This window comes from Vibrio tapetis subsp. tapetis (genome assembly GCF_900233005.1).
Classification (GTDB): Bacteria; Pseudomonadota; Gammaproteobacteria; order Enterobacterales; family Vibrionaceae; genus Vibrio; species Vibrio tapetis.
Map to the genome: position 1 here is coordinate 2,767,752 of NZ_LT960611.1, position 230,686 is coordinate 2,998,437.

Below are 230,686 nucleotides of genomic sequence, written 5' to 3' on the forward strand. Positions count from 1 at the left end.
TTATAAAAACACCCTATTAGACATCAATTTTGACCCAACGAAGACCTCATTAGAGCAAGCGATTTTATCCATCTGTGATCAGGCTGAAACCTCAGTACGCCAAGGATCTGTTTTAGTCATTCTCTCTGATCGTTTGTTATCAAAAGACACCCTGCCTATCCCGGCAGCAATGGCCGTTGGCGCGGTACAAACAAGACTAGCAAACGCCAATTTAAGATGCGATGCCAACATCATTGTGGAAACAGCAACGGCCCGAGACCCACATCAATTTGCCGTATTACTCGGCTTTGGCGCAACGGCTATCTACCCATATTTAGCTTATGAAACCCTTGCTAAGATCATTGACGATGGCGTTATTGATAAGAGCTACAGTCAAGCGATGATCAACTATCGTAATGGCATCAACAAAGGGTTATTTAAGATCATGTCCAAAATGGGCATTTCTACTATCGCCTCTTATCGTTGTTCGCAATTGTTTGAAGCGGTAGGACTGCACGACGAGGTCGTCAGCTTATGCTTTAACGGTGTATCGGCTCGGATTCAAGGAGCTAGCTTCCCTGAGTTTCAACAAGATCTCGTTAACCTTGCACGTAAAGCTTGGGCAAAACGCAAGCCTATTGATCACGGTGGTTTGTTGAAATACGTACATGGTGGTGAGTTTCATGCCTATAACCCAGACGTAGTCAGCACACTACAAACGGCTGTAAAATCAGGCGATAAGCAAGACTACCAAAGCTATGCAAATCAGGTTAATTCAAGGCCCGTCACGACGCTACGGGACCTAATGCAACTGAAGATGTCAGCGCATCCCTTAGCACTGGAGAAAGTTGAACCTAACTCTGAGCTATTCAAACTCTTTGACTCTGCAGCAATGTCTATCGGGGCACTTAGCCCTGAAGCACACCAAGCCCTCGCAATCGCAATGAACCAACTCGGTGGGTACTCAAATTCCGGTGAGGGCGGTGAAGATCCGGCTCGTTTTGGTACCAATCGAAACTCTCGAATTAAACAAATTGCATCCGGTCGTTTTGGTGTGACACCACACTACTTAACCAATGCCGATGTACTGCAAATTAAAGTCGCCCAAGGAGCGAAACCGGGGGAAGGCGGTCAACTGCCGGGCCATAAAGTGACGGCTGAAATTGCCAAACTTCGCCACTCTGTGCAAGGCGTAACTCTGATATCTCCACCCCCCCACCACGATATCTACTCAATTGAAGATTTAGCTCAATTGATTTTTGATTTAAAGCAAGTGAACCCAGAAGCCTTGGTCTCGGTCAAGTTAGTATCGGAACCAGGCGTTGGCACCATCGCGACAGGTGTTGCCAAAGCCTATGCCGACCTCATTACGATTTCAGGCTACGATGGTGGGACGGCAGCAAGCCCAATCACCTCAGTCAAATACGCAGGTAGCCCGTGGGAACTAGGCTTAGCGGAAACTCAGCAAGCACTGGTTGCCAATGGTTTACGTCATAAAATACGCCTGCAAGTTGATGGCGGCTTAAAAACCGGATTAGACGTCGTTAAAGCCGCGATATTAGGTGCTGAAAGCTTCGGTTTTGGTACTGCCCCTATGGTTGCTATCGGCTGTAAATTCTTACGTATTTGCCACTTAAACAATTGTGCTACTGGTGTCGCAACACAAGATGAAACGCTAAGAAATACCTACTTTAAAGGCTTACCTGACATGGTCGTCAATTACTTCACCGGCCTTGCCGACGAAGTGCGCATGTTGCTGTCTGGGCTTGGAGTAGAGAAACTCACTGATTTAATCGGCAGAACTGATTTACTCGACGTGATTGAAGGAAAAACAGCAAAACAAACTAAGCTCGATCTTTCTTCTGTCTTGGCAGCACCGGAGTCTCCTGAAAACCACCCTGTATTTTGGAGTGAACCTAACGCGCCATTTGACCGAGCAGAACTCAACAGCAAAATTGTTGAAGACGCGCTGCAAGCCGTCCAGAAAAGACAAAGCACCAGCCTATACTACGACGTGATCAATACCGACAGGTCTATCGGTGCTCGGTTGTCTGGCGAAATCGCCAAACGTTATGGCAATCAAGGCTTGGCTGCTAGTCCGATTAAAATTCACTTAAATGGCACTGCAGGCCAATCCCTTGGGGTCTGGAATGCGGGTGGTGTCGATCTCTACTTAACCGGTGATGCCAACGATTATGTCGGCAAGGGCATGGCGGGTGGCAAAATTGTTATTCACCCTCACGTAGGTACGACCTTTAAATGCAATGAAGCGACCATCATAGGTAATACCTGCTTATACGGCGCAACCGGTGGTAAATTGTTTGCTGCGGGTAAAGCGGGTGAACGCTTTGGGGTAAGGAACTCAGGTACTATCTCTGTCATTGAAGGCGCTGGTGATAACGCATGTGAATACATGACTGGCGGCATTATTGCGATCCTTGGTGCAACGGGCGTCAACTTTGGCGCGGGCATGACCGGGGGTTTTGCCTATGTTTTAGATGAAAATCAAGACTTCCAAGGTCGCGTTAACTCCGAATCGGTAGAAGCGGTCGCATTAAGTCAGCTGCCTATTCACCAAGAACATTTACGTGGTTTGATTGCAGAGCACTTAGAACTCACCCACTCAGCACATGCAGAGAACATCCTCGCTAATTTTGACGAATGGATTCCTCAATTTTACTTGGTAAAACCGCAAGCCTCAGAACTTAGCACATTGCTCGGGCACCAAAGCCGAAGCGCTGCTGAATTACGCGTGCAAGCACAATAACGGAACATCTTAAGGAGCAGAAAGATGAGCCAAAATGTCTATCAATTTATTGACGTACAACGCGTCGATCCGGCCAAAAAGCCGATTAAGATCCGCAAGATCGAATTTGTAGAGATCTACGAACCCTTTACTAAACAGCAATCAACAGCTCAAGCCGATCGATGCTTGGATTGCGGCAACCCGTATTGCGAATGGAAATGTCCGGTTCACAATTACATCCCGCAATGGTTGAAACTGGCCAATGAAGGACGAATCATCGAAGCGGCGGAGCTTTCTCACCAAACCAACAGCCTGCCTGAAGTATGTGGACGCGTATGCCCGCAAGATCGCTTATGTGAAGGTGCCTGTACCCTAAATGATGATTTTGGTGCCGTTACGATTGGTAACATTGAAAAGTACATCACTGACAAAGCCTTCAAAATGGGCTGGAAGCCCGATCTATCCGAAGTCGAATGGACAGACAAAAAAGTCGCGATAATTGGTGCCGGTCCTGCCGGGTTGGCGGCCGCTGACGTCTTAGTCCGAAACGGAGTTAAGCCTGTCGTGTTTGACCGCTACCCTGAAATTGGTGGTTTACTTACTTTCGGTATCCCCTCTTTTAAATTAGAAAAAGAGGTCATGACCAACCGAAGAAAAATCTTTGCTGAAATGGGCGTTGAATTTCAACTCAATGTCGACGTTGGCAAAGACGTTTCACTTCAGTCATTAATAGACGACTATGACGCCGTCTTTCTGGGTGTCGGTACCTATAAAAACATGCGAGCAGGGCTTGAAAACGAAAATGCTAATGGTGTATTTGATGCTCTGCCGTTTTTAGTGTCTAACACCTATAAGGTCATGAATTTAAAGAACAACGATCCGTATATCGACATGGCGGGAAAAAGAGTTGTCGTGCTCGGTGGTGGTGATACCGCCATGGACTGTGTTAGAACCTCAATTCGTCAGAAAGCCAAACACGTAGTTTGTGCATATCGTCGTGACGAAGAGAACATGCCAGGCTCTAAAAGAGAAGTTAAAAACGCGAAAGAAGAAGGCGTTAAATTTCAGTTCAATTTGCAACCTCTGAGTATTGAAGTGGATGCTAACGGACAAGTGTCCGGTGTTAAGGTCGTCAAAACCGCGCTAGGAGAACCCGATGCCGCTGGCCGAAGAAAGCCAGAACCAGTGGAAGGCAGTGAACATATTCTACCTGCTGATGCGGTCATTATGGCCTTTGGATTCCAACCACACGCGATGCCATGGTTAGAACCCTTTGGTGTCGACCTCGATCAATGGGGAAGAATCAAAGCACCTTTAGATCAACCCTTTGCATTCCAAACCAGTCACGAGAAGATTTTCTCTGGCGGTGATGCAGTTCGTGGTTCAGACTTAGTCGTCACCGCTATCGATGAAGGTCGAAAAGCAGCAGAAGGTATAATGACTTACCTAGACATTTAACTTAAGTGTTAGATCAGAAAAAACGAGAGGCGAAATACTCCGGTGTTTCACCCTCTCGTGAAATCAACATACAAACAAAGGCAACACTATGGACATGTTAAAAACTCTGTCAGCTACTTTTCTTGTAATAACGTTGAGTGCCTGCAGTAAGAACGTATCAAGTATGGCAGATAGAACTGCCGAGCCATGCGCAGACAAACCAAACTGTGTATCGACACAAGACACACGACCTGATCATCACTTGGCCAGCTATGAGTTAGTAAGTACTGACACCAATATCAACGCCGTTGAGCAAGCCGCTCTGACATTACATAACGCCAAAACCGCAGAAAAAACTCAAGACTATTTGCGCATTGAATGCACCAGTTCGGTCTTTCGCTTTGTGGACGACTTAGAAATTCGAATTAATGACGGTCGACTATTGGTACGTTCCGAGTCCCGAACGGGTCATTCTGATTTTGGCGTTAACCGAGAACGAGCCGATTCACTGCGCCTTAAGTTAATCGATGCAAACATCATTAAGCCCTAAGCTAAAATTCTACAGCATCATTTTTCCATGCTACAATTTGCAAAATACCAATTCACAAACATAGAGATAACAGATGAAACTTGGCATTATTGGCGCAATGGAACAAGAAGTTGCTATTTTAAAATCAGCTCTCACTAACTGTGTAGAAGAATCACGTGGTGGTTGCACTTTTTACACCGGCCAACTTAACGGTGTTGACGTCATTTTACTTCAATCTGGCATTGGTAAAGTCGCGGCTGCGGTTGGAACCGCGCTATTGCTAGAAATTTACCAACCTGAAGCTGTGATCAATACAGGCAGTGCGGGTGGCTTTGATAGCACATTAAATCTTGGTGATGTTGTTATCTCAACAGAAGTTCGCCACCACGATGCTGACGTAACCGCATTTGGCTACGAAATGGGGCAAATGGCCGGTCAACCTGCCGCTTACCTAGCAGACGAAAAAATGATGCAAGTTGCAGAGCAAGCACTTGAAAAAATGTCTGATACCCACGCTGTACGCGGCTTAATCTGTACTGGCGATGCTTTTGTCTGCAGCGCTGAACGCCAAGAGTACATTCGTAAGCACTTCCCTAGCGTTATCGCTGTAGAGATGGAAGCATCAGCCATCGCGCAAACTTGTCACCAATTCAAAGTACCATTTGTTGTTGTACGTGCTATTTCTGACGTTGCTGACAAAGAGTCTCCAATGAGCTTTGACGAATTCTTGCCTCTCGCTGCGAAAAGCTCATCAGAAATGGTTAGCAACATGGCCGAGATCCTGCGCAAATAATTCTATGATGGAAGAGCTGTTCGGTAAGCTTTATTCCAACGGTGCCCTACTCGTGATGTGGGGCGCTATCTTATTCCATCTGATCCTCCCTATCCCTAAAGCTGTCCATCCTGCGACCTTATGGCATAAATTTGCAGAGATCCTTGCAAACAAGGTCAACTTGAATCATAGCTACAATCAAAGTCACGTGTCTGGCATGCTAGCGTGGGGGTTAATGATCCTTCCTGCGTGGTTGTTCTTCTGGGCACTAAAGCCGTTAGTTTGGCAACCGCAAGCATTTGAAATGGCGCTTCTTTTACTCGCCATTGATTGGCGAAGCAATGAGTCTTTAGCCAAACAATTGATTGAGTCACTAGGCAAAGAAGACAAAAAACGTGCACGCCGAGAATTAGAGCCCTTTGTTAACCGTGATACCAGCTCTCTCTCTCCCTTAGGCCTTGGTAAAGCGGGGGCTGAAACCTTAATCTTAGGCTACGGCAGGAATGTCGTTAGTGTCTTATTTTGGTTTGGAGTTGCAGGCGGCACCGGTGCATTTTTATATAGGCTAGTCATGGAGCTTGCAAGAGCTTGGTCACCAAGCCGCAGTGAATACTCACCATTTGGCTTATTCTCTGTTCGAGCCTTAGCCGTTTTAGACTGGCTTCCTCTTAAGATTTACAGCTTAATGATCACCATAGGCAAAAATGGCATGTCGACGTTAAGTGCGTTATTTTCGCAAGCGAAACAATGGCCACTACCCGGCCCTGGTTGGCTGTTAACAGCTGTCGGTCACAAGCTAGAGTTATCATTAGGTGGCCCTGCTATCTATGGCGATAAAAAAGCCATTCGCCCTAAAATTGGCGGCAGAATTGCCCCTTCGGCTTTCCATTTAGCGCAAATCCAACACCTTCTCGCTTGGCGGATCTGTGGTTGGATACTCATACAAAGCGCCATTATGATCGCAATTTATCAAGGAATATAATGCAGTACTTCGCTCGTCTCATAACACTCGCCCTTGTTTTTCTTCTACCTGTGATTATTCACGCTAAACCGGTAGAAAGGGTGATATCTCTTGCTCCACACGCAACGGAACTTGCGTATAGCGCAGGTCTAGGAGATAAACTCATTGCCGCTAGCGATCACAGTGACTACCCAGAACAAGCAAAACAACTCGAAAGAGTCGCTAATTATCAAGGTATTAAGCTCGAGCGTATTATAACCCTGCAACCGGATCTCATTATTGCTTGGCCAAATGGCAACCCATCAAAAGAGCTTGAAAAGCTAAAAAAACTGGGGTTTACCATTTTTGAAACCAAAGCTCATTCATTGACGGAAATAGCGAACAGTGTCGAAGCCCTTAGCCAATATGCAGAAGATCCGTCCATCGGTATTAACAATGCGAATGTATTTCGCCGTGAATTAATCAGCTTGAAAAAAACTTATTCGACCAACAAAAAAGTCCCGTATTTTTATAAATTGAGCGCTAGCCCAATCATCACCATTGCCCAAAAAGGCTGGCCAAGCGAAGTGTTCCAGTTTTGTGGCGGCAGTAATATATTTGCTGACAGCGCCACTCCCTACCCTCAAGTTGGCATCGAGCAAGTCGTATTAAGGCGTCCTGAGGTTATTTTTACATCGCGACATGCGGTAATGGATAATGGTCAATGGGCTAAGTGGCATCAGCAAATACCCGCCGTTGGGAAGGAGCAAGTTTGGAGCCTAAATGCCAGTTGGATTAATCGCCCAACCATGCGCTCGTTGCAAGCAATTGTTCAAGTGTGCGATTACTTCGAACAGGCGAGAAATACAATCGAATAAACAAGTTGTTTACGGCATTTAACCGAGTTCAAAATCCAGATAATTATGCTGAAAAAGCCGTCTATTTTAGTCGGAATTATCAACATGATGACGTACAATCCCAGCAGATTTAAATCACTGATCTGGATTCGGCCCTCACATGGAAATCACTCTTCTTTATTTCATTGATATGTTCGGCACCGCCGTATTTGCCATCTCTGGCGTATTGTTAGCCGGTAGGTTAAAAATGGACCCCTTTGGCGTGGTTGTTTTGGCAAGTGTGACGGCTATTGGTGGTGGTTCTATTCGAGATATGCTACTTGGCGCCACCCCGATTTTCTGGATAAAAGACACCTTGTACATCTGGGTTATCTTCGTCACCTGCCTGCTCACGTTACTCTTGGTTCGAAAACCCAAACGAGTTCCTTGGTACGTATTACCCGTGTGTGATGCCGTTGGCTTAGCCGTATTCGTGGGCATTGGTGTCGAGAAAGCCTTAGTCTATCAAGACTCTTACCTTATCGCCGTGATCATGGGGGTACTGACAGGCTGTGGCGGAGGCATCATCCGTGATGTACTTGCGCGAGAGATCCCAATGGTATTAAGAAGTGAAGTGTATGCGACGGCTTGTTTAGCGGGAGGCTTAATTCATACAACCGCTCTGCATTTCGGACTAGATAGCTCGACCTCACTTCTTATTGGGGTATTCATTACACTTTCTATTCGGCTTGCCGCCATTCGTTGGCATTTATCTCTGCCCACTTTTGCTCTCAATCGATAGCAGCGATCTTATAAAACAGTTTAGTAATGCGGTGCCATCATGATGCACCGCATTTCTCCCTCTGGTTCATGCCCATCAAATAAGATACAGTCAAACTATCATTCCATAATCTCATCATTATTATGCTATTAGAAGGTATCGAGACGTTACTTGTTCTCAGCAAAGAGAAAACAATGAGCCGTACGGGGAGCTTACTGTATATCAGTCAATCGGCGGTTAGCAAAAGGATTGCCAACCTAGAAAATAAGCTGGGTAAAAAACTGATTGAACCGAGTGGACGCCAAGTCAAACTTACCCCTGACGCCATTGCGCTGATAGAAAGTATTGGCCCAACATTCAGTGAGCTGAGAGGGTTAATCTACGAGCAACAGGAGCTAGAAGATACCACGCTCATCACCTTAGATAGCTCAAAGTCTTTGATTGCTGGTTATTTAGGTAAGATGATGGGAGAGTTTATCCAGCAAGATAGATACATCACGATCACAACCAACCACACCCCGCGAATCATCGAGCGGGTGCAGTCTGGCAAAGCAACACTCGGGTTATGTGCCGGTTTATTGCCGCCACATCACGGCTTAATGACGTTTCACCTTTTCGATGAACCCTTTTATATCGTCAGTGCTCTTCCGCTTACAGAACTTCCTTCGCGAGTAATAACCAATGATATGACAAATCCAGCAAACTCGTATCAACTCGCGGCCTTAGCCCGGTTCAATATCAAGCCGATGATGGAGATGGACGCGTATACGGCTGCTGCTCAATTAGCTCTCGGAGGGACAGGCCCCGCACTCGTTCCCTTATCGATAGTAAAAACACTGAACATCGACCTGAAATACCTGTTTCGTTTTCCAGAACTTGAAGGGTTAATTCGCCCTATTCATGTCTGTGTTCGGTCAAATAGTTATCGCTCTTCACGAGTTAAATCACTGATAGAATCCATTGCTGGTGCTGTTCCCAAAGCAGTTTAATCGCCATGCTCATCGACATAACAATCACCAAGGGGCGAATCCATTTTTGTCCCTTAGAAATCACCACCTTTGCACCAAGTTGAGCACCAATAAAACCGCCAACGGCCATCACTAGCCCAAGCTCCCATATTGGCAGCCCCGCAATGATGAAGAAGATAAGAGCAGCAATATTAGAAGTGAAATTGAGAATTTTGGTTCTGGCCGTCGCATCAACCAAAGAAAAGTGGCCAAGAACAACAAAACAAACCGTAAAAATAGAGCCAGTGCCAGGGCCAAAGAAGCCATCATAAAAACCAATACTGCCACCAACACACAACGCAAACATGGCCTCTGATAACTTCTTTTTACCATCAGATGCTTTGGTTTGTGGTGCTAATAAAAAATACAGTGAAATGGAAATAAGCAGCAATGGGATAACGCTGGTTAACAAACTGGCATCGATGTATTGGACTAACTCCGCTCCCATCGCAGACCCGATAAAGGTGCATAGAATAGCCAAGCGCATCTCTTTAATACTGACGATACCATTACGAACAAAATACCAGCTTGCAGAGAAGCTCCCAAATGAACTTTGCAGCTTATTGGTAGCGAGAGCTTGTGTTGGTGGGATACCTGCCGCTAACAGTGCAGGCAGCGTTAACAAACCACCACCACCTGCCATCGCATCAATAAAACCTGCCACGCTAGCAACCACAAATAGCATTGCCAATATATCGAAAGAAATTTCCATGTTCTCACCTACCCTCTGCTTATCTTTTTAGGCTATCAGCCACACCCTAACGACAACAGCGAAACGCGGGCTTTTAACCTATTCCTAAATTTCATCAGTTCGATACTCTTTTAGTTAAGCAAAAATCGAGTAGGGTGAGGCGTCTCCGCCTCATCCCTCTCACAGAACCGTACGTACGGACCTCGTATACGGCTCATGCACATTTCCATTCAGCATAATGGCTGAACACATATCCTGTCCTAACGTGTTCAAGATTCACTAATCCAAGGTCGTTAAACCATTGATTTGGCATCGAGTAACTGGCTAATGGACTCGCAGCATTTCTCCAACTATCCATACAGATATACCTGAATGACCCTTCGTAACCTAGCTGTCTTAGCCTGCGGTGGAGTCGGGTCGGTTTTTTCCATAATCGTAATTGGACGCTGCGAAGTCTTCGCCTTAACCACGCGGCCAGTTTCTTAAACTCCCTGTTGGCATTCGCTATTCGAAAGTACTGGCTGAACCCTCTCAGAAGTGGATTCAGTTGTTTAATGACTTCTAACAATGGCTTACCGCCATTGCGTCTTGTCACTCGCTTCAACTTTCCTTTGAACGTCGACATTTTCTTTGGCTGAATACGGCTATAATGGCTACCGATTTCTATTCCAAGGAATTTCACACCTTCGCCGCTGTGCGCTATGTGTGATTTGGTTTCGTTCACCGTTAACTTGAGCTGTTTTTCCAGGACCTTCGTTGCCTGTACTTGCGCATTTTCTGCACCTTTACGGCTGCGACAGAAGATCAGTATGTCGTCGGCATAACGGACTATTCGATGTCCTCGCTTTCGCATCTCTTGATCAAACGCATCCAGATAGATGTTCGCTATCAGTGGGCTTATTACTCCACCTTGCGGACTACCTATCTTGGTATGCTGCCACTCTCCATCAACCATTACGCCACTTTTCAGGAACTGTTTGATGAGCTCCAGTACGCTACTGTCTGTGACTCGTTTCTTAATGCTTTTTAGAATAAGCTCATGATCGAGCTTATCGAAGCACTTCGATAAGTCCATATCTACGACGTGTTGCATTCCGTATCGACGGATGAACATCGTCGCTTTGTTTATAGCATCGTGACAACTTCGATTCGGTCTATACCCAAAGCTGGATGGGTGAAACTGCTCTTCGAAGATTGGGGTTAATAGATCATTTAGAGCTTGTTGGACAACTCTATCCCGTACTGTTGGGATCCCAAGTAATCGCACCCCACCATCATCTTTCGGTATTTCTACCCGTCTGACGGGTTGAGGGGTGTATCGCTTGGTTTTGAGTTCCAGAAGAAGTTGATCTAGGTTATCACTCAGATTTTGGGCGTAGTCGCTTAGGCTCTGCCTATCTATTCCGGCCGCGCCTTTCGCTTTCCACACTTTTTTAAATCCTTTATAGAGTCGCTCTTTGTGGAGCAAGTGACCATATAAACTGTAGTAAACTCTCACCTTTTTCCTTTAGATTGTGTGCCGTGTGGGGACAAATGCTCTCTCACAGTGTTGGTGTATTTCACTCCACTCTCTAGCCTTCTAGCTCAATGGCAATTTACTAGAGTGAGTCAGAGTTACTCCCTTGTACGGTTTCTCGCTTCAGTGCTTTGCTTTCACAAAGACCGAGACGGAATACCTCGATAGCTAATCAACTTGTATACCACTGAAAAAAAACATCTGCTCATCACAGACTTAAAATGTACTTCATCCCTTCGCAACACCAGATTGCTTTTGGCAAAATGTTGTCCCATCAGACGTGTTACTGATGGTCAGCTCAGTTTTATCCTCCACACCATTACTGGGCTTCACCGGCCGAGCTTTACTCACTACTACGGATTCATCTGCCACCTCGCACCAACATAGATCTTGGCTCTCGCCTTGAGTTTATGCTTCCGACGTTTGCTCGGATGTGGTGTCAGGCTTCCCCAGTTACTGCACTGGCTCCCTGTTAACAATGCCACCCTCAAGCACAATCTAGGTCTGATTGAGTATCGGGCTTCACGCTATTTTGCACGCTTACCCACCTAAATTGCCGAATCAGGTTCACTTTCGTTGTGTACTGTTAACTTCCTATCGCTTCCTTCAAACCCTGCCGTTGGCCAGCAACGCCCTTGCGATTCGGATTATCTTCCCCTCAATCAGGGTGATTTAGGCTTCTTTCAGCCTAATGGGTTTGCCAGCTTCGCTGGGCAAACAAAAAGCCCGCTCAATGAGCGGGCTTCGTCAATTTCAAATTAACGTTTATGCATTAGCTTTGATTTTTGCATGCAGCTCTTGTACTGACGTTACGCTGGTTTTCGCATCAGCGGTGTGTCCCATACAAGTAGCAAACGCCGCATTTAGCGTTGTTGTGTAGTTCACTTTTTCTGCCAGTGCGCCACGACGAAGTACTTTAGAGTCTTCAATCGCTTGACGACCTGCTGCCGTGTTCACTATGTAGGTGTACTCGTTGTTCTTGATACGGTCAAGAATGTGAGGACGACCTTCGTGTACTTTGTTTACTAGACGAGGGTTGATGCCCGCTTCACCTAGAATCACAGCGGTACCGTGCGTTGCGTCTAACTGGTAACCCAGTTTCGTTAGCTTAGAAGCTAGGTCAACAACACGCTCTTTGTCGCCTTCACGAACAGAAAGAAGTGCACGACCGCCTTCAGGGTAAATGTTGCCACAACCCAATTCAGCTTTAGAGTATGCTTCAGCAAACGTCGCGCCAACACCCATAACTTCACCAGTAGAGCGCATTTCTGGGCCTAATAGTGGGTCAACACCAGGGAATTTGTTGAATGGCAATACCACTTCTTTTACCGAGTAGTAAGGTGGGATGATCTCTTTAGTAAAGCCTTGAGACTCTAGAGATTGACCTGCCATGACGCGTGCAGCAATCTTAGCAATCGGTGCGCCTGTTGCTTTAGAAACAAATGGGACAGTACGTGCAGCACGTGGGTTAACTTCAATCAAGTAAACTTCGTTGTCTTTAACTGCGAACTGAGTATTCATCAAGCCGCGAACACCTAGCTCAAACGCCAGTTTCTCAACTTGCTCACGCATTACATCTTGGATTTCTTCGCTTAGCGTGTACGCAGGCAAAGAACATGCAGAGTCACCTGAGTGAACACCCGCTTGCTCGATGTGCTCCATGATACCGCCAATTACAACGCGCTCACCATCACAGATAGCATCAACGTCAACTTCAACAGCATCGTCTAGGAAGCTATCAAGTAGAACTGGAGATTCATTCGAAACGCTTACCGCTTCATTGAAGTAACGACGTAAGTCTTGCTCGTCATAGACGATTTCCATCGCACGACCACCCAGTACATACGAAGGACGTACAACCAATGGGAATCCGATTTCGCGAGATTTCTCTACCGCTTGCTCCATTGTTGTTACTGTTGCGTTTTCTGGTTGTAGTAGGCCTAGACGGTCTACAGCAACTTGGAAGCGCTCACGGTCTTCTGCACGGTCGATAGCGTCAGGGCTTGTACCAATGATAGGTACACCCGCCGCTTCTAGAGCGCGTGCCAGTTTAAGTGGCGTTTGACCACCGTACTGAACGATAACGCCTTTTGGCTTCTCAACACGTACGATTGAAAGTACGTCTTCCAGTGTTACTGGTTCGAAGTACAAACGATCCGACGTATCGTAATCAGTAGAAACAGTCTCAGGGTTACAGTTAACCATGATGGTTTCGTAACCGTCTTCACGTAGAGCCAATGATGCATGCACACAACAGTAATCAAACTCGATACCTTGGCCGATACGGTTAGGACCGCCACCCAAGATCATGATCTTGTCTTTGTCTGTCGGTTGAGCTTCACACTCTTCATCGTAAGATGAGTACATGTACGCAGTATCTGAAGAGAACTCAGCCGCACACGTATCTACACGCTTGTAGACAGGGTGAATATCATATTGGTCACGTAGGCGACGAATTTCGCTTTCAGCAACACCTAGAACACTTGAAAGACGCGCATCAGCAAAACCTTTACGTTTCAGCTTATTAAGCACATCTTTGTTCAAGCCAGCAAAACCGCCTGCTTTCACTTGTTGCTCTAACTGAACGATTTCTTCGATTTGCACTAGGAACCAGCGATCGATTTGTGTCAGGTTGAATACCCCATCAACCGACATACCTGCACGGAATGCATCCGCGATGTACCAGATACGCTCTGCGCCCGCTTCTTTTAGCTCATGACGAATTTTCGTAAGTGCGTCTGGAGCGTCTAGGTCAACCATTTCATCAAAGCCGTTCGCGCCAACTTCTAGGCCACGTAACGCTTTTTGCAGTGATTCTTGTTGGTTACGACCAATCGCCATCACTTCACCCACTGACTTCATTTGAGTCGTCAGACGGTCATTTGCACCAGCAAATTTTTCGAAGTTAAAACGAGGGATCTTAGTAACAACGTAGTCAATCGTTGGTTCGAATGACGCTGGAGTCGCGCCGCCAGTGATGTCATTCATTAGCTCGTCAAGCGTAAAGCCTACAGCCAGCTTCGCTGCAATCTTAGCGATTGGGAAACCCGTTGCTTTAGAAGCGAGAGCAGAAGAACGAGATACACGTGGGTTCATCTCGATGATAACCATACGACCATCAGCGGGGTTGATACCAAATTGTACGTTTGAGCCACCAGTTTCAACACCAATCTCACGCAGAACCGCTAGAGATGCATTACGCATTAGCTGATATTCTTTGTCCGTTAGCGTTTGTGCCGGTGCCACTGTGATTGAGTCACCAGTGTGGATACCCATTGGGTCAAAGTTTTCAATAGTACATACGATGATACAGTTGTCGTTTTTATCACGAACCACTTCCATCTCGTACTCTTTCCAACCGATCAATGATTCATCGATTAGAAGCTCGTTGGTTGGTGACAAATCCAAACCACGGCGACAAATTTCTTCGAATTCTTCTTTGTTATAAGCAATACCACCACCAGTACCACCCATCGTAAACGATGGACGAATGATACAAGGGAAGCCAACCATTTCTTGAACTTTATAAGCTTCTTCCATGGTTTTAGCCGTATCAGCAGTCGGACACTCAAGGCCGATAGACTTCATCGCTTTATCAAAACGAGAACGGTCTTCAGCTTTGTCGATTGCGTCAGCCGTTGCGCCAATCATCTCAACGCCGAACTCTTCAAGTACGCCGTGCTTCTCAAGGTCCAATGCACAGTTAAGCGCCGTTTGGCCACCCATAGTAGGTAGAACAGCATCTGGCTTTTCTTTTGCAATGATATTACGTACAACTTCCCAGTGGATAGGTTCGATGTATGTTGCATCGGCCATATCTGGGTCAGTCATGATGGTTGCTGGGTTCGAGTTTACAAGAATTACTCGGTAACCTTCTTCGCGCAGAGCTTTACAAGCTTGAGCACCAGAGTAATCGAACTCACAAGCCTGACCGATAACAATCGGGCCAGCACCTAGAATAAGAACACTTTTAATGTCAGTACGTTTTGGCATTATCTACTACTCCGAATTACGCTGTGTGCTGTTTGATTAGTTCAATAAAGTGGTCGAATAACGGCGCTGCGTCTTCTGGACCAGGGCTTGCTTCTGGGTGACCTTGGAAACTGAACGCTGGCTTATCAGTGCGGTGGATACCTTGCAGTGATCCGTCAAACAATGATTTGTGCGTCGCTCGTAGGTTTTCAGGCAGCGTTGCTTCATCAGCTGCAAAACCGTGGTTTTGCGAAGTAATCATAACCACGTCACGGTCAATATCTTTTACTGGATGGTTAGCACCGTGGTGGCCAAATTTCATTTTTACTGTTTGAGCCCCCGATGCTAAAGCAAGAATTTGGTGGCCAAGACAAATACCGAAAATAGGTAAGTTTTTATCTAGGAACACTTTTGTTGCTTCGATAGCGTAAGTACATGGTTCTGGGTCACCAGGGCCGTTCGATAGGAATACGCCGTCTGGGTTCAGAGCAAGTACTTCTTCAGCTGATGTTTCTGCAGGTACAACCGTTAAGCGGCAACCGCGGTCAACGAGCATGCGTAGGATGTTACGCTTGGCACCGAAGTCGTAAGCAACAACATGGTATGGCAGTTCACTGTCGTCTTTCGCTTCAGGAAGTCCACCCGTAAGCGTCCACGAACCTTGTTTCCATTGATACGCTTCTTTTGTTGTAACCTCTTTCGCAAGATCCATTCCTTTCAAGCCAGGGAATTCTTTTGCTTTAGCCAGAGCTAACGCTTCATCTAAGTTGTTGCCTGCAACAACACAACCATTTTGAGCACCTTTCTCACGCAGAATACGAGTGAGCTTACGCGTATCAATATCAGCGATGCCAACGATGTTTTGCGATTTTAGGTAATCAGAAAGGGTTTGTTCATTGCGGAAATTAGAAGCGATAAGAGGAAGATCGCGAATCACAAGGCCTTGCGCATGAATGGAAGAAGATTCTTCGTCTTCGGAGTTGGTTCCGGTATTGCCAATGTGAGGATAAGTAAGAGTAACGATTTGCTGGGAATAGGAAGGATCAGTAAGGATTTCTTGATACCCCGTCATCGAGGTATTGAAAACTACTTCACCAACAGCTGAACCATCTGCGCCAATGGACTGACCGTGGAACACAGTCCCATCTTCTAGGACTAACAGTGCTGACTTACTCAAGGCAACCTCCAGAATAAAAATGCATTAAAATTGATTTAAATTGCAAATATAACACTTTTAACGCATGAATGCGCAAAATCAGTGAATTTTGACAAATTGGCGATATTCTAGTGATCACTGTGATGTGTGTCAACATTTCTCGTAAAGGAAATTTGTTATTTGCTAATAAAAACTCACTAATTGCCTTTAAGGGCATAAAATCACAACTTTAGTCATATTCAAAGCACTATTCAGAAGCCGAAATTGGGATTTACAAAAAAATGGACGGAGGAAGGAGCTGGATGAGACGTTCAACATTACGCAAACGTTAAAAACACAAGGATAACACCGACATTTAAGCACTAAGTGTTACTTTTTAATTGAAGATACCATAAATACAAGCTAACAGAGCTATTTATTACAACAATAGGTTCGATTACTATAAATTAACATATCAATAGATAGCACTACGCCAGCGTTAAGCTGGCGCATAATTATTTATAACTGCATTTTTCGCGACTAGCGACGGATAGGATTATAATTCGTTTAAACCTAATACATCGGTCATGGTGTAGAAGCCCGCAGGTTTTGCTGCCAACCATACCGCAGCTTTAATTGCACCATTGGCAAAAGTCATTCTATCAGTGGCTTTATGAGTGATCTCTACACGCTCACCAATATCAGCAAACATAGCAGTGTGCTCGCCAACGATATCACCAGCACGAATGGTCGCAAAACCAATTTCGTCTTTAGTTCTTTCACCTGTAATGCCTTCTCGGGCATATACGGCTACGTCGTTTAACTCATTACCCATGGCACCAGCAATTGCCTCACCCATTCCAATAGCCGTACCTGATGGTGCGTCTACCTTATGACGGTGGTGTGCTTCTACGATTTCAACATCGCAGTAATCTCCCATCACTTTGGCGGCTTTCTCAAGCAACTTAAACACCAAGTTCACACCAACACTGTAGTTCGGTGCCATGATGATAGGAATTTCTTTAGAAGCTTGTTCGATTTGCAGCTTCTCTTGTTCAGAAAAACCAGTGGTTCCAATAACAATGGTCTTACCGTGCTGCTTACACAACTCAATGTTCGCCAATGTGCTGCCTGGAGCAGTAAAATCGACAAGAACATCAAATTCATTAACGGCTTTAGCAAAGTCATCCACTAAGGCGACGTTCAAACGACCTTCACCGCTGAGTTCACCAGCATCAACGCCAATTAATGAAGACTCAGGACGTTCAGATGCGGCACCTAAAGTAGCCTCTGAATTAAATACGGTAGCTTTAACTAAGTTACGACCCATACGGCCGGCTGCTCCTGCAATCGCAATTCGAACCATTGCGTTCTTTCTCCATGTGTAATGATGTGATCAATGTAACGTAAATGAACAAAAGTTTCTACTAATTAAAAGTGCTAAGTAGTTTGCCATTAGCGCGATCACTGTCAAATGAATATCTTCTCATCTTTTACTACTCCGCCCCCTTGCTTTTAATACTTAGCTTTTAGTACTTCGCTTTTAGCACTCCGCTTTTAGCACTTCACCTTCAGCGCAAAAAAAAACGGGCTCCCCGAAGGGAACCCGTTTTCACTATGAGAATGCAAAAAGCATTACTTCTTAGTAAGTTTCTCTTTAATACGAGCTGACTTACCAGAACGCTCACGTAGGTAGTACAGTTTGGCACGACGTACTGCACCACGGCGCTTAACTTCGATGCTATCAACGATAGGTGAGTGAGTTTGGAAAGCACGCTCAACGCCTTCGCCGTTCGAAATTTTACGAACAGTGAATGCAGAGTGTAGGCCACGGTTACGAATAGCGATTACAACGCCTTCGAATGCCTGTAGACGCTCACGGTCACCTTCTTTTACTTTTACCTGAACTACAACAGTGTCACCTGGTGCGAATTTAGGTAGGTCTGATTTCATTTGCTCTTCTTCAAGAGCCTTGATGATGTTGCTCATTTTGTAAATTCCTAGAATAAACTGATACTAAAATAAATAGGTTACTTGCTGTCATTACTCGCGAGCTTATGCTCTTTAACGAATTCGGCTAGTAATAGTTCCTGTTCGTCAGTCAGAGCTAGGTTTTCCAGAAGCTCTGGTCTTCTTAGCCAAGTTCGGCCTAACGATTGTTTCAATCGCCAGCGACGAATGTCTTTGTGGTTTCCAGATTTGAGTACCGATGGTATCTCTTCTCCGTCCAACACTTCAGGGCGCGTATAGTGCGGGCAATCTAACAAACCATTTGCAAAAGAATCTTCTTCTGCTGACGCAAAATCTCCAAGTACACCCGGAACAAACCGAGACACTGAATCAATTAACGTCATGGCTGGGATTTCCCCACCCGTCATCACAAAATCGCCAATTGACCATTCCTGATCAACTTCCGCTTGGATGATGCGCTCATCTACCCCTTCATAGCGGCCACATATTAGAACTAGATTCTCGTATGTAGCTAACTCTTCAACACCTTGCTGGTCGAGCTTTCGACCTTGGGGTGAAAGGTAAATCACTTTCGTCGTACCCGGTGATGCATTCTTAGCTGCATGGATAGCATCGCGCAAAGGCTGAACCATCATTAGCATGCCAGGGCCGCCACCGTAAGGTCGGTCATCAACAGTGCGATGTTTGTCTTGAGTGAAATCACGAGGATTCCAAGTCTCTATAGACAAAAGACCTTTTTTAACCGCTTGACCTGTTACCCCGTAATCAGTAACAGAACGGAACATTTCAGGAAATAGGCTAATTACGCCAACCCACATGTGTTCTCTCGCTCTATCTAATGTACGGCTTAGAAGCCAGGATCCCAGTCAACTTCGATCCGTTGAGCTTCGCGATCAACTTTAATGATCACTTGCTCTTCAAGGTACGGGATTAACCGTTCCTTTTGGCCAAAAGCATCTTTAAGATTAGCCTTCACAACCAAAACATCGTTTGAGCCAGTTTCTAGAAGGTCAGTAACCTCACCTAGAGAGTAACCTTTTGTGGTTACCACTTGCATACCAAACAACTCACGCCAGTAGAACTCATCTTCTGACAATTCAGGTAGTGATGCAGGGTTAACAGCAATTTCAAAGTTAGTCAGTAGTTGCGCTTCTTCACGAACTTCTAAACCTTCCAGCTTACACACATAGCCTTGACCATGACGCTTCCAGCTTTCTACTTTGTACTCAACCCACTTGCCTTTTTGGTTTAAATACCAAGGGCTGTAATCAAAAATGTTTTCAGCATTGTCTGTGTAGGAAATAACTTTAAGCCAGCCACGAATGCCATAGGTAGCACCAAACTTGCCCATAACAATTTTTTCGTTTTGCTCACTCATTGTTTCTTTATCCTTCATCGACATAAGCTAATTTCTTCTTATTTAAGTAAGAATTAAGCCGCTTTTTGAGCGTCTTTTACTAGCTTAGCTACGCGGTCAGAAACAGACGCGCCTTGACCAACCCAGTGGTTTACACGGTCTAGGTCTAGACGTAGGCCTTCTTCTTGACCTTGAGCTGTAGGGTTAAAGAAACCTACTTTCTCAATGAAACGGCCAGTTACAGCGTTGCGGCTATCAGCTACTACGATTTGATAAAATGGACGCTTTTTAGCGCCGTGACGTGCCAAACGAATGGTTACCATGTCGTCCTCTTTGCTTTCTCAATAAATAAATTGACCCCAAAAAATGAGTTTTTGGGGTCTCGTGCCAAAATAAAGCCTCGGAATTTTACTCTTATTAGGAGTCAATGCAAGGCTTTTAGCTATTTTTTCACCACTACATGGCAAGTGCTTTTTCAGTGATGAACTTCACGCAATGAGATGATTGTTGGTTCAACTCATTGCGATGAATGCAGTTTTTACGCTTGGTTAGGCGAAATAACGGGGATTAGCGACCGAAGAAACCGCCACCGCCCATTCCACCCATACCGCCACCGCCCATGCCACCCATCATGCCTTGCATGTTACGCATCATGCCTTTCATGCCACCTTTCTGCATTTTCTTCATCATCTTCTGCATCTGGGTGAACTGTTTAAGCATGCGGTTTACATCTTGCACTTGAGTACCAGAGCCTGCAGCAATACGTTTTTTACGAGAGCCTTTAATGAGTTCAGGGCGTAAACGCTCTTTCATTGTCATTGAATTGATCATGGCTTCCATTTGCTTGAACATCTTGTCGTCGACTTTGTCTTTAACATTGTCTGGTAGGTTGCTCATGCCCGGCAGCTTATCCATCATGCCCATCATGCCGCCCATGTTCTGCATTTGGCCTAACTGTTCGCGGAAGTCTTCTAAATCAAAGCCTTTTTTCTCTTTGAATTTCTTCGCCAGTTTTTCAGCTTGGTCAGTATCAACATTGCGTTGCAAATCTTCAATAAGCGACAGTACGTCACCCATACCAAGAATACGCGAAGCGACACGCTCAGGGTGAAACGGTTCTAATGCATCGGTTTTTTCACCAACACCCAAGAACTTGATAGGCTTGCCTGTAATGTGGCGTACAGATAACGCTGCACCACCACGAGCATCACCATCAACCTTAGTTAATATTACACCAGTCAGAGGCAGTGCATCGCCAAAGGCTTTTGCCGTGTTAGCCGCATCTTGACCTGTCATGGCATCAACCACGAATAAGGTTTCGACAGGTGTAATAGCCGCATGAAGCTCTTTGATTTCGCCCATCATGGCTTCATCAATGGCTAAACGACCGGCAGTATCGACAACCAATACGTCGTAGAATTTTTTCTTAGCGTGATCGATAGCTGCATTGGCAATATCCAATGGCTTTTGATCCGCTGAAGATGGGAAGAAATCGACACCGACTTCGCCCGCTAGGGTTTCCAACTGTTTGATCGCCGCAGGGCGGTAAACATCGGCAGAAACAACCAGTACTTTCTTTTTATCACGCTCATTAAGAAGCTTAGACAGTTTAGCAACACTGGTCGTTTTACCGGCACCTTGCAAGCCCGCCATTAAAATGACAGCAGGCGGTTGCGCGGCCAGATCTAGCGCTTCATTCGATTCACCCATGACAGCTTCAAGCTCAGCCTGAACGATCTTAATGAATTCTTGGCCTGGCGTTAGAGATTTAGACACCTCAACACCGACAGCGCCTTCCTTAACGCGTTTCACAAATTCACGAATTACTGGTAATGCAACGTCTGCTTCCAGTAGTGCCATGCGAACTTCGCGTAACGTTTCTTTGATGTTGTCTTCGGTCAGTCGACCTTTACCGCTGATATTTTTCAGCGTTTTGGATAGTCTATCCGTTAAATTCTCAAACATAGTTGTTCGCTCAGTAAATGAGATAATTAAAGTGAGTATACATTAATCGGCCAGATGATTTCAGCAAGTGTCTGTCACAGGAACGCAAGGAATAGGTAGTACGCCACTATGCACTTGGATGTCTCTTGGGTATAATCCCCTATTCTGACAGTCAAAATTGTGAAAAACCATGGAAAGCTTGATCGCCGTTGCAGCCGTAATTCTTTATGCTCTTGCCATCAGTACGATCGTGCCAGGTTTGGCGCATCATACCGGCATCAAGACACGAGCTGTGTTTGCCTGTGCTGTATCTGCACTGTTTTTTCACGCTTGGCTCTTAGGTGACCTTATTCTAAATGGAAGTGGCCAGAATCTTAGTATTCTAAATGTCGCTTCTTTGATCAGCTTCATCATTTCTCTGGTGATGAGTGCTTCCATGTTCAAAACCCGACTGTGGTTTTTACTCCCAGTGGTTTATGGCTTTGCTATTTTAAACCTTTCAGCAGCGACGTTTTTACCCAGTGCTTACATCACGCACTTGGAAAATGCGCCTAAGTTGTTAATGCACATTTCTTTGGCTCTGTTTTCTTACTCAACGCTCACGATTGCGGCTTTATATGCATTGCAACTAGGTTGGCTTGATCACAAGTTAAAAAGTAAAAAGTCACTCGCAATAAATCCTAACCTTCCTCCTTTAATGAAGGTAGAAAGACAACTTTTCAAGATCATCTTAATCGGTACTGTGCTTTTAACGGCTACTTTGATTACTGGCTACTTCTTTGTCGATGATATGTTTATGCAAGGAAAGGCTCATAAGGCCGTTCTCTCTTTCATCGCGTGGATTGTCTATAGTGTATTACTTTGGGGTCACTACCAACAGGGATGGCGCGGCACTCGGGTAACTTGGATTACGGTCGCTGGAGCGACGTTATTAACACTGGCTTATTTTGGAAGCCGTTTTGTGCAAGAGATCATTCTCGGATAAATGTAATTTGCATTTTTGTATCGTTGGCATTTAATTAGTGATGATGACCACGTACATCTATATAGGAACATAAGGACAAAATCAGTTTGGATGACATATCAACGGGCATATTATTTGCCGTGCTCGCTATTCTAATCATCATCTCAGGGTATTTTTCTGGCTCAGAAACAGGGATGATGTCGCTCAACAGATATCGTCTCAAACACCTGTCCAAAGAAGGCCATAAAGGGGCTCGCAGAGTAGAGAAACTGCTCGAACGCCCAGATCGCTTGATCGGCCTCATTCTCATCGGTAACAATCTCGTTAATATCCTAGCATCTGCTATTGCGACTATTATTGGTATGCGCTTATATGGAGATCTCGGGGTTGCGATTGCAACAGGTGCGCTCACCATGGTCGTACTGGTATTTGCAGAAGTCACACCTAAAACCCTTGCAAGCCTCTACCCTGAACGAGTGTCTTACGCCAGTTCAATTGTTTTAAGCATACTAATGAAGTTACTCTCACCTTTAGTCATTTTGGTGAACTTCATTACCAATGGGTTTATTCGTATCTTAGGTATTGAGGCGAAGCATACCAACGAAGATCATTTAAGCTCAGATGAATTACGTACCGTTGTAAACGAAGCGGGTAATCTCATTCCTTTGCGCCACCAGGAGATGCTAGTCTCCATTCTTGATTTAGAAAATGTCACTGTAAACGACATCATGGTGCCAAGAAACGAAATTACGGGCATTGATATTAATGACGACTGGAAATCGATTGTGCGTCAGTTGACACACTCTGCGCACGGTAGGATTGTTTTGTACCGTGACCAGATTGATGAAGTCGTGGGTATGTTACGCATGCGTGAAGCTTATCGAATCATGCTAGAGAAAAATGAATTCACCAAAGAAACCCTACTTCGCTCTGCTGATGAAGTATATTTCATTCCTGAGTCGACACCGCTGAATGTTCAATTACTTAAGTTCCAACGCAATAAACAACGCATTGGTTTAGTGGTTGATGAGTACGGTGATATCAATGGATTGGTGACGTTAGAAGATATTCTTGAAGAGATTGTTGGTGAGTTTACGACGTCAATGACGCCAAGTTTAGCGGAAGAAATTACACCGCAAACTGATGGTAGCTTCCTCATTGAAGGCAGTGCAAACATTCGAGATATCAACAAAGGCCTTAAGTGGGAACTCCCTACCGATGGCCCACGAACCTTAAACGGCCTAATTTTAGAGCACTTAGAAGATATTCCAGAAAGCCACATAAGCATTCGCATTTCGGATCATCCAATGGAAATCATGGATTTCACTGAGAATAAAATTAAGATGGTGAAGGTTTTTCCGTCTAAAGGCTAAAGGCTAAAGGAAGCATAACAAAAACGCTTATATTACAATAATATGAGCGTTTGTTTTTTAAGGTGCGTTAATTAACATTACGCTTAGACGACTCGATTAAGTTCTTCCCCTGCAACAAATGCTTCAATATTTTCAATAACGATTTCACACAAGCGCGTGATTGCACTGTCACTGCCCCATGCAACATGCGGGGTAATAAGCAGATTGGGTAAGTTCGAGTTTTCAACCAATGGATTCGAATCGGGAGCGGGTTCTTGCGTGGCAACATCAAAGCCCGCAGCACCAATTTCCCCCACTTTTAAAGCACGTATTAGCGCGCGTTCATCCACCAGCCCACCACGCCCTGTATTGATAAGAGTCGCATTCGCTTTCATCAACGCAAGTTCTGATTCGCCAATCAAATTCTGAGTCTCATTATTTAGCGGGCAATGTAAGCTAACCACATCCGCTTGCCTCAGTACCTCTTCAAAAGGCAAATAAGCTTCACGGCAATGAGTTTGCCCTTTACGCTCAGCAAACAGAACGTTCATCCCAATCGCTTGAGCCAGTTTTGCGACAGATTGCCCTAATGCGCCTGAACCAATGATCCCCATAGTCGACCCTGCGACATCATTGATGGGGTGAGCCAGAAAGCAAAACTGGCGCGAAACACCCCATTTTCCGGCTTGAACATCTTGATGGTAAGCCAGCAGATTTCGTCTTAGGGTGAATAACATGGCAATGACGTGCTCAGGTACAGAGCGGGTTGCGTACCCTTGCACATTGCACACCGCGATCCCTTGCTTGTGGCAATAATCCAAATCAACGTTGTTAACGCCGGTAGCCGCAACAACAATCAGTTTTAGCTGTTTTGCATTAGCCAAATTACTTTCATCAAGACGGACTTTGTTACTGATAACCACAACAGCATGTTCAATGCGCTGAGCAACCTCTTCAGCAGGAGTGAAAGCATGTTCAAACCATTGATGATCGAAACTCAATTCAGGAAAGTGGATATGTGTCGGGATTGTTTCTCGATCGAGTAAGACGATATTCATTGAATCGTTACCTCCCTGTAACTCTGCACGCATAATTGACGTTATCAGTGGCGCTAATTTTTGGGTAGGGTTTTATAATCCGGTAATTCAGGCGCAAATTCAAATACATTAAGCAACTCAGGTTGTGCTTGTGGATAAAAATCACAAGGAACAAAGATCACTTTTAGTTGATTGGTTGCAGGGTGATAGAAACTCAATTCTGCCGAATGCAATTGTAAGCGATCTGAATACGCTAGCGCTTCATCTTTGGCATAAAACTCATCACCCACAATCGAATGCCCTAATTCCATCATATGAACACGCAGTTGATGAGATCGGCCAGTAATTGGTAATAGACGTACCACGCTGGTTTTATCTTCTCTATCGAGCACTTGATAGCGTGTTTGAGAAGGCTTGCCATGCTCATAACATACTTTCTGCAATGGGCGATTAGGCCAATCACAAATCAAGGGCAAGTCTACTTCGCCGTTATTGTCTATTGGGCTTCCCCAGACTCTGGCATAGTAAATTTTATGAGTTAGACGGTATTGAAATTGCTTTTTTAGATGCCGTTCGGCCTCTTTGTTTTTTGCTAGCAGCATCAACCCAGACGTCGACATATCGAGTCGATGTACCACTTGAATCTCTGGATAAACCGCAACCAAACGACTCCACAAGCTGTCGTAGTGTTCGGCTAAACGACCCGGCACCGACAACAAGCCTGGTGGCTTATTTGCCACAAGGATATCGTCGTCTTCATATTGAATGTCGAGCCAAGGCTCTGTCGGCGGAAGGTATTCAAGCATTGCCATGGCGTTAAAGTTCTCGCGGTAATGAATGAGGAGCTATGACAACTCCTAGGGCTTTATGGGCGAAGAAAAATTAAGAAGTCAGGCGAAAGGTGTGATTCATCTTAGAAGCAAACTCACATCATCTTTCGCCTTTAGCAAAGCGTTCTTAACTCCTCAGCCTTTTTTAATTATGACTAACAACAATCAAGCGTAGCGAATCCAATTGAATTTGAGCACGATTAATCAAACCTGTTAGCTCTTTAATTTGCGCTTCAATGGCTTCAAGTTCTTCATCACGAATGTTCGGGTTTACCACTTTAAGTGCTTGTAAGCGCTCTAGCTCGCCATTAAGGTTTTGCTGCATGTCTTGCATGGCTTGCGCTCTCACTTTTTCAAGTTGAGGCTCAACATGCCCTTCACCCGCTTCAATCAGTTGGTGAACTTGTGCTTGAACTGAGTTCACTAACTTGCTCGCTAAGTGACGATTTACTGGGCTCAATTGACGGTTGAAACCTTCAAACTCAACTTGCTCAGACAGATCGTTACCACGGCCATCCAACATGATGCGAATTGGCGTTTGAGGTAGGAACTGAGAAATACCACTGCGTTTTGGTGCTTGCGCATCCACAAGGTAAACCAACTCCAATAAGATAGTACCCACTGGCAGCGCTTTGTTTTTCAACAAAGATACCGCAGAAGTCCCCACCCCTTCACTCAGTAGTAAGTCGATACCACCTTGGATCATTGGGTGCTCCCAACTCATAAAGTGCATGTCTTCACGAGACAACGCCGTTTCACGATCAAACGTGATGGTTGCGCCTTCATAAGGCAAGCCTGGGTAACTTGGCACCATCATGTGTTCGGATGGTGTCACCACCAAGGCATTTTCGCCTTTATCATCTTGGTTCAAGCCGATCGTGTCGAACAGACCTAAAGCAAACGTCACTAAGTTTGTGTCGCCATCGGTGCTCTCAATTTTTTCGACAATATCGTGAGCACGATCGCCACCGTTTGAGTGCATTTCCAATAAACGATCACGGCCTTGCTCTAACTTAGATTTCAGCTCAAGATTGAGTTTATTCGACTGTTCGATAACGTCATCAAGGCCTTCGCTGTTGCCTGAGGCCAAAATACCCACTAACTGTTCAACAAATTGATCGTAAACGGCACGACCTGTAGGACATGTTTCTCTAAAGGCATTCAAACCTTCATCAAACCAACGCGCTAATGTGCCCTGTGACGTACCTTCTAAGTAAGGCACATAAACATCGATATCACGCTGTTGGCCAATACGGTCTAAACGGCCGATACGCTGTTCAAGTAAGTCAGGGTTGAACGGAAGATCAAACATCACCAATTGGTTGGCAAACTGGAAGTTACGCCCTTCAGATCCAATTTCAGAACAAATCAGAACCTGAGCTCCACCCTCTTCTTGAGCGAAGTAAGCCGACGCTTTATCACGCTCGATAATAGACATGCCTTCATGGAATACGGTCGCACGAATGCCCTCTCGCTCACGCAGTGCTTGCTCAAGCTGAAGTGCCGTATTCGCTCGTGAAGCGATCACCAAGATTTTTTCACTGCGTTTTTCTTTGATCTTTTCAAGCAGCCAATTCACACGGGAGTCAAACTGCCACCATGATGCGCTGTCACCTTCAAACTCTTGGAAAATTTCTTCCGGGTAGAGCATTTTCATAGCACGAGCTTCAGGCTTCATTTGTGCGCCACCCAGCATTCCCGCTACACGCATCGCAGTGGTGTATTGGCTCGGGATCGGCATAGGTAAGATATGAACATTACGTTTAGGGAAGCCTTTGATTGCCGCTCTGGTATTTCTAAACAACACACGACCAGTACCGTGTCTGTCCATAAGGCTGTCAATCAGTTCTTGGCGGACTTTGGCTTTCTCTTCTTCCGCGGAGTCACCTTCAATAATGTTGAACAAGGGCTCTACATCTTGCTCGTGCAACAGTTCCGCAATCTGTTTTTTAGCGTCATTTTCTAGATTTTGACCAGAAAATAGCGTTGTTACTGCATCGGCAACTGGCGCATATTGCGCTTCTTCTTTTACGAATTCTTCGTAGTCGTAGAAACGATCGGAATCAAGCAACCTCAAACGTGCAAAGTGACTCTCGTGGCCAAGTTGCTCTGGTGTTGCGGTCAGCAATAACACACCGTCTGTTCTCTCAGCTAACCCTTCTACCACTTGGTATTCACGGCTTGGTCTTTCTTGACTCCACTCTAGGTGATGTGCTTCATCAACAACCAATAGATCCCAGTCGCCTTCAAGAGCTTGGTCAAAACGCTTTTTACTTTTACGTAAGAAGTCTAAAGAACATAATACGAGTTGTTGCGTATCAAATGGGTTATCGGCTTCTGCATAAGCTTCAACACAACGCTCTTCATCAAAAATAGAGAAGTGCATATTGAAACGACGCATCATCTCCACCAGCCATTGATGCTGGAGAGTTTCTGGCACTAAAATCAAGATACGTTCAGCACGGCCAGACAGTAACTGTTGGTGCATGATCATGCCCGCTTCGATGGTTTTACCAAGACCCACTTCATCGGCAAGTAAAACACGAGGCGCATGACGACGCCCTACTTCGTGGGCAATATAAAGCTGATGAGGGATCAAGCCCGCACGCATACCACACAACCCACGCATCGGGCTCTTATGTTGTTGGAATTGATTTTTAAGTGCACGATAACGCAATACAAAGTTATCCATGCGATCGATTTGACCTGCGTATAACTTGTCTTGTGGCTTGTTGAAACGAATTTGATGGCTTAAGAAGATCTCACGTAATGCCACGTCGCTTTCTTCTGTATCTTGGCGTGTACCAAAATAAGTCAGGATACCTGCATCTTCAGAGACTTCTTCAACTTTTAACGTCCAGCCTTCTTGAGCATCAATCACATCACCGACATTAAACGTTACTCTGGTCACTGGTGCATCGGTGCGAGCGTAAACCCGATTTTCTTCTGATGCCGCAAACATTAGTGTCACTGTACGAGCATCCATTGCGACGACCGTACCAAGACCTAAATCACCCTCTGTATCACTAATCCAGCGTTGACCTAAAGCAAATGCCATGTAATTGACTTCCTCATTTTTATAACTAAATCCACAAGTAAGAATAAGTATATTCGAATCTGGAGTAACTCCAGCCTTACCTGCTCAAAAGGGCGCTAATCTTACTTGATGACGTGATTTAGGTCACGATGAAAGCGAGTAAAATGGCGTTTTTTTTACGCTCTTTCTCATTTGCCATCAAAGTGTAAGAAAGATGTGACAATCCTAAAACAAAGTTCTCACAGGTTTCATATACTAGAACTATGTTCATTTGTTTGGTTAAGCATTTGAACAGGTATCTAAACGGGTTTGAAGTAGACAGCTGTTTAGAAGCATTTTTGAGGTTTAATCTCATTTATGCGCTTGTTTCAGCTTCTGCTCGAATCATTCATTGCAAATACTTGCAAATAAGACTGAGCAATCTGCTGCGGCAGAGAGGAGACGTTTATGGGCGATACCGATAAGAAAATCTTTGTTCTCGATACCAATATCCTTCTACACGAACCTTTCGCTATTTATTCTTTCCAAGAACACGACGTCATCATTCCAATGACGGTACTAGAAGAGCTTGACCGCATTAAAGACAGCAAACGTGACGTTGCCAGAGACGCACGCGTGGCGATTCGCAGCATGGAAAACCTATTCCACGACGCTACGCCAGATCAAATATCAGAAGGTATTCCTCTTCATAAAGACAATCAAAGCAGTGGCACGATCGCCATTTTAGCCGACTTCGAATTACAAGAGACCGTGCGAGCTTTTGCCGATAAGGAAGGCGATAATCGTATTTTAAACGGTGTGATTTATTTACAGAACAAACGTTCCCCTAGAGATGTTGTGCTCATCACCAAAGACATCAACATGAGGCTTCGAGCCAAAGGGGCTGGCGTGCGCTTAGTCGAAGATTACCGCACCGACCAACTGATTGATGACGTGCAGTTCTTAACTAAGGGCTTTCACAAGTACCCTGGCGACTTCTGGCAACAAATTGAAAACGTCGAAAGCAAAAGCTTAGCAGGTAAAACCTTCCATACTTTAGATAAGGAAGAACTTGAAGCAACATTTGTTAATCAATATTTAATTGATGAGAGAAGTGACTTTGCAGGCCGAGTAGATTCCATCGAAGAAGACAAAATCGTCATCAAAGACATTGGACATGAACGCTTAATGCATCGTCAGGCGTGGGATATCAGGCCAAAGAATATCTATCAAGGCATGGCGCTAGATGCACTGCTTGACCCGGACATTGATTTGGTCATCTTAACGGGTGCAGCAGGAAGCGGAAAAACATTGCTTGCCATGGCCGCGGCTTTAGAACAAAACATTGAACACAGTATGTTCGACAAAATTATCGTAACAAGAAATACCCCAGATATTGGTGAGTCGATTGGTTTTTTACCGGGCAGCGAAGAGGAGAAGATGATGCCGTGGCTCGCAGCAATCACGGATACACTCGAAGCCTTGCATAAAAACGATCACTGTACCGAAGGCTCATTAAAATACATCTGCGATAAAGCCAACATTCAATTTAAATCGATCAACTTTATGCGTGGACGATCCATTCAAAATGCATTTGTTTTATTAGATGAGTGCCAAAACTTAACCGCTTCACAAATCAAGACCATCATCACGCGTTGTGGCGAAGGAACGAAAATTGTCTGTTCAGGCAACTTGGCTCAAATTGATTCACCTTACCTAACCCCTGTCACCTCAGGGCTAACGTATATGGTTGAGCGATTTAAAAACTTCCCCGGTAGTGCCAACATTCATCTAAATGGTGTGGTTCGTAGCCGGCTCGCTGAGTTTGCTGAAGAAAATCTATAGTTCATGGCTTTTTGAACCATTGCGCCCAAAACGTTTTGGGCGCATTCACCATCACTCGCCAGCGCGAACAAAAGCACTAAGGTGTGGATTGTTGTGGTTTTGAGTCAATTCCTCAATGGTGCCCACACTTTCTACCTCACCATTACGCATAAAGGCAAATTGACTCGCAATCGCCTTCGCGTCACTAATATGGTGTGTCACCATCACGATGGTAATCCCTTTTTCTACGGCGAGCCTTTTCACCAGCTCCAGCATGTCTTCTCGAATAACGGGATCGAGTGCGGAAAATGGCTCATCGAGCAGCCAAATAGGGTGAGGCTGAACAAAGCATCGAGCTAAAGCAACCCGTTGCTTTTGACCTCCTGACAGTTGCTCTGGTAATCGGTCTAGATAGCTTTCAATCCCGACAAGTTCCGCCGCATCGCTCACCTGCTGGTGCTGCGCTTGCGAGAGCTTAAGGCCTGGATGCAAACCAAGGCCAATGTTTTCTCGTATAGTGAGATGAGCAAATAGGTTATGCTCTTGAAATAGCATTGAAAGCGGTCGTTGGTGTGGCAATCGCCCCAACAAACTCGTTTGATCAACGCTGATCTCACCGCTGCTAGGCTCAATAAAACCAGCAACCAATGCCAGTAAAGTCGACTTCCCGGCGCCACTTGGGCCCATAAGAGCGACAATGTCTCCTTGGTCAGCCTGCAAGTTAAACGTAAACAGTTCTTGCTGGTATTGGTAATTGACCTTCGTTAACTCAAGCATTGCCACGGGTGGCCTCCGTTTTTAATAATCGTTCGATGATGACAAAACTCAATACGCTCACAATTAAAAGACTCAAAGAAACGGCTGCCGCCGCATCCATTTGGTAACTGCCTAGCATTTGAAAAAGATACAAGGGCAAGGTTCTAAACTCTTGGCCACCAAATAATGCGATGGCACTGAGATCCCCTATTGATAACATAAAGCTGATCGCAAGCGCATGAGCAATCGGCTTACGTAAGGCTCGCCATTCCATCAATTTCAAATGGTGCCAGCCCGTCACACCCAAGCTTGCGGTTAAGTACTGATATTGTTGCACCAATTGAAACATCGGCTGAGCGAGTGTTTTAATCACGTACGGCAAGGCCATCAAACTGTTTACCGCTATCACCACCCAAAATGCGACGCTAAATACATCGGTAATGCTTCGCATCAACAAAAACAAACCGGTACTCACGACTAAACCGGGCGTAACCAGAATGATCGTACCTATTAGTTCGATTTTGTCGGCTTTGAATGTTTTTCCGGTTAAACGCCACATTCGACTGGTTGCTAAAATCATCGAACCTAACGTCAGGGCGCCAATGCTCGCAAGTATGGCGACTTGCAACGATGCGGCCAGTGCCTGCCAAAAGTGCCCGTCCAATAACACCGCTAACGCGCTCGGATTGATGCCACTTATCACCACCATCAACAAAGGGGGAATAACCAACAATACCGAGGCCAATATCCAAAACCCGTCCCATAGCTTCGCTAACTTGCTGTCTCGCCTGAATGCCGACGAGCTTTGTGATGATCCTAAATACGTTGGCTGCGGCTTTGCTAGCTTTTGAATCGCCAAAGCCAAGAGCCCACACAACAACATTTGCCATATGGCTAATAGAGCGCCAGCTTGAAGATCAAAATCAAACTTAATCGCTTGATATATGGCTAATTCAATCGTGGTCGATTTCGGCCCACCGCCCAATGCCATGACGGTCGCAAAACTGGTAAAACACAGCATAAAAACAAGACCACACACGTGTGGCAACTGTTGCTTTAATCTAGGCCACTCTACCCAACAAAATTTTTGCCAGTGATTCATGCCTAGATGTGCGCATAGTTTGTGTTGCTCGTACGGAATGCCTTCCAATGACTGCACTAACAGACGTGTAGCGTAAGGCAAATTAAAGAAAAGGTGCGCCAATAAGATGCCGTTTAATCCATAGATAGAAAAGCCTGGATCGACTCCTAACCACTTAAACCCACCGACTAATAAGCCACTGTTACCATAAATAGCGAGCAAGCCAAACACCCCAACCAAGACGGGTAACACCAAGGTACTGGCAAACAATTTGAGTAGCAGGCTTTTGCCAAAAAACTGCCTTTTTGAAATGGCCTGAGCGACAGGTACTGCAAAACCCACACTGAGTAACGTCGACAAAAAGGCTTGGTAGAAACTAAATTGAGTCACATGGCGATAGTAAGGGTCGTTCCAGATGTAGCTTGGATCAAGAGAGGGAGCATGCAGTAATAATGCGCTCAAGGCGGCGGTAACAAAAAAGGCAATGCCAATAGCAGCAATGATGCCCGACTTAGGAACACGTCTGATCACGACAGGTCGCTTATAGTAAGAAGTGAGCTGCGCATTATGCACAGCTCAAACAAGATTAAAAACAGAAATTAACCCAACGAGAATCGGAAACGAATAACGATACTAGTTAGTTAACGCACTTTGCCACTCACGCACCCAGCTTCTACGCTGTTTAGCGATCTCTTCGGACGAGAAAGACAACGCTTTACTTGGAACAGAAAGCGCATCATACCCTTTTGGCAGCTCAACATCCGTTGCTGGGTACATCCAGTTACCAGTAGGCATGGCAGATTGGAATTCCGAACTTAAGATAAATTGCATAAACTGCTCACTTAACTCCGGGTTTTTGCTGGCTTTTACTTTTGCAGCCACTTCAACTTGAGTGTAATGACCTTCAGAAAAGCTTGCGGCTGCGTACTTTTCATCTTGCTCTGCAATAATGTGATAAGCAGGAGAAGTTGTGTAAGACAACACCATGTCAGACTCCCCCTTCAAGAACATGTTATACGCTTCTGACCAACCTTTCGTTACGGTTACCGTTTTCTTTGCTAACTGCTGCCACGCGTCACTGACGTTTTCGCCATACACGGATTTCATCCATAACATCAGGCCTTGCCCCGGAGTTGAGGTGCGAGGATCTTGATAAATGATATTAAGATCGTCTCGTTGCTCAACCAGCTCTTTTAAGCTTTTCGGTGGGTTCTTTAGTGTTTCTTTATTGTATACAAAAGCAAAGTAGCCAAAGTCATACGGTACGAAAGTCGTATCTTGCCATCCACCAGGAACAATGACAGCTGATGTATCTACGCTGTGCTCAGCTAACAGACCCGTTTTCTTAGCTTCTGCCATTAGGTTATTATCAAGCCCTAGCAGTACATCCGCTTTACTGTTATTTCCTTCCAAACGTAAACGGTTCAAAATGGTCACGCCATCATCCAAGGCAACCAAGTTAAGAGTACAGTCACATTGTGCTTCAAACGCTTTTTTAACCGCCGGACCAGGCCCCCAGTCGGCAGCAAATGAATCGTAAGTATAAACGGTTAGCGTATCGGTATTCGCCATTGCGAATGGGGAAATCAGTGTAGCTACAGCTACTGACATCAGTGTTTTGTTCACAGCTCGCTCCTATCCTTTATGAGTGAGCGGCACAGGGGTTGAGGTGAAAGGTTCAAGCTCAATTCCTACGCCAGCATTATCTGGTTCAGGTATACGGGTATGATTCTCAGCGTCGGCAACATGCCTCAGCACCCCGAGAGTTTTGGTTTGATGAGTATCAAACGTTGCAGCATTGTAAACTGTTCTACATCATTGAGCTATATGCATTGCTACTCAATCATTAAGATGGCCTTTGGTCGTAACCCCAACGTGGTACCATTTTTTGTTCAACACCAAGATGATCTAATATTCTAGCAACCATAAAATCAACTAAGTCATCAATCGACTTCGGTTGATGATAAAAGCCAGGAGCGGCAGGCATGATGGTGACACCAAGTTGAGACAGTTTATGCATGTTTTCTAGGTGCAACGTCGAAAATGGCGTTTCACGCACCACCAGCAAGAGCTGGCCCCGTTCTTTCATCACTACATCAGCGGCACGCTCTATCAAATTATCAGACATCCCATGGGCAATGGCAGCAACACTACCAGCACTGCAAGGGCAAACCACCATTTGCTTTGGAGCAGCAGAGCCCGAAGCAACCGGTGAAAACCAATCGTCTTTACCACATACCACCAACTTTTCAGGGTCGCAGTGTAGGTGTTCAACTAACGCTCGTTTAGCTGCGTCAGGACCACTTGGCAGCTTTAAACCGTGTTCTGTTGCCAGTACAACTCGTGCCGCCGATGAAATAAGCAGGAAAACTTGGAAGTCAGCCGCTAATAAACATTCAAGCAGTCTCAATCCGTAAGGAGCCCCAGAGGCTCCAGTAAATGCCAAGGTGATGGATTTTTGATCGTTGTTCATGATTGCCTCTTACTTTCTTGCTAAGCCATCCAATAGCTTCTGATGAATGCCGCCAAAGCCACCATTACTCATAACAAGAATCTGATCGTCTGGTTGTGCATCTGCAATGATTTGAGCAACAAAGGTATCCATGTTTGGGTTTGTATATGCAGGGGAAGAACACTGTGTCGCGATCTCTTCAACTGACCATGTGATATTGTCTGGTTGAAAAAGATAAACGTTGTCAGCAACATCGAGTGAAGCCGCCAGCGTATCTTTGTGAACCCCCAATTTCATGGTGCTCGAACGAGGCTCTAACACCGCTAAAATACGCTTATCGCCGACTTTATCACGTAGACCTTGCAAGGTAAGTTCAATTGCGGTTGGGTGATGGGCAAAGTCATCATAAACCGTCACACCATTCACTTTACCTTTTCGCTCTAAACGTCGCTTAGTATTGATGAATTTGGCTAATGCTTCACAGGCTAAGTCTGGTGTTACTCCCACATGACGGGCAGCAGCAATCGCCATCAAAGCATTATTCACGTTATGTTCGCCGACTAAATCCCATTGAACACGGCCTACTCTCTCATTTTTGAATATTACATCGAAGTCGCTGCCATCTTTTTTGTGCTTACTAACTTGCCACTCACCTTGTTCGCCACTGAATTCCGTTTCGCTCCAACATCCACGCTGTAAAACATCGTCAATCGCTTTGTCTTGTTTAGGAGCGAAGATTCGCCCGTTACCCGGCACTGTTCGCACTAAGTGGTGAAATTGGCGCTTAATCGCTTCAAGATCGTTAAAGATGTCTGCATGATCAAACTCCAGGTTGTTCATCACTAGCGTTCTTGGGTGGTAATGAACGAACTTAGAACGCTTATCAAAAAAAGCACTGTCGTATTCGTCCGCTTCTACCACAAAGAACATACTTTCACCGAGTCGAGCTGACAGGCCAAAGTTCCCCAAAACACCGCCAACTAGAAAACCGGGTTGATAACCACAGTCTTCTAGAATCCATGTCAGCATACTTGCAGTCGTCGTTTTACCGTGTGTTCCTGAAACAGCTAACACCCAGCGATCGTGTAAAAGGAATTCTTGTAACCATTGCGGGCCTGAAATGTACTTTAGGTTGTGATTTAACACGTATTCAACGCATTCATTGCCGCGACTCATTGCGTTACCAATCACCACTAGGTCTGGCTTTGTCTCTAATTGAGCGCTGTCATAACCTTGAATTATTTCGATGCCTTGCGATTCCAGCAAAGTACTCATAGGAGGGTAAACGTTTGCGTCACTTCCTGTTACTTTATGGCCAAGTTGTCTTGCTAAGATAGCGGCACCGCCCATAAATGTGCCGCAAATGCCAAGAATGTGTATATGCATATTGGAGTCCTAACTGCTCGTTATGTGATTACTATTAGAATGCTTAACCACTGATAATGCTGCTTTAGCGTACGGTCATTTTGCCGTAAATAAATAAAAAAACGAGTGAATAAATTCATTAACAAACGAGTTACTTCATTACCATAATAAAGATCAAACTTATACAATATGAAGTGTGGCGAATAATACCCACAAAGAGGTGTCATCGTCTTAGTTTCGCTGATTTAACACTTGTCTATTTACCCTACCAACTATGATTATGTTGGTACCTCCCTAAATGGACAAGCCACACCATTATTTGCTCAATCATCTGAGATAAAGGATATAAGATGTCTGATATGCGTACCTTAGGTGAATTCATCGTAGAAAAACAGCATGACTTCCCCCATGCTAGCGGTGAACTCTCCTCTTTACTAGGCTCTATCAAACTTGCTGCAAAAATTGTTAACCGTGAGATCAATAAAGCCGGCCTAGTTGATATTACTGGCTCTGTCGGCACAGATAACGTTCAAGGTGAAGAGCAACAAAAACTCGATCTTTACGCAAACGAAAAATTCAAAGCTGCACTGGAAGCTCGCGATCAAGTTTGCGGTGTTGCCAGTGAAGAAGAAGATGAAGCGGTTGCATTCAATAAAGAGCTAAACAAAAACGCAAAATACGTCGTTTTGATGGACCCGCTAGATGGTTCCTCGAACATTGACGTAAACGTTTCCGTCGGTACTATTTTCTCTATCTACCGCCGTGTTTCCGAAAAAGGCACGACACCAACGCAAGAAGATTTTCTACAGCCTGGCAATAAGCAAGTTGCAGCCGGTTATGTGGTTTATGGTTCATCTACCATGTTGGTCTACACAACAGGCAAAGGCGTTCATGCCTTTACCTATGACCCATCACTTGGTGTTTTCTGTTTGTCTCATGAAGCACTAACGACACCGGAAGATGGCTTCATCTATTCCATCAATGAAGGGAACTATATCCGATTCCCAACCGGTATAAAAAAATACATCAAGTACTGCCAAGAAAGTGTTCCAGAAAAAGGCCGTCCTTATACTTCTCGTTATATTGGCTCGTTGGTTTCTGATTTCCATCGTAACTTACTTAAGGGCGGTATTTACCTATACCCGAGTACGGAAGCCCACCCTAATGGCAAGCTTCGTCTGTTATATGAATGCAACCCTATGGCAATGCTGATTGAGCAGGCTGGTGGCAGCGCCTCTGATGGTGAGCAGCGGATTCTAGACATCAAGCCGACCGAGTTACATCAACGCGTGCCTTTCTTCTGTGGTTCAAAGAACATGGTTAAAAAGGTAGAGTCTTTTATGGAGTTCTACCATAACGACAACTTGTAATTTGTTTTAACTCGAGTAAAAACAATAAAGCCCTCACTTCATAGGAGGGCTTTATTGTTAATCGTGTAGAACCGCCACCCTAATCAAATTCAAATTGATACAGCAGATCGACCGCACTCGTTACTCCGGATACCGCTTCAACATACAAATCCGTCATCAAACGGTATCGAACGGTAAACTCACCTAGAGAGTTAAATATACCCATGCCATATTTAACCTGCAGCCCGGGTAAAATATAACCACTCACCGTAACTTTTGAATCATCACCAGAGCCTGCGGTATCAAGCTGTAAATCTTGCACACCAAACGCTTGGCCAATCTCTCCAACCACTTTACCGCTCTTGGCAAGACTCAAGCCAATCAGTGTCGTGGTCATCATATTGCCCCCCATTTCTGCATCAATATCCTGGCCTCTTAGCAGATACGAAAGTGCATTTGCCTGCTGCATCGAGGGATCAGAAAAGATCGTAACCGTCGGTTCCGTCGCGGAACCAGTTACTCTAATACCAGCCGTCACTCCATCTCGGGTGTTTTCAGGATTACGTATTGCTTCAATCGATACGTAGGGTTGATCTACAGGACCATTCATTAAGATCTTACCTTGCTTAATTTGCAAGTCTTGACCAAACGATCGGTAAGTACCATCAATGAGGTTAACCTCACCAACTATATATGGACTGTTGTCTTTCTGGGAGACTTTCAGTTTCCCCTTCAATCCACTCTCCAAACCGAACGCTTTCAATTCAAAATCGTCACCGATAGAGATATTAATGTTAGTCACAATGTTCATTGGTATTGCGCTATCGCCTTTTACTTCCTCAAAGTTTTCATCTAGTAATACTTCGTCAGAAGAGACACCAATAGCAGCCTCTGGTAATTCTTGAATATCGATACGGCCCCATGGAAGCCCTATATCACCATCTATTCGCACTTCTTCTGGTGTCGCCGTAACCATCATGTCCGGTTTCACTTTAATCTGAACCATGGGAGGTAAATTGACATTCAGCTCTTCAGCAAAGATGCGGACATTGCTCTTCCAAGCCGATAAATCTGCCCAATCACCGTCACCAGTGATATCCAAAACACCATCAGGCGTGGCTAAATTGGCATTCAATGTCGCGCCATAACCGTTAATCGCTAACACTAACGTCCCTAAGTCGACATTAACTGGGGTAACTTCTCCTTTTGCCACCAAGTCATCAATCGTAAAATCACCGTATAACTCAGGATGCAATACTGGTCCGCTAAAACGCAGATCAGAATGAATATTGGCACTTACTTCACTGAACTCACCTAATAGTGGTTTAATCGTATTAAGGTTAATTTCGCTTATTTTCAAATGGCCATCGATACTTCTGTCGTCAGCCAGTACCTTGTCTATTGATGCTTGTCCTTGAATTTCACCGTTATCGGTTAAATCAAACAGCCATTGAGTAAACAATTGATTGTTTTTAAGCTCAGCTTGTAAGGCTATTTTTTCCCAACCTAAGGTAATTGGGTTTTCCAACTTCTGAATCACCTGGCCTTTGGGCAGATCAATCGTAGCCTTCACTTCCGGCTTCTCATCTGGAGACCATTTAGCCCACACCTGCCCATCGAGGCTGCCGGTAAGATCTGTATTCTTCGGTAAGAACATTTTGATCTGTTCAAAATTAAAGGCGGACAGAACCAAATTTACCTCTCCGCTCTCTCCAGCTTGGATGTTTTCGGTTAAACAAATCTTAGAATCGTCTTGTTGCCAACAGTGAGCATCGACATTCGCTATACTGTTTTTTCCATCAAACGTAATCGAGGTTGAATGGTCTAACTGCCAGGTTCCTTGCTCAGATGTTAGCTTTGCCCGCTCCAATGCACCAGACCAAAGTAAGTGTGGTTCTTGCTGTAAAGCGCCGGCTACTTTCACGCTCGCTGACACAATATCGGATAAAACATCTAGAGTTAGCTGATGATTTTTTTCATCCCCGTTAAAGATCAAGTCAACCGAGTCGATCATTTGATCTTGATAAGAAATATTCTTCGCGGCTAAGGTAACGTCTCCTTTGGGCACGGGTAATGGCTGAACTTGACCTTCTAGCGTCAGGCTCTCCAAACTTGCTTCTTGATTCCAATGAGTATCATTAATCGCAACATTGACGTTAATATCAGGCTGCTCTAGTTCACCTCTGACCTGAATATTACCCAACATGTTCCCGCTCAGTTCAGGAACCGATTTAGCAAAATCAGGAAAGTTTAAATCAAGATCAAGCTTCCATGTTTTATCTAACTGGCCAGAAGCAAAAATGGTGTTAGGGCCATGAGCAATGCTGAGACTTTCCGTCACAAGCTTAATGTCGCCTTTACCGGCAAGGTCTTGCGCTTGTACGTCGCCATTGACCAATAAAGGATAGCCCCTTAAGTCTCCTTGAAGAGCCAATAAAGGTAGCTCTATATACCAGCCACCTTGCGGCGTTAAGTGCCCATGAGTGGTGATATTTCCGCTAACAGCGCCTTGCAGTTCCGGCCATTGCAAGCCTGGCTGTATATTCTCTAAGCCAATATTGGCCTTCCAGCTCACCTGCTCAGCCCAGCGAGCGCTTGCTTCCCCTATAATTTTCCCGCCAAGCGCTCCTAACTTAAGCAACTTAAGATCAATGTATTCCAAGCTACCAGTACCCGATAATTGTAGATCTAAATCAGGGATCTTAGCACCTTGAGCCGCTAATCTTGTATCAAGATCATAGCCAGACAATGAACCATTTAATGCCAGAGATTCAATCTGAGCTTGATAGTCAGATTTACCCTTTAGTGGCCACTGGAGCTTGCCTTTTGTCAGCTTAGCATCAAAAGGTAAATCAGAATTAAGTGGCTCAAGGTTCCCTTTGAGTAACGCACCGACTACCCCAGCAAAGCGTGCATCCAGATCCAGTTTCTCAACACTGCCAGTCGCCGATAAAGCAAGAGTTTGACCATTTAAGTCTCCTTCTTTTAACTCAACATTTAATTGAACATCCAGCGGATAACCCGCCTGTAAATCGATCTCTCCTTTTAAGCTCGCGTCAATTTCAGGCATGTCTAATAACACTGAACGAATGGAGACATGATGATCGGCCGCCTTTGCAGACAACCCTAAGTGATTGACCTTTACAGGACTCTCACCTTGCAAAATGAAGCGTTCAACGTCTATTTGCTCAATATCAACATCCAATGGTATCCATACTTCAGGGAGTTCAATGTTAGTCGGCTCAGACGATGAAGATGTCGCAACGTTAATGGTGTCTTGATTGACTTGCTCAGCATCGGCTTCATTTGAAGTTGGTAAACTGAGCGCTATATCCTGCCAAAGCGTTTTACCTAAAGTAAGGTAGCGTGATTCCATCGCTACGGAGCTAGAAAAATGTTTCCACTCAACCTTTGTGCCCAAAATATCTAAATCAATATCGTTTAATGAAATAGATTTTATCGCGACAGGTAACGGTAAACTTACTTCCGTAACTGGTGGGGTTTCTTCCGCGGCAGTATCACTTTCTGCAGTCCCAGTCAGTGCAAATTTAAGCCCTGACACACGCAATTGATCGACGCATACAGAAGGAGTAAGCAAACAATGCGCGTCTAGATTTAATTCAATCTGCTCGGCAGCTAAATCAATAAACAACTCAGGGTCAACAAAGGCAACATCCGACAACTGAAAACCGGTCATTAACGCACCCTCGGCTTCCGTTACCGTTAACTGCGGCAATGCCTTTCCAGCGCCCCACAACGCCAATTTGAGCCCGGTATTGGTAAACAGTAACCCGCCAAGTATCAATAAGATGATGAGGATTAGGGTTGGTACTGTTAACGCCAACCGAACCAACCATTTAGCCACACTTTTCCTCATAACTCAGGCCCCAAAGTGAAGTGGATACGAAAGTCATCCAACTCTTTGGCGTCATCTGGCCACGCGAAGTCTAAACGAATAGGCCCAACTGGCGATGCCCAGCGCACACCTACACCACGCCCCATTTTCCAATCTGGAGTGTCTATCCATGCGTCACCATAATCAACAAACGCAGCTAACCACCAATCTCCAACAATTCGATATTGATATTCTAATGTGGAAGTGACTAAATACTGACCACCAGTGAGCTTGCCATTGCTACCCTTTGGAGAAATTGATTCGTAACCATAGCCACGTAGGCTGTTATCACCACCGGCGAAAAAACGTAACGAAGGCGGGACTTTATCCAATTCATCGGTATAAATAGCGCCACCATCAATACGAGCTAAACCTCGATGATTATTACCAATACTGCGTATCCATGCCGTTCTTCCCTGCAGCAAAAACAAATCTGCGTCAGAGCGTAAAAACTTATCGGTCGCTTCAAATTTCACGACCTGCTTATCGCCCCACATCGGCATTGAGCCTCCGCGAACTCTCACTCTAGAAAATGAAATACCAGGCAGTAACATCTTAGAGCGATTACTGACATCTGCTTGGGTGTAATCCTCAAATAGATAACGTAGATAAATGGTTCGGTGCCAGCCTGAGTCTAGTTGCCAATGGCGTTCTACAGCCAAGTTGTTCTCAAAGCTCTTTGTATCTTGTTTATCGGTGTTCTTCATCCCGTACTTAATCTCGTAGTACTCATCAAGAACGTTTTCTAGCGGAATCTTATAACTCGCGATGGCGGTTTGCTCTGGCTGAGAAATAGATAAAGAGGTACGGAAGCTATGCCCTCGGTCGTTTAGCCACGGCTTTTTCCACGTTAATGTGGCTTTAGGACCAATGTCAGTAGAGTAACCAATACCGGTTTCTAATTGATTTCGAGATTGCGGCGCCAAAACTACACGCATAGGTAATTGACGACTTTCGCCTACACCAGATAAATTGGGCTCAACATGGACAGAGGAGAACCACTCTGTATTAGAAAGCTTTTGATTTAACTCGCCCACCTGAGTCGCCAAGTAAGGGTCGTTCTCTTCAAACGGAACTAAAGACTGAACTCTGTCTTCATTGATCTGGCTACCTTCAATAGAAACCTTACCAAAGTGATATCGTATTCCGCTATTGTAAACAATGGTAATCAAAGCTTGCTGATGCGTTGGCGCAACTTTCAGCGAAGTTTCAACAAACTCACCTTCAAAGTAACCTTTTTGCAAAGCCAAGTTACTGATCCCTGACTTTAATGCTTCATAGTTACTGTGGTTAAGAATTTCACCAACTTTAACCTTAGAGGCGCTAAGTAGGGCTTGGAAGTCTTCATCCCTTTCAGCTTCACCTATAATCGTGATATTGCTCTGGGCTATACGTGTTGCCGGCCCAGAGGCAACTTGAACATTCAGAGTCTGCTGATCTTCAGAAATAACAAAATCAATCCTTGGCTGGTAATAACCCAAGGCTTTCAGTGCGTTAATGATGTTTTCTTCAAGGCGAGACTGGAATCTTAATGAGGTCGAGTATTCTTTCTCATCAATAGTAGACAAATAAGCATCAACATTTGTCGCCAACGCACCTTCTAAACCAGTGACATCTAATTTAGTTGCCAGAGCATTAGGTGAAGCAAGTAGGACAAATGCGAATAATAAAGGAGTAAAAGTTCTAAGATTTAACATGCTGATACTTATATGATACAACCACGTATTGATGGTAACGCTAACATAGCAAAAATATAAAATGAGACCTAGCCTCATTAGCTAACGATTATATAAAAATGCTCGATGAGCCTAAACTCGCATCCGGCTAATGACAATAAATACACGACTAAGTTGGGTTCTACCAAGCAATATCATAACAAGAAAGGCACTATGCTCAATAAAAATACCATTGTTTCACCGCAAGAAGCATTAGCGGGCAGAGAAACAGCCATCATTCCGAATGAAAAACACTTTATCAATCAAAGCGATCTTATCGCACCCATCGAAGGTGAACAACAACAGATACTGTTTGGCATGGGATGTTTCTGGGGCGCTGAACGTTTATTCTGGCAATTAGACGGGGTTCAGTCGACCGCTGTTGGCTACAGTGGTGGTTATACCAAAAACCCAACCTACGATGAAGTATGCAGTGGAAATACGGCCCACACAGAAGTAGTGAAAGTTGTGTTCGATCCTAGTGTGCTTCCTGTTGCACAATTACTCCGCCATTTTTGGGAAAATCACGATCCCACTCAGGGTCTGCAACAAGGTAATGATAGAGGCTCTCAGTATCGTTCTGCTATTTATACCTATAATGACTCTCAATTTGAGATAGCAACGGCAAGTATGCAAGCTTACCAACAAGCATTGACGAAAATAAAGCCCGATGCCATTACGACCGAAATTAAAGCCGCCGCTGAATTTTATTTTGCCGAAGACTATCATCAGCAATATTTAGCAAAAAATCCAAACGGTTACTGCGGTCTCGGTGGGACAGGAGCGTGCTTCCCACCAGAGCGTTAGCCTAGATACCCGCAAGGCTTAAGGAGTCAATCGTCTGATTGACTTCTTTCATTATCGATAACATTTCTCGATTATTTAAATCCGGCAACATCACTTTGCCTTTCTCAAAAAAGAACACACCGATCCCTTTAATGATAAACGAGCCACAAAATAGCGTTTTGACAAATTTTGCCACTTGGCGTGGATGATAGTGCGTAAAGACTCTTTCCATAATTTTTCCGCCTAATCTTAAGTATCAAGGACTTCGAGCGAAGAATCATACATTGAAATAATACGACCAACGTCAAGCCTTTGTCTTTTTATATACTCAAGCAAAATTAACGCCAAAAAGTACCATTTTGAACTAACATAATTTCGATTATGAGCTACCCTATTGATACTTTAGAAATAAAACCCAACAAAAATAGACGGATATCATGATGAAACTAAAAACTCTATTGGCTCTTAGCCTAACTGCTGCACCAATGATGAGCTGGGCGCACAATATTGAAGTTGGACATTCGCTACCAAGCGTAATGGTAGCAAGTCATGGCGAAGTAATCTTAGACGGTGATAAAACCGCCTACACCGATTGGAAAAGCGAACAACTGAATGGCAAGGTTCGTATCATTCAAGCAATCGCTGGCCGTAAAAGCTCAAAAAAAATGAATGCACCTTTAATGACTGCGATCACAGCGGCTAAATTTTCACCAGATAACTACCAAACAACCACTATCATCAATCAAGATGACTCAATGTGGGGAACAGGATCATTTGTAAAATCTTCAGCAGAAGACAGTAAGCAAGAGTTCTCATGGTCTTCAATCGTCGTTGATGAAGATGGCTTAGTTGCAAATACTTGGGATCTTGCAGAAGAAAGCTCCGCGATCATTGCGTTAGATAAAATGGGTAAAGTGCTTTTTGTTAAAGAAGGCGCGTTGACCGAACAGGAAATTACCGATGTACTAGCGAAAGTGAAGGCGAGCCTATAAACTGGGGCTGTCCCTTAGAGAGCCGATTCTGATTGGCTCTCCTTTTGTTCTCCTCCCATAAATGGAAAAGAAAATGACTAAAGTACTTCATACTGACTCTGCACCAGCAGCTATTGGCCCATACGTACAAGGCGTTGACCTTGGCAACATGGTTATGACTTCAGGCCAAATCCCGGTAAATCCTGCGACTGGTGAAGTACCAGAGGCAATTGCAGATCAAGCTCGTCAATCTTTAGCTAACGTAAAAGCCGTTGTCGAGTCTTCAGGCCTAAGCGTAACAGACATCGTTAAAATGACGGTTTTTGCAAAAGATTTGAATGATTTTGGCGCGGTAAATGAGGTGTACGGTGCGTTCTTTGATGAACATAACGTTGCTAACTACCCAGCACGTTCTTGCGTTGAAGTAGCTCGCTTACCAAAAGACGTTCTGATTGAAATCGAAGCTATCGCGGTTCGTAAATAGGCTAAAGGCCAAAAAGATGAAAAAAAGGAGTGCTGAGCACTCCTTTTTATTTAAGGCATAGAAGAGAATCTCACTATTTTTTCTGATTAAGAATTTCTACTTCCGCATCAAGCTCAGCCAGTTTCTCTTTCATTTGTTCGCGGCAGACATTCGCTAGCTCACGAACATTTTCTTTGCCGTAGCCTTCAACACTGACAGGAGGCAACATTTCAACGATGACGTGACCATTATTCCAACGGTTTAATTTCACTTTATCTTGAGTCGTACTGCAAACAATTGGGATAACCGGAACTTCAGCACCAATAGCCGCATGAAAAGCACCGGTTTTAAATGGTAATAAACCACGCCCACGCGAGCGTGTTCCTTCAGGGAACATCCACACTGACACGCCCGTTGCTTTGATTTGCTCTACAACCTGACCAATAGTGCCTACTGCTTTTGAACGATTTGCTCGGTCAATCAGTATGTTCCCCGTAATCCAATACAGCTGACCGAACAATGGCAACCACATAAGGCTCTTTTTACCAACCGTTACTACTTTTGGTGTTACCGCTGATGAAATAGTAAAGAGATCCCAAGAGTTCTGATGATTAGCCACATAAACATGCTGACCACGCTCATAAGCATCATCCGGAATTCGTAGCTCTAGCTTGATGCCAAACACTCGTGACATATAGCCAAAGTAACGACCAAAAGTGAATACATGTTTCGGGTTTCGAGGGCTTAATAGGCAATAGCCACAGCCAAATACAAACATCAAGATGGCAAATATCGCTACAGCGATAAGACGTAAAAAGGCGATCATTTGTTTTTATTCCAGTTCAATTACAAAAAAGCCGAAACCCAAAGATTCCGGCTTTTGATGATGTCATCAAATTAACTTGTTTCTCTAAAGCGCTCTATATTTGCGCCGAGTTTAGCAAGTTTGTTTTCAATTCGGTCGTAGCCACGATCAATATGATAAATACGATCTACGATAGTATCACCTTCAGCAATACAGCCCGCAATAACCAAACTTGCCGAAGCACGTAGGTCGGTCGCCATCACTTGAGCGCCACTTAATCCTTCGGTATCACCGCAGATAACGGTATTACCTTCAATGTCTGCTTTGGCACCCATACGCATAAGTTCTGGTACGTGCATAAAGCGATTTTCGAAGATCGTTTCGGTAATCACACCACTTCCCTCTGCGATCATGTTTAGCAAAGTAAACTGAGCTTGCATGTCGGTAGGGAAACCCGGGTGCGGAGCAGTACGAATAGACACCGCTTTAAGCTTGCGATCCGTCATATCTAGGCTGATCCAGTCATCACCGGTTTCGATTAAAGCGCCCGCTTCTTCCAGCTTAGCCAGTGCCGCTTCAAGCAAAGAGGCTTTGGTATTGCGACACACTACTTTACCACCAGACACGGCAGCAGCAACAAGGAAAGTACCCGTTTCAATACGATCAGCGACCACGGCGTGCTTACCGCCACCAAGACGTTCAACGCCTTCAATCGTGATGGTGTCTGTTCCTGCGCCTGTGATTTTTGCACCAAGTGTATTCAAGAAATCCGCCGTATCGACGATTTCTGGCTCACGAGCGGCGTTATCAAGCACGGTTTTGCCTTCTGCCAGTGTTGCAGCACACATCACGGTAATTGTTGCGCCAACACTCACTTTGTCCATCACAACATGAGCGCCTTTTAAGCGACCATCAACTTCCGCTTTCACGTAGCCTTCTTCAAGGGTAATGGTTGCACCCAGTTGCTCTAAGCCATGAATGTGCAAATCGACCGGACGCGCACCAATAGCGCAGCCGCCAGGTAGCGACACTTGGCCTTTACCAAAACGAGCAACCAAAGGCCCCAAAGCCCATATTGACGCGCGCATGGTTTTTACTAAATCGTAAGGAGCACAAAATTGATCAATACCACGTCCATCGACATGAACTGAACCATTTCGTTCTACTTTTGCACCTAAGCGTGTTAGCAACTCCATTGTGGTGTCGATATCACGTAGTTTAGGGACATTGGTCACTTCTACTGGCTCTTCAGCTAAAATAGCAGCAAACAAAATAGGTAAGGCTGCATTTTTAGCGCCTGAAATTGAGACTTCGCCACTCAGAGGGGCAGAAGAACCTTTTACTCGAAACTTTTCCATCAATAAACCTTATAGAGACATCAGTTTCTTATCACGAGCCAACTCTTCCGGCGTATACGCCTTGATAGAAAGAGCGTGAATGTCATTACGTTGGATGTGAGCCATAAGCGGGCCATAAATCAGCTGTTGTTTCTTAACGCGATTCATACCATCAAAACAAGCATCAACAGCAATCACTTCATAATGACTGCCTTCTCCTTTTACATGCACTTCATTTAAATTCAATGCTTCGTCTAGTAGTTTTTTTACTTCTACGCTGTCCACGGTCAACCCCTGCCTAGCTTTCTATATGGTCTAACAATATTGATTCTACATTACTTAACCGACACAAAGTGTGCAGTTGTTCGGGCACAAAGCTGAACATTATATGACAGTTTTGTTTTTTTGCATGCTCTAATAAATGTATCAACATGACCATGCCCGCAGAATCAACACGTTGAACCTGAGATAAATTAATATTAATTTGGTTCGTGTGTGGGTGCCACGCCTGAATGATGCGCCATAAATCTGGCACGCTTTCTCTATCAAGACTTCCCGATAGCTGAACGTCATGCTCGGATGTCACATTCCATTGGCGTTGCACCATGTTATTTTTCCTTTACGGTAATCGATTGATTAGCAATGTTTTGCAGCTCTTTACTGACTGCAAGAATGCCATCTTTTCTGATTTTTCCATTCCATTCTGATTGCTTACTGGAAAGCAAACTGATGCCTTCAGCAACCATATCGAATGCAGCCCATTCAGCCGTTTTTTTGTCTTTACGCAACTTAAAGTCGAGCTTTATATTGGGATTCGGTTTATCAACAATTTCTACTGAAATCGACATAATTCGACGTTCTGGGTCAATATCACGCTCTGGAGAAAATACGATCTGCTGATCGGTATACTGAGTGAGCACCTGAGCATAAGATGTGACCAGATAAGCCCTAAATGCATCGATAAATACGCGAACGTCTTCTTTCTTGGCCTTCTTTAAGTTTGGCCCCAGCAATTTTAAGGCTGCATAGCGGTCGTTAACGTAAGGCATCAGTTCTTCTTCCACGATCACTTTCAAGTGATCTGGATTCTGCTTAATTTCGGGCTGTTGCTCTTTCAGACGAGTAAACGTTTTATCTGCTACAGCCTTCATCATTTGATAAGGCTCAGTTCTGTTAATGTCTTCAGTTGCAGACACAGAAAAGCTGGTCAGCATGGTAATTACTGCCGTTGAAATCCACTGTTTCAAAGTCGCCATTATTGAACCTCCGATGTAGTTGCATCACCGCCAACTCGATACAGCACTTGTCCAATCAAATCTTCAAGTACTAGCGCTGATTTAGTGTCTTCAATAAAGTCCCCGTTTGCCAACATATCGATATCTTCATCGACAAAACCTGGAACCAAGCCAATGTATTGCTCCCCAATCAAGCCCGACGTGAGGATCTGAGCGCTTGAGGTTTCAGGAAACTGTCCGAATTTGGTTTCAATCTCTATTGTCACAACAGGTAAGTACTGCTCTAAATCTAAAGTAATATCACTCACTCGCCCCACAACAACACCGCCAATTTTAACGGGAGATCGAGGTTTCAGGCTGCCGATATTATCAAATTGAGCTTTGAGCGAGTATGTTTCACTAGAACCGAAACTCCTAACATCCGCAACTTCAATAATCATAACCAATACAGCAATAATGCTGGCTAATACAAAGCCGCCAACCAGTAATTCTGTTTTACGTGTCTGTTGCATGTTTAATTCCCAAACATCAAAGCGGTGAGTACAAAGTCTAACGCCAATATAGCGAGAGAAGAGTGCACCACGGTTCTTGTTGTAGCGCGGCTGATCCCTTCCGAAGTAGGGATCGCGTCGTATCCGTTAAATAAAGCAATCCAAGTAACCGTCAAAGCAAACACCATGCTTTTAATTAAGCTGTTGCCTATGTCTTGCCCCAACTCTACCGAAGCTTGCATTGATGACCAAAAACTACCATGGTCAATGCCTTTCCAGTCGACGCCGACCAGTTGCCCGCCCCAAATGCCTACCGCCATAAATATCATGGTTAGCAATGGCATCGAGATAAAGCCGGCCCAAAAACGAGGTGCTATTATTCGTTTAAGAGGGTCAACGGCCATCATTTCTAAACTCGACAGTTGTTCTGTTGCTTTCATCAAGCCTATTTCTGCGGTTAATGCTGAACCCGCGCGACCTGCAAACAATAAGGCTGTAACCACTGGGCCTAATTCTCGTAGCAAAGAGAGCGCGACCATTTGCCCTAGAGCGCCTTCAGCACCGAAATCCACCAGCACGACATAGCCCTGAAGGCTTAATACCATACCAATAAACAAACCTGACAGTACAATGATAACCATTGACTGAACACCCACGCTGTACAACTGCTTAAGTAAAAGTGGAAAATTTTTAATGGGTTGAGGCTTTGAAGCCAGCGCACCAAATAACATCATTGATGCTCGGCCCCAAGAGCGGCACAACGATATCGTGCGGCTACCTATACTTGCCACATAATCCAAGACTGAATTAGCGTTCATCAAACAAGTCCTCTTGTAAGCTTTTTGCTGGGAAGCTAAATGGCACCGGGCCATCCGCAAATCCACGTAAGAACTGCTGAACGTCTTCTGCCGGGTTATTAGTAAGCTCACTAGGAGAGCCGTAAGCAATGACTTTCCCATCAGCCAACAAATACACTTTATCAGCAATACTCATCACTTCCGGAACGTCATGAGAAACCACTATTGACGTCAAGCCAAGTGCCTTGTTTAAGTTACTGATTAATTCAACGAGAACCCCCATCGTAATAGGATCTTGCCCCACAAAAGGTTCATCGTACATGATCAATTCTGGATCGAGCGCGATTGCACGAGCCAAAGCAGCTCTTCTAGCCATGCCACCTGATAGTTCGCTCGGCATCAACGCTGCAGCGCCACGTAACCCCACGGCCTCAAGTTTCAACAAGACAATGGTGCGGATAAGTTCTTCAGAAAGTTCCGTGTGCTCTCTTAGTGGAAAAGCGACGTTCTCGAATACGTTAATGTCCGTAAACAGGGCACCCGACTGAAACAACATACTCATTTTTTTACGAGCTTGGTATAGTTCTTTGCGGCTTAAAGACGGTATATTCCATTGTTCAAATTGGATCTCGCCAGACTCAGGCGCTATTTGACCACCGATCAAACGCAACAGAGTCGTTTTACCGATACCTGATGGCCCCATGATCGCTGTGATTTTTCCACGAGGAATGTCTAAATCAATGTCGTCAAAAATTACTCTGTCTCCACGAGAGAAAGATAAATTTCGAATAATGACCGAATCCTTTGTCGACATAGAACTCCAAGATATCTACAAAATGTATGAAAAGTACAAGTGCATGCAATAATAAGCACTTATTCGTTCAAGTTCAAAATAAAGCACCAGTTTTTAACCGTAATTTAACCTGACGTGATAATTACGAGACAAAATTGACCTAATTAGAGCTATCCAATATAAGTATCAATAACTTAATACTCACAGCACGTAAGTATGATGTTTCTTATTGTTTACGCGTATAGATGGCAGTGTCACGTTTTTATTTGTTATGCCACTTCCATTTTCTACCGGTACAGGTCAAAATTAGCGGTTATATCCATTCTGAACCTTTCTTAGTTCGGAAAACACTTATCATTATTAACAAAAATTAAAGGGATCGTCATGCTCGTAGCTGCAGCACTGCTTACCGTAGGCTTGATTTTGCTCGTATGGAGTGCAGACAAATTAGTGTATGGCGCCGCCGCGTTAGCACGTAATTTTGGTATATCACCATTGGTGATTGGTATGACTATTCTTGCTATGGGGTCTTCAGCTCCAGAAATGATGGTGTCGGCAACTGCAGCACTTGAAGGGAAGACAGACACCGCAGTTGGTAACGTACTGGGCTCCAACATCGCTAACATAGCGTTAATTTTAGGTATTACAGCACTTATCAAGCCTATGTCAATTAGCTCGGGGGTTATCCGTCGTGAGCTGCCATTGATGATTGTCGTCACCGTTATCGCCGGTGCATTATTGTTTGATAACTACCTCGGTTTTCATGAAGGCGTTCTACTGTTCGTTCTATTCGCGGCATTCATTTTGATGATGCTAAAAATAAGCCGAAGTGAGAAAACCCAAGGCGATGCGTTTGTTGAAGATCAAGAAGCTGAAATCCCAGTTGGGGTTCCCAATAAAAATGCCATATTTTGGGTAGTTGTTGGCCTTATTTTATTACCAGTGGCAGCCGATCTCTTAGTTGATAACGCGGTTATCATTGCCAAGCATTTTGGCATGAGCGACCTCGTTATTGGCCTAACAATTATCGCTATCGGCACCAGCTTGCCTGAACTCGCAGCCTCATTAGCCGGTGTCTTCAAAGGCGAAGACGACATGGCCGTGGGCAATATCATTGGCTCAAATGTATTTAATATCCTAGCGGTAATGGGGATTCCTGGCATTCTGAACCCATCAGTACTGAACGAACTCGCCATGGGTCGAGATTTTTGGGTCATGCTGGGTGTTTCAGTATTGCTTGTGGTCATGGCACTAGGTAAATCACGCAGTGTGAATCGTATTGAAGGCGGCATATTGCTTACTGTATTCATCGCTTACCAAGGCTACCTTCTATACCACCTAGCGGCTTAAGCTGATTTAAGGAAGTTCATATTATGTCTGTACGATTGGAATCAAATTCTTTTGACTTTTGCCAAGCCGCAAAGCGTGTACTAGAAGTTGAAGTGGCTGGAATTAATCAACTTAACCAGTATTTTGATGAATCATTTACCCATGCATGCCAGTCTATTCTTGCCAGTAAAGGCAAAGTCGTCGTGATGGGCATGGGTAAATCCGGACACATAGGGAAAAAAATTGCAGCGTCTTTAGCCAGTACCGGTACCTCTGCATTTTTTGTACACCCCGGCGAAGCATCTCACGGTGATTTAGGCATGGTAGAACCTGGTGACATCGTTTTAGCGATCTCCAATTCTGGCGAATCATCAGAAATTTTATCGTTGTTTCCAGTACTTAAGCGACTGAACATTCAGATTATTGCCATGACAGGCAAGCCAGCATCAAACATGGCAACATTGGCAGATGTGCATCTATGCATTGGTATGCCAGAAGAAGCCTGCCCTCTTGGCCTAGCGCCAACGACAAGCACAACAGCGACACTGGTGATGGGCGATGCACTTTCGGTTGCTCTGCTACAGGCTAGAGGCTTTACCGCTGATGACTTTGCATTATCTCACCCCGGTGGCGCTCTTGGTCGTAAATTGTTATTGAAGCTCAGTGACATCATGCAAACGGGCGCAGCGCTTCCTCAGGTAACCCCTGACGCTCTTGTTCGAGATGCCTTGCTAGAGATATCACAAAAAGGCTTGGGCATGACCGCTATTGTTGATAGTGCTCAGCAAGTTTTAGGTATCTTTACCGATGGCGATCTTCGCCGCCTACTGGATAAGCGCATTGATGTGCATAGCACGAACATTGGTGACGTGATGACGAAAAACCCAACCGTGGGTAATCCAAATATGCTTGCCGTAGAAGCTGTTAACATGATGCAAGAAAAGAGCATCACAGGGTTGTTGCTGTGCGAGCAAGGCAAACTGGTGGGTGCACTGAACATCCACCACCTACTGAAAGCAGGGGTCATGTAATGAATCACTCATTGATTACCACACTGTACGGCAACGTTGAGCAAAGCGTGTTTAACGCGGCTCGTGATATTAAGCTGCTGATCTGTGACGTTGACGGCGTTTTCTCTGATGGCCTTATCTACATGGGCAATCAAGGGGAAGAGCTGAAGACTTTCCATACGCGTGATGGCTATGGTGTAAAATCCTTAATGAACGCTGGCATTGAAATTGCCATCATTACAGGGCGAAAGTCACAGATAGTCGAAAACCGCATGCGCGCCCTTGGTATTAATTTGATTTACCAAGGTCAAGACGACAAAATAAAAGCCTATCATGATATTTGCAGTAAATTGAATATCTCTCCAGAGCATACTGGGTATATCGGTGATGACCTTATTGACTGGCCCGTCATGGAACTAGTGGCTCTTAAAGTCTGCGTAGCCGATGGTCACCCATTACTTATCCAACGCGCAAACTATGTCACCCATATTAAGGGCGGTCATGGCGCCGTACGTGAGGTGTGCGATTTAATACTAGAAGCTCGCGGCGAACTTGATGTCCATAAAGGCTTGAGCATATGACACTGCCTCATCCAATCTATCTATTACTTTTCTTTGTCTCTTGTTGGTCAGCCTATTATTTATATGACCACAATAACAAAGAAGTGATCCAGGTTGTGCCTGATGTAGAGTTACCCGTTTTTAGTGGACGAACCCTGACCAACACCAGTTATAATCAAGCTGGGATACGGAATTTTGAGATTAAATCCAAATATTTGGAACATTTTTCAAAAAATGGCGAAACCATATTTGAGCAACTGAAACTGAGTGTATTTAGAAGCGGTCATACTGAAGAGTGGACCGTGACAGCCAACAAAGGTGTCATGGATTCTGACTATCAACTTGAGCTCACAGGCAATGTTTTAGTAAAGAACGTATTACCCAATTCAGGTTTTGATACACTATCAACCGAGAAACTGGTGATACAACTACAAAGTAAAGATTTTCACACCAATTTGCCCGTAACGCTTTTTGGTCCGCAATTCACCACAGAGGGGCAAGCGATGAAAGGGAATTTTGACCGTAATACCGCTACTCTCTTTAACCAAGTGCAAGGTAAATATGAAACTGTTACACCTTAGCCTTATAGGGTTAATGACGTTTGCAACCCAAACATGGGCACTAAGCAACGACACAGAGCAACCAATTTACATTGATTCAGACAGTCAATCTCTGGACATGAAGAGCAGTAAAGTCACTTTTATTGGCGATGTGACGCTGAAACAAGGCAGCATCAACATTGAAGCTGACAAGATCATCGTACTAAGAAATCCAAAAGATGACTCGGTAGAACAGATCGAAGCTTTTGGTGAGACGGCCAAGTTTACTCAGCTCACGGACGAAGGTAAAACCTTAGCCGGCCAAGCACAGAAGCTAAAGTACATGGTTCAAGAAGATTTACTAACCATGACAGGTAAAGCAGAGCTGGCTCAGGATGATAGCTTGATAAAAGGCACAACCATTCGCTATCAAATATCTTCACAGCAACTGATGGCTGATGGCAGTGCCCAAGAAAGAGTCTCGACTGTACTGCAGCCAACCCAACAGTAAAAGTAGTTAAAAAATATGGCGATCTTAAAAGCAGAACACCTCGCAAAAAGTTATAAGAAACGCAAAGTTGTTTCTGACGTCAGCTTACAAGTAAAATCGGGCCAAATCGTAGGGTTACTAGGCCCCAACGGCGCAGGAAAAACCACGTCGTTTTATATGATCGTTGGCTTAGTCGCTCGTGATGAGGGCAGTATTAGCATCGACGGACAAGACATCAGTATCTTACCGATGCACAGCCGTTCTCGTTTAGGGATAGGCTATTTGCCTCAAGAAGCATCTATCTTTAGAAAGCTGTCTGTTGAAGACAACATCATGGCGGTGTTAGAAACCAGATCTGAATTGTCCCGAGAAGAACGCCAAGACAAACTGGAAGACTTACTAGACGAATTTCACATCCAGCATATACGTACGAGCAATGGTATGGCGCTCTCAGGCGGTGAACGCCGTCGTGTAGAAATCGCACGCGCACTGGCAGCAAACCCAAAATTCATTTTGCTGGACGAACCGTTTGCTGGGGTCGATCCTATCTCTGTTATCGACATCAAAAAAATTATTCAACATCTACGAGACCGTGGCTTAGGGGTATTAATTACTGACCACAACGTTAGGGAAACCCTTGATGTATGTGAACACGCCTACATTGTAAGCCAAGGGCATTTAATTGCGGATGGGACACCGGAACAAGTTCTCAATAATGAACAAGTAAAACGAGTTTATCTGGGTGAGCAATTCCGTCTATGATTAAATGGTAGGTATGTTGTTTTGCTCGCTCGCTAGGCTTTAATAAATATAAAGGACTCTATGAAACCCTCATTACAACTTAAGCTAGGGCAACAATTAGCCATGACACCGCAATTGCAACAAGCCATACGCTTGCTGCAATTGTCGACGCTTGATCTCCAACAAGAGATCCAAGAAGCCCTTGAGTCCAACCCTTTGCTTGATGTAGAGGATGGCTTTGAAGAAGCGCAGGCTAACGATGACTCCGCAAAAGAAAATACCTCCAATGAGAAAGCGTCCGCAGAAGAAGTAACGAGCGAGCCTGAGCCAAAAGACAGCTCAGAGCTCATCGAAACCTCTGAAATCAGTACCGACTTAGAAATCGACACCACTTGGGAAGACGTCTACAGTGCCAACACAGGTAATACTGGTATATCCATCGATGACGATATGCCTGTTTATCAAGGCGAAACGACTCAAAGCCTACAAGACTACCTCCAATGGCAACTCGACCTAACGCCATTTAGTGACACCGACCGAACCATCGCCTCTGCCATTGTTGACGCCATCGATAATTACGGCTACCTCACCATTAATACCGACGAGATATTAGAGAGCATTGGCAACGATGAGGTCGAACTTGATGAAGTTGAAGCCGTTCTAAAACGCATTCAACAATTTGACCCTCTAGGTGTGGCTTCGCGCAACTTGCAAGAATGTCTGTTGCTGCAGTTTGCAACTTTTCCAAGTAATACGCCGTGGCTCGCAGAAGCAAAATCTTTACTCGAAAACCACATTGAGCAACTGGGCAATCGTGACTATAAATTAATTAGTAAAGAAACAAAGTTGAAAGAAGCTGAGCTGCGTGAGGTTATGGCTCTCATTCAACAATTAGATCCGCGCCCTGGTAGCAGAATCACGCCGGATGAAACCGAATACGTGATTCCTGATGTCTCTGTATTTAAAGATGCAGGCCAATGGATCGTATCCATTAACCCTGACAGCGTACCCAAGCTAAAAGTGAATCAGCAATACGCTGCAATGGGTAAAGGTAACAGCGCAGATAGCCAGTTTATTCGCTCTAATTTGCAAGAAGCGAAATGGCTCATAAAAAGCTTAGAAAGTCGAAACGAAACACTACTCAAAGTGGCCCGTTGCATCGTAGAGCATCAGCATGATTTCTTTGAGTATGGCGAAGAAGCAATGAAACCTATGGTGCTCAACGATATCGCACTGGCGGTAGAAATGCATGAATCCACCATTTCAAGGGTAACGACACAAAAATACATGCACACTCCAAGAGGGATCTTCGAGCTCAAGTATTTCTTCTCCAGCCACGTCAGCACAGACAACGGTGGAGAGTGTTCATCGACAGCAATTCGCGCACTGATCAAAAAGTTAGTCGCTGCCGAAAATACAGCGAAACCACTCAGTGATAGCAAGATTGCTGCTCTATTAGCTGACCAAGGAATTCAAGTTGCTAGGCGTACCATCGCCAAATACCGCGAATCTCTGGGCATCGCGCCATCAAGTCAGCGTAAACGCCTGCTATAAACAGGCCTTTAAAAAAAAGGAAAGTCTATGCAAATACATATCCAAGGACATCACATTGATATTACCGATTCAATGCAGGACTACGTTGAGAGCAAATTTCAGAAATTAGAGCGGTTCTTTGATCATATAAATAGCGTAAATGTGGTCTTACGTGTTGAAAAAGTCGACCAAATCGCCGAAGCTACCCTACACATAAATCAAGGGGACATTCATGCTCATGCGACAGACGAAAGTATGTATGCTGCCATTGACTCCTTGGTCGACAAACTTGTGCGTCAACTCAATAAGCACAAAGAGAAATTAAGTAGCCATTAATCATGCAACTAAGCGAAGTACTTTCATTGAACTGCACAAAAAGTGCGGTTCAATGCACCAGCAAAAAACGCGCTCTTGAAATCATCAGCGAGATAGCCGCAAACCATACAGGTAGAAACTCAACTCAACTGTTTGAGTGCATGCTCAACAGAGAAAAAATGGGCAGTACCGGAATCGGGAATGGTATCGCGATCCCTCATGGTCGAATGCTAGAAGACTCACAAATTGAGCAAGCTGTCGCGGTATTAGTGCAATGCCAAAAGCCTATCGAGTTTGACGCTATCGATAACAGACCTGTTGATTTGCTATTTGCCTTGTTAGTTCCTGATGCTCAATGCAAAACTCATTTAAAAACTTTGTCGGCGATGGCAGAACGCCTCAACGATAAATGCACTTTGAAACAGCTACGTAATGCTCAGTCAGATCAAGAGCTTTACGATATCATCACCCAATAAATTGAGTTAAACCAACATGTCATCGAATAAACTGCGCCTCATTGTAATCAGTGGCCAATCAGGAGCAGGTAAAAGTGTTGCTCTGCGGGTACTTGAAGATTTAGGTTATTACTGTGTAGATAACCTTCCTGTAAGCCTGCTTGACTCATTTGTGCAAACCGTCAAAAACAGCAAACAAAACATTGCCGTAAGCATTGATATTCGTAATTTACCTCAAGACCCAAGCTTGGTGACTAACGCACTAAAAACGTTAAAACAGCACTTTGATGTTAACGTTCTTTTTCTCGATGCTAAAGAAACAACCCTGCTTAAACGCTACAGTGAAACTCGCCGAATCCACCCTCTATCACTGAGCTTGAGCAACGTATCTCTCGAGCAAGCCATTCAGATCGAAAAAGGCTTATTGCTCGACTTAAAAGAGCAAGCCGATATCGTTCTCGACAGCAGTGATCAGTCGTTGCATGAATTAAGCGAAACCGTAAGGCGTTGTATAGACGGAAGAGAAAGCAAAGAGTTAGTCATGGTTTTTGAGTCTTTTGGCTTTAAATATGGCCTACCGAATAACGCCGACTACGTGTTCGACGTACGCTTTTTACCCAATCCCCACTGGGATCCTGACCTTCGCCCGTTGACCGGACTTGACGCTCCAATCAAAGCATTTCTTGAGACTCATGACGAAGTACTCGAATTAAAATCAGAGATACAGGGCTTTGTTGAAAAGTGGCTTCCTCTGCTGCAAAAAAATAACCGCAGCTACCTCACCGTCGCTATCGGCTGCACCGGTGGAAAGCATCGATCTGTTTATATCACCCAACAGATTGGCGAACATTTCACAAAGCTGGGTCATCAAGTTCAGATCCGTCATGTCAGCTTAGAAAAGAATCATAAGGATTAGTCAATGTCAGCAAATACCCCAAGCATTCCGAAACAATGCAGCAAAACTATTTTAATTCAAAACAGGCTGGGGTTGCATGCCAGAGCTGCCGTTAAGTTAGTCGAATTAGCACAAAGCTATGACGCTCAAGTCTCGGTCAGCAATGGTGAGAAAGAGGCCGGAGCAGACAGCGTGATGGGGTTACTTATGCTTGAGTCCTCCCAAGGCCAAAGTGTGATAATTTCAGCTACAGGTGAACAAGCCGAAGCTGCCTTAACCGCAGTTTGTGAGCTTATCGAACACCGCTTTGATGAAGATGAATAAATTGCTCGTAAATAAAATCCCTCTGTTTCACGATATCTTATTAAACAAGGCCTAGAATTAGGATATTATTCAACATATTGTAACCAAGTCAATTTTAGGGGGCGAGAATGGCCGAGCAGTTAGAATTTGACCAAACTCATCAAACCCTACAAGAAGTTAGTGACGCTCTAGACAGTGGCCGCTTTGTTCATGTACGCCGTATGCTCCAAGACATGGAGCCAGAAGACATTGCCCACTTACTCGAAGCTTCTCCGCGAAAAAGCCGCGAAGTACTGTGGCAACTTACCGACCCAGAAGATTACGGTGAGATCCTCGACGAATTATCCGAAGATGTAAAAGATAACCTCGTATCCAAAATGGCTCCAGAGCGCTTAGCAGAAGCCACCGAAGGTCTGGATACCGATGACGTTGCTTATGTCTTACGAAGCCTACCCGATGACGTATCACGTGAAGTTCTGTCTCAAATGGACAGTGCCGATCGACACCGTGTAGAAACCGCGCTTGCTTACGAAGAAGACACCGCGGGCAGCATGATGAACACCGACTTTGTCACCATCCGTAGCGATGTTGATGTCGATGTTGTACTTCGTTATCTTAGAATGAAAGGCGAATTACCCGAAGCCACTGATGCGCTTTATGTTCTTGATTCAGAAGAAAAACTCACGGGATTCTTACACCTTACTACCCTACTGACCTCTCAACCCGATGTCCCTATCAGCAAGATCATGGAAACACCAGACGAAGCGCTTTCGGTCACGGCCAGTGACGCGGATGTTGCTAGCCTATTTGAGAGACGTAACTGGGTTTCCGCTCCTGTTGTCGATGAGAATAACCACCTTGTTGGCCGTATCACCATTGATGACGTTGTTGATGTTATTCGTGAAGATGCCGAGCACTCTATGATGAGTATGGCCGGTATGGACGACGACGAAGACACCTTCGCGCCTGTATTTAAATCGGCTCGTAAACGTAGTATTTGGCTTGGTGCAAACGTCTTGGCCGCATTAACTGCCGCCTCAGTATCCAACCTATTTGAAGCCACATTGCAGCAAATGGCAGCCATTGCCGTATTAATGACGATTGTTCCTTCAATGGGAGGCGTTGCTGGTAACCAAACCGTTGCCTTAGTGATCCGTGGTATCGCTTTAGGTCACATTGGTGATTCAAACAAGCGCGAACTGCTGCTTAAAGAAGGAGCGATAGGCTTCCTCAATGGCCTTCTATGGGCATTAATCATCGGTGGTATCGTTGTAGTCTGGAAAGACAGTTGGATGCTTGGCGGTATTATCTCTGCCGCAATGATGACCAACTTGTTTGTAGCCGGCATCGCTGGGGTAAGTATTCCTCTGTTCTTAAAGAAAATGAACATAGACCCAGCACTGGCTGGCGGAATGGCTCTCACAACGATCACCGATGTGATTGGCTTGTTAGTGTTCTTAGGCCTAGCTACAGTAATGATTGGATAGCGTTACAAACTACAGAATGATAAAAGCCGATGTCAGTGAAGGCATCGGCTTTTTATTTCAAGTCTTTAGCAAGTAATTACTCACCCGCGACTTTCAACGATTCCAATAAGATAGAACCAGTTTGAATTTGAGAGCGAGTTTCGATATCTGTACCCACTGCGACAATCTTCTGCAGCATGTCCACTAAGTTACCGGCAATAGTGACTTCTGAAACTGCGTACTGAATTTCACCATTTTCAACCCAGAAACCCGCGGCACCACGAGAATAGTCACCGGTGACCATGTTCACGCCTTGTCCCATCAACTCTGTTACCAAAAAGCCAGTACCCAGAGTTTTCAGCATGGCATCGAAATCTTGTCCGGTTGATTTAACAAACCAGTTGTGGATACCACCAGCATGACCCGTCGGCGTCATATTCATTTTACGAGCGGCATAACTCGTCAAAAGGTAGGTCGACAGTACACCATCCGTAATGATCTGACGATCTTGGGTGAACACGCCTTCATTATCAAATGGGCTGGAGGCTAAACCGCGGAGTACGTGCGGCTTCTCTTCAATATTGAACCAGTCTGGTAATATTTTCTCACCTAACTTATCTAATAAGAACGAGGACTTACGGTACAAACTGCCACCGCTGATCGCCATCACTAAGTGACCTATTAAACCTGTCGCTACATCCGCTGAAAACATCACAGGGTACTTCCCTGTCGCAAGGCGCTTAGCATCAAGACGACTTACTGTTTTTTCGGCGGCTTTAATACCAACAGTTTGCGGTGTCCATAAATCTTCTACGCGTCTTGAAACGGAATAGCTGTAGTCACGTTCCATATCGCCATTTTTGCTCTCACCGATAACACAACAACTCACGCTGTGACGGCTGGAAGGAAAACTCGCAAGTAAACCGTGGCTGTTCCCATAAACACGCACACCGTAATGGCTATCGTAACTCGCCCCATCACTTTGTTTAATTCGGTCACTGTAGGCCAATGCAGCCCGTTCAGCTTCAATTGCGATCTCTGCAGCGCGATCGGGTTCTGGTTGATCAGGATGGAAGAGATCCAAATCCGGAATATCTTGAACCATCAGTTCTTTAGGTGCAGGACCTGAATAAGGGTCTTCTGATGTGTAATTAGCAATATCTAACGCAGCTAGAACGGTTTGATGTATGGCTTTTTCACTTAAGTCAGAAGTTGATGCACTGCCTTTACGGTGGCCACGATATACCGTAATACCTAGAGCGCCATCACTATTGAATTCAACGTTTTCCACTTCACACATATGTGTAGAAACACTGATGCCCGTGCTTTTAGAAATCGCAACTTCTGCGGCGTCTGCGGTATCAGTTGCTAGCTCTAATGCTTTTGCTACGGCGGCTTCTAGTTCCACTCGTTGTTGAGCGATTTGCTGTTTTACATCCATACTGAAATAACTGCTGTTTAAATTTTATTTCAATAGAATAACAAGGTTTTCGCTTTCTCCCCATAATTCTTGCTAAAATAAGCGACAATTAGACACAGATAATGAAATAGGCAAGCAAATATGGCTCGTAAAAACCAAAAAGCGCCTTGGGAAGAGGAAGAGGAAATCATCTGGGTAAGTAAAACCGAGATGAAAGAAGACATGGAAGCTCTGCAAGTACTAGGCGAAGAGCTGGTAGGACTAAAACCAGCAGTACTGGATAAAATTCCATTGCGCGAAGAGCTTCGTGACGCTATCGATAACGGTCAACGCTTTAAAAATGAAGCGAAACGCCGTCAGCTACAATACATCGGAAAGCTAATGCGCTCTGAAGATCCAGAACCTATTCAAGCGGCGCTGGACAAAATTCGCAATAAGCACTCGCAAATGACGGCTGAATTGCATAAATTGGAGACGCTTCGCGACCGAGTGGTAGAAGAAGGTGACAGCGCTATCGCAGATGTAATCGAACGTTTTCCAAACGCAGATCGTCAGCGTTTGCGACAGCTTTCTCGTCAAGCGGCAAAAGAAAAGCAAAACAGTAAGCCACCAAAATCTTACCGTGAGATTTTCCAAGTGCTGAAAGGTTTGCTCGACGAAGAGCAAATTTAATCAGTGTAAATAAAAAAAGCTGCCTTAACTTGGCAGCTTTTTTATTGATTTCGAACCTTAACCAGTGCCCATAATATTATGAGCGCGGCTTATGCTCGCAATGGTTACTCAGTACCACCCACCGTAATAGCATCCAGTTTTAGTGTAGGTTGACCAACGCCGACTGGCACACTTTGGCCAGCTTTACCACAAACACCCACGCCACGGTCAATAGATAGGTCATTACCCACCATAGACACCTGCTGCATTGCTTCGATACCTGAACCAACTAACGTAGCGCCTTTTACTGGGCGAGTAATTTTGCCATCCTCAATCAAGTACGCTTCAGACGTCGAGAAGACGAATTTTCCAGAGGTAATATCCACTTGACCACCACCAAAGTTAGGTGCGTACAGCCCCTTCTTGACTGTAGAAATGATTTCTTCTGGGCTATGCTCACCAGGCAACATATATGTGTTTGTCATGCGCGGCATAGGTAAGTGTGCATAAGATTCACGACGGCCATTTCCCGTAGGTGCAACACCCATCAAACTCGCATTGTGCTTATCTTGCATGTAACCTTTGAGTACACCATTTTCAATCAGCGTATTGTATTGCCCCTCAACGCCTTCATCATCGATGTTAATTGAGCCTCGTAAATCCTTTAAGGTGCCATCATCCACAATGGTACAAAGCGGAGACGTGACTTGCTGGCCAATTTTTCCAGAAAATACCGACGATTCTTTACGATTAAAGTCGCCTTCCAACCCGTGACCTACCGCTTCATGCAATAACACGCCAGGCCAACCACCGCCTAATACAACCGGCATAGTACCTGCAGGCGCTGCATCTGCTTCTAGATTAACCAAGGCTTGACGAATGGCTTCATCAGCAAAATGATACGCTCGTTGTTCACCGGCTTCCGACTCAAGGAAATACTCGTAGCCATAACGGCCACCACCACCTGAACTGCCTCGCTCTCTATTGTCGCCTTTTTGCACTAAAACACTGACCGACAAACGCACCAAAGGCCGTACATCCCCAGCATAGGTACCATCCGTTGCAGCAACAAGTATTTGCTCGTAAACACCACTTAAGCTCACGGAGACTTCTTGAACCATAGGTTCTTTCGTTCGAATGTAAGCATCTAATTGCTTTAGTAGTTCAATTTTTTGTTGTTTCTGCAGGCTTTCAAGTGGGTTAACCGAAGAGTAAATGGTTTGGTTACTGGTGCGGTTAAATGTCTTCACTGAGCCCGTTTGGCCTTGCTGCGCAATGCCTCTTGCAGCAATAGCGCTTTGCTTTAGGCTATCCAGGCTGATTTGATCTGAGTAAGCAAAACCTGTTTTTTCTCCCGTGATGGCTCGGATACCAACACCACGATCAATATTAAAAGAACCATCTTTGATAATGGAGTCTTCTAGCACCAGCGATTCATGCCAGCTTGATTGAAAGTACAGGTCGGCGTAATCCACATCTCGCGCCGCTATAATACCTAACGTTTTACTGAGGTCTTTCTCTGTCAGGCCTGTCGGCGCTAGCAACTCTTGCTCTACTAAATTAATCGTCATTATTTGGCTCTTCTTTTAATTCAACAACAAAACGTGCATGTTCCATCACTGGCATGTCTTGTCTGATTTGTTCTGTTTGTTCCAGCGCTATATCGCATACTGCACTGGTTGGAGATTCATCTAATTCGTGAACAATGTCACCCCATGGAGACACGACCATAGAATGACCATGAGTGGTTCGTCCACATGGATGCGTGCCCGCTTGCCCCACACCTATCACCCAACACTGAGTTTCAATAGCTCTTGCTCGTAATAAAACTTCCCAGTGCGCCTGGCCTGTAACTGCGGTAAATGCCGCAGGAACAACAATTAAGTTAGCCCCTTGTGTTCGCAATTTTTGAAACAAACTAGGAAATCTAACATCGTAACAAATGGTTAGGCCACACTTTGCAAATGGCAAGCTGACCGTTGAAACAAAGTCACCCGCTGCAAAGCAATCTGATTCTCGATAGCTCTTATATGAATCAGCCACGTCTACATCAAACATATGCAGCTTACTATAGTGGCCGACTAATTCTCCCATAGGGGAAAATATCAAACTGGTTGTGGTGACGTCATTACCTGATTTTATTGGAAAGCTGCCTATATGAAGCCAGCATCCCGCTGATTTGGCGAGTGTAGCCAGTTTGGTTTGAATCTCACCACTTCCCAGAGTTTCGGCGTAACGATGGTATTGCTCTCGCCCTGAAAACAACAAGGCATTTTCCGGTGTCGTAACGAATACGGCACCTTGCTTAGTCAGTTTACACGTCTCGCGCGCAATGTATTCAAAGTTATCTTCAATGTTTGCACCCGACGTCATTTGGATCAGTCCGATTTTTACCATTGCCGCCTCCTGCGTCAATCTACTCTCGCGGTTATTTTTTTTCAGGTACCTTATAGGATCCCTTGCTTCGAGATAACTCATTTACCTGCGGTGAGTCCAACGCTCCTTTCACTTCATAACGCACTTGAGTGATCACATCAATAACCGGAGACAGTGCCGTTGTTACTGCAAACACTAAAATAGCCGTTTGAGGGGCAACAGCGAAGGCAGAGATAACAGGGATACCCGACGTTAAGTCAGGAGTAAATTCAACTTCCGCATCCACTTGTTGAGTCCGCAAGTCGGCTAGACCTCGAATACTCATATTGCCGGCCACCGCATCCATCTCAATGTCGTTAGTAACAAACACGCCATTTTCGATGACTCCAGAACCTGAAATACTATTAAACGCCATGCCTTTATCGAACACACCAGTAAAATCGAGCTGCATTTTCCTTAAAATAGAATCTAAGCTAAACAAGCCCATTAAACGAGCGGCACCGCTAACATCAGAAATAATACCACTGCCCAATTTCGAATTTATATCGCCATTTAAGGTTTCAACTTGCGGGCTCCAAGGAGAGCCAGTCCAATTTAAGGATGAATTCATCTCAAACGGCGCCTTTTGGATGCCAGAAGTAATCCCAAAACGCTCCATTAGATCAGTATTATTGTCGCCTGACATAGCAAACTCAAAATGCGACTGATTGTCTTCGTCAGATAATTTCCACCAGCCACTTGCATCAAACTTATTGGCGCCACTGCGTAGAGATATTTTGTCCCAAACTAAGCGATCACCTTGACGCTGAAAGTCCACATTCACTTTGCCAACTTTGTAACCCTGAAACCAAAAATCATCGATCGACAACGTCAGGTTAGGTAAAGTCTGATGCAAGTGACGATCAAGGGCTGTAACTAACTCTCGTGGTTTCGCTTGTTCTGGCTCGACATTGGTGATCGATTGTTCCTCGCCAAGTTGTTTGGCTTGTTGCTCATCAAGAGCAGGAACGTATATTTGCAAATGTTCTAACGCAACGGCTAAATCGTAAGGTTCCAAATAGTTGGCGCGCCCTTTGACTTCAGCACTATCAAGATCAACTCTCCACGCTAGATTTTTCTTTCGTGCTTTGAATTCCATTTCATGCCAGTCGATACCAGCAAATACTAAGGTTGGCACGCTGAGATCCACTTTAGTGGGCATTGGCAACTCAGGCATACTTAACTCGCTAACGAGCTGTTCAGGCCCACTGACTGGCCCTACGAATAACTCAAACCATTCATCTAAGTTAAATTTATTCGTCCGCACTGACATGCTGTGCCCAACGATAGGACTGGTTTTAAAAGCACCATTACCCACGACTAAGTTTGTCGCTGAAAATACCGGAGTATTGTCACTAATATCGATCTCGGCTTGATACTTAACTGCAGGTAACTGTAGTCGCCCAGAAAGCGTCTGTTGATTTCCAGAGACTTGAAGCTGAGCCTGACCTTTCTTTCCTACTTGTTGATTTAGCGGGGCAGGATACTGACTCGCTAAATACTGCATTTTCGCTTTCGCATCAATTTGGTAGGTAAATCCAACGTCATCCAATTGCAAGTCAATCCCCATCGTCCAGGGAGCATGTCCTTGAACACGTTTAACCCAGTTTTCACCCACATAAGGCGCCAATGGTTCAACTTCCCAATCACCAATTGTGTCTATATTTACCGTGTATTTTTTTCCTTCCGACTCCCCTTTAAAGTCTAAGGCGATCGATTGTTCCAAAAGCTGAGCGGTTAACCCTGACGCCTTCACCACGTCATCATCAAATTCGATACGACCAGAAGCTTGCTCTAGTATCATTTCAGGTGTTTTTATATGGATATGATTGTTGTCTAAATCGGCCCAGCCCCATGCTCGACTATCATCTCCATCAAACGGAATATTGAGTTGGAACTCAGACGTGACATTTCCTGTGACATCGATTGCCGTCAAGGCCGCACCTACCGAGTCTATCAGTGGTGTTGCCATCATATAATCACGAACATCTCGGCCTTGCGCTTTCGCTTTGGCTTCAATCTCTATATGCCCACCTTCGCCTAAATCGGGAATCCGGCCAGTAATTCGACGGGCTCTGACATCCATTAGTTGTGCGCTACGAGAATCCAAGTGCATTTCTGCATTTTGGAACAGCAAGTCTAGCTGCAAATCAGTGATTAATGGCCAGGCCGTATCAAAACCAAACTTGGCTTCTTTCAAGTTCACTAACGCTTGGAACATGCCATTGTTATCTGGATAAGGGAACTGAGCCAATTCACCAAACCACAATAGTTTCGCTGTTTTCGCCTTGCCACCTTGAATTGCAGTGGAGAGGTAATCAGTAAGATCTTGCCCTAGTGCTAATGTTGGTAAATAACGCCATGTTTCACTGACATTAAATGCGTCAGCTTCAGCATAAAATGATAGGAATGAGTTCCCTTCGTAAGGAAAATCTAGCTTGAATGCACCTAGAATTTGTAAGTCAGGTGTCGCGGCTGTTACTTTATCAGCCCAAAGAGACCAGCCTTTATCATCATGTTCAAACACGATGTCTACTTGCCCTTGCTTAATTTTCAACGGCGCTTGAAATACATCACCGTAAGGCAAGACATCATCGACTAAGTTTAATTGAGCATTAATTTGACTAGTGCTGCCTGATATCGAGGCTTGTAACAAGTGTACTTCAGGAAGGAGCTCCCACTGCTTCATATTGCCACCAGATAGCTCCGTGGAAAAACGTAAGCTTTCTAGCGAGCCTTCCATGCTGACTCGAATGTCTTCAAGTTCACCACCAAGCTCCACTTCTTCCAGCCATGACGTTAATTCTTGAGCTTGAGGAAGCCAGTGTCCTATAGGTATCAAAGTACCTATATCCAGTTCTGAAGCATTAAGAACCCAACGTTCTGGCTGCCAATTAAAGGCGACATCCAGTGATGGCCAAGAAGTATCGTCGGTACGAATACCTAACTCATGACCGTTTACCTGCCATCCATTCTCACTAGGCTTTAGGATCAGAATGCCTTTATCAATCGATAGCTGGTGATCTTTATGCTTGCTCCAAGTCAATTCAGACGGCAATAACTCAACGTAGGCATCGATCGGCTCACCTTTATCAAGAGTAAACCAGGAGTTAAAGCTCACAATACCGGCATCAATGCCCGTTTCGTTTTTGAGGTAACGAGTTAGCCAAGGCGTGACTTGCAAACTATCTGCCGCAATGAAGAACTCGCCACTGAGCTTAGATAAGTCATCCGTTTCTTCAAAATCAACTTGAACAGAGAGGCTGTTAATATCGGTATTAGCAATGCTTACTACGCCATCACCACGGTGGCGTTTATTTTGATTACGCCAATTGAGTGACTCAATATCAATTGTTTTCACTTCGCCAGTAAAGGTTTGGAAACTGACTTGAGAGTCTTCCAAAGAAAAATTAGTCAGCTGATGCAAAAGTAATTGCTGTAAGTCGAACAAAACCTCTGGGGAGCTAGACAAAGACTTTTTAGCGGGACCAAGCGTCGTGTCGCTATTTTCCGGCAACCATTGGATTTTGCTGATATCAAGGTTTAAACCACTGACACGAAGTGTAGACACGGTTGGAGTCAATTGCAGCACGGTTTGAATGAGGTCTATTTCAATCTCTACACCATCAAGGGCAATCGTTGTTTTATCCCGATCGGGAAGTACTGCTTGTAAGCCCTGTAAAGAGATAAACGGATGTGTATTGCGCCAATACCCTTGAACATCTGATATCTGAAAGTTAATGCCAGTAGAGCTACTGACCCATTGTTCTATCTCTGATTGATATTGATTCAGGCGCGGCAACGCCACCCGTAAAGCAGTAACGGTGACCGCGAGGATCACCATTACAATTACAAGGCTACTAAGTACAAACCGCCAAAAGCGAACTAGCATGGAAGTTAAACTGACCCCATTTACATCATCACGACATCAAATTGTTCTTGAATATACAACGGCTCAACTTGAATTTTCACTTGTTTACCAATGAAAACTTCTAACTCAGCAAGCGCATGGGATTCATCTCCCTCAAGAGCTTCAGCGACCGCAGGGCAAGCATAAACAACGAAATTATCGGCATCATACGCTCGGTTGACTCGAGTCACTTCACGTAAAATTTCATAACATACCGACTCCACCGTCTTCACGCTGCCACGACCTTCACAAGTAGGACAACTCGAACAGAGCACATGTTCAATACTTTCACGTGTTCTTTTACGAGTCATTTCCACTAAACCAAGCTGAGTAAAGCCATTTATGTTGGTTTTTACTCTGTCGTGAGAAAGGGCTATCTCTAATGAGGAAACAACTCGTTTACGGTGCTCTTCCGACATCATATCGATAAAGTCGATAATGATAATACCACCGAGGTTACGTAACCTAAGTTGTCTTGCGATCGCTTGAGTCGCTTCAACGTTGGTATTAAATATCGTTTCTTCTAGATTTCGTCTGCCAACAAACGCACCAGTATTGATGTCGACTGTCGTCATGGCTTCTGTTTGGTCGATGATTAAATAACCACCTGACTTCAATCCAACTTTACGCTCAAGTGAACGTTGGATTTCATTTTCCGTGTCGTACATGTCGAAGATGGGTTTATCACCCTCATACAGCTCTAAATTCTCAGTTAACTCAGGGACAAACTCAGAAGTGAATTCTTTCAGTGTTTCAAATACTAAGCGAGAGTCAATTTGTATGCGGTCTAGTTCAGTACCGACAAAGTCTCGTATTATGCGTTGTGCAAGCCCAAGCTCACCATAAAGCATGGTGCGGGTTTTATTTTTCGCACGACGCTCAATTACTTTTGTCCATAGGCGCTTTAAAAAAGCAGCATCTTGAGCGAGTTCTTTTTCATCCGCGCCTTCCGCTGCGGTACGAATGATAAAACCACCATTTTCGTCGCAGTAATCCGCAACCGTTTTCTTCAAACGATTACGCTCTTTTTCACTTTCGATTCGCTGAGACACGCCAACATGGCTTGCTCCAGGCATAAATACTAAGTAGCGAGAAGGCAGAGTGATATCCGTGGTAAGGCGAGCGCCTTTCGTGCCTAGAGGGTCTTTAACGACTTGGACAACAATATCTTGCCCTTGACGGACTAACTCGGATATATCACGAACTTGAAACTGTTTTTTCTCATTTTCAGCCACACACTCAGTGTGTGGTACGATATCGGACGCGTGTAAAAATGCAGCCTTATCTAAACCAATATCAACAAATGCAGCCTGCATGCCCGGTAAAACTCGGCTCACTCGCCCTTTGTAGATATTGCCAACAATGCCCCGGCGAGATTCACGTTCAATATGAACTTCTTGTAAGATTCCACCTACGATCATCGCTACCCGTGTTTCACTCGGTGTAACGTTAATTAACAACTCTGCACTCATGGCGCGCCTCTATTATTATTTTATAAAATTCTGTAAGAGCTGGTCTGTTTCCATTAGTGGTAATCCAACAACAGCGTGATAACTGCCATCTATACGCGCGACAAAGCGCCCACCAATCCCTTGAATGCCATAACTTCCAGCTTTATCACACGGCTCCCCGGTCTGCCAATAGTTTATCATTTCTTGGCGAGAGAGCGTTTTGAACCAAACTTGAGTTTCAACCAATACTGTCTGAGATGTATCTCGATCTTTAACCGTAACCGCCGTCATGACTTGATGCTGACGATTTGAAAGCCGAGTTAGCATCTGGATGCTGTGCTCGCAGTCGAGCGGCTTTTCCAAGACTTCACCATCGACAACCACGATCGTGTCGGATCCGATAACTACGGTATTTTCATCATGCGATAACTGTAGACCTGCTTGCGCTTTTTCTCTTGATAATCGGCACACGTAGTCAGATGCAATTTCATTCTTTTGCTGTTGCTCTTCGATATCAGGCACCACAATATCAAAAGGATGCCCTAAAAAAGACAACAGCTCTTTACGCCGAGGAGAACCTGACGCAAGCAAAAGTTTGCGATGATATGTACTCATATGGTCACTCTTCTAAGTTAGCGAATATGCCAATGACGCCTAACTCGGCGTAATAACAAAAAGACCCAAGGCCACAGTATGCAGTTAACTAAAGCTGCCCAAAGCGATAGAGGGTTAAACGTAACATCTTGAATGAGATATTCGCCTAAAAACTCTAACACTTCAGCCAATGCTGTCAGTAAACCGATAACGACCGCTTGCTGCCACAATGCCATATTGCGTAAAACAAGGAAGTTAAGTGCAACCAGATAGACGGTGATCGACATCATCATGCCGCGCACGCCTAAGGTTGAACCTATCAATAAGTCCCAAAGCAAGCCCAGTATCAACGCCGTTCCTACGTTCACTCGATGCGGCAGTGCAAGCACCCAATAGAAAACAATGAGCAGCAACCAGGCCGGGCGGAAGATCTCCAACATACCGGGCCAAGGTATCGCTTGAAATATTAGGGCGATAAAGAATGTCGCCCAAATAACCATCCGACCTTTAAATACTCTATTCGCCATCGGTCTCAGCCTCTAAATTTAAGTCGACTTGACGCCCTTCATTCGGCCAAACTAATAATAAGTATCTCAGTCTTTCAAACTCCACCACTGGTTTTGCGATGATTGAGGCAAACTGACAACGATTGTCTCGCTCTACTTCAGATACGTACGCGACAGGATAACCTTCGGGGTAACGTCCACCTAAACCAGAAGTAACCAACAGATCCCCTTCTTCGATTTCAGTGCTACTTGGAATGTGTTCGAGCTGAATCTTATCAATGCTGCCATTGCCAGAGCCAATCACTCGAATATCATTTCTGACCACTTGAACGGGAATAGAACTGTTAGCATCAGTGATCAGCAATACTCGGCTGTTATGCGCTGCGACAAAGGTAACTTGGCCAACGATGCCTTTTTCATTAATGACTGGCTGCCCTTGATAAACACCATCAATTAAACCTTTGTCGATCACCACTTGATGTCGATAAGGAGAAGAGTCTACTGCCATTACTTCCGTAACCACTTTCTTTTCATCACGTACAAACGGAGAATCTAGAAGCTTACGTAAACGCTTATTTTCTTCACGATACTGATCAAGTAAAAGCATATCGCTTTTTAACCTGAGCACTTCGCGTTTTAGTGTTTGATTGGAGGTCACCAGAGTTTCACGAGTGTGGAACCGGCCATAGACGCCGTCAAACATACTGCGAGGTAAGTTTGCCGCATATTGAATGGGTGCAACAAGGCTATTTAAAAAATAGCGTACATTTGAAAATGCATCTAAACGACTATCAGCCAGCATTAGGCTGGCTGATAGAACAATGGCAAAAAACAAACGCAATTGCAGAGAAGGTCCTCTGCCAAAAATCGGTTTCATCGCCTTTACCTACGCGGTGAACGTAAAAAAGCGTTATTCTTCACTGAATAGATCGCCACCATGCATGTCGATCATTTCTAAGGCTTTACCGCCGCCACGAGCCACACAAGTCAGTGGTTCATCAGCAACAACAACAGGGATGCCCGTTTCTTCGGTTAACAAACGATCCAGATCTTTCAGCAGTGCACCGCCACCGGTTAATACCATGCCATTTTCTGAGATATCAGAAGCAAGCTCTGGTGGGCACTGTTCTAGAGCGACCATCACCGCAGATACAATACCGGATAATGGTTCTTGAAGGGCTTCTAGAATTTCATTTGAATTCAATGTAAAGCTACGAGGTACACCTTCTGCAAGGTTACGACCGCGCACTTCGATTTCTTCAACTTCATCACCAGGATAAGCCGAACCAATCTCGTGTTTGATCTTCTCAGCTGTTGCTTCACCAATCAAGCTGCCGTAGTTACGACGAACGTAATTGATTACCGCTTCATCGAAGCGATCGCCACCGATACGAACAGATGAAGAGTAAACCACGCCATTTAGCGAGATAACCGCAACCTCTGTGGTACCACCACCGATATCAACAACCATTGAGCCAGTAGGTTCAGATACACGCAAACCAGCACCAATTGCCGCCGCCATTGGCTCGTCAATTAAGTACACTTCACGAGCGCCCGCACCAAGCGCTGATTCACGAATAGCACGACGCTCTACTTGAGTAGAACCACAAGGTACACAAACCAATACACGAGGGCTTGGTTTTAACACGCTGTTATCGTGTACTTGCTTAATGAAGTGCTGCAGCATTTTTTCAGTCACGTAAAAGTCGGCGATTACGCCATCTTTCATTGGACGGATTGCTGAGATATTGCCTGGCGTACGGCCAAGCATTTGCTTAGCATCATGACCAACAGCAGCAACGCTTTTAGACGAACCTGCACGGTCTTGACGAATAGCAACTACGGAAGGTTCATCAAGGACGATGCCTTGGCCTTTTACATATATAAGTGTGTTGGCTGTACCTAGATCGATGGAAAGATCGTTTGAAAACATGCCACGAAGTTTTTTAAACATATTCTTCGTTCATCCTGAGAGCATTAGAAGACATAAAATTGCATTAAATGTACCAATGCCTTGCGTTATCAGCAAGGCATTGGTAGGTAAACATGGGCTGAATCTCGCTTTTTCTTGCAGATTCTTTACATAAGGGCAGAAATAACCAGTTTTATTGCCCCGTCATTCGGCTTTCACCGCGGAATATCACCCGATCATTACCTCGGAATGAACCGAAGGTGACAACGGTGGAAGGGATTTCATCGCCTTTACCACGCCAATTGAAGTTAAGCCATGGTTGAGATTTATTAAACCCCTTACAATTAACTCCAGGTACTTCACTCGGTGTTTGAGACGCCGTTCTTAACCAAAGCCTCACTTGTTCACGACCAGCAGTACCTTGAGAAGCCACAAGCTTGCTTGAGCTTCCATTAACAACGTCACCACCGCCAGATAAGCGAGCCGTTGAAGACGTATTTGGCCATATGCCTAACGAACAATAGCCTGCTCCATCAAACTCAGTACCACTATCGTCTGTGTTGGTGACAAATTCATTACCGTTCCAGAATTCAGTACGAAGTGGGATTGTTAGGGTTTGGCCTACGCTTCCACCTAGGTCTTCAATAATGACTCGGCCGTAGCGAGCTTTAAGAGGTGTTGGAAATTTATCCCCCTTATGAACGGAGGAATCTTGTTTTTTCATCACCGTAGGATCAGGCAAGCCAGATTTAATCTTTATTCCCGTCATAAGATTAGAACCATCAAATGGACCATCAATACGGGTCGTTTTAGGTGACGCTTTCTCGACTAACTTTAGTAATGTAAAGGATTGTTCGTCAACTTCCAGTTCTGCATTGATCCAAGATTGTACCTCCCACGGAGCTAGCATTCGGGAATTCCAATCCGAACTCCCTTCACCGTTTGCAGCAAAAGGAAGTAACGTCGCTTTATATTCAGAGGCCAATTTGGAGTAATTAAGTGTCGCTTCATTGTCGCTATTTTGAGCTTCAGCGATAAAGGCAATTGCTATTGGTTGATCTAAATACGCAAAATCATCATGTTTACTCACGTATTCCCAGCTATTACTTTTAACGATGATGTGCTTAGGATAAAAACGACCTATCTCCCGTTTGCCGGTATCAATGCCACCCTGAACACTCTCATATCCCGTACCTTTGGCCTTTAGGGTAAAGTGCCCTACATCTGAAAAGCTCACCTCTGCAAAAGAAATGTGCTGTTTAGCCTTTCCCTCGGTATTTAGCTTCTCGGTATCAGCACCACTGAATGTACCGACAAATCCCGTCGGGAGTTCCGCTTCTAGACCCACTTTTGAAGACCATGCATTTTCGTCAAAAAAGTTTTGGGTTATAGCAAGAGAGCAAAAATCGCTGTACTTCGCTTTTTGCTGCTCCTCGTTAAGATCTTTGTTCCAAATAACAGGTTTAAGCTGAATATCAAACTCTTCTCCAGCAGCTATGTATTTGTTGCCACTCTTAGCAGTACCGTTCATTGCATGGGAGTCGGATTCACAAATCGCAAAAGTCCAAGGTCTCAATTCCACATTTAAAGTCCCCTTTAATCCAGACCATGATTCGCCACCTTCAATGTCACAGTCGAAGCCTGTTGGGCATTTGAAACTTAGATCAGAAATCTGCGACCAAATGGCTCCAGCCTCATTGAATTTCATGTAAGCACTTGCTTTACCTGAAGAAAAGTTTAGCTTCACTTGTTTATTTAAATTTGGCGTGTTTTCACCGGCTGATATCTCTAAGTTGGGATTCACTCCACCAGCAGGTTTCGTCAGTGTTGAAGCGGTATAAGTTAGTGTTCGCTCACCGCTGTAGTCAGTCACCAAGGTTTCTTGATCATTTTTGCATGCAAGGACGTTTATATCGAACTCCGTCGATTTACCCGCAATGGCACCAACGGTAGGGATATCAAATTTATACGGCGCAATGTAATAACTTCCGGTTTGAGACTGGCTAGCATCCGTTGAGAGCTGGCCTTGCATACTAAACTCACCAATTTTGGATGCTTTTAGACGAAGTTGTAGTACCCCGTTAGAAGGGCGATACTTGTTTCCACTAACATAGTGGCCGACAACAACCTCTTTAACAGACAGCTCTGCGGGGAGTGTTATCTCGATTTCACCTGGATAACTCTCTGCAACACCACTGTCTGTAAGTACTCTAAACGTTGCGAGAGGATTTTCGCAAAGTAAGAAAAACTGCTTAAGCGGGGAAAGCTCTAAAGTGTAGTTTTGCGGTGTGTCATAACAAGCATTCTGTCCCCGAATAATTGTCTTGGGATCATGAATAATGAGATTATTGCTGATCACCGATCCGCCAAAATCTCCGCCTTGGCTATTTATTGTCACTTTATCAAATAGTAAGTGAGCATTAACTAACACATTGTCTGTTTTGAAATTAAAGGTCGCGTGAGAATTGTCATTCAACGCATAAATGATGAGGTCATCCGGCTTACCATTAGGATTCACAGGAATCGAATCTTGTAATGTAATCGACTGGCTCATCAATATTCTGCTCTTCGTTCCCGCTTCTATACTGTTGGTGTTGTGATTCATAGTGAGCTGCCTGACGATCAACGTGGCATTGTTACCGATTTTCAACTTGGAGTTAGTCGCATTAAAAAACAATTGGTCAATATAAATCGTTGTATTGTCAGGCACGAGGTAAGTCACGGGATAGTTTGATAATCCAGTGTAATTAGGTTGTAATTTTCGGACATTATTGCGAAGTGTGATGACCCCATCACCATGCCCCGCCGCATGGCAGCTATCTCCCAATACGGTGACATCACAAATATCATTGTTAGTTCCATGATACTCATCTGGGCGGGAATAATTGAGAGTGGCGTTTCCTGACAACGTTGGCAGTACAACAGTAGGTAGATCAGACGTATCTACTTTCTGCCCCCCCGTACTACACACACCTGATTGACACGTTAGTGCTGAATTCGTGTTATCTGTAATTCGATCAAACGACGTCAAAACTGACGTACAGTTTTGCTCACTTGGTGAACAATGCTTACCAGCCCATCCGCCAATATAATACTTAGGGTCCTGATTTTTAGGTAATAAAGGGGCATTATTCATTATGAGCTTGGAATTACTTTTCCACGATCCCGCAGGGTACGGAAACGCTTCACACACATCAAAGTCAGGAAATGGAGTGACTGCTTCAAAGGCTACATAACCAACTTCTTCCCAAGTATGTGCGCGATTGTAGAAGTCCTCATCAATAACAAAACTGACCTGACTGTTTTCCAATACACATCGTCTTGCCCAACCACCATTGGGGCCGTTTCTTGTGACTTTATTTCCTACAACCCCTTGAGCATCAAAAGGAAGGTCATAGACGTAATCACATTCGTCAGCTAGAGCCGTCGGATTTTTTCCTTTAGTCGCTAGAGTGTACACTTCATTAGAAAAAGAGATTTTCTTTCCATCGATTGTCGCGTCAAAAGGCTCTGTTGCAATGAAACCTACTTTTTCTTTATTGTAACGGCCAACCTCCCACGATCGTGACAAATCTAAAGCCGCCCAAAAGCCTGCGTCTGTTAAACCCGAAATGGCCGCCGTCATCCAACTACCACTGTTATTATCCGATTGGACTTGCGTGATTAGTGCTGGTCTTTCATTAAACCAGACACCGTAATTCCACACGAAAGACATAGTGTCCCAGTTCCAATCGCTCGTGCTATCTAATGTGCTTCGTGTATCAAAACTTCCAGCTAAAATAGTATGCCCATTTACCGTCGCAGTCCCTTCTTCCATCGCAATGAAGGAGACACTTGTCATCTCAGTCGGTGGAAAAACCCACGGAAGGTTAGGTGGAAACACTTGCTTAACGTTGGCTTTGGTGGAAGAAATAGACTCCACCACAAGAGTAGAAGGCTGATCGAGATCTGGGAAGTTTTTGTCGATAGTAGGCATCACAGCAAGAATAGGGACAGAAGTGAATGTTTGGCCAAAGTCTATCTCACACCCGCGAGTCAAAATATCCGGGCAGTTGATAACACCAAACTTCAGTTTTGCGTTATCAACCGGAGGTGGTGGTGCATCACAACCACGTAAATCAGTCGTCACTTTCGCATCATCATCCAGTTTAATTTTCCTCGATAATAATGCACCTCTTATGCGAGACTTCTCTTTAATTTCGATCTCATCCTGTGAAATAAAGAAAGCTTTTATCTCAGCGCTATTCTTAGACTTAATTTCTATTTTATCATCATCATGAGCAATAATGATCAAATCTCCAGGAACACCACTATTAGTAATTCTCCCTTCAACCGTCAGTTCTTCCACATTGATAACTGTCGCATTATTTACAATAAGTTTAGCGTGTTCCTTAATCTCAAGCTTTTTTATCCAATAAGTTCCACCGAGAAAGGTAACTCTAGCGCTATCCTTAATTTCAACTTTTTTGAAACTACCAGAGGCAAGAGAGCCATTTTTCTTAAACTCCTTTTCTCTGTCACCGTAGCTTTTATTTGGATTAAATATGGGCTCATCCGTTCTCAAGTGCGTAGAGGGTTCACAGCGATTACGGTGACCGCAGCTATTCGAATGGTTATCTTCAATTGCCGAGAAGCCAACTAACTTTGAGTTGTTAAGATTAAGTACTTGAGCCTTATCTTTAATTTCCAATTTCGGGCTGCTTGCCGAGGTCCAAGTTTGAACACCTGTTTTGATCCTACATTCACCACCTGGAAAAGGGAATTGTGCAAAAGTAAACTGAGAAAAAAGAGCAACGGAAAGAAAACACCATTTTATCAAAACGTTCATTACTCTAACCCTCTAGCCCATACTTCTTGTTCACGTTGTACTTCAAAATCATTGGTTCCACAGACAGCTTTAGAGACCACCTTATAAAACGTCAAGTCCGCCCCTGAACCAACTTGTGTACATCTGATAACTAAACTCGTGCAGCGGTTTTCCGTATTTGCCAAAATAGTGCTCGTTGCGCCACTGCTTTTGCTCTCTAAATTAGTACATGATGCTGATATCGCACTACTTACTTCATTGAGTGGAAATAGATGAGTAAGTCCCCACTCACTTCCTGAATTCGCGACAAACCAAGCTTGAGTACCGATGACTTCGCGAGTGAGCGTATCTTGGTTAGACCATTCTAAACGCGTAAGCGTAAGCCCTAGCATCCCCATCACAACGATGACGAAAACAGCGATGATCAACACACTACCGGATTGATTTCTTTTACGGGACATTAAGCACCTGCACATCATGTTTATATTCGCTTCGCTCATCATTTTGTTCAAAAGACAGCTCTATATGAACCAAACCACCTCTAACAAGAGATGCATCTTCATATCTAAACGCCCCACTGACCACATTTTCCGCAATTTTCACAGCAGCACTTACCCCAATTTGCTTTTGAATGAAACCGTCAGTATCAATACAGTATCTAACTAGTTTATCTGGCTCGTATATATAATGCCGCCTGCCAACAGACTGACTAGGGAGTGATGACGAAACAGTATAAACATTAGCCGTTGATGTTAACGGACTCACATTTATAGATCCTGAAGAAGTGGTATCTAAATCGCTGAATTGAGAAGGGTTAACAACTAAATACTCACCGCCATTCAAAGTCGTTGGGGCGTTATCATTACCAATAACAAATTGAATTGCTGAGCTCAATGGACGTTCTACATAGAACCCAGAGTACTTAATTGGATAAAAGACTAAGCATTGATTGGTTTCATTTTTAAAACTATTAGGTACACCATGCCTTATCTCTCGAGACATTTTTTCAATAGCAAAACGGGCCTGATTTTGCAGGGCTTGGCGCTTAGCACTATCTGCATAACCTTTAGTGCCGAGTTCTAAAAAACCAGCGATAGCAAGAAACATGATAGATACCACTAATATGGTGACGATCATTTCTATCAAGGTGAATCCCAACTTTTTCATTAGAAGTTCCCCTTATAAGCAATAAAACGATACTCACCGTATTTTCCGGGATAAATAGTTAGTGTGATCTTTTTAAAAATTTCGCCACTCACTGTCTGATCTACCAGTAATCCAGCACTGTTATCATATTTAACTTCAATTTCAATTCTGAAATTTTTATAAGTTTCAGCACTAGAAATACCCAAAACATCGGTAATATTTCCGGCTTCTGGTTGGGTACACGAGGACTTGGTTGTAGACGCATACCAACACCCAATATAGTCATCAACATCATTGAATTGTGCTGGAAGCTCTGCTGGCACACCATCTGGGCCGAAATCAACTTGATCTGTACAAGCTAGCGTTGAACTTTCACCACAGCGGTCAATGCCACCATTGATATCACTATGTTCATCGAAGCTACGTGACAGAACTTCAGTCATCATACTCTGTGCCAGTGCCGACGCCCTTACTTGATAATGCGAAGAAGCAGAGTTTTCAATTTGAGGATAAAGCACCGTGGTTAATACCGTCATCGAAATACCAAGTACAACAATAGCGACAATGCTTTCGATTAGAGTGAAGCCTTTTTCTCTATAGGCAGTCATTAACAAAACCCTCACTGTTAATGCACACACTTAAGGAATCAAACGAATTCGTAATATCAATTTTATATCCGTCACCATTATTTGCCACGGGACAAGCGCCCCCTAGCAACTGGCATGAAGGCTTACCTGTAAGGTCAAATGACAGTTCCATAGAATTAGGGCTGAATGAAAAATCACCATCATTTATGTAAACGAAGTTACTGCTACCGTTACTTTCTAAACATGCACTATTTTTTGCTGACAGGCATTTTCCACCATCACTAATACTCAAAACGTAACGGTCGGGGATAGTAGCGCCAAGAAAAGTCGGATCGATATTGGACTGCATTCTGCCAAGTTGGATTTGTCTAATGACGGATATGGCCTGTTCACGAGCGGCATAAACAGAAAACTGGCTCGGGCCACTGTATTTACTTGCAGCGTAAGCAGACATAATCGCAATCAGCAAGATGACAACGATCAATTCAGTGAGAGTAAAGCCTGCGCTACGCTTGCCCAGTGACGACATACTGCTTGCCTTGGAGTAGTGATAAAATAAGCCCTTATAGGATATAAGAATTTTAGATGAGTTACCGCTAAAATGCCCAAGATATGCAAAGTAGCGGATAATATTTCGAGGAAAAACTGTCTTTCTCGGTTTAACAGCCAGACTTGATGACAGTAACCACCGGAATAGCTTGGCTTGTCGCTTGCTGATATTGAACATAGCAATTAGTAGCGTAGATATCATTTTCACTCGTTAAGCTTGGATCTTGCTTAAACGTCACTAGATAACGCATTTCTACTTCATCAACGGCTTCATCCCAATCACTATTTCCGGAAAAACTAAGTCCATCCATAGCTAATGGCAAGCCTGTCGATCTTGCCTCTGGGTAACCATAAATAAGATCTATGCCTTCTACCTCTTCACTTGGCAGTTTGTCTTTACCCTGTGTGGCCGCTTTTCCATAAACAATACTCGATGCTCCTACCACTGCACCTTTCAAACCATTTAGAGCAGAAATCCGAGCATCACTTTGCAGATTTAAAAACTTTGGCGCAGCGGTAACCGCTAGAATACCAAGAATTACGATGACAACGACTAACTCAATTAAGGTAAACCCTTTCATTTTATTCATTTTTACATCCAATCAAAAAAGGCCAGCGATGCTGGCCTTTGCAATTAAATCTAACTTCAATTAATTACAGTTTTTCAGCGATATTACAGGTGTAGCACTGCTTGTTGCTTCGATATAATCAACGTAACAGTCACTATTACTACTTGTAAAGCCGTATCCGATACCTCCAGCAGCACCTGAAACCACTGTCCAATCAGAGCTTATACCATCTACTGCATTACCTATACCTGCAGATGTCGCTGTTGGGTAGCCATACGCAATTGAGATATCATCAACGCTTTTCCCGCTGGATATAGATTCATCACCAGCAACTGCCGCTTTACCGTAAACAATGCCAGCAGCACCAGCCATTGCACCTTTCAAGCCTTCAGCTGCACTTTTACGTGCATCATCTTGAAGGTTTAAAAACTTAGGTGCAGCCGTTACAGCTAAAATACCCAAAATGACAATAACGACAACTAGCTCAATAAGCGTGAAACCATTTTGATTTTTCATATTAATACCTTACTTATTGACAGTTATTTGTAACTACAGGTGCCTGATTGGCTTCTGCTTTATTATATGTTGCGTAACAACCAGTAGCAGCTACTCCAGCCGCATCTGTCAACGTATCATTTTTAAATGTAATAACAACTGCATCACCAGCCGTTGCTCCTGATTGTAAAACAGTCCAATCAGAATCTAACCCTTCAATCACTACCTCTAAATCAGCCTTCGTAGCTTTCGGGTAGCCATTTACAAGGTTCAAAGTGCTACCCGCTACACTAATAGCTGCAGCTCCGCTTTCTTTACCTGCGATAGCCGCTTTACCATATGTAATCCCTGAAGCACCTTTCACCGCACCAATAAGCCCCGAAATCGAGCTTTTACGCGCATCATCTTGCAAGTTCAAGAATTTAGGCGCTGCCGTCACAGCCAAAATACCTAGAATTACAATTACCACCACTAGCTCGATCAGGGTGAAACCGCCTTGTTTTTTCATAGTTACATCTCTCAAAATTTTCTTAAGTTAAAACGCAATATCAATAGTGATTATTGCAACTCGACGGTCACACGACCTGTTTTCACTTCATAAATGAATTTGTGGTCACTGCCTTCTTGTTGTACATAAGTACACGTATTGTCAGGGTTTTCTGACGTATTTGCTTCAGCAGTGTATTTTAAATTAGTTAAACTTGTGTCGCTAGCATCACCAACTTTTGGCGGATTTTGCAGCAAGTTATCCATTAAATCAACACAAGCTGCTGACGTTAATGTGGTGGGAGCTGCTGTTTGGCCGGTGACTTTCAACGCGATTGGGTAACCATCACGGAAGCCACTTTCGCTGCCATTGTTGTCAAATGAACGCGTAAGCCAAAACTCAACACCGTCGTATTCTATCCAATGTTGCTTTGCATTTCCCGTGCCATCTCCTGGTCGGCCTTTGGCTTCCCACTGTGCGCGCGCAGATAAAACGCCTGTCGCATAACCACCAGCCACGCCTTCAATACTGGCTTTTTTTGCTTCGTCTGTAACATTCAAGAACTTAGGCAGTGCCGCTGCGGCCAGTAGCCCCAAAATAACAATTACTACTACCAATTCAACTAATGAAAAACCCGACTGTTTTTTCACTGACTTCACCTATTTCTCAATATTATCATACCGCTTACAAGTGCATATTATATCGTATGCTTTCATGTAAGCCCATCACAAACTTTACCATACCGTCTATTTTTCGACAGTTATTGCCAGTTTTTTGTCACTCAACGTTAGGTCTAAAATCTTACTATTATCGAATTGATAGCGACATTGATAAACTAACCCATCACTTTTTAACGTTGATTTAGGTATATCGACATAACCCCACCCAAGGTTCGGATACAATATGGTCAACCACCAATCGCAGTCGACTTGGTTACCGTTAATCGGCTTTACCCATCCATTATGGTCAAAGTGCACAATCTGTTCAGCCACAGACAATACGTCAGGTTGTTTGTTAACTAACCACTGCTGACGGTAACTGTTTGCCCGTTCACTCATTTGGCCAACCACGACTTCAAACGTGGTATTTTCTGCTTGTTGATCAATTTTATTCCAATTGAAACTCAGAAACGCCAATAGTGCTACGATCACCGCAAGCCATATTGCGACTCTCGGTACGCTTATCATATTACCCATGTTATCCCTTAACGACGTCCAGCATGCCCCACATCGGCAGGAATATACCCAACGCTAGTAGCAATACCATGCCCGCAACAATCACGAGTAACAAAGGTTCAATTCGAGCTGTCAGCGTTTTCAGATCATAATCGACTTCACGATCATAAAAGTCTGACACCTCTAATAATAGCTCATCAATCCGCCCCGTTTCTTCCCCAACGGAGATCATCTGAATGACCAAGGGAGTAAATATTTCACTCTGAATCGCGGTTGATGAAACGGTGCTGCCCGCTTCAATAGCCGATTTCATTTCAAGAATCCGCAGTTCTAAGAACTTATTTCCAAGCGCTTCACCTGACAAAGCTAAAGACTGGTTTAACGGCACCCCAGATTTCAACATTAAGGCAAAAGTACGTGAGAATCGAGACAACTGAGCTCGATTAACAATATCGCCAACAATGGGCACTCGTAAGCGAAATTTGTCCCACTTCTCTCGACCCGCAGCCGTTCCGATCCACGATTTAAATGCGAAAAACATCATGACCAAAGCCGCAATTAACCACACCCAGTAGTTAACAAAAAAATCCGACGTTGCGATCAAGATGCGAGTTGGTAATGGTAAATCAACGCCAAATTTTGCGAACATACTGGTGAACTGCGGGATCACTTTAATATTAAGTACTAACATCGCAATACTGATAAAGCTCAATACAAATATCGGGTATCGCATTGCAGTTTTTATGCGTTTTCTTGTTTCCAGTTCTTGCTCATAGTATTGAGAAAGTTGAAACAACGCCTGATCCAAGCGACCCGTATTTTCACCTACGTTAATCATAGAAACAAACAAAGGGCTAAACACTTTAGGGTGTAACTGCATAGACGCTGACAAACTACGTCCATTGGTAAGTTCATGCCCGACTTCTTCTAACGCCTGTTTCAGTTGTTTATTTGCACAGTTCTGTACTAGGCCTTTAATCGCTCGTAATAAAGGCACACCAGCTTTGGTTAAGCTGTATAACTGACGACAGAAAATCACTAAGATTTCTAACGGTATCGCCTGAGCAAACAGGTTATTGATATCAATACTGCTCTCACCAGACGATTTGCCTTTTACGATCGCCGTAGGGATCACCCCTTTGTTCACCAGCGCCTCTGCCGCTAGTTCTTCCGTCGGCGCATCGACCTGACCATTGACCTTTTGGCCTTGAGCGTTTCTGCCTTGATATTGATAAGTCGCCATTTATCTGTCTCTAAATCAATATTGGGTCAGTAGAACCGGATGCATCACCTTCACCTAGGTTCATGACTTCATCAAGGCTCACGACTCCTTCTAAAGCCAACTCCATAGCAGAAGCCAGTAAAGGTTTATAATTCGTTGACAGCCTAGCTTGACGCGAAAATTCAACAGCGTCGCCCGATCTCAGGGCGTCCATCATGTGATTTTCAAGTTCGAGCATTTCAAATACTCCAACTCGTCCTCGGTAGCCTGTTAAGTTACAGTTTTGGCACCCCATTCCTTTAAAAAACTTGGCACTCTGTTGGTTTGGGAATCGTGAAACCAACCACTGATGGCGAGCTTCATCCACTTCATCATGACCACTGCAATCTGGGCATATCTTACGAACGAGTCGTTGCGCAACAACCGCTCTTACGGCACTCGCCACTAAATAACCTGGCGCTCCCATATCCATCATGCGTAATGCACTGTCGATCGCGTCATTAGTGTGTAAGGTAGTTAAAACCAAGTGACCGGTTAATGCGGCTCTGAGCCCGATTTCTACGGTTTCTTGATCTCGCATTTCCCCCACCAAAATGATGTCGGGATCTTGACGAAGGAAGGTTCTCAATATGGTCGAAAAATCGAGATTAATCTTGCTGTTCACCTGAACTTGGTTGACCCGTTCTAATCGATATTCAACCGGGTCTTCTGCGGTAATGATTTTCTTACCCGGTTCATTAAGCTCAGACAAGGCACCGTATAACGTCGTTGTTTTACCGGAACCCGTTGGCCCCGTAACTAAAATCATGCCATGTGGTCGTCTTAGCTGTTTTCTCAAGCGAAGCAATAGATCTTCTGGCAAGCCTGACTCTTCTAACTTTCTAACCCCAGAAGTCTGGTTAAGTAAACGCATAACTACCGACTCACCGTGCTGTACTGGCATAGTCGACATACGTATATCAACAGATTGGCCTTTTGCTCGAATATTGAATCGGCCATCTTGAGGAAGACGTTTCTCAGAAATATCAAGGTTAGCCATGAGCTTTAAACGCAGCACCAAAGCCGAAGCAATATTGACTTCATTTAGCAGCGTTTCATGCAACACACCATCGATACGTTGGCGAAGACGCAATACTCCAGCATCAGGCTCAATATGTATATCAGATGCGCCAACTTGAATGGCATCTTCGAATAAAGAGTTAATCAACTTAACAACGGTAACTTCGTCGCTGTCTTCATCATCACCGAAACTAAAATCAAAACTGTCGGAAGTTTGGTGTTCCGCATGTAGCTGCTCGGCAAAAGACGCTATTTCTTTAGTTCTTCGATAATAGCGATCAAATCCATCTACCAGTTGACGCTCTGGTGCGATAACAAAATCAATGGTGTAATGTTGCAACTGACTAAGTAATGACTCTTGAGCAAACAGATCCGCCGGGTCACTCATCGCCACGCGAAGTACGTCCCCTTGCCTACCAACAATCAAAGCCCTCAGACGACGTGCATGCACTTCTGGCAACAGCTGCACTGCTTCGACATCAATATTGGCACGACCTAAGTCGATTAATGGCAACGAAAGCTGCTGAGACAAGAAATTCAACATTTGGCTTTCAGTCAAAAAGCCCAACTGAATCAGGGTGTCGCCAAGCTTACGGCCTGTTTGCTTTTGATGAGCCAATGCTTGCTCAACTTGCGGTTCAGAAATGATCCCCTCTTCAACCAACAGGTCTCCGAGTCGTTTTCTAAGTTTAATCTGCATGTTGAACCTGCTTCGTCTCTTTAATCACAACTAAACGACTACGAATGAAATCATGAGTTTTATTGGATAAGCCAACTCGATTTAACGCCTTATTATAGGAAACCTTAGCATTATCTAATTGTTCACTTCGCTCTTGAGAAATAGCCAACCCCAACCACCATTTGGCATTGTTCCCGTCTTTCTCCGTCAGCAATTGATAACTTTCCAACGCCAATTCTTGTCTTTTTATTTGTTGCGCTAAACCCGCCCTTGCCGCTAAGTAATCAACCTCTGGGTTGTCTGGTAGGTGTTCAATAACGCCAAGAGCAGCCTGAGGTAAATTCTGTTTAATCAAAATATTAACGAGTGCTAGTCTTAAATTTTGACTGTCGTTATCAAGTTCGATGCCTTGTTGTAGTACTCTCACCGCCCTGCGAGTATCACTTCGGCCATAATAGAGAGCCGCTACTCGCTTGCGTATATTTTCATCTCGTGGCGTGTACTTCAGTGCTGACTCATAGGCTTTTATCGCACGACTATAATCATTAGCGTCCAGCGCTTTTCTTGCTCTAGCGCTGGCTTTGTCCGCGAGTTGTTGTGGTGTGAGCTCAACTTGCACGACTTCCATTACACCAGCTTCAAGCGCAGTTTGTTTTACTGGTTGAGACGTCGTATTTTTTGCAACAGGTGCCGATGTTGAAGCCTTAACCGTTCTGGTTGGTGCCGCTTTTTGTGTTGTCGTTTTAGTTGCGACTGTTTTTTTATCGATTGTTTTTTTAGTGGTCTCTTTTGGAGAAGATGTTTTATCAATCGTGATTTTCTCGGTGACGACGGCTGAATTCGTTTTAGCAGGCTGAGATATTGTTTTACTGTCAATTAACGATATTGCGTTCGCAGCAGTGACTTCCTGCTCGAATGTCTCATCACTCAGTTCTGTACCATCTGCAGTCACCACCTCTGTTTTTACGCGTTCAATTTCTTGTTGAGGTAAATCTTGAGGTGTCGATAAAGATACCGTCGTGGTTACGACTTGATCGGATACAGGCACCAACGTTGCGGGTTGACTACTTTCCTGTTGATTAGATTGTGTCACGACTACGGGATCAGCAACTTGCGCAGCACTCGGCAGCTCTTCCTTTCCCGAATTCAACCAGAAAAACAAGCCAGCACTCGTAGCCAGTAGTAATCCACCCGCTAACAGCACTATGGCCTTATTGTTATTTTCAATAGGGGTAACGTCTACTTTCTCAAGCGGTTGAGCAGCATTGCCTTTCTTCTCTGTCATCTCAGAGAGCGCTTTATTAATAACACTCATGCAAGCCCCCATCCCCATAACACAGGTTTTTTGAATTTTGGTTTTAACGTATCCAATGTATCGTTGATCGCATCGAACACATGGCTGTTTTGCACATGCGTATCTTTATGTGTAAACGCTAAGAGTAACGACTTATGGCACACCTGGTTAATCAACCTTGGTACGCCTCTTGACGATCTCCAAATGGCTTTCTTAACGGTATTATCAAACAACTTGGCATTACCACCGCTGATCTGCAGTCTGTGTTCAATGTATGCGAATGTTTCTGCCATAGATAAACTGCGCAAATTAGCACTGAATGAAATTCGCTGGCGGAGCTGCCTTAAGTGGTGCTCTTCGAGTCGACTATCCAGTTCCGGCTGACCGAGCAGTACAATTTGCATCAATTTAGCTTGCTCTGTTTCAAGATTACCAAATAGACGAATCGTCTCTAGTGACTCATCACTTAAGCACTGCGCTTCATCCACTAAGGCAACGACACGGCGTCCTTGTTTATGCAATTCGAGTAATTTAGCGTGAATGGCATCAACAATACTTTCCTCATCAGAGATGACAATCGCTAGCTCTTTCACGACAGCCAACCTTAACTCTTCAGCCGATAACTGAGGGTTAGGCAAATAGACCAGTGCAACTTGATCGGCTAATTGATTAATCAACATACGACAAACCATGGTTTTTCCAGTACCGACTTCGCCGGAAACTTTTATTACACCCTCACCCATTTCAATCGCAGATAACACCGTTTGGATAGCCTCATAATGCGGCGGAAGCCCCTGAAAAAGTTCAGTATTTGGTGTTAATGAAAATGGCGCTTGATTGAAGCCATAAAAGCTCTGATACATAACTACTCTTCAGGGAACCATTCTTGTAATAAGTCACGAGAGCGTTCAAGCTCTTGCTGCCACGTGTTCACACCAACAATGGTGGGTTTGAGCAAAATGACCAATTCGGTTTTTTGGGTTAATTTGGTTACGTTACGGAACAGATGCCCTAATCCAGGGATATCCCCCAGAAAAGGAACTTTTGAAACGTTATCAATTGTATTCGATTTCATCAAACCACCGATCACCACAACATCACCGTCACGGGCACGGATCACGGAATCTGATTCTCGAATTGAGCTTTTTGCTAGCGGGACATCATAAGCAACATCACCTAAGGAAATATTCTTCGATTGAGTTTGTACGTCGATAACAGCGGGGTGCACATGCAGTAAAACAAAGCCCGAGTCATCTATTTGTGGCGTGACATCTAAAGATATGCCCGAGAAGAAAGGCGTTAACTCGATATCCGGAGCTACATTGGCGTTATCACCACTGCCCACCACGCTTGAAATATCGGTAACAAAGTACTCATCTTGACCCACTTTAATGACTGCTTTTTGATTATTAGCTGCCGTCACCCTTGGGCTTGAAAGCACATTCAAGTCACCCTGAGTTTCCATAAAGCTCAGTACCGCACTAAAGTTCCCATCAGAAATCGTCACATTTGTTTGCCCCCCTAGCAGGGAGCCGATGGCATCTAGACCCGGTAAGTCCGGAATAGGGTTCGTTGTACCTCGACCAGTAGAAATGCTGGTTCCACCAATAGTTTTGGTAATATTTGACCAGTTAATCCCTTGTTGATAACCATCGTTGAGTGTAACTTCTAGGATTTTTGCTTCCAAAATCACTTGGCGCTGCATTCGCTTCTGAGAAACACCTAAAAACTGTTTAATTTCACGAATTTCATCCGGAAATGCCCGTACGGTTAAGACACTTGCTTGTGGCGAAACAATGACGTTACGCCCGTTACCTGTGCCGATGAGTGTGCCAACGGCTTTTTCTAGCTGAGGCCAGAAATCACTTTCACTGGTGGTTTCTATTTCTGTGCCACCTGTAGGGCTGGTGCTTTTAGAGCTAGATGAACTGCCAGAGCTAGATGAAGAACTAGAACTAGAGCTCGAAGAACCTGAAGAGCTGCCACCATCTTTACTTGTGATAGATCCGGTTGTGATTGACGTTAAAGACTTACCCAATCGCTTAAACTGCAGATAATCAACGGGGATAGTTTCCGTTCGTAATCCCGCCGGGTAAATCTGAATCACTTTGCCATTTTTAACGACATCAAAGCCATACATATCACGTACAACATTTAGGACTTCATCTAATGTTACATCCGACAAATTAACGGTAATTCGTCCGCTTACGTTAGGATGAATTGCCGCACTGAATTCAGTCCCTTTAACCAAACTAGCAAAAAAGGTTTTCGCGTCAACGCCATTGGCTTGAACACGAAAACGTTTCAATGGAGCCTGTGTACTCAATGGTTGACCGTCGAAATGCGGCATCAGATCATCTTGTACCGACGCAGGAAGGTCGTCTAATGCACGACTATTGGCTTCGTTGACCGCTTCGTTCAGTGCTTGTTTGACTTCAACAGGGTCTCGATGCCCCATGTTAGTACACCCCACCAACGACGCGACTATAATTGCTACTACATATTTACGCATATTTACCATCAAGCCTTAGCTTAGTGTTTGATTTTTGCCGTGAACAGTTCTAACTTCCACTGCTTGGCACCTTTTCTAATCACGACATATTCAGGCGTAACTTGGCTTGTCGTATAACCATTAACTCGATCGCCATCTTCAACAACGCGATCATTAATGATGGCATAACATTGCGCGTCATTCTCACAGACAATAGACTGCAATGTTGGCACAGCGACTTTCTTCACGGGTCGCTTAGCGGTCGTTGATACTTTAGGCGCTAACCAACCAAGAGGCGCAGTAGGATCTTGGTTTGCAAGCACCTGAAAGTGAACCAGCGAAAACAATAACACTATGATTCTAACCACCAATAAACTCCTGCCCCGTACCTAAGGTATACACCACTAGCGTTAAATTTGCCGTTGGGTATTCATCCACTTGGTATTGAAAACTGCGCCAAAAATAACGAACTGGCATCGCTTCTAACGTTGAAAGGTAAGTTTGAATATCAAAATACTTACCACTGAGTTCGATTCGAACTGGGTGAATAAAATAGCCAGCGTTAACTGCTTGACCATTAGACATAATCGGTTCTGCAGGCAATGACTGTAGGCTTTGTAACTTTAAGTTTTTGCTGGAATTTAAAACCTGTTCAAGCAATTCTGCCATTTGATTTGGTGTCACTAAGTTTTTAACAATTTCATCAAGTTGTGCATCCAATAGCTCACTTTGGAGCTGCAGTTGCTCAAGCTTTATATCAACATCTTTATCTGGGTCGCCTTTGAGTATGTTCGTCACTCTGGCTATCTCACTTTGGGCTCGAATCGCTGCTAACTCGACTGACTGCAATTGGTTAGTTTGTTTTGATTGCCGCTCCATGGCTGGCTCTAACAAAAAGGTCAACATCAGCATAAAAACGCCCACCGCACCGCCGATGGCTACCAACGACTTCTCTCTTTGTGTCATTGCAGAAAACTTAGCGTTCAGAGGTTCAAATTTAGACATCATTGACCTCCCCCCCTCTTGGTTCGCAAATCAAATGTGACAATATCGTTTTCATTTCGGCCGATGGAAAGCTTCTCAAAACTTCTTCCGACTAAATCCAATTCATTTTTGAACTGCTTAATCCAGTTTGGTATGACTCCTGGGTTACGCGCTAATCCACTGACATTGAGCGTGTTAGGTTGAATCAAAATAGAATTGAGTGAAATATCACTTCGCCCTAAGCGCGCCAAGGCACTCATTACTCCCGAATAGCCAATTTGCTGTTGCTCTTCAAACTGGCCGACGGCTTTCAAAGATTCTTGTTTGGCTTTTACCGAGACTTCCAATCGTTCAATCGTCGCCAATTTAGCTGGCGATGCTTGATGCTGACTAACGAGGTTTTGTAACTCTTTTAGTTGGTTGTTAAATTGGTCAGCTTGCTGCTTTGCAATTCGAATCTGCTCTTGCTTTTGGGTCACTTGATATTCGGTATACCCATATCCTCCCCCCATCACCACGGCTATTGCAAGCCATGAAGCGGCAACAACAGGTAAAGAAAAATACTCTTTTTTAGGCCTTAAATGATCAGGAAATAAGTTAATACCTGACAAGCCAATGCGTAGAGCATGCAGTGAAAGTAATACGCCGCAAGCGCTATCTTTATCGTGGAGAGTATCAACTTTAACACTCAGTCTTTCTTCTAATGCCAGCTTTAATTCAGAGTCAATCTCATCATCACAACAAATGAATATCTTGTGAAATTGAGACTGTTTCACTTGAGAAGACAAATAATCAATTGAGCGTTGTAATTCCAGAGCCAGACCGTCAACTTGCAGACTGTTCGCGTTAGCACCAGTGACTGGTGCCATTACGCCACGAATGGTTCTATGGAAGAAATTTTTCGACTCTACATAAGCATTAATTTTGAAGCTACTACGCGTACTTTGATGCAATAAAACAAAATCCGTAACGCCTTCAAGTGCCTGTCCCCATACTTCGTCTTCAGGCACCACTCTTTGTAATTCAATGCGATGTTTTTCAAACAGGGTACGCAGTGGTGTCAGTACCTTCTGACTCAATACATAAGTTTGCAATTTATTGCTATTGGGTAACAGCACGCCGTCTGCGACAATTTCAGTGACCCGCTCTGCGACAAGATCTTTCAATAAAAACGGTAAGCCAACCGCCCACTCTTCAGGTGGAAGTTCCGGTTTTTCAACTTGGTAGCTTTGATAGTGATGAGCACCGAGAGTGACAATCGCATTCGCACCTGAATAGGCGTCGTTATCCAACGCACTAGTCAGGGCGGTGAGCCAACCTGATGCGTCTATTGGGAAAAGAGAGGTTTCACCATCAAAAGTTAAATAAATAGCATCCTCAAGCAAAACCAAACTCAACACGCTTGAGTTTGATTTCTGTCCCTTTAGCTTGTCTAAAAACGAAGCAACATTCATATCTATTTACTACTCACTTACTATTTTTCCGCCATCGATTTCGGCGACCGATAGCCACTTTTTTCGCTTGTACAACAGGAAGTAACTGGGTTTCGTCATCAAATAAGCGACCTTGGCCACCATCAACCCCCAATTCTTTCAATGTTCGCCATTCATTTTTTGTTTCGACACCGACGGCAATAACTTGAGTACGGCTATCAATGCACGCACCAAGGAGACTACGTACAAACAGTTGATTCTCTTGTCTTTGATCGATTTTTTTACTTAAACTTCGGTGCAGTTTTAAAAAATCGACCTCTAAATCTTTAATATAATGTGTACTGGTAATGGTTCTTCCAGCTTGTTGCACTATCACTTTACAACCGAGACCGGAGATCATCCGAATCACTGGCCTCATATAATCAAGGTTTTTAACCAGTGCACCTTCAACAAATTCAAAGCTCAGTCTGTGACGAATACTGGTTGGCAATTGGAGTAGTTCATCACGAAACCATCGAGTATAAGTTTTGTTTCGAAAAGGCAATATATTCAAGTTGATAGAATAGCATACATCATACGAATTGTTGGACTTAAACCAATACAATACTTGCCGTATCACGGCTCTATCCATTTGAACTTCATAGCCAACTTGTTCTATTGCTGCAGTGAAGCGTGATGCTTTAATGATAGTATCGCTCTGCTCATCATGGATGCGGGCAAACAATTCTTGGTGTAAAAGTGTCCTTTCATTCTCATTTTTGAGAAAACAGGCTTGCTGAAAAATAAGCAATTTCCCGGGTAGGAAAGCCTTATCAAACAGAGTTCTCCATCGAACACTGCCTCGGTGCTCATCCTTTGAAACCTTTTTAGAAAAGCGACTCCAAGCGTTGTGTTGCTCCATTTGAGCGGCTTTTAATGCGGTTTCAGCCTCGTCAATTATGTAGCCTCTCCGCTCTCCTTCTTTGTACATACTTATGCCGATATGACACCAGTTGTCACTTTCAAGGGAGTCTAATAATGTAAGCTTCTCCAACTGCTTCAGGCATTGTGTCGCAACAATCGCAATATCTTTGCTACTTTGATGAGGGATCAATACGGCAAAATCAGCATCATAATAACGAGAGAATATGACGTCTGGATACCTCTGAGCAATGTTCGACAATATTTGCCCCACATCAACAATAAACTGGTCACGGCTGTTCTTATCGTGCTGCTCTTGCGTTTCTTCCCAATCCTTAATACGCAATAATACGACACCACCATGAGAACCACTTTCTTGCAGTGCTGATTCCAGCTTACTTTCGAACAACACACGGTTCGCCGCTCCGGTTAATTGATCAAGGAAAGTATGCGTTCGTATAAAAGTATCAAACCGACTGCGCTCTTGCCGAGCATCATTCAACTCTTCGATGAGGTTATCTAACGCTTCGCTTGCAGTGTAAGGCCATTCTCGGTGATCACCTTTGGCGTGATCTTGTGTCCGACCAGCTAAGATCATTCGACCGCGTTCTTCTAGTAACTCGGAACCATATAGCTGACCTTTGAGCCATTTTACGCCTCGCAGTAGGCAAAAGATGATCAGAGCTACGGCCAAAGTGATCGAAGACATCGCTTCCATGGAATAGCTAGCACTAAGATAAGGAGGGACGACTTCAAATTTAACGGTATAAGAGGGATGACTTTTAAGGGGAAAAGTCAGTTGCTTTAGTCTTGTAGTATCAACTACTTTCTTGGTATCTCGAAAATGATAAATCACCCCAGCTGAAGAGGTAATCTCCATCTCAATAACGTCACTGGATTTTAGTATTTTAGGTAGCCACTTAGCCATCGACTGAGCCGCTTCAGGGTCGTTTATTTCCTTGTCTACGACGTCGGCAATTCCAGACATGTAAACATTAACGTATTCCTGCCCAATCCGCTTAAACGATAATGTCCCGCCCACAAATAAGATGAACATCGCGCTGACCACAATCATGGTTACAAACGCAACCAAGCGAGTACTTAATTTTAAAGTAGGCGTATAACGCATCCACTCACTTCCTTGCTATTTCATCAATCCATTAATTTACATAATGATCAATGAACTCTATTGGTACAAGTACTTCATTGTAAAAGCTAAACAAAAGCCGCGAAAATTCGCGGCTTAAGAATATGATGCTATCTAGAGCAGGCTCTAGAATGGGATATCATCATCAAAGTCCATTGGAGGCTCATTGTACTGAGGTTGAGCTTTTTGAGGCGCCTGTTGTTGAGGAGCCTGCTGCGCTTGATGTTGTGGCGCTTGTTGCTGTTGAGGCGCATGTTGAACAGGTTGCTGTGGCTGACCCCAGCTTCCTTGTTGTTGCTGTTGGCCGCCCATACCTTGTGATTGACCACCTTGACCTTGACGGCCACCTAGCATTTGCATCACACCGTTAAAGCCCTGCACAACCACTTCTGTTGTGTAGCGATCTTGGCCACTTTGATCTTGCCATTTACGCGTTTGAAGTTGACCTTCAATGTATACTTGAGAACCTTTACGTAAGTATTCACCCGCAACTTCAGCCAACTTACCGAAAAGTGCAACACGGTGCCATTCGGTCTTTTCACGTTGTTCGCCAGTTGCTTTGTCACGCCAAGATTCAGACGTTGCGATAGTGATGTTCGCCACGGCATTGCCATTGGGCATATAGCGAATCTCAGGGTCGTTACCTAGATTTCCCACTAAAATAACTTTGTTTATTCCACGGCTTGCCATGTTTTTGCTCCGTCTAAATTGTATTCAGCTTAAATTTTTAGCGCTCTAGGATAACACGATATCTCAATGGTACAAATCCACTGTTAACGATTTATCGCCCTTAAGCCCATTCCCATAAATCTATTTGCTTTGCCTTTAATTTGGCAAGAATGTTCTTTTCTAAACAGAGACTTAATCAAAGGTTCCATCGAAAAGTTTGTTATTGACCGCAAGTTTCCGTCTTTAAATTTATCAATTACTTAACTTAAATCGAAGTGAGACTCAAATTCACATCATGCACTAGCAAGAAAACACACAACATACGGAATAATTGTCACTATAGCGTCATTACAGGCCTTCGCTCACCCGCGTCAACTGAATATGAGGTTTCACCTATGCTATACCCAGCTCAATACTTGATGATTTGTGAGCTTAACCGAACCAATCACATACTAGGGCAAACGATCAGTGAGACATTAAAACAGCAAATCGTTCTCGTCGATATTTTTAGCATCTCCGAAAGTAACCATGATTTCTCAAATAAAACGCTTCTGGTTGATGCGGCTCGCTTACCAGATTTAGCTAACGTCAATAAACACTTATCCAGCTTACCTAATAGGCCAAACTGCGCATTAATCAATATGGGAGAACAACTCCCCGTAGCCGAAATGCTGCAATGGCCAAATTTAAAAGGTTGTTTCGAACTTAACCATCCCCCAGCAGACATAGCTAACGGGTTATTGGCTATTACCAACGGCGAAAACTGGCTCAATCGTTCAATCATGACCACTCTGCTTGAAAATTATCAAGATCGACTCGCCGTCTATAATCCGAGCTATCACATTACTTTAACGTCGAGGGAATTAGACGTCTTACAGAGTTTAAAGAAAGGACTATCGAATAATGATATTGCGGATGATCTATTCATTAGCGAAAACACAATCAAAAGCCATCTCTATAATATATTCCGAAAAATTGAGGTAAGAAATCGTGTACAGGCAATTAATTGGGCAAAACAATATCTGCCATAGCGGACGCTTCAACCAATATGATAAGTTAAGCTTCGACTGATCTTACAGGGATGAAATGATGGCCAATTACGATGTGTTTAATGGCGATGCCGACGGCTTAACGGCGTTGGTGCAACTTCGACTCGCTTATCCGAAACAATCAACATTGATAACAGGCGTAAAAAGAGACATAGCCTTGTTGCAACAAGTAACCTCATCAAATGACGACCAAATCACGGTACTCGATATTTCGATGGATAAAAATGTTGCAGCTTTAGAGCGTTGCCTAACCAATGGGGCAACCGTATTTTATGCCGACCATCATAGTGCCAAAAGCATTCCGGAATCTCCTAACTTTGAAGCCCATATCCATACCCATGCAAATACTTGTACTGCGTTGATAATCAATGGGTACCTTTCAGGTAAATACCCACTATGGGCCATTGTTGGAGCTTTTGGGGACAACCTACGTATTCCAGCGACTCAATTGGCACAAAAATTGGAAATATCGGAATATGATACGGAGCAATTAGAATTGCTTGGTATCTATCTCAATTACAATGGCTACGGTGAAGCCGTCTCAGATTTACTCTACGCCCCAGATGAATTATTCCAATTGTTAATTAAGTACAGCAGCCCGTTAGATTTCCTCCAACAAGAGTCCCGCGTTTTTGAAAAACTGCAAGATAGGTTTAATAGCGATCTCGCATTGGCACAAGACATTGAAGTATTAGAAGAAAATGAATGTAGTCGAGTTTTCATGTTGCCTAACGAAGCGTGGACAAAACGAGTGAGCGGTGTCTACAGCAACGCCCTTACCAATAAAGCGCCCAATAAAGCGCATGCCATCATCACTACCAATAAAAAAGACGGATATTTAATCAGTATTAGAGCGCCTTTAACTCGAAAGTTTGGTGCCGAGGCTCTAGCAAGCCAATTTAGTACCGGTGGAGGTCGTGAAGCCGCAGCAGGAATTAACCATTTACCCAAAGAACAACTATCGGCGTTTATTCACAAATTTCAGCAACATTTCACGACGAGTTAGAATCAAACAAGGTAAAGCCATTTTTTCTCCTCCATTGAAATGCTAAAGTAGCGCCAAATATAAAATTTATGATAATTGACTAGGATAATCAAAATGATCAAAAAATGCCTTTTCCCGGCAGCAGGCTATGGAACACGCTTCTTACCCGCGACAAAATCAATGCCAAAAGAAATGATGCCCATTGTAAATAAACCATTGATTGAATACGGCGTCGATGAAGCTATTGAAGCTGGTATGACGGGAATGTGCATTGTCACTGGCCGTGGTAAGCACTCGATCATGGATCATTTTGATAAAAACTACGAACTTGAGCACCAGATCAGTGGCACCAACAAAGAAGACTTACTGGTCGATATTCGTCAAACGATCGATTCCGCTCACTTTACTTACGTGCGTCAACGTGAAATGAAAGGCTTGGGTCACGCCATTTTAACTGGCCGTGAGCTGGTTGGCGATGAACCCTTTGCCGTTGTTTTAGCAGATGATTTATGTGTTAACCAACAGCAAGGTGTTCTAGCTCAGATGGTTGCACTGTATAAACAGTTCCGTTGCTCTATTGTCGCGGTTCAAGAAGTGCTAGAAGAAGAGACTCATAAATATGGCGTGATTTCTGGCGAAATGATCAAAGACGATCTTTTCAGAGTTGACGATATGGTTGAAAAGCCAGAGGCGGGTACTGCCCCTAGTAACCTGGCGATTATTGGTCGCTACATCTTAACTCCTGATATTTTTGAGCTGATTGAACAAACAGAACCAGGTAAAGGTGGCGAGATCCAAATTACCGATGCCCTATTAAAACAGGCTAAATCCGGCTGCGTGTTAGCGTATAAATTCAAAGGTCAGCGTTTTGACTGCGGCAGTGTCGAGGGTTACATTGAAGCCACGAACTACTGCTACCAGAATGTCTACTTGGCCAACGAAAAAACTGCAGAGCTTGGCCAACAGGCAACACAAAAAGAACAGAAGTAACCGTTCTTAGCTTCATTTTTATTTCTACCCAAATAATCCAGCCGTGTGCTGGATTATTTTTTACTGTTATTTTATCCAGTATTTTCTTTGCACAAAAGTTAGTCTATGCAATACTTAACTCTATCAATAATACATGAGTTCAGTAGATGGATACGATCGATATACGCGGCGCCCGCACCCATAACCTCAAAGATATCAGCCTTACTATTCCAAGAGACAAATTAACCGTTATTACTGGCCTTTCTGGCTCTGGAAAGTCTTCTTTAGCGTTTGATACTTTATACGCTGAAGGCCAACGCCGTTATGTTGAATCGCTTTCTGCTTACGCTCGTCAGTTTCTTTCTTTAATGGAAAAGCCCGACGTTGACCACATAGAGGGCTTGTCACCTGCTATTTCTATCGAGCAAAAGTCGACCTCTCATAACCCCCGTTCTACGGTTGGTACGATTACTGAAGTCTACGATTATCTACGTCTATTGTACGCCCGTGTTGGTGAGCCTCGCTGTCCTGATCATCACGTACCATTGACAGCACAAACCATCAGTCAGATGGTAGATAAAGTGTTAGAGCTTCCTGAAGGCAGTAAGATGATGCTGCTCGCTCCTATCGTAAAAGAGCGAAAAGGTGAGCATGTTAAAACGCTAGAAAACTTAGCCGCTCAAGGCTTTATTCGTGCTCGTATTGACGGAGAAACCTGCGATTTATCCGATCCTCCCACTCTAGAGCTCCACAAAAAGCACACCATTGAAGTGGTCGTTGACCGCTTTAAAGTCAGGGCTGATCTACAACAGCGTTTAGCTGAATCTTTTGAAACGACGCTAGAGCTTTCTGGGGGCATCGCGGCCGTTTGTTATATGGATAACAGCAAAGAAGAAGACATCATCTTTTCTGCTAATTTTGCCTGCCCGCATTGTGGCTATAGCATGCAAGAATTAGAGCCTCGCCTCTTTTCATTTAACAACCCAGCAGGCGCTTGTCACACCTGTGACGGTTTAGGGGTACAGCAGTATTTCGACCCAGATCGAGTGATCTTAGATGAATCATTGAGTTTAGCCAGTGGTGCAATTCGTGGTTGGGATAAGAAAAACTACTACTATTATCAAATGCTAGGTTCACTGGCATCGCATTATGACTTCGATTTGGACACACCCTTTAACGAACTGCCGAAAAAATTCCGAGACATTGTCCTAAAAGGCTCAGGGCGCACTGAAATTGAATTTTCATACATCAATGATCGTGGTGATAGTCGTATTAAGCATCACGCCTTTGAAGGTATTCTTAATACCTTAGAGCGTCGTTACCGAGATACTGAATCCAATGCCGTTAGAGAAGATTTAGCCAAATATATCTCTACTAAATCTTGCACCAGCTGCGGCGGAACGCGCTTGCGAACTGAAGCCAGAAATGTCTTCATCGGTGAAACCACTCTGCCAGAGATCGTAGAGATGAGCATCATTGAGGCGATGGACTTTTTCCAGCAATTGGAACTTACAGGGCAAAAAGCTCAAATTGCCGATAAGGTAATGAAGGAAATTAATGATCGGCTAAGCTTTTTGGTTAATGTCGGTTTGAACTACCTAAACTTATCCCGTAGTGCTGAGACACTATCTGGTGGTGAAGCACAGCGCATTCGCTTAGCTAGCCAAATTGGTGCCGGTCTTGTTGGCGTAATGTATGTTCTTGACGAGCCTTCTATCGGCCTCCATCAGCGAGACAATGAACGACTGTTAAAAACACTGAATCATCTACGAGACTTAGGTAATACCGTGTTGGTTGTGGAACACGATGAAGATGCCATTCGCAGTGCCGACCATATTATTGATATTGGCCCTGGTGCGGGTGTACATGGCGGCGAAATTGTTGCTGAGGGTGACTATCAAACCATTATCGACACCCCAAGATCGTTAACGGGTCAGTACTTGAGTGGCAAGAAGGAAATCTCTATTCCAGCCGAAAGAACGCCTTACGACAAAAAGAAAACCGTCGAGCTAATTGGAGCCAGTGGTAACAATTTAAAAGAAGTGACCTTTACGCTTCCGGTTGGCTTGTTTACTTGTATTACAGGGGTTTCAGGTTCAGGGAAATCGACGCTGATCAATGATACTTTTTACAAAATTGCTCAAACTCAGTTAAATGGAGCAACCATTGCCACACCTTCCCCTTATAAGAAAATAGTGGGACTAGAGCACTTTGATAAAGTCATCGATATTGATCAAAGTCCGATAGGCCGTACTCCGAGATCTAATCCAGCCACTTATACGGGGATATTTACACCGATACGAGAGCTATTTGCCGGGACTCAAGAATCTCGTTCTCGCGGCTATAAGCCTGGCAGGTTCAGTTTCAATGTTCGAGGCGGTCGTTGTGAGGCCTGCCAAGGGGATGGCGTTATCAAAGTAGAAATGCACTTTCTTCCTGATGTATACGTACCTTGTGATGTGTGTAAAGGCAAGCGATATAATCGTGAAACCTTAGAAGTCCGTTATAAAGGCAAGACCATTGACGAAGTATTGGAAATGACCGTTGAAGATGCTCATCGCTTCTTTGAACCCGTTCCGGTGATTGCTCGTAAACTTAAAACGTTAATGGATGTGGGTCTAACTTATATTTGTTTAGGCCAAGCAGCAACGACCTTATCTGGTGGCGAGGCTCAAAGGGTCAAATTGGCTCGCGAGCTGTCCAAACGAGATACCAGTAAAACGCTTTATATCTTGGATGAACCCACCACTGGTCTTCATTTCCATGATATTCAACAACTACTGAATGTATTGCATCGCTTGCGAGATCACGGTAATACCGTTGTGGTCATCGAGCATAACTTAGATGTAGTTAAAACAGCGGACTGGGTCGTCGATCTTGGTCCTGAAGGCGGACAAGGCGGCGGTGAAATCATTGCACAAGGAACGCCAGAGCAAGTCGCAAAAGTGAAAGGCTCTCACACTGCACGCTTCCTTAAGCCTATGTTGAAGTAGAAAAAATGGTAATATCAATACAGTCGATGGTCTTACTCATCGACTGTATTGATAACAAGGACATAACTTCTCTATGGCAACTTTGCTCGTGCGTGGGACTCAACTAGAATCCAATAAAACGAAAGCACCCCTCAACCGATATTTCTTGTATATGTTAGGCGCCACTTTTTTAGTCGCTATGCATTTCTTTATGCCGAATCCTGGCGGTTCAGGTTTGGCTCTGTCTTTTAATCCAACGACATGGATTACTGCAAGCTTCGCCATTGCTATTGGTTGCTACCAACTGGGTACCAATAAAACATTACGATATTCCAAGCTCACGATCATGCTCTTCGCTTGTTGTTGTATTCTGACTTTCCCCATATTTCTCCCCAGCGCAGAATGGGGAGAAGCCATACACCGAATTATTGGTTTATGGGCTGGTTTTTCATTATTTGTACTGTTGCAACAATTTCGATTTAGTAATGGGCAAAAACAGGCCTTACTCTGGTTTATACTGGTAGCCGTTGCCATTGAAGCCGTGTTTGGTTGGGTACAATACCTCTACTTACAGCCAGGTAATATCTTTGGCTACAATACGCTAGCCAATCGACCGTATGGTATTTTCCAGCAACCTAATGTCATGGCGAGCTTTTTAGCAACCGGGCTTGTGCTGTCAGGTTACATGCTAGCAAGGCAACCTCAAAAGTATCGACAAGCCCCTTTACTACTCACATTCATCGTACTCATTCCCATCATCACTGTTCCACTCATCCTAGTGATAGCATCTAGAACTGGCTGGTTAACCGCTGTTGCGGGTTCTATGCTAGTACTTCCCTACCTATGGAAGTTTTCAACTAAACGCCGAATTTCTTTTTGGGTGTCTGCCATTTTAGCCGGACTATTGGTTGGCAATGTCGTATCTAACCTTGATACCGATACGACTAGTGATTTAATTCAATATAAAGCAGCAAAGCAAGGCGATATTCGTACTACTTTCTACAAACAAGGTCTCGATATGATCATCGAGAAACCGTTAACAGGGTATGGTTATGGCAAATTTGAACCTGCTTACATGCTTTATACTGCCCGCCAACATCAGCTAAATCTTGATTACCCAGTCGGAACTCCTGCACTCGATCATCCCCATAATGAACTGATGATCTGGGGGGTAGAAGGTGGCGCGGTACCTGTCGTCGCAATTTTGGTTACTGCGCTCTTTGTACTCTATAAGATTTACACCGCCCGCAGTGGTACTCGCTTTGCACTACTCGGGTTATTAACACCTCTGGTTATCCATAGTCAGTTGGAGTATCCGTTTTATCACTCGGCCATACATTGGATCACATTCATTGTTTTACTCTTTTGGCTCGATCTACGCACCGCCAAATACAAAATGTGGCAATTCTCCAAGGTAAGCAAGGTCACATTACGCGTCAGCTCTTTGGTACTTCCATTAGTCACAGCCTTTTATATGCTAAGTGCCTTGCATACTAATTATGTTCTGACTCAGTTTGAGAAATCGCAACCAAGGCAACCCGAGCTATTGGAGCAAGTCACCAACCCTGTTGTTTGGAAAGATCGCTTCGATTGGGATGTATACAGCACCTACTTAACCATAGGCCTATACACTGCAGATCCTAAACTCATTCAGCCATACATTGACTGGTCTCAAGACATTATTCGTCGAAAGCCACGCCCCGCTTTCTATACCAATTTGATATTGGCACATCAAGGAATGGGAAATGAAAGCAAAGCCAATTTGATTAGATCCGAAGCAGAGTTCTTGTTTCCAAATAAAGATTTCTCTAAGGTAAATTATCAGCGCCCTTCCACTGCATCTAGCTCTCTAACAAGCGTTAGCCAGGCTGATAACTAAAAAAGCCGCCCTCAATTATATTGGGGGCGACTTTCAATATTGCTTAATTGGGGGCTTCGTTTTTATCGATATTAATCGTTTAAAGATTCTTCCAAGGCTCTCAAGCACAATGCAACGTTTTCAGCGCAAGCTGCGTAGCCCATCAAACCAATGCGCCATGCTTTACCCGCTAAATCACCTAACCCTGCGCCTATTTCTAGGTTGTAAGTTTCAAGTAAGTGCGAGCGAAGCTTGCCATCGTCGACACCTTCAGGGAAATAAACAGCATTCAGTTGTGGTAAGCGATAGGCTTCATCAACCACAAATCGGCAACCTAGTTTCTCAAGCCCATGTTTTAGCTTTTCGTGCATCAATTGATGCCTTTGCCAAGAATGTTCTAACCCTTCATTTTGCAGAGTAACAAGAGATTCATGCAGCGCATACAAGCTGTTCACTGGCGCCGTATGATGGTAACTACGCTTACCCTCGCCACTCCAGTAACCTAATACTAAGCTTTGATCCAAGAACCAGCTCTGCACTGGGCTAGTTCTTTGCTGGATTTTTTCAATCGCTTTGGATGAAAAAGTCAGTGGCGATAAGCCCGGTACACATGACAAGCACTTCTGGCTACCTGAATATACGGCGTCAAGCCCCCACTCATCCACCAGCAACGGCACGCCACCAAGAGAGGTCACGGCATCAACAATGGTTAACGCGCCATGAGATTGAGCGATTTTCGCAAGCTGTTGCGCATCAGATAATGCTCCGGTCGAGGTTTCTGCATGCACGAACGATAAAACTTTCGCATCCGGATGCACGGCAAATGCTTGCTCTACTTTTTCGCAACTGACAGGCTTGCCCCATTCATCATCAACGACCACGGCAATACCGCCACAGCGCTCAATGTTCTGTCGCATTCGTTCACCGAACACGCCATTGCGGCATACAATGACCTTATCTCCAGGCTCAACTAAGTTAACAAAGCAAGCTTCCATTCCAGCACTGCCCGGAGCAGAAACCGCAATAGTAAATTCATTTTCAGTTTGAAAAGCATATTTTAATAACTGTTTAAGCTCATCCATCATGCCAATAAAGAGAGGATCTAAATGGCCTATCGTTGGACGACTTAACGCTTGTAACACTTGAGGATAAATATCAGAAGGGCCAGGGCCCATCAATGTACGTTGCGGTGGGATAAAGCTTTTTATTGTCATAGGAATTCTCGCTTTAGCTTTCAGATAGCTCAGAGTAGCGTGAATACTCCAATGTAACAATTGTCTCGAGGTCGAGTCTTACCTTACTTTTTTTCACACCGTTAACTTTACAGACACACTATATTCATTTATCAGATTGACTTTTGTGCAATAAAACCGTTCAATGAAAGCTACAGAAGAGGAGCACTGCCTAGGGAAATAACATGTGGAGCCACAACTCCCACACATGTTATGGATGGGGAGCCGTGCCGAGATGAGTTGCACTTGTGGTGGTAACTTATCGGTTAATCAGGCTGAATCCTATTAACTGTCACCCTAAGGTGAAGCGCTTCTGAGATACACGCCTATATTTATAACAAACACAGATAAAATATAGTCATAAATCGTATCTCTTCTCCGCTCGATCTTTCTCTCTTCAACATCGGATGTTTGGTAATAGCCTTTCTATTGCCTATTAAATTTATTGGAAAAATTGGGAGCCCCCACTGTGAACTCATTTAATGTCGCCAAATTTGGCGGAACTAGCGTTGCAGATTTCGCTGCAATGAGCCGTTGCACTACCATTATTGAAAATAATCCAGCAACAAAATTGGTCGTAATCAGTGCTTGTTCAGGCGTAACGAATATTCTTGTTGAATTGGCAAACGGTGTCTCTGATGCTGCTAGTCGACAAAAATTACTCATTCAATTGGCCGAAATTCACAACAATATTCTGGCTGAATTAAATGATGCAGCCGAGACAACAACTCGTGTACGTGAAGTCTTAGATACCGTTGCAAGCGCAGCAGAAGCCGCGTCTTTTCAAATCAGCGACAAATTAACGGATCACATCGTAAGTTGTGGTGAGTTGATGTCGACTCATATTCTTGCTCAACTGATGAGAGAACGTGGCATTGACGCCATCCGTTTTGATATTCGCGACATTATGAGAACGAATAATGTTCACGGACAAGCCTCTCCGGAACTGACCACTATTGCGGAGTTAGCAAAACAGAAGCTAGTCCCGCTTTGCCAAAGTAAGGTTGTCATTACCCAGGGTTTTATTGGCAGTGATGAAGACGGTAACACGACCACTTTAGGCAGGGGCGGCAGTGACTACAGCGCAGCTTTAATCGCAGAATCTGTCAACGCGTCTGGCCTTGAGATATGGACCGACGTACCCGGAATTTATACAACTGATCCGCGTGTTGCTCCTAAAGCTACTCCCATCCCAGAAATTAGTTTCAGTGAAGCCTCTGAAATGGCCAACTTTGGAGCTAAAATCTTACACCCATCAACACTATTGCCAGCACTCCGTCAGCAGATCCCTGTTTTTGTTGGATCTTCTAAGGCACCAGAAAAAGGCGGTACTTGGATCCGTCAGCAAGTAGAAAGTGCGCCACTATTTAGAGCGCTTGCATTACGAGGCAATCAAACCATGGTCACGTTGCGCAGCCTAAACATGTTCCATGCCTACGGCTTTCTTGCTGAAGCATTCCGAATTCTCGCCAAGCACAAGGTATCGGTCGACTTAATCACCACGTCAGAAGTCAGTGTTTCGCTTACATTGGATCAAACGAATACCGCAGGTGGAGCTCCAGAGTTGCCAATTGCGGCTCGAGAAGAACTAGAACAATTATGCAGTGTTGACATTGAGCACGATCTTAGTCTTATCGCGCTGATTGGTAATAACATGAGTGAAAGCAAAGGCTATGCAAAACAGGTATTTAGCACACTAGAAGACTATAACTTACGCATGATTTGCTACGGTGCAAGCCCACATAACCTGTGCTTCTTATTACATGAATCGGTTGCTCGTAGCGCAGTTCAAGCGCTTCATGAAGAGCTTTTTGAAAGCTAATAAAAGAAAATAGGATTAAAAAATTAAGGGCTTGAATCATCAAGCCCTTATTTGTGTTATCTAGAGGATTAGTTAATATTGGGCCCTAACCATCTCTCAGCTTCTTCTTGGCTCCATCCTTTACGTTCAGCATAATCTTTAACTTGATCGTCTTGGATCTGGGCAATCGCAAAATAACGCGAGTCCGGATGCGAGAAGTACCAACCAGACACTGAAGCGCCCGGCCACATTGCATAACTCGTCGTCAAAGACATACCAATCGCTTCTTCCGCCTTGAGCATCTCCCACAAGGTGCCTTTCTCGGTATGTTCAGGGCAGGCAGGGTAACCGGGAGCCGGCCTTGTACCTTGGTATTTTTCACGGATCAAATCCTCATTAGATAGATTTTCTTCCGGTGAATAGCCCCAAATATCTTTTCGAACCTGCTCATGTAAATATTCAGCAAAAGCTTCCGCTAGCCTATCTGCAACTGCTTGGATCATAATGGCATTATAATCATCGCCGTTGGCTTTATACTCATCAGCCAATTCACGCTCGCCAATCCCTCCCGTCACCGCAAAACCACCGATCCAGTCTTTTTTACCACTGGATTTAGGGGCAATATAATCTGAAGTACAATAGTTAAAGCCTTTTGGCTTTTGGGTTTGTTGGCGTAAATTACATAACACGTGTGCGACTTCTGTACGGCTTTCATCACTATAAACTTCGATATCATCGCCGACACTTGCTGCGGGGAACAAAGCACACATGCCTCGAGCTTTCAGGAGACCTTCACTTTCAACCCGATCAAGCATCACATTCGCGTCATGAAACAATCGCTTAGCTTCTTCTCCGACTTCTTCATGTTCTAAAATCGCTGGGTATTTCCCCATCAATGTCCAAGTCATAAAGAAAGGTGTCCAATCGATGTACTTTCTAAGAATAGACACATCGAAGTCATCGTATATATGTACACCAGGCTTACGCGGTACTGGAGGGGTATAATTGCCCCAATCTATATCAACACGATTTTCCCGCGCTTTTTCCAAGGTGACAGGTTTTGTTCTTGGTTTTTTACGATTATGTTGATCGCGCACGCGCTCATAATCTAAATCCAACTTCTCGACAAATGCTGGCAATAGATCTTTAGAAAGAAGTGACGTACATACACCAACCGCTCGAGAGGCATTATTCACATAAACCACTGGCTTGTGGTAATTCTGTTCAATTTTTACAGCCGTATGCGCCTTAGAGGTCGTCGCACCACCGATCAGTAGTGGTAACTCAAAGCCTTGTCTTTCCATTTCTTTGGCAACATGTACCATTTCATCTAAAGATGGCGTTATAAGGCCAGACAGGCCAATGATGTCTACATTTTCTTCCTTGGCGACTTTAAGGATCTTTTCACAAGAAACCATGACGCCAAGGTCGATAATTTCATAGTTATTACATTGTAAAACGACGCCAACGATATTCTTACCAATATCGTGTACATCGCCTTTAACCGTTGCCAGTAAGATCTTACCGTTAGTCGCGCCTACATCTTTGGTCGCATTGATAAATGGCTCTAAGTGGGCAACAGCTTGCTTCATAACACGTGCAGATTTAACCACTTGCGGTAAGAACATTTTACCTTCACCAAAAAGGTCACCAACAACGTTCATTCCGTCCATCAAAGGCCCTTCAATCACCTCTATTGGCCTTGACGCATTCTGACGGGCCTCTTCGGTATCCTCCACAATAAACTCGGTGATCCCTTTAACTAGTGCATGCTCCATTCGTTTTTCTACTGGCCATGTACGCCACTCTAAAGCCGCTGGATCCTCTTCTTTTCCAACCCCTGTATTGGCGTACTCAGATGCAATATCTAAGAGCCTTTCAGTACCGTCATCACGGCGGTTAAGCACAACATCTTCAACCGCTACACGCAGCTTTTCAGGTACGTTGTCATAAACCTCTAGCTGACCGGCATTAACGATCCCCATGTCCATACCATTTTTAAAACAGTGGTATAGAAACACGGCATGGATAGCTTCACGCACGTAGTTATTGCCTCGGAACGAAAAAGATACGTTAGAAACACCACCAGAAATCATCGCGTGTGGCAGGTCGCGTTTTATATCTCCAACTGCTTCGATGAAATCGACTGCGTAATTATTGTGTTCGTCAATGCCCGTTGCAACCGCAAATATATTGGGATCAAAGATGATGTCTTCTGGAGGGAAACCCACCTCATCAACCAAAATATGATAAGCGTTAGTACAAATTTCTAATTTACGCTCTCTCGTATCCGCTTGCCCTTCTTCATCAAATGCCATCACAATAACAGCGGCACCGTAACGGCGAACTAATTTGGCTTGTTGAACAAACTTCTCTTTACCTTCTTTTAAGGAAATTGAGTTAACTATGCTCTTACCTTGCACGCACTTAAGGCCTGCTTCGATCACCTCCCACTTAGAGGAATCGACCATAATAGGCACTTTTGATATTTCAGGTTCAGAAGCACATAAGTTTAGAAAGCGAGTCATACATGCTTCTGCATCAAGCATGCCTTCATCCATATTGATATCGATGATCTGTGCACCGTTTTCAACCTGCTGACGCGCGACATCAAGAGCTTCATCGTATAGCTCTTCTTTTATAAGACACTTAAAACGAGCAGATCCGGTCACGTTAGTTCGTTCACCTACGTTTACAAACAAGCTTTCTTTTTCGATCATCAGAGGTTCTAGACCCGATAATCGACACGCTACTGGGATATCAGGCAATACTCGAGGTTTAACACCTTTAACAGCCAGAGCCATCTGCCTAATGTGCTCTGGTGTGGTGCCACAGCAACCGCCAACAAGGTTTAAGAACCCACTTTGCGCCCACTCAGCGATATGCTCAGCCATATCTTCTGGAGAAAGATCATATTCGCCAAAAGCATTTGGAAGGCCAGCATTTGGGTGGGCAGAAACACTGCATTCTGAAATGCGAGAAAGCTCATCGACATACTGCCTCAGTTCGTCAGGACCTAATGCACAGTTCAAACCAAAGGAGATAGGTTGAACGTGTCTGAGTGCATTATAGAAAGCTTCCGTAGTTTGGCCTGAAAGAGTACGGCCAGAGGCGTCAGTGATGGTGCCAGAGATCATGACTGGTAATTCATAACCCAGCTCTTCAAATACGGTTTGAACCGCAAAGGCACACGCTTTTGCATTCAAAGTATCAAAGATCGTTTCAATCAAAATAAGATCGGAACCGCCTTTGATAAGCGCATGAGTAGACTCACAATACGCTTCTACCAGTTCATCAAAACTGACGTTTCTAAAACCAGGATCATTCACATCAGGTGATATAGAACAAGTGCGGTTTGTTGGGCCAAGTACCCCCGCGACATATCTTGGACGCTCAGGCGTCTTAGCACTCCACTCATCAGCCGCTTCACGGGCTAACTTTGCTGCGACATAGTTGATCTCTGCACTGAGACTCTCCATGTCATAATCGGCCATAGCGATAGTGGTTGCATTAAATGTGTTGGTTTCCAGAATATCAGCGCCGGCGGCAAGATATTCCAGATGAATTCCTTTTATCAACTCAGGCTTAGTCAGGACCAAAAGATCATTATTGCCTTTTAAATCACAATGCCAATCAGCAAAACGTTCACCACGATAATCCGCTTCTTCGAGCTTATAATCTTGAATCATGGTGCCCATGCCACCATCGATTAACATGATGTATTCTTTTAACTTCGCTTCAATTTGTTGTTTTACTTCGCTTCCAGCCACAATACTGCCTCATTCCTTGCGTATAGTTCATCCTATCATATCGATTATAGAAATCTAGACGGCCAAACCTTGTTGTTATATTTTTATGTAAACAAAATACGCTATCCGATAAATAATAAAAAGCATTTGATATTTATACGTGCTAGATAGAAAATCAATATTCATACTTTGTTACACTTAAGCGAGTTTTACATCATGTCCGTTTATTACACCCTGTGTTTTTTATCAGCGGCAGCTATGTTGATTGCATTTATCAACTCTAAATTCGGGAAAATGCAAACCACCATAGCCATAACGGCTGGTGCTTTGGTTTTGTCGCTGCTCATTATTATTGCGGGCCAAAATGATTGGTTCGAATTACGTCATGTCGCAATGGAAACAATGACGACAATTAACTTTGAAGACTTTCTTTTGAAAGGTGTACTAGGTTTTCTGTTATTTGCTGGCGGACTGGGTATCAAACTACCCAATTTAGAAGACCAAAAGTGGGAGATTACAGTTCTTGCCCTTGGTGCTACCCTCATTTCAACAGCATTAATTGGCTTTGCGCTCTATGGCTTCTGCTCACTAATTAATGTACCGCTCGATCTCATTTACTGTTTACTATTCGGTGCTCTCATTTCGCCTACCGATCCCATTGCTGTACTCGCTATTGTCAAAAAACTAGATGCCCCTAAGCGTATTTCAACTCAGATCGAAGGTGAGTCTTTATTTAATGACGGATTTAGTCTAGTTATTTTTGTCACATTGTATTCATTTGCATTCGGTACAGAAGCTCCAACTTTTGGTAGTGTTTCCATGCTATTTCTACATGAAGCTATCGGTGGAATAGTCTATGGCTACTTGCTCGGACTATTATTCCACTACTTGATCAGTGCTACTGACGACCACTCAATGGAGTTACTCTTAACTATTGGTATTCCAACAGCTGGATATACTTTTGCGCAAGTCCTGGGAGTCTCAGGACCATTGGCAATGGTGATTTCTGGAATAATGATCGGAAACTGGACGAGGTTCGTGGGTTTTTCTAAGGAGAGTGAAGAACACTTAGACAATTTTTGGGAGTTAATTGATGAGTTCTTGAATGGCGTGCTATTCCTGCTTATCGGTATGTCTATGCTGTTATTCAACTTCCACCAAGAAGACTGGTTATTAATGGGATTTGCCGTCCCTCTTGTGCTTGCTGCCCGTTATATCAGTGTTAAAACTGCATATTTAGGCTTCCAAAGATACCGTAGCTATAACTCATGGTCAGTTAAGATACTGACTTGGGGAGGGTTACGGGGCGGTCTAGCATTGGCGATGGCTCTTTCAATTCCGTCAGGAATACTCGTCATTCCAGACAAATCCATAGATGTAAAAGAGCTATTACTTGTCATGACATATTCAGTGGTTGTATTTTCTATTCTTGTCCAAGGCTCGACCATAATTCCCATGATTGAAAAAGCAAAAAAAGAAGAGTAACCGAGAACAAGGCCACAACAGTGGCCTTACTACTATTTATTAGTGCTGGTGATACTAATCTTTTGTGAAGTTTTCTTCCGAAAAACGATCTAAATCATATGGGGTCTGTTGGTAAACACAGTAGTTAAGCCAATTTAAAAACAATAAATGTCCATGACTTCTCCAGCTTGCAACAGGTTTGTTATCAGGATTATCATTAGGGTAGTAATTAACTGGAATAGCAGGCTCCATACCTTCGCCTAGATCTCGGACATACTCGTGATGCAATGTGTGCGAGTCGTACTCTGGGTGCCCAGTAACAAAGACATTACGCTTATCCTTCGTTGAAGCTAGGTAAACACCAGCAGCATCTGAAGTTGCTAATATGTCCAAATCAGTATGTTCCTCTAGATACTCTGGTGAAAAGTCCGCATACCTAGAATGGGGAGCCAGAAAAGTATCATCGAACCCGCGTAAAACCGGATGAAACTCTTGCTGGATCTTATGGTGGTAAACACCTGATAACTTTTCTTTCCGAGTTCGCTTTGGAAGGTTATACAGTAATTTCAATCCCGCTTGTGCAGCCCAACATACATAGAGTGTTGACGTAACGTGCGCTTTCGCCCAATTCATAATTGTCTGTAAATGTTCCCAATAAATCACATCCTCAAACTGAACCAAGCCTAATGGTGCTCCAGTGATAATCAAACCATCAAAATTCCTATCTTTTACCATTTCAAATTGACGATAAAAGTTATCCAGATGCTCTGTGGGTGTGTTTTTACTTGGTCGATTGTCGATGCATAGTAGCTCTACGTCTATCTGGAGCGGGCTGTTAGATAATAGCCTTAAAAATTGAGTTTCGGTCTCAATTTTTTTAGGCATCAAATTCAAAATCAACACTTTAAGCGGACGGATTTCTTGAGTGGTTGCACGGGATTCCGGCATCACAAATATTTTTTCTTCTCTCAATACATCCAATGCAGGTAGTTGATCTGGAATCCTAATTGGCATTTTACTTTCTCCCTAAAGAATATAGCCGTCTATATGGCTACATTATATCAGAGGATACCGTATGTCGAGGGGAAAATATGACGTGTGATACTATTATTATAGACGTAAAAAAGCCCAAGTCGTAAGACTTGGGCTTAATATAAGTGGCGGAGTGGACGGGACTCGAACCCGCGACCCCCGGCGTGACAGGCCGGTATTCTAACCAACTGAACTACCACTCCGCAGTGGAATACTTGCCTTAGCAAGTGTTCATATTTTTAGATTGGTCAATCTAAAAATCAAATTTTGAGCCTGGCGATGTCCTACTCTCACATGGGGAAACCCCACACTACCATCGGCGCTACTGCGTTTCACTTCTGAGTTCGGCATGGGATCAGGTGGGTCCGCAACGCTATGGTCGCCAAGCAAATTCTTTAATTCGGAAAGCTGTTGCTTAAAAGTTCTTATTACACATTCAATTATGTTCTTGCTTTGAGTCCAATCAAAACCCCTTGGGTGTTGTATGGTTAAGCCTCACGGGCAATTAGTACAGGTTAGCTCAATGCCTCGCAGCACTTACACACCCTGCCTATCAACGTTCTAGTCTTGAACAACCCTTTAGGGCACTTAAAGTGCCAGGGAAAACTCATCTCAAGGCTCGCTTCGCGCTTAGATGCTTTCAGCGCTTATCGATTCCGAACTTAGCTACCGGGCAATGCCATTGGCATGACAACCCGAACACCAGAGGTTCGTCCACTCCGGTCCTCTCGTACTAGGAGCAGCCCCTTTCAATTTTCCAACGCCCACGGCAGATAGGGACCGAACTGTCTCACGACGTTCTAAACCCAGCTCGCGTACCACTTTAAATGGCGAACAGCCATACCCTTGGGACCGACTTCAGCCCCAGGATGTGATGAGCCGACATCGAGGTGCCAAACACCGCCGTCGATATGAACTCTTGGGCGGTATCAGCCTGTTATCCCCGGAGTACCTTTTATCCGTTGAGCGATGGCCCTTCCATTCAGAACCACCGGATCACTATGACCTGCTTTCGCACCTGCTCGAATTGTCATTCTCGCAGTCAAGCGGGCTTATGCCATTGCACTAACCACACGATGTCCAACCGTGTTTAGCCCACCTTCGTGCTCCTCCGTTACTCTTTGGGAGGAGACCGCCCCAGTCAAACTACCCACCAGGCACTGTCCGCAATCCCGATAAGGGACCGACGTTAGAACATCAAGCATACAAGGGTGGTATTTCAAGATTGCCTCCACTCCATCTAGCGACGAAGTTTCAAAGGCTCCCACCTATCCTACACATGTAGGGTCAATGTTCAGTGCCAAGCTGTAGTAAAGGTTCACGGGGTCTTTCCGTCTAGCCGCGGGTACACTGCATCTTCACAGCGATTTCAATTTCACTGAGTCTCGGGTGGAGACAGCGTGGCCATCATTACGCCATTCGTGCAGGTCGGAACTTACCCGACAAGGAATTTCGCTACCTTAGGACCGTTATAGTTACGGCCGCCGTTTACCGGGGCTTCGATCAAGAGCTTCGACCGAAGTCTAACCCCATCAATTAACCTTCCGGCACCGGGCAGGCGTCACACCGTATACGTCATCTTACGATTTTGCACAGTGCTGTGTTTTTAATAAACAGTTGCAGCCACCTGGTATCTGCGACTCCTAGTAGCTCCATCCGCAAGGGACTTCACCGCCAAGAGCGTACCTTCTCCCGAAGTTACGGTACCATTTTGCCTAGTTCCTTCACCCGAGTTCTCTCAAGCGCCTTGGTATTCTCTACCCGACCACCTGTGTCGGTTTGGGGTACGATTTCTTATAATCTGAAGCTTAGAGGCTTTTCCTGGAAGCATGGCATCAATGACTTCACAACCGTAGTTGCTCGACATCGTGTCTCAGCGTTAATGACGGTCCGGATTTACCTAAACCATCCGCCTACGCACTTGAACCTGGATAACCATCACCAGGCCCACCTAGCCTTCTCCGTCCCCCCATCGCAATTATAAGAAGTACGGGAATATTAACCCGTTTCCCATCGACTACGCCTTTCGGCCTCGCCTTAGGGGTCGACTTACCCTGCCCCGATTAACGTTGGACAGGAACCCTTGGTCTTCCGGCGAGGGAGTTTTTCACTCCCTTTATCGTTACTCATGTCAGCATTCGCACTTCTGATACGTCCAGCAGCCCTTACAGACCACCTTCAACCGCTTACAGAACGCTCCCCTACCCCGCACACAAAGTGTGCAGCCGCAGCTTCGGTTTACTACTTAGCCCCGTTACATCTTCCGCGCAGGCCGACTCGACCAGTGAGCTATTACGCTTTCTTTAAATGATGGCTGCTTCTAAGCCAACATCCTGGCTGTCTGAGCCTTCCCACATCGTTTCCCACTTAGTAGTAATTTGGGACCTTAGCTGGCGGTCTGGGTTGTTTCCCTCTCCACGACGGACGTTAGCACCCGCCGTGTGTCTCCCGGATATTACTTATTGGTATTCGGAGTTTGCAAAGGGTTGGTAAGTCGGGATGACCCCCTAGCCTTAACAGTGCTCTACCCCCAATAGTATTCGTCCGAGGCGCTACCTAAATAGCTTTCGGGGAGAACCAGCTATCTCCAGGTTTGATTGGCCTTTCACCCCTAGCCACAAGTCATCCGCTAATTTTTCAACATTAGTCGGTTCGGTCCTCCAATTGATGTTACTCAATCTTCAACCTGCCCATGGCTAGATCACCTGGTTTCGGGTCTAATTCTAGCAACTGAGCGCCCAGTTAAGACTCGGTTTCCCTACGGCTCCCCTAAACGGTTAACCTTGCTACTAAAATTAAGTCGCTGACCCATTATACAAAAGGTACGCAGTCACCCAACAAGTGGGCTCCTACTGCTTGTACGTACACGGTTTCAGGTTCTATTTCACTCCCCTCACAGGGGTTCTTTTCGCCTTTCCCTCACGGTACTGGTTCACTATCGGTCAGTCAGTAGTATTTAGCCTTGGAGGATGGTCCCCCCATATTCAAACAGGATATCACGTGTCCCGCCTTACTCGTTTTCACTGATTATGATGCGTCGACTACGGGGCTATCACCCTTTACTGCGACACTTTCCAGAGTCTTCGTCTGCATCATTAAAAGCTTAAGGGCTAATCCAATTTCGCTCGCCGCTACTTTCGGAATCTCGGTTGATTTCTCTTCCTTCGGGTACTTAGATGTTTCAGTTCCCCGAGTTCGCTTCACTTAGCTATGTATTCACTAAGAGATGACCGCTTATGCGGCCGGGTTTCCCCATTCGGAAATCGTAGACTCAAGTGGCTTTTACTGCCTTATCTACGCTTATCGCAAGTTAATACGTCCTTCATCGCCTCTGACTGCCAAGGCATCCACCGTGTACGCTTAGTCACTTAACCATACAACCCCAAGAGGTCTTTATGTATGGCAAACAACCAAGGTTGTCTCTCTATTTTATGAGTGAGAGACGTTCGATTTTGCCGGACTCAAATATGTTTTCATTCGCATGAAAACCCAAGAACACTTGAATGTGTGTTGGTACCTATCACTCATAAAGAGTCATAGGATTTGAGAACTTTTAAATTTGAATAACAATGAAATCACATTGTTATTCGTCAGCTTTCCAAATTGTTAAAGAGCATAAAGCACAAAAGCTTTAATCAATAACCGAAGTCATTCATTAAAGCTCTGCTTTAACTTAATCTAAACCATCAATCTGTGTGGGTACTCATCGTGAAAATCTTCGTATAAGGAGGTGATCCAGCCCCAGGTTCCCCTAGGGCTACCTTGTTACGACTTCACCCCAGTCATGAACCACAAAGTGGTAAGCGTCCTCCCCGAAGGGTTAAACTACCTACTTCTTTTGCAGCCCACTCCCATGGTGTGACGGGCGGTGTGTACAAGGCCCGGGAACGTATTCACCGTGACATTCTGATTCACGATTACGAGCGATTCCGACTTCATGGAGTCGAGTTGCAGACTCCAATCCGGACTACGACGCAGTTTTTGGGATTCGCTCACCATCGCTGGTTGGCTGCCCTCTGTATGCGCCATTGTAGCATGTGTGTAGCCCTACTCGTAAGGGCCATGATGACTTGACGTCGTCCCCACCTTCCTCCGGTTTATCACCGGCCGTCTCCCTGGAGTTCCCGACCTTACTCGCTGGCAAACAAGGATCAGGGTTGCGCTCGTTGCGGGACATAACCCAACATTTCACAACATGAGCTGACTACAGCCATGCAGCATCTGTCTGACAGTTCCAGAAGGCACACCCGCATCTCCCCTGGCTTCTGTAGATGTCAAGAGTGGGTCAGGTTCTTCGCGTTGCATCGAAGTAATCCAGAAGCTCCACCTTTGGATGCGGGCCCACTTCACTTCGGTTGAGTTTTAATCTCCGCACCGTACTCCCGAGGAAAGTCTACATAACGCTTTCGCTCCCCAAGCCACGGCTCAAGGGCTCTTCCTCTAATTAAACCTCAACCACCGCCTGTACGGCGAGCGCTATCTTAAACAGTTCGCTCCACAGAGGGGGTCGCAACTTTAATTGTCAGTATTTTGTCCGGGGGGGCCGCCGTTGCGCCACTTGGTATTTCCATAAAGATTTTTAACGGAGGGTCAAACCTTACACCCCGAAAAATCTTCCCCCCCCCCTCCCGATTCCTTTTGGCCCGGCCCAGTTTGGGAAAAGGCTTTTTCCCGAGGGTTGGAGACCCGGGGGGATTTTCTCAATTTTGGAAATTAAAAGAAAACTCCCCGGGGGAGGGGACTTTTTTTACCCCCCAGGTTTATTTTCCCAAATTAAAAGGCTTTGGGAAACCCCACGCAGATAAATAAACGGCCCCGGGCCGGGCGAGGGGAAAAAGGTAAATATTTGGGCCCCGGGGGGGTCCCTTCCTTCCTCTGTCGCACGGGTGTAAAGGAGTTACAGGGGGGGAAGAACTACGAGCGCCTTTTTTTTAAAAAAGGTGGGAAAACACCCCCCCCCCCGCTTTCCCCCGCGACAACGACGGGTTAGCTTTATAAAAAAAAAGAAGAGTTAATGGCCGCTTATTATCATCAAAACAAAACTCCTCCCTGTCCCCCCGCCGGCCCGGGGGCGGGGGGGGGGGGGGGGGGGTGGGGGGGGGAGAGGGCACGGCCCCTCCCCCCCCCCCCCGCGGGGAAGAAGTAAGAGAGAAAAACAACTATTTCTTGTGGGGGGGGGGGCTGTCCCCCCCCCCCCCAAGGGGGGGGGGGGGGGGGGGGGCCCGCCTCCTCCTTAAAATTTTTGCCCGGCGGGTGGGGGGGGGGGGGTGTGGTTCCTCCCCCCACCCCCTGGAGGGGGGCGGGGGGGGCGGGGGGGGGGGGGTGTTTTCCCCCCCCCCCTCATTGGGGTTATACCCCCACGGGAGGTTTTCCCGGGGAGGTTAAGGGCCCTTAACGGGTTGCCCCTAATGGGGGATGAGGGGGCGTTGGGGGTGGGGGGGGCTTAAACCTCCCCATTGGATAACCCCCAACATCAGGGGCATCCTTCAGGGCCTTTTTTTACAGTTCCGGAGGCCACCCCGAAGTTTGCGGGGGGTTTCTGTGATTTCCAGAAGTAGGTAAGTTTTGGCGCGCGCCCCGAATTCAAATCTCAGCCTCCATCGAACGTGTGGACTTCAGTCAATGCATGTGCGATGAATACTGACGTCAGTACTCCCCAGTCAGTCTCACTGAACGCGTCAGCTCCGACAGAATACGGATGAAGTCACTATCCTACAAGTAGAGATCGTTAATGTCGTGTACTTCAGTGGTATCTAATCATCTAGACTCGTCTCGCGTTCGCATGTGAGTGTCAGGATCTGTCCAGGGGGCCGCCTTTTGCCAGAGGTATTCCTTCAGATCTCTACGCATATTCAGCGCTACACCTGTAATTCTACCCCCCTCCACAGTACTCTAGCCGGCCAGTTTCAAATGCAGTTCCGAGGATGAGCCCCGGGCTCTCACATCTGACTTAACGAACCACCTGCATGCGCTTTACGCCCCGTAATTCCGATTAACGCTCGCACCCTCCGTATTTCCGCGGCTGGCTGGCACGGAGTTAGCCGGTGCTTATTGTGCAGCTAACGTCAAGGATGCACGCTATTAACGTACACCCCTTCCTCACTGCTGAAAGTACTTTACAACCCGAAGGCCTTCTTCATACACGCGGCATGGCTGCATCAGGCTTGCGCCCATTGTGCAATATTCCCCACTGCTGCCTCCCGTAGGAGTCTGGACCGTGTCTCAGTTCCAGTGTGGCTGATCATCCTCTCAGACCAGCTAGGGATCGTCGCCTTGGTGAGCCATTACCTCACCAACTAGCTAATCCCACCTAGGCATATCCTGACGCGAGAGGCCCGAAGGTCCCCCTCTTTGGCCCGAAGGCGTTATGCGGTATTAGCCATCGTTTCCAATGGTTATCCCCCACATCAGGGCAATTTCCTAGGCATTACTCACCCGTCCGCCGCTCGACGCCGAAGTAGCAAGCTACTTCTCGTTTCCGCTCGACTTGCATGTGTTAGGCCTGCCGCCAGCGTTCAATCTGAGCCATGATCAAACTCTTCAATTTAAGATTTTGTCGGCTCAATGAATACTGACTTTAAATTACCTGTTCCCTATAAATAGAGAAGTAAATTAAAGCTATTATCGTTCCAACAGAACGATAATGAATTGACTGTGCCAAAATTAAGTAAACTTAATTTCGTATTGGTCACTCAGTTCATTGAAACCAAAGTTGTTTCCGAAGAAACTGTTTTTACCGAGGTAAAAACGTTTTGATTATCATCAACGAGTGCCCACACAGATTGATAGGTTTAAATTGTTAAAGAGCTTTCTTCTAACTTTGAAGCCTTTCGACTTTCTCGTTGAAGAGGCGGCTATTCTAGCGAGATAATCAGGAGTGTCAAACACTTTTTTGTTTTTTCTTTTCTTTCGAAATTTAAAAACACATTATCCCTTTTGGCTAGTAGCCTAACTGAAATTATTCGCTGAAGCCTTATTGGCTCTGCCGTTTCAGTGAGGTCGCATTATAGAGATAACGGTCACACTAGCAAGCGTTAATTCAATAAAATTGCAAAAATAATCACTAACCGATGAAATTACGACCAAACCTTTATTTATGCAAGTTTACCTCCAACTAAAACACAAGTTATCCACAGAGTTATTATATTTAGTTCAAAAAGCATACACCCCAAAACAAAGAAAAGCTGCTAAGCAACTTTTCTTTTAATACTTCGGAGCCCTCTATATAGATGTCTATATACCTGAGCCGTCTTCCTCACCATCCTCATGAAGGCCACATTCACGCTTGAGTCCAAAGAAACGAGTTTCTTCTTCGCTCATACCTGGCTGCCATTTTTTAGTGGTATGGGTATCGCCAACTGATAGGTAACCTTCTTCCCTTAACGGGTGATACGGCAAGTTATTTCCTTCTAAGTAATAGTGAACATCTTTATTAGTCCAATCTATCACTGGTAGAAACTTAAACACGCCATTTTGTATTGCAAGTATTGGCAAGTTGGCCCGTGAACTTGATTGTTCACGGCGTAGACCAGAAAACCAAGTTCCAACATTAAGCTCAGCTAGGGCACGGCGCATCGGCTCGACCTTATTGAGCTTATTATATTGAGTGATGCCATCTACACCTTGATCCCAAAGCTTGCCGTATTTAGCTTCTTGCCAATGAGCGCTGTATTGAGCACTGAAGATTTTCAGATTCAAGTTCAATGACTCTGTTAGCTCATCAATAAAACGGTATGTTTCCGGAAACAGATAACCAGTATCCGTCAAAATTACAGGGGTGTCCGATTTAACTTGAGTTACAAGGTGCAGCATAACGGCAGCTTGAATGCCAAAACTTGATGAAACGGCATGGGTGCCTTCTAAATGTTCAAGTGCCCACGCGACTCTTTGCTGAGCCGTTAACGTCTCTAGGTAGCCATTGATTTCTGCAAGGTGAAGTACTTGAGCAGCCTTACCCATAGTTAGTAGTTCAGACAGCTGTGGTTTAGTTGCAAGGCTATTAGGCATAAAAGTCCCTTTTAGAAATGATCACTTCTTCAACTATGCCAGCTCGAATCGTGTAGTCACCAAACCCTTCGTTATCGTTACGTTCATTTGACCAGCGTTCAACGAGTTGATCGATCTCTTGCAGTATCTGCTTATCAGTGATGTTCTCTTTATACATCTTAGGAACACGAGTACCTGACTTATTCCCACCTAGGTGTAGGTTGTAACGCCCTGGCGCTTTGCCAACTAAACCGATTTCGGCCAACATTGCTCGACCACAACCATTTGGACAGCCTGTGACTCGAAGTACGATACTGTCCTCTTCCGGCAGTTCATGCTTCTTTAAAATGTCTTCGACATCGGTAACAAACTCAGGAAGAAAACGTTCAGCTTCTGCCATGGCAAGCGGGCAAGTTGGGAATGCGACACAAGCCATCGAATTTTTACGCTGCTCACTTACCCCGTCGTCCATCAAACCATGCTCTCGCGCGATTTTCTCAATCGCTGCTTTTTGCTTAGCCGGAACACCAGCCACTATCAGGTTTTGGTTTGCGGTCATACGGAAATCGCCTTTGTGAATCTTTGCGATTTCAGCAACCCCTGTTTTTAATGGCTTACCTGGGTAATCGAGTAAGCGGCCATTCTCGATAAATAGCGCTAAATGGTGTTTGCCATCAATGCCTTCAACCCAACCGATACGATCACCGCGCTCAGTCAACTCAAATGGCTTGCTCTGTTCAAAAGCTATGCCTGCTCGCTTTTCCACTTCAGCTTTAAATACATCAACACCTACACGATCTAATGTGTACTTTGTTTTCGCATTTTTACGGTTAGAACGATTACCCCAATCACGCTGGGTGGTAACCACTGCCGCAGCAACATCTAATGTTTTATCTAAAGCAACAAAACCAAAGTCATCAGCTTTACGAGGATAGGTTGAAGTGTCCCCGTGAGTCATTGCCAAACCACCACCAACAAGAACATTAAAGCCCACCAGCTTGCCATTATCGGCAATTGCAATGAAGTTGAGATCATTGGCATGAACATCGACATCATTTTGAGGTGGTATAACAACCGTAGTTTTAAACTTACGGGGTAAATAGTTACTGCCTAAGATTGGCTCTTCATCTGTGGTTTCAAGCTTTTCACCGTCTAACCATATTTCTGCATATGCACGAGATTTAGGTAATAAATGCTCACTGATTTTTTTCGCCCACTCGTAGGCTTCCTGGTGAAGTTCAGATTCAACCGGGTTTGTCGTACACAACACGTTACGATTGACATCACCAGCAGTTGCAATTGAATCAATGCCAATACTGTTCAGCGTTTGGTGCATCAACTTAATATTTGGTTTTAACACACCGTGAAACTGAAACGTTTGGCGCGTCGTTAGACGGATACTGCCGTACGAGGTATGCTCATCAGCAAACTTATCAATTGCTAGCCATTGCTCAGGCTTAATAATCCCACCCGGCATGCGAGCACGCAGCATCACATTATGTAAAGGCTCTAGCTTTTGCTTTTGACGTTCAGCTCGAAAGTCACGATCGTCTTGTTGATACATTCCATGAAAGCGAATCAGCTGAAAGTTATCTGCCGTGAACCCGCCAGTAATCCGGTCTTGTAAATCAGTTTGAATGCTACCGCGTAAGAAGTTGCTTTCTCTTTTAAGGCGTTCGTTATCAGCTAATGGCCCCAGCACTTGGCCTAGGACTTCTTGTTTATTTGTTTCATTATTTACAGTCATTAGTACACATCCCTTTGATAACGCTTCGCCTTACGGAGATCGTTTATGAACTCTTCCGCTTTTACTTCAGTTAAACCGCCGTGTTGAACCGCGACAGTGACTAATGCGTCATTCACATCCTTTGCCATACGGGTTGCATCACCACATACATAAATGTAAGCCCCCTCTTGTATCCACTGCCAAACTTGCTTTGCGTGCTCAAGAATTCGGTGTTGGACGTATACTTTTTCTTGTTGATCTCGGCTAAATGCCACATCAAGTTGTGTAACTAACCCAGATTTTAGGTATTTTTGCCATTCAACTTGGTATAAGAAATCTTGTGTGAACGTTCTATCACCGAAGAACAGCCAGTTTTTACCTTCAGCGTCTCGGTTGTCTCTTTCTTGAATGAAGCTACGGAAAGGAGCAATGCCCGTTCCTGGGCCAATCATAATGACGGGAGTATTATCGTCTTGCGGTAATTTGAAGTTATTGTTGTTTTCAATAAAGACTTTAACTTCCCCACCTTCCTCTAGGCGCTGAGACAAGAAGCCTGATGCACCACCAAACCTTACATCTTCCCCTTTTTTATATTCCACTAGACCAACCGTTAGATGCACTTCATCTTCGACTTCACTTTGAGCTGACGCGATAGAATACAAGCGCGGTGTTAGCTTACGTAAAATGCTCGTTAGCTGTTCTGCTGTTAGCTTAGTTTTCTTTTCTGCTAATACATCCACGACTTGTGTATTATTTGAATACTCACGAAGCTTGCTTTTATCTTCCACCAGCTTTTGTAATTTCTTGCTGCCAGAAAGCTCAGCAAACTTAGTCACTAATTGAGGGTTAGCAGCCGTCACTTCAAATTTAGTAATCAACGCCGTGCGAATAGATAAGCTTTCGCCATCAACATCAATACTCTCGATGCCAGAAAGTCCTGCTTTATCCAGAATTAAATCAACTAACTCGGCACTGTTTTCAAACCACACACCCAATGCATCACCGGGTTGATAAGTAATACCCGCCCCCTCTAAATCGATTTCAATGTGACGAACATCTTTTCCAGAGTCTCGACCCGTGATCTTTTGGTTGGTAAGTAGAGAAGCAGTAAATGGATTCAGTTTACTGAATTGACTAGGTGCAGATTGACCGACAGGGAGCTGTACTATTTCTGCTTCAACGTTTGCGGATAATGCATCTTTAACAGTATCAAGTGCAGATTGACGCCACTGCGCTGCTGGGGCGTCATAATCCACATCACAATCGATTCGATCTATAAATGATGTGGCGCCTAACTTAGACAGATACTCGTCAAAATCTTTACCTGTCTGGCAGAAAAACTCGTAGCTTGAATCGCCTAAACCAATAACACCATATTGAAGGTTAGGTAGTTTAGGCGCCTTTTTAGACTGTAAAAACTCATGCAACTCAATGGCATTATCTGGCGCTTCGCCTTCTCCATTCGTTGACGCTACAAATATCACATGCGTTTCTTTCGCTAAACTTCTACCTTTGTAATCACTAGCATCGTAAACACTAGCTGCAATACCTAAAGCTACCGCTTCTTCTTTTAATACTTCAGCAACCCCTTTTGCGTTTCCAGTTTGCGAAGCATAAATAATACTTAACTTGCCAACCGGTTTTGCCGCAACAGCAGCAGCCGCTTGACGAATTGGTGCCGTTGCACCTTGTGTTTGGTGTTGGCTCAACCCCCAAAAATAACCACTGACCCATGCTAGCTGTTGCGATGACAGCTCAGATGAGGCTTGTTGTAATTGACCTATTTGTTGATCATTCAGCGGACTTGCGAGGGCGGAGAGATCATTTGCTTGAGTGTTTCCTTGTGAAGACATATCACGACATCCCTATTCATTGCGTGATGATAGATTAACCACTCTCGCTAATAATAAAAAAGAATAGATGAGTATGTTTTATAACTTTTGGATTTAAGGGGATGAAAATAATGTTAGCGTTCTTCAACGCGGACGTGACTAAAACCAACGGCTAAAGCCGATTTAGAGGCTTTATCGAGATCTAAATAGTGACACTCTTCGCCGTGAGAGTCAGTCAATAAAATGAACCCCCCGCGGGAATGGCGAAATTCGACCACCCAGCTCCCTTCTTGAATCGCAGGTTCAATTATCGCTTCAACTAACTGGTTGTCTCTGTATAGACCTCGCAACTCAGAAATCGTCATGAGCAGATCCTTGCTTACATTCCCATTAACTAAGCATGGTTCAACTTCGCGAGGATGCAAACAAATTCCACATACATCGAGTAGGGTGAGGCGTCTCCGCCTCATCCCTCTCACAGAACCGTACGTACGGACCTCGTATACGGCTCATGCACATTTCCATTCAGCATAATGGCTGAACACATATCCTGTCCTAACGTGTTCAAGATTCACTAATCCAAGGTCGTTAAACCATTGATTTGGCATCGAGTAACTGGCTAATGGACTCGCAGCATTTCTCCAACTATCCATACAGATATACCTGAATGACCCTTCGTAACCTAGCTGTCTTAGCCTGCGGTGGAGTCGGGTCGGTTTTTTCCATAATCGTAATTGGACGCTGCGAAGTCTTCGCCTTAACCACGCGGCCAGTTTCTTAAACTCCCTGTTGGCATTCGCTATTCGAAAGTACTGGCTGAACCCTCTCAGAAGTGGATTCAGTTGTTTAATGACTTCTAACAATGGCTTACCGCCATTGCGTCTTGTCACTCGCTTCAACTTTCCTTTGAACGTCGACATTTTCTTTGGCTGAATACGGCTATAATGGCTACCGATTTCTATTCCAAGGAATTTCACACCTTCGCCGCTGTGCGCTATGTGTGATTTGGTTTCGTTCACCGTTAACTTGAGCTGTTTTTCCAGGACCTTCGTTGCCTGTACTTGCGCATTTTCTGCACCTTTACGGCTGCGACAGAAGATCAGTATGTCGTCGGCATAACGGACTATTCGATGTCCTCGCTTTCGCATCTCTTGATCAAACGCATCCAGATAGATGTTCGCTATCAGTGGGCTTATTACTCCACCTTGCGGACTACCTATCTCGGTATGCTGCCACTCTCCATCAACCATTACGCCACTTTTCAGGAACTGTTTGATGAGCTCCAGTACGCTACTGTCTGTGACTCGTTTCTTAATGCTTTTTAGAATAAGCTCGTGGTCGAGCTTATCGAAGCACTTCGATAAGTCCATATCTACGACGTGTTGCATTCCGTATCGACGGATGAACATCGTCGCTTTGTTTATAGCATCGTGACAACTTCGATTCGGTCTATACCCAAAGCTGGATGGGTGAAACTGCTCTTCGAAGATTGGGGTTAATAGATCATTTAGAGCTTGTTGGACAACTCTATCCCGTACTGTTGGGATCCCAAGTAATCGCACCCCACCATCATCTTTCGGTATTTCTACCCGTCTGACGGGTTGAGGGGTGTATCGCTTGGTTTTGAGTTCCAGAAGAAGTTGATCTAGGTTATCACTCAGATTTTGGGCGTAGTCGCTTAGGCTCTGCCTATCTATTCCGGCCGCGCCTTTCGCTTTCCACACTTTTTTAAATCCTTTATAGAGTCGCTCTTTGTGGAGCAAGTGACCATATAAACTGTAGTAAACTCTCAACTTTTTCCTTTAGATTGTGTGCCGTGTGGGGACAAATGCTCTCTCACAGTGTTGGTGTATTTCACTCCACTCTCTAGCCTTCTAGCTCAATGGCAATTTACTAGAGTGAGTCAGAGTTACTCCCTTGTACGGTTTCTCGCTTCAGTGCTTTGCTTTCACAAAGACCGAGACGGAATACCTCGATAGCTAATCAACTTGTATACCACTGAAAAAAAAAACATCTGCTCATCACAGACTTAAAATGTACTTCATCCCTTCGCAACACCAGATTGCTTTTGGCAAAATGTTGTCCCATCAGACGTGTTACTGATGGTCAGCTCAGTTTTATCCTCCACACCATTACTGGGCTTCACCGGCCGAGCTTTACTCACTACTACGGATTCATCTGCCACCTCGCACCAACATAGATCTTGGCTCTCGCCTTGAGTTTATGCTTCCGACGTTTGCTCGGATGTGGTGTCAGGCTTCCCCAGTTACTGCACTGGCTCCCTGTTAACAATGCCACCCTCAAGCACAATCTAGGTCTGATTGAGTATCGGGCTTCACGCTATTTTGCACGCTTACCCACCTAAATTGCCGAATCAGGTTCACTTTCGTTGTGTACTGTTAACTTCCTATCGCTTCCTTCAAACCCTGCCGTTGGCCAGCAACGCCCTTGCGATTCGGATTATCTTCCCCTCAATCAGGGTGATTTAGGCTTCTTTCAGCCTAATGGGTTTGCCAGCTTCGCTGGGCAAACAAAAAAGCACCGCCTTCAAGGCAGTGCTTTCTTCAAATTGAATGAAAACTTAGAAGCCGGCAGTCAGCCCCAAAAACCAACCATGTGTCAGAGACATATCACCAGAACCTGGGTAGAAATTAAATCGATACTCCATTGCGCGATAGCCACCACGCATTGCAATGTCTACTTTTTCTAAATCAAAACGATATTGCATACCCGCCGTTAAGTCTGCGGTTTTATTGCCGTCACCATTACCAAAATCGAATTCGCCAATAACATCAAAATTGGTATCGGGTACATTAATGCGAGCATTCGCGTGCCAGCTGAATAACAGCTTACTGAATGATGTTGCTGGTAAGTCACTTGGGTTGGTGTATTCACCATCTTTGTACTTAGACCAAGTAACACCTACATCAAAGTGCAAATGTTCGTGCTCCATAATGTCGTAGTAGAAAGTGTAATCGTATTTGTCGAAGCTGGTAATCTCGCCTCTAACAGGCGTGAAACGCACTCTTACATGGGGGGCATACGGAATTGTATTCTCAAACGCGAAAGAAAATGCGCCTTGCGTATCTACTGAGTCACGCTTCGAATCTTCTTTATTATCAGAAAAACTCGTACCCGCTGACCACAAGTCGCTACCGACTCTAAAATAGTAGTCCGACTCTGCCGAAACAGGCATTGCAATTGAGCTCGCTAGTACTAAAGCTGAAGCCGCCATACGCACTTTCATTTTGTTCATCCACTCTCAAATACAAGAAATTAACTCGGATACTATCACATATCCGAGAAGCAATAACCATCAAGAATGAATGTACACGCATAAGCTAGCGTGGCTGATAGACGAAACTCTTAAAGAACCACCAGCCAACAACAATGACAATTAGCCACGGCAGAACTTTAAACACCATACCAACCATTCCCAAAACAAACATCGCAAGGAATGCCACGCCCGTTGCAATAAATACTGTCATCATCGTCACGCCAGTAAATACCAGCATGCCCACAAAAATAAATACAAACAGTAATTCAAACATCACTAACCTCTTCTTAGTTATTAACTTCTCTCTACGTTACTAATTGCAGAAAGCAGGCCAACTTATCTAAAAAATTAAGTTATTGTAATTTAAATAAAAAATAGGCCTTCCGCAATAAAACGAAAGGCCCACATTTAATGGCATGGTAAATAAAACCATTCAGTGGTGAATTTTACACACCTAATTCAAGTGGAATTTTAGCAAGTGCAGCTTCAACAACCTCAATGCCAGAACCCGGTTTATGTGCATTTTCACTGATGTATCGACGCCATTGGCGAGCACAAGGCATCGCTTGGAATAACCCCAACATATGACGAGTAATGTGGCCTAAGTGCGCACCATTCGACAGTTCTTGCTCTATATACGGGTACATCGCTTTCACGACATCAGAACGTTTGATGATTTCTCTATCAGAACCAAAGATTTGCTGGTCAACTTCTGCTAACAGATACGGATTCTGATACGCTTCACGACCAATCATCACACCATCCAAATGCTGAAGGTGTTCTTTTGTTTCTTCTAGTGTCTTAACACCACCGTTTACGGCAATAGTCAGTTGTGGGAAGTCTTTTTTAATTTGATAAGCTCGAGGGTAATCCAATGGCGGGATTTCTCGGTTTTCTTTTGGACTTAACCCTTTCAGCCACGCTTTACGAGCATGAATAGTAAATTGATCAACGCCACCCTTTTCATGCACTGTTGAAATGAAATCGGTTAAGAATTCATAAGAGTCTTGTTCATCGATACCAATACGAGTTTTTACTGTTACCGGAATATCCACAACGTCACGCATAGCAGACACACAATCCGCGACTAATTGCGGCTCAGCCATCAAGCATGCACCAAAGCGACCATTTTGAACTCGATCAGAAGGGCAACCCACGTTGAGGTTAATTTCATCATAACCACGTTCTGCAGCCAACTTAGCGCATGTCGCTAAATCGACAGGATTAGAACCACCTAGTTGAAGCGCGATAGGATGCTCTTGTTCACTATAAGTAAGGAAGTCTCCTTTACCGTGAATGATCGCGCCAGTTGTTACCATTTCAGTGTATAACAACGTATTTTGAGACAGTAGGCGGTGAAAGTAACGACAGTGTCGGTCTGTCCAATCAAGCATCGGGGCAACCGAAAGGCGCTGCATTGCGAATTCATTGGTGTTTTTTGGGTTAGACACGACTACCTCACTCTGTTCTACACGTATTCAATATGGAATAGCTTGCTGCTAGCCATTAAAAAGGACGCAGATTATACACTGAGAATCCTAAATCGTCAGAAAAAACAAAAGGAGCTTTGCTTAGGGTTTCCCATAGGCCAAATACTATTGAGGGCCAGCCTAAAGTAATTTCCCACGAGATCAGCACCTAAACACCCGATCAAGATATCGAACCCGATTTATCTATTTTCCATTCCGTTCGATAGAAGGTATTATATAAAACATATTTTTGACTATCTCATGCGGTTTACTTATGGCTCACAGCACAAAAAAACAAGTCATTATCGATACAGATATGGGGTGGGATGACGTATTGTCCATTTTGTATCTGATCAAAGATCCGAATATCAATATCGTTGCCATTACCGTAACAGGTTGTGGTGAAACCAATTTACGCTGGGGAGGCTTACTCGCAAAGAACTTGCTTGAGTTAGGTAATCAAACCCAAGCTAAAATTGCATTGGGCACGGAAACGCCTACGAGCTACCAACATCAGTTTCCACAGCCATTCAAAAATGACATGAACGATCTCATGGGGCTGATTGGTACGATAAACCCAACAATTGAGTTGCCTATCGATACTCGTCCTGCATGGCAATTCATCGCGGAAACCCTAGCAGAGGCAACCGACCCTATCAGTATTATCTCTTTAGGTGGTTTTACTAATATTGCTCGTATGCTTGAGAGCTACCCTGACGCTAAAACTGAGAATATTTCAGAAGTATTCGCAATGGCAGGAGCGATACATATAGATGGCAACATATCTCTATTTAACGACGCTCAGCCAAACTGGGACCAAGGTCCGGCTTATCGTAGCAATCATGTCGCAGAATGGAACGTTGTCGTTGACCCAATAGCGGCCCAAAAGGTATTTAAGTCTGATTTACCGCTAACATTAGTGCCATTAGATGCCTGCTATTACGTCATCTTAAACCCAGGTTATTCATCACTGATTACCGCCAATGACCCCATTGCGATATTAACGAAACAGATTTTAGATAAGAAGAGCGGCCCGCACGACGAGGGTATACCCGTTCCAATTTTTGACCCTCTGGCAACGATGCTAATGGCAAATGGGCTTAGTGAATACCAACAATACGAAGCTTTTTTAGATGTCGATACAAAAGAGTCGCTGGAAAACAACCAATGCGGTAACACCTTCATTACCGAGAGCGGAACCCGAAAAATAACGGTCATACAAGGTGTGTCTCAACGTGCGTTTTCCCATCAATTTGCACACATAATAAACTTATGATGCTTAGAGCAGGTACCAAGATCGCAGAGATAAGCATCAAGCAAGACAGAAGTGTTGATTAACTAGCAAATTTTGCTTACGGTATGAAAAAAATTACCAATTGTGCCTAACTGGCGCAATTAATGGTATATTATTAGTAATGTGCACCAAAAGGTGAGCAATTTGAAGCAGTCGTTAGTTGAACAAGTGGAAGGCATTTGTCAGAGCCGTGGAGTTAGACTTACAACACAAAGAAAGCGAGTTTTCGAACTCATTTGTGAAAGTAAATGCGCCTCCACTGCTTATGAACTGCTAGACCAATTAAAGGTAAGTGAGCCGCAAGCTAAACCTCCTACGGTTTATCGGGCGTTAGATTTCTTATTGGAACAAGGTTTTATTCATCGAGTAGAATCTACGAATAGTTTTATTTCGTGCTGTTCCTGTGGTGTTAATAAGCACTTTTCGCATCTAATGATATGTGACCAATGCGGTGACGTTATCGAGCTTCAAGATGAAAACTTGATTGCTCTACTTGCGAAAAACATTGAAAAGCAAGGCTTTCATTTAAGCAACCACGTCATTGAAACACATGGAACGTGTAAAACTTGCTTCTCTACTACAACGGATAAATAGATAGAACGTTATGCGCGCTGAATTTGTAAACCCGTTTTTAGCTTCTTTAATGAATGTCCTAAAAACCATGGCTTCTCTGGAGCTTAAACCACAGAAACCTCGAGTGAAGAAAGATGAAATCGCTCGCGGTGATGTTTCAGGCTTAATCGGTATGGTTGGTGATCAATCCCGAGGTTCAATGTCGATTACTTTTGACGAATCTTTGGCGCTTGAGATCATGCAGAATATGTTAGGTGAACGTCCTAACGGCCTTAATGAAGAAGTAACCGATATGGTTGGTGAGATCACTAACATGGTTACTGGTGGTGCGAAACGCATCCTGTCCGAAAGTGGTTTCGACTTTGACATGGCAACACCGATTGTTGTATCAGGTAAAGGCCACACCATTCGTCACAAATGTGAAGGCGCTATCATCATCATGCCATTCACATCTGAATGGGGTAACGCATTTATCGAGATTTGCTTTGAGTAAAAGCTATTTCTGGTAAATGAAGAAAGGTTGGTGCTTCGGCAGTGGCCTTTTTTTATGGGACAAAGACAAAATTCAGAAACGAGCTGTGTCCTGAGAGTACAGAAAAAACCGAAAAATGACAAAAAGGCCAGCATCTCTGCTGACCTTGGTTATCACTGGTTAACGGTGACTATGCTTTAAACGCTTTGAATGCGTTAATTAGGCCGTTGGTCGAGCTGTCATGGGAAGATACCGCTTCGCCGTCAGCAAGTTCAGGTAAAATCTGGTTTGCTAGCTGCTTACCGAGTTCTACGCCCCACTGATCAAAGCTAAATACATTCCAGATGATGCCTTGAACAAAAATCTTATGTTCGTACATTGCTAGCAAGTTACCCAAAGTACGCGGAGTGATCTGCTTAACTAAGATTGAGTTTGTCGGGCGGTTGCCTTCGAATACTTTGAATGAAACAAGATCTGCAACTTCTTCAGCGCTTTTTCCCGCAGCAGCAAACTCAGCTTCAACTTGCTCTTTACTCTTACCAAACGCCAATGCTTCTGTTTGAGCAAAGAAATTAGACATCAATTTTTGATGATGATCGCCAGCAGGGTTATGACTTAGTGCTGGAGCGATAAAATCACAAGGGATCAGCTTGGTTCCTTGGTGAATGAGCTGATAAAAGGCATGTTGACCATTTGTTCCTGGTTCACCCCAAATGATTGGGCCAGTTTGGTAGTCCACTTGATCGCCGTTACGATCGACACACTTACCATTTGATTCCATGTTGCCTTGCTGGAAATACGCAGCAAAACGATGCATGTATTGATCGTATGGCAAAATAGCTTCAGATTCAGCGCCATGGAAGTTGTTATACCAGATACCAATGACCGCAAGGATAACCGGTAGGTTGTTTTCAAAAGAAGCCGTCGCGAAATGGGTGTCCATTTCGTGTGTACCTTCTAACAACTCAATGAAGTTTTCAAAGCCCACAGCAAGTGCGATAGACAAACCAATCGCTGAACACAAAGAGTAACGACCGCCAACCCAGTCCCAGAATTCGAACATGTTGTCAGTATCAATACCAAATTCCGATACAGATTTAGCATTGGTCGAAAGTGCCGCAAAGTGTTTTGCCACGTGAGCATCATCACCCGCAGCTTCAAGAAACCAATCACGTGCTGAGTGCGCATTGGTCATTGTTTCTTGAGTCGTGAACGTTTTAGACGCCACTAAAAACAACGTTGTTTCTGGGTTCACTTTTTTCAATGTTTCAACAATGTGTGTACCATCGACGTTAGACACAAAGTGAAGGTTCAAGTGATTCGTATAAGGTGCTAGCGCTTCAGTCACCATGTAGGGGCCAAGATCTGAACCACCGATACCGATATTCACAACATCAGTAATGGCTTTGCCTGTGTAGCCTTTCCACTCACCGCCAACGACACGATCGGTGAATGCTTTCATTTTTTCAAGCACAGCGTTAACTGCAGGCATCACATCTTTGCCATCAACAACAACGGGTGTATTACTGCGATTACGCAGTGCAGTATGAAGTACCGCACGGCCTTCAGTTTTATTGATTGCTTCACCAGAGAACATAGCGTCAATCGCTGACTTTAATTCTGTCTCGTTCGCTAATGCAAACAAGTGCTCCATGGTTTCTTTGTTGATCAAGTTCTTAGAGTAATCGACTAAAATATCAGAGCCGAATTGAGCTGAGAACTCTGTAAAACGCTGTGCATCTTCCGCAAACAGTGTTTTTAGATCCATATCTTGTGCAGATTCAAAATGTGCCGTTAACGCTTTCCAAGCTTGTGTTTGCGTTGGATTAATATTTTTTAACATGATGATTTATCCCAATGATCCTTTGGTTTGATTCTGTTCCGTATCTATAGAAGCTAACGAAATTTCCGGTTAAGCAATAATTTTGTTAAATAACAAATTAATTAGAATTCTCCACTCCTTGCTAAGCAAGTCCCCCGAGCGCGAATAATGTAATAATATTTCAGTTTTCAAATTATGGCGTAATGCTTTTTCACTGACATTGAGATACATCACGATAATGCAATTCCATCAGGTAGTGATCAGCAATACGCAATTGTTCTATTATACTTCATAAATCTAATAACAATGAGCATAGCTAATGTGGCATCAAGACAAACTTACGTTCACAAGCCGAAAGCGCGGCTTTCATCTCATATCTGATGAAATTGAACAACAATTACCACAAATAAAGCAATATTCAGTAGGTATATTACACCTTTTTATCCAGCATACTTCAGCCAGCCTTACGATCAATGAAAATGCAGATCCTACGGTTCGTCATGATTTAGAGAAACACTTTAATCAGTTCGTTCCAGAGCGAGCCCCCTACTATAAACACACATATGAAGGCGACGATGATATGCCAGCTCATATAAAAGCATCAATACTCGGAAACAGTGTGACAATTCCAATCAGACAAGGTCGATTAGCTTTAGGTACATGGCAAGGTATTTACTTAGGAGAGCATCGAGATCATGGTGGGCCAAGAAGTATCATAGCCACTATTCAAGGCGAATAACCCCAACCAATAAAGAGCTTAGCTCTCACTATGCTCTTTTATCTCACCTAGCCTTTTGTACTTAGCTTTTAGTACTTAAAACGGCTGGTTAACCATAACGCTGAACAATCCCTCTTCTCCGCCGACGGCCATTTCAGTGCGAACAACAATGCCCTCGACTTGAAAACGCACACCAGCCCCAACATTCCATTTTAGGTCGGTGTGCAGGGTTTTTATATTAAATTCATCAGCCACTCGGCCTACATCAACAAAGGCGACCCACTGCCACCAGGGCACATCGTACCAATTAAAGACGGGCAGTGAACCCAACGGTTGCCACTCCGGTAATACCCGATATTCAGCACTATAATGCACCGCTGAACGACCATGGAAGCGTTCACCTGAATAACCACGTAGTCGATACAAACCACCAAGGGTAACGCCTGCATATTCTGGAGGACGCTGGCAAAGCCCATTATCACAATCGTTCCAGGTTGGCGTATCCGCTAGGTACATATCAAGTGCCACTACTTGTTCTTGAAATACACCTTGCCATTCACCTAGGTCAAAGTAATTGCTGTGTTCCAGCTCAATAGTACTCCACGTAGTACCATCACTGGTTGACGGTGAATGGGTTAAGTCCACTTGAAATCGAGACCCTAATGTAGGGTTTCGTACATCGTTGCGGTTATCCCAGTCCAATCCAATACGAATGCCAGCCGTCGATTCTGGTATATGATCAGCTTCAGGAGCATCCAGAGTACGACGATGGTAAAAAGGTTGAATCTTTAGAGTAGTAATGCCGCTGCTGGCTGGAGTTGAGCCTTCAATTGAACGGTTTGGATTCATTGCAGCAAGAGCTCGATCATCAGAAGCAGAGCCCCAGGGTAAGATATAGCGCATCGTGAAGTTATAGCGAGCTTCTTCACCATCCGTTTTTATCTTGTCATCAAACGAAGAATCATTACCACCTAAGTTACCAATAAAGTAATCGTATCCAGCGTATTTACCGTTATAGGTATCAAAACCCAGTAACCAAGAGTTACCGACTTGTAGGTTATTGTAACTAAGGAAAGTGATGCTACTTCCTTTATCCGACACCAAGCCTGAAAGAACCAATCCTGTATTAGGCTGACCTATGCCTTTAATGATACCGGCAGCACCAACCGTTAGACCTAAAGTCTGGGTTGAGAAGGCAAATGGCACCGCCGCTGTTTCTGGAATCCATAACGTCCAATCATCTCGAGCGTTCACGCCTACAGATGTAAAAAAGGCACTCATACAGAGTACCCCCATTTTTAAAAATTGCTTTACTTGCATCGACTCTCTTCGCTATAAGTCATTTCTACTCGTGACGTTAATTTAGTCACTAACTCATAAGCGATGGTTCCGATGTGCTTGGCCACCTCTTCTGCCGGTAATGCCTCTCCCCAAAGCGTCACTTCATCACCAACATTGTCTTGGGCTTCTGGGCCTAAGTCGACCGTTAGCATATCCATCGACACTCGGCCTGATATCGGCACTTTGCGTCCATTAACTAATACGGGTGTGCCATTTGGTGCCGTACGAGGATAACCATCACCATAACCTATCGCGATGACGCCCACTTTGGTGTCTCGCTCGCTCGTCCATACTCCGCCATAGCCAACACTTTCACCTTTCTTAACGTTTCGAACGGCAATAAGGTGAGAGGTCAATGTCATCACTGGCTGATAGCCTAACTCGCGAGCACTCTTTTCTGAAAATGGAGAAACACCATACATAATGATACCTGGCCTCACCCACTCAAATTGACTGTCAGGCCAAGCGAGTAAACCAGAAGAAGCCGCAAGTGAACGCTCACCTTTGCAGCCATTAGTTAATTCAGAAAACAATTTAATTTGATGTGGAGTAATGGGATTTTCAATTTCATCCGCACTACCAAAATGGCTAATGTACTTAAGTGGTTTAGCCACATTTTGACACAGCTTTAGGCGTTCGACGAAATTTGAATACTCTTCAGGCCTAACGCCTAACCGGTGCATGCCACTGTCGATCTTCACCCAAACGGTTACCGGAGTTTCAAGTTCCGCCTGTTCAAGCGCTACCAACTGTTCTTCGCAATGTACTGCTGTTTGAATGTTATTAGTAACCAGAATAGGCAAGTCACCCGAAGAGTAGAACCCCTCTAGCAATAGAATGGGTTTCACAATACCTGCCGCTCTCAGCTGCAAGGCTTCTTCGATGCGTGCAACACCAAAAGCATCGGCTCCGATTGCAGCTTTAGCCACATGTTTTAAACCATGTCCGTAGCCGTTCGCTTTTACCACCGCCATCACTTTACTGTTAGGCGCTTGTAGGCGAACTTGGCCTAGATTATGTTTTAGCGCGTCCAAATTAATGGTCGCGCAAGCCGCTTTCATGTAACTCATGCTGATGCCTTTATTCGTCGTCAAATGCAGGTCCTGCATAATTATCAAAGCGAGAAAACTGACCTTGGAAGGTCAAGCGCACCGAACCAATCGGACCATTACGTTGCTTACCTAAGATGATTTCAGCGATGCCCTTTAGCGCACTGTCTGGGTTATAAACCTCATCACGATAGATAAACATGATCAAATCGGCATCTTGCTCGATAGCTCCTGATTCACGTAAGTCAGAGTTAATCGGGCGTTTATCTGCTCGTTGCTCTAGGGAACGGTTAAGCTGAGACAGTGCCACAACCGGTACGTTTAACTCTTTCGCCAGTGCTTTTAAAGAACGTGAGATTTCTGAAATCTCCAACGTACGGTTGTCTTGCAAGCCAGGCACGCGCATTAATTGCAGGTAATCGACCATGATCATGCTTATGCCACCAGCATCGCGAGCGACACGTCGCGCTCGAGAACGTAATTCTGTTGGTGTTAAACCAGAGCTGTCATCGATGTACATGTTTTTCTTTTCCATGAGAACACCCATGGTGGCAGAAATTCGGGCCCAGTCTTCATCATCAAGTTGACCAGTACGGATCTTAGTTTGGTCTACTCGCGATAACGACGCCAACATACGCATCATGAGCTGCTCTGCTGGCATCTCTAATGAAAATATGAGCACAGGTTTATCTTGAGACATGGCGGCGTTTTCACACAAGTTCATCGCAAATGTGGTTTTACCCATAGAAGGACGAGCCGCAACAATGATCAAATCCGAGCCTTGAAGGCCGGCGGTCTTTTTGTTCAAATCATTAAAACCAGTCGTCACACCGGTTACACCATCTTGAGGCGTTTTATACAGTATTTCGATTCGCTCTAGTGTTTTCTCTAGAATGCTATCAACGTTCTGAGGCCCTTCATTTTCGCTGGTGCGATCTTCCGCAATTGCAAACACCTTGCTTTCAGCGAGATCCAATAAGTCTTCGGATGTACGGCCTTGAGGATCATAACCCGCATCGGCAATTTCATTTGCGACGCCAATTAAACTACGAACCAGCGCTCGCTCTGCAACAATATCGGCATAGGCGTTAATGTTAGCGGCACTTGGGGTATTTTTAGCGAGATCCGCGAGATAAGCAAAACCACCGACATCATCAAGCTGCTCTCGCAACTCTAGGAACTCAGATAAGGTGATTAAATCGAGTGGATGGTTGTCTTCAAGTAACGTACGGGCGGCTTCAAAGATAATGCGATGAGGGCGACTATAGAAGTCTTTCGCCAGCACTTTCTCAGACACCGAGTCCCAGCGCTCATTATCCAATAATAGTCCACCAATAACCGATTGCTCTGCCTCCAAAGAATGGGGCGGAACCTTAATCGCATCGACTTGGTTATCTACTGGTTTTGTACTGCGCTGTTCGGACATTAGGGCACTCAAAAAACTAAATAATGACCGCTTATTATAGCGAAGATATTGATTTTGTAATCCATTGGAATCGAAAAATCCAAATTAACACTTCCCTGACGCAGGCAACATTAGTTATAACTACACTTCGATATTAGATTATGAGATTCAGAGAGGTTTGAGTGTCCAAGTATTCACTGCTCGCGCTAAGCATATTAGCGAGTACCGGATTGCAAGCTGGAGATACATTGAATACGGAAACCCAAACACCTTCACCTCTTAAAACTGAAATTGAGTTCGGTTATCAATCACATACCGGAAACTCAGACACGCAGTCGATCAATGGTCGATTGGAAGGCACCTACACATCTGGCCGCCATCGTCACTCTGGTCAATGGAAGTATTACAAACTCGATAAAGATGGTGAAGAAGACAAACATCAATCGAGCTATCAGGTACAAAGTGACTACAAGTTAGGCCCCAAAACCTATTTGTATGCCAACTTTAATGGTATCGACTCTAAATACAGTGCCTATTTTCGTGACTACACGTTTTCAGGTGGTGTTGGTTATCAATTCACACACACTGACGCTTTCACATTGGAACTGGAAATGGGTCCAGGTTATCGACATCAAAAACCAAACTTAGATGAACTCGATGACGACGATTTGATTTTCCCAACTATCGTAGATGAGGTGATCATTCGTAGTAACCTAAGTGCGTCTTGGCAGGTGCTGCCCAATTTAGTTCTTGCAGGAGATGTGTCGATGGTGGGGGGGAAATCAAACACTCGCTGGGATACTGAACTCAGCGCAACCAACAATATTACTGACCAACTCTCACTGAAGATCAACTATTCACTTCAATACCATGACTTAGTTCCGAACCCAGAGCTCAGTCAATCTGATAGCGTTGTTTCAGTCAATTTGCTTTACGCGTTCTAGCCTTTCACCCAATTTTAGATATAAAAAAAGCCGACACTAGGTCGGCTTTTTGAATTGCTTGATACTGAATTACTCAGCAGCAACAATCTGTAGTTTCGCAGTAGCAAATACTTCAGAGTGAAGTTGGATGCTTACTTCGAAATCACCGATGTTACGTAGAGCGCCTTCAGGTAGGCGTACTTCGCTCTTAGCTACTGCAACACCTGCCGCTGTAATAGCGTCAGAGATGTCACGAGTACCGATAGAACCAAATAGTTTACCTTCGTCGCCAGCTTTAGAAGCAATAACAACTGCTTCAAGAGCGCTAACTTGGTCAGCACGAGCTTGTGCAGCAGTCAGTTGCTCAGCAACTTTAGCTTCAAGTTCAGCACGACGAGCTTCAAACATTTCAACGTTAGCTTTAGTTGCCATTACTACTTTACCCTGTGGGATAAGGTAGTTACGAGCGTAACCAGATTTAACGTTCACTTGGTCGCCAAGGCCACCAAGGTTACCGATTTTATCAAGTAAAATAACTTGCATTATCTAAGTCCTCTTAAACTTTATTAAACTGCGACCAATTACTGATGCTTGTCAGTGTATGGTAGAAGTGCTAGGTAGCGAGAACGCTTGATAGCGCGAGCTAGTTGACGCTGATACTTAGCGCTTGTACCAGTGATACGGCTAGGTACAATTTTACCAGCTTCAGTGATGTAGTTTTTAAGAGTTGCTACGTCTTTGTAGTCAATCTCTGTTACGCCTTCTGCAGTGAAACGGCAGAATTTACGACGACGGAAGAAACGAGCCATGGGCTATCTCCTGATCTTAAATTTAATAATGATATTCACATAAACTTACCTAAGTAGGTTTGTGTGAAGCACCTAAACGAGTTGAGTTTTTTAATTGGCAAAAGCCAAAAAAGAATTACTCAGCAGCCGCTTCTGGCTTAGATTCTGTACGCTCTGTACGCTCTTCACGACGAGGAGCACGCTCTGCACGCTCTTCTTTTTGCTTAAGCATAATAGATTGTTCAGTCACAGCGCCTTTAGTGCGCATGATCATGTTACGTAGAACTGCATCGTTGAAACGGAAAGCAGTTTCTAGCTCATCAATAACTTCTTGGCCAGCTTCAACGTTCATAAGAACGTAGTGAGCTTTGTGAAGTTTGTTGATTGGGTAAGCCATTTGACGGCGGCCCCAGTCTTCTAGACGGTGGATAGTACCGCCAGCTTCAGTGATAGAACCAGTGTAACGCTCGATCATGCCAGCAACTTGCTCGCTTTGATCAGGGTGAACCATGAATACGATTTCGTAATGACGCATTTGGTTGCTCCTTACGGATTATTAGCTTCCACGAGTGGCCCGGTCGTCCAGAGGAAGCAAGGAACTAAAGAAAAATGACCAGGTTTTAAGGACGGCAAATATTATAGAAACAACATGAGATTGGCAAGTAATATTTGGTGAAGAATGAATCAATTTTTAATCGCAGAGTTTGCTGTACTTATTAAAAGTGCAAAGACGTTGGCGCAGCGCTTCTAGAAACGAGAAACTATAAAAGCCAAAGCCCTGCCGCTCTTATCGTCTCTCGCTTTTCGTATTCTAATGAGCATAGCGAATTCCATATGCTTCTCTACATCGAGTAGGGTGAGGCGTCTCCGCCTCATCCCTCTCACAGAACCGTACGTACGGACCTCGTATACGGCTCATGCACATTTCCATTCAGCATAATGGCTGAACACATATCCTGTCCTAACGTGTTCAAGATTCACTAATCCAAGGTCGTTAAACCATTGATTTGGCATCGAGTAACTGGCTAATGGACTCGCAGCATTTCTCCAACTATCCATACAGATATACCTGAATGACCCTTCGTAACCTAGCTGTCTTAGCCTGCGGTGGAGTCGGGTCGGTTTTTTCCATAATCGTAATTGGACGCTGCGAAGTCTTCGCCTTAACCACGCGGCCAGTTTCTTAAACTCCCTGTTGGCATTCGCTATTCGAAAGTACTGGCTGAACCCTCTCAGAAGTGGATTCAGTTGTTTAATGACTTCTAACAATGGCTTACCGCCATTGCGTCTTGTCACTCGCTTCAACTTTCCTTTGAACGTCGACATTTTCTTTGGCTGAATACGGCTATAATGGCTACCGATTTCTATTCCAAGGAATTTCACACCTTCGCCGCTGTGCGCTATGTGTGATTTGGTTTCGTTCACCGTTAACTTGAGCTGTTTTTCCAGGACCTTCGTTGCCTGTACTTGCGCATTTTCTGCACCTTTACGGCTGCGACAGAAGATCAGTATGTCGTCGGCATAACGGACTATTCGATGTCCTCGCTTTCGCATCTCTTGATCAAACGCATCCAGATAGATGTTCGCTATCAGTGGGCTTATTACTCCACCTTGCGGACTACCTATCTCGGTATGCTGCCACTCTCCATCAACCATTACGCCACTTTTCAGGAACTGTTTGATGAGCTCCAGTACGCTACTGTCTGTGACTCGTTTCTTAATGCTTTTTAGAATAAGCTCATGATCGAGCTTATCGAAGCACTTCGATAAGTCCATATCTACGACGTGTTGCATTCCGTATCGACGGATGAACATCGTCGCTTTGTTTATAGCATCGTGACAACTTCGATTCGGTCTATACCCAAAGCTGGATGGGTGAAACTGCTCTTCGAAGATTGGGGTTAATAGATCATTTAGAGCTTGTTGGACAACTCTATCCCGTACTGTTGGGATCCCAAGTAATCGCACCCCACCATCATCTTTCGGTATTTCTACCCGTCTGACGGGTTGAGGGGTGTATCGCTTGGTTTTGAGTTCCAGAAGAAGTTGATCTAGGTTATCACTCAGATTTTGGGCGTAGTCGCTTAGGCTCTGCCTATCTATTCCGGCCGCGCCTTTCGCTTCCCACACTTTTTTAAATCCTTTATAGAGTCGCTCTTTGTGGAGCAAGTGACCATATAAACTGTAGTAAACTCTCAACTTTTTCCTTTAGATTGTGTGCCGTGTGGGGACAAATGCTCTCTCACAGTGTTGGTGTATTTCACTCCACTCTCTAGCCTTCTAGCTCAATGGCAATTTACTAGAGTGAGTCAGAGTTACTCCCTTGTACGGTTTCTCGCTTCAGTGCTTTACTTTCACAAAGACCGAGACGGAATACCTCGATAGCTAATCAACTTGTATACCACTGAAAAAAAAACATCTGCTCATCACAGACTTAAAATGTACTTCATCCCTTCGCAACACCAGATTGCTTTTGGCAAAATGTTGTCCCATCAGACGTGTTACTGATGGTCAGCTCAGTTTTATCCTCCACACCATTACTGGGCTTCACCGGCCGAGCTTTACTCACTACTACGGATTCATCTGCCACCTCGCACCAACATAGATCTTGGCTCTCGCCTTGAGTTTATGCTTCCGACGTTTGCTCGGATGTGGTGTCAGGCTTCCCCAGTTACTGCACTGGCTCCCTGTTAACAATGCCACCCTCAAGCACAATCTAGGTCTGATTGAGTATCGGGCTTCACGCTATTTTGCACGCTTACCCACCTAAATTGCCGAATCAGGTTCACTTTCGTTGTGTACTGTTAACTTCCTATCGCTTCCTTCAAACCCTGCCGTTGGCCAGCAACGCCCTTGCGATTCGGATTATCTTCCCCTCAATCAGGGTGATTTAGGCTTCTTTCAGCCTAATGGGTTTGCCAGCTTCGCTGGGCAAACAAAAAAACGCCCATCAACCGATGAGCGCCTCTCTACTTCGCTTTTAGCTTTTAGTACTTCGTCTTGAGCCCTTAGCCTTTCAAACTTCTCTGCCTAACCGCTTCAAACAAGCAAATGCCCGAAGCAACAGAAACGTTCAAGCTTGATACGCTACCTGCCATTGGAATCTTTATTAAGTCGTCGCAAGTTTCACGAGTCAGCCGACGCATGCCGTCTCCCTCAGCGCCCATCACAATCGCCAACGCTCCACCTGACAAGTTTGCTTGATAAATATCGTGCGTCGCTTCACCGGCAGTGCCAACAAACCACACGTGCTTTTCTTGCAACGCACGCATCGTTCGGGCCAAGTTGGTTACACGAACGAGTGGCACCGTTTCTGCAGCACCACAAGCTACTTTACTGACCGTCGGCGTCATCGGAGCTGATTTGTCTTTAGGTACAATAACCGCAGCAACACCAGCCGCATCAGCATTACGTAAACAAGCACCTAGGTTATGCGGGTCTGTAACACCGTCTAACACCAATAGAAGTGGAGACTCATGCTTTGCTAAAATATCACCAAGATCTTGTTCTGTGAGCTGCTTAGCTGCCTTAACGCGAGCAATGATGCCTTGGTGGTTAGCACCACTGGCTTTATCATCTAGAACCTTACGGCCCATTTGCTGAATAGAGACACCACATTGCTGCAGCTCGTTTAACAAAGGCAAAAGACGATCATCTTGACGCCCTTTTAATACATAAGCTTCAATAAAACGTGCTGGATCGTTCTCCAACACGGCTTTTACGGCATGAATGCCATAAAGAAATTCGTTACTCATTTTCTATTCCTTTCGGACCATTATTGCTTGCACTTGATTGGGCTTTTTTAGCACGAGCTTCTTTTCTGCGTGCTTTTGCCGCTGGAGACTTTCTTTTTTTCTTTTTTGGCTTACCGCTGGTATCCATTGAGCCATCGGGGCGCTTGGTCGGCTCGACCATGGCTTTCGCTTTTGCACCTGGCTTACGAGATTTGACCGTCGCTTTTTTAGTGCTGGCGGCCTTTTTATCGGCTTCTGCAGCACGTTTCTTAGCCGTCTTACCTTTGCCGCGTAGCTTACGGCTTGTTTCTTCTAATTCAAAGTCAATTTGGCGAGTCTCTAGGTTCACAGCCAACACTTTCACTTTCACCGCATCGCCTAAGCGATAGATGTTACCGAAACTTTCACCGATAAGTCTTTGACCAATAGGGTCAAATTGATAGTAATCGTTCGCCAAAGATGAAATGTGGACTAAACCGTCAATGTGCAGCTCAGTTAATCTTACAAAGAAACCAAAGCCGGTCACATTGGCAATCACACCATCTAGCACTTCACCGACATGATCTTGCATGTATTCACATTTGAGCCAATCAGATACTTCACGTGTCGCATCATCCGCTCGACGTTCGGTCATTGAACACTGCTCACCAAATACATCCATATCATCAAACGAATAATGATACCCCCCTGTTGGGGTCCAACGATCGGTATTTGTGCCCGCATCTTTAGCAATCAAATATTTGATTGCACGATGAAGCAGTAAATCTGGGTAACGACGAATTGGCGACGTAAAGTGCGCGTAGCGCTTCAATGCTAAGCCAAAGTGGCCTGCATTATCTGCGTTATATACCGCTTGCTTCATCGAGCGCAATAGCATGGTTTGAATCAGCTCTTTGTCCTGGCGCTCACCAATCTTTTTGATCAGCTCTGCATAATCGGTTGGCGTCGGAGAAAGCCCACCAGAGAGATCTAAACCTAACTCGCTCAAGAAGTCACGGAAGCCCACTAGCCTTTCTTCTCCAGGGGATTCGTGTACTCGAAACAACGCCGCTTCTTTCGCTTTTTCCACCAAAGACGCTGACGCGATGTTGGCCAAAATCATACATTCTTCAATGATTTTGTGTGCATCATTACGGATCACAGCCTCAATGCGGTCAATTTTTCGATCCGCGTTAAAGATGAATTTCGCTTCTACAGTTTCAAACTCAATAGCACCACGATCATCACGGGCACTCTTAAGCACTTTGTACATTTTATGCAACTCTTCTAAATGGCCAACAACGGGCTTATAACGCTCACGGAGTTCTTCGTTACCATCTAGGATATCGCCGACTTTGTTGTAAGTCAGGCGCGCATGAGAATTCATTACGGCTTCGTAATGCTTGTAACCCGATAGCTTACCTGTTGATGAAATTGTCATCTCACAAACCATACACAAGCGATCAACTTGAGGGTTCAATGAACACAGTCCATTAGACAGAACTTCCGGCAGCATAGGCACGACTTGAGAAGGGAAATAAACAGAGTTACCTCGGTTGATGGCTTCTTTGTCTAGCGCGCTATCTGGGCGAACGTAATAGCTCACATCAGCAATCGCGACCCATAAACGCCAGCCACCGCTTTTTTTCGCTTCACAGAATACAGCATCATCAAAGTCACGAGCATCTTCACCATCAATAGTAACAAGAGGCAGGTCGCGTAAGTCTACACGCCCTTTCTTTGCTTCCTCAGGGACTTCTTCTTTAAGATCGACAATTTGTTTGTCGACTTCAATAGGCCACACATTAGGAATCTGGTGTGTACGAATGGCTATTTGTGTTTCCATGCCCGGCGCCATGTTTTCGCCCAGCACTTCAACCACTTTACCCATCATGCCTCGCGAGCGAGTGCCTCTATCGGTAATTTCAATTACAACGACATTCCCCATACGAGCACCACCCTTATGCTCATTAGGGATCATGATGTCATGACAAATTCGGGAATCATCAGCGACCACAAAAGAGTGATCGTATTCTAAGAAGAATCGGCCGACAATTTGGCTATTTCGGGCTTCTAATACTCGAACTAAACGCCCTTCTTTACGACCTCGTTTATCCTTTCCTGTCGCTTGAACAAGAACGAAATCGCCATGAATAATTGAACGCATTTGGTGATGAGGTAGCAAGATGTCGTTGTCTTTACCAACACTGCCTTCAGGGCGAACCCAGCCATGACCATCTTTATGGCCAATAACATACCCTTTAATGAGTTCGAGCTTTTCTGGCAGTGCGTAACATTGACGACGAGTAAATACGAGTTGACCGTCCCGCTCCATCGCGCGAAGGCGACGTCTTAGTCCTTCGTATTGCTCTTCACCAGATAAACCCAGTACTTCAAACAAGTCATTACGATTCATTGGCACATTTTGTTGAGTCAAAAACTCGGTAATGTACTCACGACTTGGTACTGGATTTTCATATTTCTTGGATTCACGATCGGCATGCGGATCGTTATGGGTGTTATCGGACATAAGCAAGGCCTGCTAAGGAAAGGATATGTCGCTTAGTATAACTAAATCTGGCAGTTATCGACAGGACAAGCAGGCAAGTAGATCAGTTATTCTTAAAAAGTAACGGTACAAGTTCGGTATTATCTTTAATCATATCCGCCAAAGTGCATTTATTCAGTTCAGCAAGAAAAGCTCGCTTAGCATTATCTAAATGTAATTTAAGGCGACAAGCCGGTGTAATATGACAAAAGTCAGGCGAACAATTCACCACCTGCAATGGCTCAATATCACGCACAACCTCACCAATAACGATCGATTCAGCAGGCATACCTAAGCGTATTCCACCATTTTTTCCTCGCACTGTTTTTACATAACCTAGCTGCCCAAGCTTATTGATGATCTTAATCATGTGATTTTTAGACACACCAAACGTATCACTCACCACCTGGATGCTTGTTAATTCATCTTGGGGAAGTGCAGCTAAGTAAATCAAAGCTCGGATACCATAATCGGTAAAATTGGTTAATTGCATATTTTTTCCTCTATTGTCTGGTTTAGTGTAAATCTTCCATTGACCAAAAGATATATTTTAGATACAACTTAAAACATACATTATAAATACAACTTTCAATAAGGAAGTCAAATGCTCAGCAGTTCAACAATAGAAATCGTAAAGTCTACCGCCCCCCTAATTGCGGAAACTGGCCCTAAATTAACCGCACACTTCTATGATCGGATGTTTGCTCACCACCCTGAACTTAAGGATATTTTTAATCTAACGCACCAAGATTCAGGCAGCCAAAGAGAGGCATTATTTAATGCGATCCATGGCTATGCAGCCAACATCGACAATATTGAAGTGTTGCTCCCTGTGGTAGAAAAGATCGCCCAGAAGCACACCAGTTTTAATATTACCGCAGAGCAATATCAAATTGTTGGGAGCCATTTATTAGCAACTATCGATGAGTTATTCTCACCAGGACAGCCTGTATTGGATGCATGGGGAGAAGCTTATGGTTTGCTTGCCCAAGTATTTATAGATCGCGAAGAAGCCATCTACCAAGAAACCGAAAGCCAACAAGGCGGCTGGCGTGGCACTCGTGAGTTCAAGTTGGTCTCGAAAATAGTAGAAAGCGACGTGATCACTAGTTTCACGTTCGAACCAGTTGATGGCGAAGCCGTGGTTAGCTACAAACCCGGACAATACCTTGGTATCTATTTGTCTCCTGAGCAATTTGATAATCAAGAGATTCGTCAATACAGTCTTTCAGACGCACCAAACGGAAAAAGCTACCGTATTTCAGTGAAAAAAGAATCGTTAGGTATCGTTTCTAAATACTTACACGATGATCTTTTGGTCGGTGATATTGTCAAACTTGCACCACCATGTGGCGACTTCTTCTTTAACAGTGAAGAAACATCCCCAGTTGCGCTTATTTCTGGTGGTGTGGGGATTACACCAATGATGTCGATGTTAGAAAGTGTGAAAGCAAGTCATCAAGCTCCCATCCACTGGCTGCATGCCACCGACAACGCACAGCGTCATGGCTTTAAACAGCACTTACAATCGCTAGAAGAAACACACGCTTTGGTGACTTCTCATACGTGGTATCGCGAAGGAGAAGAAGCCAATGTTCATTCCGGCCTAATGGATCTTTCGAAAATAGAGAGTTCTATAACCTGGACAACCACTCAGTTCTACATGTGTGGCCCTGTTGTTTTCATGCAATCCATTGCGAAGCAACTTCTCGACTTAGGGGTGAAAGCGGAACAAATTCACTATGAGTGCTTTGGCCCTCACAAAGTACTTTAAACACAAAGTACTTTAAACCTGTTTAAAGAATGAAAAATGCCCCACTAATTAGATTAGCGGGGCATTTTTCGACTTTCTTGTATTACGACTATGTTTACTGCAGCTATGAACTTGCGGCTAGATAAGCCTAATTACCAGAAATCGGAACGGCGTTTGGCTCTGGCAATAATATTCTGTGGCATGCGCATTTCTAAGCCCTGCCGGAGCATGGTAATGCGTCGGTGTCGCCTTTTATCTGGGGTGACGGAATTATACAACCAGCGGTACGCATCTTCGTAGTCTAATGGGCTGCCATAATCGCGTAATAGCAATTCAGCTAAGTGGATTCTCGCATCCAAATTTCCCATTGAAGCTGCTTCTCTTAAGTAAGGAATCGCTCGCTCTTTATCTTGCTGCACTAAGGTTCCACGCGAGTAATAGCGACCAACCTGTTCTAATGCAACCGGTAAGCCCTGATGAGCCGCGTTCTCCATGTAATAGAGCCCGAGCTCAACATCACGATCGACACACACTCCCCACGCTAGCATATCACCATAGAGAAACTCGTAAGCTGGCAAGCTAATCCGCGTTGCCCTAGCCACAATATCTTCTACTAACTGACAGCCGTCAGCCTGCACACGCTCGAGGTGTTTATTGTCTTCGATTAAATTTATCAGTTCAGCTTCCGTATAGACTGGAATTGGCCCACCTATGCTCTCGTCAGCTTGAACCAAACTAACGCGGGAACACAGTGCCAATACCAACGAAGCTGCAACAGCTCGTAGTTTCATAGTCGCACTCTTTATTCATACCGTGCTTTTTTATCGGCAAATGTTGCTACCTCTTTAGACAATTATTGCCGATATCTGGCAATATTTTGCCAGATGACGAATAAAAAGTAACCGAAAAAGGCATAAAAAAAAGCCGACTCATTGAGTCGGCTTCTATATAACCTTTAAAGATCAGACCATTATGAATTAAATGGATGAACCTTGATGATGGTTTCGTTACGGTCAGGACCTGTAGAAACGATATCAATTGGTACGCCTGTCAGCTCTTCGATGCGCTTGATGTAATCAAGAGCAGCTTGAGGCAGTGCATCAATAGAGGTAGCACCAAACGTATTCTCAGACCAACCTGGCATTGTTTCGTAGATTGGCGTCGCTTCTTCAAAAGACTCAGCAGCCATTGGCGAAACTTCTAGAACAGAACCGTCTTTCATCTTGTAGCCAGTACAGATTTTTAGTTCTTCTAGGCCATCTAGTACGTCTAACTTAGTTAGGCAGAAACCAGAGATAGAGTTAATTTGTACAGCACGACGCATAGCGACAGCATCAAACCAACCAGTACGGCGTAAACGGCCTGTTGTTGCGCCAAACTCTTGACCAACATCACCTAAGTGCTTACCGATTGGGTCTTGCTTGTCTAGACCATCGTATAGCTCAGTTGGGAATGGACCTGAACCTACGCGAGTACAGTAAGCTTTGGTAATACCAAGAATGTAACCTAAGTGACGAGGACCAAAACCAGAACCAGCAGCAACGCCACCAGCAGTAGTGTTTGAAGACGTTACGTAAGGGTAAGTACCGTGGTCGATGTCTAGAAGCGTACCTTGAGCACCTTCAAACATGATCTTGTCGCCACGCTTACGTGCTGCGTCAAGTTCATCAGTTACATCAATAACCATAGAAGTCAGTAGATCAGCATAGCTCATCGCTTGCTCTAGTACTTCTTCGTAGCTTACGGTGTCAACTTTGTAGAAATGCTCAAGTTGGAAGTTATGGAATTCCATTACTTTCTTAAGTTTCTCTGCAAATGCTTCTTTGTCGAAAAGGTCGCCAACGCGAAGACCGCGACGAGCAACTTTATCTTCATATGCAGGACCGATACCGCGACCGGTAGTACCAATTGCTTTTTTACCAAGAGCGGTTTCGCGCGCTTGATCAATTGCAACATGGTAAGGAAGAATTAGAGGACATGCTTCAGAAATGAAAAGACGCTCGCTAACTGGGATGCCACGTTCTTCTAGAGGTTTCATTTCTTTCAATAGTGCATCTGGAGACAGAACAACACCATTACCGATAACGCATTTAACGTTATTGCGAAGAATACCTGATGGAATTAAGTGAAGAACGGTTTTTTCGCCATCAATGACAAGAGTGTGGCCAGCATTGTGACCGCCTTGATAGCGAACCACGTATTTTGCATCTTCAGTTAAAAGGTCTACTATTTTACCTTTACCTTCGTCACCCCATTGGGTGCCTAGAACGACTACGTTATTACTCATCTTTCCAATCTGATTGCTAGTTAAAAAAGGATTCTAGCACCGAATCGATTCTCTTGCAGTTATTTTTTAACCGTGAAAGTAAAACACTTTGATAAACAATTGAGAGGTAAAGAATAAAAAACAGCGTAAGTGACTAGAAAGTAATCTGCTCGCCATAAGTTGAGCTAAATTGGGCCAGTTAATCAGAGAGAAATGACCCTATAATCAAAGAGTACTACGCAATAATACCACGAGCACTTAGGCCACTCAAACACAGTGCGACCAGCTCATCGATGCTCTTCTCCCCTGCGGGTAAATCCAGTTCGGCACCCAACGGCGCTTCATATTCTGAGTCGATCCCGGTGAAATTACTGATCTCGCCAGCCCTAGCCTTCTTATATAACCCCTTAGGGTCTCGTTGCTCGCAAACTTCCAGCGAGGCGTTCACAAACACTTCTAAAAACTCGCCTTCAGGTAACATTTCTCTGACCATCTCTCTTTCTGCACGATGAGGAGAGATAAATGCCGATAACACAATCAAGCCTGCGTCTGCCATTAATTTGGCAAGTTCACCGATACGACGGATATTTTCACGACGATCTTGCGAAGAGAAGCCAAGATCACGACAAAGCCCATGACGTACATTATCGCCATCAAGCAGATAAGTGTGATAACCCAATTCAGCCAATTTAACTTCTAAAGCGCCTGCCACTGTTGATTTTCCCGCACCTGAAAGGCCGGTAAACCATAATACCGCCGGTTTTTGCTGCTTTTGTTTCGCTCGTGATGCTTTGGTAACGGCATGCTGGTGCCATACTACGTTTTCATCTTTAACTATGCTTGCCGTTGTCATTTATAAACGTCCTTGTTCAACTGATCTTCAGATCAATAAGGGAAAAAATAAGGGATCAGCGTCAGTACCAAAACGGAATAAACCAGTGATATTGGTAACCCGACCCGTAAATAGTCCGTAATGTGATAATTGCCTACGCTGTACACCAATAAGTTAGTTTGATAACCATAAGGAGAAATAAAACTCGCACTGGCTCCAAACAGCACCGCCATGATGAAAGGCATCGGATCGACGCCGTAGCCAATAGCCATACTGTAACCAATAGGAAACGACAGAGCCGCTGCCGCATTATTCGTAACTAACTCTGTGAGGACCAAGGTTAATAAGTAGGTCGCCACCAGCGCCCCAAAGACTCCCCAACCGTTAAAAGCTTCAATGAACATATCGCCCATTTTCACCGACAGACCAGAGGAAATCATCAATTGGGCAATGGTCAATGCACTGCCGACTATCACAACAATATCAATAGGGAAGCGGCGCCTGAGTTCTGAAATTTTTACGATGCCAAATGCGAGCAACAATAAGAGGTAACCAGAAAGGCCTTTAATCAATGGGGTAACCTCAGCCAGCGCTAAACCAATGACAGACACAAAACCCAACATGACCAATAGAGATTTATTTCTGTCCAATTTTGCACTGGAGTCCAAGTCATTCACCAAGACAAATTCTCGGGCATGGGCTTGCCTCTCGCTTTCAAAGCGCTTACCGGGTACTAACACCAGTGTGTCTCCAGCGGTGAGCTGAATATTACCCAAGCCCCCCTCTAATCGTTCATGACCGCGGCGTATTGCCACGACTACCGCATCAAAACGATCTCGGAATTGGCTAGATTTTAAGGTTTTATTACGAATGGACGCCGATGAGCTAACAATCACTTCAACAAAACTTTGGCCATTAAGGTGGTGCTGACCAAATAGTGTTAGCCCTTTGATTTCTTGCAACGTCGTGACACTTTCTACATCACCACAAAACAGAAGACGATCACCCGCGTCGAGCACAAAGTCAGGATCCACCGATGGCATGGTTTGCCCATTACGGATCACTTCAGCCAGGAACAGTTTTCTTAAGGCACGTAAATTATTCTGCGTGATGGTTTTTCCAACCAAAGGCGATCCTAGTTCAACTCTGGCTTCTAGAAAATAAGGCAAATCATTTTGAGTATGATCGTCGTTGTTAGGTAACAAATAACTCAGTGGGATCAAAACCAACATACCACCAAACAACACAGCCAATCCGATCATCGTTGGGGCGAAGAAACCTAAACTGGGTAAACCCGCATCTTCGACAAAGCTGTTGATGATCAAATTCGTTGAAGTGCCGATCAAGGTTAGGGTGCCACCAAGAATCGCCGCGTAGCTCAGTGGCAATAACAAGCGCGAAGGAGAGTGTTGTTGGTTGCGTTTTATCGCCCCAATTAACGACACGACTACCGCCGTGTTATTAGTAAATGATGAAAGAAATGCGGTAGAAAAGCCAAGTTTTGCTACTGCCGTTCCTAAACGACCACCAGATACATGCTGTCCTACCCAACTAATCAGTTGAGTCTTTTCCAATGCACAGGAAGCAAGTATCAGTAAAACCAAGGTCAACAACGAGGAATTGGTAAAATTAGTCGTAATGCTAGATAGATCGCTTAACCCTGCCATAAATGCGCAGAAGGCCGCACCAGCAAAGATAAAGCTCGGTTTGATTTTGGTCGCAACTAGGCACGCAATAATGGCAAGCAGAACCGCTAATACAAATCCTTGTTCCCATTCCATTGGCATATCCTAGTTACTTGAAGTGAAACATACAGCTTAAGAACAATGGGGAGCATGCACTCCCCATTATCACATTAGCCCTTTAAGATCTGACTGAGATCTTTCGCATCCCAGTGAGGGAAGTGTTTACGAACTAGCGCATTCAGTTCTACCTCAAAGGCGGAAAAATCACCTTGCGATTGTTCAACAAGATCCAAGCGTTTACGGATCATGCCAGCACCAACGGTTACGTTCGTTAGGCGATCGATCACAATGAACCCGCCGGTATCAGCACAATCAACGTAGCGATCCAATGCCACATTTTCGTTCAATGACCACTCACACAAACCGATGCCGTTCAATGGCAGTTGATCCGCTGAATGTTCCGACAGTTGGTTGATATCGTATTGGTGATGAATTTTTTCCACCTGACCAACGGTTTTCTTACCTGCCACCTTAATGTCGTATGCTCGCCCTGCTTCTAGCGGTTTTTCCGTCATCCAAACCACATCCGCTAATAAACGGTTAGTCGATGCAATTTTTGCCTTTTCTAGAACCAGTAAATCACCACGGCTAATATCGATTTCATCCGTTAACGTGAGCGTTACGGCTAAACCTGCTTGAGCTGTATCTAAGTCACCATCAAAGGTTACAATGCGCGCTACATTCGATGTCTTGCCTGATGGTAATGCTCGAACCGTATCACCGACAGAAATTGAACCTGATGAAACCGTGCCAGCAAAGCCTCTGAAGTCGAGGTTAGGGCGATTCACGTATTGCACAGGAAAACGGAATTCTCCATCATCTTTTGACTGGTCAATATCAATTTTCTCTAGAAGCTCTAGCATCGTAGAACCTTTGTACCAGCTAGTACGCGAGCTTAGATCCACAACGTTATCGCCTTCCAGTGCCGAAATTGGCAGCAATTGAATATTAATATCGCCTTCTAATTTCTCTGAAAACTCTTGATATTCACGCTCAATCTGCTCGTAACGATCTTGTGAGTAATCCACTAGATCCATTTTGTTCACGGCCACAATGAAATGACGGATCCCAACGAGGCTTGAGATAAACGAGTGACGTCGCGTTTGATCCAAAATGCCTTTTCGTGCATCCACTAAGATCACTGCAACATCACAGGTAGAAGCGCCTGTCGCCATGTTTCGAGTGTATTGCTCATGCCCTGGGGTGTCAGCAATAATGAACTTACGCGTTTGGGTCGAAAAATAGCGGTAAGCCACATCAATAGTGATGCCCTGCTCTCGCTCAGCTTGTAAGCCATCGACCAATAAAGCGAGGTCCGGACGTTCGCCCGTAGTACCGACACGCTGGCTGTCGGAATGCACTGCTGCTAACTGATCTTCATAGATCTGTTTAGAATCATGCAGCAACCGACCGATCAAAGTGCTTTTGCCGTCATCGACAGAACCACAAGTTAAGAACCTCAATAGAGATTTGTGTTGATGTTGACTAAGGTATCCTTCGATCCCCAGTTCCGCGAGTTGCGCTTCAACCGCACTGTTCATATTCTCTTTCCTTAGCTTGAATTCTGTTTAGAAGTAACCTTGGCGCTTCTTCAGTTCCATCGATCCTGACTGATCCTTATCGATCGCTCGGCCTTGTCTCTCACTTGAGGTTGCCACTAGCATCTCTTCAATGATTTCCGGCAATGTGGTTGCATCAGAATCAATGGCTCCTGTCAGTGGGTAGCAACCTAGGGTTCTAAAGCGCACACTACGTTGCTCGACCTTTTCGTCTTCAGCAATTTCCATACGATCGTCATCGACCATAATCAGCATACCGTCGCGCTCTACCACAGGGCGTGGCTCAGCTAAATACAGTGGCACGATTTCAATATTTTCTAGGTAGATGTATTGCCAAATATCCAGCTCTGTCCAATTTGATAACGGGAACACACGAATGCTTTCGCCTTTATTGACTTGGCCGTTATAAGTTCTCCATAACTCAGGGCGTTGGTTTTTCGGATCCCATGTATGGTTTTTGTCCCGAAACGAATACACACGCTCTTTCGCACGAGATTTTTCTTCATCACGACGAGCACCACCAAAAGCAGCGTCGAACCCATATTTGTTCAAAGCTTGCTTTAAGCCTTGAGTTTTCATGATATCGGTATGTTTTGATGAACCATGCTCGAACGGACTAATGCCCATTTCCAATCCTTCTGGGTTCTTATGAACCAAAAGCTCAAAACCATACTTCTCAGCGGTACGATCACGAAACTCAATCATTTCGCGAAACTTCCAATCGGTATCGACATGTAATAGTGGGAAAGGAATTTTTCCTGGGTAAAAAGCTTTACGCGCTAGGTGCAGCATCACCGATGAATCTTTACCAATGGAATACATCATCACTGGGTTATCAAATTCGGCCGCCACTTCACGCAGAATGTGTATGCTCTCTGCTTCGAGTTGCTTTAAGTGTGTGAGTCGTTGTTGATCCATTTTTTTACGCTTCCTTAAAAGCTCGTTATTACGAGCTGTAGAGTGTTCTATTTACTGTAAATTGACGTTAACTGTGCTGATTACGCACCATTCGAGATATTCACAGTAGGCTCTGATGGCAAATTGAACCAATCAAGTTTCTTGGCTAAATTCACCACTTCGCCAACTACAATCAGAGATGGCGACTGGGCATGAGCGGCTAACTGAGAGAGTTCAGACAACTGCCCTTTAAAGACTTTTTGAGCTAACTGCGTACCACGTTCGATAATCGCGATAGGGGTATCGGCACTTCTGCCGTGCTTGATGAGTTGGGCTTGGATATGGTTGGATTTCAATAAGCCCATATAAATAACCAGTGTTTGCTGGCCGCGAGCCAGTGTTGACCAGTCGACAGATTCATCTTCTTGTTTCAAGTGCCCGGTTACGAACATGGCAGATTGAGCGCAATCTCTATGAGTAAGGGGAATACCAGCATAAGCCGTTGCACCCGCTGCAGCAGTTATGCCAGGGATCACTTCAAAGCCAATCCCCGCATCAAACAACACTTCAAGCTCTTCACCACCGCGGCCAAAAACAAAAGGATCGCCACCCTTAATACGCACGACTTTGTAGCCTTGAGAGGCAAAGTCGACTAAGAGTTGATTGGTTTTTTCTTGCGGTACACTGTGATGCCCTGCTTTTTTCCCAACGCATACCAATATTGTTTCACTGGGTACAAGAGACATAATTTCATCAGACACAAGATAGTCATACAAAACCACATCAGCCTGCTGTAAATAACGCAATGCTTTAACCGTGAGTAGATCCGGATCGCCAGGCCCTGCACCAACAAGTGCCACTTCACCGGCCTTCAAATCACTTTTCGCAAAGTTCAGGTTTGGGTTACTCGCAACTAACCGAGGTTTTGTTGCTGGAAATGGGGTAAGTGTGTCCTTGTTAGCCATGGTGATATCGCCATCATTCATCCTGTGATGACTGCATTATGACCAGCTTCTGTTATTACCTGAAATTCTAAAATTTCATTTTTTATATCAAAAGCTGATAAGGGATGTTTCTCGGAGGTTTGAAAAGTGAAATGAACGGTCAAAAATCAGACTGTTTTCCGAGCCATGTATCTCAGTTAATTCACAATAAATGTACTAGGCTCCTTGTTGAGTATTTTTGCAACAAAGCATAGATAAAATGTATTTATGTACTTTAGGTAACACTTTCACACAATAACTCAGACCATGATCACACAACGCTGTCGCCATAAATATTCGTTACATTACTTTTTGTTACATTAGACGCGTCATTTTTATCCCCACATGGAGCAAATCATGAAATTGGCTGTTAAACCCCTCTCTATTGCAGTACTTGGTGGCATGCTAGCTATCGCAGGACCAGCAATGGCTGACACCATTAAACTTCGTATTGTAGAAACGACGGACATCCATACCAACTTGATGGATTACGATTACTACAAAGATAAACCTTCTCAAAAAATTGGTTTGGCACGTACAGCGACACTGGTAAAAGAAGCGCAAAACGAAGTGATCAACAGTGTTTTGGTTGATAATGGCGATTTGCTTCAAGGCAGCCCTATGGGCGATTACATGGCAGCTAAAGGCATTAAAGCCGGTGAAGTTCATCCTGCGTACAAAGCGATGAATCAACTTGGTTACGACGCAGGTAACATCGGCAACCATGAATTCAACTATGGTTTAGAATTCCTAAAAGAAAGCATCAACGATGCCGACTTCCCTTACGTCAATGCTAACGTATTTGATCAAAAAACGGGTGAGCACTACTTTAAGCCATACATCATTAAGTCTCACACGTTTAAAGATATTGATGGCGAAGCGCACGAAGTCAAAGTTGGCTATATAGGTTTTGTTCCGCCACAAATCATGGTTTGGGATAAGAAAAACCTAGAAGGTAATGTTTTTGCTAAAGACATCAAAGTGATGGCTGAGAAACTTGTTCCTCAAATGAAAAAAGAAGGCGCTGACGTTATTGTTGCGATCCCTCACTCAGGCCTTGCAACAGACCCATACAAGCTAGGTGCAGAAAACTCAACTTACTACCTTGCTGATGTTGACGGCATCGATGCCATCGCATTTGGCCACTCACATTCAGTATTCCCAGGTAAAGGTTTTGACAACATTAAAGGCGTCGACAACAAGAAAGGCACCATCAACGGTGTTGCTGCTGTTATGCCAGGCCGCTGGGGTAGCCATGTTGGTGTAATGGATCTTGTGTTAAATAAAGAAGGCAACAGTTGGAAAGTAACAACTGAGCAAACTGAAGCTCGCCCAATTTACGACAAGAAAGCGAAAAAATCGCTAGCTAAAGCAGATGAAGGCATTGTTAAAGCACTTGCTAACGATCATAAAGGGACTCGTGAGTTCGTTAACCAGCCGATTGGTAAAGCTGACGATGTAATGTACAGCTTCCTAGCATTAGTACAAGATGATCCAACGGTTCAAATTGTAAACCTAGCACAAAAAGATTATGTAGAACGTTTCATCCAAGGTGACCCTGATTTAGATGGTATCCCGGTACTTTCTGCTGCTGCACCATTTAAAGCCGGTGGTCGTAAGAATGACCCTGCAAACTTTACTGAAGTTGAATCAGGTGAACTTACTTTCCGTAACGCTGCCGATCTATACCTCTACCCAAACACCTTAGTTGCACTAAAAGTACAAGGTAAAGAAGTGAAAGAGTGGCTAGAGTGCAGTGCTGGCCAGTTTAAACAAATCGATGTTAATTCATCTGCGCCACAAGGCCTCGTTGATTGGGATGGCTTCCGTACTTATAACTTTGATGTTATTGATGGTGTGAATTACCAAATCGATGTAACACAACCGGCAAAATACGATGGGAACTGTAAGGTTGTTAACCCGAAATCAGAGCGTATTATTGGTCTAACCTACCAAGGCAAACCCATTGATATGAAGCAGGACTTTATCATTGCAACGAACAACTACCGTGCTTACAGCAACAAATTCCCAGGTACAGGTTCAGATTTCATTGCATTTGATGCGCCAGATGAAAACCGTACCGTTCTTGCCAACTATATCTCGCGTGTAAGTGCTGAAAAAGGTTTGGTTAAACCAAGTGCTGATAACAACTGGTCTTTTGCTCCGATCATGAGTAAAAAATCATTAGATATCCGCTTTGAGACATCTCCAAGCGACAAAGCCGCTAAGTTTATCGAACAAAAAGCGCAATACCCAATGGAGCGTGTAGCAACTGATGATGTAGGGTTCGGTGTTTACCGACTAACACTACAAAAATAGCCTGAAACTCTCTATGATAAAAGCCGCAGCAATCGCTGCGGTTTTTTTATGAGGCGAACCGAGTGCAACCTTTTATTGAACAATTAGCCGAATTTGGCTTCTCTTCTACCGAACTAGAAACTCTTTCGTTAGTCGCATCTCCGTTAGATCTGCCGACACGCCACATTCTTACTCATCAAGGTGAAATGGACACTCACATCTATTTCGTACTTGAGGGGCTGTGTCATGCTTGCTATCTCACCGATGACGGCAAACAATTTAGTAAGGAGTTTTATTGGGAGCACGATTGGATCATCGGTTTTGAGAGTGTAATAAAAGAGCAAGCCTCTCCGTATTTATTAGAAACACTGACACCAACCACGTTGCTTTGCCTTCCTATTGAAGCATTCCAATCTTGGCGGGAACAAGCGCATCCGCTTTATCTTAAGCTGCTCGAAACGCAATTAATGCACAAGGAAAACAAGGAGCGCTTTATGCTGCTTCACTCTCCAGAAGAACGCTACGAATTATTTTGTCAGTATTACCCCGATCTAGAACAGCGTATTACCGACTATCAAATTGCCGCCTATTTGGGGATCACTCATATCAGTTTGAGCCGCATTAAAAAACGCCTAAAGCAGAGAAATTAACAAACGTTAACGAACTTGCTCTTCCTTAATATTACTCTTAGGGACAAATAATAAGGAAGCACTATGATCACTTGGAAACGCCTGTCTTTCTCTCAGTTTACTCCTGATGAACTTTATGACTTACTGCAATTACGAGTAAACGTATTTATTGTGGAGCAAAATTGCCCTTATCCGGAATTGGATGACAAAGATCGAGCAAAAGGTGCTGAGCACTTGCTCGGTTTTAACGGCAGTGAGCTTATCGCCTGCGCTCGATTACTACCGGAAGGGCTAAGCTACCCTAGTGCCAGTATTGGCCGCATTGCAACAAAAGCAAGCTCTAGAGGTGATGGCTTAGGGCATGAACTATTAAAGCAAGCGCTCACTCACATCAATGAGCTATGGCCCAATGCCGCGATAGAAATTGGTGCACAAGCTCACTTGGCCAAGTTCTATCAATCGCACGGCTTTGTTCAAACTTCTGAGCCTTACCTAGAAGATGACATTTTGCATATCGACATGAAACGGACCGGTGAGTGACTCGTTCATTAAGCTTATTCAGTCAGGCGTTGCTCCTGCTAGTCGCTGGCAATCTATTTGCTTCATTGTCCGATGTATCTGTAAAACTACTTAATGGTGAACTGTCCACTTATCAATATATTTTCATTCGTCAGTTAATTGGATTTTTGGTCGTTCTCCCATTTTGGTTGAGACTCAGCAAGGTGCAGCAATCGGTAGGGTCTTTACCATTAAACCTATTTCGAGCGCACTTAGTCATTATTGGCAGTGGATGTATGATGATAGCGGTTACTCACTTACCTCTAGCAACCGCTAATGCCGTGTTTTATGCGGCTCCAGTGTTGATGCTGCCTCTCTCTATATGGCTACTAAAAGAAATTCCCGCCAAAAGCAAAGTAATTGCGACCTGTATAGGCTTTATTGGTGTGCTGATCGTTCTGCGCCCCTCTCAATTTCACTGGGCCGCACTATTTGCTATGGGCACCGCCATCACGCTGGCATTATTCAACATATTGGTAAGAAAACTGCCGGTGGGTCAACCCGTCGTAACCACTCTATTTTGGACCAGCCTTTTATCACTGCCAGTCTCTGGCTTGCTGGCTTTTATTCACTGGCAACCGATGAGTTTTGTTCAACTCGGTTGGGTGGCTTCGAGTGCGATTTTGATATTAACTTACAATGGCTGCGCCGTTTTGGCCTATCGAAAGGTTTCCGCTGATCAAATCGCCATGGTCGAGTATTCTGGCTTAGTGTTCGTCACTCTATTTGGTGTGCTGTGGTTTGAAGAAGTGCCTGATTGGATTACATTAGTTGGAATTGTGCTGATCGTATTACCTATGTTGATTCGTAGAAATTCAAAATCGGCCTCATAAAAAAAGACGTTAATCAAAAAATTAACGCCTTTCTATCTGTTCACTGATTGTCTTTACTTGCTGCGGCCAAAACCACCATCTGATAAACGGAAGAACATGACCGCACCTTGCTTTTTCTCGAGCTGGAGAATATCAAGTTGCCCTTGCTCGTCTCGCTTAAAACGAACGAGTTGCCCTTGCTTAATTCGACTTAAAGGCTTGTCTGCTCCTTCAATTTTTGCAAGAGCATTTAGGTCTGCCATAGGGAGATCGTTAGCTCTGAACACTTGAGCCAAGGTGTCTCCAGCTTTTACTGTATATTCTTGCCACGTATCAGATCTCGGAGCGGTAACGGTACTACTATGCTGCTCGCTCAAACCCTTGGTATTCAAAGTCACCGCTTTTCGCTCATCACTCGAGCTCGTATTCTGAATTGTTATTTTCTCAGTAGTGGCAGTGGGAGTCGGCCACACAAGTAACACCACGATCATGATACTAAGAACAGCGATCACTCGTTGATGCAATTTGGGTAATCGATCGAGTTGTACTTTTACCGGATCAAGCCGTGCACGCCATTCGACGTCACTTAGCTTATTTTTTACCTGATCAACGAAACTCACTGACTTACGCTTGGTAACTCTTCGATTCATCGGCGCTAAACCTTTATTAATTATCTCTTCATTATCTCAAAATTTCTCTCTCGCGACTACATATTGGCATTTACCGTTTCTTCATGCTAGTAGAACTGTTATCCTTTTGCGGCATAAACTCACATTATAAAGAGAGACAAGATGTCTGAGATTAAACTTGAGACCGTAGAGCAAAAAGCAAGCTACGGCATTGGTCTTCAAATGGGCCAACAACTAGCTGGTAGCGGCCTTGAAGGTCTAAACGTTGACGCAATTGCAAAAGGCATCGCGACAGCGCTAACTGGCGACATGCCAGAAATCGAAGTTGATGAAATCAACAAAGCACTTCAAGACCTTCACACTCGCGCAGAATCTGCACGCGCTGAACTAGCTAAAGTTGCAGCGGCTGACGGTGAAGCTTACCTAACAGACAACGCTTTGCGTTCTGAAGTAACGGTTCTTGAGTCTGGTCTTCAATATGAAGTACTGACTGAAGGTACTGGTGAAATCCCAACGTCTGATAAGCAAGTACGTGTTCATTACCACGGCGAACTAACTGACGGTACTGTTTTTGACAGCTCTGTTTCTCGCGGTCAACCTGCTGAGTTCCCAGTAACTGGCGTTATCAAAGGTTGGGTTGAAGCACTTCAACTTATGCCTGTGGGTTCTAAGTGGAAACTATACATTCCTCAAGACCTTGCATACGGTGAGCGTGGCGCTGGCGCTGCAATCCCTCCTTATGCTGCTCTTGTATTTGAAGTTGAGCTACTGGCTATCCTTTAATTGCCATAGAGTCTCAATTCTAAAGCGGTGTTTTACACCGCTTTTTTGTATCACTTTTATCAAATTCGCTTACACTAAGTATTCTTGTTATCAATGACAATGGATGTAAGCATGAAAACAAAAACGACCGCTTTTCTCATCACCGCACTTTTCATAAGCACTCCTTCCTATGCTCTTTTTGGCCTAGGTTCTGATAAAGACCAATCTGTAGACACCGCCGCACTGACTTCACTCGCGACTTCAGCATTAGGTGATTCCGCAACTAGCGTTGAGTCATCCCCAATCGTTAAGCAACTAACGGATAGTTTGGGGGTTAGCCCAACTCAAGCAACCGGCGGCGCGGGCGCATTACTGGCGCTTGCTTCAAACTCTCTTTCTAGTAACCAATCAAACGAGTTAACTAATCTTATTCCAGGAATGAGCAACTTAACGGACTCGGTTCCCGGCTTGATGGGAATGGCGAATAACCTGAGTGCTGTAAATGATGTGTTTGCCAAACTTGGCCTAGATCCGAGTATGGTTACTCAGTTTGCTCCGATTATTTTGGAATACCTAACGGGTCAAGGCGCTTCTAGCGGACTATTGAGTTCTTTGGGAAATATCTGGAAATAGCCGTATAAACTCTGTTTCTACCACAGTATCAATCAAGGATGAAAGACTCATGAAAGACGAAACACTCTCGATCCATCATGGTTACCAAACCGATCCAACCACAAAATCAGTCGCAACGCCGATTTATCAGACCGTCGCGTATGAGTTCGACAACGCTCAACATGGAGCGGACCTATTTAATTTAGAAGTCCCTGGCAATATCTATACTCGGATCATGAACCCGACCAATGATGTGCTTGAGCAAAGAATGTCCGCATTGGAAGGTGGTATCGCGGGTCTAGTAGTCAGTTCCGGCAGCGCTGCAATCAATTATGCCATTCTTACCTTAGCGCAAATTGGCGACAATATTGTATCAACCCCCCAGTTGTACGGGGGCACATATACGCTTTTTGCCCATATGTTACCGCAACAAGGCATTGAAGTTCGATTTGCAAAAGACGACAAACCTGAAAGTTTAGCCGAGCTAATTGATGAAAAAACTAAGGCCGTTTACTGCGAATCAATTGGTAACCCCGCAGGTAATATTGTTGATTTAGAAAGCATAGCAAAACTTGCTCACGCCAAAGGTGTGCCTGTCATCGTCGACAATACCGTTGCAACCCCGGCTTTATGTAAACCTATTCAGTATGGTGCAGATATTGTTGTGCACTCTCTTACTAAATACGTAGGTGGTCATGGCACAACTCTCGGAGGCGTGATCGTCGATTCAGGAAAATTCCCATGGCGTGAACACAAAGAGCGTTTTCCAGTGTTTAACCAACCAGAAGCGGCTTATCACGGAGTTGTTTACACCGAAGCATTTGGTGATGCCGCATTTATTGGCCGCGCTCGAACTGTACCAATGCGAAATACAGGTTCAACGTTGTCGCCAATGAATGCATTCATGCTGCTACAAGGATTGGAAACTCTACCTTTACGTATGGAACGTCACTGTGAGAATGCGTTGAAGGTAGCACAGTTTTTAGAATCTCATCAGAAAGTCAGTTGGGTCAGTTATGCCGGGCTAGAAGATTCTCCTTACTACCCGCTTGCAAGTAAATACATGCAAGGTAAGCCTTCTGCTATTTTATCATTCGGACTTAAAGGCGGGTATGATGCCGGCGTTAGCTTCTATGATGCATTGAATCTATTTAAACGTCTGGTCAACATTGGGGATGCTAAGTCCTTAGCTTGTCATCCAGCCTCAACGACACACCGCCAGTTAAACTTACAAGAACAAGCTCAAGCTGGTGTTACTCCAGAGATGATTCGTTTATCGGTGGGTATTGAACATATTGATGATATTTTGGCGGATTTAGAACAAGCGTTGAGGGCGTAAGAGAGCAGGATGCGCTTTTCTCTCAGTAAGCGAAGCGTGTTCTGTAGTCAAAATCTTCCATTTTCTCCAGACATAAAAAAAGCCGAGCTTTCGCTCGGCTTTTTAATCTATCGAACAGATTACTCAGCAGCTTCTTCAGCAGCTGGGCGATCTACAAGCTCAATGTAAGCCATTGGAGCTTTGTCGCCGGTACGGAAACCAGCTTTTAGGATACGAGTGTAACCGCCTTGACGGGCAGCAAAACGTGGACCTAGTTCGTTAAATAGTTTTGCAACAACTTCGTTATCACGAGTGCGTGCAAATGCAAGACGACGGTTAGCAACACTGTCAGTCTTAGCTAGTGTAATCAAAGGCTCAATTACGCGACGTAGTTCTTTTGCTTTAGGCACGGTAGTTTTAATAACTTCGTGACGAACAAGAGAGCTAGCCATGTTGCTGAACATCGCTTTGCGATGACTGCTGTTGCGGTTGAGTTGACGACCACTCTTACGATGGCGCATGACCTAATCCTTCTAACTAGTATCGATTAATCTTCAGCAATTGACGCTGGTGGCCAATTTTCAAGGCGCATGCCAAGAGAAAGACCACGTGAAGCAAGTACGTCTTTAATCTCTGTAAGAGATTTTTTACCAAGGTTTGGCGTTTTAAGAAGCTCAACCTCAGTGCGCTGTACAAGATCACCGATGTAGTGAATCGCTTCTGCTTTCAAACAGTTAGCAGAGCGAACTGTTAGTTCAAGATCGTCTACAGGACGCAGTAGGATCGGATCGAATTCCGGCTTCTCTTCCTTCTCTTCAGGGACACGAATGTCACGAAGATCGACGAAGGCATCTAGTTGCTCAGCAAGAATAGTTGCTGAACGACGGATAGCTTCCTCAGGGTCAAGAGTACCATTCGTTTCCATATCGATAACAAGCTTGTCTAAGTCAGTACGTTGCTCGACACGTGCCGCTTCAACCGCGTAGGCAATTTTGTCTACTGGGCTGTAAGTTGCATCTACAAGCAAACGACCGATTGGACGCTCATCTTCTTCAGTATGGATACGAGATGATGCTGGTACATAACCACGACCACGTTCTACTTTAATACGCATAGCGATTTCAGCGTTGTCATCCGTTAGGTGACAAATAACGTGCTCTGGGTTAGCGATCTCTACATCACCATCATGGGTGATGTCACCTGCAACAACAGGGCCCGAGCCTGACTTATTCAGCGTAATGAATACTTCATCTTTGCCTTCTGCCACTTTAACAGCAAGACCTTTCAGGTTAAGAAGGATCTCTAGGATATCTTCTTGTACACCTTCTTTGGTGCTGTACTCGTGAAGAACGCCTTCAATCTCTACTTCGGTTACTGCGCAACCAGGCATAGAAGATAGAAGGATGCGACGAAGCGCATTACCTAGAGTATGACCAAAGCCACGCTCTAATGGCTCAAGAGTTACTTTTGCGTGTGTCGCGCTGACTTGTTCGATGTCAACTAGACGTGGCTTAAGAAATTCTGTTACAGAACCCTGCATTGTGTCCTCTCTTTAGTTTAAACCTTACTTAGAGTAAAGCTCGACGATCAGGTGTTCGTTGATGTCAGCTGATAGATCAGAACGCTCAGGCATACGCTTGAATGTACCTTCCATTGTGCCGCCATCGACTTCAATCCAAGTTGGTTTTTCGCGTTGTTCAGCAACTTCTAGAGCCGCCTTAATGCGAGATTGCTGTTTAGCTTTCTCACGAATAGTAACAACGTCGTTAGCCGCAACTTTGAATGAAGGAACGTTTACAACTTTACCGTTTACTAGGATAGCTTTGTGGCTAACTAGTTGACGAGATTCAGCACGAGTAGCGCCAAAGCCCATACGGTAAACTACGTTGTCTAGACGACCTTCAAGAAGCTGAAGCAGGTTTTCACCTGTGTTGCCTTTAAGGCGAGCAGCTTCTTTGTAGTAGTTACGGAATTGTTTTTCTAGAACGCCATACATACGACGAACTTTTTGCTTCTCACGAAGCTGAACGCCATATTCAGATAGACGACCGCGACGAGCGCCGTGTACACCTGGTGCGTTATCAATTTTACACTTGGTATCGATCGCACGGACACCAGACTTAAGGAATAAGTCAGTACCTTCGCGACGGCTAAGCTTCAGCTTAGGACCCAAATATCTTGCCATGATCTTTCTCCAATAATCCTAGAAACGAAACTTAAACGCGACGTTTCTTAGGTGGACGACAACCGTTATGAGGGATCGGAGTTGCATCAACGATGTTGGTGATGCGGTATCCTGCTGCGTTTAGCGCACGGATAGTTGACTCACGACCAGGACCAGGGCCCTTAACCATAACTTCCAAGTTCTTAAGGCCATATTCTTTAGCCATCTCACCACAACGCTCTGCTGCAACTTGTGCTGCGAACGGAGTAGATTTACGAGAACCACGGAAACCAGAACCACCTGCAGTAGCCCAAGCTAGTGCATTACCTTGACGGTCAGTGATGGTTACGATTGTGTTGTTAAAAGAAGCATGGATGTGCGCTACGCCATCAGCTACTTGCTTGCGTACGCGCTTACGAGCGCGAGTTGGTTGTTTTGCCATTGTACTCTACCTTATCCGATTATTTTTTGATCGGCTTGCGCGGACCCTTACGGGTACGAGCGTTGGTTTTAGTACGCTGTCCACGTAGTGGTAGACTGCGACGATGACGAAGACCACGGTAACAACCAAGGTCCATAAGACGCTTGATGTTCATGGAAACTTCACGACGTAGATCACCTTCTACAGTGTACTTAGCTACACCATCACGCAGTTGATCGATCTGCTCTTCAGTTAGTTCACTGATCTTAACATCTTCAGCAATACCCACTTCAGCTAAAATAGCTTCAGAACGAGTCTTACCGATACCGTAGATTGCAGTTAATGCAATTACAGCATGTTTTTGATCAGGAATGTTAATGCCAGCTATACGGGCCACTATTCACTCCTAGTACTTAAATAAGAAATTATCCGCAGCAAAGCCCGTACAGGATACGCTGCGGCATACTACTTCTCTTGCACGCAAAAGGTAGGCCGAGGAATATACTCGACACTACCTTATATTTCAAGTAAAAATTTCTGCTTTTTAGCCTTGGCGTTGCTTATGCTTTGGCTCACTGCAAATCACGCGAACGACACCGTTACGCTTGATAACTTTACAGTTACGGCAGATTTTTTTAACGGAAGCACGAACTTTCATTGCTAAACTCCGTAATGAAATCTGAAATTAACGGCCGTAGCCTTTCAGATTTGCTTTTTTCAACACAGAATCATACTGTTGTGACATCAGATGAGTCTGTACCTGTGCCATGAAATCCATGATAACTACCACTACGATTAGTAGTGATGTGCCGCCGAAGTAGAAACGAACGTTCCACGCGACCATCATGAACTCTGGGATCAGACAAATAAAGGTAATGTACAACGCACCCGCAAGGGTTAGCCTTGTCATCACTTTATCAATATATTTAGCTGTCTGCTCACCTGGGCGGATACCGGGTACGAATGCACCAGACTTCTTCAAATTATCTGCTGTTTCACGCGGGTTGAATACCAACGCCGTGTAGAAGAAGCAGAAGAAAATGATTGCTGCTGCATAAAGCACTACATACAACGGTTGACCAGGGCTAAGGGCCATAGACACGTCAGTTAACCAACTGAACGCGCTGTCCTCACCACCTGTATTGCCAAACCATTGAGCTAATGTTCCTGGGAACAAAATAATGCTCGATGCGAAAATCGCTGGTATAACACCTGCCATATTAATTTTAAGAGGCAAGTGAGTGCTTTGCGCTGCAAAAACTTTACGACCTTGTTGACGCTTCGCATAGTTAACGACGATACGACGTTGACCACGCTCCATGAAAACTACGAAGTAAATCACAGCTAAAGCTAACACACCGATTAGCAACAATAGAAGTACGTGCAATTCACCTTGACGCGCTTGCTCGATAGTTTGTCCGACTGCCGAAGGCAATCCAGCTACGATACCCGAGAAAATAATCAAGGAAATACCGTTGCCAATTCCGCGCTCAGTAATTTGTTCACCTAACCACATCAAGAACATGGTACCGGTTACTAAACTAATGGTAGCAATTAGGGTAAACATGGTTTGGTTGATAACAACCAGATTGTCGACCATGTTTGGTAAGCCTGTTGCAATACCAATCGCTTGGAATGTAGCTAGTACAAGCGTGCCATAACGCGTATATTGGCTGATTTTTCGTCTGCCTGCTTCGCCCTCTTTCTTGAGCTCCGCTAACGCTGGATGAACTACAGTTAGCAGTTGAACAACAATAGATGCCGAAATATACGGCATGATGCCCAACGCTAATATAGATGCACGCGAAAGTGCACCACCAGAGAACATGTTAAACATCTCAATGATGGTACCCTTTTGCTGATCGAACAAATCGGCAAGTACAGCTGCGTCAATACCAGGAATCGGCACAAAGGAGCCGGCTCGGAATACTAAAAGTGCACCAATTACGAATAATAAGCGCGACTTTAATTCAGCTAAGCCGCTCTGAGCACTACGAAAATCTTGTCCTGGTTTGTTTGCCATCTGTACCTCGTCCCTCGAGTATTATTCCTCGATTTTACCGCCTGCAGCTTCGATTGCAGCTTTTGCGCCTTTGGTTACGCGTAGACCTTTAACAGTCACAGCCTTGCTTAGGTCACCAGAAAGAACGATTTTTACAAATTCGATGTTCTTAGTGATAACGTTAGCAGCTTTAAGGCTGTTAAGATCAACCACGTCGCCTTCTACCTTCGCTAGCTCAGCTAGACGAACTTCAGCAGACACTAGGCTCTTACGAGAAGTGAAACCGAATTTTGGTAGACGTTGTTTCAGAGGCATTTGACCGCCTTCAAAACCTGGACGAACACTGCCGCCAGAACGTGATTTTTGACCTTTATGACCACGGCCACCTGTTTTACCAAGGCCTGAACCGATACCGCGACCTACGCGCTTCTTAGAAGGCTTAGAACCCGCAGCCGGTGATAGAGTATTCAAACGCATTCTGATTACTCCTCAACTTTAACCATGTAGTAAACCTTGTTGACCATACCGCGTGTACACGGTGTGTCTTCAAGTTCTACTGTATGGTTGATACGACGAAGGCCTAGACCACGCAAAGTAGCTTTGTGCTTTGGTAGACGGCCAATTGAGCTTTTAGTTTGAGTTACTTTAATAGTCGCCATGGTACTTACTCCGAAATAGATTCAACAGTTAGACCACGTTTAGCAGCAACCATCTCTGGAGACTTCATACCGCTTAAACCATCAATAGTCGCACGAACTACGTTAATAGGGTTCGTTGAGCCGTACGCTTTCGCAAGTACGTTATGAACACCTACAACTTCAAGTACTGCACGCATCGCACCGCCGGCGATGATACCAGTACCTTCAGCAGCTGGCTGCATGTATACTTTTGAACCAGTGTGACGACCTTTCACCGCGTGGTGAAGAGTACCCTCGTTTAGAGCGATAGTAACCATGTTACGACGCGCTTTTTCCATTGCTTTTTGAATCGCAGCTGGTACTTCACGAGCTTTGCCGTAACCGAAACCAACGCGACCATTACCGTCACCAACTACTGTTAGTGCAGTAAAGCTAAAGATTCGACCGCCTTTAACCGTTTTTGAAACACGGTTAACTGCGATTAGCTTTTCGCTTAAATCTGTAGCTTGTTGTTGTTCTTTAGCCATCGATCAACCCTACCTTAGAATTTCAGACCAGCTTCACGAGCAGAATCTGCTAGTGCCGCTACTCGACCGTGGTATTGGAAACCAGAACGATCGAAAGCAACATTTAAAATGCCTTTTTCGATAGCGCGCTCAGCAATAATTTGACCTATTACTTTAGCAGCGTCAACGTTACCAGTGTTCTTAACTTGCTCACGGATCGCCTTCTCAACGGTAGAAGCTGCAGCGATAACCTCAGAGCCATTCGGTGCGATTACCTGTGCATACACGTGACGTGGAGTACGATGTACAACTAGGCGGTTCACACGAAGTTCAGCAATCTTACGACGTGCACGTGTAGCACGACGGATGCGAGATGCTTTCTTATCCATAGTGTTACCTTACTTCTTCTTAGCTTCTTTAGTACGCACATTTTCATCTGCGTAACGAACACCTTTGCCTTTATAAGGCTCAGGCTCACGGTAAGAACGAATATCAGCCGCAACTTGACCAACTAGTTGCTTATCAGCACCTGTTAGTACAATTTCAGTTTGGCTTGGACATTCTGCTTTAATACCCGCTGGCACTTCGTGCTCAACTGGGTGAGAGAAACCTAAAGTTAGGCTCACTGCGTTGCCTTTGATAGCAGCACGGTAACCAACACCTTTAAGTGTCAACTTCTTAGTAAAGCCAGTGGTAACACCAACAACCATGTTGTTCACTAGCGCACGTGCAGTACCAGCTTGAGCGTTAGCTTTAGCGATACCTTCACGAGGAGCGAAAACAATAGTGTTATCTTCCTGGGCGATAACTACAGCGTTGTTGAAAACGCGAGTTAATTCGCCTTTGCTACCTTTTACAGTAACTTCTTGGCCGTTTAGTTTCACCTCTACGCCAGTAGGGATGACAACGGGTGCTTTAGCAACACGAGACATATCCTACTCCTATTAAGCTACGTAGCAGATGATTTCACCACCAAGACCTGCTTTGCGAGCAGCACGGTCAGACATCAGACCCTTGGAAGTGGACACTACAGCAATACCCAAACCGCCCATCACAGTAGGAAGCGAGTCTTTATTTTTATAGACGCGCAGACCTGGACGTGAAACACGTTGAATTTGCTCGATTACAGGTTTTGCTTGGAAGTACTTAAGAGTAACTTCTAGCACTGGTTTTGCTTCGCCTGAAACAGCGAAGTCAACGATATAACCTTCGGCTTTAAGTAATGCAGCAATTGCAACTTTAAGCTTTGAAGAAGGCATTTCTACAGCAATTTTATTTGCTGACTGACCGTTACGAACGCGGGTCAGCATATCCGAAATCGGATCTTGCATGCTCATAAGATTTACTCCAAATGATTAAGTGGCAATTACCAGCTAGCCTTACGAAGACCCGGAATCTCGCCTTTCATGCAAGCTTCACGAACCTTAATACGGCTTAGACCGAACTTACGTAGGAAACCGTGTGGACGACCAGTTTGGTTGCAACGGTTGCGCTGACGTGATGCACTTGAATCACGTGGAAGAGATTGCAGTTTAAGAACCGCATTCCAACGATCTTCTTCAGAAGCGTTTAAATCGCTAATGATTGCTTTTAACGCAGAACGCTTTTCAGCGTACTTTGCTACTAGCTTTGCGCGTTTTGTTTCGCGTGCTTTCATTGATTGTTTAGCCATAACAGTAACCCTTCACCTTACTTACGGAATGGGAAGTTAAAGGCAGCCAGCAGAGCGCGGCCTTCCTCATCGGAACTCGCAGACGTCGTGATAGTAATATCAAGACCGCGTACACGATCGACTTTATCGTAGTCGATTTCCGGGAAGATGATTTGCTCGCGAACGCCCATGCTGTAGTTACCGCGTCCGTCAAAAGACTTAGCGCTAACGCCACGGAAATCACGTACACGTGGAAGTGCAATCGAGATAACACGCTCGAAGAAATCCCACATACGTTCGCCACGTAAGGTTACTTTACAACCAATTGGGTAGCCTTCACGAATTTTGAAACCTGCAACAGATTTACGAGCTTTTGTGATAAGTGGCTTTTGACCAGAGATCGTTGCCATATCAGATGCTGCGTTTTCTAGCAGTTTCTTATCGTTGATTGCTTCACCAACGCCCATGTTTAGGGTGATTTTCTCAATCCTAGGGACTTGCATGACGCTTGTGTAGCCGAACTCTTTGGTAAGCTCAGCGACTACAGACGACTTGTAGTAATCATGCAGTTTCGCCATAGTAGAACTCCAAATTACTTCTATTAGTTAGAAACGGTTTCGCCGTTAGACTTAAAGAAACGAACTTTCTTACCATCTTCAAAACGGAAACCGATACGGTCCGCTTTACCAGTTGCCGCGTTAAAGATTGCAACGTTAGAAGCATCAATAGCTGCTTCTTGTTCAACGATGCCACCTTGTTGACCTAGAGCCGGTACAGGCTTTTGGTGCTTTTTAACAAGGTTGATACCTTCAACGAGAACTTTACCAGTCTCGAGAACCTTAGTTACTTTACCGCGCTTACCAGTATCTTTACCAGTTAGTACGATTACTTCGTCATTACGACGGATTTTAGCTGCCATTTTATTGCCGCTCCTTACAGAACTTCAGGTGCAAGTGACACAATTTTCATGAATTTCGCATTACGAAGTTCACGAGTCACAGGACCAAAGATACGTGTGCCGACTGGTTGCTCAGTAGTGTCATTCAACAATACACAAGCATTACGGTCGAAGCGAATGACAGAACCGTCTGGGCGACGTACGCCTTTACGAGTGCGCACTACCACCGCCTTCAGAACATCACCTTTTTTTACTTTACCGCGAGGAATTGCTTCCTTAACAGTAACTTTGATGACGTCTCCGATATGTGCATAACGGCGGTGAGAGCCACCCAGAACCTTAATACACATTACTCTACGAGCGCCGGAGTTATCCGCAGCGTCGAGTGTACTTTGCATTTGGATCATTTTAGTGCTCCGCTAAATATTAAACTAGACCCTTCTCGGGTCGGGCTGCCTCTTTACAAGGGCTGCGAATTGTACCACCCTTTTTTTCAAATGGGTAGACAAAAAATAAACGGTCCCAAAAAAACCTTTGGAACCGTCTAATCATCGTATCAAAAAGAAATTAAAATTTCGATTTATCAACAACTTTAACCAATGTCCAAGACTTAGTCTTAGACAGTGGACGACACTCAGAAATTTCAACTGTATCGCCTAGGCCACACTCGTTGTTTTCGTCATGTGCGTGTACTTTAGTCGTACGCTTTACGAACTTGCCGTAAATTGGGTGTTTCACCATGCGTTCGATAGCAACAACGATAGACTTGTCCATCTTGTCGCTAACTACACGACCTTGCATTGTACGAATTGATTCGCTCATTATGCGCCTGCCTTCTCAGTCAAAACAGTTTTAACGCGCGCGATATCACGGCGTACAGTTTTTAGAGTGTGAGTCTGCTGTAGTTGACCAGTAGCAGCTTGCATGCGCAAGTTGAACTGTTCACGTAGCAAATTCAACAACTCAGAGTTAAGCTCTTCAACGCTTTTCTCACGTAGTTCATGTGCGTTCATCACATCACCTGCTTAGTTACAAAAGTAGTTTTGATAGGCAGTTTACGTGCCGCTAGGCGGAACGCTTCACGTGCCAACTCTTCAGGTACGCCGTTCATTTCGTACATTACCTTTCCAGGTTGGATTTGGGCTACCCAGTACTCAACGTTACCTTTACCCTTACCCTGACGAACTTCTAGCGGTTTTTCTGTGATAGGTTTGTCTGGAAAAATACGAATCCAGATTTGACCTTGACGTTTAACATGACGTGTCATAGCACGACGAGCCGCTTCGATCTGACGAGCAGTGATTCGACCACGGCCAACAGCTTTAAGGCCGAATTCGCCGAAGCTTACTTCAGTGCCTTTAGCCAGACCACGGTTGCGACCAGTCTGAACCTTACGGAACTTAGTACGTTTAGGTTGTAGCATCAGTCGACTCCTTACTTACGGCTTTTACGCTGCTTCTTAGGCTTATCAGCCTTTGGCTCTACTGCGTTAGCAGCTGGCATACCACCTAGAATCTCACCTTTGAAGATCCAAGTTTTAATGCCGATTACACCGTATTGGGTGTGAGCCGAAGAAGTTGCGTAATCAATGTCAGCACGTAGGGTATGAAGTGGCACACGGCCTTCACGGTACCATTCAGTACGCGCGATTTCAGCACCGCCAAGACGGCCGCTTACTTCTACTTTAATACCCTTCGCTCCTAGACGCATTGCGTTTTGAACTGCACGCTTCATAGCGCGACGGAACATAACACGACGTTCTAGTTGAGATGCGATGCTGTCACCCACAAGTTGAGCGTCTAACTCAGGCTTACGTACTTCAGCGATGTTAATTTGCGCTGGTACACCTGCGATTTTTGCTACAGCTGCGCGTAGTTTCTCTACGTCTTCACCTTTCTTACCGATTACAACGCCTGGACGAGCAGTGTGAATAGTCACACGGATGCTCTTAGCAGGACGCTCGATAACGATGCGTGATAGAGATGCTTTTTTCAGTTCTTTAGTTAGGAACTGACGTACCTTGAAGTCGCCGTCTAGGTTGTCAGCGAACTCTTTGGTATTAGCAAACCATGTAGCATTCCAAGGCTTAACGATGCCAAGACGAATACCATTTGGATGTACTTTCTGACCCATTTGCTTACTCTCCTAGTCTCTAGCGATCAGCTACAACAATGCTGATGTGGCTTGAACGCTTCAAGATACGATCCGCACGACCTTTAGCACGAGGCATAATACGCTTCATGATTGGGCCTTCATCTACGAAGATTTTAGCGACATTAAGATCGTCGATATCTGCACCTTCGTTGTGTTCCGCGTTAGCGATAGCAGACTCAAGAACTTTCTTAATTAACACAGCAGCTTTTTTGTTGCTGAAAGTTAAAATTTCAAGTGCTTGATCCACAGATTTGCCGCGGATTTGGTCTGCAACTAAGCGAGCTTTCTGAGGCGAAATGCGAGCAAAGTTATGTTTAGCTAGTGCTTCCATCATCTACTCCTTAACGCTTCTTAGCTTTCTTATCTGCAGCATGGCCGCGATAAGTACGAGTTGGTGCAAATTCACCTAGTTTGTGACCGATCATTTCTTCGGTAACGAAAACTGGTACGTGCTGACGACCATTATGGACAGCGATGGTCAAACCGATCATAGTAGGTATGATCATTGAGCGACGGGACCAAGTCTTAATAGGCTTTTTGTCTCCGCTTTCCACCGCTTTCTCTACCTTCTTCAGCAAGTGTAGGTCAATAAAAGGACCTTTCTTGAGAGAACGTGGCATGGCGATTCCTCTTTATAGATTATTTATTACGACGACGTACAATGTACTTGTCAGTGCGTTTGTTTGTACGAGTCTTGAAGCCTTTAGTAGGCTGACCCCAAGGTGATACTGGGTGACGACCGCCAGATGTGCGACCTTCACCACCACCATGTGGGTGATCTACTGGGTTCATTACTACACCACGTACGGTTGGACGTACGCCGCGCCAGCGTGAAGCACCAGCTTTACCAAGTTCACGTAGCATATGCTCAGAGTTACCAACTTCACCGATCGTTGCACGACCTTCAGAAAGTACTTTGCGCATTTCGCCAGAACGTAGACGGATAGTTACGTATGCACCGTCGCGAGCGACGATTTGAGCATAAGCACCAGCCGAACGAGCTAGCTGTGCACCTTTACCAGGCTTAAGTTCAACACAGTGTACAGTAGAACCTACTGGGATGTTGCGCATCGGCAGAGTGTTACCTGCTTTGATTGGCGCATCAACACCAGATTGAATCTGGTCACCTGCGTTAACACCTTTTGGTGCAATAATGTAACGACGCTCACCGTCTGCGTACAGAACTAGAGCGATGTTAGCGCTACGGTTTGGATCGTATTCTAGGCGCTCAACTTTCGCTGGGATGCCATCTTTAGTACGTTTGAAATCAATCAAACGGTAATGGTGTTTATGACCACCACCGATGTGACGTACTGTGATACGACCGTTGTTGTTACGACCACCGTTTTTAGAGTTTTTCTCTAAAAGAGGTGCGTATGGCTTACCCTTGTGTAGGTCAGCGTTAACAACTTTAACAACGTGACGACGACCAGGGGAAGTCGGCTTACATTTAACAATAGCCATCTTTAACTACTCCTGTTATTCCGCGCCGCCAACAAAGTCAAGATCTTGACCTTCTTTCAAGGTAACGTACGCTTTCTTAACGTCGCTGCGACGACCTTCGCGTAGACCTTGACGTTTGGTCTTACCCTTTTGTACAAGAGTATTTACAGACTTAACTTCAACTTCAAATAGCTTTTCTACAGCTGCTTTGATCTCTTTCTTAGTTGCATCTTTAGCTACTTTAAAAACGATAGTGTTCGCTTTTTCAGCTGCCATAGTTGCTTTTTCAGAGATGTGTGGAGCACGTAGAACTTTTAAAATACGCTCTTCAGTGATCATGCAAACATCTCCTCAACTTGCTTAACTGCTTCAGCAGTCATTAGAACCTTGTCGAATGCAATCAGACTTACTGGATCAATACCAGCAACGTCACGTGCGTCAACTTTATAAAGGTTACGAGCAGCTAAGAATAGATTCTCATCAACTTCGCCAGTTACGATAAGAACATCGCTTAGCTCAAGCTCTTTAAGCTTAGCTGCAAGTTCTTTCGTTTTAGGCGCTTCAACTGAGAAGTTATCAACAACGATTAAACGCTCTTGACGAACAAGCTCAGAAAGAATGCTTTTCATAGCACCGCGGTACATTTTTTTGTTTACTTTTTGGCTGTGATCCTGAGGTTTCGCAGCAAAAGTAACACCACCTGTACGCCAGATTGGGCTACGGATTGTACCAGCACGTGCACGGCCAGTACCTTTTTGACGCCATGGCTTAGCGCCACCGCCAGATACTTCAGAACGAGTCTTTTGAGCACGAGTACCTTGACGAGCACCTGCTGCATATGCAACAACTACTTGGTGTACAAGAGCTTCGTTAAAGTCACGTCCGAAAGTAGTCTCGGAAACAGTTAGTGCATCAGCACCTTTAACCATCAATTCCATTACTTACTCCTAGACGTTATGCTTTAACAGCAGGTTTTACGATCACGTTGCCGCCTGTTGAGCCTGGTACTGCACCTTTAATAAGAAGCAGATTGCGCTCAGCGTCAACACGTACGATCTCTAGGTTTTGAGTCGTTACACGCTCAGCACCCATGTGACCTGCCATTTTCTTGCCTTTAAACACGCGACCTGGAGTTTGACATTGGCCAATTGAACCCGGTGCACGGTGAGACAATGAGTTACCGTGAGTCATATCTTGAGTAGAGAAGTTCCAACGCTTGATAGCGCCTTGGAAGCCTTTACCTTTAGATGTACCAGTAACGTCTACTTTTTTAATTTCGTTGAAAAGTTCTACGTTTAGCTCAGCGCCAACTTCAAACTCTTCACCGTTTTCCAAACGGAATTCCCAAAGACCGCGACCAGCTTCTACACCTGCTTTCGCAAAGTGACCAGCTTCTGGTTTAGTTACACGGTTAGCTTTCTTAGTACCAGTAGTTACCTGGATTGCTGCGTAGCCATCAGTCTCAAGAGTTTTTACTTGAGAAATACGGTTCGCTTCAACCTCAACAACAGTTACTGGGATAGAAACGCCTTCTTCGGTAAATACGCGGGTCATACCCACTTTACGTCCGACTAGACCAATCATTATTCTAATCTCCCTTAACCTAGGCTAATTTGTACGTCAACGCCCGCTGCAAGGTCTAAACGCATCAGAGCATCAACAGTTTTATCTGTAGGCTCAACGATGTCGATTAGGCGCTTGTGAGTACGGATTTCGTACTGGTCACGTGCATCTTTGTTAACGTGTGGAGAAGTAAGAACAGTGAAACGCTCTTTACGAGTAGGAAGTGGAATAGGACCACGAACCTGTGCGCCGGTACGTTTAGCTGTTTCAACGATTTCCGCAGTAGAAGCATCGATTAACTTGTAATCAAAAGCTTTTAGGCGGATACGAATACGTTGGTTCTGCATGAGACAGAGCTCCAATAATAAATAAATACACAAACAATATCGCCACTCAAGCTCGTAAAGACGAGAGAATGCCGATTGATTTATGTGAAACCGTAGCATCCAAAATCAGGATGCATTGTCAGTTAACTTGTATTCGCCACTCTTATAAAGAGATAACTCATAAATATTAACCGCGAACATAAGCTGAGTATACATTACTAGGCTTTCGCCTACTCCTCAGTGCTCATTGGTTCACAACCGACTTAAGCCAGTGCGGTGCATTATACAGATCACAGTTTCTGATGCAAGTAGCGCGTAAAAATTAAACGAAAAAAAGCACTATTTGAACTGAATCAATCACTTTGCGACGTTAGAATACCATAAATGCTATTACTGCACCGGTAACTACAAGGCAGCCCCCTACTCTTCTGAGTTGGTTGTCGGGCTGCTGACTTAATTGAGCTACCATTTGTCGCCAACCGTTCGGTGCGACGAGCGGACCTAAGCCTTCAACAATGAGTACTATCCCTATTGCTAACCAAATTGATTGAGACATGCCATTTCCTTTAGGTAAAAAAAGGCTCCACTAAGGAGCCTTTTATTTAATTAATTGCGATTACTTTTCAGCTACGCCGTTAACGTTATTCATGTACTTGAAGAAATCACTCTTAGGATCAAGAACGAGCATATCGTTTTTGCTGCTAAATGATTTTTCATAAGCGTTTAACGAACGCATGAAGCCAAAGAACTCTGGATCTTTACTGAATGATTCAGCGTAAATAGCCGCAGCTTTTGCATCAGCATCACCACGTGTAACACGTGCTGTTTTGTCCGCTTCAGCAATTACTGTCGCCACTTCAAGTTCCGCTTGAGCTCGAATAACTTCGGCTTTTTCACGACCTTGAGAACGGTGCTTACGAGCAACTGATTCACGCTCGGCACGCATACGCTTATAGATAGAATCACTGATGTTATCAGGTAGATTGATTTTCTTCATTCGGAAATCAACTACTCGAACACCAAGGTCACCCATCGCACTCGTTTGAGTATCACTCAGTACGTTTGACATAATGATGTCGCGTTCGCCATCAATCTCTAACGCTTCTTTTGCGGCTTCAGTCGTCACTTCAGCATCGTCAGGTGAAGTTGGTAAAACATCTTTGTTTCTAGGACCAGAAACAATCTGTTTAATTTCACGAGAACCGATTTCAGCACGTAATACATCTGTTACTTTACGCTCTAATAGAGCTTCAGCAGTCAATACATCACCGCCGCCAGTTGCCAGATAGAACTGACCAAAATCTTCAATACGCCATTTCACGTAGGTATCGATGATAACGTCTTTTTTCTCAGAAGTTACGAAACGGTCTGAACGGCCATCCATCGTTTGGATACGAGCATCTAAGCGATTAACTCGGTCAAACATTGGCAGTTTAAAGTGCACACCAGGCTCGTATATACGCGCGATTTCGTTGTTATCTTTAAGTACTCGTCCAAAACGAATTACAATGCCACGCTCACCTTCAGGTATAACGAACAATGACATCAGCATTATAGCGAGCGCAACCACCAATACAGGGATCATTAACTTACGCATGATTAGTATCTCCCTTGACGTGAGGTTGAAGAACGTGAGTCAGAGTTTGACGATGAATTGGTATCCGTGCTCGATTCTAACTCAATTTGGTCATAAGCAGACGTTGCTTTACGGCTATTTTGAGTAGAGTTCGCTGCTTGTCCTGCAATTTTATCAATTGGAAGGTATAGCAAGTTACCACTAGATTCAGAGTCGATAAGTACTTTCGATGTATTCGAGTAAACTTCTTGCATCGTATCGATGTATAGACGATTACGCGTTACTTCAGGTGCAGCTTGGTATTCAGGTAGTAGTTTCTCAAATTGAGCCACTTCACCTAATGCACCGTTAACTGTACGTTCAGAGTAACCTAACGCTTCTTTCTTCAAACGTTCTGCTCGACCCGTTGCTTTTGGCAAAATGTCGTTACGGTAAGCTTCTGCTTCACGCTCAAAACGCTCTTCATCTTCTCGTGCTGCAATAGCATCATCGAACGCATCTTTTACTTGCTCAGGCGGACGAGCCGACTGGAAGTTAACATCTACAATCATGATACCCATGTCGTAGTTGTCGATGATTCGATTCAATGTTTCTTGTGTGCTTTGACGAATTTGCTGACGACCACTGGTCAAGATGCTATCCATCAAAGAGTCACCGATTACCGCTCTTAGTGCTGAATCAGTTGCTTGACGCAAGCTGTCATCTGCATTTGTCACACGATACAAATATTTGTACGGGTCAGAAACACGGTATTGAACGCCCATCTCAACGGTCACTACGTTTTCATCTTTGGTCAACATTGTACCTGATGCACGTAATGAACGAATCGCTTGAACATTAACTGTTTTATATTCATCGATGAAGTATGGGTGCCAATTCAGACCCGGTGATTCGATACGGTCAAATTTACCTAAGCGCAAAACCACACCGCGCTCGGCTTCACCAACGGTATAGAAACCAGCGAAAACCCAAATTACGATTGCCACTACTGCAATCAGACCAACACCAACAGCACCACCGCCGCCAATAGAAGGGCCATTGCCGTTGCCACCGCGCTTACCAAACTTTCCACCCAGCTTTTGGCTTAGTTTATTAAACACTTCGTCCAAATCTGGCGGTCCTTGATCTCGACCACCACGATTGTTCTTATTACCCCAAGGGTCTTTATCGCGGCCATCGTTGCCGTTGTTATTTCCAGGCTCATTCCACGCCATTAGAAAGCTCCATCATTTATATGACGTTATACTGTAGCAGTCATTTAAGTAACTATAAAGTCACTCAAAACTGCCCCTTCTCTTTTCTCTAGTCTAGACCAATCGACTTGTTGCATTCGAATATCAACCAACAAGTTACCATCTATATCATATTCTTCTCGTTGAATACTCTTCATTTCAAAGAAAGTACTACGAAAACGGCCTTGAAACTGTGGCGGGATTCGCAAACGATACTGAACCATCTGACTAGCAAGACGTTTCGTCAATGCTTCAAAAAGTAAATCGAGCCCAATGCCTTCCATCGCCGAAACCCAAACACGCTGAGGAACACCTTCCTCATCATATTCGATTCTCGGTTCTTGGCCTTCCATATTGTCGATTTTGTTCATCACAACTAAATATGGAACGTCATTCGCTTCAATTTCTTCTAAAACGATATCGACGGCTTGAATATTCTCACGAAAACGCTCATCACTGGCATCAACAACATGTAACAAAATGTCAGCTTCTTGCGTTTCTTGTAAGGTGGCCTTAAATGCTGCAACCAAATCATGAGGAAGATGACGAATAAACCCAACGGTATCTGCCAATATTGCTAAACCAACATCCGCCAGCTCCAACTTACGTAGGGTCGGGTCTAAGGTTGCAAACAATTGATCCGCAGCATAAACACCAGCGTCGGTAATACGGTTAAATAACGTCGATTTTCCTGCGTTGGTGTAACCAACAAGTGATATGGTTGGAATTTCCGCTCGGTTACGGGCTCGGCGGCCTTGTTCTCGCTGTTTCGACACTTTAGCCAAGCGACGAAGAATAGCTTTAATACGATCACGCAATAGACGTCGGTCAGTCTCTAGTTGAGTTTCACCCGGCCCACGTAAACCAATACCACCTTTTTGTCTCTCAAGGTGAGTCCAACCACGAATTAGCCTAGTCGAGATATGACGTAGTTGCGCCAACTCTACTTGCATTTTACCTTCATGAGTTCGAGCTCGTTGAGCAAATATATCTAGAATCAAACCAGTACGGTCCAATACACGACATTCAAAAAGCTGTTCTAAGTTACGTTCTTGGGCAGGAGAGAGGGCGTGATTGAAGATCACGATTTCGGCACCCGTAGTTTTCACTACTTGCGCGATCTCTTGAGCTTTACCCTCTCCAACATAGTATTTCGAGTGTGGGGCTTGACGACTGCCAGTCACGACTTGCAGTGTCTGCACCCCAGCAGAAGAAACTAGCATTTCACATTCAGCTAGATCTTCCCACTCGCCTTCTTGCGTGAAGTTGATATGAACAAGTACAGCCTGTTCACCGGCTTCATAACGGTCAAACAAGCATTCAACTCCTTACTAAAGTACTATTATTAATCTTCGGATTTCTCTTGTGGACGCTCTGATGGAGCGCGTTCTGTTGCACTGTGGTGCGTCACTGCACGAGCAGGAACTACAGTAGAAATCGCATGCTTATACACCATTTGATTCACAGTGTTTTTCAGCAGGATCACGAATTGATCGAAAGACTCAATCTGACCTTGAAGTTTGATACCGTTCACAAGGTAGATTGAAACTGGTACACGTTCACGACGAAGCGCGTTCAAAAACGGGTCTTGTAAAGACTGCCCCTTAGCCATTTTATTTTCCTTATTTGATTGTTGTTTTAGTATTATTTAGCTATTTAGTGAGCTGTTTCTTGCATCCAAGCTAAATGAAACATGCGCAAAAACGATCGCATTATACACGTGGAAACTAATCGGTTGCTATTGCGTCAGATAGAGTTTTAACCGCGTGTTCAATGTTTTCGCTATCCAACCAAGTTAAATTATCCCAGCTGCGCAACCAGGTAATTTGTCGCTTGGCCAATTGACGGGTTGCACAGACTCCGCGAAATACCGCTTCATCCAAACTGCAATTTCCGTCCAAATATTCCCACATCTGCCTATACCCAACACATCGAATAGATGGTAATTCTGGGTGAAGATCTGTTCTAGCGTATAACGCCTTCACTTCTTCTTCAAATCCTGCTTCGATCATTTTATCAAAACGTAATTCAATTCGGCGATGGAGCTCAGCCCTTTCCTTGGGAGCTATTGCAAACTGTTTAACTCTATATGGCAATGGTTCGCCTTTTTGTTGAGTTAACTCAGTTAAAGTTTTACCTGAAATTCTGTAAACTTCCAATGCCCTAGACAATCTTTGTGGATCGTTAGGATGGATTCTTTCCGCTGAAACAGGATCAATTGACTTTAATTCATCGTGCATCACCGCCCAACCATGCGTCAATGCTTGTTGTTCAATTTGCTCGCGAATTTCGGGGTCTGCCGCAGGTAATGGCGATAAACCCTCAAGTAGCGCTTTGTAATAAAGCATTGTTCCGCCCACAAGCATCGGTATTTTGCCATCAGCTACAATCCGATCCATTTCAATTATTGCGTCTCGACGGAAATCAGCAGCCGAATACGCGTCTTTAGGATCTAAAATGTTAATCAAGCGATGAGGCGCTAATGCCAACTCTTGTTCGTCAGGTTTTGCAGTGCCTATATCCATATCTTTATAGATCAAAGCAGAATCTACGCTAATGATCTCGACTGGATATTTTTGTCTTATGCGTATGGCTAGATCCGTTTTACCTGACGCTGTCGGCCCCATTAAAAATAAGGCTAAAGGTTGTTTGTTATTCATCACTGATCAAATGCTATCATCGTGGCAGTAAAATCCACTAATTGAACCAACGCAGTATCCTGCAACGGCAGTTCGCCATGCCAAAGGTGTTCAACATCTGAAAGCAACTGTAATGCTTCAGATTGGGTGTAAACATCTTTAATTGTTGTGATCCTGGTCGCCAGCCAACTAGAAATTATCTGCTCGTTAAAAATTTCACTATTACTATTTAAGTAAGATAACAGATCTGGCAGCAACTGTTGTAGATTTTGCTGCCTTAATGGTTGAGGAACAGTCATGACCATAATACTGTCATTTCCTTTCTCTCTCAGTTGGATGCCAAAACGAGCCAAAAATTCCATACTAGTTTTTGCTCTCATCAAAAGAGCTTTTTCTAGCTTCATAGCAAGTGGCACTAATAGTGGCTGTGCTTTCAAAGGCTCGCTTCGTACCGACAACTGCCCTAATGTTCGGTACCATTCAGCTCTATATAGATCCAAAAGCACAGGTCCCTGCTCTGATTGCAATAAGAGAAAATGGTCACTAACAACGGCTATCGCTTTACCCAGTTTGGTCATTTTAACTAATGTAGGCTCATTTGAGCCATCTTCAACGTCCTGTACGGGGTTCGTTGTAGGTGCATCGTTAATTTTGCCCGTTTGTACTGGCGCTACTTTCAAAAGATCAGTGTATGCACGCACTTGTTGCTTGGTAGGTGCTTCTGGAGCCTTGTGTTTCGGGGCGCCTTTTGTTGTTCTCTGACCTTGATTCTCTTGGCTTTGCCATTTTGGCGGCCTCGCTGAAAAATCATTAGAGGCTGACAAATCATGATCGCCATCTACCTGATAATTGAATGAGTTACGAGGTTCCGATATATGATCAGCTTTGTTAGGATAGCTCGGATTATTTGCTATCGTGTTCAATGCACGCTCAGTTGTTGATTGCAGAGGCTGAGTTGAAGGTGTTTCAGGCGGCAAAGAGTGATCGCCAACATTCCCAACACTAGGCGGATGACTTTCGTTTAATTCTGACGGTTGAGCATAAGCACTATGACGCACCTGAGCAGGTTCAATATGTTCACTTTGTGCCAATACATCACTCAAGGCTTGATAGATAAAATCGTGCACTAACCTGGCTTGATGGAAACGAACTTCATGTTTAGCTGGATGAACGTTAACATCAACTTGATGGGGATCGAGCTCTATAAACAGCACAAACGTTGCAAATTGTTCTGGCCTTAAACTGTTTTCGTAGCTTTGGCGAATAGCATGGTTAATGAGTTTATCTCGCATCATACGGCCATTCACATAGCAATACTGTAAATCACTTTGTTGACGAGCACCTTCAGGTGTTGTCACCCATCCATGTAATTTTAGCCCCTGATGCTCTAATTCTATCTTGAGCATATGCCGAACAAAGGCACTGCCGCAAACAGCTGAAATTCTCGCTTCTGCTTGTTTGTCCGTTTTAGCCGCTCGATACTGGCGGATCATTTTACCGTTATGTCGAATATTAATCGTCACATCGAATCGACTAAGCGCAATCCGTTTCAACAATTCATCAATATGAGCAAATTCCGTTTTTTCCGTCCGCAGAAATTTGCGTCTCGCAGGCGTATTAAAAAACAGATCTAATACTTCTACAGATGTTCCGATTGGATGCGCCGTCGGTTGCAGTTTTACCGCCATGTCTCGGCCTTCGCTATACGCAGACCAAGCTTGATCTTGCGTTGCAGGACGAGAAGTCATCGTTAGTCGAGCAACAGAGCTGATACTGGCGAGCGCTTCACCACGAAAACCAAGACTAACGATGGCCTCTAAATCATCTAAAGAATGAATCTTAGAGGTCGCGTGCCGGCTAAGCGCTAAGCCCAACTCATCTTTAATAATACCTTTGCCGTTATCTCTAACGCGAATAAGTTTGCTGCCACCTTTTTCGATATCAATATCAATGCGAGTGGCACCAGAGTCCAAACTATTTTCTACCAACTCCTTAACGACCGATGCGGGGCGTTCAACCACCTCGCCCGCGGCAATTTGGTTTGCTAATCTTGCTGGTAAAATTTTTATAGACATTATTTACTCGGTATTATTAGAATTTGGCCAATCGCTAGCTGATCGGACTTAAGGTTATTCACCTTACGGAGTGCTGCATTGGTCACACCATATTTACTTGATATTTCCCCCAAGTACTCACCACGAGCCACTTTATGTTTAACCAGCGGTTTGTCTTTAACCTTCACTGAAATTTTGAGCTTTTGGCCAACTTTCAACGTCGACGTTTTAAGGTTATTCTGCTTTTGGATACTCGATACAGAAACTTTATATTTGCTTGCGATCTTTCCTAGGTATTCACCGGATTTAACGGTGTGGGTGATAACTTGAGTCGAAACGGTCGAATTTGAAGTCACGCTGCCATTTGGAATTATCAGCACCTGACCAACGGCTAAACCGTCTGACTTCAGTTTATTCGCATTTTTAATTGAGTTTGCCGTCACTCCGTATTGAGAGGCAATTTTACCCAAGTATTCGCCTCGCTTTACTTTGTGCTTTATTTCCTCACCACGGTTGGCTAGTAGCGTCCCTTCTGGTGGGTTTTCCTCAAAGTAATCTACGATAGCTTTTGCAAGTGCATTGGCTAATTTTTGCTGATGCGAGCGTTGAAATAGCAACTTTTCTTCCGTTGGGTTAGATATAAACCCAGTCTCAACCAGTACTGACGGAATGTCTGGTGACTTCAATACCGCCAAACTTGCATGAACAGGATCTTTTTTATGTAGCCGTGTGACTTTCCCCATCTCTTTCAAGATATTCGTCGCGACTTTGTAGCCTTCTTTTTGGGAATGGCTAAATTTAAGATCCAATAAGGTTTGGCTAACATTTTTGTCATCGCCAACTCGCGACAATACTTCTCCGGCACCGCCAAGAAGCTCTGATTGCTCTTCGTGCTTTTCTACCCATCGTGCAATTTCACTGTTTGCCCGTCGCATGTTCAAAACAAAGACTGAACCACCTCTAGGTTGTGGCGAACGGAAGCTATCTGCATGAATAGATACTAACAAATGCGCTTTATTCTTACGGGCTATTTCAGAGCGTTTATTCAGGTTAACGAAGTAGTCACCTTTTCGGGTCAGGACTGCTTTAATTCCTGGAACTTTATTAAGCTCGGCAGCCAATTTATTCGACACCGTCATGGTCGTATGTTTTTCATATTTACGACTTGGGCCAATCGAGCCAGGGTCTTCACCACCATGACCTGGGTCAATAGCGACGATGATATCAGCACTTCCTCGTAATGAGGATGCGTGCTTACTTGCTGTGTCATTCGCTTTTGGCTGTATAACAGGCTTAGGTTTTACCGGACTAACATTACTGTGAGGCAAGTCGATCACTAGACGATGGCCGTACTGGCCTCCGGGAGTCGGACTTAACTTAAAAAACTTGGCCGTAACATTACTTTTGAGTTCAAATACTAGTCGGTAAGTATTTTTGTTCGGAGGACTGCTCTTTCGAACTTTCTTAAGTACCGCCGAATCAGGCACATTGATCGGTAACTTTGTATTCAATGTCGTTTGTTTTAGATCGACTACCAGCCTTCCTGGGCTAGAAAGTGTAAAATAGCTATAATCCGCTTCAGCTTTTAAGTCGATCACCACACGAGTTTCATCTGGCGATGGCCAAACACGGACACCTTCTAATTCATTTGCATAAACTGAAAACGAACTAATAAATGCCACCAAAAAACTTAGCCCTACGAAGGCTCTTAATTGCTTATAAATCAACATAACTCCAAGCTATTAAGCAAACTCTGTCCATATTCAGTATTAGCGGTAAGCGTCACTGTGCGTTGTTCACCCATGTATTTCATTTCTAAATCAATATCTGGGCTCGGCAACAGGCCTTCACCCTTTTCTGGCCATTCAACTAAACAAATCGCATCATCAGTAAAATAATCACGAATGCCCATGAATTCGAGCTCTTCAGGATCAGCAAGACGATAAAGATCGAAATGGTATACTTGCCATTTCGCCAACTCATAGGGTTCAACAAGTGTATAGGTAGGGCTTTTTACATTGCCATTGTGGCCAAGTGCTCTAACGAAACCACGACTAAAAGTGGTTTTCCCTGCACCTAAATCACCGTGTAGGTAAATAGTGGTTTGTTGGCAACATGCTTGCGCTAAGTTTGTCCCTAGCAGAACGGTAGCTTGTTCATCTTTTAACGTAAATTGTTTCGTGTTCATTAATTGCATGTTCCAAAGTTGCCCATTAAGCCGACTTTAATAAGCCATCGACTATACAAAAATCAATTGATAGCGAATAGTAAACCGTGTTGGTTTTGAGAGACAAGCGCTTATCTGTTAACAAAAGCCAAAAAATAGAAAACCAACCTCAAATCTGGGTTCAACATCTGATGAATTAGGTCTAATTTAATAGATCCTGGCTTAAGGATCAGTTAAGATCCTCGCCCAAATTTCGCTCAGTCATATTATGAATTATTCCGAACTCGCAGACAAAATAAAACAATGGGGAATCGAACTTGGTTTCCAAGATATTGGCATCTGCGATATTGACCTATCAGAGCATGAAGCTAGCTTACAGCGCTGGTTAGATGCTGGTTATCACGGTCAAATGGATTGGATGGCTCGCCATGGAATGATGCGTGCTCGTCCGGCAGAGCTCTTACCTGGTACATTACGAGCCATTAGTGTTCGGATGGACTATCTTCCCCCGGAAGCACAATTTGCGTCTAATCTAAAAAATCACAATCAGGGTTATATTAGCCGCTACGCGCTAGGCCGTGATTATCACAAATTGGTCCGTAATCAGCTAAAAAAATTGGGACAGAAAATCGAGCAAGAAGTCGGCGAATTGGGCTATCGTCCATTTGTAGACTCTGCGCCTATTCTAGAGCGGCCATTAGCTCAGAAAGCAGGACTAGGTTGGAGTGGTAAACATTCACTCATTATCAACCCTTCTGCCGGTTCTTGGTTTTTTCTCGGAGAACTGCTCGTCGATATACCTTTACCTGTTGATACTCCACTGGAAGACCAATGCGGAAAGTGCACGGCTTGTATGACGTCGTGCCCAACGGGTGCCATTGTATCTGAAGGGGTTGTTGATGCGAGAAAGTGTATTTCTTACCTTACGATAGAGCTAGATGGCGTCATACCAGAAGAGCTCAGATCACTTATCGGTAATCGAATCTATGGCTGTGATGATTGCCAATTGGTTTGCCCGTGGAATAAACACGGACAGATTACTGAGAAAAATGACTTCCACCGTAGATCCATTCTGAATTCACCAGAACTGACCCAGCTTTTTTCTTGGACTGAAGAAGAGTTCATGAAGAGAATGGAAGGTTCGGCTATTCGTCGTATCGGCCATACTCAATGGTTGCGGAACATCGCTGTCGCCCTAGGGAATGCTCCTTACTCTCAAAACAATATTGACGCACTTAACACTAGATTATCTATCTCTGACAATTTGGATATTCACATTCAGTGGGCTATTGAACAGCAACTTGCTCAAGTTCCTATTAAAGATAGAAAAAAAGAACGGTTAATACGAATTGTCGAGAAAGGCTTGCCAAGAGATGCGTAACCTAAGCTGTATATAAGGTTACCCACAGGCTAGTTACCACAATAATTATGACTTGTTTCGCAAAAAGAGCTGTATGTGGAAAAAATCTGTTTTGGCAGCACACATTACCAAGATTTGAAAAGTTAAACACAGTTTGAATAAATGATAAGGATCAATAAAAAACCACTTAAAGATCTTTATTTTCACTCTTTAGTACTAAGCAAAATAGAAAAAAATCAATATTAAACAGTGCCTTACATTGGAAATAGCCAGTTATTCGACCTTAGACCTACCCAAAAGATCCTCAGAAACCTCAGGATTAATCGACATAAAAACAACTTATCAACCAAGTTACCCACAACTCAATATTTGTGGATAAGTCTGTGAGTTTATTTTCAGGCAGAGGCTAACGAGCCTTGTATCATCAGGGATGAAGGCTTGGAAAACTAACTGATGACTCAGTGGCAATAGAATTTGTTTTATAAAAACAAAAAATCACCCATAGGGTGTGTCATTGAATTATTTTGGGGTAATGCTTCACAGCATTGAAAGAGCGGTTGCTTGATCACTCGCGTGTGCGTTTAATCTGGGTGCGGCCTAAGGAGAAGCCATTTTGCTTAACTCCGTATCCGGATGCATCGTTTAAGACAATGAAACTGAACCATTTTCTTCTTCAGTGCTAAGCACGAGAGAGAATTTGGAGCGATACATCGGGTTCGAACCGATGACCTCAACCTTGGCAAGGTTGCGCTCTACCAACTGAGCTAGTATCGCATAAGTTAATCGCGGCTATTCTATTGCCTTGGCAATGAACTGGCGCTTAACTGTAATGTGGTTGCGGGAGCCGGATTTGAACCGACGACCTTCGGGTTATGAGCCCGACGAGCTACCAAACTGCTCCATCCCGCGTCCGGATGCATTGTTTAAGACAATGAGACTTTGCCATTTTCTTCTTCAGTGCTAAGCACGAGAGAGAATTTGGAGCGATACATCGGGTTCGAACCGATGACCTCAACCTTGGCAAGGTTGCGCTCTACCAACTGAGCTAGTATCGCATTTCATCTTAATTTTCGTTAAGAACTGAAAGGCTTTCTGCCGTTCAGGGCTGCGAATTATAAGAGCATTTTTTTGTGATGCAAGTCCTTATCTCAAAAAAATGCGTTTTATTTAATTTTTGCTGTATTTTTAGCCAGTTTGGTCAAAGGCTTAGCATAATGACCTACTTACTAAATACTAAAAACACTTTTTCGGTAAAATTGAAGCTCGGCGATCGACTCTCGTATATCATCAAGAGCAAGATGAGTTCCTGCTTTAGAGAATTTGGTCAGCTCCTCTGGCTTCCAGCGACGCACCAATTCCTTAATAGTACTGACATCAATACAGCGGTAATGGAAATACTGATCAAGCTCAGGCATGTGCTTTACAAGAAAACGGCGATCTTGCCCTACACTATTACCACAGATAGGCGACTTTTCTTTCGGAACCCATTTTTCAAGGAACGCAATAGTTTCCGCAATGGCTTGCTGCTCTGTAATTTGACTTTCTCGAACACGTTCAACCAAACCACTTCCTGTATGGGTAGTGGTGCACCACTCATCCATTTTATCCAATTCTTGTTCAGGTTGATGAACTGCGAGTACTGGGCCTTCAGCGAGAATGTTTAATTCGCTATCAGTAACAATCGTAGCGATTTCAATGATCTTGTGGGTTTCAGGGTTAAGCCCTGTCATCTCCAAATCGATCCAAATTAAGTTTTGATCGCTGAATGACATAGATGAGTGCCTATTTTGTTGCTAAAAGAGGTATCATACTCCGCAAATTACGAATTCCAACCTTAGAAGTTGAATATACGTGGCAAAGAAGAAAAAGCTGACCAAAGGTCAAGTACGACGCGTACGCAGTAATCAAAATAAGCGCCTCAAGAAAGAAGATACCATTCAGTGGGATGAATCCATGCTGGGTGGCGCAAAAAAAGGCTTAGTCATTACTCGATTCGGCCAACATGCGGATATCGAAGATCTTGAGAGTGGTGAAGTACACCGTTGCAACCTGCGCCGCAGCATAGAAAACCTCGTCTCCGGCGATAGAGTTCTTTGGCGTTGTGGCCTTGAATCCATGGCAGGTATTTCTGGCGTTGTTGAAGCGGTTGAACCACGTACCTCCATGATCACAAGACCAGACTACTACGACGGTGTAAAGCTGGTTGCGGCAAACATTGATCAGATGGTTATTGTCTCTTCTGTCCTGCCTGAGTTATCTCTCAACATCATTGATCGATACTTAGTGGCAGCAGAGACTTTAAAAGTGGCACCCTTTATTGTTCTCAACAAAATGGACCTTCTTAAGCCAGAAGAAATCGCTCAGTACAAGGCGTGGTTAGCGGCTTACGAGAAAATTGGCTATAAAGTATTGTTTGTCAGTAAAGAAACAGGCGAAGGCATTGAAGCTCTGGAACTGGAACTTAGAGACAGAATTAATATCTTTGTTGGACAATCTGGAGTAGGAAAATCCAGCTTAGTTAATGCCCTACTTCCTGATGTTGATATTGAAGAAGGCGCCGTTTCAGAAAACTCAGGCCTAGGTCAACATACCACTACTGCAGCACGACTTTATCACTTCCCTAACGGCGGTGATCTCATTGACTCCCCTGGAGTACGTGAATTTGGCTTGTGGCATTTAGAGGCCGATGAAGTCACGGAAGCCTTTATAGAGTTCCGTCCTTACCTTGGTGGCTGTAAATTCCGCGACTGTACACATAATGATGATCCCGGATGTCTTTTGCGTGCCGCCGTTGAAAAAGGTGATATTGCAAAAGTTCGGTTTGATAACTATCACCGCATCATTGAAAGCATGTCTGAGAATAAAGCGAATCGTCAGTTTTCGAAAAATAAGAAAGGCGAACTCTAGTACATTCACCTAAAGCGCGGTCAAATCTACGCCTTTGATGCAAAGAAGCTGACAAGGCGTATCAGATTGAGTAGTATCTCGCGCCAAATTATTGAACAAGTTGGAATCAAACGTGTTAGATAAAATTAAAGTAGGCCTACAATATTGCCTACCACAGCATGGATTAACTCGACTGGTTGGTAAATTTGCCAGTTCAAAAGCGGGCAGCCTCACAACCGCTGTTATTCGTTTATTTGTAAAACAATACAAGGTGAACATGGATGAAGCTTTGCACTCTGATCCTGCTCACTTTAAAACGTTTAATGAATTCTTTGTACGTGAATTAAAACCAGGTATGAGACCAGTGGTTGAAGATAAGTCAATCATTGCACATCCAGCTGATGCTTGTGTTAGTCAATTCGGTCCGATTACTGATGGCCAGCTCATTCAAGCAAAAGGTCATACTTACTCGGCACAAGAGCTACTCGGCGGCGACGCTACGTTAGCGCAAGAATTCGCTGATGGCGAATTTGCTACCTTATACTTGTCGCCACGCGATTATCACCGTGTTCACATGCCTTGTGACGGCGTGCTTCGTCAGATGATTTACGTACCAGGAGACCTCTTCTCGGTTAATCCGCTCACGGCCGAAAACGTGCCTAATCTATTTGCTCGTAACGAACGCGTTGTATGTATCTTTGATACCGAGTTTGGCCCTATGGCACAAGTATTGGTTGGTGCCACTATCGTCGGTAGCATTGAGCTGACATGGGCAGGAACCGTCACACCTCCTCGTGGTAACACCGTTTATACATGGGATTACCCTGCCGAGGGAAATAAGTCTGTTCACTTTAACAAAGGTGACGAAATGGGTCGCTTTAAGCTTGGCTCTACGGTGATTAACCTATTCGCTAAAGATGCAATTGAATTCGACCAAACGATGCAAAACAATGTTCCAACGTTGTTAGGCACGGCTTACGCGCATATCAAATCCGAAAGCTAAATGAATCAGGAGGTTGACGTCAATCGACCTCCTTTCTCAACACCCGCTCTGTTCTTTCTCTTTATTGATAAAAAACAAAAATCCCCCCATTAAGCTTTTCTTTTTTATCAAAGTCTCGCCCAGATCTAAGTAACAATCTTGACCCTCATTTATCCTCATTGCTATTGACTTAAACTAGGAAGGTTTTTACGTCTATGGTAATAAAAAATCCTGCGATTTTGATCAAACTCTTCATCTGCTTTGCCATTCCCACTGCGGTTTTGTTGATGCCCATAGATTTGATCCCTCTTGATGATTTAACCCTCATCCAACATAGACTTTTAGCTATTTTTTTACTTGCAGCCCTACTATGGGTACTCGAACCTGTTCCTGTTTTTGCCACATCAATCTTAATCATCGCGTTAGAGTTAGTTATGATATCCAATAAGGGGCTGCATTTATTTCGCACGCCTCCTGAAGGGCATGACCTTGGCGAGCTGATCAATTACACCGATATATTCAGCGCATTCTCTTCTCCGATCATCATTCTATTTATGGGGGGCTTTGCTCTAGCCATCGCGGCATCCAAATACGAACTGGATAACAACTTGGCTCGTGTTTTACTCAAACCATTTGGTACGCAGCCAAAGTTCATCATGCTTGGGTTAATGCTGATCACCGCAGTTTTTTCTATGTTTATGTCAAACACCGCCACTACCGTCATGATGCTCGCGTTACTCGGACCTATTGTTGCTTCAGCACCTAAAGGAGACTTGGGGGTGAAAGCATTGGTGCTATGTATTCCTATTGCTGCCAATACCGGTGGTATAGCAACGCCAATTGGCACGCCACCCAATGCTATCGCACTACAATATTTAACCGGAGAAAACAGCATCGACTTTCTCAGTTGGATGATGATGGGGCTGCCCTTTGTCATGATTCAATTGACCATCGCTTGGTTTCTTCTTCAACGGCTGTTTCCTTCATCTGAAAAAGAGATGGTGCTAAAACTTAATGGCCAGTTTAGAAAGAGCTGGCGAGCAATTACCGTTTACATTACGTTTGCCGCTACCATACTCTTATGGATGACCACCAGCCTCCATGGCATGAACACCTATGTGGTTTCAATTATTCCTCTCGCCGTATTTACCCTAACGGGAATTATGGGAAAAGAAGAGCTAAAGCAAATTAACTGGGACGTACTGTGGTTGGTTGCTGGGGGGATTGCTATTGGTATTGGGTTAGATAAAACAGGGCTAGCAGAGGCGCTGGCACATTCAATCGATTATGAGTCATTAACTCCTTACGCCGTCGTGATTACCTTATCGATTGTATGTTGGTTGATGGCTAACTTTATGTCCAATACCGCAACCGCCAACTTACTCATGCCCATCGCTGCCGCTATCGGGACATCCATGCCAAGTTTGGTCGCTATAGGTGGACTGCAAGGCTTGCTCGTGGTCGTCGCATTTTCCGCCTCCCTTGGTATGATCTTACCTGTTTCTACGCCACCAAACTCATTAGCGTATTCAACCGGTTTAATCGAAAGTAAAGATATGGCTAAGATTGGCTTGATTATGGGAGTCTTGGGGTTGCTTATGGTTTACGCCGCCATGCTTATTCTTACCTAAACTCTCCCAACACGGAATGATGCTCTTATAACAAGAAGCTCTGTGCTCGTAACAAAAGTTTTGGTCTTGTAGCAAAGAGCTTCAAACGCATTAGTCCTCTTATCTAGGGGACTTTTCGTGTCATGCCTTTCTATTCAACCGCATCAAACAGTGGTTGATTGCAAATTATTAGTGCATAGTCAGGTCATCTATCATCCTATTTTTCATATTATGACTTATGAATGGCTCGCCCTTGCTGCCGCATTTTTATGGGCAATTTCCAGTTTAATATCAGTAACACCAGCAAGGCATCTTGGTTCATTCGCGTACAGTCGCTGGAGGATGGGGTGTACTGCAAGTATGCTGATTGTTATGGCTCTTGTGACTGGAGGCTGGAGCAGTGTGGAATCCGTCCATATATTTCCGATGGCTCTATCTGGGCTGATTGGTATTTTTATTGGCGATACTGCGCTATTTGCCTGTATGAATCGAATGGGTCCGAGACAGGCTGGCCTGCTCTTTTCATGCCATGCCGTCTTTTCCGCTTTACTGGGCTATTTTCTTTTTAGCGAAACGCTAACCAGCAGTGAATATATTGGCTCAGTCTTGGTTTTCTCAGGCGTCGTTTCCGCTATTTTCTTCGGACGAAAAAGCCAAAAGCAACATGATTGGGAAGCGGTAAAAGGCCGAGCTTGGATTGGGGTATCCCTAGGACTACTTGCTGCTTTTTGCCAAGCAATGGGAGGCATCATCGCAAAGCCTGTCATGCTCACCGAAATTGATCCAATTGCGGCTTCAGCGTTAAGGATGATCACCGCTTTTTTAGCACACAGTTTATTTCGTATGACGGGGGCAAAATTAGCCCGACCTATTCAACCAATAAGTTTAAAAATACTTGCCATTTGTGCCGTCAACGGCTTTTTAGCAATGGCCGTCGGTATGACTCTGATCCTCTACGCCTTAAAAGACGGTAACGTTGGTATGGTCGCGCTACTTTCTTCCACTACACCAATCATGTTACTGCCTCTTTTATGGCTGTATACGAAACAAAGACCCAACCGCTACGCGTGGTTAGGCGCAGCTGTCGCCGTTGTCGGTACAGGCATTATTGTCGGCTAACAACCAAATAAGTCACAATGTTGTTCAGGCGATAGGGAATGGAAAAGCCGTTACCTCATCGATATGCTCACAGTCCAACGCAAGCATAATCAAGCGGTCGACCCCAAGAGCAACGCCAGCGCAGGCTGGTAAACCATGCTCTAAAGCGGCAATTAAATTGTGATCAATGGGTTGAGGCTGTAGCCCCGTGCTTATGCGTTTTCTGTTGTCTTGTTCAAAACGCGCTAGCTGTTCAGCAGGATTATCTAACTCATGGAAGCCGTTAGCTAGCTCGATGCCTTTATAATAAACTTCAAATCTATCCGCCACCCTAGGATCAGACTGGTTCACTTTCGCCAATGCCGCCTGCGAAGCCGGAAAGTCATAAACAAATACAGGGGCATTTTGGCCAATAACACCTTCAACGCCAACACTGAAAAGTAACTGCAATAGTGTATCTTTATCTTGCTCGTTATGGGCAATATCGCTCAAGCCTAACTGAGCAGCAGAGGCTCTGAGGTCATCCATGCTTGCCTCTAACGGACACACACCTAACACCGACAAAAATGCTTGCTGATAAGTCATTCTATTCGCAGAATCGCACTTTAAAATCAACGGTAACAAGTCATCCATTTCGTCCATTAGCTGATGATGGTCGAAACCCATTCGATACCATTCCAACATCGTAAATTCTGGGTTGTGATAGCGACCATCCTCTTCATTACGAAACGCTTTATTAATTTGATAAATACAGCCACTACCCGCAGCAAGCAGCCGCTTCATATGGAATTCTGGACTGGTCATTAAATACAAGGACGCTCCTTGTGAATACCCAGGACCAACAAAATTCGTTTGAAACGTATGCATGTGCACATCAGTAACCGTTGCGTGACTCATGGCTGGCGTATCGACTTCTAAGACACGTCGTTGAGCAAAAAACTGCCTAATTTGAGACAAAATATCGCCTCTTTTTTTCAGCATCGAAATCGAAGCCGACGGCTGCCAAGTAGCTAAGGTCATAAATGACTCCAATGGGAAAAAACTGACAATTTTACCCTGTTAATCGCACTATTCCAAAGTGGTTAGTGACTTTCCTCACACAAAACCAAAATAATATGCTCAAACTTGCATTACCGGAGCAAAAACCTAAGTACATCAATTTTTTCCCAGTGCCCGTCTTTTAATATACGCCAAGGAACTCAAAATCAATTATTACAATCCCAGGCATGACATTGGTAGCTTGCGCATTATCGAAAGATAGTACGCCTAGCCGCTTTTTTATTGCCAATACACACTGGAGGATAACTGTGAAAACAATAACCACAGATATCGCAGTCATCGGCGCAGGCGGCGCCGGTCTTCGTACTGCCATTGCCGCGGCTGAGGCCAACCCTGAACTCGAAATTGCACTTATTTCTAAAGTGTATCCAATGCGATCTCACACTGTCGCAGCGGAAGGAGGCTCAGCAGCTGTAATCAAGGAAGAAGACAGCCTAGATAACCACTTCAACGATACTGTTGGCGGTGGGGACTGGCTATGTGAACAGGACGTTGTAGAATATTTTGTTAAAAGCGCGACTCGCGAAATGGTCCAAATGGAGCAATGGGGCTGCCCATGGAGTCGCAAAGAAAATGGTGAAGTCAACGTACGTCGTTTTGGTGGCATGAAAGTAGAGCGCACTTGGTTCGCTGCTGACAAAACAGGCTTCCACATGCTTCACACCCTGTTCCAAACTTCGATGAAATACGATCAAATCAATCGATTCGATGAGTATTTTGTGGTCGATCTTCTCGTTGAAGACGGTGAAGTTCAAGGTTTAATCGCCATTCATATGTCTGAAGGTGAACTCGTTACCATCAAAGCGAAATCTGTTGTACTTGCAACGGGTGGTGCTGGTCGCGTTTACCACTGCAATACCAATGGCGGTATCGTAACTGGCGACGGAATGGCAATGGCTTATCGCCACGGCGTTCCTCTTCGTGACATGGAATTCGTTCAATACCATCCTACGGGCCTTCCAGGCACGGGCATTTTGATGACTGAAGGTTGTCGTGGTGAGGGCGGTATCATCGTCAACAAAAACGGCTACCGTTATCTACAAGATTACGGCATGGGGCCAGAAACCCCTGTTGGCGAACCAAAAAACAAATACATGGAACTGGGTCCTCGTGACAAAGTTTCTCAGGCATTCTGGCATGAGCAGCAAAAAGGCAACACCATTAAGCACCCTCTGGGTGATGTGGTGCACCTTGATCTTCGCCACCTCGGTGAAGAGTACCTGCAAGAACGTTTACCATTCATCTGTGAGCTTTCAAAAGCTTACGTGAATGTAGATCCTGCTAAAGAACCAATCCCAATTCGCCCAACGGTTCACTACACCATGGGTGGCATTGAAACAGACGGCCAATGTGAAACTCGAATCAAAGGTCTATTCGCTGTGGGTGAGTGTGCTTCTGTTGGCCTGCATGGTGCAAACCGCTTAGGTTCAAACTCATTGGCTGAATTTGTCGTATTCGGTCGTGTTGCCGGTGAAAACGCAGTTAAGCGCGCTGCTGAGTTCAAAGGCTGGAATGACGAGTCAATCGCTAAACAAATAACAGCGGTTGAAGCACGAATTCAAGCACTCTTAGATCAAGACGGAAATGAAAACTGGGCGGATATCCGCACTGAAATGGGTCACACAATGGAAGCTGGTTGTGGTATCTACCGTCAAGAAGATCTGATGCAAGCAACCATTGATAAGTTGACTGAACTTAAAGCTCGCTACAAAAACATTGGCATCAAAGACAAAGGAAAAGTGTTTAACACCGATCTTCTGTATGCCATTGAAGTCGGTTACGGACTTGAAGTCGCTGAAGCCATGGCTCACTCGGCTATTTTAAGAACAGAATCTCGTGGTGCTCATCAACGTCTAGACGATGGCTGCACTGAACGTGATGATGAGAACTTCTTGAAGCACTCATTGGCTTTCTTCAAAGAAGACGCGGCGCCGTCTATCGATTATAGCAATGTGAAAATCACCAAGTCTCAACCTAAAGCTCGTCTATATGGTGAAGCGGCAGAAAAAGCAGCCGCGGCTGAAGCGGCAGCTCAAAAACAACTTGATGAAGAAAAACCAGCAGAGGAGAAGGCATAATATGACGACGACAACTCGTATTCAAAAAGTCGAAATCCTACGCTACGATCCAGCAAAAGACAGCGAACCACATCTGCAGTCGTTTGATGTGCCTTTCGATGACACTATGTCGGTACTTGATGCCATTGGTTACATCAAAGACAACCTGGATAAAGACCTCTCTTACCGCTGGTCTTGTCGTATGGCGATTTGTGGCTCTTGCGGCATCATGGTTAACAACGTTCCTAAACTGGCATGTAAATGCTTTCTGCGTGACTACCCTGATGGATTGAGAATTGAGCCACTGGCTAACTTCCCGATTGAAAAAGACTTAATCGTGGATATGACGCCATTTATCGAACGTCTAGAAGCCATCAAGCCTTATATCATTGGTAATGACCGTAAACCTGAAGATGGTGCTAACCTGCAAACGCCTGAGCAAATGGCAAAATACAAGCAGTTCGCTGGATGTATTAACTGTGGTTTATGTTACGCAGCGTGTCCGCAATTTGGTTTAAACCCAGAGTTTATTGGCCCTGCAGCATTAACACTTGCTCACCGTTACAACCTAGATAGTCGTGATAACGGCAAAGATGAGCGTATGAAGCTTATCAATGGAGACAATGGCGCATGGGGTTGTACTTTCGTGGGTTACTGTTCTGAGGTTTGCCCTAAAAACGTCGATCCTGCAGCAGCGGTAAACCAAGGCAAAGTTGAATCTTCAATGGACTTCGTCATTGCCATGTTGAAACCGGATGGTTCACCAAAGAAAGCGGAGGCCTAGAAGGATGAGCAATCGTAAACCTTATGTTCGTGAAATGAAGCGCACATGGTGGAAAGACAGCCCGTTTTATCGTTTCTATATGATGCGTGAAGCAACCATTCTACCGTTAATCTTGTTTACTCTGTTCCTAACCGTTGGTTTGGGCAGCCTAGTGAAGGGGCCTGAAGCGTGGCAAGCATGGCTTGGCTTTATGGCTAACCCTATTGTTGTCGCGATCAATATCGTTGCACTTGCAGGTAGCCTACTGCATGCCCAGACTTTCTTTAGCATGATGCCTCAAGTGATGCCAATTCGCTTGAAAGGTAAGTTGATTGATAAAAAAATCATCGTGTTGAGTCAGTGGGCAGCGGTCGCTGCGATTTCACTTATCGTACTTGTCGTGGTTTAAGGAGGCCAATGTAATGACTCACTCTACAGTCAATAAAACCCCTAAACGTTCAGATGAACCCGTATGGTGGACGCTATTTGGCGCTGGCGGTACTTGGTTTGCAATGATCAGTCCGATCACTATTCTTGTGCTTGGTATCTTGGTACCAATGGGGGTTATTTCTCCTGAAGCAATGAGCTATGATCGCGTTGCAGATTTTGCAACCAGCTTCATCGGAGCCTTGTTTGTTATCGGTACTCTTGCTTTACCAATGTGGCACGCAATGCACCGCTTACATCACGGCATGCACGATCTGAAAATCCATGCTGGCGTGGTTGGCAAGATTTTTTGCTACGGTTTTGCATCGATCATTTCAGCAATAGCTATCGTTTTTGTCTTTATGATTTAAGATGTTATAGCTGACAATATTAAAGGCTGATGGTACTCCTATCAGCCTTTTTTTATTCTACTTACTCGTATTTATTCTGGGCATTCAAATTCACCAACCCATTTCCATCTTTTCCAGCCAGACTTCAACACTTCTTGCGATGGGTTTACATTTCTAGACCAGGCCGTGGCTTTGTAGACATGCCCCATGTAAACCACACTATCTTTACCTGAGTGATACTGCTCTAGCTTACTCCACGAAGAAGGGCCTCCAACATAAAGATCAATCAACTCCCAAGCCTCTGTTTGACCGGGCTCTTTGTTCACCCAATGACGAGCTTTGTAGAGGCGACCATTGTGAGAAACTTCTGCACCACCGGTATAGCTTCGCTTTTTCCAAGCTTGGTATTGGTTGATGTCAATCGTAGGAGAACTCTCACACACTAAGCTGCTCTTCGACTCAAAATACACCCAACCCGCTTCCCCACACGCCCATAACTTGCCTGATTCTGCGTCAAAAAAAGACTTACCTTGGTCTACATCAAATTGGCACAGTCCGGCATCGGGCTTTCCTTTAGACAAAGAAAAATTATGGCCATCGACCTCTGAAGCCAATGACATGCTCGAATAACCGAATGCTGTCGTGAGTAAAGCGACAAAAAGTGTTTGTTTCATTTTGATATCCTTACGAAAATGAATTTGTGATATTAGTTCCACAACCGAAAGGATAATACGTCTTATTACTAACAAGTCTATAAGTGAAGGCTAATTTTATAAAACATAAACGCCAGACATAAAAAAAGTCGCAATCATGCGACTTTTTTCATTAGGTGTAAGTAAAATTACTTCACTCGACCTACGTATTCTGCACTGCGCGTATCAACTTTGATCACTTCGCCGATAGCAATAAACAGAGGAACACGAACAACAGCGCCTGTTGAAAGTGTTGCTGGTTTACCACCCGTGCCTTGAGTATCACCTTTCAGGCCAGGATCTGTCTCTGTTACTTCCAATTCAACAAAGTTTGGCGGTGTTACAGTGATTGGGTTGTTATTCCACAACGTGATCATGCACGTGTTGTTTTCAACTAACCATTTAGCGTTATCGCCCACTGCTTTCACATCCGCTGCAATTTGTTCGAATGTTTCGCTGTTCATAAAGTGGTAGAATTCGCCGTCTGAGTACAAGTAATCAAGATCGATATCCATTACGTCAGCGACTTCTACAGTTTCGCCAGACTTAAATGTTTTCTCTAACACTTTACCAGACAATAGTTTACGAATTCGTACACGGTTGAACGCTTGACCTTTACCCGGTTTCACAAACTCGTTTTCGAGAATGACACACGGCTCACTGTCGAGCATAAATTTTAAACCGCCTTTGAATTCATTGGTGCTAACTGTAGCCATTATTTCCTCTTTACCATGTTAGAGTTAAATTCTATGCCGCATATAATAACCCGAATCGAGCCATCTGTTGAGCAAAACTGGCTCAAACAACTGGCGAATGCGATCTCAGATCCGTCTGAGCTCCTCTCTTTACTGGAAATCGATCCGATCCCGTGGCAAAAAGGCTTCGCTGCGCGTGAGCTTTTTCCTATGCGCGTACCGATGAGCTTCGTCGATAGAATGGAAAAAGGCAATCCAAACGATCCTTTGCTAAAACAAGTTTTACCCTTATTCGAAGAATATGAGCAAACACCGGGTTACTCTGCTGATCCTCTTGATGAACAAAACAATCAACAACCGGGTTTACTTCATAAATACAAGAACCGAGTATTGCTCATTGTGAAAGGCGGCTGTGCCATCAATTGTCGCTATTGCTTCAGACGTCATTTTCCCTACGCGGATAACAAAGGCTCCAAATCTGTTTGGCTAAACAGCCTCGAGTATATAAAGCAGCATACTGAGCTCAATGAAGTCATCTTATCTGGCGGCGATCCACTCATGGCTAAGGACAATGAACTTGAATGGCTCATTAACAATATCGCTGATATCAAGCACATCAAAACGTTGCGGATTCATACACGCCTTCCCGTTGTTATTCCGGCAAGGATCACCAACGAATTATGCCAGATACTGACAAATACTCGGCTTAATATTGTTTTTGTCACTCATATTAATCACGGCAACGAAATTGATAACGAGCTGACAGTTGCATTAAACAGATTAAAGTCATCAGGCTGTACCTTACTCAATCAGGCTGTCTTGTTGAAAGGAATTAATGACTCAGCAGAAGACCAAATAATGTTAAGCGAGACGCTATTTTCTGCAGGCGTATTGCCTTACTACCTATACGTATTGGATAAAGTACAGGGCGCAGCCCATTATTTTGTTTCTGATGCCAGAGCGAAAGAAATTATGGCAGATGTGATCACTCAGGTTTCAGGTTACCTAGTTCCGAGGCTAACGAGGGAGATCGGTGGGAGAGCCAGTAAAACCCCTATCAATCTTGATTTAGAATAATGCTCTAGGAAGAATAAAGATAAACCGAGCACCAAGGTTGGGTTCCGAGTAACACTCAACGCGGCCTTTAAGTAATGTCACAACGGTATTATAAATAATATTGGTGCCAAGACCTGAACCACCTTGGCCCCTTTTCGTCGTCACAAATGGTTCAAATATCCTGTCAATAATCGAAGGAGCGATGCCTTTTCCGGTATCGAAGTACTCAATTTTAATCTGTCTCTCGTCAACTCTTACTTTGATGACGATTTTTCTCTCTCCGTCCCACTCGTCAAAGCCATGTCGAAGACTATTCGTAATTAGATTTGTTAAAATCTGGATATAGCTACTTGAATAGCTCTCTAACTCAATTGAACCTGAACAATCTACCTCAACAGAAGCTCTTAAAATTCTGATCTCATGCGAAAGAGAGGTCAGCAGGCTATCTATTATTTCTTTTAAATTGAACATCTGCATTTTCTGGTCGCTTTGCTCCACCGCGACTTGTTTAAAGCTTGATATCAGACTTTCAGCCCTGATCAAATTAGCATCCAATATGCTAGCGGACTCTTTTAGTGCATTGATGGTTTTAAGAAACTGAGTTTTAGTTAAAGAGCCAGATTCGAACCCAGCTTGGAGAGATTTGATGTTTTCTTCTAAATAGCTTGTTGCTGTAATACTTATTCCTAGAGGTGTATTCACCTCATGGGCAATACCCGCCACAAGATTACCTAATGATGCCATTTTTTCAGACTCAACTAACGAGCTTTGTGCATGTTTTAGCGTATCCAGTGTCTCTAAAAGCCCAAAGTTGGCTTGCTCTAAACGTTGAGTTCTTTCTTTAACAACATCTTCCAAGTGACTATTAAATTCTTGTAAATCCAGCTCCGCTTTCTTGAGTTTGCTTATATCAACACCAGACATCAAAATGCCAATTTGAGCGCCACTGGCATTAAACCTCGGTTGATATTGAATATTTAAAAAGCTCTCTGGTGTCGTCGGCAGCGCAATCTCAAAGCTTATCGACTCCCCACATAGCGCCCGCTCTAGTAATGGGGCAATACTTAAGTAAATTTGTTCAGGCAGTACTTGTGCCGCAGTTCGATTATGCACCTCTTCATTGCTTAGCCTAATAAAATCAAGATATTGCTGACTTACAAATAGATATTTTAAGTTATTATCCAGCACTGCCAGCATAATGGGCACACTATGAAATATTCCTTCAAGAACTGGGAGGCTGGTTAAATCTTCGCTTTGCTGAGTCATAAGGCATTTCTTCGGGAAAATATCTTATTAAGCGTAGTTGATAAACAGTGGCTGTACAAAATCACCGCCGTCTAAAAATCAATCGAAGATCTTTTCAGCTTTCGTATCTTTAAATGCTAGATGTAAAAAAGCCCTTAGTTTAGACCAAGGGCTTTCGTATTTCGATTACTTCGTCATTATTTTGCAAAGTTAACAATAGGGAAACAAGGAAGGAAACCATTGTCTGCACAGTTGATCAGGCCAATCTGTACACCGTCGATTTCTTTTGTTTTATTAAAGAAGCCGAATTGGAAGTTTGATTTTTGAGACAAGCTCACAAGGCCAACATCAGCCATAGTGTAACCTTCAGAGTAGTTTACCGTGCTTAAGTTAACGCCTTGAACGTCATTAGTTACGTTAACAGCGCCCAAGTTTAAACCTTTTGCATGACCCGTGTTCCAGTTGAACAGACCTAGCGAAACACCTTTCATTTCTTGGTTTACTTTCGATGCACCAAAAAACATACCAAAGTTAACACCCGTCATTTTGTCTGTTTCAGACATACCCAACACAGAGACATCCACACCTTTCACTTCACTTACTTTACCGTGAATAACAGACAGGCGAACACCACCAACTGCATCGTTGCTAGGTGCATTGTAACCGTCAAGCGTAGAGAACATCGCGCCAGAGCTATCAGCCATTGCAAAAGGAGATACTGCCGCCATTGCTAACGCTAACGCTGAGATTGATTTTTTCATTTTGGTGCCTTATTTTATTATATCGAACAGGATTCGATGAAATATATGCGATTGCGGTCACATCATCAACCTATAAGTTGCACTTATTCAATAATGGCAAACTAAACGTCAATTTGATAACTTCAACACTATTTTTGTCTGTAACCATAAAAATTATTAGTTTTCCTTCATCATCACGCTGTTGCAAAATGCTCGCTTTTCTCCCTTGAATTTCGTCTCATGACAACGCTATCACCCTACCTAGATCTTGGCCCTTTTGCTTGGTCACACCTTTTATGCTGTGCTATCTGCGGAATACTCATCGGTGTAGAAAGGCAAATACGTGGTAAGCCGGTCGGAATCAGAACATCTACCTTAATCGTGTCTGGCACTTATTTTTTCATGTCTCTCGCTGTTCACTTATCCCCAAACACGCTCGATCAAGCTCGAGTGCTCGGCCAAATAATTACGGGCGTTGGATTTCTAGGAGCAGGGGTAATGATGACTCTAGATGGAAAAATACACGGAGTGACCTCCGCCGCTATTATCTGGGTATTAGCGGCATTAGGCATGATGATTGCTCTAGGGTTTGGTCAACAAGCTGTCCTAATCACCGTTCTTGTATTGGCACTTTTACTTGGGGTAGACAAACTGGAAAACAGTTTCATGAGCCTAAAGCGAGGCGTCCATCAAACTATTGTAAATAGGAAAGTAAATAGAAAAAGCCGAGCAAAATAGCGGCTCGGCTTATCTAATCATACGGTTCTATATTGCTCTATGCTCTGAGACGAGAACAGAATTTGAGCCTGCTCACTCATCCACAAGTGATGAAAATTATCGTAATGATGCACAGGGAAGCAATGATGCTCACCCTCCATCGACATTTGTATCCTACCGCCCTGTTCCAAGCGGCATGATCGTAACGATAACTCTCTCTCAAGGCTCGTAAACATATGCGTTGCAAGATGTTCCGATTCAGTCGGAACCACCAGCAATAAATCACCGTTATCGAGTTGAACAAACAAATCTTTATCACGTAGCCGTTGGGAAAATGTATCAATTACGTGTTGGTATAATTGCTGATACACCCCTTTTCCATAAGCAGAAGTGTAATGGTCAAACTGCTGATTACGATAAAGAGCCATCGACAGATAAGGCTCTTCCTCCAGCCTTTTCAAGCTGTCTTCTAAACCCAACAAGTTCAATAAACCAGAGTTTGATTGCGTAAAACCAAGATAATGCTCATAGGCATCGATGACTGACCAGTTTTTTTTCAGCAGCATAATAACAATGAACAGATACGCCATACAAAGAGTCACTAACAGGTAGTATTTACTAACCCACAAATGGCTCATATGTTGCTGCCAAGTTTGACTGACCGTGAGATAAAGGCGTGAATCAAAATATGCATTGCTTAACGGGCGAGAAATCGCATAGCTAAATAAAGACAAGTTATTGCCTCCTTGCCAATCCGAAATCACGTACTCTCTGCCATATTTGCTTTTAATTTTATTCGCAAATGCATCGACACCAAGAACACCAAGAAATCGCCCTTTGTTATATACGCCAACCGTCAGAGTAATCACGGACTGATGAGTTAATAGATCTTCGTACTCTCCCGTAAAAGTGATATCTCCTCTATTTTCGGCTAACCCGTGCTTAACGGTATTTGCCCAAAATGGTCGACCTTCAACGACATCATCAAACTGGTGACCTTTCATATTATTTGCAAGATCAGAGGGGGAGGAAATAATGTACTTATCTTTCGATATGAAATAAAAAGCCGAGACTTTATCAACTAATGTAACCAAATACGCCATGACATTAGCCGAAGATAAGTGGCTCAACGCTTCAAGGTTTAGTCTACTGTATTCATCACACATAGACTCAGGGCCTGAATATACAAAGTCAAAGCCTGCTCCCGAGTCGAGATCACTAAGAAAATAGCAACTCTGGTTTTCAATTTTTTTTATAATGGGAAATGGATACTGATCACCTCGAAGGTAACTGTGGGTCGTCATTTCGAACTCAACCGAACGCAATGTATGGGTAAGATCTCTCATTGTCGACAATATTTGCTGACTTTCTTGTTGGTACTCTTCTTCTGCCTCGTCTAATGCATCAATAAAAATAAGAAATAGAAACAAACCAAAAACGGCTGTCACACCGAGTATTGCTCGCTTTATGGGGAAAGAGCTTTGATAAGCCACAATTATACCTAGCCTAGTATATTTTTTATGCCGCCACCATACCAGAATTGAAGGCTACTGAAAGCAATTTCAGATGGTTTTATAAGAACTCAGATGAGTATTAGGTAATAGCTAAAGTGAAATGCCTTTCTCTTCAATACCATAGCAATAAAAGGCTGGAGTAAATTTGTAAAATAAAGTCGACTACCACGTTCTTGTCAATGTTGACCGTTCTATAACGCAAAAACCCCCACTTTCGTGAGGGCTTTATCAATAATACGAAAAGGTAATTACCTTTATTGTATTACATCATACCTGGCATACCACCCATGCCACCCATACCGCCCATATCAGGCATTCCAGGTGCATCTTTAGCAGGTAGATCGGTAACCATAGCTTCTGTTGTGATCATCAGACCGGCAACGGATGCTGCAAACTGAAGTGCGCTACGCGTTACTTTTGTTGGGTCAAGGATACCCATTGCAATCATATCGCCGTATTCACCAGTCGCTGCATTGTAACCGTAGCTGCCTTCACCCGCTTTCACGTTGTTTGCAACCACTGACTCTTCATCACCCGCATTGCTTGTGATTTGACGAAGTGGCGCTTCCATTGCACGTAAAGCAACACGAATACCAACATTTTGCTCTTCGTTGTCGCCTTTAAGGCCCATCTCAGCCACTTTTGATGCCGCACGGATAAGTGCAACACCACCGCCTGCCACTACCCCTTCTTCTACTGCTGCGCGAGTAGCGTGAAGTGCATCTTCAACACGGTCTTTTTTCTCTTTCATTTCAACTTCGGTTGCTGCGCCAACTTTAATTACCGCAACGCCACCAGCGAGTTTAGCAACACGCTCTTGAAGTTTTTCTTTATCGTAGTCTGAAGTTGCGTCTTCAACTTGCTGACGAATCTGGCTTACACGGCCTTGGATCATCGCTTCTTCACCCGCACCATCGATGATGGTTGAGTTTTCCTTGGTGATCGTCACGCGTTTTGCTTGACCAAGATCTTCTAGCGTTACTTTTTCAAGGTCTAGACCGATTTCTTCAGAAATAACCGTACCACCCGTTAGGATAGCGATATCTTGAAGCATTGATTTACGACGGTCGCCAAAGCCTGGTGCTTTAACTGCTGCTACTTTAACGATGCCACGCATGTTGTTCACAACAAGTGTCGCCAGCGCTTCGCCTTCTACATCTTCTGCAATGATAAGCAGTGGACGAGACGCTTTTGCTACCGCTTCTAGAGTAGGAAGCAATTCGCGGATGTTTGATACTTTCTTATCAATAAGAAGAATAAACGGGCTTTCTAGATCAACACTGCCAGCTTCTTGGTTATTGATGAAGTAAGGAGATAGGTAACCGCGATCGAACTGCATACCTTCTACTACGTCTAGCTCGTCTTGCAGAGCTTGACCTTCTTCAACGGTAATTACGCCATCACGGCCTACTTTCTCCATTGCTTCAGCAATGATGTTACCAACCGTTAGATCAGAGTTAGCAGAGATAGTACCCACTTGAGCAATCGCTTTAGTGTCTGCACATGGAACAGAAAGTACTTTTAGTTCTTCAACTGCAGCAATAACCGCTTTGTCGATACCGCGCTTAAGATCCATAGGGTTCATGCCAGCAGCAACCGCTTTTAGACCTTCAGTAATGATAGATTGAGCCAGTACTGTCGCTGTTGTTGTTCCGTCGCCCGCCGCATCATTCGCTTGAGAGGCCACTTCTTTAACCATTTGTGCGCCCATGTTTTGGAATTTGTCTTCCAATTCAATTTCACGAGCAACAGAAACACCATCTTTGGTGATTGTTGGTGCACCAAATGATTTATCTAGAACAACGTTACGACCTTTAGGGCCTAAAGTTACTTTTACCGCGTCAGCCAGAACGTTTACACCTTCTAGCATCTTAATACGTGCGTCATTACCAAATTTAACGTCTTTAGCAGCCATCTTTAATTTCCTTTCTTAATTCGGTTGTATTCACTCATTGTTGAATCAGAGCAAAAAACTATTCAATACTGACTTATTCAACGATCGCCATGATGTCGTTTTCAGACATAATCAGAACTTCTTTGCCGTCAATCTTTTCAGATTTAGTCCCGTAACCTTCAGCAAAGATCACCGTATCACCCACTTTTACATCCAAAGCTTGAACGGTGCCATTTTCTAAAATGCGGCCTTTGCCTACAGCTAGAATGATTCCGCGAGTTGATTTTTCAGCAGCAGAACCGGTCAGTACGATGCCTCCAGCAGATTTAGATTCAACTTCTTGGCGTTCAACGATAACTCGGTCGTGTAAAGGACGAATGTTCATTGGTCGTCTCTCCTGATTAATAGTCCATGTGAATAGGAATTGCCGTAAATCGGCATGTGAAACAGATATGAGGTGTCAATGCTGATATACCAAGGGGCAGCTGCGATTTTTTTGTGATTTAGTTAATAAAAATTAGCCATCGTCACTCTTTCTTATCGAATGCAGCTTCAAAAGCAAATTTCGCTCAAATTAAACCACTAGGCGTTAAGATTAGTTGATCTATAATTGCCCCCTCACCTCATTAAAGATCTTGGATATGGCTTGTAACCGTTGCAGTGAGAACTGGTTTTGGAAAAAAATTGGCCGCTGCCAACGCTGTATGAATCAGCTATGCGTACTTTCGGTATTGAGTTGGCTAATCTGGTGGTGGTTATACAGTGATACTCCGACCAGCATTGAATCCATTGGATTGATATTTGCGTGCCTCGCATTTAACGGCCTTCTCGCATTGCACTTATGGATGAAGTTTGTTGTTTTTCCCCTTCGCACTCGCAAGAAAAAAACACGTTAATGGATAGCAGGTAATCGAGGATGGTTGGCGTAAAAAGAAAAAAGCCCCTAAATCAATTCCTGATTAGGGGCCTTCCTAGATTCAACTAAGAAAAAGCAGTGGTATTAAAGTAGACCGCTACTTTTCCCATTTAGTTCCCTAAAAGATCCTTTTTTTATTAAAAAGATCTTATTAATTTAGGGTTTCCTTATTTATCAGTTAATTATGCAACGTTTGCGCGAGCGATAACTTGTTCTGCTAGGTTGATCTCCAAGGCCACTTCATCACAAGCGTGTTGACGAGGACATTGCTCACAATCTTTTAGTACTTTTTCTGGCAACAATGTTTTTGATGTCGGAATAAAGGTTTGTCTCATAAAGAACTCAGGCACACGAGTTAAAACAAACACTTTCTTAATCGCCATTTCTCGAGCTTTATCGACCAAGTGTTGCACGATTGCGCTGCCCTGTCCTTGATGTTGCCAACCGGCTTCTACACCCAATGAACGTATTTCCGCTAAGCCAGAGTCATACACATACAAAGACGCACAACCGGTTACTTCTCCATGATGTTCTGCCACCGCAAAAGAACCAATATCACGAACAAGTTCATTACGAGAGCGAGGAAGGTTTTCACCTAAACCAGCCCAATACGTCACCATCCCCTCTAATGCATCGATATCGGTCAGGCGAGCCGGGCGCACTTTCACACCTGAAGTATCGCGCTGTTCAATACGTTGCTCCGCTTGTTCAACAGCGTAAGCGACTTGAGTAGGTGATACCCCACCCAGTGCCGAACGTTTCTCAAGACAAGATTCAATGGTAAGAATGTCGTAAACATCCCCTTCAATAACAGGAGAGAATTCTTTTAACTCATCGAGCGTTAACTCTTCCAACGCACACCCTTTAGCTATAGCAGCAACAACGGTCACTCCAACAATATGGTGAGCTTCACGGAACGGAATGTCTTTCGCTACTAGGTAATCCGCCAATTCAGTTGAGTTAGCATAACCTTGCTTCGCCGCTTCAAGTGTTCTTTCGCCATTTACTTTAATACCAACAAAACAAAGTGCTGCCATCTCCATACATTCATCCCAAGTATCGAGAGCATCGAATAGGCCTTCTTTGTCTTCTTGCATATCTTTGTTGTAAGCCAATGGCAGCGCTTTAACCGTCATCATCATGCCAGCCATTGATCCGTAAACACGGCCACATTTACCACGGATAAGCTCTAGAGCATCTGGATTTTTCTTTTGCGGCATCAATGACGAACCAGAAGTCACGGTATCAGCCAATTCAATAAAGTTTGATTCACCTGAATTGTAGAAGATCATATCTTCTGCCAAACGAGAAAGGTGCAACATAGAGATAGAGGCAATAGACATCATTTCCATGACATGATCACGATCAGAGACAGAATCTAAGCTGTTTCTCGTTGCCCGACGGAAACCCAAGTTATGCGCCAGCTCTTCACGATCCATTGGATAGGCGGTGCCAGCGAGTGCCCCTGAACCTAATGGACAAGTATCCAAACGACGAATAGCATCGGCCAAACGTGAGTAATCACGCTCGAACATTTCAACGTAAGCCAAACACCAGTGAGCAAATGTCACCGGCTGAGCACGTTGAAGGTGAGTATAACCAGGAAGTACGGTGCCTTGATGCGCTTTTGCAACTTCAACAAGCTGACCTTGAAGGCGATCAAGCGCCATTAACAATTGGTGGCCTTGTTGACGGCACCAAAGTTTTAAATCCGTTGCTACTTGGTCGTTACGAGAACGGCCAGTATGTAATTTTTTACCTAAGTCACCGACTTTGCTGATCAGCTGTTGTTCGACCCAACTGTGGATGTCTTCAGCATCAGAACGTAAGATTTGTTCTGGATCCTCCATGACTTCGAGTTTCAGCTCGTTTAGAGCAAGCTCTAATCTTTGCTGCTCTTCTTCGCTCAACACGTTGACTGATTGCAGCGCTTTAGACCAAGCGATAGATCCAACAATGTCTTGCTCAGCCAATCGGTAATCAAAGCGAAGTGAATCGTTAAAGTCTTTGAACCTTGTGTCTGCTGCTTGGGTAAATCTGCCGCCCCATAATGCCATTGTGTGTCTCCTAAATGCTCAGTAATCACTGCTAGTGCAACGGTTAACTCTGTCTAATTTTTATTTTGTTTTTCTATGGTTCAAACTTACGGCAATTCAAACCAAAAATAAAGTAATAATTCACTTTTTAAACATAATTATTCAAATTGATTTGATTAGAACTTAGCTTATCTCTCTATTTAACAAGAATTGCTTTCTAAATGAGACTCTTATAAATCGCTAATTATGTATTTGCCGTTGGTTACTCAAGATACAACAAAGCCCATTTGCAAAACAAATGGGCTTTTCAAACCTTTTTGCAATGCGGTGCCCGCATCACACTTTAGTGGTCACTCTCTCTTAATTACTTAGCTTTCTTAGCTTCATTAAGCGCTTTGATACGGCTTGATAGTGAGTAAAGACGGATGAAGCCTTCAGCATGGCTTTGGTCGTAAACTTCATCTTCGCCGAATGTGGCAAATTCTTCACAGTACAGGCTGTTCTCAGAACGCTTTTGAGTTACCGTTGCGTGACCCTTATAAAGTTTAATCACCACTTCGCCATTCACATCTTGAGCAAGCTCTTCTGTTGCAGCAAGAATTGACTTACAAAGAGGAGTGAACCAACGACCGTCGTATACAAGATGAGACGCTTTAACGCCAAGCTCTTCACGGAACTCAAATGCCGCTTTATCCAATACCAATTGCTCTACGGCACGCAGTGCTTCCATCATAATGGTGCCACCCGGAGTTTCGTAACAGCCACGAGACTTCATGCCAACAAGACGGTTCTCGACGATGTCGATACGACCAACACCGTGTTTCGCGCCTTTTTCGTTTAAGTAAACTAACGCGTTGTATGGCGTCATTTTCTCACCATCAACAGCCACAACTTCACCCTTCTCAACTTGAACGGTAACGGTTTCAGATTGATTCGGTGCTTGCTCAGGATCGACTGTCCATGCCCAGCAATCTTCGTTTGGTGCGTTCCACGTATCTTCAAGTACGCCGCCCTCAGTAGAGATGTGCCACGCGTTTGCATCACGAGAATAAATTTTCGTTAACGATGCAGTACAAGGGATATTACGCTCAGCAAGGTAATCCAAGCACTCCTCACGGCTAACTAGATCCCACTCACGCCAAGGTGCAATCACGTGCAGTTCTGGGGCTAATGCAGCAAAAGCACCTTCAAAACGTACTTGATCATTGCCTTTCCCCGTACAACCATGACAAAGGGCATCAGCACCTACTTTACGTGCAATTTCAACTTGTGCCTTAGCAATAATAGGACGAGCCATCGACGTACCAAGTAAGTATTTACCTTCGTAGTACGCACCCGTTTTAAGCGTTGGGTAGATATAATCTGCCACCATTTCTTCTTTCAAGTCTGCGATGTAACACTCAGAAGCTCCAGACGCGATGGCTTTCTCTTCAATACCTTCTAGCTCTTCAGCACCTTGACCCACATCAGCCACAAATGCCACGACTTCACAATCGTAATTTTCTTTAAGCCACGGGATGATCACTGAGGTATCTAGGCCGCCAGAATATGCTACTACTACTTTCTTTACTTGAACCTTGCTCATGTTACTTCTCCTAATCCCTGGCTCTGCACTTTGGCGGTCTGGCCTTTGGGTATATTGCTAAAATTTGGTGAGTTATGCTGGTAAAAATTGAGTTCCGATACTTTCGCCAGCAAATAATTGGGTTAATTTCTCAGGGTAACGCCATGTCGCCACTTCAATAGGACGACCTAATTCTTCCGCAGCTTGTAACGCTGCATTCACTTTAACAATCATTCCATCAGTGATGACTTGACCTTCAATCAGATGTTTAGCTTCAGCTTTACTTAACGATGTCAGTAAATGGCCTTTACCATCCAGTACGCCACTGACATCTGACAACAACACCAATTCAGCATCGAGTGCGCCAGCAACGGCTACCGCAGCTTGATCGGCATTGACGTTCATCAATTGCCCTTGGCTCGTTAATCCGATAGAACTAATGATCGCGCTAGCACCCGTTGCCATAATGGCCTGCAAGACTGTTGAATCACCAGGTGTCGCTTTACCTACCGCGCCAAGCTCTGGATCAAGCTCTTCAACATGGCACAGTCCGCCATCTGCTAAACTCAGACCAACGGTATGCAACCCAGCACGTACCGCTTCACCTTGTAGCATCTTATTAGCGGTGCCCGCAAGTGCTCCTGCAATGAGTGGGATTTGATCATAAGGCGTCACACGCAAGCCTTCTTTTTTCACAGTCTGAATATTTAGCTTTGCCATCAGCTCATCGACTAAATAACCACCACCATGCACAATCACAATCGAACGGTTTGCACTTTCTTGATAACCTTTAATCGCGCCAAATAGCTTTGCTAATGTTTCGCTACACTCTAGTGCTGCGCCGCCCAACTTTATGACTAATGGTTTATTGGTGCTCATCGTGATCCCCTTAAATGAGTGACGTTAGCGACGGGTAGCCGAAACGTAAATTCAAACATTGCATCGCTTGGCTAGAAGCGCCCTTCAGTAAATTATCGATAGCTGAAACAACAATCACGTGTTGCCCTTGGACTTTCCAGCCTAAATCATTAAATGGCGTGTTTTCTACGTTTTGAATACAAGGCATCTTGTCTTTTAATAAACGAACCGCAGGCTTGTTCAGGTAAGCGGTTTCAAATGCTTGATTTACTTGCTCCGCAGTTACGCCATCAGCCAACTTCATTGTGATGGTCGCTAAAATTCCACGCTTAAAGTTGCCTAAATGTGGTGTAAAAATCACGTCGCAATCAAGGTGAGCGGCGATTTCTGGTTGGTGTCGGTGATTAAACACACCATACGGCTGCAAACTGACTTCGCAAAAGCTGTTGGTCATTGACGCTTTACGACCGGCACCTGTCACACCACTCGTTGCATTAATAACTGGCCATTGGTTAGTATCAATTAACCCTTGTGCGAATAGAGGTTTGATTGCTATCTGTGATGCGGTTGGGTAACAACCTGCAACAGCCACCAAATTGGCTTCGGCGATTTCCGCTTCATTCCACTCAGCTAGACCGTATACCGCCTTGTCTAACCAATCAGCATGTTGGTGCTCAAACCCATAATATTGAGAATAGAAACCATCTTGCTGCACTCTAAATGCACCTGATAAGTCAAAGACCTGGCAACCCTGAGCCAAAAATACGGGAGCCAAATCGTGGCTAACTTCGTGCGCTGTTGCTAGAAACACCACATCACACTGTTTCGCTACGGCAGCGGGATCGACCAATGGTAAGACTGGAGCATCAACCACTCCGGCTAATTTACCGTGCAATTGGCTAATAGGCTTATTCGCATCCACACTATTGGCTGAAACATACAAACCTGCTAGCGTGAGGTTTGGGTGTTTGTTCACCATTAATGCGAGCTCAGCTCCGGTGTATCCGCTTGCTCCAATGATTGTGGTCTTCAACATCTCAATACATCCAATTTGTTGGTATCTACGTGGTAGAAAATGACTATCCATACTCAATAAATGTCATTATTTGGTTTTTTATTCATTAATAATGATTTAATATGTGTTTTATCGTCTTATTGGTTCTCTGTCAACAGTGGAAGTAAAGAAATATGCAAATACCTAGTTTTAAAGAGGTCTATCAGGGATTAATTTCTACCTCATCGATAAGCTCTAGCGATCCGACTTGGGATGAAGGCAACAGCGAAGTCATCGCCAAAATGGCGACTTGGTTCAAAGACCTTGGTTTCGAGGTAGAGATCGTCGAGGTAGCAACAGGCAAGCACAACCTCATCGCGAAGAAAGGCCAAGGTGAAGGCGGGTTATTACTGGCCGGTCATACCGATACGGTGCCCTTTGATCAAGGGCGATGGAATTTCGACCCTCACACATTAACTGAGGCAAACAACCGCTTTTATGGTTTGGGAACAGCGGATATGAAAGGTTTTTTTGCTTTCATATTGGAAGCGACGAAAGGCATCGATTGGAGTAACCAAACCAAACCTCTTTATATACTGGCGACATGTGATGAAGAAACCACCATGCTCGGTGCAAAGCATTTCACTCAAGATGCTCCGTTTAAGCCAGATCAGTGCATTATCGGAGAGCCTACAAGCTTAGTCCCGGTACGAGGTCATAAAGGGCACGTAGCCAATGCAGTGCGTGTTACTGGTAAGTCTGGGCATTCATCTAACCCTGCATTAGGTGTTAATGCGATAGAAATCATGCATGAAGTCCTATTTGCGTTAATGAAGTTACGCGACAAGCTCATCAAGGAATATCACCACCCTGGGTTTGATATTCCAAATCCGACGTTAAACTTAGGCCACATACATGGTGGTGACAGTGCCAACCGAATTTGTGGCTGCTGTGAATTGCATTACGACGTTCGTCCTCTGCCGGGAATTAGCCTTGATGGGCTAGACAATATGCTCAGACATGCGCTTCATGAAGTTGAAGCTAAATGGCCAGGCTGCATTGATATCACACCACTACACGATCCAATACCGGGTTATGAGTGCCAGCACGACCACCCTTTCATCGCTGAAGTTGAAGAAATTTGTGCAACACCCTCACAAACCGTCAACTACTGCACTGAAGCACCATTTTTACAAGAGCTTTGCCCCACACTGGTGCTAGGCCCCGGTTCCATTGAACAAGCGCATCAACCTGATGAATATTTAGGCTTTGAATTTATCAAACCGACTATCGATATTGTAACAAAATCTATACACAGATATTGTTTCTAAGCCAATGAGTACCCGTTATGGAGCCTGTAAAGGCTCCTTTTTGTTTGTATTTACAACAAACTGAAAGAAAATTTCAATACAGACTTAATCCTATCGTTTAATAAATGACCAGCATCAATGCAAACATATATTTAGACGCTATTTGTGCAGTTTATTTGACTCAGACCGAATGTTTTCGCTAGATTGTTTCCTTAGAAACAAAAATGGATGTAATTTTTTTACAAGGCGGGAAGATAATGAATGAAAAATATGCCGCGCTAAAAAGCAATGTGCGTATGTTAGGCCAATTACTCGGCAATACCATTCAAGAGGCACACGGTGATGCCATTTTGGAAAAGGTAGAGACGATTCGTCAACTGTCTAAATCGGCACGTGGTGGCAATCAAGATGACCGAGCTCATCTTATCAAGGAGATAGAAAACCTCCCTGATCATCAACTGACTCCAGTTGCTCGCGCTTTTAATCAGTTCTTGAATTTAACCAACATGGCTGAGCAGTACCACACGATTTCTCGCCACTGCGAATCCCATGTGTGTGAACCTGATGTCATCAACTCTTTGTTTTCCAAACTAAGCCAAAATAACATCAGTAAACTCGATACGGCTCAAGCGATCCGTGATTTGAACATCGAGCTAGTACTAACTGCACACCCAACGGAAATCACTCGTCGCACCATGATCAATAAACTGGTCAAGATTAACGAGTGCTTATCAAAATTAGAATTGGACGACTTGTCATTCAAAGAACGCAACAAGACAGAACGTCGTCTAGAGCAACTGATTGCGCAAGCTTGGCATTCTGATGTCATTCGTCAACAACGCCCAACACCGCTTGATGAAGCGAAATGGGGTTATGCTGTCGTAGAAAATTCACTGTGGGAAGCCGTTCCAGAATTCCTACGTGAATTGGATGACCGCATTGAAAACCATCTTGGCGAAGGCTTACCAATTGATGCTCGCCCTGTTCACTTCTCATCTTGGATGGGCGGTGACCGCGATGGCAACCCATTTGTGACTCACGATATCACTGAAGAAGTGCTTCACCTTTCTCGCTGGAAAGCCGCTGATCTTTATTTTAACGACATACAAGAACTGGTCTCTGAGCTTTCGATGACGAAATGCAACGATCAGGTACGAGAGTTGGCTGGTGATGAGCACGAACCTTACCGAGCGATCCTCAAACAGCTTCGTACATTGCTTAGCGATACTTGCGAAGTGCTGGATGCAAAAATCAATGGCCTTCCCGTTCCTAATAAAGCGACCTTACAAGATGCTAATCAGCTATGGGAACCGCTTTACGCATGCTATCAGTCTTTACGTGAGTGTGGCATGGGCGTCATTGCCGATGGCTCGCTACTAGACACACTTCGTCGTATTAAGGCATTTGGTGTACACCTTGTTCGCTTAGACATCCGCCAAGAAAGCACTCGCCACTCTGACGTTTTATCTGAATTAACTCGCTATCTAGGCATCGGTGATTACGATCAGTGGAGTGAGCAAGACAAAATTTCTTTCTTAACGAATGAATTAAGCTCTAAGCGTCCGCTACTTCCACGTGACTGGGAACCATCACCAGAAGTTAAAGAAGTCATCGACACATGTAAGATTGTGGCCAAACAACCACAAGAAGCATTTGGCGCCTACGTTATCTCAATGGCACGAACTGCGTCAGACGTCTTAGCGGTACACTTACTGCTACAAGAAGCGGGTTGTCCATACCGTATGGATGTATGTCCATTGTTTGAAACATTGGATGACTTAAATAACGCCGAAGCGGTTATCGATCAGCTACTTAATATCGACCTATACCGTGGCTTTATTCAAAACCACCAAATGGTCATGATTGGTTATTCTGATTCAGCCAAAGATGCAGGTGTTATGGCTGCGGGCTGGGCTCAATACAGCGCGATGGATGCATTAGTTAAAGTATCTGAAGCGGCAGGTATCGAACTAACCTTATTCCATGGTCGCGGTGGTACGGTTGGCCGTGGTGGTGCTCCGGCACACGCAGCCCTACTGTCTCAGCCACCAAAAAGCTTAAAAGGCGGCCTTCGTGTTACCGAGCAAGGTGAAATGATCCGCTTTAAACTTGGTTTGCCTGAAGTTGCGGTGAACAGTTTCAACATGTACGCCAGTGCGATTTTAGAAGCAAACTTACTGCCACCACCGGAGCCAAAACAAGAATGGCGCGATCTGATGGATGTGCTGTCTGAAGTTTCTTGTGAAGCATACCGCAACGTTGTACGCGGCCAAGCAGATTTCGTTCCTTACTTCCGCGCAGCAACGCCGGAACTAGAGCTAGGTAAATTACCACTTGGTTCACGTCCTTCTAAGCGAAATCCTAACGGCGGCGTAGAAAGCCTACGTGCTATCCCATGGATTTTCTCTTGGAGCCAAAACCGTTTGGTGTTACCAGCATGGCTAGGCGCAGGTGAAGCGATTCAGTATTCTGTAGATAAAGGCCACCAGCCGTTGCTTGAAGACATGTGTCGTGAATGGCCATTTTTCTCAACCCGCCTAGGCATGTTAGAAATGGTTTACTCGAAATGTAACATCGAGATATCACAATATTATGATCAAAAGCTGGTTGATAAGTCTTTATGGCCTCTTGGTGATCTACTACGTGAACAGCTGCAAAAAGACATTAAAGCGGTGCTAAATGTAGAAAACAACGAGAATTTGATGCAAAGCGACCCTTGGGGACTAGAGTCAATACGCTTACGCAACATCTACGTTGAGCCACTAAATATGCTGCAAGCAGAGCTACTTTACCGCTCTAGACAGAGTGATGAACCGTCGCTTGAACTAGAAGAAGCACTCATGGTAACTATCGCAGGCATCGCAGCAGGCATGCGCAACACTGGATAGGCAGTGAAATGTTCTAAAGATGAGACAAAAAGCCGCATCTAGCGGCTTTTTATTTGCCTCAAATCCCTTACTGAGCTTTTTATCAGTTTTTTAGGATATATTGTCCCTTTATTCTACTTTATGCTTATTATTATTGATATGCTTACTGCCCGCTGTAATTCGCTTAATAATAACTATCTGCAGCATAAGCAAAGTAAATGAAAATAATGTCTGGCTTACAAAAATGACACATTTACTTCCCGCTAGGTGACACATGGCTTAAAAGGTGACAGGAAGATCTAAAGTTTCTTTAGATTAGTAGTTTGCCAAACACACTGAACTATAACGTGACATAGAAGCACATTAGGTGTTGGCAACAAGTTTTATAGTTTCATTGACTATTGGATTGAAGACATGTCATTACCACACGTAATCCTTACAGTACTGAGCACCCGCGACGCCACTGGATACGACATAACAAAAGAATTTTCATACAGCATCGGCTATTTTTGGAAAGCAAGCCACCAACAGGTGTATCGCGAGCTAAACAAAATGGCGCTAAACGATCTGGTTACTTGTGTATTGGAACCTCAAGAAGGCAAACCTGACAGGAAGGTTTACTCCATTACAGACGCTGGCCGCAAGGCACTTGGTGAATGGTTTGATCAACCTACCGCTCATCCAACAGTGAGAGACGAGTTCTCAGCAAAACTGATGGCATGTGCAGTTCAACCTTCAGCTTCTTTCATCGAGCAACTTGGTGGTTTGATTGAAGAGTCTCGTAAACTCGTTAGCCACTATCAAGAGATTGAATCCGTTTATTACGCAAAACCAGAAACACTAGACAAGCAAGCGCGTCTTGAGCGTCTTACTTTGCGTCGTAACCTTCTTCTTCGCCAAGCTTGGGTTGTTTGGGCGGAAGAGTCATTAGCTGATTTAGAAGCGATGGCATAATTTACACCATCTAAAATACGAAATTGGTAACGGCTCGACGTGTAGAAGCTTGAAGCATAAATACCATTAAAAAAGGGAGAAGCATGAATGCTTCTCCCTTTTCTATTCTAGCCTATCTCTAAGGGCGAACACCGAGTGTATGACAAAGCGCATAAGTCATTTCTGCACGGTTAAGTGTGTAGAAGTGAAAGTCTTTTACCCCTTCACGACTTAGGGTACGAACCATATCAATCGCTTGACTTGATCCCACTATTTGACGTGTTAGTGGATCATCGTCCAGCCCTTCAAACTGTTGCTTCATCCAACCTGGAATTTTCACATTATTCATACCAGCAAAGCGGGAAGCCTGCTTAAAATTGGATACGGGTAAAATTCCCGGGATAATTTCAGCATCAATGCCTGCAGCCACACACCGATCACGAAAGCGTAAGTAGCTCTCGACATCAAAGAAGAATTGAGTAATCGCACGGTTAGCGCCAGCATCCACTTTACGTTTTAGGTTTAGTAAGTCAGCTTGAGCGCTGCGCGCTTCTGGATGAACTTCAGGAAATGCTGCAACCGAAATATCAAAATCGTGGCGAGATTTAAGCAACTCAACCAAATCTGATGCGTACATATCAGGTACGCCTCCACCAGGTGGAATGTCACCACGCAAAGCGACAATACTTTGAATGCCATTTGCCCAGTAATCATCAGCGATGTTAATCAACTCTTCTCGATTCGCGTCGATACAAGTTAAATGTGGCGCCGCCACTAGACCGGTTTGATCTTTAATTTCTTTGATGATTGAGTGAGTACGATCGCGCTCTCCAGAATTCGCACCATAGGTTACCGACACAAATTTAGGTTTTAATGTTTTTAAGCGGTGAACAGAGTTCCACAAGGTTTCTTCCATTTTTTCGCTGCTAGGAGGAAAAAACTCAAACGAGACATTGATGTCATCAGAAAGCTCTGCGATGTTCTGATTTAATGCGTCTATATGGCTAGCGTGTGTATAACCCATTTTCTCTCTCCCTGAGCTACGCGTTTCTACGCGCAGAAAATCTTGTAATCCTTGGCGACGTTTAGCCGTCTATATGTCCAAAGAATGTCCTTTATACGAATTAATGTCAACACGTTAAACATGAATTTTATTCATGACAAGATTGAAGTTAATTCAACACCGTATGATATACAGATTAGAACTTCAACCATTGTGTTTCGAAAAACAATAAGGGCTCTCAAGAGCCCTTATAATTACGTCTGTATTTACAACAATGAGGAAAGGCGATTTAAATCAGATTGCAATGCACCTGCCGTGACTTCTCGACCCGCTCCGGGGCCACGAATCACTAGGGGGTTATCTTTATACCACTTACTTTCAATCGCAAAAATATTATCGCATGGCAAAAGGTTGGCTAAAGCATGTTGTTGGCTCAAGGCTTCAATGCCGACGGTTGCCGTACCATCTCTCTCGAGTCTTGCAACATAACGCAGTACTTTTTCTTCGCGCTGTGCTTTCTCTAAACGCTCGGCAAGCAATTGACTCAGCACTTCTGATTTATCTAAGAAATCATCCAGAGAAAGAGTTTGTAGTTCCGCCGGAACGAGTGATTCGACTCGAACCTGCTCTGGCTCTAAATCAAAACCAGACTCTCGGGCAAGAATCACTAATTTACGCATCACATCAGAGCCATCAAGGTCGCTGCGAGGATCTGGCTCTGTTAGCCCTTGCTGCCACGCAAGGTCAACCAAATCACTAAATGGTACAGAACCATCAAACTGTTGGAATAACCAGGATAGTGTCCCTGAGAAAATGCCTGATAAGCCTTGTATTTCATCACCGCTCTCACGCAAGTCACGAACGGTATGATTAATTGGCAGCCCGGCACCGACTGTTGCATTGTATAACCAATGGCGCCCCGTTTTAGCAAACGCATCTTGAACACGGTGGTACACATCGCCAGGAGCAGATCCGGCCACTTTATTTGCCGAAATTAGATGCAGCCCATGCTCTGCAATGGCAACGTACTTATCGGAAAGCTGCGCACTCGCTGTCACATCTAAAACAATGACTTCGTCATACTTTTGCTGGTGAGCCAGTTTTTCTAGCCAATCCATGTCACTATTACTTACCGACTCATCATCGAAACGTTTACTAACCTGTTCAGCATCAATTCCATCAAAATCAAGCCAGCAGGTTTGGCTGTCGATTACCGCGACCAAATCAAAGCTCTTTCCGTGCCGCTTTTCCAAATCACTTTTTTGCTCAGCAAATAAAGACAACCAACTTGAACCTATATTTCCTTTTCCGCATAGCGCGATTGCAACGCGCTTTTGTGCTTGAAATAGCTGGCTATGAATTCCCGTCAGTAGGGGTTGCGTGTCCGTGGTACGAGTAATGGCCACTAAGCTTAGCCCTGACTCAGATTCACAAATAAACTCAACTGGGCTATTTTTAAGTTGCTGGTAGAAACCATAACAATGGTTCGCGTTATTAGTAACTCCAGCCCCCACAGCCGCGACAAGTGAATAGCCTTCTTTAAGCTTTAGTTCACCTTCTACAGAGATATCTTGTAAATAGCTTAATGCTTCACCCGCGACTTCTGCGGTATACGCGAGTAACAAGCAACCTTGATCCGCTTGAACTTCAAATGCGAGAGGTTGAAGTTGAACACGCGTTAACGCTTGTAATACTTCACGATGTTGGCGCTCAAAATCATGCCCTTGAGCAAACACAATGTTGACCATCAAGACTTCATCTAACGACGTGATGATCTTAGCGCCACGACCAGATGCCAGAACACGCTCTACTCGCGTTGAGCCAGACTCTGGGGCGTGGCTGCAACGTAAATGCAAATCCATAGCACTTTGAGCCACAGGCTGTAAGGTTCTACTGTGCAAAACAGGCGCAGCTAAACGCGCCAACTCACTGGCTTCATCAAGGCGAAGCAGTGGCAGTAAGCACGCATCAGAGACTTTACGAGGGTCAGAGCTATATACACCTGCTACATCACTCCATATGGTCACACGGGTAACTTCAGATAGTTCGCCAATTACTGTCGCGGAATAGTCTGAACCATTTCGGCCAAGTAATACGGTTTCACCACTGTCATTACTCGCCATAAAACCAGTCACCACTAAGCGGCAATGAGAATGCTGAGCTAATGTTGATTTCACCAAAGGCCAAGATCGTGCACGATCAACTTCTGGTTGCGCACCGTGATCCGCCCGCAGAAAATGACGAGAATCTAAAGCCGTCGCTTCAAGATCGTGCTGACATAATAAGGTCGCCAATAAACGAGAAGACCAAACTTCACCATGCCCAAGAGCGGCAGCTTGATCTGCAAGGCTCAATGGGGCGTTCAACTCCCCAAGAGCAGAAAATTCTTTATTTAGCTGTTCCAGCAATGTCGATGCTCGTTCTTCATTAAGCAAAGTGGTCACAAGATGAGTTTGAAATTGACGTAACTCTTGCAGCAACTCATGGGCAATACGGCCATCTTTATCGAGTGCTTTTAACCAGCTAAGTAACAGGTTGGTTGTTGAGCCCGCCGCAGAAACCACAACTAAATCTTCTGGTTGAGAGTATTCGCGCAAGATATTCACGACTCTCAAATAACATTCAGGATCAGCAAGACTGCTTCCGCCAAATTTGTGTAACTGGCGTTGAATCGTCATTACGCTTCCTCCTGAACCAACTCAAAGGCTTGGCGTAAGTCAGCGATGAGGTCATCAGCATCTTCAAGCCCAACAGATAAGCGCAGCAATTGCGTTGTAATGCCCGCTTCTAATTGCGCTTCATCACTCATCGCTCTGTGCGTCATAGAGCTTGGATGACAGATAAGGCTTTCTACCCCACCAAGAGACTCCGCCAATGAGAAGAGCTTCAGGTGACCAACAAACGCTTTTAAAGAGTCAAAGCTACCTGCATATTCAAAGCTCAACATTGAGCCAAAACCCGATTGTTGTTTTTTCGCAATGTCATGGCCAGGATGGCTTGGCAAACTTGGGTGATAAAGCTTGGCAACTAAGGATTGAGTTTGCAGGTACTGTAAGATTTGTACTGAGCTTTCTTCATGCACTCGCATACGCGCTGCCAAGGTTCTTAGACCCCGTAAAGTCATGTAGCTATCAAACGGCGTACCCGTTGCACCAAGGCAATTCCCCCACCACGCCAGCTCTTCGGCATGCTGTGTACTTTTCGTTACGACCACACCACCAATAACATCAGAGTGGCCGTTAATAAACTTGGTCGTAGAATGAATAACAAAATCGGCGCCTAGCAATAAAGGCTTCTGGTACACAGGTGTTAAAAAGGTATTGTCTACCGCAACCAGTGCTCCTACTTTTTTTGCTTTATCACAGGTAACTTGTATATCAACCACTCGAACCAATGGATTCGATGGCGTTTCAAGTAAAACTAATTTTGGCTTCTTAGCAAGAGCAGCATCCAGAGCCTCTTGATCAGATTGGTCAACAAACTCAACCTTAAAGTCGCCTTTTAATGAGCGAGTATTAAATAGACGGTAAGTACCACCGTAGCAATCATGAGGCGCAATAATCAGATCGTCTGGCCCTAAAAAGGTACTGACCCATAGGTTTAGCGCTGCGGTGCCCGTATTTGTGATAACCGCGCCCTCACCTGACTCTAATTCAGATAATGCTTGCTCTAATTGGCCACGATTCGGGTTACCTGAACGGGTGTAATCGTATTTAGGTACTTCACCAAACGCTGGGAAGCCGTAGTTGGTGGAAAGATAAATAGGGGGGACGACGGCATGATATTGACTATCAGCCTCGATACCGGTGCGTACAGCAATGGTTGCTGGTTTGCGATCGCTCATAAGGTTGGTCTTCCTTTCCAAAATCCATGTTATCTGTTATACCAATAACGGCGGCCGGATAACATACGGTGTCGTGCTTTTGCTAGCAGTATTGCTACTTTATATCTACTTTAACCCCTCAAAAAAAGGACGTCAACACATCTGGACGTCTATATGTCTTTGCTTATGGCGGTAAAAGTCGCTAAAATCATCACCTATATTGATACTAAGCTGCGATTGACGCTGATTTCTTGGTATCTAATTCGATATTAATAAGAAAATGAAGGTGCGCAATGGCAGATTGGAATGGCGAGTACATTAGCCCATATGCTGAGCATGGAAAAAAAAGTGAGCAAGTAAAAAAAATTACGGTTTCGATTCCACTTAAGGTGCTAAAAGTCCTTACGGATGAAAGAACCCGTCGTCAGATAAACAATCTACGCCATGCGACCAACAGTGAACTGCTATGTGAAGCTTTCTTACATGCCTACACGGGGCAACCTCTTCCAACGGATGAAGATTTAAGAAAAGATCGCCCTGATGATATTCCTGCCGAAGTGAAAAAACTGATGACAGAGATGGGTATCGAATTCGAAGCATTCGACGAAGAATAGATATAAAAAAGGCAGAAGGTATTCCCTTCTGCCTTTTATTTTTGCCTTTAGCCTTTAGCCCATATAATTTTCCGGCATCTCAATACGAGCCACACCAGAATCTACTGCCGCTTGCGCCACAGCTTTAGCAACGCGAGGCAACAAACGAGGGTCCATAGGTTTCGGAATGATGTAGCCAGAGCCAAATTCTAACTCGTCAACACCGGCCGCTTTTTTCACTTCTTCTGGCACTGTTTCTTTCGCTAACTGGCGAATCGCTTCAACCGCAGCTAGCTTCATCTCAATATTAATTTCACTTGCACGAACATCGAGTGCACCACGGAAAATAAACGGGAAACAAATTACATTATTTACCTGATTAGGGTAATCACTGCGCCCTGTACCCATGATCAAATCATCACGAACTTGATGAGCAAGCTCTGGCTTAATTTCAGGATCTGGGTTTGAACATGCAAACACAACGGGCTTATCAGCCATCAATTTCAGCGCTTCTGGTGGAAGCAAGTTTGGCCCAGAGACACCTAAGAATAGATCCGCACCTTCAATCACATCTTCTAATGTGCGCTTATCCGTATTATTAGCAAATAACTGCTTGTATTCGTTCAAATCGTCGCGACGAGTGTGAATAACACCCTTGCGGTCCAGCATGTAAATTTTTTCGCGTTGAGCGCCACATTTGATCAGTAGCTCCATACAAGCAACCGCCGCCGCTCCTGCGCCCAAACAAACAATCGTCGACTCTTCTAGCACTTTGCCCTGAAGTTCAATGGCATTTAGCATACCTGCGGCAGTAACAATTGCCGTGCCGTGTTGATCATCATGGAAAACGGGTACGTCACAACGCTCGATAAGCTGACGCTCAATTTCAAAGCAATCTGGTGCTTTAATATCTTCTAAGTTAATGCCACCAAACGTATCTGCAATGTTAGCAACCGTATCGACAAACTCTTGAATAGTGCGGTGCTTGACCTCAATATCAATAGAATCCAAATTAGCAAAGCGCTTAAACAGTAGAGATTTACCTTCCATTACTGGCTTAGAAGCTAATGGACCTAAATTACCCAACCCTAAAATTGCGGTGCCATTTGAAATAACCGCGACCATATTACCTTTAGCAGTGTACTTGTAAACGTTGTCTGGATTTTGTGCGATTTCTCTTACAGGTTCTGCTACACCTGGGCTATAAGCCAGTGCCAAATCTTCAACGGTATCGGCCGGAGTAGTGAGTGCGACACCGATTTTTCCTGCAGTCGGAAATTCATGGTAATCGAGAGCTTGTTGACGAAAATCTTTTTGGCTGTTGTCTTCGGACATGGTGGCAGAATCCCAATGCTGTGTGAGGTTACATAAACGTTAACTGTGGGGTTATAGTAATGTAAGTCAGACCGAGATCCTAGACGGAATGTCAATAAGATTGATAACTGATTGTGATATGCAAAAGAAGACAGAAACGGTAAATGCGAATGGGTTCAAAAGAAGCTTAAAAATAGACGGGCTCAGACTCATGATCTAAAAAAGGACGCCTGAGCGTCCTTTTCGAATTTGGTCGTATTACGAAATTCGTAATTACTTGCTGCTAAGAGCACCAAAACGCTTGTTGAAACGATCAACACGGCCGCCAGTATCAACTACACGTTGCTTACCAGTGTAGAACGGGTGACATTTGTCACATACGTCTAGGTGGATAGATTCTTTAGCAAGAGTTGAGTTGAACTCAAAAGTGTTGCCGCAAGAACAAGTAGCAGAAACTGCTTTGTATTCTGGGTGGATACCAGTTTTCATAGGGATAACCTTAATATAGGCCGTGTCGCTATCCGAATCTAAGCCGGACACCACACGTGGTTTCAAAATAGTCGATGCGTAAGTACACATCGCTCTAGGCGCGGTATAGTAATGAAACTTGCCTGACGGATCAACTCATTTGATAGTTTTTTCACCATTTTTTCAGATGTTATTCATCACTGAGGCCGCTTTACCCTTTGGTTGGCTTATTCCTCGTATTTTATGGTCGATTTAATTACTATAGTTGATTAACAGCTAAATAACCCATCACTCTATATGCGCCCGACCATTGCTCAAGTTGCTTTACCCGTCCCTCTCGACAAACGGTTTGATTATCTCATCCCCAATGAGCTATTTCCCGTTATCGGTGGACGTGTGTCGGTACCTTTTGGTCGTCAAACATTAGTCGGTGTTGTCACGGCTCTAGTTCATCAATCTGACTTCCCAGTCCATCAATTAAAGAAAATCAAGCAAGTCATTGATGCTGAACCCGTATGGCCAGACTCTCTCTACCAATTACTTCAATGGTGTAGTCAGTTTTATCAGTATCCGTTAGGGGATACACTCGCCAATGCAATGCCAACCTTATTACGTAAAGGTAAGCCCGCTGAATTCGCCACCTTAGTTGAATGGCAGTTGACCACTCAAGGCCGCGATCAGCTTATGGTTGGGTTTGGTCGAGCAGTCAAACAAGCTCAAGTCATGCACATGTTGCAACATGGCGCCATGTCTCATCAGGCTATGTTGGAACAAGACATCACCAGCCCAGTATTAAAAACATTACAAGAAAAAGGCTGGATCGAACGATTAGAGCGCAAGCCCACCACTCAAGATTGGCACAAGCAAGTTGAAGCCGAAGGTGAAAAGCCGAATCTAAATGAAGAGCAAGCTATTGCGATCGCCGCAGTCAACAGCCATCGTCAATTTGGATGCTTTTTATTAGAAGGGGTAACAGGTTCAGGCAAAACTGAAGTTTACCTCAATATGATCAAACCGATTTTAGAGCGAGGCGAGCAAGCTTTGGTGCTCGTGCCAGAGATAGGCCTAACCCCACAAACCATCAATAGATTTAAAAAGCGATTCCAAGTGCCTGTTACCGTAGTGCACTCCGGGCTCAATGATACTGAGCGTCTAAACGCTTGGCTCAGTGCTCGCGATAAACAAGCCGGTATTGTAATTGGCACGCGCTCTGCTTTGATGACGCCTTTCTCAAAACTCGGCATTATCATTGTTGATGAGGAGCACGATGCCTCCTACAAGCAACAAGACAGTCTAAGATATCACGCGCGCGATGTTGCAGTAATGCGGGCCAACAAAGAAAACATCCCGATCATATTGGGATCAGCCACTCCAGCATTAGAAACCTTACATAATGCACTGTCTGGTAAATACCATCATTTAACTCTAACCCAGAGAGCCGGTGTGGCAAAACCAGCCACGAACAAAGTGTTAGATGTAAAAGGCCTTTATTTAGAAAGTGGGTTATCCGCGCCCCTTATTGCCGAAATGCGTCGACATCTAAATGATGGTAATCAGGTAATGCTATTTCTCAATCGCCGTGGCTTCTCTCCTGCTCTCATGTGCCATGAATGTGGCTGGATTGCCGAATGCAAACGCTGCGATGCTTATTATACCTTCCACCAGCAAAGCCGTGAAATGCGCTGTCATCACTGTGGCTCTCAACACGCGGTGTTACATAATTGCCAAGGGTGCGGCTCCAGCCAACTCGTGTCTGTTGGCGTCGGAACTGAGCAACTAGAAAGCCACTTATCGGAAGTTTTTCCTGAATATAAAACTTTGCGTATTGACCGTGACAGCACGCGACGCAAAGGCAGCTTAGAGGCCGCCCTGACCTCAATCCGCAATGGTGAATACCAAATTCTTATCGGCACGCAAATGTTGGCGAAAGGACACCACTTCCCTAACGTCACACTCGTGGCGTTAATCGATGTGGATGGATCCCTCTATAGCAGCGATTTTAGAGCATCAGAAAGACTGGCTCAGTTATTTATTCAGGTTGCAGGCCGAGCAGGCCGAGCCAGCAAGCCTGGTGAAGTGATCCTACAAACACACCACCCTGAACATGAGTTATTACAAGCATTACTACATAAAGACTACAGCCACTTTGCTCATGCCGCATTAGAAGAGCGAAAAATGGCGCAACTGCCGCCATTCAGCTTTTTGACGCTATTCAGAGCAGAGGCCAATCAACCTGAGCATGTAGAATCGTTCTTGCAGCAAGTAAGACAAACTCTCGAATCCCACCCATTATTTGGGCAAGGCTGCTTAGTGCTCGGACCAATGCCCGCTCCTTTAGCGAAACGAGCAGGAAAATCGCGCTGGCAGTTACTATTACAAGTATCAAGCCGTAGCCAAATGCAAAAGCTGCTTTATAGTGCTAGACCCGTTATTGATCTCTTACCCAACGCAAAAAAAGTGCGCTGGTCGATAGATATAGAGCCGCAAGATTTGAGCTAACGGATTGTTTTATAAATCACCAACTCCACGAACTTCCCCTCAACTCGACAAAGTATTAACATCGATGTGATAAATATCACATTTGTAATGTAATTTTTGTTAATCTGGCCGTAAATTGTTCTCTATTAAGAACATAAACTACCTGCAAGCTTGAATAAATAACGAACAATTAAAATTCAACGCGATTTTGGTAGTAACGCATCTATTCACTATGTATTGGATGCGGCTACATTGGCTGCTCCCTTAATAATTTAGGTTCAGCCGTTTCATTAGATATCTTATTCATGTCGGTTTGCTTCTTACATCGCTTCTCGGTCTGCCAGATGAGAGCAATAACAAAGAATCAATTGCGTAATTGGACAACCAAGAGGACTACCTATGGCGACAATGAAGGATGTTGCCCAGCTTGCTGGAGTATCAACAGCCACCGTTTCGCGCGCGTTAATGAACCCTGAAAAAGTGTCATCAACCACTCGAAAGCGAATTGAAGACGCTGTCATGGAATCGGGATATTCACCAAATTCCCTTGCACGAAATTTACGTCGAAATGAATCCAAGACCATTATTACTATCGTGCCTGATATCTGTGATTCTTACTTTACGGAGATCATCCGTGGCATCGAAGATGCGGCGGTAGAAAATGGCTATCTTGTACTACTGGGCAATAGTGGTCAGCAACAAAAACGAGAAAGTTCGTTGGTAAACCTCGTCTTTACCAAACAAGCCGACGGCATGCTACTGTTAGGGACGCATCTTCCTTTTGATGTAAGTAAGCCGGAACAAAAAAACTTACCGCCACTTGTGATGGCGTGTGAATTTGCCCCAGAGCTTGAGTTGCCAACCGTTCACATTGATAACCTGACGTCTTCATTTGAAGCGGTTAACTACCTCACTCAAATGGGACACAGAAATATCGCGCAAATTACCGGTCCTGCCGAGGCGGTATTATGTCAATTCCGCTCTCAAGGATACCAACAAGCATTGCGTCGCTCAGGTATTCCAATGAATCCAACCTACAAAGAAGAAGGCGACTTTTCGTTTGAATCCGGTGAACGAGCGATTGCCAAATTGCTGTCTTTACCTGAGCCACCGACCGCCATTTTCTGTCACAACGATGTGATGGCCATCGGCGCGATTCAAAAAGCCAAAAAGTTAGGTTTTAAAGTACCAGAAGACATCTCGTTTGTTGGCTTTGACAACGTGCAATTTTCTGAGTATTGCGATCCTCCATTGACGACGATTTCTCAACCACGCTATGAAATTGGCCGTCAAGCTATGTTGATGTTGCTAGAACTATTAAAAGGCAATGATGTACAGGCTGGATCGCGATTACTAGAAACAGAACTGATCATTCGTAAAAGTGCCGCTCCACCGAGAAGTTAGCGTAAATATGCTGACTTGCTTCCCTAATTGAATCGCAAGGCTGGTTTTCCAGAGTCATTCTGGATTACCATGTCAGGCGATTTTCCTTTAACGTAAGCTGTCATACTGTGGCCAACAAAGATTATGTAAGAAGAGGTCGAGGTCAAAAAAAGCCGACCCGTAAAACAACGACCAGAAAAAAACCATGGAAAGCAGGCTTTATTGCACTGCTGCTTCTTGGTGGATTTGGCTACGGCCTCTATCTATTGAGCCAAGATCCAGAGCCGCAACCTAAACCGGCAGCCCAAGTAAAGCCGGCGAAGAAAAAAGTCGCTAAGCCACTACCACCGCCTCCTGAAGAAAAATGGGAATTCGTGGAAAGCTTACCGAATAAAGAAGTCGAAGTGATCGCCAAAGAGCGAGTGGTGTCAGACATTCCCTACATCATGCAATGTGGCGCTTACAAAAATCAGCAACAAGCTGAAAATCGAAAGTTAGATATCGCTTTCCAAGGCATTAGCAGTAACGTTCGTAAAAAAGAAGGCAGTAGCTGGTATCGCGTGGTATTGGGGCCTTACCCCTATAAACGAGATGCAGAGCGTGATAAGCACAAATTGCAGCGCGCCAAAATCGAGCCCTGTGCCATTTGGAAAGAAACACAGTAATCTAGAAGCACTTTTCACACTGACCTTCCATACCCCAAGGGCGCTCTATGCGCCCTTGGCTATTTTTGTTCCAAATCAACATTAAGAG

General features: G+C 44.4%; 210 protein-coding genes, 4 tRNA genes, 2 rRNA genes, 1 riboswitch and 2 other annotated features (1 of these 219 running past the window's edge). Of the genes, 67 read left to right on the top strand and 149 right to left on the bottom strand.

All coding sequences use genetic code 11. From position 1 onward, the window contains the following. From gltB to VTAP4600_RS12335, 8 genes are all read left to right on the top strand, one after another. Positions 1 to 2,746, top strand: the 3' portion of a protein-coding gene (gene gltB, locus VTAP4600_RS12300) for a glutamate synthase large subunit (RefSeq protein ID WP_102523057.1). Its footprint begins 1,718 nt before the window's first position; the window shows 2,746 of its 4,464 coding nt (coding positions 1,719-4,464); the start codon falls outside the window, past its left edge; it ends in the stop codon at positions 2,744 to 2,746. Between the two features lie 24 nt (positions 2,747 to 2,770). Beyond that, on the top strand, positions 2,771 to 4,183 hold the full coding sequence (locus VTAP4600_RS12305) for an FAD-dependent oxidoreductase (protein WP_102523058.1): 1,413 nt from the start codon (positions 2,771 to 2,773) through the stop codon (positions 4,181 to 4,183). Positions 4,184 to 4,277: 94 nt separating this feature from the next. Further along, entirely contained in the window at positions 4,278 to 4,712 is a 435-nt protein-coding gene (locus VTAP4600_RS12310) for a DUF1499 domain-containing protein (protein ID WP_102523980.1), read from the top strand. Positions 4,713 to 4,785: 73 nt separating this feature from the next. Beyond that, positions 4,786 to 5,484 (top strand): 5'-methylthioadenosine/S-adenosylhomocysteine nucleosidase, encoded by a 699-nt coding sequence (gene mtnN, locus VTAP4600_RS12315; RefSeq protein ID WP_102523059.1) that lies wholly within the window; start codon positions 4,786 to 4,788, stop codon positions 5,482 to 5,484. Positions 5,485 to 5,491: 7 nt separating this feature from the next. After that, complete coding sequence (locus VTAP4600_RS12320) at positions 5,492 to 6,445, top strand: cobalamin biosynthesis family protein (protein ID WP_102523981.1); 954 nt, start codon at positions 5,492 to 5,494, stop codon at positions 6,443 to 6,445. Then, positions 6,445 to 7,281 carry a cobalamin-binding protein gene (locus VTAP4600_RS12325; RefSeq protein ID WP_102523060.1) on the top strand — a complete coding sequence of 279 codons (837 nt, stop codon included), beginning with the start codon at positions 6,445 to 6,447 and terminating at the stop codon, positions 7,279 to 7,281. The genes VTAP4600_RS12320 and VTAP4600_RS12325 overlap by 1 nt, the downstream gene beginning before the upstream one ends. A 139-nt stretch (positions 7,282 to 7,420) precedes the next feature. Continuing rightward, on the top strand, positions 7,421 to 8,041 hold the full coding sequence (locus VTAP4600_RS12330) for a TRIC cation channel family protein (protein ID WP_102523061.1): 621 nt from the start codon (positions 7,421 to 7,423) through the stop codon (positions 8,039 to 8,041). A gap of 122 nt (positions 8,042 to 8,163) precedes the next feature. Next, a complete protein-coding gene (locus VTAP4600_RS12335) occupies positions 8,164 to 9,009 on the top strand; it encodes a LysR family transcriptional regulator (RefSeq protein ID WP_102523062.1) in 846 nt (281 codons plus the stop codon). Here the strand turns inward: VTAP4600_RS12335 and VTAP4600_RS12340 are convergent. The 10 genes from VTAP4600_RS12340 to ffh all read right to left on the bottom strand — a co-directional run bounded on the left by VTAP4600_RS12340 (position 8,960) and on the right by ffh (position 21,634). Further along, complete coding sequence (locus VTAP4600_RS12340; protein ID WP_102523063.1) at positions 8,960 to 9,739, bottom strand: TSUP family transporter; 780 nt, start codon at positions 9,737 to 9,739, stop codon at positions 8,960 to 8,962. The genes VTAP4600_RS12335 and VTAP4600_RS12340 overlap by 50 nt on opposite strands. A gap of 193 nt (positions 9,740 to 9,932) precedes the next feature. Further along, on the bottom strand, positions 9,933 to 11,216 hold the full coding sequence (ltrA, locus tag VTAP4600_RS12345; RefSeq protein WP_102523064.1) for a group II intron reverse transcriptase/maturase: 1,284 nt from the start codon (positions 11,214 to 11,216) through the stop codon (positions 9,933 to 9,935). Between the two features lie 783 nt (positions 11,217 to 11,999). After that, positions 12,000 to 15,227, bottom strand: a complete 3,228-nt coding sequence (gene carB / locus VTAP4600_RS12350) for a carbamoyl-phosphate synthase large subunit (protein WP_102523065.1) — start codon at positions 15,225 to 15,227, stop codon at positions 12,000 to 12,002. Between the two features lie 16 nt (positions 15,228 to 15,243). Beyond that, positions 15,244 to 16,383 (bottom strand): glutamine-hydrolyzing carbamoyl-phosphate synthase small subunit, encoded by a 1,140-nt coding sequence (gene carA, locus VTAP4600_RS12355; protein ID WP_102523066.1) that lies wholly within the window; start codon positions 16,381 to 16,383, stop codon positions 15,244 to 15,246. Between the two features lie 514 nt (positions 16,384 to 16,897). Beyond that, a complete protein-coding gene (gene dapB, locus VTAP4600_RS12360; RefSeq protein WP_102523067.1) occupies positions 16,898 to 17,707 on the bottom strand; it encodes a 4-hydroxy-tetrahydrodipicolinate reductase in 810 nt (269 codons plus the stop codon). 269 nt (positions 17,708 to 17,976) lie between these two features. After that, on the bottom strand, positions 17,977 to 18,330 hold the full coding sequence (gene rplS / locus VTAP4600_RS12365; RefSeq protein WP_102523068.1) for a 50S ribosomal protein L19: 354 nt from the start codon (positions 18,328 to 18,330) through the stop codon (positions 17,977 to 17,979). A gap of 41 nt (positions 18,331 to 18,371) precedes the next feature. Next, on the bottom strand, positions 18,372 to 19,130 hold the full coding sequence (trmD, locus tag VTAP4600_RS12370; protein WP_102523069.1) for a tRNA (guanosine(37)-N1)-methyltransferase TrmD: 759 nt from the start codon (positions 19,128 to 19,130) through the stop codon (positions 18,372 to 18,374). Positions 19,131 to 19,159: 29 nt separating this feature from the next. Further along, positions 19,160 to 19,714: a ribosome maturation factor RimM gene (gene rimM, locus VTAP4600_RS12375; RefSeq protein ID WP_102523070.1), complete on the bottom strand. Its 555-nt coding sequence runs from the start codon at positions 19,712 to 19,714 to the stop codon at positions 19,160 to 19,162. A 29-nt stretch (positions 19,715 to 19,743) separates the two neighbouring features. After that, positions 19,744 to 19,992, bottom strand: a complete 249-nt coding sequence (rpsP, locus tag VTAP4600_RS12380) for a 30S ribosomal protein S16 (protein ID WP_102523071.1) — start codon at positions 19,990 to 19,992, stop codon at positions 19,744 to 19,746. A 244-nt stretch (positions 19,993 to 20,236) separates the two neighbouring features. Then, on the bottom strand, positions 20,237 to 21,634 hold the full coding sequence (gene ffh / locus VTAP4600_RS12385) for a signal recognition particle protein (RefSeq protein WP_102523072.1): 1,398 nt from the start codon (positions 21,632 to 21,634) through the stop codon (positions 20,237 to 20,239). Between the two features lie 169 nt (positions 21,635 to 21,803). On the opposite strand from ffh, the gene VTAP4600_RS12390 reads away from it, so the two are divergent. Both VTAP4600_RS12390 and VTAP4600_RS12395 read left to right on the top strand, forming a co-directional pair. Then, a complete protein-coding gene (locus tag VTAP4600_RS12390; protein WP_102523073.1) occupies positions 21,804 to 22,598 on the top strand; it encodes a cytochrome C assembly family protein in 795 nt (264 codons plus the stop codon). An 86-nt stretch (positions 22,599 to 22,684) separates the two neighbouring features. Next, on the top strand, positions 22,685 to 23,950 hold the full coding sequence (locus VTAP4600_RS12395; protein WP_102523074.1) for an HlyC/CorC family transporter: 1,266 nt from the start codon (positions 22,685 to 22,687) through the stop codon (positions 23,948 to 23,950). Between the two features lie 83 nt (positions 23,951 to 24,033). On the opposite strand, the gene VTAP4600_RS12400 is transcribed toward VTAP4600_RS12395, so the two are convergent. From VTAP4600_RS12400 to rapA, 3 genes are all read right to left on the bottom strand, one after another. Beyond that, on the bottom strand, positions 24,034 to 24,987 hold the full coding sequence (locus VTAP4600_RS12400; RefSeq protein WP_102523075.1) for a D-2-hydroxyacid dehydrogenase: 954 nt from the start codon (positions 24,985 to 24,987) through the stop codon (positions 24,034 to 24,036). Positions 24,988 to 25,040: 53 nt separating this feature from the next. After that, positions 25,041 to 25,778 carry a bifunctional tRNA pseudouridine(32) synthase/23S rRNA pseudouridine(746) synthase RluA gene (rluA, locus tag VTAP4600_RS12405; protein WP_102523076.1) on the bottom strand — a complete coding sequence of 246 codons (738 nt, stop codon included), beginning with the start codon at positions 25,776 to 25,778 and terminating at the stop codon, positions 25,041 to 25,043. A 163-nt stretch (positions 25,779 to 25,941) separates the two neighbouring features. Next, on the bottom strand, positions 25,942 to 28,854 hold the full coding sequence (gene rapA, locus VTAP4600_RS12410) for an RNA polymerase-associated protein RapA (RefSeq protein ID WP_102523077.1): 2,913 nt from the start codon (positions 28,852 to 28,854) through the stop codon (positions 25,942 to 25,944). 426 nt (positions 28,855 to 29,280) lie between these two features. On the opposite strand from rapA, the gene VTAP4600_RS12420 reads away from it, so the two are divergent. Further along, complete coding sequence (locus VTAP4600_RS12420) at positions 29,281 to 30,657, top strand: PhoH family protein (RefSeq protein ID WP_102523079.1); 1,377 nt, start codon at positions 29,281 to 29,283, stop codon at positions 30,655 to 30,657. A 51-nt stretch (positions 30,658 to 30,708) separates the two neighbouring features. On the opposite strand, the gene thiQ is transcribed toward VTAP4600_RS12420, so the two are convergent. The 5 genes from thiQ to mpl form a co-directional block, all read right to left on the bottom strand. Then, positions 30,709 to 31,413 (bottom strand): thiamine ABC transporter ATP-binding protein, encoded by a 705-nt coding sequence (thiQ, locus tag VTAP4600_RS12425; protein WP_102523983.1) that lies wholly within the window; start codon positions 31,411 to 31,413, stop codon positions 30,709 to 30,711. After that, positions 31,406 to 33,001, bottom strand: coding sequence for a thiamine/thiamine pyrophosphate ABC transporter permease ThiP (gene thiP / locus VTAP4600_RS12430; RefSeq protein ID WP_102523982.1), 1,596 nt, complete (start codon positions 32,999 to 33,001; stop codon positions 31,406 to 31,408). Before thiP ends, thiQ begins: the two co-directional genes overlap by 8 nt. A gap of 105 nt (positions 33,002 to 33,106) precedes the next feature. After that, positions 33,107 to 34,084 carry a thiamine ABC transporter substrate binding subunit gene (thiB, locus tag VTAP4600_RS12435; protein ID WP_415239688.1) on the bottom strand — a complete coding sequence of 326 codons (978 nt, stop codon included), beginning with the start codon at positions 34,082 to 34,084 and terminating at the stop codon, positions 33,107 to 33,109. A 235-nt stretch (positions 34,085 to 34,319) separates the two neighbouring features. Continuing rightward, positions 34,320 to 34,946, bottom strand: a complete 627-nt coding sequence (locus VTAP4600_RS12440) for a flavin prenyltransferase UbiX (protein WP_102523081.1) — start codon at positions 34,944 to 34,946, stop codon at positions 34,320 to 34,322. 9 nt (positions 34,947 to 34,955) lie between these two features. After that, on the bottom strand, positions 34,956 to 36,311 hold the full coding sequence (gene mpl / locus VTAP4600_RS12445) for a UDP-N-acetylmuramate:L-alanyl-gamma-D-glutamyl-meso-diaminopimelate ligase (RefSeq protein ID WP_102523082.1): 1,356 nt from the start codon (positions 36,309 to 36,311) through the stop codon (positions 34,956 to 34,958). 329 nt (positions 36,312 to 36,640) lie between these two features. Between mpl and fbp the strand changes: the two genes are divergently transcribed. Further along, complete coding sequence (fbp, locus tag VTAP4600_RS12450; protein WP_102523083.1) at positions 36,641 to 37,660, top strand: class 1 fructose-bisphosphatase; 1,020 nt, start codon at positions 36,641 to 36,643, stop codon at positions 37,658 to 37,660. 79 nt (positions 37,661 to 37,739) lie between these two features. Here the strand turns inward: fbp and tamB are convergent, their stop codons facing one another. After that, positions 37,740 to 41,516: an autotransporter assembly complex protein TamB gene (gene tamB, locus VTAP4600_RS12455; RefSeq protein ID WP_102523084.1), complete on the bottom strand. Its 3,777-nt coding sequence runs from the start codon at positions 41,514 to 41,516 to the stop codon at positions 37,740 to 37,742. Further along, on the bottom strand, positions 41,513 to 43,231 hold the full coding sequence (tamA, locus tag VTAP4600_RS12460; protein WP_102523085.1) for an autotransporter assembly complex protein TamA: 1,719 nt from the start codon (positions 43,229 to 43,231) through the stop codon (positions 41,513 to 41,515). Before tamA ends, tamB begins: the two co-directional genes overlap by 4 nt. A gap of 192 nt (positions 43,232 to 43,423) precedes the next feature. On the opposite strand from tamA, the gene msrA reads away from it, so the two are divergent. Next, positions 43,424 to 44,056, top strand: a complete 633-nt coding sequence (gene msrA / locus VTAP4600_RS12465; protein WP_102523984.1) for a peptide-methionine (S)-S-oxide reductase MsrA — start codon at positions 43,424 to 43,426, stop codon at positions 44,054 to 44,056. 1 nt (position 44,057) lies between these two features. Here the strand turns inward: msrA and VTAP4600_RS12470 are convergent, their stop codons facing one another. Then, entirely contained in the window at positions 44,058 to 44,267 is a 210-nt protein-coding gene (locus VTAP4600_RS12470; RefSeq protein ID WP_102523086.1) for a DUF1107 family protein, read from the bottom strand. Between the two features lie 208 nt (positions 44,268 to 44,475). On the opposite strand from VTAP4600_RS12470, the gene VTAP4600_RS12475 reads away from it, so the two are divergent. Continuing rightward, on the top strand, positions 44,476 to 45,027 hold the full coding sequence (locus VTAP4600_RS12475; protein ID WP_102523087.1) for a YtfJ family protein: 552 nt from the start codon (positions 44,476 to 44,478) through the stop codon (positions 45,025 to 45,027). A gap of 73 nt (positions 45,028 to 45,100) precedes the next feature. Continuing rightward, positions 45,101 to 45,490, top strand: a complete 390-nt coding sequence (locus VTAP4600_RS12480) for a RidA family protein (protein WP_102523088.1) — start codon at positions 45,101 to 45,103, stop codon at positions 45,488 to 45,490. 73 nt (positions 45,491 to 45,563) lie between these two features. Here the strand turns inward: VTAP4600_RS12480 and VTAP4600_RS12485 are convergent, their stop codons facing one another. From VTAP4600_RS12485 to mlaF, 8 genes are all read right to left on the bottom strand, one after another. Continuing rightward, a complete protein-coding gene (locus tag VTAP4600_RS12485; protein WP_102523089.1) occupies positions 45,564 to 46,295 on the bottom strand; it encodes a 1-acylglycerol-3-phosphate O-acyltransferase in 732 nt (243 codons plus the stop codon). Between the two features lie 71 nt (positions 46,296 to 46,366). Then, positions 46,367 to 47,632 (bottom strand): UDP-N-acetylglucosamine 1-carboxyvinyltransferase, encoded by a 1,266-nt coding sequence (gene murA, locus VTAP4600_RS12490; protein ID WP_102523090.1) that lies wholly within the window; start codon positions 47,630 to 47,632, stop codon positions 46,367 to 46,369. Positions 47,633 to 47,641: 9 nt separating this feature from the next. Then, positions 47,642 to 47,896, bottom strand: a complete 255-nt coding sequence (gene ibaG / locus VTAP4600_RS12495) for a BolA family iron metabolism protein IbaG (RefSeq protein WP_102523091.1) — start codon at positions 47,894 to 47,896, stop codon at positions 47,642 to 47,644. Between the two features lie 13 nt (positions 47,897 to 47,909). Further along, complete coding sequence (locus tag VTAP4600_RS12500; RefSeq protein ID WP_102523092.1) at positions 47,910 to 48,218, bottom strand: STAS domain-containing protein; 309 nt, start codon at positions 48,216 to 48,218, stop codon at positions 47,910 to 47,912. Between the two features lies 1 nt (position 48,219). Then, on the bottom strand, positions 48,220 to 48,867 hold the full coding sequence (locus VTAP4600_RS12505; protein WP_102523093.1) for an MlaC/ttg2D family ABC transporter substrate-binding protein: 648 nt from the start codon (positions 48,865 to 48,867) through the stop codon (positions 48,220 to 48,222). Then, positions 48,867 to 49,358 (bottom strand): outer membrane lipid asymmetry maintenance protein MlaD, encoded by a 492-nt coding sequence (mlaD, locus tag VTAP4600_RS12510; RefSeq protein WP_102523094.1) that lies wholly within the window; start codon positions 49,356 to 49,358, stop codon positions 48,867 to 48,869. Before mlaD ends, VTAP4600_RS12505 begins: the two co-directional genes overlap by 1 nt. A gap of 2 nt (positions 49,359 to 49,360) precedes the next feature. Continuing rightward, positions 49,361 to 50,155, bottom strand: coding sequence for a lipid asymmetry maintenance ABC transporter permease subunit MlaE (gene mlaE, locus VTAP4600_RS12515; protein WP_102523095.1), 795 nt, complete (start codon positions 50,153 to 50,155; stop codon positions 49,361 to 49,363). Further along, positions 50,145 to 50,948, bottom strand: a complete 804-nt coding sequence (mlaF, locus tag VTAP4600_RS12520) for a phospholipid ABC transporter ATP-binding protein MlaF (RefSeq protein ID WP_102523096.1) — start codon at positions 50,946 to 50,948, stop codon at positions 50,145 to 50,147. Before mlaF ends, mlaE begins: the two co-directional genes overlap by 11 nt. A 363-nt stretch (positions 50,949 to 51,311) precedes the next feature. On the opposite strand from mlaF, the gene VTAP4600_RS12525 reads away from it, so the two are divergent. From VTAP4600_RS12525 to mgtE, 12 genes are all read left to right on the top strand, one after another. After that, on the top strand, positions 51,312 to 52,277 hold the full coding sequence (locus VTAP4600_RS12525; RefSeq protein WP_102523097.1) for a calcium/sodium antiporter: 966 nt from the start codon (positions 51,312 to 51,314) through the stop codon (positions 52,275 to 52,277). 23 nt (positions 52,278 to 52,300) lie between these two features. Next, the gene (kdsD, locus tag VTAP4600_RS12530; RefSeq protein WP_102523098.1) at positions 52,301 to 53,287 is read left to right on the top strand and encodes an arabinose-5-phosphate isomerase KdsD; all 987 of its coding nucleotides are present in this window, start codon (positions 52,301 to 52,303) and stop codon (positions 53,285 to 53,287) included. Beyond that, a complete protein-coding gene (kdsC, locus tag VTAP4600_RS12535; protein WP_102523099.1) occupies positions 53,287 to 53,847 on the top strand; it encodes a 3-deoxy-manno-octulosonate-8-phosphatase KdsC in 561 nt (186 codons plus the stop codon). The genes kdsD and kdsC overlap by 1 nt, the downstream gene beginning before the upstream one ends. After that, positions 53,844 to 54,407, top strand: a complete 564-nt coding sequence (gene lptC, locus VTAP4600_RS12540; protein WP_102523100.1) for an LPS export ABC transporter periplasmic protein LptC — start codon at positions 53,844 to 53,846, stop codon at positions 54,405 to 54,407. Before kdsC ends, lptC begins: the two co-directional genes overlap by 4 nt. Next, positions 54,388 to 54,876, top strand: coding sequence for a lipopolysaccharide transport periplasmic protein LptA (lptA, locus tag VTAP4600_RS12545; RefSeq protein WP_102523101.1), 489 nt, complete (start codon positions 54,388 to 54,390; stop codon positions 54,874 to 54,876). Before lptC ends, lptA begins: the two co-directional genes overlap by 20 nt. A 15-nt stretch (positions 54,877 to 54,891) precedes the next feature. Then, entirely contained in the window at positions 54,892 to 55,617 is a 726-nt protein-coding gene (gene lptB / locus VTAP4600_RS12550) for an LPS export ABC transporter ATP-binding protein (protein ID WP_102523102.1), read from the top strand. A gap of 60 nt (positions 55,618 to 55,677) precedes the next feature. Then, on the top strand, positions 55,678 to 57,150 hold the full coding sequence (locus tag VTAP4600_RS12555) for an RNA polymerase factor sigma-54 (protein WP_102523103.1): 1,473 nt from the start codon (positions 55,678 to 55,680) through the stop codon (positions 57,148 to 57,150). Between the two features lie 27 nt (positions 57,151 to 57,177). After that, the gene (gene hpf, locus VTAP4600_RS12560; RefSeq protein WP_102523104.1) at positions 57,178 to 57,465 is read left to right on the top strand and encodes a ribosome hibernation promoting factor; all 288 of its coding nucleotides are present in this window, start codon (positions 57,178 to 57,180) and stop codon (positions 57,463 to 57,465) included. 2 nt (positions 57,466 to 57,467) lie between these two features. Continuing rightward, on the top strand, positions 57,468 to 57,920 hold the full coding sequence (gene ptsN, locus VTAP4600_RS12565) for a PTS IIA-like nitrogen regulatory protein PtsN (RefSeq protein ID WP_102523105.1): 453 nt from the start codon (positions 57,468 to 57,470) through the stop codon (positions 57,918 to 57,920). A gap of 31 nt (positions 57,921 to 57,951) precedes the next feature. Then, entirely contained in the window at positions 57,952 to 58,815 is an 864-nt protein-coding gene (gene rapZ / locus VTAP4600_RS12570) for an RNase adapter RapZ (protein ID WP_102523985.1), read from the top strand. A gap of 3 nt (positions 58,816 to 58,818) precedes the next feature. Next, entirely contained in the window at positions 58,819 to 59,118 is a 300-nt protein-coding gene (locus tag VTAP4600_RS12575; protein WP_102523106.1) for an HPr family phosphocarrier protein, read from the top strand. 107 nt (positions 59,119 to 59,225) lie between these two features. Continuing rightward, positions 59,226 to 60,584 carry a magnesium transporter gene (gene mgtE / locus VTAP4600_RS12580; protein ID WP_102523107.1) on the top strand — a complete coding sequence of 453 codons (1,359 nt, stop codon included), beginning with the start codon at positions 59,226 to 59,228 and terminating at the stop codon, positions 60,582 to 60,584. Between the two features lie 76 nt (positions 60,585 to 60,660). On the opposite strand, the gene pmbA is transcribed toward mgtE, so the two are convergent. Beyond that, complete coding sequence (gene pmbA / locus VTAP4600_RS12585) at positions 60,661 to 62,004, bottom strand: metalloprotease PmbA (RefSeq protein ID WP_102523108.1); 1,344 nt, start codon at positions 62,002 to 62,004, stop codon at positions 60,661 to 60,663. A gap of 120 nt (positions 62,005 to 62,124) precedes the next feature. Here pmbA and yjgA point away from each other — a divergent pair, with 120 nt between their 5' ends. Continuing rightward, complete coding sequence (gene yjgA / locus VTAP4600_RS12590; RefSeq protein ID WP_102523109.1) at positions 62,125 to 62,655, top strand: ribosome biogenesis factor YjgA; 531 nt, start codon at positions 62,125 to 62,127, stop codon at positions 62,653 to 62,655. 104 nt (positions 62,656 to 62,759) lie between these two features. On the opposite strand, the gene tldD is transcribed toward yjgA, so the two are convergent. The 28 genes from tldD to VTAP4600_RS12730 form a co-directional block, all read right to left on the bottom strand. Next, a complete protein-coding gene (tldD, locus tag VTAP4600_RS12595; protein ID WP_102523110.1) occupies positions 62,760 to 64,205 on the bottom strand; it encodes a metalloprotease TldD in 1,446 nt (481 codons plus the stop codon). Then, positions 64,195 to 65,031: a carbon-nitrogen hydrolase family protein gene (locus tag VTAP4600_RS12600; RefSeq protein ID WP_102523111.1), complete on the bottom strand. Its 837-nt coding sequence runs from the start codon at positions 65,029 to 65,031 to the stop codon at positions 64,195 to 64,197. The genes tldD and VTAP4600_RS12600 overlap by 11 nt, the downstream gene beginning before the upstream one ends. A 31-nt stretch (positions 65,032 to 65,062) precedes the next feature. Next, entirely contained in the window at positions 65,063 to 68,941 is a 3,879-nt protein-coding gene (locus tag VTAP4600_RS12605; protein WP_102523112.1) for a YhdP family protein, read from the bottom strand. A 20-nt stretch (positions 68,942 to 68,961) separates the two neighbouring features. Further along, complete coding sequence (rng, locus tag VTAP4600_RS12610; RefSeq protein WP_102523113.1) at positions 68,962 to 70,431, bottom strand: ribonuclease G; 1,470 nt, start codon at positions 70,429 to 70,431, stop codon at positions 68,962 to 68,964. Between the two features lie 15 nt (positions 70,432 to 70,446). Further along, a complete protein-coding gene (locus tag VTAP4600_RS12615) occupies positions 70,447 to 71,025 on the bottom strand; it encodes a Maf family protein (protein WP_102523114.1) in 579 nt (192 codons plus the stop codon). A gap of 17 nt (positions 71,026 to 71,042) precedes the next feature. After that, on the bottom strand, positions 71,043 to 71,531 hold the full coding sequence (mreD, locus tag VTAP4600_RS12620; protein WP_102523115.1) for a rod shape-determining protein MreD: 489 nt from the start codon (positions 71,529 to 71,531) through the stop codon (positions 71,043 to 71,045). Then, entirely contained in the window at positions 71,521 to 72,387 is an 867-nt protein-coding gene (gene mreC, locus VTAP4600_RS12625) for a rod shape-determining protein MreC (RefSeq protein ID WP_102523116.1), read from the bottom strand. Before mreC ends, mreD begins: the two co-directional genes overlap by 11 nt. A gap of 33 nt (positions 72,388 to 72,420) precedes the next feature. Next, complete coding sequence (locus VTAP4600_RS12630) at positions 72,421 to 73,464, bottom strand: rod shape-determining protein (protein ID WP_102523117.1); 1,044 nt, start codon at positions 73,462 to 73,464, stop codon at positions 72,421 to 72,423. A 151-nt stretch (positions 73,465 to 73,615) separates the two neighbouring features. Continuing rightward, the gene (locus tag VTAP4600_RS12635) at positions 73,616 to 78,250 is read right to left on the bottom strand and encodes a DUF6701 domain-containing protein (protein ID WP_102523118.1); all 4,635 of its coding nucleotides are present in this window, start codon (positions 78,248 to 78,250) and stop codon (positions 73,616 to 73,618) included. Then, positions 78,250 to 78,690 (bottom strand): MSHA biogenesis protein MshP, encoded by a 441-nt coding sequence (locus tag VTAP4600_RS12640; RefSeq protein ID WP_231897803.1) that lies wholly within the window; start codon positions 78,688 to 78,690, stop codon positions 78,250 to 78,252. The genes VTAP4600_RS12635 and VTAP4600_RS12640 overlap by 1 nt, the downstream gene beginning before the upstream one ends. Continuing rightward, the gene (locus tag VTAP4600_RS12645) at positions 78,680 to 79,396 is read right to left on the bottom strand and encodes a PilW family protein (protein ID WP_102523119.1); all 717 of its coding nucleotides are present in this window, start codon (positions 79,394 to 79,396) and stop codon (positions 78,680 to 78,682) included. The genes VTAP4600_RS12640 and VTAP4600_RS12645 overlap by 11 nt, the downstream gene beginning before the upstream one ends. Then, positions 79,396 to 79,983, bottom strand: a complete 588-nt coding sequence (locus VTAP4600_RS12650) for a type IV pilus modification PilV family protein (RefSeq protein WP_102523120.1) — start codon at positions 79,981 to 79,983, stop codon at positions 79,396 to 79,398. Before VTAP4600_RS12650 ends, VTAP4600_RS12645 begins: the two co-directional genes overlap by 1 nt. Continuing rightward, positions 79,970 to 80,491 carry a pilus assembly FimT family protein gene (locus VTAP4600_RS12655; protein ID WP_102523121.1) on the bottom strand — a complete coding sequence of 174 codons (522 nt, stop codon included), beginning with the start codon at positions 80,489 to 80,491 and terminating at the stop codon, positions 79,970 to 79,972. The genes VTAP4600_RS12650 and VTAP4600_RS12655 overlap by 14 nt, the downstream gene beginning before the upstream one ends. A gap of 130 nt (positions 80,492 to 80,621) precedes the next feature. Further along, positions 80,622 to 81,101, bottom strand: a complete 480-nt coding sequence (locus tag VTAP4600_RS12660; RefSeq protein ID WP_102523122.1) for a type II secretion system protein — start codon at positions 81,099 to 81,101, stop codon at positions 80,622 to 80,624. 60 nt (positions 81,102 to 81,161) lie between these two features. Continuing rightward, positions 81,162 to 81,596 (bottom strand): type II secretion system protein, encoded by a 435-nt coding sequence (locus VTAP4600_RS12665; RefSeq protein ID WP_102523123.1) that lies wholly within the window; start codon positions 81,594 to 81,596, stop codon positions 81,162 to 81,164. 13 nt (positions 81,597 to 81,609) lie between these two features. Next, positions 81,610 to 82,083 (bottom strand): type II secretion system protein, encoded by a 474-nt coding sequence (locus VTAP4600_RS12670; protein WP_102523124.1) that lies wholly within the window; start codon positions 82,081 to 82,083, stop codon positions 81,610 to 81,612. 50 nt (positions 82,084 to 82,133) lie between these two features. Then, positions 82,134 to 82,712, bottom strand: coding sequence for a prepilin-type N-terminal cleavage/methylation domain-containing protein (locus VTAP4600_RS12675; protein WP_102523125.1), 579 nt, complete (start codon positions 82,710 to 82,712; stop codon positions 82,134 to 82,136). Between the two features lie 96 nt (positions 82,713 to 82,808). Beyond that, entirely contained in the window at positions 82,809 to 83,258 is a 450-nt protein-coding gene (locus VTAP4600_RS12680) for a hypothetical protein (protein WP_102523126.1), read from the bottom strand. Between the two features lies 1 nt (position 83,259). Beyond that, positions 83,260 to 84,480, bottom strand: a complete 1,221-nt coding sequence (locus tag VTAP4600_RS12685; RefSeq protein ID WP_102523127.1) for a type II secretion system F family protein — start codon at positions 84,478 to 84,480, stop codon at positions 83,260 to 83,262. Positions 84,481 to 84,490: 10 nt separating this feature from the next. Next, positions 84,491 to 86,218, bottom strand: coding sequence for an MSHA fimbrial ATPase MshE (locus tag VTAP4600_RS12690; RefSeq protein WP_102523128.1), 1,728 nt, complete (start codon positions 86,216 to 86,218; stop codon positions 84,491 to 84,493). Then, entirely contained in the window at positions 86,208 to 87,512 is a 1,305-nt protein-coding gene (locus VTAP4600_RS12695; RefSeq protein WP_102523129.1) for a tetratricopeptide repeat protein, read from the bottom strand. The genes VTAP4600_RS12690 and VTAP4600_RS12695 overlap by 11 nt, the downstream gene beginning before the upstream one ends. After that, positions 87,509 to 88,354: an ExeA family protein gene (locus VTAP4600_RS12700; RefSeq protein ID WP_102523130.1), complete on the bottom strand. Its 846-nt coding sequence runs from the start codon at positions 88,352 to 88,354 to the stop codon at positions 87,509 to 87,511. Before VTAP4600_RS12700 ends, VTAP4600_RS12695 begins: the two co-directional genes overlap by 4 nt. A gap of 2 nt (positions 88,355 to 88,356) precedes the next feature. Further along, positions 88,357 to 90,003: a pilus (MSHA type) biogenesis protein MshL gene (gene mshL / locus VTAP4600_RS12705; protein WP_102523131.1), complete on the bottom strand. Its 1,647-nt coding sequence runs from the start codon at positions 90,001 to 90,003 to the stop codon at positions 88,357 to 88,359. A 20-nt stretch (positions 90,004 to 90,023) separates the two neighbouring features. After that, on the bottom strand, positions 90,024 to 90,350 hold the full coding sequence (locus tag VTAP4600_RS12710; RefSeq protein ID WP_102523132.1) for an MSHA biogenesis protein MshK: 327 nt from the start codon (positions 90,348 to 90,350) through the stop codon (positions 90,024 to 90,026). Then, positions 90,343 to 90,990 (bottom strand): type IV pilus inner membrane component PilO, encoded by a 648-nt coding sequence (gene pilO / locus VTAP4600_RS12715; RefSeq protein WP_231897804.1) that lies wholly within the window; start codon positions 90,988 to 90,990, stop codon positions 90,343 to 90,345. The genes VTAP4600_RS12710 and pilO overlap by 8 nt, the downstream gene beginning before the upstream one ends. Continuing rightward, positions 90,987 to 92,420 carry an MSHA biogenesis protein MshI gene (locus tag VTAP4600_RS12720; RefSeq protein WP_102523134.1) on the bottom strand — a complete coding sequence of 478 codons (1,434 nt, stop codon included), beginning with the start codon at positions 92,418 to 92,420 and terminating at the stop codon, positions 90,987 to 90,989. The genes pilO and VTAP4600_RS12720 overlap by 4 nt, the downstream gene beginning before the upstream one ends. Before the next feature lie 13 nt (positions 92,421 to 92,433). After that, the gene (csrD, locus tag VTAP4600_RS12725; RefSeq protein ID WP_102523135.1) at positions 92,434 to 94,428 is read right to left on the bottom strand and encodes an RNase E specificity factor CsrD; all 1,995 of its coding nucleotides are present in this window, start codon (positions 94,426 to 94,428) and stop codon (positions 92,434 to 92,436) included. Between the two features lie 144 nt (positions 94,429 to 94,572). Beyond that, positions 94,573 to 95,136, bottom strand: a complete 564-nt coding sequence (locus tag VTAP4600_RS12730) for a single-stranded DNA-binding protein (protein WP_102523136.1) — start codon at positions 95,134 to 95,136, stop codon at positions 94,573 to 94,575. 374 nt (positions 95,137 to 95,510) lie between these two features. Between VTAP4600_RS12730 and VTAP4600_RS12735 the strand changes: the two genes are divergently transcribed. From VTAP4600_RS12735 to VTAP4600_RS12755, 5 genes are all read left to right on the top strand, one after another. Next, a complete protein-coding gene (locus VTAP4600_RS12735) occupies positions 95,511 to 96,146 on the top strand; it encodes a LuxR C-terminal-related transcriptional regulator (protein ID WP_102523137.1) in 636 nt (211 codons plus the stop codon). 55 nt (positions 96,147 to 96,201) lie between these two features. After that, the gene (locus tag VTAP4600_RS12740; RefSeq protein WP_102523138.1) at positions 96,202 to 97,170 is read left to right on the top strand and encodes a DHH family phosphoesterase; all 969 of its coding nucleotides are present in this window, start codon (positions 96,202 to 96,204) and stop codon (positions 97,168 to 97,170) included. A 93-nt stretch (positions 97,171 to 97,263) separates the two neighbouring features. Further along, on the top strand, positions 97,264 to 98,139 hold the full coding sequence (gene galU, locus VTAP4600_RS12745) for a UTP--glucose-1-phosphate uridylyltransferase GalU (RefSeq protein WP_102523139.1): 876 nt from the start codon (positions 97,264 to 97,266) through the stop codon (positions 98,137 to 98,139). A gap of 146 nt (positions 98,140 to 98,285) precedes the next feature. Then, a complete protein-coding gene (gene uvrA, locus VTAP4600_RS12750; protein WP_102523140.1) occupies positions 98,286 to 101,111 on the top strand; it encodes an excinuclease ABC subunit UvrA in 2,826 nt (941 codons plus the stop codon). A 73-nt stretch (positions 101,112 to 101,184) separates the two neighbouring features. Further along, entirely contained in the window at positions 101,185 to 102,969 is a 1,785-nt protein-coding gene (locus VTAP4600_RS12755) for a PglL family O-oligosaccharyltransferase (protein WP_102523141.1), read from the top strand. A 71-nt stretch (positions 102,970 to 103,040) separates the two neighbouring features. On the opposite strand, the gene VTAP4600_RS12760 is transcribed toward VTAP4600_RS12755, so the two are convergent. Then, positions 103,041 to 104,162, bottom strand: a complete 1,122-nt coding sequence (locus VTAP4600_RS12760; protein ID WP_102523142.1) for a pyridoxal-phosphate-dependent aminotransferase family protein — start codon at positions 104,160 to 104,162, stop codon at positions 103,041 to 103,043. A 168-nt stretch (positions 104,163 to 104,330) separates the two neighbouring features. Continuing rightward, positions 104,331 to 104,501, top strand: a riboswitch (Lysine riboswitch). A gap of 205 nt (positions 104,502 to 104,706) precedes the next feature. Here VTAP4600_RS12760 and lysC point away from each other — a divergent pair. Then, the gene (lysC, locus tag VTAP4600_RS12765) at positions 104,707 to 106,002 is read left to right on the top strand and encodes a lysine-sensitive aspartokinase 3 (RefSeq protein ID WP_231897916.1); all 1,296 of its coding nucleotides are present in this window, start codon (positions 104,707 to 104,709) and stop codon (positions 106,000 to 106,002) included. Between the two features lie 68 nt (positions 106,003 to 106,070). Here lysC and metH read toward each other — a convergent pair whose 3' ends face one another. Then, the gene (metH, locus tag VTAP4600_RS12770) at positions 106,071 to 109,697 is read right to left on the bottom strand and encodes a methionine synthase (protein ID WP_231897917.1); all 3,627 of its coding nucleotides are present in this window, start codon (positions 109,695 to 109,697) and stop codon (positions 106,071 to 106,073) included. Between the two features lie 249 nt (positions 109,698 to 109,946). Between metH and VTAP4600_RS12775 the strand changes: the two genes are divergently transcribed. Then, complete coding sequence (locus VTAP4600_RS12775; RefSeq protein ID WP_102523145.1) at positions 109,947 to 111,215, top strand: cation:proton antiporter; 1,269 nt, start codon at positions 109,947 to 109,949, stop codon at positions 111,213 to 111,215. A gap of 54 nt (positions 111,216 to 111,269) precedes the next feature. Here VTAP4600_RS12775 and metA read toward each other — a convergent pair whose 3' ends face one another. The 12 genes from metA to dusA form a co-directional block, all read right to left on the bottom strand. After that, on the bottom strand, positions 111,270 to 112,208 hold the full coding sequence (gene metA / locus VTAP4600_RS12780) for a homoserine O-acetyltransferase MetA (protein WP_102523146.1): 939 nt from the start codon (positions 112,206 to 112,208) through the stop codon (positions 111,270 to 111,272). Between the two features lie 144 nt (positions 112,209 to 112,352). Further along, a tRNA-Asp gene (locus VTAP4600_RS12785) sits at positions 112,353 to 112,429 on the bottom strand. A gap of 68 nt (positions 112,430 to 112,497) precedes the next feature. Further along, positions 112,498 to 112,613 (bottom strand): 5S ribosomal RNA (gene rrf / locus VTAP4600_RS12790). A gap of 97 nt (positions 112,614 to 112,710) precedes the next feature. Continuing rightward, a 23S ribosomal RNA gene (locus VTAP4600_RS12795) occupies positions 112,711 to 115,600 on the bottom strand. Between the two features lie 349 nt (positions 115,601 to 115,949). Beyond that, positions 115,950 to 116,907 (bottom strand) — a sequence feature (16S ribosomal RNA rRNA prediction is too short). A 978-nt stretch (positions 116,908 to 117,885) separates the two neighbouring features. Beyond that, positions 117,886 to 118,765 (bottom strand) — a sequence feature (16S ribosomal RNA rRNA prediction is too short). Positions 118,766 to 119,459: 694 nt separating this feature from the next. Continuing rightward, complete coding sequence (locus VTAP4600_RS12810; protein WP_102523147.1) at positions 119,460 to 120,233, bottom strand: phosphoadenylyl-sulfate reductase; 774 nt, start codon at positions 120,231 to 120,233, stop codon at positions 119,460 to 119,462. Continuing rightward, on the bottom strand, positions 120,226 to 121,959 hold the full coding sequence (gene cysI / locus VTAP4600_RS12815) for an assimilatory sulfite reductase (NADPH) hemoprotein subunit (protein ID WP_102523148.1): 1,734 nt from the start codon (positions 121,957 to 121,959) through the stop codon (positions 120,226 to 120,228). The genes VTAP4600_RS12810 and cysI overlap by 8 nt, the downstream gene beginning before the upstream one ends. Further along, positions 121,959 to 123,791: an assimilatory sulfite reductase (NADPH) flavoprotein subunit gene (locus tag VTAP4600_RS12820; RefSeq protein ID WP_102523149.1), complete on the bottom strand. Its 1,833-nt coding sequence runs from the start codon at positions 123,789 to 123,791 to the stop codon at positions 121,959 to 121,961. The genes cysI and VTAP4600_RS12820 overlap by 1 nt, the downstream gene beginning before the upstream one ends. A gap of 113 nt (positions 123,792 to 123,904) precedes the next feature. After that, positions 123,905 to 124,135: a hypothetical protein gene (locus tag VTAP4600_RS12825; protein WP_102523150.1), complete on the bottom strand. Its 231-nt coding sequence runs from the start codon at positions 124,133 to 124,135 to the stop codon at positions 123,905 to 123,907. A gap of 144 nt (positions 124,136 to 124,279) precedes the next feature. Then, positions 124,280 to 125,563, bottom strand: a complete 1,284-nt coding sequence (ltrA, locus tag VTAP4600_RS12830) for a group II intron reverse transcriptase/maturase (protein WP_102521018.1) — start codon at positions 125,561 to 125,563, stop codon at positions 124,280 to 124,282. A gap of 788 nt (positions 125,564 to 126,351) precedes the next feature. After that, the gene (locus VTAP4600_RS12835) at positions 126,352 to 127,026 is read right to left on the bottom strand and encodes a TIGR04219 family outer membrane beta-barrel protein (RefSeq protein ID WP_102523151.1); all 675 of its coding nucleotides are present in this window, start codon (positions 127,024 to 127,026) and stop codon (positions 126,352 to 126,354) included. Between the two features lie 85 nt (positions 127,027 to 127,111). After that, entirely contained in the window at positions 127,112 to 127,321 is a 210-nt protein-coding gene (pspG, locus tag VTAP4600_RS12840; RefSeq protein WP_102523152.1) for an envelope stress response protein PspG, read from the bottom strand. Between the two features lie 172 nt (positions 127,322 to 127,493). Beyond that, positions 127,494 to 128,465 carry a tRNA dihydrouridine(20/20a) synthase DusA gene (gene dusA / locus VTAP4600_RS12845; protein ID WP_231897918.1) on the bottom strand — a complete coding sequence of 324 codons (972 nt, stop codon included), beginning with the start codon at positions 128,463 to 128,465 and terminating at the stop codon, positions 127,494 to 127,496. Positions 128,466 to 128,790: 325 nt separating this feature from the next. On the opposite strand from dusA, the gene VTAP4600_RS12850 reads away from it, so the two are divergent. From VTAP4600_RS12850 to VTAP4600_RS12860, 3 genes are all read left to right on the top strand, one after another. After that, entirely contained in the window at positions 128,791 to 129,792 is a 1,002-nt protein-coding gene (locus VTAP4600_RS12850) for a nucleoside hydrolase (protein ID WP_102523154.1), read from the top strand. A gap of 153 nt (positions 129,793 to 129,945) precedes the next feature. Then, a complete protein-coding gene (gene zur, locus VTAP4600_RS12855; protein WP_102523155.1) occupies positions 129,946 to 130,404 on the top strand; it encodes a zinc uptake transcriptional repressor Zur in 459 nt (152 codons plus the stop codon). A gap of 10 nt (positions 130,405 to 130,414) precedes the next feature. Next, entirely contained in the window at positions 130,415 to 130,876 is a 462-nt protein-coding gene (locus VTAP4600_RS12860; protein ID WP_102523156.1) for a chemotaxis protein CheX, read from the top strand. Between the two features lie 169 nt (positions 130,877 to 131,045). Here VTAP4600_RS12860 and pgi read toward each other — a convergent pair whose 3' ends face one another. Continuing rightward, complete coding sequence (gene pgi, locus VTAP4600_RS12865) at positions 131,046 to 132,698, bottom strand: glucose-6-phosphate isomerase (RefSeq protein WP_102523157.1); 1,653 nt, start codon at positions 132,696 to 132,698, stop codon at positions 131,046 to 131,048. A gap of 298 nt (positions 132,699 to 132,996) precedes the next feature. On the opposite strand from pgi, the gene VTAP4600_RS12870 reads away from it, so the two are divergent. Beyond that, positions 132,997 to 133,416 carry a secondary thiamine-phosphate synthase enzyme YjbQ gene (locus VTAP4600_RS12870; protein WP_102523158.1) on the top strand — a complete coding sequence of 140 codons (420 nt, stop codon included), beginning with the start codon at positions 132,997 to 132,999 and terminating at the stop codon, positions 133,414 to 133,416. A 75-nt stretch (positions 133,417 to 133,491) separates the two neighbouring features. Here the strand turns inward: VTAP4600_RS12870 and VTAP4600_RS12875 are convergent, their stop codons facing one another. From VTAP4600_RS12875 to VTAP4600_RS12885, 3 genes are read right to left on the bottom strand one after another with little or no spacing between them, the layout of a single operon-like run. Next, positions 133,492 to 134,676, bottom strand: a complete 1,185-nt coding sequence (locus tag VTAP4600_RS12875; protein ID WP_231897805.1) for a BamA/TamA family outer membrane protein — start codon at positions 134,674 to 134,676, stop codon at positions 133,492 to 133,494. A gap of 29 nt (positions 134,677 to 134,705) precedes the next feature. Continuing rightward, positions 134,706 to 135,806 (bottom strand): alanine racemase, encoded by a 1,101-nt coding sequence (gene alr, locus VTAP4600_RS12880; protein ID WP_197708668.1) that lies wholly within the window; start codon positions 135,804 to 135,806, stop codon positions 134,706 to 134,708. 10 nt (positions 135,807 to 135,816) lie between these two features. Then, the gene (locus VTAP4600_RS12885; RefSeq protein ID WP_102523160.1) at positions 135,817 to 137,211 is read right to left on the bottom strand and encodes a replicative DNA helicase; all 1,395 of its coding nucleotides are present in this window, start codon (positions 137,209 to 137,211) and stop codon (positions 135,817 to 135,819) included. Between the two features lie 161 nt (positions 137,212 to 137,372). Between VTAP4600_RS12885 and VTAP4600_RS12890 the strand changes: the two genes are divergently transcribed. After that, on the top strand, positions 137,373 to 138,134 hold the full coding sequence (locus VTAP4600_RS12890) for a DUF481 domain-containing protein (protein ID WP_102523161.1): 762 nt from the start codon (positions 137,373 to 137,375) through the stop codon (positions 138,132 to 138,134). A gap of 69 nt (positions 138,135 to 138,203) precedes the next feature. Here the strand turns inward: VTAP4600_RS12890 and rplI are convergent, their stop codons facing one another. The 7 genes from rplI to nsrR all read right to left on the bottom strand — a co-directional run bounded on the left by rplI (position 138,204) and on the right by nsrR (position 145,655). Continuing rightward, entirely contained in the window at positions 138,204 to 138,656 is a 453-nt protein-coding gene (gene rplI / locus VTAP4600_RS12895; RefSeq protein ID WP_102523162.1) for a 50S ribosomal protein L9, read from the bottom strand. A gap of 38 nt (positions 138,657 to 138,694) precedes the next feature. Then, complete coding sequence (rpsR, locus tag VTAP4600_RS12900; protein ID WP_102523163.1) at positions 138,695 to 138,922, bottom strand: 30S ribosomal protein S18; 228 nt, start codon at positions 138,920 to 138,922, stop codon at positions 138,695 to 138,697. A gap of 115 nt (positions 138,923 to 139,037) precedes the next feature. Beyond that, the gene (rpsF, locus tag VTAP4600_RS12905) at positions 139,038 to 139,436 is read right to left on the bottom strand and encodes a 30S ribosomal protein S6 (protein ID WP_102523164.1); all 399 of its coding nucleotides are present in this window, start codon (positions 139,434 to 139,436) and stop codon (positions 139,038 to 139,040) included. Positions 139,437 to 139,816: 380 nt separating this feature from the next. After that, a complete protein-coding gene (ltrA, locus tag VTAP4600_RS12910; protein WP_102523165.1) occupies positions 139,817 to 141,100 on the bottom strand; it encodes a group II intron reverse transcriptase/maturase in 1,284 nt (427 codons plus the stop codon). Between the two features lie 809 nt (positions 141,101 to 141,909). Then, on the bottom strand, positions 141,910 to 142,656 hold the full coding sequence (rlmB, locus tag VTAP4600_RS12915; RefSeq protein ID WP_102523166.1) for a 23S rRNA (guanosine(2251)-2'-O)-methyltransferase RlmB: 747 nt from the start codon (positions 142,654 to 142,656) through the stop codon (positions 141,910 to 141,912). Then, positions 142,649 to 145,144, bottom strand: coding sequence for a ribonuclease R (gene rnr / locus VTAP4600_RS12920; RefSeq protein ID WP_102523167.1), 2,496 nt, complete (start codon positions 145,142 to 145,144; stop codon positions 142,649 to 142,651). The genes rlmB and rnr overlap by 8 nt, the downstream gene beginning before the upstream one ends. An 82-nt stretch (positions 145,145 to 145,226) precedes the next feature. Beyond that, positions 145,227 to 145,655: a nitric oxide-sensing transcriptional repressor NsrR gene (gene nsrR, locus VTAP4600_RS12925; protein ID WP_102523168.1), complete on the bottom strand. Its 429-nt coding sequence runs from the start codon at positions 145,653 to 145,655 to the stop codon at positions 145,227 to 145,229. Between the two features lie 111 nt (positions 145,656 to 145,766). Here nsrR and hmpA point away from each other — a divergent pair, with 111 nt between their 5' ends. Continuing rightward, positions 145,767 to 146,936: an NO-inducible flavohemoprotein gene (gene hmpA / locus VTAP4600_RS12930; RefSeq protein ID WP_102523169.1), complete on the top strand. Its 1,170-nt coding sequence runs from the start codon at positions 145,767 to 145,769 to the stop codon at positions 146,934 to 146,936. A 131-nt stretch (positions 146,937 to 147,067) separates the two neighbouring features. Here the strand turns inward: hmpA and motX are convergent, their stop codons facing one another. The 7 genes from motX to cobA form a co-directional block, all read right to left on the bottom strand. Continuing rightward, positions 147,068 to 147,706 carry a flagellar protein MotX gene (gene motX, locus VTAP4600_RS12935; protein WP_102523170.1) on the bottom strand — a complete coding sequence of 213 codons (639 nt, stop codon included), beginning with the start codon at positions 147,704 to 147,706 and terminating at the stop codon, positions 147,068 to 147,070. A 179-nt stretch (positions 147,707 to 147,885) separates the two neighbouring features. After that, the gene (locus tag VTAP4600_RS12940) at positions 147,886 to 149,202 is read right to left on the bottom strand and encodes an adenylosuccinate synthase (RefSeq protein ID WP_102523171.1); all 1,317 of its coding nucleotides are present in this window, start codon (positions 149,200 to 149,202) and stop codon (positions 147,886 to 147,888) included. Between the two features lie 214 nt (positions 149,203 to 149,416). Further along, positions 149,417 to 150,034, bottom strand: coding sequence for an adenylyl-sulfate kinase (gene cysC / locus VTAP4600_RS12945; protein ID WP_102523172.1), 618 nt, complete (start codon positions 150,032 to 150,034; stop codon positions 149,417 to 149,419). A gap of 32 nt (positions 150,035 to 150,066) precedes the next feature. Further along, a complete protein-coding gene (locus VTAP4600_RS12950; RefSeq protein WP_102523173.1) occupies positions 150,067 to 151,794 on the bottom strand; it encodes an SLC13 family permease in 1,728 nt (575 codons plus the stop codon). Positions 151,795 to 151,868: 74 nt separating this feature from the next. Continuing rightward, positions 151,869 to 153,299: a sulfate adenylyltransferase subunit CysN gene (gene cysN / locus VTAP4600_RS12955; protein ID WP_102523174.1), complete on the bottom strand. Its 1,431-nt coding sequence runs from the start codon at positions 153,297 to 153,299 to the stop codon at positions 151,869 to 151,871. Between the two features lie 27 nt (positions 153,300 to 153,326). Next, the gene (cysD, locus tag VTAP4600_RS12960) at positions 153,327 to 154,235 is read right to left on the bottom strand and encodes a sulfate adenylyltransferase subunit CysD (protein WP_102523175.1); all 909 of its coding nucleotides are present in this window, start codon (positions 154,233 to 154,235) and stop codon (positions 153,327 to 153,329) included. A gap of 80 nt (positions 154,236 to 154,315) precedes the next feature. Further along, on the bottom strand, positions 154,316 to 155,179 hold the full coding sequence (gene cobA, locus VTAP4600_RS12965; protein ID WP_102523988.1) for a uroporphyrinogen-III C-methyltransferase: 864 nt from the start codon (positions 155,177 to 155,179) through the stop codon (positions 154,316 to 154,318). A gap of 375 nt (positions 155,180 to 155,554) precedes the next feature. Here cobA and cpdB point away from each other — a divergent pair, with 375 nt between their 5' ends. From cpdB to VTAP4600_RS12985, 4 genes are all read left to right on the top strand, one after another. Next, entirely contained in the window at positions 155,555 to 157,516 is a 1,962-nt protein-coding gene (gene cpdB, locus VTAP4600_RS12970; protein WP_102523176.1) for a 2',3'-cyclic-nucleotide 2'-phosphodiesterase, read from the top strand. Between the two features lie 62 nt (positions 157,517 to 157,578). Beyond that, entirely contained in the window at positions 157,579 to 158,145 is a 567-nt protein-coding gene (locus VTAP4600_RS12975) for a Crp/Fnr family transcriptional regulator (protein ID WP_102523177.1), read from the top strand. 63 nt (positions 158,146 to 158,208) lie between these two features. Then, entirely contained in the window at positions 158,209 to 158,664 is a 456-nt protein-coding gene (locus VTAP4600_RS12980) for a GNAT family N-acetyltransferase (RefSeq protein WP_102523178.1), read from the top strand. Continuing rightward, a complete protein-coding gene (locus tag VTAP4600_RS12985; RefSeq protein ID WP_102523179.1) occupies positions 158,661 to 159,515 on the top strand; it encodes a DMT family transporter in 855 nt (284 codons plus the stop codon). Before VTAP4600_RS12980 ends, VTAP4600_RS12985 begins: the two co-directional genes overlap by 4 nt. 53 nt (positions 159,516 to 159,568) lie before the next feature. On the opposite strand, the gene VTAP4600_RS12990 is transcribed toward VTAP4600_RS12985, so the two are convergent. After that, the gene (locus VTAP4600_RS12990; protein WP_102523180.1) at positions 159,569 to 160,144 is read right to left on the bottom strand and encodes a LysM-like peptidoglycan-binding domain-containing protein; all 576 of its coding nucleotides are present in this window, start codon (positions 160,142 to 160,144) and stop codon (positions 159,569 to 159,571) included. A gap of 141 nt (positions 160,145 to 160,285) precedes the next feature. On the opposite strand from VTAP4600_RS12990, the gene VTAP4600_RS12995 reads away from it, so the two are divergent. The 3 genes from VTAP4600_RS12995 to VTAP4600_RS13005 all read left to right on the top strand — a co-directional run bounded on the left by VTAP4600_RS12995 (position 160,286) and on the right by VTAP4600_RS13005 (position 162,836). Beyond that, positions 160,286 to 160,906, top strand: coding sequence for a BamJ family beta-barrel-assembly machinery protein (locus VTAP4600_RS12995; RefSeq protein WP_102523181.1), 621 nt, complete (start codon positions 160,286 to 160,288; stop codon positions 160,904 to 160,906). Positions 160,907 to 161,017: 111 nt separating this feature from the next. Then, entirely contained in the window at positions 161,018 to 161,518 is a 501-nt protein-coding gene (locus VTAP4600_RS13000) for a DUF2780 domain-containing protein (RefSeq protein WP_102523182.1), read from the top strand. 49 nt (positions 161,519 to 161,567) lie between these two features. Beyond that, positions 161,568 to 162,836 carry an O-acetylhomoserine aminocarboxypropyltransferase/cysteine synthase family protein gene (locus tag VTAP4600_RS13005; protein WP_102523183.1) on the top strand — a complete coding sequence of 423 codons (1,269 nt, stop codon included), beginning with the start codon at positions 161,568 to 161,570 and terminating at the stop codon, positions 162,834 to 162,836. 119 nt (positions 162,837 to 162,955) lie between these two features. Here VTAP4600_RS13005 and rplQ read toward each other — a convergent pair whose 3' ends face one another. The 37 genes from rplQ to tsaE form a co-directional block, all read right to left on the bottom strand. Beyond that, on the bottom strand, positions 162,956 to 163,336 hold the full coding sequence (gene rplQ, locus VTAP4600_RS13010; protein ID WP_102523184.1) for a 50S ribosomal protein L17: 381 nt from the start codon (positions 163,334 to 163,336) through the stop codon (positions 162,956 to 162,958). Between the two features lie 26 nt (positions 163,337 to 163,362). Continuing rightward, positions 163,363 to 164,355 carry a DNA-directed RNA polymerase subunit alpha gene (locus VTAP4600_RS13015; protein WP_102523185.1) on the bottom strand — a complete coding sequence of 331 codons (993 nt, stop codon included), beginning with the start codon at positions 164,353 to 164,355 and terminating at the stop codon, positions 163,363 to 163,365. A 24-nt stretch (positions 164,356 to 164,379) separates the two neighbouring features. Further along, complete coding sequence (gene rpsD / locus VTAP4600_RS13020; protein WP_102523186.1) at positions 164,380 to 165,000, bottom strand: 30S ribosomal protein S4; 621 nt, start codon at positions 164,998 to 165,000, stop codon at positions 164,380 to 164,382. Positions 165,001 to 165,031: 31 nt separating this feature from the next. Then, positions 165,032 to 165,421 (bottom strand): 30S ribosomal protein S11, encoded by a 390-nt coding sequence (gene rpsK, locus VTAP4600_RS13025; protein WP_102523187.1) that lies wholly within the window; start codon positions 165,419 to 165,421, stop codon positions 165,032 to 165,034. A 19-nt stretch (positions 165,422 to 165,440) separates the two neighbouring features. Next, positions 165,441 to 165,797 (bottom strand): 30S ribosomal protein S13, encoded by a 357-nt coding sequence (gene rpsM, locus VTAP4600_RS13030; RefSeq protein WP_102523188.1) that lies wholly within the window; start codon positions 165,795 to 165,797, stop codon positions 165,441 to 165,443. A gap of 147 nt (positions 165,798 to 165,944) precedes the next feature. Beyond that, positions 165,945 to 166,058, bottom strand: coding sequence for a 50S ribosomal protein L36 (rpmJ, locus tag VTAP4600_RS13035; RefSeq protein WP_000868186.1), 114 nt, complete (start codon positions 166,056 to 166,058; stop codon positions 165,945 to 165,947). Between the two features lie 27 nt (positions 166,059 to 166,085). Then, positions 166,086 to 167,423, bottom strand: a complete 1,338-nt coding sequence (gene secY / locus VTAP4600_RS13040) for a preprotein translocase subunit SecY (protein ID WP_102523189.1) — start codon at positions 167,421 to 167,423, stop codon at positions 166,086 to 166,088. A gap of 21 nt (positions 167,424 to 167,444) precedes the next feature. Beyond that, positions 167,445 to 167,879 (bottom strand): 50S ribosomal protein L15, encoded by a 435-nt coding sequence (gene rplO, locus VTAP4600_RS13045; protein WP_102523190.1) that lies wholly within the window; start codon positions 167,877 to 167,879, stop codon positions 167,445 to 167,447. A 5-nt stretch (positions 167,880 to 167,884) separates the two neighbouring features. After that, a complete protein-coding gene (rpmD, locus tag VTAP4600_RS13050) occupies positions 167,885 to 168,061 on the bottom strand; it encodes a 50S ribosomal protein L30 (RefSeq protein WP_102523191.1) in 177 nt (58 codons plus the stop codon). A 5-nt stretch (positions 168,062 to 168,066) separates the two neighbouring features. After that, complete coding sequence (gene rpsE / locus VTAP4600_RS13055; RefSeq protein WP_102523192.1) at positions 168,067 to 168,567, bottom strand: 30S ribosomal protein S5; 501 nt, start codon at positions 168,565 to 168,567, stop codon at positions 168,067 to 168,069. Between the two features lie 14 nt (positions 168,568 to 168,581). Then, positions 168,582 to 168,935, bottom strand: a complete 354-nt coding sequence (gene rplR / locus VTAP4600_RS13060; RefSeq protein WP_102523193.1) for a 50S ribosomal protein L18 — start codon at positions 168,933 to 168,935, stop codon at positions 168,582 to 168,584. A 9-nt stretch (positions 168,936 to 168,944) separates the two neighbouring features. Beyond that, positions 168,945 to 169,478 (bottom strand): 50S ribosomal protein L6, encoded by a 534-nt coding sequence (rplF, locus tag VTAP4600_RS13065; RefSeq protein WP_102523194.1) that lies wholly within the window; start codon positions 169,476 to 169,478, stop codon positions 168,945 to 168,947. Positions 169,479 to 169,490: 12 nt separating this feature from the next. Continuing rightward, the gene (gene rpsH, locus VTAP4600_RS13070; protein WP_102523195.1) at positions 169,491 to 169,883 is read right to left on the bottom strand and encodes a 30S ribosomal protein S8; all 393 of its coding nucleotides are present in this window, start codon (positions 169,881 to 169,883) and stop codon (positions 169,491 to 169,493) included. A 29-nt stretch (positions 169,884 to 169,912) separates the two neighbouring features. Continuing rightward, positions 169,913 to 170,218, bottom strand: a complete 306-nt coding sequence (gene rpsN, locus VTAP4600_RS13075; protein WP_102523196.1) for a 30S ribosomal protein S14 — start codon at positions 170,216 to 170,218, stop codon at positions 169,913 to 169,915. Between the two features lie 17 nt (positions 170,219 to 170,235). Further along, entirely contained in the window at positions 170,236 to 170,775 is a 540-nt protein-coding gene (gene rplE, locus VTAP4600_RS13080; RefSeq protein WP_102523197.1) for a 50S ribosomal protein L5, read from the bottom strand. A gap of 23 nt (positions 170,776 to 170,798) precedes the next feature. After that, positions 170,799 to 171,116: a 50S ribosomal protein L24 gene (rplX, locus tag VTAP4600_RS13085; protein WP_102523198.1), complete on the bottom strand. Its 318-nt coding sequence runs from the start codon at positions 171,114 to 171,116 to the stop codon at positions 170,799 to 170,801. Between the two features lie 14 nt (positions 171,117 to 171,130). Beyond that, positions 171,131 to 171,502: a 50S ribosomal protein L14 gene (gene rplN, locus VTAP4600_RS13090; RefSeq protein WP_017036074.1), complete on the bottom strand. Its 372-nt coding sequence runs from the start codon at positions 171,500 to 171,502 to the stop codon at positions 171,131 to 171,133. Positions 171,503 to 171,662: 160 nt separating this feature from the next. Continuing rightward, positions 171,663 to 171,917 (bottom strand): 30S ribosomal protein S17, encoded by a 255-nt coding sequence (gene rpsQ / locus VTAP4600_RS13095; protein WP_102523199.1) that lies wholly within the window; start codon positions 171,915 to 171,917, stop codon positions 171,663 to 171,665. Continuing rightward, a complete protein-coding gene (gene rpmC / locus VTAP4600_RS13100) occupies positions 171,917 to 172,108 on the bottom strand; it encodes a 50S ribosomal protein L29 (RefSeq protein ID WP_102523200.1) in 192 nt (63 codons plus the stop codon). The genes rpsQ and rpmC overlap by 1 nt, the downstream gene beginning before the upstream one ends. Next, positions 172,108 to 172,518, bottom strand: a complete 411-nt coding sequence (gene rplP, locus VTAP4600_RS13105) for a 50S ribosomal protein L16 (RefSeq protein ID WP_017029096.1) — start codon at positions 172,516 to 172,518, stop codon at positions 172,108 to 172,110. Before rplP ends, rpmC begins: the two co-directional genes overlap by 1 nt. A gap of 11 nt (positions 172,519 to 172,529) precedes the next feature. Continuing rightward, on the bottom strand, positions 172,530 to 173,228 hold the full coding sequence (gene rpsC, locus VTAP4600_RS13110) for a 30S ribosomal protein S3 (protein ID WP_102523201.1): 699 nt from the start codon (positions 173,226 to 173,228) through the stop codon (positions 172,530 to 172,532). A 19-nt stretch (positions 173,229 to 173,247) separates the two neighbouring features. Then, positions 173,248 to 173,580 carry a 50S ribosomal protein L22 gene (gene rplV, locus VTAP4600_RS13115; protein ID WP_026026743.1) on the bottom strand — a complete coding sequence of 111 codons (333 nt, stop codon included), beginning with the start codon at positions 173,578 to 173,580 and terminating at the stop codon, positions 173,248 to 173,250. A 10-nt stretch (positions 173,581 to 173,590) separates the two neighbouring features. Continuing rightward, the gene (gene rpsS, locus VTAP4600_RS13120; RefSeq protein WP_005435078.1) at positions 173,591 to 173,869 is read right to left on the bottom strand and encodes a 30S ribosomal protein S19; all 279 of its coding nucleotides are present in this window, start codon (positions 173,867 to 173,869) and stop codon (positions 173,591 to 173,593) included. 19 nt (positions 173,870 to 173,888) lie between these two features. Continuing rightward, positions 173,889 to 174,713 (bottom strand): 50S ribosomal protein L2, encoded by an 825-nt coding sequence (gene rplB / locus VTAP4600_RS13125; protein WP_102523202.1) that lies wholly within the window; start codon positions 174,711 to 174,713, stop codon positions 173,889 to 173,891. A 15-nt stretch (positions 174,714 to 174,728) separates the two neighbouring features. Next, complete coding sequence (gene rplW, locus VTAP4600_RS13130) at positions 174,729 to 175,031, bottom strand: 50S ribosomal protein L23 (protein ID WP_102523203.1); 303 nt, start codon at positions 175,029 to 175,031, stop codon at positions 174,729 to 174,731. Further along, positions 175,028 to 175,630: a 50S ribosomal protein L4 gene (rplD, locus tag VTAP4600_RS13135; RefSeq protein WP_102523204.1), complete on the bottom strand. Its 603-nt coding sequence runs from the start codon at positions 175,628 to 175,630 to the stop codon at positions 175,028 to 175,030. The genes rplW and rplD overlap by 4 nt, the downstream gene beginning before the upstream one ends. A gap of 16 nt (positions 175,631 to 175,646) precedes the next feature. Further along, on the bottom strand, positions 175,647 to 176,276 hold the full coding sequence (gene rplC, locus VTAP4600_RS13140; protein ID WP_102523205.1) for a 50S ribosomal protein L3: 630 nt from the start codon (positions 176,274 to 176,276) through the stop codon (positions 175,647 to 175,649). Positions 176,277 to 176,290: 14 nt separating this feature from the next. After that, complete coding sequence (rpsJ, locus tag VTAP4600_RS13145) at positions 176,291 to 176,602, bottom strand: 30S ribosomal protein S10 (protein WP_004736761.1); 312 nt, start codon at positions 176,600 to 176,602, stop codon at positions 176,291 to 176,293. Positions 176,603 to 176,951: 349 nt separating this feature from the next. Beyond that, a complete protein-coding gene (locus VTAP4600_RS13150; protein ID WP_102523206.1) occupies positions 176,952 to 177,137 on the bottom strand; it encodes a DUF2065 domain-containing protein in 186 nt (61 codons plus the stop codon). Positions 177,138 to 177,197: 60 nt separating this feature from the next. Then, on the bottom strand, positions 177,198 to 178,178 hold the full coding sequence (hflC, locus tag VTAP4600_RS13155) for a protease modulator HflC (protein ID WP_102523207.1): 981 nt from the start codon (positions 178,176 to 178,178) through the stop codon (positions 177,198 to 177,200). Between the two features lie 2 nt (positions 178,179 to 178,180). After that, on the bottom strand, positions 178,181 to 179,371 hold the full coding sequence (gene hflK, locus VTAP4600_RS13160) for an FtsH protease activity modulator HflK (protein ID WP_102523208.1): 1,191 nt from the start codon (positions 179,369 to 179,371) through the stop codon (positions 178,181 to 178,183). A gap of 44 nt (positions 179,372 to 179,415) precedes the next feature. Beyond that, entirely contained in the window at positions 179,416 to 180,705 is a 1,290-nt protein-coding gene (gene hflX, locus VTAP4600_RS13165; protein ID WP_102523209.1) for a ribosome rescue GTPase HflX, read from the bottom strand. A 29-nt stretch (positions 180,706 to 180,734) separates the two neighbouring features. After that, a complete protein-coding gene (hfq, locus tag VTAP4600_RS13170; RefSeq protein ID WP_102523210.1) occupies positions 180,735 to 181,001 on the bottom strand; it encodes an RNA chaperone Hfq in 267 nt (88 codons plus the stop codon). 115 nt (positions 181,002 to 181,116) lie between these two features. Further along, positions 181,117 to 182,049 carry a tRNA (adenosine(37)-N6)-dimethylallyltransferase MiaA gene (gene miaA / locus VTAP4600_RS13175; RefSeq protein ID WP_102523211.1) on the bottom strand — a complete coding sequence of 311 codons (933 nt, stop codon included), beginning with the start codon at positions 182,047 to 182,049 and terminating at the stop codon, positions 181,117 to 181,119. Beyond that, positions 182,049 to 184,103, bottom strand: a complete 2,055-nt coding sequence (mutL, locus tag VTAP4600_RS13180) for a DNA mismatch repair endonuclease MutL (RefSeq protein ID WP_102523212.1) — start codon at positions 184,101 to 184,103, stop codon at positions 182,049 to 182,051. Before mutL ends, miaA begins: the two co-directional genes overlap by 1 nt. Continuing rightward, a complete protein-coding gene (locus tag VTAP4600_RS13185; RefSeq protein ID WP_102523213.1) occupies positions 184,103 to 185,812 on the bottom strand; it encodes an N-acetylmuramoyl-L-alanine amidase in 1,710 nt (569 codons plus the stop codon). Before VTAP4600_RS13185 ends, mutL begins: the two co-directional genes overlap by 1 nt. Further along, positions 185,806 to 186,270, bottom strand: coding sequence for a tRNA (adenosine(37)-N6)-threonylcarbamoyltransferase complex ATPase subunit type 1 TsaE (gene tsaE / locus VTAP4600_RS13190; RefSeq protein WP_102523214.1), 465 nt, complete (start codon positions 186,268 to 186,270; stop codon positions 185,806 to 185,808). Before tsaE ends, VTAP4600_RS13185 begins: the two co-directional genes overlap by 7 nt. Positions 186,271 to 186,517: 247 nt before the next feature. On the opposite strand from tsaE, the gene queG reads away from it, so the two are divergent. Further along, on the top strand, positions 186,518 to 187,630 hold the full coding sequence (gene queG, locus VTAP4600_RS13195) for a tRNA epoxyqueuosine(34) reductase QueG (RefSeq protein WP_102523215.1): 1,113 nt from the start codon (positions 186,518 to 186,520) through the stop codon (positions 187,628 to 187,630). A gap of 677 nt (positions 187,631 to 188,307) precedes the next feature. Here the strand turns inward: queG and VTAP4600_RS13200 are convergent. The 4 genes from VTAP4600_RS13200 to orn form a co-directional block, all read right to left on the bottom strand. Continuing rightward, positions 188,308 to 188,383 (bottom strand) — tRNA-Gly (locus VTAP4600_RS13200). Between the two features lie 58 nt (positions 188,384 to 188,441). Beyond that, positions 188,442 to 188,518: transfer RNA gene (locus tag VTAP4600_RS13205), tRNA-Met, on the bottom strand. A 70-nt stretch (positions 188,519 to 188,588) separates the two neighbouring features. Further along, positions 188,589 to 188,664 (bottom strand) — tRNA-Gly (locus VTAP4600_RS13210). A gap of 171 nt (positions 188,665 to 188,835) precedes the next feature. Beyond that, a complete protein-coding gene (gene orn / locus VTAP4600_RS13215) occupies positions 188,836 to 189,381 on the bottom strand; it encodes an oligoribonuclease (protein ID WP_102523216.1) in 546 nt (181 codons plus the stop codon). A 79-nt stretch (positions 189,382 to 189,460) separates the two neighbouring features. Between orn and rsgA the strand changes: the two genes are divergently transcribed. From rsgA to VTAP4600_RS13235, 4 genes are all read left to right on the top strand, one after another. Next, positions 189,461 to 190,516 (top strand): small ribosomal subunit biogenesis GTPase RsgA, encoded by a 1,056-nt coding sequence (gene rsgA, locus VTAP4600_RS13220; protein ID WP_102523217.1) that lies wholly within the window; start codon positions 189,461 to 189,463, stop codon positions 190,514 to 190,516. A gap of 112 nt (positions 190,517 to 190,628) precedes the next feature. Then, positions 190,629 to 191,498 (top strand): archaetidylserine decarboxylase, encoded by an 870-nt coding sequence (asd, locus tag VTAP4600_RS13225; protein WP_102523218.1) that lies wholly within the window; start codon positions 190,629 to 190,631, stop codon positions 191,496 to 191,498. A 194-nt stretch (positions 191,499 to 191,692) separates the two neighbouring features. Further along, positions 191,693 to 193,108: an SLC13 family permease gene (locus VTAP4600_RS13230; protein WP_102523219.1), complete on the top strand. Its 1,416-nt coding sequence runs from the start codon at positions 191,693 to 191,695 to the stop codon at positions 193,106 to 193,108. 210 nt (positions 193,109 to 193,318) lie between these two features. Beyond that, a complete protein-coding gene (locus VTAP4600_RS13235; RefSeq protein WP_102523989.1) occupies positions 193,319 to 194,206 on the top strand; it encodes a DMT family transporter in 888 nt (295 codons plus the stop codon). A gap of 24 nt (positions 194,207 to 194,230) precedes the next feature. Here the strand turns inward: VTAP4600_RS13235 and epmA are convergent, their stop codons facing one another. After that, a complete protein-coding gene (gene epmA / locus VTAP4600_RS13240) occupies positions 194,231 to 195,205 on the bottom strand; it encodes an elongation factor P--(R)-beta-lysine ligase (RefSeq protein ID WP_102523220.1) in 975 nt (324 codons plus the stop codon). 287 nt (positions 195,206 to 195,492) lie between these two features. Here epmA and frdA point away from each other — a divergent pair, with 287 nt between their 5' ends. From frdA to frdD, 4 genes are read left to right on the top strand one after another with little or no spacing between them, the layout of a single operon-like run. Further along, positions 195,493 to 197,322: a fumarate reductase (quinol) flavoprotein subunit gene (frdA, locus tag VTAP4600_RS13245; protein WP_102523990.1), complete on the top strand. Its 1,830-nt coding sequence runs from the start codon at positions 195,493 to 195,495 to the stop codon at positions 197,320 to 197,322. 1 nt (position 197,323) lies between these two features. Next, a complete protein-coding gene (locus VTAP4600_RS13250; RefSeq protein ID WP_102523221.1) occupies positions 197,324 to 198,085 on the top strand; it encodes a succinate dehydrogenase/fumarate reductase iron-sulfur subunit in 762 nt (253 codons plus the stop codon). Between the two features lie 4 nt (positions 198,086 to 198,089). Further along, on the top strand, positions 198,090 to 198,473 hold the full coding sequence (frdC, locus tag VTAP4600_RS13255) for a fumarate reductase subunit FrdC (RefSeq protein WP_102523222.1): 384 nt from the start codon (positions 198,090 to 198,092) through the stop codon (positions 198,471 to 198,473). Positions 198,474 to 198,486: 13 nt separating this feature from the next. Continuing rightward, entirely contained in the window at positions 198,487 to 198,861 is a 375-nt protein-coding gene (frdD, locus tag VTAP4600_RS13260) for a fumarate reductase subunit FrdD (protein WP_102523223.1), read from the top strand. A gap of 71 nt (positions 198,862 to 198,932) precedes the next feature. Here the strand turns inward: frdD and VTAP4600_RS13265 are convergent, their stop codons facing one another. Together VTAP4600_RS13265 and efp are read right to left on the bottom strand one after the other, a co-directional pair. Further along, a complete protein-coding gene (locus VTAP4600_RS13265) occupies positions 198,933 to 199,514 on the bottom strand; it encodes a hypothetical protein (RefSeq protein WP_102523224.1) in 582 nt (193 codons plus the stop codon). Between the two features lie 167 nt (positions 199,515 to 199,681). Next, positions 199,682 to 200,248 carry an elongation factor P gene (efp, locus tag VTAP4600_RS13270; protein WP_102523225.1) on the bottom strand — a complete coding sequence of 189 codons (567 nt, stop codon included), beginning with the start codon at positions 200,246 to 200,248 and terminating at the stop codon, positions 199,682 to 199,684. Positions 200,249 to 200,281: 33 nt separating this feature from the next. On the opposite strand from efp, the gene epmB reads away from it, so the two are divergent. After that, a complete protein-coding gene (gene epmB / locus VTAP4600_RS13275) occupies positions 200,282 to 201,304 on the top strand; it encodes an EF-P beta-lysylation protein EpmB (protein WP_102523991.1) in 1,023 nt (340 codons plus the stop codon). Here the strand turns inward: epmB and VTAP4600_RS13280 are convergent. After that, a complete protein-coding gene (locus VTAP4600_RS13280; RefSeq protein WP_102523226.1) occupies positions 201,296 to 202,549 on the bottom strand; it encodes a sensor histidine kinase in 1,254 nt (417 codons plus the stop codon). The two genes, epmB and VTAP4600_RS13280, sit on opposite strands and share 9 nt — an antisense overlap. Positions 202,550 to 202,725: 176 nt before the next feature. Then, positions 202,726 to 203,289, bottom strand: coding sequence for a VC2662 family protein (locus tag VTAP4600_RS13285; protein ID WP_102523227.1), 564 nt, complete (start codon positions 203,287 to 203,289; stop codon positions 202,726 to 202,728). 219 nt (positions 203,290 to 203,508) lie between these two features. On the opposite strand from VTAP4600_RS13285, the gene VTAP4600_RS13290 reads away from it, so the two are divergent. Further along, complete coding sequence (locus VTAP4600_RS13290; RefSeq protein WP_102523228.1) at positions 203,509 to 204,006, top strand: MgtC/SapB family protein; 498 nt, start codon at positions 203,509 to 203,511, stop codon at positions 204,004 to 204,006. Positions 204,007 to 204,023: 17 nt separating this feature from the next. On the opposite strand, the gene VTAP4600_RS13295 is transcribed toward VTAP4600_RS13290, so the two are convergent. From VTAP4600_RS13295 to VTAP4600_RS13305, 3 genes are all read right to left on the bottom strand, one after another. Further along, positions 204,024 to 205,478: a PDC sensor domain-containing protein gene (locus VTAP4600_RS13295; RefSeq protein WP_102523229.1), complete on the bottom strand. Its 1,455-nt coding sequence runs from the start codon at positions 205,476 to 205,478 to the stop codon at positions 204,024 to 204,026. A 283-nt stretch (positions 205,479 to 205,761) separates the two neighbouring features. Continuing rightward, a complete protein-coding gene (gene groL / locus VTAP4600_RS13300; RefSeq protein WP_102523230.1) occupies positions 205,762 to 207,414 on the bottom strand; it encodes a chaperonin GroEL in 1,653 nt (550 codons plus the stop codon). Positions 207,415 to 207,487: 73 nt separating this feature from the next. Continuing rightward, positions 207,488 to 207,778 carry a co-chaperone GroES gene (locus VTAP4600_RS13305; protein WP_102523231.1) on the bottom strand — a complete coding sequence of 97 codons (291 nt, stop codon included), beginning with the start codon at positions 207,776 to 207,778 and terminating at the stop codon, positions 207,488 to 207,490. Between the two features lie 256 nt (positions 207,779 to 208,034). Here VTAP4600_RS13305 and VTAP4600_RS13310 point away from each other — a divergent pair, with 256 nt between their 5' ends. Continuing rightward, positions 208,035 to 208,289: a DUF3624 domain-containing protein gene (locus VTAP4600_RS13310; RefSeq protein ID WP_102523232.1), complete on the top strand. Its 255-nt coding sequence runs from the start codon at positions 208,035 to 208,037 to the stop codon at positions 208,287 to 208,289. Positions 208,290 to 208,491: 202 nt separating this feature from the next. On the opposite strand, the gene argH is transcribed toward VTAP4600_RS13310, so the two are convergent. The 4 genes from argH to argC form a co-directional block, all read right to left on the bottom strand. Continuing rightward, positions 208,492 to 210,366, bottom strand: a complete 1,875-nt coding sequence (gene argH, locus VTAP4600_RS13315) for an argininosuccinate lyase (protein WP_102523233.1) — start codon at positions 210,364 to 210,366, stop codon at positions 208,492 to 208,494. Between the two features lie 343 nt (positions 210,367 to 210,709). After that, on the bottom strand, positions 210,710 to 211,930 hold the full coding sequence (locus tag VTAP4600_RS13320) for an argininosuccinate synthase (protein ID WP_102523234.1): 1,221 nt from the start codon (positions 211,928 to 211,930) through the stop codon (positions 210,710 to 210,712). A 72-nt stretch (positions 211,931 to 212,002) separates the two neighbouring features. Beyond that, positions 212,003 to 212,788: an acetylglutamate kinase gene (gene argB / locus VTAP4600_RS13325; protein ID WP_102523235.1), complete on the bottom strand. Its 786-nt coding sequence runs from the start codon at positions 212,786 to 212,788 to the stop codon at positions 212,003 to 212,005. Positions 212,789 to 212,798: 10 nt separating this feature from the next. Further along, the gene (gene argC / locus VTAP4600_RS13330; RefSeq protein ID WP_102523236.1) at positions 212,799 to 213,803 is read right to left on the bottom strand and encodes an N-acetyl-gamma-glutamyl-phosphate reductase; all 1,005 of its coding nucleotides are present in this window, start codon (positions 213,801 to 213,803) and stop codon (positions 212,799 to 212,801) included. A gap of 152 nt (positions 213,804 to 213,955) precedes the next feature. Between argC and argE the strand changes: the two genes are divergently transcribed. The 3 genes from argE to VTAP4600_RS13345 all read left to right on the top strand — a co-directional run bounded on the left by argE (position 213,956) and on the right by VTAP4600_RS13345 (position 218,892). Beyond that, a complete protein-coding gene (gene argE / locus VTAP4600_RS13335) occupies positions 213,956 to 215,092 on the top strand; it encodes an acetylornithine deacetylase (protein ID WP_102523237.1) in 1,137 nt (378 codons plus the stop codon). Between the two features lie 236 nt (positions 215,093 to 215,328). Next, the gene (gene ppc, locus VTAP4600_RS13340) at positions 215,329 to 217,959 is read left to right on the top strand and encodes a phosphoenolpyruvate carboxylase (RefSeq protein ID WP_102523238.1); all 2,631 of its coding nucleotides are present in this window, start codon (positions 215,329 to 215,331) and stop codon (positions 217,957 to 217,959) included. Between the two features lie 393 nt (positions 217,960 to 218,352). After that, positions 218,353 to 218,892 carry a PadR family transcriptional regulator gene (locus VTAP4600_RS13345; protein WP_102523239.1) on the top strand — a complete coding sequence of 180 codons (540 nt, stop codon included), beginning with the start codon at positions 218,353 to 218,355 and terminating at the stop codon, positions 218,890 to 218,892. A gap of 118 nt (positions 218,893 to 219,010) precedes the next feature. On the opposite strand, the gene metF is transcribed toward VTAP4600_RS13345, so the two are convergent. The 3 genes from metF to VTAP4600_RS13360 all read right to left on the bottom strand — a co-directional run bounded on the left by metF (position 219,011) and on the right by VTAP4600_RS13360 (position 223,718). After that, complete coding sequence (gene metF, locus VTAP4600_RS13350; protein WP_102523240.1) at positions 219,011 to 219,895, bottom strand: methylenetetrahydrofolate reductase; 885 nt, start codon at positions 219,893 to 219,895, stop codon at positions 219,011 to 219,013. Between the two features lie 245 nt (positions 219,896 to 220,140). Further along, entirely contained in the window at positions 220,141 to 222,552 is a 2,412-nt protein-coding gene (locus VTAP4600_RS13355) for a bifunctional aspartate kinase/homoserine dehydrogenase II (protein WP_102523241.1), read from the bottom strand. Then, positions 222,552 to 223,718, bottom strand: a complete 1,167-nt coding sequence (locus VTAP4600_RS13360; protein WP_102523242.1) for an O-succinylhomoserine (thiol)-lyase — start codon at positions 223,716 to 223,718, stop codon at positions 222,552 to 222,554. The genes VTAP4600_RS13355 and VTAP4600_RS13360 overlap by 1 nt, the downstream gene beginning before the upstream one ends. Before the next feature lie 272 nt (positions 223,719 to 223,990). On the opposite strand from VTAP4600_RS13360, the gene metJ reads away from it, so the two are divergent. Further along, complete coding sequence (gene metJ / locus VTAP4600_RS13365; RefSeq protein ID WP_004415993.1) at positions 223,991 to 224,311, top strand: met regulon transcriptional regulator MetJ; 321 nt, start codon at positions 223,991 to 223,993, stop codon at positions 224,309 to 224,311. 54 nt (positions 224,312 to 224,365) lie between these two features. Here the strand turns inward: metJ and VTAP4600_RS13370 are convergent, their stop codons facing one another. Beyond that, on the bottom strand, positions 224,366 to 225,625 hold the full coding sequence (locus tag VTAP4600_RS13370; RefSeq protein WP_102523243.1) for a malic enzyme-like NAD(P)-binding protein: 1,260 nt from the start codon (positions 225,623 to 225,625) through the stop codon (positions 224,366 to 224,368). A 252-nt stretch (positions 225,626 to 225,877) separates the two neighbouring features. Continuing rightward, entirely contained in the window at positions 225,878 to 226,093 is a 216-nt protein-coding gene (rpmE, locus tag VTAP4600_RS13375; RefSeq protein WP_102523244.1) for a 50S ribosomal protein L31, read from the bottom strand. A 276-nt stretch (positions 226,094 to 226,369) separates the two neighbouring features. Between rpmE and priA the strand changes: the two genes are divergently transcribed. The 3 genes from priA (at position 226,370) to VTAP4600_RS13390 (ending at position 230,598) form a co-directional block, all read left to right on the top strand. Further along, complete coding sequence (gene priA, locus VTAP4600_RS13380; protein ID WP_102523245.1) at positions 226,370 to 228,571, top strand: primosomal protein N'; 2,202 nt, start codon at positions 226,370 to 226,372, stop codon at positions 228,569 to 228,571. Positions 228,572 to 228,949: 378 nt separating this feature from the next. Then, positions 228,950 to 229,954: a DNA-binding transcriptional regulator CytR gene (gene cytR / locus VTAP4600_RS13385; protein WP_102523246.1), complete on the top strand. Its 1,005-nt coding sequence runs from the start codon at positions 228,950 to 228,952 to the stop codon at positions 229,952 to 229,954. A gap of 107 nt (positions 229,955 to 230,061) precedes the next feature. Further along, positions 230,062 to 230,598, top strand: coding sequence for an SPOR domain-containing protein (locus VTAP4600_RS13390; RefSeq protein ID WP_102523247.1), 537 nt, complete (start codon positions 230,062 to 230,064; stop codon positions 230,596 to 230,598). Positions 230,599 to 230,686: the final 88 nt, after the last annotated feature.

Excerpts from the sequence above, each read along its gene's own strand:
- VTAP4600_RS12390 (WP_102523073.1), top strand. The coding sequence starts at position 21,804 with ATGGAAAGCTTGATCGCCGTTGCAGCCGTAATTCTTTATGCTCTTGCC.
- VTAP4600_RS12340 (WP_102523063.1), bottom strand. The coding sequence starts at position 9,739 with ATGGAAATTTCTTTCGATATATTGGCAATGCTATTTGTGGTTGCTAGC.
- secY (WP_102523189.1), bottom strand. The coding sequence starts at position 167,423 with ATGGCAAACAAACCAGGACAAGATTTTCGTAGTGCTCAGAGCGGCTTA.
- rpsD (WP_102523186.1), bottom strand. The coding sequence starts at position 165,000 with ATGGCAAGATATTTGGGTCCTAAGCTGAAGCTTAGCCGTCGCGAAGGT.
- VTAP4600_RS12440 (WP_102523081.1), bottom strand. The coding sequence starts at position 34,946 with ATGAACAACGATCAAAAATCCATCACCTTGGCATTTACTGGAGCCTCT.
- VTAP4600_RS12555 (WP_102523103.1), top strand. The coding sequence starts at position 55,678 with ATGAAACCCTCATTACAACTTAAGCTAGGGCAACAATTAGCCATGACA.
- alr (WP_197708668.1), bottom strand. The coding sequence starts at position 135,806 with ATGAGTTACATGAAAGCGGCTTGCGCGACCATTAATTTGGACGCGCTA.
- orn (WP_102523216.1), bottom strand. The coding sequence starts at position 189,381 with ATGTCATTCAGCGATCAAAACTTAATTTGGATCGATTTGGAGATGACA.
- VTAP4600_RS12630 (WP_102523117.1), bottom strand. The coding sequence starts at position 73,464 with ATGTTTAAAAAACTTCGTGGCATGTTTTCAAACGATCTTTCCATCGAT.
- epmB (WP_102523991.1), top strand. The coding sequence starts at position 200,282 with ATGCCGCATATAATAACCCGAATCGAGCCATCTGTTGAGCAAAACTGG.
- VTAP4600_RS13355 (WP_102523241.1), bottom strand. The coding sequence starts at position 222,552 with ATGACGATTCAACGCCAGTTACACAAATTTGGCGGAAGCAGTCTTGCT.
- tamB (WP_102523084.1), bottom strand. The coding sequence starts at position 41,516 with ATGAGGAAAAGTGTGGCTAAATGGTTGGTTCGGTTGGCGTTAACAGTA.
- VTAP4600_RS13015 (WP_102523185.1), bottom strand. The coding sequence starts at position 164,355 with ATGCAGGGTTCTGTAACAGAATTTCTTAAGCCACGTCTAGTTGACATC.
- VTAP4600_RS12615 (WP_102523114.1), bottom strand. The coding sequence starts at position 71,025 with ATGAGTACATATCATCGCAAACTTTTGCTTGCGTCAGGTTCTCCTCGG.
- cysI (WP_102523148.1), bottom strand. The coding sequence starts at position 121,959 with ATGACTGTAAATAATGAAACAAATAAACAAGAAGTCCTAGGCCAAGTG.
- VTAP4600_RS12325 (WP_102523060.1), top strand. The coding sequence starts at position 6,445 with ATGCAGTACTTCGCTCGTCTCATAACACTCGCCCTTGTTTTTCTTCTA.
- uvrA (WP_102523140.1), top strand. The coding sequence starts at position 98,286 with ATGGATACGATCGATATACGCGGCGCCCGCACCCATAACCTCAAAGAT.
- argH (WP_102523233.1), bottom strand. The coding sequence starts at position 210,366 with ATGGCATTATGGGGCGGCAGATTTACCCAAGCAGCAGACACAAGGTTC.
- rplP (WP_017029096.1), bottom strand. The coding sequence starts at position 172,518 with ATGCTACAACCTAAACGTACTAAGTTCCGTAAGGTTCAGACTGGTCGC.
- pmbA (WP_102523108.1), bottom strand. The coding sequence starts at position 62,004 with ATGGATGTAAAACAGCAAATCGCTCAACAACGAGTGGAACTAGAAGCC.
- rplO (WP_102523190.1), bottom strand. The coding sequence starts at position 167,879 with ATGCGTTTGAATACTCTATCACCGGCTGCGGGTTCTAAGCCTTCTAAG.
- VTAP4600_RS13320 (WP_102523234.1), bottom strand. The coding sequence starts at position 211,930 with ATGAGCAAGGTTCAAGTAAAGAAAGTAGTAGTAGCATATTCTGGCGGC.
- tamA (WP_102523085.1), bottom strand. The coding sequence starts at position 43,231 with ATGTTAAATCTTAGAACTTTTACTCCTTTATTATTCGCATTTGTCCTA.
- VTAP4600_RS13230 (WP_102523219.1), top strand. The coding sequence starts at position 191,693 with ATGGTAATAAAAAATCCTGCGATTTTGATCAAACTCTTCATCTGCTTT.
- galU (WP_102523139.1), top strand. The coding sequence starts at position 97,264 with ATGATCAAAAAATGCCTTTTCCCGGCAGCAGGCTATGGAACACGCTTC.
- VTAP4600_RS12605 (WP_102523112.1), bottom strand. The coding sequence starts at position 68,941 with ATGCTAGTTCGCTTTTGGCGGTTTGTACTTAGTAGCCTTGTAATTGTA.
- VTAP4600_RS13250 (WP_102523221.1), top strand. The coding sequence starts at position 197,324 with ATGACGACGACAACTCGTATTCAAAAAGTCGAAATCCTACGCTACGAT.
- rpsK (WP_102523187.1), bottom strand. The coding sequence starts at position 165,421 with ATGGCAAAACAACCAACTCGCGCTCGTAAGCGCGTACGCAAGCAAGTA.
- VTAP4600_RS13360 (WP_102523242.1), bottom strand. The coding sequence starts at position 223,718 with ATGAGCGATCGCAAACCAGCAACCATTGCTGTACGCACCGGTATCGAG.
- mreC (WP_102523116.1), bottom strand. The coding sequence starts at position 72,387 with ATGAAACCGATTTTTGGCAGAGGACCTTCTCTGCAATTGCGTTTGTTT.
- VTAP4600_RS12660 (WP_102523122.1), bottom strand. The coding sequence starts at position 81,101 with ATGAATAAAATGAAAGGGTTTACCTTAATTGAGTTAGTCGTTGTCATC.
- VTAP4600_RS12690 (WP_102523128.1), bottom strand. The coding sequence starts at position 86,218 with ATGCAGATTAAACTTAGAAAACGACTCGGAGACCTGTTGGTTGAAGAG.
- rplE (WP_102523197.1), bottom strand. The coding sequence starts at position 170,775 with ATGGCGAAACTGCATGATTACTACAAGTCGTCTGTAGTCGCTGAGCTT.
- metH (WP_231897917.1), bottom strand. The coding sequence starts at position 109,697 with ATGTTAATCGATGGTGGCATGGGCACCATGATTCAAGATTATAAGCTC.
- fbp (WP_102523083.1), top strand. The coding sequence starts at position 36,641 with ATGTCTGATATGCGTACCTTAGGTGAATTCATCGTAGAAAAACAGCAT.
- rplR (WP_102523193.1), bottom strand. The coding sequence starts at position 168,935 with ATGGATAAGAAAGCATCTCGCATCCGTCGTGCTACACGTGCACGTCGT.
- mpl (WP_102523082.1), bottom strand. The coding sequence starts at position 36,311 with ATGCATATACACATTCTTGGCATTTGCGGCACATTTATGGGCGGTGCC.
- argC (WP_102523236.1), bottom strand. The coding sequence starts at position 213,803 with ATGTTGAAGACCACAATCATTGGAGCAAGCGGATACACCGGAGCTGAG.
- ptsN (WP_102523105.1), top strand. The coding sequence starts at position 57,468 with ATGCAACTAAGCGAAGTACTTTCATTGAACTGCACAAAAAGTGCGGTT.
- VTAP4600_RS13285 (WP_102523227.1), bottom strand. The coding sequence starts at position 203,289 with ATGAAAAAATCAATCTCAGCGTTAGCGTTAGCAATGGCGGCAGTATCT.
- VTAP4600_RS12600 (WP_102523111.1), bottom strand. The coding sequence starts at position 65,031 with ATGGTAAAAATCGGACTGATCCAAATGACGTCGGGTGCAAACATTGAA.
- VTAP4600_RS12320 (WP_102523981.1), top strand. The coding sequence starts at position 5,492 with ATGGAAGAGCTGTTCGGTAAGCTTTATTCCAACGGTGCCCTACTCGTG.
- VTAP4600_RS13005 (WP_102523183.1), top strand. The coding sequence starts at position 161,568 with ATGAAAGACGAAACACTCTCGATCCATCATGGTTACCAAACCGATCCA.
- mutL (WP_102523212.1), bottom strand. The coding sequence starts at position 184,103 with ATGTCTATAAAAATTTTACCAGCAAGATTAGCAAACCAAATTGCCGCG.
- rplX (WP_102523198.1), bottom strand. The coding sequence starts at position 171,116 with ATGGCAGCTAAAATCCGTCGTAATGACGAAGTAATCGTACTAACTGGT.
- rpsR (WP_102523163.1), bottom strand. The coding sequence starts at position 138,922 with ATGGCTCGTTTCTTCCGTCGTCGTAAATTCTGCCGTTTCACTGCAGAA.
- hmpA (WP_102523169.1), top strand. The coding sequence starts at position 145,767 with ATGCTCAGCAGTTCAACAATAGAAATCGTAAAGTCTACCGCCCCCCTA.
- VTAP4600_RS12525 (WP_102523097.1), top strand. The coding sequence starts at position 51,312 with ATGCTCGTAGCTGCAGCACTGCTTACCGTAGGCTTGATTTTGCTCGTA.
- kdsC (WP_102523099.1), top strand. The coding sequence starts at position 53,287 with ATGAATCACTCATTGATTACCACACTGTACGGCAACGTTGAGCAAAGC.
- pilO (WP_231897804.1), bottom strand. The coding sequence starts at position 90,990 with ATGATGTCTAAATTTGAACCTCTGAACGCTAAGTTTTCTGCAATGACA.
- rpsE (WP_102523192.1), bottom strand. The coding sequence starts at position 168,567 with ATGGCTAAAGAACAACAACAAGCTACAGATTTAAGCGAAAAGCTAATC.
- rpsC (WP_102523201.1), bottom strand. The coding sequence starts at position 173,228 with ATGGGTCAGAAAGTACATCCAAATGGTATTCGTCTTGGCATCGTTAAG.
- VTAP4600_RS12755 (WP_102523141.1), top strand. The coding sequence starts at position 101,185 with ATGGCAACTTTGCTCGTGCGTGGGACTCAACTAGAATCCAATAAAACG.
- cysD (WP_102523175.1), bottom strand. The coding sequence starts at position 154,235 with ATGGATCAACAACGACTCACACACTTAAAGCAACTCGAAGCAGAGAGC.
- cobA (WP_102523988.1), bottom strand. The coding sequence starts at position 155,179 with ATGGCTAACAAGGACACACTTACCCCATTTCCAGCAACAAAACCTCGG.
- VTAP4600_RS12645 (WP_102523119.1), bottom strand. The coding sequence starts at position 79,396 with ATGAAAAAGTTGGGATTCACCTTGATAGAAATGATCGTCACCATATTA.
- rpsF (WP_102523164.1), bottom strand. The coding sequence starts at position 139,436 with ATGCGTCATTACGAAATCGTATTCATGGTTCACCCTGATCAAAGCGAG.
- rplB (WP_102523202.1), bottom strand. The coding sequence starts at position 174,713 with ATGGCTATTGTTAAATGTAAGCCGACTTCCCCTGGTCGTCGTCACGTT.
- murA (WP_102523090.1), bottom strand. The coding sequence starts at position 47,632 with ATGGAAAAGTTTCGAGTAAAAGGTTCTTCTGCCCCTCTGAGTGGCGAA.
- VTAP4600_RS12700 (WP_102523130.1), bottom strand. The coding sequence starts at position 88,354 with ATGTATCAGAGCTTTTATGGCTTCAATCAAGCGCCATTTTCATTAACA.
- priA (WP_102523245.1), top strand. The coding sequence starts at position 226,370 with ATGCGCCCGACCATTGCTCAAGTTGCTTTACCCGTCCCTCTCGACAAA.
- VTAP4600_RS12860 (WP_102523156.1), top strand. The coding sequence starts at position 130,415 with ATGCGCGCTGAATTTGTAAACCCGTTTTTAGCTTCTTTAATGAATGTC.
- rimM (WP_102523070.1), bottom strand. The coding sequence starts at position 19,714 with ATGTCGATGAAGGATAAAGAAACAATGAGTGAGCAAAACGAAAAAATT.
- hflK (WP_102523208.1), bottom strand. The coding sequence starts at position 179,371 with ATGGCGTGGAATGAGCCTGGAAATAACAACGGCAACGATGGCCGCGAT.
- VTAP4600_RS12775 (WP_102523145.1), top strand. The coding sequence starts at position 109,947 with ATGTCCGTTTATTACACCCTGTGTTTTTTATCAGCGGCAGCTATGTTG.
- tldD (WP_102523110.1), bottom strand. The coding sequence starts at position 64,205 with ATGACGATTAATTTAGTAGAGCAAGAGTTGCTAGCGCCGACAGGCCTG.
- rpmD (WP_102523191.1), bottom strand. The coding sequence starts at position 168,061 with ATGGCGACTATTAAAGTAACTCAAACTAAAAGCTCAATTGGCCGTCTA.
- queG (WP_102523215.1), top strand. The coding sequence starts at position 186,518 with ATGAATTATTCCGAACTCGCAGACAAAATAAAACAATGGGGAATCGAA.
- rplW (WP_102523203.1), bottom strand. The coding sequence starts at position 175,031 with ATGATCACTGAAGAGCGTATTTTAAAAGTTCTACGTGCTCCACACATC.
- rnr (WP_102523167.1), bottom strand. The coding sequence starts at position 145,144 with ATGTCCGATAACACCCATAACGATCCGCATGCCGATCGTGAATCCAAG.
- VTAP4600_RS12650 (WP_102523120.1), bottom strand. The coding sequence starts at position 79,983 with ATGACTGCCTATAGAGAAAAAGGCTTCACTCTAATCGAAAGCATTGTC.
- VTAP4600_RS13265 (WP_102523224.1), bottom strand. The coding sequence starts at position 199,514 with ATGAAACAAACACTTTTTGTCGCTTTACTCACGACAGCATTCGGTTAT.
- VTAP4600_RS12870 (WP_102523158.1), top strand. The coding sequence starts at position 132,997 with ATGTGGCATCAAGACAAACTTACGTTCACAAGCCGAAAGCGCGGCTTT.
- nsrR (WP_102523168.1), bottom strand. The coding sequence starts at position 145,655 with ATGCAATTAACCAATTTTACCGATTATGGTATCCGAGCTTTGATTTAC.
- mshL (WP_102523131.1), bottom strand. The coding sequence starts at position 90,003 with ATGCGTAAATATGTAGTAGCAATTATAGTCGCGTCGTTGGTGGGGTGT.
- rpsP (WP_102523071.1), bottom strand. The coding sequence starts at position 19,992 with ATGGTAACCATTCGTTTGGCACGTCACGGCGCTAAAAAGCGTCCATTT.
- thiQ (WP_102523983.1), bottom strand. The coding sequence starts at position 31,413 with ATGCTTGAGTTAACGAAGGTCAATTACCAATACCAGCAAGAACTGTTT.
- frdD (WP_102523223.1), top strand. The coding sequence starts at position 198,487 with ATGACTCACTCTACAGTCAATAAAACCCCTAAACGTTCAGATGAACCC.
- VTAP4600_RS12760 (WP_102523142.1), bottom strand. The coding sequence starts at position 104,162 with ATGACAATAAAAAGCTTTATCCCACCGCAACGTACATTGATGGGCCCT.
- VTAP4600_RS12480 (WP_102523088.1), top strand. The coding sequence starts at position 45,101 with ATGACTAAAGTACTTCATACTGACTCTGCACCAGCAGCTATTGGCCCA.
- VTAP4600_RS12670 (WP_102523124.1), bottom strand. The coding sequence starts at position 82,083 with ATGAAAAAACAAGGCGGTTTCACCCTGATCGAGCTAGTGGTGGTAATT.
- mreD (WP_102523115.1), bottom strand. The coding sequence starts at position 71,531 with ATGGCGAATAGAGTATTTAAAGGTCGGATGGTTATTTGGGCGACATTC.
- dusA (WP_231897918.1), bottom strand. The coding sequence starts at position 128,465 with ATGCAGCGCCTTTCGGTTGCCCCGATGCTTGATTGGACAGACCGACAC.
- groL (WP_102523230.1), bottom strand. The coding sequence starts at position 207,414 with ATGGCTGCTAAAGACGTTAAATTTGGTAATGACGCACGTATTAAGATG.
- VTAP4600_RS12940 (WP_102523171.1), bottom strand. The coding sequence starts at position 149,202 with ATGAGTAATAACGTAGTCGTTCTAGGCACCCAATGGGGTGACGAAGGT.
- VTAP4600_RS12835 (WP_102523151.1), bottom strand. The coding sequence starts at position 127,026 with ATGAACAAAATGAAAGTGCGTATGGCGGCTTCAGCTTTAGTACTAGCG.
- frdC (WP_102523222.1), top strand. The coding sequence starts at position 198,090 with ATGAGCAATCGTAAACCTTATGTTCGTGAAATGAAGCGCACATGGTGG.
- rplD (WP_102523204.1), bottom strand. The coding sequence starts at position 175,630 with ATGGAATTGATGGTTAAAGGTGCTGATGCACTAACTGTTTCCGAGACT.
- rplC (WP_102523205.1), bottom strand. The coding sequence starts at position 176,276 with ATGATTGGTCTAGTCGGACGTAAAGTGGGTATGACCCGCGTATTTACC.
- rpmC (WP_102523200.1), bottom strand. The coding sequence starts at position 172,108 with ATGAACGCACATGAACTACGTGAGAAAAGCGTTGAAGAGCTTAACTCT.
- motX (WP_102523170.1), bottom strand. The coding sequence starts at position 147,706 with ATGAAACTACGAGCTGTTGCAGCTTCGTTGGTATTGGCACTGTGTTCC.
- mgtE (WP_102523107.1), top strand. The coding sequence starts at position 59,226 with ATGGCCGAGCAGTTAGAATTTGACCAAACTCATCAAACCCTACAAGAA.
- tsaE (WP_102523214.1), bottom strand. The coding sequence starts at position 186,270 with ATGAACACGAAACAATTTACGTTAAAAGATGAACAAGCTACCGTTCTG.
- mlaE (WP_102523095.1), bottom strand. The coding sequence starts at position 50,155 with ATGAACGCTAATTCAGTCTTGGATTATGTGGCAAGTATAGGTAGCCGC.
- thiB (WP_415239688.1), bottom strand. The coding sequence starts at position 34,084 with ATGTCAGTAGCTGTAGCTACACTGATTTCCCCATTCGCAATGGCGAAT.
- cytR (WP_102523246.1), top strand. The coding sequence starts at position 228,950 with ATGGCGACAATGAAGGATGTTGCCCAGCTTGCTGGAGTATCAACAGCC.
- pspG (WP_102523152.1), bottom strand. The coding sequence starts at position 127,321 with ATGTTTGAATTACTGTTTGTATTTATTTTTGTGGGCATGCTGGTATTT.
- mtnN (WP_102523059.1), top strand. The coding sequence starts at position 4,786 with ATGAAACTTGGCATTATTGGCGCAATGGAACAAGAAGTTGCTATTTTA.
- VTAP4600_RS12575 (WP_102523106.1), top strand. The coding sequence starts at position 58,819 with ATGTCAGCAAATACCCCAAGCATTCCGAAACAATGCAGCAAAACTATT.
- VTAP4600_RS12665 (WP_102523123.1), bottom strand. The coding sequence starts at position 81,596 with ATGAAAAATCAAAATGGTTTCACGCTTATTGAGCTAGTTGTCGTTATT.
- ppc (WP_102523238.1), top strand. The coding sequence starts at position 215,329 with ATGAATGAAAAATATGCCGCGCTAAAAAGCAATGTGCGTATGTTAGGC.
- VTAP4600_RS13310 (WP_102523232.1), top strand. The coding sequence starts at position 208,035 with ATGGCTTGTAACCGTTGCAGTGAGAACTGGTTTTGGAAAAAAATTGGC.
- VTAP4600_RS12825 (WP_102523150.1), bottom strand. The coding sequence starts at position 124,135 with ATGACGATTTCTGAGTTGCGAGGTCTATACAGAGACAACCAGTTAGTT.
- VTAP4600_RS12655 (WP_102523121.1), bottom strand. The coding sequence starts at position 80,491 with ATGTCGTCACTGGGCAAGCGTAGCGCAGGCTTTACTCTCACTGAATTG.
- VTAP4600_RS12720 (WP_102523134.1), bottom strand. The coding sequence starts at position 92,420 with ATGAATGTTGCTTCGTTTTTAGACAAGCTAAAGGGACAGAAATCAAAC.
- cysN (WP_102523174.1), bottom strand. The coding sequence starts at position 153,299 with ATGAACAGTGCGGTTGAAGCGCAACTCGCGGAACTGGGGATCGAAGGA.
- metJ (WP_004415993.1), top strand. The coding sequence starts at position 223,991 with ATGGCAGATTGGAATGGCGAGTACATTAGCCCATATGCTGAGCATGGA.
- VTAP4600_RS12735 (WP_102523137.1), top strand. The coding sequence starts at position 95,511 with ATGCTATACCCAGCTCAATACTTGATGATTTGTGAGCTTAACCGAACC.
- rng (WP_102523113.1), bottom strand. The coding sequence starts at position 70,431 with ATGAGTGCAGAGTTGTTAATTAACGTTACACCGAGTGAAACACGGGTA.
- rpsN (WP_102523196.1), bottom strand. The coding sequence starts at position 170,218 with ATGGCTAAACAATCAATGAAAGCACGCGAAACAAAACGCGCAAAGCTA.
- dapB (WP_102523067.1), bottom strand. The coding sequence starts at position 17,707 with ATGGTTCGAATTGCGATTGCAGGAGCAGCCGGCCGTATGGGTCGTAAC.
- VTAP4600_RS12680 (WP_102523126.1), bottom strand. The coding sequence starts at position 83,258 with ATGGGTAATATGATAAGCGTACCGAGAGTCGCAATATGGCTTGCGGTG.
- rpmE (WP_102523244.1), bottom strand. The coding sequence starts at position 226,093 with ATGAAAACTGGTATCCACCCAGAATACAAAGCAGTTTCTGCTACTTGT.
- VTAP4600_RS12820 (WP_102523149.1), bottom strand. The coding sequence starts at position 123,791 with ATGTCTTCACAAGGAAACACTCAAGCAAATGATCTCTCCGCCCTCGCA.
- ffh (WP_102523072.1), bottom strand. The coding sequence starts at position 21,634 with ATGTTTGAGAATTTAACGGATAGACTATCCAAAACGCTGAAAAATATC.
- rpsQ (WP_102523199.1), bottom strand. The coding sequence starts at position 171,917 with ATGAGCGAATCAATTCGTACAATGCAAGGTCGTGTAGTTAGCGACAAG.
- rlmB (WP_102523166.1), bottom strand. The coding sequence starts at position 142,656 with ATGAGTAACGAATTTCTTTATGGCATTCATGCCGTAAAAGCCGTGTTG.
- hflC (WP_102523207.1), bottom strand. The coding sequence starts at position 178,178 with ATGCGTAAGTTAATGATCCCTGTATTGGTGGTTGCGCTCGCTATAATG.
- VTAP4600_RS13305 (WP_102523231.1), bottom strand. The coding sequence starts at position 207,778 with ATGAACATTCGTCCTTTACACGACCGAGTTATCGTTGAACGCCAAGAA.
- VTAP4600_RS12990 (WP_102523180.1), bottom strand. The coding sequence starts at position 160,144 with ATGAATCGAAGAGTTACCAAGCGTAAGTCAGTGAGTTTCGTTGATCAG.
- VTAP4600_RS12730 (WP_102523136.1), bottom strand. The coding sequence starts at position 95,136 with ATGGCAAGCCGTGGAATAAACAAAGTTATTTTAGTGGGAAATCTAGGT.
- VTAP4600_RS12305 (WP_102523058.1), top strand. The coding sequence starts at position 2,771 with ATGAGCCAAAATGTCTATCAATTTATTGACGTACAACGCGTCGATCCG.
- cysC (WP_102523172.1), bottom strand. The coding sequence starts at position 150,034 with ATGACAACGGCAAGCATAGTTAAAGATGAAAACGTAGTATGGCACCAG.
- epmA (WP_102523220.1), bottom strand. The coding sequence starts at position 195,205 with ATGACCTTAGCTACTTGGCAGCCGTCGGCTTCGATTTCGATGCTGAAA.
- rluA (WP_102523076.1), bottom strand. The coding sequence starts at position 25,778 with ATGGCAATGCTTGAATACCTTCCGCCGACAGAGCCTTGGCTCGACATT.
- VTAP4600_RS12950 (WP_102523173.1), bottom strand. The coding sequence starts at position 151,794 with ATGGAATGGGAACAAGGATTTGTATTAGCGGTTCTGCTTGCCATTATT.
- VTAP4600_RS13185 (WP_102523213.1), bottom strand. The coding sequence starts at position 185,812 with ATGTTGATTTATAAGCAATTAAGAGCCTTCGTAGGGCTAAGTTTTTTG.
- rplN (WP_017036074.1), bottom strand. The coding sequence starts at position 171,502 with ATGATCCAAATGCAAAGTACACTCGACGCTGCGGATAACTCCGGCGCT.
- VTAP4600_RS12485 (WP_102523089.1), bottom strand. The coding sequence starts at position 46,295 with ATGATCGCCTTTTTACGTCTTATCGCTGTAGCGATATTTGCCATCTTG.
- hpf (WP_102523104.1), top strand. The coding sequence starts at position 57,178 with ATGCAAATACATATCCAAGGACATCACATTGATATTACCGATTCAATG.
- VTAP4600_RS12470 (WP_102523086.1), bottom strand. The coding sequence starts at position 44,267 with ATGGAAAGAGTCTTTACGCACTATCATCCACGCCAAGTGGCAAAATTT.
- VTAP4600_RS12995 (WP_102523181.1), top strand. The coding sequence starts at position 160,286 with ATGTCTGAGATTAAACTTGAGACCGTAGAGCAAAAAGCAAGCTACGGC.
- rapA (WP_102523077.1), bottom strand. The coding sequence starts at position 28,854 with ATGGCATTTGCTTTAGGTCAACGCTGGATTAGTGATACAGAGGGTGAT.
- csrD (WP_102523135.1), bottom strand. The coding sequence starts at position 94,428 with ATGCGTTATACGCCTACTTTAAAATTAAGTACTCGCTTGGTTGCGTTT.
- lptA (WP_102523101.1), top strand. The coding sequence starts at position 54,388 with ATGAAACTGTTACACCTTAGCCTTATAGGGTTAATGACGTTTGCAACC.
- VTAP4600_RS12420 (WP_102523079.1), top strand. The coding sequence starts at position 29,281 with ATGGGCGATACCGATAAGAAAATCTTTGTTCTCGATACCAATATCCTT.
- lptC (WP_102523100.1), top strand. The coding sequence starts at position 53,844 with ATGACACTGCCTCATCCAATCTATCTATTACTTTTCTTTGTCTCTTGT.
- rpsJ (WP_004736761.1), bottom strand. The coding sequence starts at position 176,602 with ATGCAGAACCAACGTATTCGTATCCGCCTAAAAGCTTTTGATTACAAG.
- rpsH (WP_102523195.1), bottom strand. The coding sequence starts at position 169,883 with ATGAGCATGCAAGATCCGATTTCGGATATGCTGACCCGCGTTCGTAAC.
- VTAP4600_RS12505 (WP_102523093.1), bottom strand. The coding sequence starts at position 48,867 with ATGGCGACTTTGAAACAGTGGATTTCAACGGCAGTAATTACCATGCTG.
- mlaD (WP_102523094.1), bottom strand. The coding sequence starts at position 49,358 with ATGCAACAGACACGTAAAACAGAATTACTGGTTGGCGGCTTTGTATTA.
- VTAP4600_RS12850 (WP_102523154.1), top strand. The coding sequence starts at position 128,791 with ATGGCTCACAGCACAAAAAAACAAGTCATTATCGATACAGATATGGGG.
- lptB (WP_102523102.1), top strand. The coding sequence starts at position 54,892 with ATGGCGATCTTAAAAGCAGAACACCTCGCAAAAAGTTATAAGAAACGC.
- VTAP4600_RS13000 (WP_102523182.1), top strand. The coding sequence starts at position 161,018 with ATGAAAACAAAAACGACCGCTTTTCTCATCACCGCACTTTTCATAAGC.
- argE (WP_102523237.1), top strand. The coding sequence starts at position 213,956 with ATGCAAATACCTAGTTTTAAAGAGGTCTATCAGGGATTAATTTCTACC.
- VTAP4600_RS12500 (WP_102523092.1), bottom strand. The coding sequence starts at position 48,218 with ATGGTGCAACGCCAATGGAATGTGACATCCGAGCATGACGTTCAGCTA.
- VTAP4600_RS12640 (WP_231897803.1), bottom strand. The coding sequence starts at position 78,690 with ATGTCCCGTAAAAGAAATCAATCCGGTAGTGTGTTGATCATCGCTGTT.
- rpmJ (WP_000868186.1), bottom strand. The coding sequence starts at position 166,058 with ATGAAAGTTCGTGCTTCCGTTAAAAAAATCTGCCGTAACTGTAAAGTT.
- VTAP4600_RS13290 (WP_102523228.1), top strand. The coding sequence starts at position 203,509 with ATGACAACGCTATCACCCTACCTAGATCTTGGCCCTTTTGCTTGGTCA.
- efp (WP_102523225.1), bottom strand. The coding sequence starts at position 200,248 with ATGGCTACAGTTAGCACCAATGAATTCAAAGGCGGTTTAAAATTTATG.
- VTAP4600_RS12330 (WP_102523061.1), top strand. The coding sequence starts at position 7,421 with ATGGAAATCACTCTTCTTTATTTCATTGATATGTTCGGCACCGCCGTA.
- rplI (WP_102523162.1), bottom strand. The coding sequence starts at position 138,656 with ATGCAAGTTATTTTACTTGATAAAATCGGTAACCTTGGTGGCCTTGGC.
- metA (WP_102523146.1), bottom strand. The coding sequence starts at position 112,208 with ATGCCAATTAGGATTCCAGATCAACTACCTGCATTGGATGTATTGAGA.
- hfq (WP_102523210.1), bottom strand. The coding sequence starts at position 181,001 with ATGGCTAAGGGGCAGTCTTTACAAGACCCGTTTTTGAACGCGCTTCGT.
- cpdB (WP_102523176.1), top strand. The coding sequence starts at position 155,555 with ATGAAATTGGCTGTTAAACCCCTCTCTATTGCAGTACTTGGTGGCATG.
- VTAP4600_RS12400 (WP_102523075.1), bottom strand. The coding sequence starts at position 24,987 with ATGAATATCGTCTTACTCGATCGAGAAACAATCCCGACACATATCCAC.
- msrA (WP_102523984.1), top strand. The coding sequence starts at position 43,424 with ATGCTCAATAAAAATACCATTGTTTCACCGCAAGAAGCATTAGCGGGC.
- yjgA (WP_102523109.1), top strand. The coding sequence starts at position 62,125 with ATGGCTCGTAAAAACCAAAAAGCGCCTTGGGAAGAGGAAGAGGAAATC.
- VTAP4600_RS13280 (WP_102523226.1), bottom strand. The coding sequence starts at position 202,549 with ATGACTCAGCAAAGCGAAGATTTAACCAGCCTCCCAGTTCTTGAAGGA.
- VTAP4600_RS12740 (WP_102523138.1), top strand. The coding sequence starts at position 96,202 with ATGATGGCCAATTACGATGTGTTTAATGGCGATGCCGACGGCTTAACG.
- VTAP4600_RS12695 (WP_102523129.1), bottom strand. The coding sequence starts at position 87,512 with ATGAGTGTTATTAATAAAGCGCTCTCTGAGATGACAGAGAAGAAAGGC.
- VTAP4600_RS12885 (WP_102523160.1), bottom strand. The coding sequence starts at position 137,211 with ATGTCCGAACAGCGCAGTACAAAACCAGTAGATAACCAAGTCGATGCG.
- mlaF (WP_102523096.1), bottom strand. The coding sequence starts at position 50,948 with ATGTCGACAAAGGATTCGGTCATTATTCGAAATTTATCTTTCTCTCGT.
- VTAP4600_RS12685 (WP_102523127.1), bottom strand. The coding sequence starts at position 84,480 with ATGGCGACTTATCAATATCAAGGCAGAAACGCTCAAGGCCAAAAGGTC.
- rplV (WP_026026743.1), bottom strand. The coding sequence starts at position 173,580 with ATGGAAGCACTAGCTAAACATAACTTTGCTCGCATTTCGCCTCAGAAA.
- kdsD (WP_102523098.1), top strand. The coding sequence starts at position 52,301 with ATGTCTGTACGATTGGAATCAAATTCTTTTGACTTTTGCCAAGCCGCA.
- argB (WP_102523235.1), bottom strand. The coding sequence starts at position 212,788 with ATGAGCACCAATAAACCATTAGTCATAAAGTTGGGCGGCGCAGCACTA.
- VTAP4600_RS13150 (WP_102523206.1), bottom strand. The coding sequence starts at position 177,137 with ATGTCTCAATCAATTTGGTTAGCAATAGGGATAGTACTCATTGTTGAA.
- miaA (WP_102523211.1), bottom strand. The coding sequence starts at position 182,049 with ATGAATAACAAACAACCTTTAGCCTTATTTTTAATGGGGCCGACAGCG.
- carB (WP_102523065.1), bottom strand. The coding sequence starts at position 15,227 with ATGCCAAAACGTACTGACATTAAAAGTGTTCTTATTCTAGGTGCTGGC.
- VTAP4600_RS12980 (WP_102523178.1), top strand. The coding sequence starts at position 158,209 with ATGATCACTTGGAAACGCCTGTCTTTCTCTCAGTTTACTCCTGATGAA.
- VTAP4600_RS12810 (WP_102523147.1), bottom strand. The coding sequence starts at position 120,233 with ATGCCTAATAGCCTTGCAACTAAACCACAGCTGTCTGAACTACTAACT.
- trmD (WP_102523069.1), bottom strand. The coding sequence starts at position 19,130 with ATGTGGGTTGGCGTAATTAGCCTATTTCCTGAAATGTTCCGTTCTGTT.
- VTAP4600_RS12475 (WP_102523087.1), top strand. The coding sequence starts at position 44,476 with ATGAAACTAAAAACTCTATTGGCTCTTAGCCTAACTGCTGCACCAATG.
- VTAP4600_RS12335 (WP_102523062.1), top strand. The coding sequence starts at position 8,164 with ATGCTATTAGAAGGTATCGAGACGTTACTTGTTCTCAGCAAAGAGAAA.
- VTAP4600_RS13345 (WP_102523239.1), top strand. The coding sequence starts at position 218,353 with ATGTCATTACCACACGTAATCCTTACAGTACTGAGCACCCGCGACGCC.
- VTAP4600_RS13370 (WP_102523243.1), bottom strand. The coding sequence starts at position 225,625 with ATGTCCGAAGACAACAGCCAAAAAGATTTTCGTCAACAAGCTCTCGAT.
- rplF (WP_102523194.1), bottom strand. The coding sequence starts at position 169,478 with ATGTCTCGTGTTGCTAAAGCACCCGTTGTCATCCCTACTGGCGTAGAG.
- VTAP4600_RS13235 (WP_102523989.1), top strand. The coding sequence starts at position 193,319 with ATGACTTATGAATGGCTCGCCCTTGCTGCCGCATTTTTATGGGCAATT.
- VTAP4600_RS12635 (WP_102523118.1), bottom strand. The coding sequence starts at position 78,250 with ATGAACGTTTTGATAAAATGGTGTTTTCTTTCCGTTGCTCTTTTTTCT.
- pgi (WP_102523157.1), bottom strand. The coding sequence starts at position 132,698 with ATGTTAAAAAATATTAATCCAACGCAAACACAAGCTTGGAAAGCGTTA.
- rpsS (WP_005435078.1), bottom strand. The coding sequence starts at position 173,869 with ATGCCACGTTCTCTCAAGAAAGGTCCTTTTATTGACCTACACTTGCTG.
- rplQ (WP_102523184.1), bottom strand. The coding sequence starts at position 163,336 with ATGCGCCATCGTAAGAGTGGTCGTCAACTCAACCGCAACAGCAGTCAT.
- VTAP4600_RS12310 (WP_102523980.1), top strand. The coding sequence starts at position 4,278 with ATGTTAAAAACTCTGTCAGCTACTTTTCTTGTAATAACGTTGAGTGCC.
- VTAP4600_RS12875 (WP_231897805.1), bottom strand. The coding sequence starts at position 134,676 with ATGAGTGCCTTTTTTACATCTGTAGGCGTGAACGCTCGAGATGATTGG.
- metF (WP_102523240.1), bottom strand. The coding sequence starts at position 219,895 with ATGGGTTATACACACGCTAGCCATATAGACGCATTAAATCAGAACATC.
- rplS (WP_102523068.1), bottom strand. The coding sequence starts at position 18,330 with ATGAGCAACATCATCAAGGCTCTTGAAGAAGAGCAAATGAAATCAGAC.
- lysC (WP_231897916.1), top strand. The coding sequence starts at position 104,707 with ATGAGCCGTTGCACTACCATTATTGAAAATAATCCAGCAACAAAATTG.